The organism is Solibacillus kalamii (genome assembly GCF_002174535.1).
GTDB classification, from domain to species: domain Bacteria; phylum Bacillota; class Bacilli; order Bacillales_A; family Planococcaceae; genus Solibacillus; species Solibacillus silvestris.
This window is the reverse complement of sequence record NZ_NHNT01000002.1, coordinates 1-230,686: the sequence shown is the minus strand read 5'-3', so window position 1 is coordinate 230,686 and position 230,686 is coordinate 1. Positions and strand designations below refer to the sequence as shown.

The following is a 230,686-nucleotide window of genomic DNA, read 5'->3' as shown; positions in this document are numbered from 1 at the left end:
AGGACGCTCAAGTAATCGTAAGTTATATTGTTCAAGCTCGTTGTTAATTGTTACATAATCATCATAAGGTTCGCGGCCTTCCATACCGGACATATCGATTACGTGTACGATTACACGTGTACGCTCAATGTGACGCAGGAACTGCATTCCTAATCCGACACCTTGGTGCGCACCCTCGATAAGACCAGGTAAATCAGCCATTGCGAATGAACGGCCATCATCTGTTTCTACCATGCCTAAGTTCGGTACGATTGTCGTAAAGTGATAAGCGCCGATTTTAGGCTTTGCTGAAGAAACTACAGAAAGTAATGTTGATTTACCAACAGAAGGGAAACCAACTAATCCAACATCCGCCAATACTTTCAATTCTAAAATTACTTCCAGCTCTTGACCTGGTTCGCCTTTTTCGGCTAATTCTGGTGCTGGGTTAGAAGGTGTCGCAAAACGGCAGTTACCACGTCCGCCACGGCCTGCTTTAGCAATTACAGCTTGTTGACCATGTTCAACTAAATCGGCAATGACTGTTTTTGTTTCAGCATTCATCACAACTGTTCCTGGTGGCACTTTAACGATTAAATCTTCTGCGCGACGACCGTGCATCCCTTTACTCATTCCGTGCTCTCCACGTTCAGCTTTGAAGTGACGTTTGTAACGGAAATCCATTAGCGTACGTAAACCTTCTTCTACTTCAAATATGACGTTACCGCCTCGTGCTCCGTCTCCACCTGCAGGACCACCATTCGGTACATATTTTTCACGACGGAAGGCAACCATTCCATCCCCGCCGTCTCCACCTTTAACATAAATCTTTACGTGATCGACAAACATTTCTTTCACTCCTCATATGTGAAGAACATACTTCCAACTTGTATTCGTTTGTTCATATGTTTCCACATTAAAAATATTCTGTTCTATTGAAAATGACGACTGTTCCCATTTTCCCTTTAAATGAAATGAAATATTCCATTTCTCTTCATATGTTTCGATGTTTAACAGTAATTGATGCTCTTCATATGGATCAAGCTTGTCGTAAACATGAATAATTGTGTTTTCCAAGTATTGAACAATCGCTTCATCGTACTTGCTTTGTATTGGTGCGTTTACATTACTTGTCATGCTTAGTTGTAAAGCCGGATAACGCCAACTCAGGGTATGAAGCCATTCCACTGTTTCCGTTAATTGAAGTCGATTGATGTTCGAAAGCATTTTACAATGTTGAGACTGGTCAAAAATTACTTTTTTCGCCTCGTCCACTCGCCCTAAATCTAAGTTCATCTGGATTAAATGAAGCTGATTCAAATAGTCGTGATTCGCAAAGCGTAATGCTTCACTTACAGTTAATTTTGAAACGGTCATTTTACACACTCCGTATTACAGTATTATTAGTATAACAAGTTTTTCATCAATTTTCCTTCCATACTTCATACTCATGCCATATTCAATACTTAAGAAAATTTCAACCATCCATTTATAAAGGCATCTCTTCATTTTTGTGCAAAAACTTAAAAAAGGACTGCAATAAATGCAGTCCTTTCATTGCAAGAATTATGCTTCTTGAGCTGTAGGGTATACAGATACTTTTTTCTTGTCGCGACCATAGCGTTCAAATTTAACAACGCCGTCAACTTTTGCGAATAATGTATCGTCACCACCGCGGCCTACGTTTGTACCTGGGTAAATTTTTGTACCGCGTTGACGGTAAAGAATTGAACCACCAGTAACAAATTGACCATCAGCGCGTTTAGCACCAAGGCGTTTAGACTCAGAGTCACGTCCGTTTTTAGTAGAACCTACACCTTTTTTAGATGCGAAGAATTGAAGATCTAAAGTTAATAATAACATTCTGTTCCACCTCCTAGATCATTTTATATTTCAATTCGATATATTCTGAATAGCTCGCAGTCATTGTATAGAACTGTGTCACCATTGTGTTCAGAATAACTTGTAATTTAGCGTCTGTTTCATCATTCAGTTCAGCTTGTGGAACAGTTACTTTTAAGTAACCGCCTTCAGCACCTTGTTCGATTTCAGGAGTAATTCCTGTAATTTGCGGGATTGCATTCACTGCACCAAAGGCAACAGCAGAAGCACCAGCACAAACTAAATCTCGACCATAGATATCCGATAGAGCATGTCCTGAAATTTCAAATCCATACGATTTACGGTTTTCATCACTATAAATAGTTACTGTAATCATACCCATCACCTACTTATTAAGCGTTGATAGCTTCAACTACTAATTTTGTGTAAGGTTGACGGTGACCTTGCTTACGACGGTAGTTCTTTTTCGCTTTAAGTTTGAAAACAGTAATTTTCTTTTGCTTACCTTCTTTAACAACTTTAGCTGTTACAGTAGCGCCAGCAACTGTTGGAGCTCCAACTTTAACTGTTTCTCCACCTACGAATAAAACTTTGTCAAAAGTAACGATTTCGTCAGCAGCCACACCTAGTTTTTCAACATAGATTTCTTGACCTGCTTCAACTTTGATTTGTTTACCACCAGTTTCGATAATTGCGTACATTAAAATGCACCTCCTCTTAGACTCAGACTCGCCCGGAATTGCAGGTGACCTATAAAGGTACTTAAACCTGTTCAGCGCGGTTGCAGTAGCACGGGTGCTACAAACAATAACATTAAAATACTACCACATCAGAATTATCAAGTCAACCGCTTCATAACTATTTTCTCAAAAGCAGAACGGTATTTTCGATATTTCCAATCTCCAATTACTTTGCTCCATAAAAAGAGGCTTATAATTGCTAAAGACAATGTCTGCGGCAATAAATATAATAGTACGATAATTGTTACCGTAAGTAAATAAAAAGAAGCCGTTAAATAAAATTCGAAAATTTTAGAAAACGGCCGCCATTTCAAAATGCTGTAACATAGTATTCTTCCACCATCCAGAGGCCAAATGGGGATGAGGTTAATAGCCAGAATAAAGAACTGAACTTCTATTAATCTCGCACTCAGCATATCGGGCAGGAATAAACTGATAAAAATTCCGAGACATGTTGCAACCGGTCCTCCAATAGCGATAATGATCAGTTGCTGATAGGATAACTGCAATTCATCCTTAATCGTCATCTCCCCGCCGTAAGGAACGATTTTACATTGCGTTATCTTGGCTCCGACAAGCTTTGCAGCGATAAAGTGGCCTAATTCATGAAATAATAGCGAAACAATAATAACACTGTATAAAGCAATATCACCATATAATACGATTGATAAGAGCAGTAACAAAAACAATGGATGAATCGTAATTTTCATCTAAATCGGCTGTTCCTTTAGCCAGCGAATCGTTTCTTCCATATTTAAAACTTCCCCGTTACGTTCAATCTGAATATAGAGTTCCCCGCTTTTTTTCGTTGCGACAACTGCACCTTTTGTTACCGTTGTATAAGGTAATACATAGAAGTCGTCCACAAACCCAAACGTAACCGTATCCCCTGTATCATAAACAACCGAGACCGTTTTCCCGTTATATTTTGTATGGCCCGTAAACACAATCATCCCATCATACAATGCATTTAATACGAACGGTTCATCATACACGAGTAAATATCCGTCATTAAAACGATCAATCGTTTCAAAGAGCTGTAATTGACTAATCGATACATCTGCACTAACAGGGAGCTGCTGGTCTTCATTAGACAACATATTCACCACCGCTTTTCGCATCATGACTAAATCATCCGAACTATAGACAACCGAATGAATGACACGTTTTGTAGCGATATCCCCATAATAATTACAGCTATAAATAACAACAAAGACAATACTCGCGATGAGCCACTGCCATTTTTTCAAGCTCACCATCCCTCTTTTTGCACTAGTATATGTCAGGAACAACAATACAATTCAGGAAAGCCTGTACATAGAAAAAAAGCTGTACAGAATAGTAGTTTTCATTCCATACAGCTTACTTCTTATTTAAATAATGCTTTTATTTTTGCAAAAACGCCTTTTGGCTGATCATCTTCCAAGGACATTAACGGCACAGAGTCCCCTAATATACGGCGTGCGATATTACGGTATCCCAATGATGCTTTGTTATTCGGATTCATGACAATTGGTTCACCTTTATTGGATGAACTGATAACATCTTCACTATCGACAATGATTCCCAATAAATCTATCGATAAATGCGTTGTTACTTCTGTAATATCCATCGCATCTCCGTTGTTCATCAAGCTCTTACGGATTCGGTTAATAATAAGCTTAGGCGGTTCGATTGGTTCCTGTTCCAGCAATCCGATAATACGATCCGCATCTCTTACTGCTGAAATTTCAGGTGTCGTCACAACAATGGCACGATCAGCACCAGCGACCGCATTGCGATAGCCTTGCTCAATACCGGCCGGACAATCAATTAAAATATAGTCAAACTCACGCTTCAACTCATCGATCAAAGCTTTCATCTGTTCAGGGTTAATCGCGTTCTTGTCTGTATTTTGGGCAGCAGGCATCAAGTATAGACGTTCATCTACACGTTTGTCCTTTACTAATGCCTGATGCGTTTTGCAGCGGCCCTCAATAACGTCCACTAAATCATAAATGATCCGATTTTCCAAACCTAATATAACGTCTAAATTACGCAGTCCGATATCCGTATCGACTAGACAAACTTTCTTTCCTTGAAGTGCCAATGCCGTTCCTAGGTTTGCAGTCGTAGTAGTTTTTCCTACTCCACCTTTTCCTGAAGTTATAACGATTGCTTCTCCCACATTAGCGGCCCCTTCCTTATATAAGGTAGCTTTTTGAGCTCCAGTTTCATCAGTATTCTTAGAGAATAATAATTCTTCATCACTCATTTAGCTTCCTCCTTTGAATGTTGATAAATTCGGTCGTACATTTCTTATTTCCTGGATTCTATCATATGCTATTACATTATTTTCTCCAAGATAGGCAAAAATCTGATCGGTATTGTCTAATATATATTGCGACTCGTTCGTCATTACTTCCACATAATTTCCAATCAATATATGTGTTGGTTCAAAATGTGACGCGGATACAATTGCTTGTTCATTGCCATCCATGCCTGCATGCACAATGCCTTTTAACTTACCCGCAATATGTACATTACCCCCTGCCTCAATACGCCCGTTTGGATTGACATCACCTAACACAAGGATATCACCAGTAACACGAATCGTTTGTCCGGAACGCACAATTCCTACATATGTTTCAAAGCGACTAGTCTCAAGCAGTTTATGGCTTTCTTCTAATGTAATAACATCACTTTGAATTTTCTTCACACATAGCTTTTGCTGCCCTTCCACAATTTCAGTAAGCTGGTCTTTTTGCTCTTGTGTACAGTAACGTTTACCTAAGTGTAATTGTACATCTATTTTACCATCAAGATGGCCGTCTGTAACTTTTTTTCCAAGTTCTTCTACCAACTCTGTAAAAGAACATTGGTCATCCAAACGAAGTACTAACCCATCTTTTGTTCCTTTAATATGGATAAGTTGTTTTTTCATAGCTTTTTCAAGTCACCTCGCGCTACATAATAACGAAAAGAAAACAACCGGATTATGTATCCGCTTTGTTTCTTTTCGTTTTTTTAAAATGCTATTGTGCCCGTTGAAATACACGAGCGTTAAGACAATATTTAAACGCCCATGCAAGCATTATCAAAAATAATAGATTACCAATTGTTGTCGGAACTAACCGATTCACTAGGAACGGCTGAAGCGCCATCGTTGTAAATTGGAGCATATAGAAAAATTCATATACAACAAATTCGAAAACAATCATCAGCAATAATGCCAAAATCGTAGAAAATACTAGATGTGGATGAACACGTTTTACACACCATGCCGCTATATAACAGATAGCAGGATATAAAACCGTATAAAGACCAATAATATTAATATAAAACACATCAAAACAAAGTCCAAAAATAAGACCATAAATCATGGCTTTTTTTCGGCTGTAATAAATGGACAGAAAAATTAAATATAAAATTAAAAAACGCGGAATCAAATAATAGATTCCTTCACCCAACTGCAATGGGGAGAACACGGCGAACTCGGATTCAAGTAAAAACAGCAAGACAGCAACGAAGCCAATTAAAAATCGAGCGAGCATTACTTATCCCCCTCATTTTCATCGGCCGGTCCATTTACTAAATCTTCATTTGTACTGCCGCCATCAGAACCATCTACCGAAATTGTTTTGCGCTTAGCAATAATAACATGCTCGATCATTGAAAAATCTGCCGCTGGTTTGACATAGGCCATTTTCGTTAAACCGAAGTCATCAGTTGTCACTTCTGTAATCTCACCGATTAAGATACCTTTCGGGAAGATTCCCCCTAGTCCGGAAGACAATACTTTACCGCCTTCTTTAAGTTCCACTTTAGAATCGATACGCTTTAATAGTAATTCGTTACGCTCAACGTCATAACCTTCTACTAAACCATGAATTTCCTTATTCTTTTCATCATGTACAACCGCTGACACACGATAGTTTTCATTATTCGTATAAAGCAGTTCCACTTCTGAAGTATAAGGTGTTGCGATGACAATTTTACCAACTAGCCCTCGAGAAGTCATAACAGCCATGTTTTTTTCAACACCATGTGCTGTTCCTTTGTTTAAAATAATTTTTTCTTCCCACTGATCAGGGTTTCTCGCGATGACCGTCGCCTGAATTGGGTCGAAATCACGCAAACTTTCCTCGATTGATGCGAGTTCACGCAATGAAGAATTTTCGGCCTTTAAAGTACTCACTTCTGCCTTTAGCACGGCAAAGTCTTCTAGACGCATTTTTAAGCGCTGGTTCTCTTCATACGTATTTAACAGCGAATCAATATTGCTAAAAATACCTGTTATGTAATTAGCCGGCTTTGCGACAAGGGATTGTGCAAAGCCAACTGTATCTTTAATAATTTTCTCGGGTAATGTTGCGTTATGACGATCACGTAAAGAGAAACCAATCAATGCCACTAGAAAAATCACGCTTACTAATAGGACAATTAACTTTTTATTAGAAAAATGTGGCACTGCCAGTCCTCCTTACTTCAGTTGTTGTGCGCGAATTAAAGCGATGTTGTCCAATGCTTTACCCGTCCCGATTGCAACACAATCCAGCGGATCTTCAGCAATAAATACAGGCATTTTTGTTTCATCACTGATTACTTTATCTAAATTACGTAATAATGCGCCACCGCCTGTTAAAACAATACCACGCTCCATTACGTCTGCAGATAATTCAGGTGGTGTTTGTTCCAATGTTTTCTTAACACCATCTAAAATAACAACAATCGCTTCATGTAAAGATTTTGAAATTTCATCTGATGTAATTTCAATTGTTTTTGGTAAACCCGTTAACAAGTCGCGTCCGCGAATTTCCATCGTTTCAGCAGGTCCTTCAGCAAGTGCTGTACCGATTTCTACTTTGATGCTTTCTGCTGTACGCTCACCAATTGTTAAGTTATATGTTTTACGGATGTAGGCGATAATGGACTGATCCATTGCATCACCACCGACACGTACTGATTCACTTGTTACAATACCGCCCAGAGAAATAACAGCTACTTCTGTTGTACCTCCACCGATATCAACTACCATCGAACCTGTTGGCTCCCATACCGGCAAGTTTGCCCCGATTGCTGCAGCAAATGGTTCTTCAATTGTAAATGCTTCTTTTGCACCCGCTTGACGACTTGCATCAATAACAGCACGTTGCTCAACTGAAGTAATACCATATGGCACACAAATCATGACATTCGGTTTCTTCCAGTTAGAACCCGATGCTTTCATTGCTTCTTTTAAATAATATTGGATCATTGCTGTTGTAATTTCGAAATCAGCAATAACGCCATCTTTCATCGGGCGGATTGCCACGATTGAACCCGGTGTACGACCAATCATATTTTTTGCGTCGTTTCCGACTGCTACAATATCGCCAGTTTTTGTATTTTTCGCTACTACTGATGGTTCACGCAATACAATTCCTTTACCTTTTACAAATACTAATGTATTAGCTGTGCCAAGATCAATCCCGACATCTTTATTCCCTAATCCAAACAAATTAAGTACTCCCTTTCTTATTAAAACGATTTCTAATTTATGATGCTAGCAAAATCATACGCTCTATTATAACGAATTACATCAAAAAATTATAGTGTTACAAGCACCGAATCGCGACTTTTGTCGAATGTTTTTTTCTACAACACTACTTTACTATTGTATTTCTATTTCCGTTACGAAACAAATAAAATTAATATGTAAGATTTAACAAAATCGCCACATGCTTATGACGAATATAACAAATAAAAGTTGCAATTGCGAAAATTGTCGACGAATTTTTAAATCCGTAATAATTGTTATCGCAATGTAATAATTTGAAACTTCTATCAGTGGGGGTTTTCTACCTCCCTGAATTAGAGGGAACACGAGCTAAAACCGTCCCATCCTGTGACAGCACTTGGGCATCCATTGTGTTTTTACAGTGTTCTGATTTCGTCTTACTACCTGTTAATTCGTGATTAAATAACTACAAAATAAAAAGACAAACGCTTTAATACGTTTGTCCAGTTGCCAAGGATTCCTTAGAATTAGAAGTATCCCTTTTCCTTCATGCTTATAAACTGATGATCACCGATGATAACATGGTCGAGCAAGTCGACCCCCACTATTTTACCTGCTTCATAAAGTCTTGTTGTGACATCAATATCTTCCGGACTTGGTGTCGGGATGCCGCTTGGATGGTTGTGGGAACAGATTATTGAAGCAGCGGAACGTTTTACAGCTTCGCGGAATATTTCCCGAGGGTGGACGATGCTGGCATTCAAGCTGCCAACAAAGATTGTTTGCTTATGAAGCACCTGATTTTTTACGTTGAGAAAGAGACAGACAAAATGTTCCTGCTGTAAGGATGTCATATCCTGCATTAAAAAGGTGGCTGCATCTTCCGGCGATCGAATAGTAAAGCGTTCTTCTAAATCTCTCGACGCAAGTCGTCTTCCCAGTTCAATCGCAGCGAGCAGTAAAACCGCTTTTGCTTCCCCAATTCCTTTTATCTCTGTTATTTCTTCCAGTGTTGCATGCTTTAAATTATGCAATTTTTCGAAGTTGATCAGTACCCGGTTAGCTACGGTCAATACAGACTCTCTTTTTGTCCCGGTCCCGAGCAAGATGGCGATCAGCTCCTGATTTGACAGACTCTTTGCTCCTTGGCGGATGAGGCGTTCACGCGGGCGGTCTGATTCATGAACATCATGGATTTTCATATTCAATAACGGTTGGACCGTCATTTACATCACTCCTAAAATGGTAGTTTTAGTAGTTGTAATGTAAGCATTTTTTGAACTAATGTAGCAATCGGTAAACCGACGACATTATTGTAGTCCCCTTCAATACGGTCAACGAGCACGGCGCCACTCGTTTGAATTCCGTATCCGCCTGCTTTATCAAATGGATCTCCTGTCTGAACATAGGCCTTGATCAATTGCGGAGAAATTTCTTTAAATAGTACGGATGTTACTTCTACAAAAGTATGCTCTGTTCCGTCAGCCAAAATAAGGGCTACAGCAGTCATTACTTCATGGCGATTCCCGGCAAGCTTTGTTAGATGCTCTATGGCTTCTTCCTCCGAAACAGGCTTGTGCAGTATTTGATTATTAAACACAACAATTGTATCCGCTCCGATAATACATTTCCCCTGACATCTCTTGGCCACATCACGTGCTTTCAACAATGCCACTTCTGTCACATATTCACGAGCCGTATCGACTGTTACGCTTGTTTCAACAACATCGCTCGTCACAATGGTAAACGGGATATTCAGCATTTGAAGCAGTTCCTTTCTCCTTGGTGAAGCAGAAGCTAATATTAGTTGTTCATTTGTAGTAAAATTCATTTCCAATCCTCCTACCCACTATAGTAACCGAGAAAAGGAAATTTGGACAACAGCCAACTCTAGTTGCAAATATACAAAAACAAGATTTCTGTATGTTTACATCGATTAAAATGTTACTTTCAAGCAATCCAAACTCTCAAAATAATTTATAAACATATGCAGACGAACAACATTCGGATTCGTGGAAAGCTTAGAAACTTCCGTCATAAGTGCCGTCCAGTCTTTTGGCACTTGTTGTTTGTCAATTGCTTCTGTCTCTTCCAATGAGAACATTTTCGAATCTTTCAATGTGACCGGCAGCTGAAATTCTGCAGGATTTGGGCAGCTGCTCATAATCGTAATTTTTTTATAAAATCCGGTCGGTACAATCGTTAATGCTGTTTCCACTTTTTCTGTGTCCAGTCGGGACCAGACAAAATACTGCTCGTCCACTTTAACAACTGCTGCCTTATTTAATGTAGGATAAGTGCCTAAAAATTGTGCTGCACTATCAAAATTTGAAAAAACACCATGCTGCAACGCAAAATACTGTTGCTGTACTTGCTGCTCCTCGGGTGTTTGAACTGTCGGGATTGTTTCTGCAGCTTCTTCGGTTGTCGTCGGTAGTTGCAGAATAAAAACAAATAGTATGACGCCAGCAAGCCCTGTAATACTTCCAATGAACATTGCTTGAAAAATGGCATTATTCCTTAAAGCTTTCATCGTTGCCACAGCTCCATCTCTTTTTCATACAATAATAGCAAAATAGCGATAAAAAAAGAGGAGACTGCTGTCGCCTCCCTCTAAAAAGTTTTCGCTATTATTCCTCATTATTTGCAATTGAAGTCCGCTTGCTTCTATTAATTTGCTTTTCAAATCAGTTTGGACGCTTTCCACGGGTACTCGTGAGCCAGTAATCACAGGCACCGTGCTTTTCCTATAGGAACCGTTTCTCCATCTGCATTAGTGCATATTTCGTCGAATTTCACTTAGTAAATAAAGTGAGCCGGTTACAATTCGAACCGTGTCACCTTTTACTAAACCTTGTAAAAATTCGTTTACATCATCTATTATTTGTTTTTCCTTCGCTTGACTAAGTTCGTAAAGAGTCATTGCCTGCATTGCACGTTTATTATGAATATTGGCGAAATAAAAAGCATCACCGACTTCTTCCAATAACTGCAGAATTGTTTTGATATCCTTGTCCGCCAGTAGCCCGATAATAAATTCAATTCGCTTATTCGGAAAGTGCTCTTTAACCGTATCAACCAATGACTGAATGCTTGCAGGATTATGCGCTCCGTCAAAATAAAGATTGGGGCGAATTTGTTCAAAGCGCCCGGCAAGTGTTGCATTGTTCACACCCTTGCGGATTTTTTGAAGATCTAGCAGCAGTTCGAATTTCTTTATAACTACCAGAAAAGCAGTAATGGCCAATACCATATTATGCCCTTGATGTTTCCCCAATAGCTGACGCTGTAAATCGGAAATAGTAATTTGCTGTAATGGGTACTCATACGTTTCTGTCCCATCAAGTTTTGTAACGAAAAAATCCTTTCCAAACTTGGATAATTGCACATTTTTTTGCATGGCTTCTTTTTCGAAAACTTCCGCAACCTCTTCTGTCATATCCCCAATGACAGCAGGACGGTTTTCTTTCAATATGCCGGCTTTATGATACGCGATACTCGTTAATGTATTGCCCAAAAAATTCGTATGTTCCAAAGCAATACTCGGTACTACCGAAACAATCGGTGTCACAACATTTGTACTGTCTTCTCTGCCACCCATGCCTGCTTCGATTAATACTAAGTCCGGACTTTGCTCAGCAAAATATAAAAGCGCCACTGCCGTCAACAGTTCAAAGTCCGTTAGTTTTCCGCTAAGCCCCGCTTTTGCCAATTGCTGAAACATGCGGTCCATCTGATCATTTGTGATTGGACGGCCATCAATCTGTATTTGGTCATGAACATCCACAATGCAAGGTGACATGAATTTCCCGACCGATAACCCGTATTCCCGTGCCATCCCTTCAATGAAAGCCAATGTTGAACCTTTTCCGTTCGTTCCCGCTAGATGAACGACATTCAGTTGTTTTTGAGGCTCACCTAACTTACGGAGCGCGAATTCAATTGCCTCCAAACCCGGCTTGATCGCTTGTTCACTTTCCACTTGCCAACGCTCTTTATATACTTCCAGTAATGGAATCATGAAATCCACTCTCTTTCTATAAACAGACGGCGCACTTCAGCGATAAAATACAAAGAGCCGGTAATAACGAGCAGCTCGTCTTCAGCCAAATGATTCATTTCTTTATCAATTAGCACCTGCCAGTTTGAATGCATAAACTTTTTTGAATGTGTGCTTTGCTCAAATAATTGCTTCGCTGTTGCTGCGCGCGGCAGATCAATTTGTGTGAAGTGCATTTCAGATGCGACATCATCCATTAACTTTATACTTACGGCATGATCCTTGTCCTGTAATGCAGCATAGACAAACTTCACTTTATGCTTCGGAGCGGTTTCTTTCAAAGTTTTAATGAGGGCAGTCGTCCCTTCCGAATTGTGGGCACCGTCTAAAATGACATTGTGGCGTACCCGTTCAAAACGTCCTTCCCACTTTGCATGCTGCAAGGCCAGTTTTACTTTTTGTGCATCAAACGATGAAAGGAATAAATGGGCTGCCGTAATAGCAAGCGCGGCATTCGCCTTTTGATGTTCCCCTGCCATCGCAAGTTCAATCTTGTCAATGCTGATAATGCCTCGGTAGTCAAAAAAAGCACCTTTTTGATTTTTCACATAAAAGTGTTCGTTTATCGTATAAATCGGTGCATGCTGTTGTGCTGCGGTTTGTTGAATTACCGCTAGCGCTTCCAGATTTTTCACTCCGACAACGACCGGCTTACCTTGCTTAATAATTCCGGCTTTTTCTGCGGCAATTTCCGCATACGTTTCACCTAGCATATCCGTATGTTCAAGCGATATCGTAGTAATAACACTCACTTCCGGCGTCACAACATTTGTCGAGTCCAAACGTCCGCCAATACCGGTTTCAAGCAAAGCGATATCCATTGATCGCTCCGAAAAGTATTTTAGGGCAAGTAATGTCATGAACTCAAAAAAGCTTGGAAACTTTCCGTTCAATTTGTTTTCAACAACTTCCGCAATCTCGTTTGCAACACGTAAAAAGTCCTCATCGGAAATTTGCTGTTTATTGATCGTCACTCGTTCATTCGCACGCTCTAAATGCGGAGATATGAAGGCACCTACCGTTAAGCCATGCTTGATTAAAATCTCACGCGTTGCATTCAACGTTGAACCTTTTCCATTGGAACCTGCAAAATGAATGTATTTCGTTTTTTGTTCCGGATTGCCAAGTGCGTCCAGGATGATCTTCGCTGACTGTAATGGTTCGCCTTTATATTGGCTTGCTTTTAATTTAAAAATAAAATTTGTGCACTGCTCCATCGTTTGAAACATTATGTTCTCTCCCTAATACGGCTAATATGTAATATATTTTATTATAGCTGAATTAAAAGAAAGAGGTACCATTATACGGTACCTCTCTTTGGCATTACATGTTTTTCAGTTCTGCAATGCGTTTTTCAACTGTTGCGTATTTTGCTTCATAATCCGCCAGTTTTTCGCGCTCTGTTGCTACTAATGCTTCCGGTGCTTTTGAAACGAATCGTTCATTTGATAACTTTCCGGAAACTAATTTTACTTCTTTAGCCCATTTGTCGAGTTCTTTTTCAAGACGTGCGATTTCTTCTTCAATATTGATTAAGCCTGCAAGTGGCATGAAGATTTCTGCGCCTGAAACTACTGCTGACATTGCTTGTGCTGGTGCTTCAAGATTCGCCCCGATTGTTAAGCCATCCGGGTTACAGAATTTTTCAATATAGCCTTTGTTCACTTCAAGCACTGCCGATGTTTGTTCATCTTTTGCTGAAATCGTCATCGGTACTTTTTTGCTCATTGGTGTATTCACTTCTGCACGAATATTACGTACTGAACGGATAATATCCATTAACAGCTGCATATCGCCTGCTTCTGCCGTAAAGTTGAATGCTGGGTTTACAGTCGGCCATGCAGCTACCGTAATAGACTCACCTTCATGTGGTAAGTGCTGCCAAATTTCTTCTGTTACGAATGGCATGAATGGGTGCAGTAAACGCATCGTATTGTCTAAAACGTACGCAAGAACTGAACGTGTCGTTAATTTAGCTGCTTCATCTTCACCATATAACGGCAATTTCGCCATTTCGATATACCACGAACAGAAGTCATCCCAGATAAAGTTGTAAAGTTCACGGCCTACTTCACCGAACTCGTATTTATCAGATAAAGTTGTTACACGGTCAATCGTTTCGTTCAAGCGTGAAAGAATCCATTTATCCGCTGTAGAAAGGTTGCCTGTTAAATCAATTTGTTCAAATGTTAGGCCTTCCATGTTCATCAATGCAAAACGAGAAGCATTCCAGATTTTATTTACGAAGTTCCATGTAGATTCTACTTTTTCTGTAGAGTAACGTAAATCTTGACCTGGAGATGAACCTGTTGCAAGGAAGTAACGCAATGAATCCGCACCATATTGGTCGATTACATCCATCGGGTCAACCCCGTTCCCAAGAGATTTAGACATTTTGCGTCCTTCAGCATCACGAACTAAACCATGGATTAATACGTCTTTAAATGGACGCTCGCCTGTAAATTCTTTCCCTTGGAAAATCATGCGGCTTACCCAGAAGAAGATGATGTCATAGCCCGTTACCAACGTATTTGTCGGGTAGTAGCGCTTGAACATTTCAGATTCTTCATTTGGCCAATCCATTGTAGAAAACGGCCATAAAGCAGATGAGAACCACGTATCAAGAACATCTTCGTCCTGTGTCCAATTCTCAGCATCTTCAGGTGCTTCTTTTCCTACATAAAGCTCGCCTGTTTCTTTATTGTACCAAGCTGGAATTTGATGACCCCACCATAATTGACGTGAAATACACCAATCATGAATATTTTCCATCCAGCGATTATATGTGTTTTCAAAACGATTTGGTACGAAGTTTACTTTTTCATTTTCATCTGCTTGCATTTTTAATGCTTCTTCAGCTAATGGAGCCATTTTTACGAACCACTGCTTAGAAAGATATGGTTCTACAACAGCATTCGTACGCTCTGAGTGGCCTACTTGGTGTACATGTGGCTCGATTTCTATTAATACGCCTGCCTCTTGTAAATCCGCAACAATTTGCTTACGGCATTCGAAACGATCCATACCCGCATATTTACCAGCTAAGTCATTCATTGTACCATCTTCGTTCATTACTAAAATACGTTCTAAGTTATGACGATTACCAACTTCAAAGTCGTTCGGGTCATGTGCTGGTGTCATTTTAACAACACCTGTACCGAATTCCATATCTACATAATCATCTGCAACAATTGGAATTTCTCGACCTACGATAGGTAAAATGACAGTTTTCCCTACTAAGTGTGCATAGCGCTCATCTTCAGGGTGTACAGCTACCCCAGAGTCACCTAGCATTGTCTCTGGACGAGTTGTTGCAACGCGTAGTTTACCTGAACCATCAGCAAGAGGGTATTCCATATGGTAGAATGCGCCTTCTACTTCTTTGTGAATTACTTCGATGTCTGAAAGGGCTGTTTTAGCAGCTGGGTCCCAGTTAATAATACGTTCACCACGGTAAATATAGCCTTTTTCGTATAATTTAACGAATACTTCTTTTACAGCATCCGATAGGCCTTCATCAAGTGTAAAACGCTCTTTTGAATAGTCTAAGCCTAAACCTAGTTTCGACCATTGTGCACGAATGTGAGAAGCATATTCTTCTTTCCATTCCCATGTTTTTTCAAGGAATTTTTCACGGCCTAAATCATAGCGGGAAATTCCTTCACCGCGCAGTTTTTCTTCTACTTTCGCCTGTGTCGCAATACCCGCATGGTCCATACCCGGTAACCATAGTGCGTCATATCCTTGCATGCGTTTCATACGAATCAAAATATCTTGTAATGTTGTATCCCAAGCGTGGCCAAGGTGCAGCTTACCTGTTACGTTTGGCGGTGGGATAACGATAGAGTATGGTTCCTTATCGCTTGTAGGATCTGCTTCAAAAAATTTGCCATTTAACCACCATTCATAGCGGCCGGCTTCAGTTTGCTGCGGATCGTATTTTGTTGGCATTGTTATTTCCGTCATAATGAATCTCTCCTTTGTCACCATATAATAATTGGACATAAAAAAACTCCCTTCGTCTTAAAAAAGGACGAGGGAGTTAATTCGCGGTACCACCTTTATTTCCGAGGGGCTTAAGTCAATCGTTCGCATTCTTCGTCTCCACTCGGCAATCCTCACGAACTATTTGTTCATTGGGGTTGCTTCGCTTCGTCGTTCCTTGACTGACAAATGCTTCTTTTCAGCATTTGACCCGTCATGCGCTCGCATAATTTTCCTTAAGCTTTTCGGCACTTCATTCGATAACGGTGTTTAACCGGATCCTAGCTACTGTTAGTTCACTAAGTCAGCTCCTAGGCTACCTTCTGCATGGTTGATGGAGAAACTTTTCAGCTACCGTTTCCTCTCTTGCCATCGATCTCATACGTACTCTTCCTAATCTTCGCTTCAATTATATAGTTGCACTTTATTTTAAGCTGTTTTTAATGAAATATCAAGCACGAATGGGGAATATACTTTAACACGTTATCCGCTCTCTTCACATATACTATGCAAAAGGAGTCTGGACATTGCGAAAAAACTACAATCCATATTTATTGCCTCCATGGCTGAGAAAATTCCGTTTCTTTATGCGCCATTGTATTTTGCCGATTACGATTTTTCAGGCGATCCGAACGGTCTTACTTCCGACAACGGGTGATATATTATTGCTGGCCCTTCTAATTTTATTTACTTACTTATTGCTCACAGATTTCATTTAACAAAAAAATGTTCCGTAAGTTTCAATTCTTACGGAACATTTATTTATTTTTTTATTTGTATTTGAACACGGCTATACGCATCGGCCAACTGTTCCAGGAAGTCAAGCTCATGTGGGACGGTTTGGGCCAGCTGCGTTGATTCTACCTCTACCTCTACTTCTGCTTCTACTTCTTTTGCCGCTTGAAGTCGGGGTTGTACTTCTTCTACAGGCTTTTGCTCCAAAACGATTTCTTCAACTGGTGCGGGCTTCTCAACTTCAGCAATTGCTTGTACTTTCTTTTCCACATCACAATGGACAGCCCAGCTGCATGAGCAGTAGCCATTATTTGGTTCTACTTTAATATCATTTATGCGAAGTGAGACAGATTCAATATCATCGTTTGGAAAATCTACTGAAAAAGGCAGGGCATATTCGAAATAACCATGATCTTTTTCAATATCCATATGCTCGATATAGATACCTTCCTCCGTTTCATCCTCGCGTGCTACATGATCAAATTGAATATTTCCTTTTACTACATAAATTCCTCTTACTACGACGGAATCTTCATTAATCTCTTCATGCCATTTCGGTTCTACTACTATTTTAGAATTCTCTTGAACATTTCCTAATTGCTTTGGAAATGTAAATGTCTCTTTCATTTCCCACTGTTGCATAAAAAATCCCCTCCCTAAGCTTACATTATGCATAGAAAGGGAATTTATGATTTATTTATCGTGCTAATTTTTCAAAGACATTATGGAATGCCTGAACTGTTTTTGCGATTTGTTCTTCCGTATGCGCAGTTGAAATAAATAGTCCTTCAAATTGTGAAGGCGGCAAGAAAATTCCTTCTTCAGCCATCAGTTTAAAGTATTCAGCAAATAGCTCTAAATCCGAACTTTTTGCCGATTCAAAATCAATTACATCTTCGTTTGTAAAGAAGAAACCAATCATCGACCCTGCACGATTCACTGTATGTGGAATATTGTATTTCGTCGCTGCTGCACGGAAACCTTCTTCCAACTGGTCTCCCAGCTTGCGGAAGTATTCATAAGAGTCTTTGTTTAAGCGGCTTAATGTTTCATAGCCGGCTGTCATAGCAAGCGGATTACCTGATAATGTGCCTGCTTGGTAAATCGGGCCTGCCGGAGCGATTTTCTCCATAATTTCACGCTTTCCGCCAAATGCACCAACCGGTAAACCTCCGCCGATTACTTTCCCTAAACAAGTAAGGTCAGGTGTAATTCCGTAATATTCCTGGGCACAGCCAAAGTCTACACGGAAGCCTGTCATTACTTCATCGAAAATTAAAACCGTTCCATTTTCTTCTGTCAGCTTACGCAACCCTTCCAGGAAACCTGGCTGTGGCGGTACAACACCCATATTGCCTGCAACCGGTTCTAAAATAACTGCCGCCAACTCAGCGCCGAATTTTTCGAATACTAATTTTGCTGATTCCAAGTCATTGTAAGCAACCGTTAATGTATTTTTGGCAATATCAGCCGGAACACCAGGTGAGTCAGGTAAACCAAGCGTCGCAACACCCGAACCCGCTTTAATAAGCAGCGAATCCCCATGACCGTGATATGAACCTTCAAATTTTAAAATTTTATCGCGTCCTGTAAACCCACGCGCTAAGCGAAGTGCAGACATTGTTGCTTCTGTTCCTGATGATACGAAACGAATCATTTCCATTGACGGCAAACGGTCCATGACAAGTTTCGCCAATTTGTTTTCGGAAACAGTTGGTGCACCAAATGATGCGCCTTTAGCTGCCTGATCCTGAATAGCCGAAACAACATCCGGGTGTGCATGTCCTAAAATTAACGGACCCCACGATAGGACATAGTCAATATATTCATTGCCATCGATATCTTTAATAACTGCACCTTTGCCCGAATCCATAAATATCGGATCCAAGTTTACTGATTTAAATGCACGTACAGGAGAGTTTACTCCTCCTGGCATTAAATCAACCGCTTCTGTGAATGCTGCTTTTGACTTTTCATAACTACGCATATTATTTTTCCTCCAACCAACGACAGACGTCTTTTGCATGATAAGTAATGATTAAATCGGAACCTGCACGTTTCATACCTAATAATGTTTCTAGTACAACCGCTTTTTCATCAATCCAGCCATTTTGTGCAGCTGCTTTTACCATTGAATATTCGCCTGAAACATTATACGCCACAACAGGCAGCGGGAAGCTGTTTTTCACATCACGGATAATATCCAAATATGCTAATGCCGGTTTCACGATTAGGAAATCTGCACCTTCTTCAACGTCGGAAGTTGCTTCACGAATTGCTTCCATTCGATTGGAAGGATCCATTTGATATGTTTTACGGTCACCGAATTGTGGTGCCCCTTCCGCTGCTTCACGGAATGGTCCGTAATAGCTTGAAGCGTATTTCACCGCATATGACATAATCGGAATATGCTGGAAGCCTGCTGCATCCAAACCTGCACGAATTGCCGTTACAAAGCCGTCCATCATGTTTGACGGAGCAATAATATCAGCACCGGCTTTTGCTTGAGAAACTGCTGTACGTGCCAACACATCAAGTGATGGATCATTTAAAACTTGTTCGCCTTCAATGACACCACAATGACCGTGGTCCGTAAATTCACATAAGCAAGTATCTGCTACGACTAGAAGCTCTGGATGACGCTCTTTAATTAAGCGCGTCGCCTTCTGTACAATCCCATGATCATGGAAAGCACCAGTGCCGACTGCATCCTTTTCTTCAGGAATTCCGAACAGTAATACCGCACGAATGCCTAAGTCTACAATTTCATCCATTTCAGCAGCCAAATTATCTAATGATAACTGGAACACGCCCGGCATTGAGCTTACAGGGTTTTTAATATTTTCACCTTCAATAATAAACAACGGATAAATAAGGTCTTCTTTTTGTAGGTATGTTTCTTTTACAAGTGCACGCATCGCTGCATTTTGACGTAAGCGACGGTGACGTTGGAAATATAGTTCTGTCATTTTGTCTGTTCCTCCAGGATGAGCTGTTCAATTACAGCTTGCATCGTATAGATTTTCGGTTGCACCATTGGCTGTACCCCATGCTTTTCAAGGGCCGCTGTTGTTACATGACCAATCGATGCAAATTTCACATTTTGCCAAGCTACATGCGGCTCAATATGCTCAGCATAAATATCAACCGCAGAAGGGCTGGCAAATATTACAATCGGTTGTTTTTCGGTCAGCAGGCACTGTGTTAACTGCACGAAATATTTACTGCACGGACGTGTTTCATAAACGGTCCATTCATCTGCTCCAGTACCTTCGTGTATCGTTTTTTTCGCCTTCGATCCACGTATAAATAATGCACGTTCCCCTGGCATCATCGAAAATTCCTTCACAAATACATCAGCACTGTATACAGTTGGCATAAAATGAATTTTATAGCCGTGCCCCTTTAATAAAGCAGCTGTCTTTTCACCGACAGCTGCGATTTTCATTGTTGCAGGAATCGTCTGTTCATGCCGTATACATTTATCGACAAAGCTTTTCACCGCATTTTGACTCGTAAAAATGAGCCAATGATAGGCCTGTAATTCCTGAAGATAGAATTTATCTTCCTTAGAAATCTTTTCTACTGTTTCGATTAATGGATAATTATAAACTTTCCCGTGATGTTGCTCAATCAATTGCTCTACAGTTCTTACAACGGCCGACCCTGTAATAATCAATGTTTTTCCTAAGAGTGCATTACTCGGCATCTAACTCAGCCTTTACTTTTTGAATTAAGTCAAAGGCACCTTGCTCTGTTAATTTTGCGGCAACTGCTTTACCAACCGCATCCGCATCTGTACCTGTCAACGTTTCTTTATACGTTACAGAAGCATCCGGTGCTGCCACTAGACCAGTTAAAGTAATTGTGTCACCTTCTACTGTTGCATAGCCGGCAATCGGGACTTGGCAGCCGCCATCCATTGCAGCTAAGAACGAACGCTCGGCATGTGCTGTAGCCCATGTAGTAGCGTCTGTTAATTTTGTCAGTTGTTCAAGCAGCTCCGTATCATCCGCACGGCACTCAATACCTAATGAACCTTGTGCAACTGCTGGAAGGCAAATATCTGTATCTAAATATTCCGTAACGACTTCATCGCTCCAGCCAAGTCGTTTCAAGCCTGCTGCGGCTAAAATAATCGCATCAAAATCTTCAGTTTCCAGTTTTTTTAGACGTGTATCGACATTTCCGCGAATCCACTTAATTTCAAGATCTGGACGTGCTTGTAATAATTGTGCGCTACGACGTAATGAACTCGTTCCAACGATTGCGCCTTTTGGCAGATCAGCAAATTTCACATGACCATTTGAAATAAAGGCATCGCGCGCATCTTCTCGTGGAGGGATACAGCCAATGATCAACCCTTCCGGCAATACGGCAGGCATATCTTTCATCGAGTGCACGGCAAAATCGATTTCTTTATCATATAGAGCTTGCTCGATTTCTTTAACGAATAGACCTTTACCGCCAACTTTAGAAAGCTGTACATCTAAAATGCGGTCGCCTTTTGTTACAATTTCCTTAACTTCAAAATCAAATGGTACGCCAGCCTCTTTTAGCTCATTAATAAACCAGTTTGTTTGTGTTAATGCTAATTTACTTTTTCGGGATCCTACAATAATTTTTCTCACGTTACTCCGACCTTTCTATTCTGCTAAACCCACAGATGGAAATTTGATAATTTGCTGCCGAGGAAGAAATTAATGACTACGAGTAAAAATAAATAAACATGCACTTTAGCATATACCATGCCAATTAATTTCCCTCTCTGATGCAGCAAGAAAATAATTAAGTAAACTATCGATACGATAAACGAACCTAATATTTTCACATCGAAAATTGAAACATTCTCTAATGTTAAAAATGCCCATTCTAACCCTAAAATTAAACTTATTAATAGCAATGGAATACCAATAATGGTTGATAAATTAATCCACTTCACCATTTGCTGTAAACTTGGCAAACGTGACCATAAATTAGTAAGCTTTTTTTGTTTTAATATGCGATATAAAATTAAATATAGCAGCGAGAAGACAAACGCAACAGAAAAAGCTGCGTATGACACAATCGCAAAACTAATATGGATTAGCAGCATTTCCGAAACTAATGAATCACTGACAATCTGATCGTTCGTTTGCGGCGCAAATAAATGGATTGTCATAAATACAAAGCTCAATACATTAATAAAAAAAACTGGCAAATCTACTCGTACAATGCAATGAAGGACGATAGAAAGTGTCGTTAAGAGCCATGCATAAAAGAATACTCCTTCATACAACGATAAGATCGGAAATCTCTTCGTTTCAATGATAAACAAGACGATAAATAAAGTTTGTAACACCCAAACGATCGAAACAAACCAGAAAGCTACGCGTCTGAATTTTATATTTTTATAAAGATAGTCTGTGAAATATAGTACGATACAGAGCCCATAGAGAATGATCATGAGCTCATATAATCTTGTCATTACCATTTCTGTCATATGCACCCTTCTCCTGATGGAAACTTACTAAAAAAAGCGCTTTCGCTATCTATAATTTTACCATATAGATACGAAAACGCTTATGTTTTATTTGAATAAAGTGCTTCAATAAGGCTCAATGTCTATTGGCTATTGTTCAATTAATAAGATAACCCTGGTTTTAAGGTTACCTCTTTTGCTGTTTCACTTCTTTTCACTTCCGGGCGTAATTGCTGTACTTCATGCTGCACTTCGTCTTCAATGCCGAAGATTTGCTGGAATAATGCAAGCTGTGCTTCCGCATTTTTCTCGTTTGCAAGTTCTTTTGCTTGTAGAATCGGCGTTTTCAATAGCTGGTTAATAATCGATTTTGTATGCTTGTTTAAAATTTTACGTTCGCGCTCCGTTAAATTCGGCATTTTGTTTTCAATACTCAACATTGTTTCTTCTTGAATAGATGCCGCTTTTTTGCGTAAGGCAGAAATAACAGGAACAACACCAAGTGTATTAAACCAATCTTTAAATTGAATAATTTCCTCTTGAATCATCGCTGTAATTTCATTTGCCGCACGTTCACGTTCAGCCAAGTTTGCTTGTACAATTCCTTGAAGGTCATCAATATCATACAGGAATACATTGGACACATCGCCAATACGCGGATCTAAATCACGCGGTACCGCAATATCGACCATAAATAAAGGATCGCCTTTACGGAATTTTGCTACATCTTTCATTAAGTCATAATCGATGACATAATCTGTTGCCCCAGTTGAACTGATTAAAATATCAGCTTCCAGCAGCGTACATTGAAGTTCATTCATTGCTTTCGCATCTCCATCAAATTTCGATGCCAAGTTTTGAGCTTTTTCAAATGTACGGTTAATAACCGTTACTTTTCCTACACCATTTCCGTATAGGTTTTGAATTGCAAGTTCGCCCATTTTACCGGCACCTAAAATGGCTACATGCTTATCTTTCAAGGAACCAAAGATTTTTTTGGCAAGCTCTACGGCAGCATAAGAAACAGAAACAGCATTTTCCCCAATCGCTGTTTCACTATGGGCACGTTTTGCAAATGTTACTGCCTGTTTAAATAATTGGTTGTAAACTGTACCAGTTGTACCAATTTCCTGACCTTGTAAAAAACTTTTCTTTACTTGTCCTAAAATTTGCGTTTCCCCAAGCACCATTGAATCAATACCAGCCGTTACACGGAATAAATGGTTCAATGAATCATCTTCTTCACGGATGAATAAGTGATCCTCGAACTGTTCCATCGGTATGTTAAACCAGTTCGCCAAAAATTGTTTAATATAATAGCGACCAGTGTGTAATTGATCAACAACCGCATAAATTTCTGTACGGTTACAAGTAGAGATGATTACATTTTCCAATATGCTTTTTTGCTTTTGTAGCGCTTCCATAGCATTCGGAAGATCCGATTCGATAAACGAGAGCTTTTCACGAATTTCTACTGGCGCTGTTTTATAATTCAGGCCTACTACTAATGTATGCATGAACCCCCACACCTCACACGTTCTAATTCATAGATTTTATTGTAACATAATTGCAGCATGATTCTAGTTTAGTTTGTGAACATGACATGAAAGTATATACTAAACCTACTTAATTAAATCCAAAAACAACTTTTAAATTGTCAGTGGATAACTGAACCTTTGTATATATACCCTAACTTCAGAAAAATACATCTTGTCCCAAAGAGAGCAAGATGAAGTCTATTCCAAAAAGAATCGGGAATTGTTAAATTAGAATTATTCTAATGTAAGTTTAACAAAGTTCGACACAGATTTCAATCATTCAAACTAAAAAAGAAGCTCACTTTATAAGTGAGCCTCTATTTTGTCACATATTATGAATTTTAGTCCCAATAATGTTGCCTGTTGCATCGATTGCCTGGAATTCAACCTCTACATATAAATCAAATTCCGGAAACTCATAAAGGTTCGGTCGATGCATATAACGAGAAGACCCTCGTGCAGGCAAGTCGTATTTAACATCCCCACTCGGTGAAATGAAGACAACGCGAACACCTTTTACATTGTCACATCCTGTATTTACATCTGCCAGGATTGTTACTTTTGATGTTTCGATTCGAACATCGGTGTTGTTAAAGATTGTATCCCCTACTAGACAACTATTATTCATAACAGGTGTTTTACATAAAATTGTTGTAATGATTGCCTGCAAAGAGCTGTGCAAGTTTTCAATCGATGTAATATTTTGATATGTGCCATTTGTTTCGGATGAAATATCTTTCAGTAGTTTCTCATTTACTGTTTTATATGACCCAACCGAGACAGTGTGAATTGCAATTCCTTTTTGTTTTGCATCTCTCAGCACCTGTTCGAGTCCATTGCTGTTCGAATAACCGTCTGTAACTAGTACAATAGCTTTGCTCGTATACTGGTTTGTCGTGAAATTACCGATTGCTGTTTCAAGTGCTTTCACAATATTTGTCGATCGATTTTCGTTTTTATACGTTAACAAACTATCGATACTAGAAACGATATCCGCTTTGTCTGTTGCTTCGTGATTTGGACGATTATTGAAGCGATATACATGACTTGGGTTTGCCCCGATTTGTTTAATCGTTTGCTTCACTTTATTCGCTGTATAATTTTTCGCATCGCGCGCTTTCATCGAACCAGAGTGGTCTACAACAAACATAACTTCCGATTCAACGGAACATAAATTGTTTTCATAACGCGGGTTGGCAAAGATTTGTTCAGAGACCGTTGTATTTTTCAGGCTTTGAACGACCTTATCGTAACGTGGATCCAAATCGATCAACCGTGCCTTTACTTGCGCTTTACCATATAAAATATCATCAAAGTAAACTACCGCGGATCCGCGGCTGCCTGTGCCGTTATTATAGTCTTTCGTATTTGTATCGAATGATACGACACGTGTTTTGCCGTTGAAAGTTACTTCCACCGTGCCTTTATAATCGGTAATAATAACCCCGCCTGGTGCGACAAGGTTGACGATTACTTTTGTATATCGGTCCATGCCTTCCGGACGCTGCTGCAGCTCTTTACCTGCAAGCAAAACCTTAATTTTTGCAACGGCACCTTCGAGCTTCCCGATTATATCCGCATAATCTTTTCGTAGTAAGTTTTTGTCGATTTGGCCTAAACGATCATACATCGCCTTAATGACCTCTACCGACTCTTCATGTGCTAATGTTACCTGGTCTGCAATCGGTAAAAATTTATCTGTTAAATAAATAATGACCGCATGGAGCATTGAATCGAATGCTTCCGTATCTTCTTCACTCATGACACCTTGCAAATCATATGTCGCACGTCCCTCATTGTTGACCGTGTACATTACTTTAGCACTGCCGAGACCGCCCCAAGAAGATTCCTCTTTTGGTCCTTCAATCATATAGTCAAGAATTTGTTCAAACAGCCAAACCGATATAATTTGACCTTCCAGCTTCAAATCTGCATTCCCGTATTGAATTTCCTTGGAAGTAACCTGGCCTTGTGTCAGTTTTCCGTCAGCAGTTGTATAGCTTTCCCATTTAGACCCAGTCATCACTTTTAAATCCGGATCGTAGTTTGAGATTGTTATTACCCCGTTTTGTGTAAATGGTACTGTCGTTGTCCCTACAACACCTTGAGGTAATGCCGGTAAAGGTCTAACGCCAGGGTCAACCGTTCCGCCATTCCACTCTGTCTGTTCCGGATCGAACACTTCGTAAGAAATACGAAGTTCTGCTTTTGGCACATAGCGCACAGACGCTTCAATCACCTGATTTTTGTATGTGTAATACTTTTCTGATGGATTAATCATCTCAAAGCGAATTGTATCCACTACTGACTTCGTTAAAGCTGGTGCCGTTACATATACGCTAAGCTGTGGTCCATCGGTATAGACCGTTGTGGATTGACCGCTTGTACTTGTATTCGTTTCGGAAACTTTTGCCCCTGCTTTTGAAGTTACTTTAAATGCCAATGATTCATCATATGAAATGTCATTGCCGTAGCTATCTCGCAGATCAATTGTGATTAATGTGGAATCAACACCGTTTGCTGTAAGTTCCTCGTTTTCTACATTTATTTTTTTAACTGCTTTATAAACATCCGGACGTGTCGTTTTATCATCCGTATTTTCACCTGGTATTGTCGGTATTGTCACATTGCCGTTTTTACTCTCAACAAAGTTTACCGGTAATGTAATTTTATTATTATCTTTGCCAGCAGGTGTACTTGCCAGACCTTCAATTGCCAGTTTCCCTTGCTGATTGATTCGGTACATGAAGACTGCCATATCACCGCGATTAATATTGCGTGTCGGCTTATAGTCCTCGTATGTTTGCTTTCCTGTTGTACCTGTCGTAATTTCGTTCATATACAAATATCTGACCGCCTGAATCTCGGATAAATCAAGACCATTTACCGCCGCATAAAGCCGCGCAAAATGTCCGCGTGAAATATTGGCATTGCGTTTCGATTTATTATTTACACCATATAACGGAATATTCAAGTCGCCATAATATTCATAGAGCATATCTTTATCATTTGTACTGAAATGATAGTTTTTGTCCATCTTCGCTAAAAACTGCAGCATTTGCCATTCCATTACGAGTGTTCCGGACTGGAATTTGTTTCCTTTATACAACTGCAAATAATCATTATCTATTGTCCATTTGGCTGCTTTATACTTCGAATTTTTTTTCGATATATCCGAAATTTGCTTACTTGCAGCTTCCGTTTCCGTAGCACCGAACGGAAATACTACGGAGAATACTAGTAGACAACATAGCAGCATGGCCATTAGTTTCTTTGTTTTACTCATGTTTGCAACCCCTTAGTTAAAGAACAGAATATTGTCTCGGTAATTTTCTTTTAAATCTGTTTCTAAATAACGTAAAAATCGTTCAATGATTGCAGAAGATTGCGCACGTGTTAATGTAGCTTTCGGATTGAAATACCCTTCGCTTCCTGACATTAACCCTAACTGTGTTGCGACATAAATTGCATCGCGTGCATAATCCGTAATTTTGTAATCATCTTTATAGTCTGTAGTATAGCCAGGCTCAGGTGCTTTACCTTCCAGCCCAAGTGCGCGTACTAAAATTGTCGCTGCCTGCTGACGTGTTAAAAAACCATCCGGGTCAAATGTTGTTGGCGTTTTCCCTTTAATAACGCCTTTATCAACCGTTGCCACTAAGTAATTGTAATCTTTTACTGTACGTTTCACGTCTTTAAAAATAGATGGCTGTGTCTTTTTGCGGTTCGTTTCTTCCAATACACGCAGATCGATTGCTTTACCAATGGCAATTGCAAAATCATAGCGCTGAACAGGTGTATTGGGTGAGTAGAAGTTCGATTGATCATCTAATATGCCAAGTGAATACAGTTTCTCAATTTGCACGCGTGCCCAGTTCGAAGATAAATCTCGGAATTTTGGGATTTTCAGCATTTCAAGCTTTGGCATATAGTCGATGTTGCTTGCGACTGTTCCTTCACTAGCAGGCAGGTCGTATTCATATTCCGATAATGAATCAGCAGAGCTAATCGTTTTATAGTTACCGTTAAAACTAGATAACGATGCATCATTTTCGTTATATTCCAATGTTCGCGACTTGGATGTTGATACTTTGTTTTTCACTGTACCAATCGTCCCGTCATCAAACTCAATCTCGAAATCCGTAATTTGTGTTTCAGTAGCCCCCCAGAAGTTTTCATATCCTTCATTGCGGCTATCTACATGTACCGTAATTGTTTTAGTAACGGCATCTTTGCTACGTCCTGTCGTTTCGGTATATGTTTTACGTGCAATCGCATTTCCTGAATAATAGTCGGATGCCGGTCGCTTGTCTGTAATCGTACTTTTAGAAAGCTGGTAATCGGCCAATGTAAAGGTTCTGTCACCAACCGTAATTTTTTCAGTAAATTTTGTAACTTCACCCGTTGCCGAACTTTGCCCAACTTGGTCATAGTTTGTGACATCGTATGTATACGTAAAATTCCGTGTTAGCTTTTCCCCATTTGGCCCTGCCAACGTAAACTTATATGTTTCGGTTAACTTGCCTTTAGATTCCCTTGCTGATATCGTTATATTTTTATTTGTCCCTGTAAATTTAATCGGCTTTCCTGTTAAGAAAAAGTATTCTTCATACTCATATTCGTTTTTTATGCCGCCTGTTAGATCAATAGATTGTGCAGAACTTGATGAAGGGAGCAGCAACAGAAAAAATGAGCATGCCACTAGGAAGGTGAAGCAAAGTTTCTTTCTCACAAATTTGTCCCTCATTTCTTTATGATTCACTTATTATGAAATGGCATGCGAGAAACCGGTCCCGCATGCCTTTTTAATTAGTTTACTAATAATACATATACTTCCGATGTTGAACGTGCAATCGCTGTAACATGATCTGCTTTTTTAATTTCAGATATGTCGATTACTTCCCCATCTTTAATAACCATTGCTTTTGATAGATCGAGCGAAAGTGAACCGAATCGGTAACTCCAGTGACCGTCTTTGTTCCACTGGCTGCTGTTAACAACCGAGATCTTTTTCGTATTGAAATTAATCGAACTTACACGGCCAGTTAATGTTAACGTAGCCAATTTTTCATTTGGCACAAAATGAATGCCCTCAATATGACCATCATTTACAAAGAAGTATCCGTAATATGGATTTGGTGAATTTGTGTAATTATCATACAAATCGAGATCCAGTTCCGGGATGACTTTGAATTGCTTTGTTCCATCTAGTTCTGAAGCGATTGTTGAATTACTGTAAGCAAATGATGCAATGGAATTATCCGTATTCCAGAAATGATTATCGAAACGTTGTAAGTCAGATAACTCCACTTCATATGCATCTAGATCCGCCACATTAATTCGACCAAAGTATAGTTTGTATTTTGATAGATTCGGTGCTAAATAACCATCATTTGTTATATTGACGATATGGGCATAATCACTCTTAATCGCCCCATCTGTTAATACAAATGCCGTTGTCGATATTGGATTTTGCGCTAAATCAAGGGCTATAAGTCCTTCAGGTTCTACTAAACGGCCATTGCGAATCAAAATCGAACCGTTATGATAATTTAATTTTAATGAATTTTTAAGTTGCAGTGTGTTCACACCAAGATTGACACTTGTAATAGGTTGATAGAATGTACGCTCATTTTTAGCTAATACGATAATTTTATCAATTACTTCTTTGCTGAACTGAGTTTTTGTTACAAAATATAGCTCGCTATTATTATATTTTTTTAATTGGCTTTTTGAGATTTTTTTATTTCCTACGTAAATGCTTGTACTGTTCGTAAAATTAAATGTTGCTTGTGTTTTCGTTTTTACTGTTCCAAAGCGCCAGTTTAGTAAAGGATGCGCATTTTTAACATTTAGCGTATTTTTGTTTGTATTAACTGTATTTAAATCTGCTTTATATAATTCCGCTACCATATTGGCTGTGCTCATAATTGTAATTTCAGCTATACGGGAAGTATTGGCTGTTGCAAATTTTAGACGGACACGGTCTCCTACATAAAGTGTGCTTAAATCTACAGATGAGTTTCCTTTGAAAACTTCCGTATTGTTTGTCACTGAATAATTTTTAGTTGAGGAACCGTCGATTTTTACACGTAACTGCAAACCGTTCGGATCAATTTGTGTGACAACACCGGTTACTTGTTTGCTGTTTTCGACGATTGAACCGCCTTCTACATTTGTAGAGCCACGCATTTCCGTAATTTTGCCCAAGTTTACTTTTATCGTGACACTCATGCCTGCTTTAAATCCATCAATCGTTGTCAGCGTACTATTAATATAGTATTTACTAGTATTGGCAAGGTTAAATGTTGCAGTTTTGCCTGCACTATTTTTTAATGTGACACTTTTTAATGTTCGTGTGACATTTCCCTTCTTATCTTCGGTTTCATTATAATTCGCTTTCATAAATGTATATGTATTCGATGCTGCTTCAGCTTTTTGCACTATTGGTAAGATCGCTAAAGCAATTGTAATTGCTATCAATACGGTAATGAATTTTTTAAGCAATTTTCCTGCCTCCTTCTTTCAGTAACTTTTTCAATCCATAGTAAACGCCCGGAATATTTGTAGTTAATACCAAATATTGTTACAGGGCCTATTTTAGTGTAACAAAATTGCCGACTATTGGCATTGATTGTCGAAATTATTTATACGTAAATATCGATTGTTTTACCTAATATGGGGTGTGATGCATTGATTACTTCGACTATTTGTTTCGCATTATCTTGCTGAAAATCCATCGCTTTTTTCGTCATGGTCAATGAAACATTTTGCATCAATTCGTTATGTTTCACCGACATCGCTAATGCAGCAATATCCAAATGTACACCTCCTATTTACCTTTATCGGCTAAATACTATGAATATCAAGTAATTATTATAATTTCCGAGAGTAAATTGGCCAAAATAAAAAACAACCCCGAAAGAATTTCGAGGTTGCATTGTTTACATGCGTGATTCAATTTCTGCCCAAGCCTGTTCTAGACCAAGACCTTTTTCAGAAGAAAACACGATTAATGGATCTTGCTTTTCCATTTGTAGTGTTTCCCGGACAATCTTTTTATGCTTATCCCATTTTCCCTTCGGAATTTTATCTGCCTTAGTTGCGACAACTATTACCGGGATATTATAATGCTTTAAAAAATCATACATCATGCAGTCATCTGAAGTCGGGTTATGGCGAATATCAACAATTAAGACAACCGCTCTTAACTGCTCACGACCCATAAAGTACTGCTCAATCATTCTTCCCCATGCTGCACGTTCTGATTTTGAAACTTTTGCATAGCCGTATCCTGGTACGTCAACATAATAAAGCTGTTCTTCAATTTTATAGAAGTTCAGTTGTTGTGTTTTACCAGGTTTTGACGAAATACGTGCCATTGCTTTACGGCCAATCATACGATTGATAAACGAAGATTTGCCGACATTTGAACGACCCGCTAAAGCGAATTCAGGTAGCCCGTCTTCCGGGAACTGTTCTGGTCGGACAAAACTGCCGATCATTTCTACGTTATGGACTTTCATTACTTATTAAAACCTCCATCTAGTGCGAGCGCAAGAACTTCTTCCGCTTGTGAAACTAGTTTAAATGTGAGTTGCTCACGAATTGTTTCAGGAATATCATCAATATCACGTTCATTGTCTTGCGGAATGATAATCGTCGTTAATCCTGCACGGTGGGCACTTAGTGATTTCTCTTTTAAGCCGCCGATTGGCAGTACACGACCCCGTAATGTTACTTCTCCAGTCATTCCAATTTCGCGTTTAATTGCTTTTCCAGTTATTGCGGACACAATAGCAGTCGTCATCGTAATACCTGCTGATGGACCATCTTTTGGTACAGCGCCTTCCGGAACGTGGACATGAATATCGTGCTGATCGAAATAATCAGCATCTACTCCTAAATCACTTGTTAATGTGCGGACGAATGAAAGCGCAATTTGTGCTGATTCCTTCATTACATCGCCAAGCTTCCCTGTTAAAATTAATTTACCTTTACCAGGTGTTAATGAAACCTCGATTTGTAATGTATCACCACCGACTGTTGTATAGGCAAGTCCAGTAGCGACACCCACTTGGTTTTCCAATTCAGCTTGACCATAGCGGAAGCGGTGTTTCCCAAGCATATCCACTAGTACTTTGGAGTTGACCGTTACTTTTTTCTTTTCACCAGATACGATTTTTTTCGCAGCTTTACGGCAAACAGTCGCAACTTGACGTTCCAACCCACGAACACCAGCTTCACGTGTATAGTAACGAATTAAATCCGTAATCGCTTCATCTTTCATTGCCATTTGCGTCTTCTTCAAACCATGTTCCTTCATCTGTTTCGGAATCAAATGGTTCTTAGTAATTTCTACTTTTTCGAATTCTGTATAACCTGCAATATTAATGATTTCCATACGATCCAATAATGGTGCAGGAATTGTACTTAAATCATTTGCTGTTGCAATAAATAGGACATCTTGCAAATTGTACGGTTCTTCAATAAAGTGGTCACTGAATGTATTATTTTGCTCGGGATCCAATACTTCCAGCATTGCAGCAGATGGGTCTCCTCGAAAGTCATTTGACATTTTATCGATTTCATCAAGTAAGAATACAGGATTTGTCGTGCCTGCTTTTTTCATCCCTTGAATGATACGTCCCGGCATTGCGCCGACATACGTACGACGGTGACCACGAATTTCAGATTCATCACGCACACCGCCAAGTGATACACGGACAAATTTACGGTCAAGGCTTTCCGCAATGGAACGCGCCAAACTCGTTTTACCTACGCCCGGAGGTCCGGCCAAACATAAAATCGGACCGCGCAATGAATTCATTAATTGACGTACTGATAAATATTCTAAAACGCGCTCTTTCACTTTTTCTAAGCCATCATGATCGCGATTTAAAATTTCTTCTGCATAGGCAATATCAATACGGTCTTCCGTTTTTTCCGTCCAAGGAATCGATACAAGCCATTCCAGATAATTACGGATGACACCACTCTCTGCACTTGCAGCAGGTAACTTTTCGTAGCGGTCAAGTTCTTTTAACGCTACTTTTTGTGTTGACTCCGGCATTCCGGCACTATCGATTTTTTTGCGAAGTTCGGCAATTTCACCCGTTTTTCCTTCGCGATCACCAAGTTCTGTTTGGATTGCTTTCATTTGCTCACGCAGATAATATTCTTTCTGTGTACGCTCCATCGCTTGTTTCACTTTTGTACTGATTTTTTTCTCGAGATTTAAGATCTCCTGCTCGTCATGCAAACGAATCATTAAGTGATCTAAACGCTTTTTAATGTTCGTAATATCGAGCACTTCTTGCTTTTCATTAATTTTGAAAGGCAAATGAGAAGCAATAACATCTGCTAATCGACCAGGTTCTTCAATATCAAGCACCAATTCGATTGTTTCTGTCGTAATTTTGTTTGAAGATTTTGCATATTTTTCAAAATACGATAGCACAGTACGCATTAACGCTTCCGTTTCCGCATCTTTGTGCAGCTCATCTTCAAATAGTTCCAAATCTGCAGTTGTAAATTTCCCGGAATCTTCATAGCTGACCATTTCCGCACGGTTTAAACCTTCAACCAGAATACGTAATGTTCCATTTGGAAGCTTCAGCATTTGTTTTACCTTCGCTAATGTCCCCATTTTATAAAGATCTGCTTTTCCCGGTGAATCAACACGTAAATCTTTTTGGGTTACTAAAAAGATTGTGCTATCTTCAAGCATCGCATGTTCTAGTGCAGCAATTGAACGTTCTCGACCCACATCAATATGTAAAACCATCGTTGGGTATACAAGAAGTCCTCTTAACGGTAAAACTGGCATATTAGTTAATTTTTTCGTCACGCGGGTATTCACCTCCATCCAAATCTTTAAAAAAACCCGCATTATAAGTATGTGTTAGTTCCTTGTCAATTACGCCTAAGCGTTACTGTGTCCAGATTTTTCCGAGTTCAGGTACTCAAAATACTGGAGAAAACCATTTTTAACACTTCAAAACCTGAGACATCCGGCTAAATATCCGAAACCTTATGTATATGCTTTTTGTAAGAAAAAGCTGACTTTGGACTTGCTTGAGAAGTCTAAGTCAGCTACATAGTTGGAATCCATTCAGCTTATAATTAAGCTGAAGTTTTTTTGTTGTCGTCTTTTTTCAATTCAGACCCATCATCCAAAATTAACTTTGGATCTGCTTTGTCACGAATTGTTTCAGCTGTGATGATACATTTTTTAATATCTTCACGTGAAGGCAATTCAAACATTACATCAAGCATTGTCGCTTCAATGATTGAACGTAGACCACGGGCACCAGTTTTGCGTTCAATTGCCAATTTAGCAATTTCGACAAGTGCATCGTCTTCAAACTCCAGTTCAACATCATCAAGCTCCAACATTTTTTGGTATTGTTTTGCTAAAGCGTTTTTAGGCTCAGTTAAAATTTGTACTAATGCATCTACATTTAACTGCTCTAATGTAGCCAATACCGGTAAACGTCCGATAAATTCAGGAATTAAACCGAATTTCAACAAGTCTTCAGGAATTAACTGTGACATGATTGAAGCATCTTCATCGATTCCTTTATTTTGTGTTGAAGCAAAGCCAATTACTTTTTCGCCTTGACGACGTTTAATAATTGTTTCGATTCCATCAAATGCTCCACCTACGATAAACAGGATATTCGATGTATCGATTTGAAGGAACTCCTGGTGTGGATGCTTACGTCCGCCTTGTGGAGGAACACTTGCAACTGTACCTTCTAAAATTTTCAGTAATGCTTGTTGTACACCTTCGCCTGATACGTCACGTGTAATTGAAGGATTTTCGGATTTACGAGCAACCTTGTCAATCTCATCAATATAAATGATACCCTTTTCTGCACGTTCTATATCATAATCTGCAGCCTGGATTAGCTTTAAAAGAATATTTTCAACGTCCTCACCAACATAACCTGCTTCAGTTAAGCTTGTCGCGTCAGCAATTGCGAATGGTACATTTAAAATACGCGCCAACGTTTGAGCAAGTAAAGTTTTACCGCTACCAGTTGGTCCGATTAATACGATATTCGATTTCGACAATTCAACATCGTCAATTTTTGAATTCGAATTAATACGTTTATAGTGATTATATACAGCAACTGCCAATGCTTTTTTTGCACGTTCTTGTCCGATTACATATTCACCTAAAATATTTAAAATCTCTTTAGGTTTTGGAATTTCATTGAACTCGATTTCCTCTTCGATCCCTAACTCTTCCACTACGATCTCCGAGCATAGTTCGATACACTCATCACAAATATATACGCCTGGTCCTGCAACCAGTTTACGAACTTGTTCTTGTGGTTTACCACAAAAAGAGCATTTTAAATTGCCTTTTTCATCATTAAATTTAAACAATTTGGTTCACCCCTATTCAAGCAACAATCTTACAAGATTCTAGTTGTTTTATCAAATAAATTGATTGCGCGTTGTTACTAGCTTATTTTATGTCCTATTAAACTTTGCTGGCTGTTCAATAGTTAATGAAATTATCCCGCATTAACGGGTAGTAAGACTCCCGCCTTTCGACTAAAGTACAGCGAAAAGGAAAGGCGGGAAATCAACTACCCGTGAAAGCCCGATTGGTTCAACTAACAATCAGTGGGAGATAAAGAACCCCCACTGATTTAAGTTTCACTTTATATTGTAACTTTTTATCATTAAATATTCAAATGAACCAACTATTATATGTATGTATTCAAAGGTAGAAAACAAGGCACGGGAATACCGTACCTTGTCAAAATCTCATTTTATTCAATCCGTACTAGTTTTATCTTTATGTTAGACGGTAGCCCAGGAGTAAACCGGTACTTGTCGGCACTGATTCATGCTTCACCATGGTCATGAATCAGTACAGGATTGAATTCAAATCGATTATTCAAAACAAATAATTAGTTAGAAATTTTAGCGTTTTCAACTAGGAATTCAACTGTTTTTTGAGTGCGGATATCGTTCTCAAGAACTTGAGTTCCACCTAAAGCAGTTAAAATTTGATCGTTTGACATACCGAATTGAGCAGCCATTTTTTCTACTTCTGTATTGATATCTTCTTTAGATACTTCAATGTTTTCAGCTTGACCAATTGCTTCTAAAACTAAAGATACACGTACACGGTTTACAGCTTCTTCAGCCATTTGAGTGCGTAATGCTTCTTCGTTTTGACCTGAGAATTGGTAGTAAAGATCTAAGTTCATACCTTGCATTTGTAAACGTTGGCCGAACTCTTGAACCATGCGGTCAACTTCAGTGTTGATCATTCCTTGTGGAATTTCAACTTCTGCATTAGCAGCCGCTTTTTCAACTAACTCGTCGCGTAAAGAAGCTTCTACATCTGCTTCTTTGTTAGCTAAAGTAGTTTCTTTTAATTTAGTGCGTAATGCTTCTACAGTTTCAACTTCTGGATCGATTTCTTTAGCAAACTCATCCGTTAAGTCTGGTAATACTTTTGTTTTAACTTCTTTAACTGTTACAACGAATTTCGCTTCTTTGCCAGCTAATTCAGCAGCATGGTATTCTTCTGGGAAAGTAACTACTACATCTTTCGTTTCACCAGTTTTAGCACCTACTAATTGCTCTTCGAAACCTGGAATGAAAGAACCAGAACCGATTTCTAATGCGTAGTCTTCACCTTTACCGCCTTCGAATGCTTCTTCACCAACAAAACCTTCGAAATCGATTACAGCTGTGTCGCCTTCAACGATTGCTTCATCTTCTTTAATTTCTAATTCAGCTTTTTTAGCTAATTGAGCGTCGATTAAAGATTGAACTTCTTCGTCTGTTACTTCAGCAGATTGTTTTGTTACTTCTAAACCTTTATATTCACCTAATTTTGGTTCTGGTTTCACAGTTACTGTTGCAGTGTATGTGAAGTCAGTACCTTTAGCGAAATTCTCAGTACCCGCGATTTCTGGGTAGTCAACTGGCTCAATACCAGCTTCGTCTAAAGCAACTGGGTATGAAGAATTGATAACGATTTCTAGAGCATCTTGGTAAAGAGCTTCTACACCGTACATTTTTTCAAATACGTTACGAGGCATTTTTCCTTTACGGAAACCTGGTACGTTAATTTGTTTTACTACTTTTTTGAAAGCTTGGTCTAAAGCTTTATCAACTTCTGCAGCTTCTACAGTAACCGTTAATAAACCTTCGTTACCTTCTTGTTTTTCCCATTTTACTGACATATATATTACCTCCAAAGTTAACATTCGTTTGAATAAACAAACTCGTCATATATATTGTTTGACAACCATTTTAGTATAACATAGATGCTCAATGTTTCAACTTTTTTCACTACTCTTGCAAATCCGACATTTTTTCTATGTTTTGTAAAAAAGTTACTATTCCACCATTCATTTCTCTCTCTTCACCGAACATTAATTTCACATAATCGGTATAGCCTGCAGCAACTTCTTCACTGGAATATCCGGCCCATTCAAACGGGTAAAGTACGATTGCATGTTTGTCGATTAAGTGCAAAGCAAACTCTAAAGTAGACGGCTCCTGTGCCAGTTGTTCCGTTATAATTCCCGTAATTTCCGTATATTGAGGCAGCTTCGTCGGCAACGGAACATTCACCGGGTTTAATTCTTTGGACTGACCAAGTTTTGTTACAGTGACTGTCATATTGATTTCCTGTTCAACAAGCAGGATGAGCAGTAAGCTTTTTATAAAGGGTTGGATTGTTTCTTTTTCGATGAGTGCTTTCAATTCACCGGAATAGGGACGGATATTCTTTTCCGTAAGTTCATGAATCAGCATCATTTGCTGTTGTGCTGACATTACAGAAAATTCTGTTGCCGTAAATTGTTCAAGTTCGTTATCTTCAATAATTGATGCTTGAAAATGGGATTCCTGATTTTCCGCAATATGGGCATTCAAATTTTTTAAACGTTCAAATTTTTCCGTTTCATATTCAGGGATTAACTGTTCGTCAAACAATGATTCAATGATTTTTTCAACTTGTTTAAATTGACGTAATTGCATGCAGATCGTTAAGTACAGTTCCATCACTTCAAAGTACATGTTCGGACCTATCGCAAGCAGTTCCTCACAAACTTGTTTTGCTCGTTCGTAATTTTTTTCTTCATATAATGAGTAAGCAAATATACTAAGTGACACTTCATCTCCCTCACCTAATAACAAAGCCTGCTCAAACAGCTCATTTGCTTCTTTGTACCGGTTATTTTCTGCCAAGTATTTCGCTTCATTAAATAAACGATCCATCATCCCCGGAAACAAAATTACTTTTCCATGATCTTTATTTTTTTTATTTTCTTTCATCTAATCACTCCATCGGCGACAAAGTAATGCAGTTGCACTCTTCGTCCATTGCATTTATTTTAACGTTGTTTATTCATTCCAACAATAATTATATGAATGCATCATTTAAACTGAAATCGTGACCCTTTTTACTCAATGTTCCCGTTCTTAATTGTAATTAACCTAATTTATTGTTAATAGCAACAAAAGGAAGGTTATTGTGTATATGAAAAAAGTCGTTCTGTTTGCATTGATCGACCAGTGCGGTATACTAAGCGCTATGTACATTTTACGTAATAGATATAATTAAAAATTAATTGAAAGAAGGATTTATAGATGAAATTTGGATTTATCGGACTTGGAAACATGGCTGGCGCGATTATTCACGGCATGATTACAAGCCAGCAATTTAATGCTGCCGATGTATACGGGATGAATCGGAGTCGTGAAAAAACCGAAGACCTTGTAAATAAATACAGCATTCAGGCAGCCGATTCAATTGAACAGATAATGGAACAAGTTGACGTAATTGTCATCGCTGTAAAACCTCAAATGTTCGAAGATGTTTTACCTACAATTAAAAAACATCTAACAGATAAACACATCGTCATTTCTATCGCCGCCGGAAAATCACTCGAATATTTACATGAGGAACTTGGAAGCGAAACATCTATTTTCCGGGTAATGCCGAATATTAACGCAACAATCGGGGCATCGACAAGTTGTTATTCAACTCAGCAAGCTAGTGCAGGTCAAAAAGCAATCGTTGAGAAGCTTTTTGCTACTGTCGGAACAATTGTCGAGCTTCCTGAAAACCTATTTTCAATCTTTACAACAATTGGTTGTGCTTCTCCTGCCTTTACTTACCTCTATATCGACTCATTGGCCCGTGCAGCAGTTCGTGAAGGGATGCCCAAAGATATGGCACTTCAAATTGCGGCAAGCTCTGTATTAGGCAGTGCGCAAATGGTATTACAGTCCGATTCTCTACCCATGGGCATTAATCGATCAAGTATGTTCACCTGGAGGAACGACAATTCAAGGTGTCACTTCCCTTCAAGTTAATCACTTTGAAAGTACAATCTACGAAGCCGTTGATGCAGTAACGAATCGTGATACATTTTTACAAAAACAAACAGTTAAATAGAAATGCCTGCCCAGTGGATATAACTTCTCACTGGGTTTTTTCTTTTTTATAAAGAAATGATAATGGATTATGTTTTTATTTTCTCTTAATTCTACAAAAAAAAATATGAGAACATAATTGCTAACTACCGTACTATTCTATATAATCAATCTTGTTTCAAAAATGAAACCAAAAAATTATAGATTTGGAGCGTGACAAGAAATTGGGTAAAGCATTGATTATTGGAGCTGGCGGTGTAGCTAGCGTTGTCGTACATAAATGTGTACAAAACTCAGAAGTATTCGAAGAGATTATGATCGCAAGTCGAACAAAATCAAAATGTGATGCTTTAAAAGAAAAATTAGATGGTGGAAAAACGATTATTCACACAGCACAGGTGGATGCGGATAACACTGAGGAACTAATTGACCTAATCAATGGATTTAATCCAGATGTGGTGATCAATGTAGCTTTACCATATCAAGACTTAACTATTATGGATGCATGTTTGGCAACGAAGACTCACTATGTAGATACAGCGAACTACGAGCCTTTGGATACTGCTAAATTCGAATATAAATGGCAATGGGCGTATAAAGAGCGTTTTGAAGAAGCAGGTATTACTGCGCTTCTAGGTTCAGGTTTTGACCCAGGTGTAACAGGCGTATTCACAGCGCATGCACAAAAGCATCATTTCGATGAAATTCATTACATCGATATTGTTGATGCAAACGGTGGAGACCACGGACTTCCATTCGCAACAAACTTCAACCCTGAAATCAACATTCGCGAAATTACTGCGAACGGTCGTTTCTGGAAAGATGGCGAGTGGGTTGAAACGGAGCCTTTAGAATATAAAACAGTTTATAACTTACCGGAAATCGGTGAAAAAGATTGCTACCTTCTATACCATGAAGAACTGGAATCTTTAGCGAAAAACATTAAAGGTTTAAAACAAATCCGCTTCTGGATGACGTTTGGCGAAAAATACTTAACACATTTAAACGTTCTTGAAAATGTAGGTATGACTTCAATCGAGCCAATCGAATTCCAAGGACAAATGATTCAGCCGATCCAGTTTTTAAAAGCTGTTTTACCAGACCCAGCTACATTAGGTCCACTTACAAAAGGTAAAACAAACATCGGCTGTATCGTTCGCGGTATGAAAGACGGTAAAGAAAAAACTTACTATGTATACAATGTATGTGATCACCAAGAATGCTACAGAGAAGTTGGCTCACAGGCGATTTCTTACACAACTGGTGTACCGGCAATGATCGGCGCTATGCTTGTAATGAACGGCGAATGGCAAAAACCAGGTGTATGGAATGTAGAAGACTTCAATCCGGACCCATTCATGGATGCATTAAATAAATGGGGATTACCATGGCACGAAACAGAAAACCCTGAATTAATCGACTTGGAATTCACTTCTGCTGGAGAAAAAGCATAATGGCAGAAATTAAAAACACGAAAAAATCTGTGATAGCAGCTGCTCTTGAAAAAGAAACAGGCATTGACTGGTCAAAAGCACCATCTCCTGCCTTCGTAGTGGACGAGCGATTACTTGAGCGCAATTTAAAACTGTTAAAATCCGTACAAGATCGTACGAATTGTGATATTTTACTTGCACTTAAAGGGTTTTCTATGTGGTCAACATTTCCGATGGCGCGCAATTATTTAGCGGGGATTACATCTTCTTCACTATTTGAAGCACGTCTTGGTTTTGAAGAATTCGGCAAGGAAGTACACGCGTATGCTCCTGCTTATGCAGAGCATGAAATCGATGAATATTTAACATATGTCGACCATATTGTATTTAACTCATTTGATCAGTTAAATAAATACAAAGACAAAGTGTTAAATCACGAGAAAAATATTTCAATCGGTTTACGTGTAAATCCAGGATATTCAGAAGTGGAAACACCTTTGTATGACCCTTGCTATATTAACTCGCGTTTAGGTATTCCAGTGGAGTCATTCCGTCCGGATGAACTTGACGGTGTTGAAGGCATTCACTTCCATGCAATGTGTGAGCAAGGTGCAGAGGTTTTGGAGCGTATTTTAGTGCACTTTGAAGAAAAATATGGCGAATACTTGCATCAAATGAAGTGGATCAACTTTGGCGGCGGACACCATATTACGAAGCCAGGTTATGATGTCGAGCTATTAGTCAGCTTAATCAACCGCATTCAGGAAACATATGGCGTAAAAGTGATTTTAGAGCCAGGTGAAGCAATTGCGCTTAATACAGGATATTTAGTGGCGACTGTGCTTGATATCGTACAAAACGGTATGGAGCTTGCGATTGTCGACTCTTCAGCTACTTGCCATATGCCGGATACACTTGAAATGCCTTATCGCGCACATATTATCGGTTCGGGTCAGCCAAACGAAAAAGCCTACACATATCGTTTAGGTGGGATGACTTGCTTAGCAGGCGACATTATCGGAGACTATTCTTTCGATGAGCCGCTACAAGCAGGCGACAAACTCGTCTTTACGGATATGGCCCATTATACAATGGTAAAAACGCATATGTTCAACGGTGTAAATTTACCAAGTATTTGCACTTACAATGAACAAGATGGTGTAAAAGTTATTCGTACTTTCCAATACGAAGACTACCGTAACCGTCTATCTTAATTAACAATCCATGGTAACAAAAACATCCATTTTCTCCGTGAGGAAATGGATGTTTTTTTCTGTTTTCACGAGTTCCCCCACTAGAAGTATTTAAATATACTTCAACTATTTTGAATGATATGTTGCACAAAGCTTATTAATATAGATATCAAAGAGTATATGATAAACTTACTTTTAGTAACTTACTAAAGGAGTCTATTAAAAATGAAGAAATTTGAATTCGGCATCTATACCCTCGCTGATATTGGCACTGATCCTTTAACAGGAAAAGCCCCTTCTCCTTCGCAACGATTAGAGGAAATTTTACAGATGGCGGACTTAACTGAAAATTTAGGGCTGGATGTGTTCGGTGTCGGCGAGCATCACCGTCTTGACTATGTCGTATCTGCTCCGCCTGTTGTTTTATCTGCGATTTCTCAACGGACAAAACATATTAAACTGACGAGCACAACAACCGTTTTAAGTACGGTGGATCCTGTTCGGCTTTTTGAAGATTTTGCAACGCTTGATTTACTAAGCAACGGACGAGCCGAAATTTTAGCAGGTCGTGGTGCATTCATCGAATCTTTCCCGCTTTTCGGGTATTCAACAAATGATTATGACGCATTATTTGAGGAAAACTTACTGTTACTTCAACAATTAAATTCACAGGAATGCGTAACATGGAGCGGTCAATTCCGCCCAGCTTTAAATAATGCGGAAATAGCACCTAGGCCCTTTAATCAGGAAATTCCTATTTGGGTTGGTGTTGGCGGCACACCGGAAAGTGCTGTTCGAGCAGGACGTATCGGAGTTGGAATGGCACTTGCAATATTAGGCGGTCCCCTTGATCGGTTCCAGCCACTGGTGAATCTTTACCGAAAATCCGGACAGCATCATCCTGAAAAATTAAATGTTGGAGTTACCGGTCACCTTTTCATTGCAGAGACAACGGAACAGGCACTGGAGCAATTTTACCCTTACTATAAAAACTATTGGCAGTATGTAAATCAGCAACGCGGCAGTTTCAGCTTCCAGTTATCTTTTGAACAATTCATCGAAATTACCGGACCGAACATGGCATTATTCGTTGGAAGTCCTGAAGAGGTTGCGGAAAAAATTATTAAACAATATGAATTCTTCGGGCATAGCCGGTTTTTGGCGCAGCCGGATATTGGCGGTCAACCATTTGAACTTGTAAAAAACAGTATGAACTTATTTGCCAACGAAGTCGTTCCAATTGTTAGAAACCACATTGAACTGAAATCATAAAACTTTTCTATAGTTAGTAAAACGAGCACGGCAACAACTTTTTGTTGTACCGTGCTCGTTTTTTAAGTTCCACAATAACTTACAAACGGTGGTTCTTCGTCTGTCGGTGGCTGAGTATATTTTTTGTACTGCTCCGACACAGTAAACGGGCTTGTCAGTACTTGGAGCATTTCAGCAAACATTGAAGGGTCGCCTTCTGCAAACTGATCGATTGCCTGTTCCACAAAATGATTTCTTGGAATAAAGGCCGGATTAACGGACTGCATTACCTGCATTGTTTCATCAATCGTCGTGTCTTGTTGTTCAATCCGTTCAAACCATGTTTTTTCCCACTGTTTAAAGGCGTCTGACTGGAACAAAACATTATCCGGTCGCTTACCTTCCGACAATGTACGAAAAGTGTTTGTATAGTCTGCTTCATGTTCTTCCATTAAATTCAGCAGAACATCTATCAGCTTCTCATCCTGATCATCAATCGAAAGTAGACCTAATTTTTCCCGCATTTCACTATAATAATAAGCTTCATAAATAGAAGGGAATTTACCTAGAATCGTTTGTGCAAGTTGAACTGCTTCCTCTTCGTTTTCATGAAGCAGCGGGAGCAGACTTTCAGCGAAACGCGTTAAGTTCCATGATGCGATCGGCGGCTGATTGCGGTAGGCATAACGCCCTTGACGATCAATCGAACTGAATACAGTTTCCACGTCATACGTATCCATAAACGCACATGGCCCGTAATCAATTGTTTCACCGCTGATTGTCATATTATCAGTATTCATTACACCATGAATAAAGCCGACACTCTGCCACTTCGCAATAAGGGAAGCTTGTCTATCAATTACCGCTTCGAGCAGGGCAAGATAGCGGTTTTCTGATTGCATCAGCTCAGGATAATGGCGCTCAATTGCATAATCAGCCAAAGCTTTTAAGTCGTCCGCCTCTCCAAATGCAGCCGCATACTGAAACGTCCCGACACGTAAGTGACTTGCAGCAACCCGTGTTAGAACAGCGCCTTCCAAAGCTGTTTCACGATAGATGATATCGCCAGTTGCCATAACAGCTAAACTACGTGTTGTTGGTATTGAAAGTGCATGCATTGCCTCACTGATGATAAATTCGCGTAACATTGGACCAAGCGCAGCACGTCCATCGCCTCCACGAGAATACGGTGTAAGACCCGATCCTTTCAACTGAAGATCAAATCGTTTCCCATTTTCCGTGAGATGTTCTCCGATTAATAACGCTCTTCCATCACCTAACATATTAAAATGCCCGAATTGATGTCCTGCATAGGCCTGTGCAATTTGCGCTGCGCCAACAGGCATTTCTTGTCCTGCCAAAATAGCGGCACCATGCTCTTTTAATTCCCGAGCATCTAACCCGAGCTGCTCAGCTAATGTACGATTGAAGATGACGATTGAAGGTGATGTCACTTCATTAGCTGTTACATGGGAATAAAAAGTTTGCGGCAACTCCAAGTAACTGTTATTAAAACGAAAACCAAAATTCTGCTTTTTATCTGTCATTGTTTTCGCCTCATTCCTTTCAAAGATGCATTTATTATAAACTTTTTTATAAAAGTTAACCAAAATTACGCCCGGTTAGTATGTTAACCTATTAAAAATAAAAGTTGACACAAAACAAAACTCAATTTATATTTATGTTAACCAAAATAATATAGAAGTTAACAACAAGGGGAGTAATGTATGGAGACTGTTCACAAAACACAAAGCTTTAAAACAATCGATTTAATTTACAGTGCACTTTTTGCAACACTTATTATGATCGGGGCAAATATTACATCATTTGTACCTTTTCTAACGGTCGGTGGTGTACCGATAACATTACAGGCATTTTTTGCCATACTAGCAGGTTTAGTGCTTGGATCAAAAAAAGGAGCCATCGCTTGTGCAGTTTATATGTTTATCGGTCTTGCAGGGGCACCGGTGTTCTCTAAATTCACAGGCGGATTTTCGGCGATACTACTTCCGACTTTCGGCTTCATCGTAACATTTATTATAAGTGCATATATTGCCGGTAAAATTGCCGAAAAGTTTCAAACACGACTTGCCTATATTATTGGTGCACTTATAGCAATGGCGGTTAACTATATTATAGGAACAACATGGATGTATTTTGCCTATACATTATGGGCATCCGCTCCAGAAGGTTTTACGTTTAAAATGGCATGGCTTTGGATGATTCCGCCAATGCCAAAAGATATTATTCTTTCAATTTTCGCAGGATTCTTTGCATATCGTATTCAAAAAATCCTGAAAATCCTACCTATTAAATAAATGGTTGATTGTAGTAGAATTCCTCATCTCATGTTCTCGGCGTCATCATTATACCGAGATTCATATATTTGATATACTTTATTCAATAGATGAAGGGGGAATTTCATATGGCAAATCATTATCAAAATATTGTTGTTGCAGTAGATGGTTCAGAAATAAGCGAACTCGCTTTTAAAAAATCGATTGATATAGCAAAACGAAATATCGGCTCGACTTTACATATTATCCATGTAATCGATACGAGCTTCTCCACATCTTTTGATATGCTTTATGATAATATGGTTGAATTGGTTCGCAAACATGGCGAAGTTTTACTGGACCGCTATGAATTGGAAGCAAAAGAAGCAGGCATTCCTGCCATCAATAAGATTTTAACAAAAGGCACGCCCAAAACAATTTTAGCAAGAAAGCTTTCAGAGCATGCACCCGCAGATATTATCATTTGTGGTGCAACCGGCTCGAATGCGGTCGAGCAGATGTTCATGGGATCCACTGCGGAAGCAATCGTTCGGCATGCAACATGCGATGTTTTAATTGTGCGAACACCCGTTAAATAAAAAAAGGTTATGAGGAGCACAAAATGGTCCTCATAACCTTTTTTAAATCATTAAAATTTCCCGGATATCCTGTTCGGTTAACGTTCCCTTCGACGATTCATCGCCGTCCAATATATCCGAAATAAGCATTTTCTTCTTCTGCTGAAGTTCACTCATTTTTTCCTCGATTGTACCATTTGCAATGAGTTTAATCACTTGTACAACTTCCTTTTGCCCCATACGATGGGCACGGTCGGCCGCTTGTTCCTCTACTGCCGGATTCCACCATAAATCATATAAAATGACGGTATCTGCCCCTGTTAAATTCAGTCCTGTGCCGCCTGCTTTCAAAGAAATCAAAAACATATCACGCTCGCCATCATTAAAAGAGTTGCATAGCGCAATACGCTCTTCTGAAGGGGTTTGTCCATCAAGATAAAAATATTGTTCCCCGCGCTTGGAAAGTTCTGTCGCAATCATTTTCAGCATTTGCGTAAACTGTGAAAATATTAATACCCGGCGGCCAGATACCTTCGATTGTTCCAATAGTCGGAACAGCTGTTCAAACTTGGCGGAACTCCCTTTATACCCTTCGACAAACAGTGCCGGATGACAGCAGATTTGACGCAGTCTCGTAATTCCGGCCAAAATACGAATCCGGTTTTTATGGAATGTTTCTTTATCCAGATGCTTCATTGTATCGACACGCAGTTTCGCCAAATAGGCTGCATATAACGCTTTTTGCTCCGGTAACAGTTCGGCTTTTTCAATCATTTCCTCTTTTTGAGGCAATTCACCCAGTACATGTTCTTTCATTCGGCGAAGGAGAAACGGCCGTACTCTGCGTGCAATATCTTTCCGCTGCATATGGCGGAACTCCTCTAGCTCGCGGAACAGCTGCGGAAAGATGACACGGTATATCGACCATAATTCCGATAATGAGTTTTCAATCGGTGTTCCTGTTAAACCAAAGCGATTTGTCGCACTAATTCTTTTTACTGTTCTAGCCGTCTGTGTAACCGGATTTTTAAATGCCTGCGCTTCATCAAAAAATACCGTATGGAAATGCTGCCGTTCATAAAATGCACTATCTTTACGTAATAACGGATAGGTCGTAATGATAACATCATGTTCTTCCATTGTACGAAGCAAATGACGCCGCTCGGATACTTCCCCATCAATGACAATTGCTTCGACTTCAGGGGCAAATTGCATGAACTCATACAGCCAATTGTATGAAAGCGACGATGGACAGACGATCAGAACCGGCTGTTTATTTGCACGGATGATCGGCAATTCAGATACGATAAAAGCAATACTTTGTACTGTTTTACCAAGTCCCATATCATCTGCAAGCACACCACCGAATCCATAATTCGAAAGCAATTTCAACCAGTTAAAACCATGTTTCTGGTAATCCCGAAGAATCGGTTCCAGGCTTTCCGGAACTTCAAATGTCAATGTTTCAGGATGTAATAACTGCCCTGTAAACTGTTTAAACGATTCTTCCGCTTCAAATATTTCACTTTGTTCAAACTGCTCCAAAAAAGGTAGACTATCCAATATTGGCATATTAAACGTTAATTCATATTCATCATCCTGAGCCGGAATTGCTCTAAGAAAGCGCTGAATTTCTTCAATTTCCTTAGTCTCCAGCGAAAGCAATGCCCCATCTTGCAAACGATAATATTTTTGCTTCACTTTGATGGCCGCTAAAATTTCTTTAATTTGCTTATTCGTAACCCCATCCATTTCAAATTTAAATTCAAGCCAATTTGTCCGTTCCTTTTGAACGTTCACCCGGATTTTCGGAAAGTTATTTTCTTTCGCTATCCGCAGTTTGACAGAATTTGTGGCATAAATGTTAGCCAGTTTTGTGAGCTTCGGAAGCTGGTGATATAAAAACTCGTATTCAAGCTCTTCATTTTGCATATAGTAGCCGCCATCCGTTTTCGTAAAACCGCTTCCATCCATCAACGCTAAAACCGCCGCTTCCTTTTCGATATCACGGAAGATGAACACTTCGTCAGAAAGCTGATCATCCAATGGTTGAATGACAAATTGCCCGTATTGAAATTCCACCCCTGCAAGGAAGCGGTTTTTCACACGGTCTAAATAAATGTTTGCGACTAATGGCGTTTCCATCTGTTTTGCTGAAAGCTCTGGAGCCATTTCAACAATACCTATTTTTTTCAATTTAGGTATCACCTGTTCCCGGAAGTAATCCCAGTGTGAATGCTCAATCGTTAATAAGGTTTGTTGCTGAAGCATCTGCCTTAACTCGAAAAGCTGCTTCATACTATCGTCACTCATTTGCGTCATTTCTCCATCAAATAGCACTACCCGATAATTAGGAAGCAAGAAAACTCGTTTAATTCCTTCTATATAAACCTGATAATCTTTTCCCTTTGCTTCAATGAAAAAACGAAGAGCTTTAGGTTGTGTTTGTAGCTTTACATCGCTATAGCTTTCATTTTGATACAATAACGAAACATTTTCCGTATTCGATATCAATGTAGCTAGAAGAAACCAAGATGAGGGTGGAATGATCAGCAGATGCTGCTCCTGATTTTGTACAGGCGTGTCACTATAAAGTGTATCATCTTCAACAATTTTAATTAGGAGCTGTAAAATGGCATCATGCTGTTCCTCAAAGCAGAACTGTTCAAAATTATAGGTGATATTTTGAGATATCCGATATGGCTTTTTATTTTTTATATGTGATAAAAATTCGCGAATTGATAAAATCTGTTCTCCATTGATCTGGAGTTGTATACTAAAAAACGGGTCTTGTTCTGAAAGTTGAACAGGCGTTAATAAAAACTGCACTTCTAATATTTCCCGTTTTTCAAAATGACTTTGCTGTCTTGTTGTTTGTATTGTCTCCTGTTTAAAAATAGAAAGAAAGCTGTTTTCAGAAATTAAATTTCCAGCGTTTTCATCAACTTGTATCGATTGAGCTTTATTTTTATTGTTATTAAAAATAGCGATAAGAACTGCCGCAACATGTTGACAGCTTTTACTGAAATTACCCAATGTCGGACAGCTGCAAGATGTTTTAAATTGGCCTGTTCCCTCTTTTTCTACCCGGACAACGAATTGTTCCGTACTGTTTACAACCGCTTCTCCATACACATCTGTATCTTGCAGGAAATTAACTTTCCCTGTTTGGTAAAAAGTTTGTCCTTTTTTAAAAGAAACGGTTCCGCATAGATTTTTTATTTGTTTTTCTGAAATTTTTATATCCATGCCGATCCCCCTTTTTCTATTTAATCCATTTTCTCATGTCACCCATTGAATTACTAGCTTGAAGCGAATATGAAAAAATTGAAAAAGACTTAACGATATGAGGTGAGAAGTGGTGTTGAGATTAAAGGAGGAATATATGAAAAGGGGGCTAATTGGTTAGCCCCCTTTTAAACTCAAGCAAAAGATGATTTAATTTTTTCCAGATGTCGGACTGTTGGCGTCAAGTTAGCAAAGAAGTATGCTTCACGCAATTTGCGGGATGGAACACTTCCCGCAACATAGCCGGCTGCTCCATTGTGAATCATATTCGCCTGTACTGCAGCTAATGTATCGTGCACAGCTTGGAGACGTGTGTTTACAATTCCCTTCAGTGTCAAATTGCCTGCCAAGTTGTTCAACTCTGCATTAATTCTTTCATATTGATCGCGCAGTTCCGTTGCCTGTACTTTTAAGTAGTCATTACAGCCGTTTTGCTTAGCCTTTACTTTTTCAATACCTTCAACTGCTGCGGCAATTACACCTGCACCAAGCGGAACTTGATAATAAATAAACGTAGGGCGGATAATATCGCAAAATTCTTTTGCATCCTCGGAAATGACAAAGTCTTTCGAAATTACGACATGATCAAATTTACATGAATATGTCGCGCTGCCATTCACTCCAAGGAAACCAAGTCGTTCGTTCATTTCAAGACCTTCGATATCAGTTGGTACAAGCACCAAAACTTCACGACTGTCGACTGTCGCAACTGCACCAAAATAATGACGGTTCCCCAAGTTGGATACAGCTGGCAACGTTCCATTAATGACATAGCCTTCTTCTGTCTCTTCTGCCTTCAGATGGAGTTTTTCTAATCCGGAATAGTACTTCATCGCATTTGATAATCCTGTTGCACCAAGCTTTACGCCGCTTTCCAGTTCCGGTAATATCGTTTGCTTTAAATACTTATTGTCACTATTACGTAAATAAGTTAATGCGGCTAAATGGCACCAAACACAAAACGCTGTTGTCATACAAACCTTTGCCGTTTCACGAACAACTGCTGCCTCATCCTGTAATAGCGTCGATTGCTCCTTATTTGCCGATTGGAAGAAACCAGCCTCACTTAGCGCTAAAATATAATCTTCTGCATAATGTGCCTGCTCATCGACCTTCTTCACTACGGGCTTCAGTTTTTCATCGATGATTCGTTGTAACAATTCTTTGTTCAATGCCATTGTCCCCGCATCCTTTCCTTTTAGTCTGCCAATTCCGTTAATGATGTGATCGGTGTTTGTACTGCTTCTCGTGCACGTTTTACAGCCGCTTCGTCTGGTGCATCATAGAAACATAAACATTTTGTCATATCTTCACATACATACGTACGAGAGAATTTTACATCTGGAACTTCTTCGTATTTTACCGAATTTTTCTTTTTACGCTCTAAATATTTTTCCATCGTAATTTCTGCAGGAATTTCCCATTCTACTAAGTAGTTTACTTGCTCGCCGCCCGCTTTTACTTCATCAAGTTCTTTACCGATTAAACGGACTTCCTTTACTAGATCAATTGCAACACCTTGTGTTTGTAACGCTGTTTTTGCCGCTTCCTCATCTGCTGCTTCAATAATGAAATAACCACGTGAAAAGTCTTTCGCCACTTGTACTTCGATAACTCCAACACCTTCTGTACCATGCACTTTTTCGACTAATGCCGAAAATGCTTCTTTTGAAGAAACCTCATTAATTGTTGATTCTACTAAATATAAACTCATTGTATTTTCCTCCTAATAGTAAATGTTAGATTATTCTATATTCAAATAGGCGTTCTTTAGAGCGCACTATGAATACCCATTTCAATAGTTCGTATAGGTTAAAAAAATTAACTCGCATTGCATAAAATTAATGTTTATACTTGTATCAAGGAGGCGAAAACATGAAAACACGTTATGACTTACCCTGTAACATTGCACAAACATTAAATATTTTGGGAGATCGTTGGACGCTTCTCATTATTCATGAACTGCTTATCGGCGAAACCAACTTTAATGATATTAAGCTCAAGCTTCCAGGTTTATCAGCGAATATTCTGTCAAATAGGTTAAAAGAATTGGAAGAAGCACAGATTGTTCAAAGTGAGCTATATTCCGCCCATCCCCCACGCTACCGTTATACATTAACCGAAAAAGGGACAGCCCTTGAGCATGTATTCAACTCCATGATTATATGGGGTGCTGATCATCTGGAAACCTGCTATAAAGAAATCGTCGGGCCTGATGAACAGCGTATAGAAGTCGGTTATTATTCTACTGAAACAGGCAAACGCGTCGACACGATTCATATACGGCCATTAAAAACTGTCTAAACTCATTAGGCAGTTTTATTTGGCCCCTCCCCAAATGCGGTTTACCCAACTTTCAAAATAATGAATGCCTTTGTCGAGTAAAAGACCAAGTACCCCAATTACAACAATGCATGCCATAACTAAATCTAGACTTAAGGAATTTCGTGCATCGACAATTAAAAATCCTAAACCCGATTGCGCTCCGACCATTTCCCCAGCGACGAGGAAAATCCACGCTGAACCTAATGCCATATGCAGCCCATTGGCGATCATTGGAAATGATGCCGGCAATATAATTTTCCGCATTGTCTCAAAAGTGCTCATTTCAAAATTTGATGCGATTCGTAAATAAGTTTTATCAACTTTTTTTACCGCGGATACCGTTGACAATAACACCGGGAAAAATGCAGCGATAAAAATAATAACGATCGCAGGCATATTGCCAATGCCGAACCATAGAACGATAAACGGTGACCATGCAATCGGCGAAACCGGTCGCAATACTTGAACTACCGGGTCGAGCACTTTCCAGACAGCCGGTAACCTTCCTAAAATAAGGCCTAACAAAATTGCTGCAACGACAGCGATCAGATAACCTGTGAAAAATCGAAATAAACTAATTTGTATATGTGCAAACAGCGAACCATCGGAAATGATCGCCAGTAATGCTTCCCCCACTTTTAAAGGCGGAGGGAAAAGTGCCGACTGGTGCCCACCTATCATAATTGCAGCTTGCCATACGAGAAGTAATAATAGAAAGCCAAGTGTAATCGGGGACAATTTCTTCACTATCGCCATAATATCCCTCCGTCCTCTACTAATTTACAAAGCTAGCATCAACAAAATCTTCATAGGAAGGAGGGTTTTCGGATAATCCCATCTCCAGTAATGCATCACGTAAAATCGTATAGCTGTCTTGTTCAATGCGTAAATTATCGTAGGAAATCCAATCTAATGAAATATCCAATACATTTTTTTCAACTGTTAAATATTGCCCAACGACTTCATGCATATGATCGTCTTTCCCTTGTGCAAGCTCTCCGCCTGCTACATAGTCATCGACAAATTTCCCTGCCAATTCTTTATTATCTTTAATAAACTGACCGCGCAATACTAAGCCGCAATCAATTGAATCTTGCCAAATTTCTTCTGACTGATAAAGCACTTTTCCGTTTTCCAATGCCACAGAAATCGCACCAAACGGCTCCGCTACTACATAACCAGCAATACGCCCTTCCGCTAAAGCAGCAGGCATTTCCGCTGGCGGCAATTCGATAACATCCACTTCATCGTAAGCAATGCCATGCTTTTTCAGCATTTCATACAACAAAATATTGTGTGTCGAAAACCGGCTTGGTATTGCAAAAGATTTTCCTTTCAGTTCTTCCACGGATTTTATATCCTTACCTCCGATTAATACATTGCCATCACGATGACCAAGTGCGACTGCTTTTAGGTCAATGCCTTTTTCCTTTGCATTCATCGCTAATTGGATTAATACAGATGCGCCATCAATTGCACCGGTATTCAGTGCATCCATCAGCTCAGGCCAAGAACCGAATTTCACGAGCTCTAAATTATAATCTTCATATTTTGCATCATTTTGCATATATAACGGAACCGCGTGCGTAATCGGTAAATACCCGATTTTAATCGTTGGCTTTTCCCCGTCACCTGTAGTACTTCCTGTTTCGTTCGTCCCGCACGCCGTCAACAATACGACGAACAGCAGTGTCATCATTAACGCTACTTTTTTCATCTACTATCCTCCTAAATGTTAAATTCGATTGCTGCTTTATCATGAGTAAATTGGAATTCATTAAAAATGATTTCGCGGTAATGTTGAAAATCCGCATCAGCACGATAGCGGTCCTTTGGCAACTTCAGTACAACTTCTTTATGAATTTCACCAGGATTAGGCTTCATAATAAGAATGCGATCTGCTAAATAAATCGCTTCATCAATATCGTGGGTTACTAATACAATTGTCATTTTCTCGCGTTGTTGGATTTGTTTTAATTCATCCTGTAAATAATAGCGTGTAAATGTATCAAGCGCTCCAAACGGCTCATCCATTAAAATAACTTCCGGTTGAATGGCGAGCGCACGGGCAATTGCGACCCGTTGCTGCATACCGCCTGAAAGTTCGCTAGGCAGTGCATTAGCACGGTCTTCCAAACCGACCATCTGTAAATAATGGGCCGCTCTTTTTGTAATGTCAGCATTCGATAAATTCGAATTTTCAATACCGAGCTCCACATTTTTCCGAACAGAGCGCCATGGCAACAGCCCGTAATTTTGCATAAGCATAATACAGCGCTTACTAGGTTTTGTAACGGCAGTCCCATCAAGCAGGATCTGTCCTTGATCAATCGTTTCAAAGCCACCGATGCAATTTAGCAATGTACTTTTACCACAACCGCTTTTCCCAAGAATGGCAATGACTTCACCATGATTTATATTAAAAGAAACATCTTTTAAAACTGTCGGACCTTTTTCTCCATACGACTTTGAAACTTCTTTAATTTCAATCTTAACTGTCGACAACTAGTTTTCACCCCAATACCGATTATTCAACTTGGTTTTATATTATATGAGTTATATTATTATACTTACTTAAATAAAACAACCTTATTTTTTAATTTATTTTTATTTTCTAAAAAATAATCGGATATTTTTTGAATATAATGTAAAATGAAACAATGTACCATACGCAGGTTTGGCACGTTTCATCGGAAAGTGAGGTTATATGAATGAAAAAAGTAACATTAATTCCACAAGCACTTCGTTATGCACCAGAAATTCATCGTTTATCGCAGGCGCCCGAAGTAAAGAATGCACTCGGACTTCCGACACAATCTGTGGAAGATACGGAAAACTTTATTATTAATACTATAATGGAGGAATCAGAAGGGAAAACTATTTCCCGTTTAATTTTGAATGAAGAGGACCAATTGATCGGAATTACGACATTGATGTTTATCGATCAGTCCAATAAACAATGCCATATCGGAAGCTGGATTGCAGTGGATTATTGGGGCCAAGGCTATAATCTGGCTTCCAAAATCGAACTTTTGAAAATAGCATTTGAATATTTACATCTTGAAGTAGTATTTGCCGGTGCACGTACAGTCAATTTGCGTTCTCAAAAAGCGCAGGAAAAACTTCCTTTCATATCTTTAAATGTCGAACAGCAATTTCCTGAAGAACATTTGCTGCTGGAAAAAAGGCAAAAGCAACCGTGTATTTTAAACGCTGTTTTTAAGGACAATTTTCTAAACTATTTATACTCAACACAAAAAGAACGGAAAATTTAGAGGTTACTCTAATTTTCCGTCCTTTTTTAATTGTTTTAGTTAGCAGTAGCTTGTTTTGTAAAACGTGGATGTGCCCATAGTTCACGCCATTTTATGACTGATGTAATAACAATGATCAATCCTAGTGTCAGCATAATAATCGATAAAATACCGTTTAAAATATTGTAGCCACCAGCCATATCGTTCCAGTAAACATTTTTCACCATCCAGAATCCTGCTACGTTTACCGTAATATATAAATATACTAACGGAATAAAGCAAGTTAAAGCATAAATACGCTTATCCGCTACTTTTAATACGAATGTTACACCGCATACTAGACCAATGGAGGCCATTAACTGGTTGGACACACCGAATAATGCCCATACAGAAGCAATATCCCCTGAATTTAATAAGTATCCCCACATGATACAGGCCAATGCACTTGCCCCAATTGCGCCTGGGAGCCAATCCGTCTTTTTAAGCGGCTTATAAACATTTCCTAAAAAGTCTTGAATTAAGTAACGAGCTGTACGTGTACCTGCGTCAATTGCAGTTAAAATAAATACAGCTTCAAACATAATAACAAATTGATAGAAATAAGAGGTTAAATGGCTAAACCATTCTACCCCAGAGAAAATGGATGCCATACCGACTGCAAGTGTCACTGCACCACCAGTACGCCCCTCCAGATCCATACCAATTGCTTCTGACAGCACCGGTAAATCGACAACCGTCATTCCCAATTTTGCGAATGCTTCAGGTGATGAGTTAATCGCAAAGTAATCTGCCGGATGCAGTACAGTTGCAGCGATCAGTGCCATTACTCCAACGACACATTCTACAAGCATAGCACCAAAACCAACTACGCGAATATCATCCCAACGGTTTAACATTTTCGGCGTAGTACCTGATCCTACAAATGCATGGAAACCGGAAATAGCTCCACAAGCAATTGTAATCGAAACGAATGGCCATACAGGACCTGCAACGATCGGACCGCCTCCTAGGAAGTCAGGAATAAACGCAGGGAATTGAATTGTAGGGTTAATAATAAACACCCCAATGATTAAAGCAATAAATACCCCTATCTTCATGAAACTGCTCAAATAATCACGTGGTGCAAGTAAGAACCAAACTGGCAATGCAGCCGCAAAGAACGCATAAATCGGCAATAGAATCGATAAAGTTTCACGATCTAATGTTAATACATCGCCTAGCCAAGTACCTTGAATAGACGGTCCGTAGAAAACGGCCCCAACGAGAAGGATGACCCCAAGTATTGTTGAAATCTTTAAGTTTCCTGTGAATTTATTGATCAGACCCATGAGCATCGCAATCGGAATCGTTGCTGCAACTGCAAATGTTCCCCAAGGGTTTTCTGCTAAAGCTCCTAAAATAACCATTGATAAACCGGCCATTGTAATTGTAATGATGAACAGCATCGCTAATCCTGTACAAAAACCAGCGACAGGCCCAAGCTCTTCACGCATAACTTCCGATAATGACTTCCCGCCTTTTGTCATCGAAGCAAATAATACAACTGCATCGTGTACGGCACCCCCAATAACAGCACCAATTAATAACCAAAGATAACCCGGTAAATAACCGAATTGCGCGGCTAAAATTGGTCCAACTAACGGTCCTGCTGCGGCAATTGCTGCAAAGTGATGCCCAAATGCTACCCAACGATTTGTTGGCACATAGTCTTGCCCGTCATTTTTTTCATTTGCAGGTGTAGGTGTATCTTCGTTAATCTTTAATACTTTCTTTGTAAAGAAAATTCCGTAAAAACGATAGGCAATTACTAAAATACAGATTGCCCCAATTACTAATGTGATTGCATTCATTTAACTTTCCCCCTATGTATCTCTCTTAAGTTGTAATATAACAATACCAAATTTCATAACTGTTGTACTACAATTTTTAAAATTAACTGAAAATTATGCATAATAGCTATTTTATCATACCAAACTACAGAAATTGTAAAAATTATCGAAATAGTTTAAATAAAATACCCTTACAATGCTTTACACGCCTATGTCATTTGAAATACTTCTATTTTATGATGAACCTCTTCTTCAGATTCTAATAACTTTACATCATTTTTTTGTAATATAAATGAAATATAATTTATGTTTAATATAACGAGAGATGGGAATTTAACTAGTAAGCTTAGCAATAAGCTAAAAAATTTTCACTAGGAGGATGTAAGAAATGGCTAATAACAACAAACGTAATCAGAATCAGAATGACGGACAAATGACGGTTCAAGAAGCGGGTCGTAAAGGCGGAGAAGCTACATCTAATAACCATGGTAGAGAATTTTATGAAGAAATTGGCCGTAAAGGCGGAGAAGCAAGCAGCGGAAACAACCAAAACGGTAATAACAACAATAACAACAACAGCGGCGGCAAAATGAGCCGTGAAGAAGCTGGCCGCAAAGGCGGAGAAGCTAGCCGTAAAAACAATAACAGTAACAATAATAACAACAAAAATAACTCATAATGATTTAATTAACCTTGAAGATAGGTTGATTCATGATGTAGATATTAATTATTTACATTAATAAAGGGTGTTTGCCATTTAGAAGAATGGCGAACATCCTTTTTTGTATGGATTTTTCCCGTATTATCCAAAATCCCCCTCGAACAGTATACATATCCAAACAAATTACTTGAAAATATTATATAACAATTATATATTATTTTATGCTTGCTTAAATTAAAGCGAGCATTTTATTGTGCTTTCTTATTTATTTTATATATATAGAAAAGGAAATGAGCGTATACATGAACCAATATACAAACGAATTTTTATATAAATTAATTTGTTCCACTATACAAGCAACCGGCCTCCCAATAATGTTGGAGGAGGATCATACCGGAGTAAATATGAGCTATAATTTTATAACAAATGTTGTTAGCTTTGATGCATACCGTTTAGTGGAAGCAGCTGGCGAATTATCAAGCATTCCAATTGATCAATATGTAAAAACCATTACACTTCATGAACTAGGTCATGCTATTGACCGCCCTGCACTAGATGCTTCTTTAACTAGAACCCTCGATTATTTTGATATGAGAGATCAATATTCTACTAAAGAAATTTTTAAAAATCCTGATTTATTAGGCATGATAATAGAAGAACATCAAATGAACATTGCCTTTGAAGAAACAGCATGGGCTAATGCTGCAATCCTAAATCAAAAATTACAAATCATTGATCAAAATACATTTGAAATGATAAAAAATCATAGTCTTTCCACATATATTAAAAATTATGAAGAAGATTTGGCAGCTTACAAACAGCTACTGGAACAAACAGAGCTTCAGCCTGCTTAATTTTAGTGAGCCCAAACAAAAAATGACTGAAATGCATGTAATAAAATAACGATCTTGAAAGCGAATATTTCCTTTCAAGATCGTTTTTCTGTAATAATTTAACTTTATATTTCAATTATTATCGGCAAAATCATTGGCTTTTTCATTTTTAATGTAAAGATATATTGATCTACCGCGTGTTTAATCGCTTTTTTCATAGCAAACGGATTGGCTTCTTTAAAGTTTTCGACAGCTGCTTGAGCAATTTCGTTAATATCATTTATTAATCCTTCTGATTCTCTCGCATAGACGAATCCTCGAGAAATACTGTCAGGACCAGATATAATGGACCCATCGAATTTACTGATCGTGACGACAATCACAAGCATCCCATCTTCGGATAGTTGCTTCCGATCTCGCAATACAATTTCACCGACTTCATCGCTTCCAGTACCATCCACGTACGTATCTCCTGCCGGAATAGCACGTGTTTGCCGCGCTTCCCCGCCTTTAATGTCAACAATTTCACCATTTTTGAGGATAAATGTATGCCCTTTTTCAACACCAACCGCTTCTGCGAGTGAACGATGAATATGAAGCATGCGGTATTCTCCATGAATGGGAATAAAATATTTTGGCTTCATGAGTGTCAGCATCATTTTTAAATCTTCTTGATAGCCATGACCCGATACGTGCATACCGGTAATGCTTGAATTTCCGTATACTACTTTTGCGCCAAGCTGAAACAGATTATCAACAATTTTTGAAACATCTTTTTCATTTCCAGGTATTGGTGAAGCTGCGAAAATAACCGTATCGCCTTGCACAACTTTAACATCCCGATTACGGCCAGTTGAGAGTCGGGAAAGCGCAGCTAATGGCTCCCCTTGGCTTCCTGTACATAATATTACTGCCCGTTCCGGCGGTAACTCTTTTAATTCTCTTGGCTCGATAAGCATCCAGCCTGGAATATCCAAGTTGCCCAGTCGCATCGCAACCGACGTAACATTGACCATGCTGCGACCTAGAAGAACAATTTTCCGATTCGTCTTTTTTGCTGCTTCGACGATTTGCTGAATGCGATTTACATTGGATGCAAAAGTAGAAATGAAGATTTTTCCGGTCGCTTTTTGAAATTCCTCATCCAAATGACCTCCAATTACTTGCTCGGATGGTGTAAATCCGGGACGTTCGGCGTTTGTACTTTCGGATATGAGGGCGAGCACCCCTTCTGTACCGAGTGCTGCCATTTTATGAATATCTGATGGTTGATCATTAACGGGTGTGAAATCAAATTTAAAGTCACCTGTATGAATGACTTTCCCTTCAGGCGTATGAAAAACAATCCCTAAACAGTCGGGGATACTATGACTTGTCTTAAAGAAAGTGAGCGATAGTTGGTCAAAATTAATTTTCGACTCTGCATTAATCTCAATTAATTCTGTATTACGGAGCAATTTGTGCTCCTTTAGTTTCAGCTCAATTAACCCAAGGGTAAATCTGGATGCATAAATTGGCATATTAATTTTTCTCAACAAATATGGAATTCCGCCAATATGATCTTCATGTCCATGCGTTACAACTAAAGCTTTGATTTTATGTTTATTTTCTTCCAAATAGCTTAAATCCGGGATTATCAAATCGACACCTAATAAACTCTGATCCGCAAATTTCCCGCCACAATCAACGATAACTAATTCTTGTCCATATTCAATGACATACATATTTTTTCCGATTTCATTAATGCCGCCTAATGCGAAAATGGATAGTGTATTTTCAGTATTTTGCAACTTCGACTCCTCCTATAGGATGGATATTTTTATGTGTACATAAAATTTCGCCTTATTTATTAGTATTTCTAATTTAAAAAGAAACTATACGAAAGCAGTTCACGATGTTTTGAAATAATTCATCGTATTTCGCCCATACTAAAAATGAAAGGAATTGATTATGATGCTAAGTGAAAAACAACTTACTAAATTAAAACGACTGCTCATCGAACAAAAAAGAGAATTAATTGGTGATGTCAACACAAATGAAAATGAACTTATTGCACGTGCCAGTTTAAGGGACTCTACAGATGAGCTCTCTACTATTGACAATCATCCCGCGGATTTAGCGACCGAATTATATGACCGTGAAAAAGATATGGCATTAAAAGTGCATAGTGATGACTTATTGGGCCAAATTGAAGCAGCATTTGATCGGATGAATGACGGTACATATGGAGTTTGTGCAAAATGCCAAACAGAAATTCCATATGATCGACTGCAAGCAATTCCGTATACGGCTTTTTGTATTGAGCATAGTGATGCAAAAACTCCTGCGGCAGATCGTCCGGTTGAAGAACAATTGCTCCATCCGGCTGTCGACAACTCCTTTTCAAATAGGGAAAAGGATGATGAGCTTCAAGATAACGAAGATTCCTTCCAAATCGTCGCACAGTATGGAAATTCCGATACACCAGCAGATTTTGAAGGAGATTTCGATCACTACAACGATTTATACAAAGATAAAGATGATGAAGATATGTATTCTGCACTGGAAATATTGCATGTTTCCAAGGACGATTTTCTGCAGGGGCAAATTTCCAAAGAATATGCAGACGAAGCACGAAAACACGATTATTTGGATTGACTGCAATATAATCAAAAAGCCGAGAATGTCTATATTCTCGGCTTTAGTCAATTTATTTCGCGATTTTTAAAATTGGCTTAATAGTAGTCCCATTTTTAGAGTCTTTAAAAGCTTCATTAATTTGTTCGAATTCATAAAATTTTACGAGTCGGTCAAACGGGAATTTACCATCTTTATAATAGTTGACTAATTCCGGAATAAATACACGAGGTACCGAATCTCCTTCGATGACTCCCATCATTGTTTTTCCTTCCGCCATAATATCGTTATGGACATCGATTGTCATCTCAGGTGTCACCCCTACAATCGCACAAGTACCTAATGGACGTAATGCATTAAGGGATTGCTTCACAACTGGTGGCACACCTGTCGTTTCAACTGCATAGTTTGAACCGCCGTTTGTAATCTTTTTAACCTCGGCAACGACATCAACATTCCGTCCATTTAAAACATGTGTTGCCCCGAGTTCTTTAGCAAATTCCAATCGGGAATCATGGACGTCAACGGCAATAATTTGTTTACATCCTACAATTTTTGCTGCCATCAACGCAGACAAACCAACAGCACCGCATCCGTATATGACAATTGTAGAACCAAATTGTGGTCGAAGTCGATTTAATACTGTCCCGGCACCTGTTTGAATACCACAGCCCAGAGGACCAAGCAACGCTAAATCAACATCCTTATCTACTTTTACAACATTTCGCTCATGCGCAATTGCATATGTTCCGAATGAAGACTGACCGAAAAATGTTGCTAACTCAGCACCATCTTTTGATAGACGTGTTGTGTAATCATCCTGAACGCCGCCAAAGTTGAGTGGGTTAAACGTATCACATACTGTTGGATGACCTGTTAAACAGTTTGGACACGTCCCGCAATGTGCAAACGATATGACAACATGATCACCCTTTTCTAAACTTGTTACACCTTCTCCCACTTCTTCTACAATTCCAGATCCTTCATGTCCAAGAACAGCTGGAAGCGGAGCAATTGCTAAATCTCGTGCTACCGCGTCTGTATGACAAACACCTGTTGCTACAATTTTAATCAACACTTCATTTGCTTTTGGGGATGCTAGTTCTACTTCCTGCAAGACAAAATCTTTTCCTTGTGCTTCAGTTACAGCTGCAGTAATTTTCATTTCAATGTGGCTCCTTATTTGTTAATTTATTCTCACCTACCTTACTATTCCCAATCATTTTGTAATTACACTTATAAAAAAAGAGACTTATAAAACAAAAAACTGTGTAAAAGCGATGGCACTTTTACACAGTATTATTCATAACAAAACACTCTATAAAACTTTATAGGTGGGTAGTCATTTGGTAAAGCTCGTCTGCAGTAATTGCAACATCTCTCGTTTCTTGACCGATGTTGCCGATGACACTGCCCAAATTTGTTATATCCATTGCGACTTCCTTTATTTGTGCTTCATTTTGTTCGATTGCCTTCAAAATTTGCTGAAATATCGTTTGGGTATTGATCGATACATCCAAACCTGAATCCACCCTCAACTGAACCCTTTCAATCATTTGAACAGCAGTCGACGTTAGCAGCGTGGATGTCTGGATGAGATTTGTTATATTTTCTACAGAGCTTTTCGATTGTTCCGCCAGTTTCCGTACTTCCTGTGCGACAACAGCAAACCCCTTACCATGTTCCCCCGCTCTTGCTGCTTCAATCGAGGCATTTAATGCAAGTAAATTTGTTTGGTCTGCAATATTTTTAACAAGGGCCACAATATCGATAATCTGTTCGGAAGACGTTTTTAAATTCCCGATCAGTTGTCCCATTTCAACCGTACTATCCCTAATTTCAAGCATCTCCTGCTCCAGCCTTGTAACTTCGCTGTTCCCTGTCACTGCATCTGTATGTATATGCTGTACAATTTTAACATTAGATTCAATCGTACTACTTATCTGAAATGTATGGCTGTTTACTTGTTCAATCGATTGGTTCGTTTCTTCCGTTAAGTCTGCGAGATTTTGAATAATAGCGGATAATTTATCCTTCAGTTCAAACTTTACAACATTATATTGTTCTTTTCGAAGATTCAAATTTTCCTTTTCATACTCCTCTAAAACAATCTGCATCTCAAGGTTTATAAGTTTTGACACATTTAATTGAATAATTTCTCTTCCTGCAACATCCGCTATGTCTTTACTGATAAGCATAATCATTGTTTCCTGCAACTTTTGAAATGTGCCCATATACCATTTTGGATCCAACCCGATTTTGAAATGCATGCGGGCGAGTTTTCTTTTCGCTTCGATTGTTTCTTCATTAAAAACCCCGTCAAACATGGAAATAATGTAAGAACTCAATGTTTTCTTTAAGCGATCAATTTTTGTACGCTCTTCGATTATCTTTTTTAAAGATGGTACGGCTAATACATTTTCATAAAATACATCCGTAATCTCGGATACTCCCGCTGCAATTGCTGGTTGATATGACTTTATGCGCCGTAAATTTTCTTCCGCTATACCAATCAGGTTCATCTGCTGTGCTAATTCAGGCATGCTTGTTAATTCAATTACAGGATTAAAGTCATTCAATTCCTCACCTTGATGTGCCTTTTCTACCAACACTTTCTGCTTCCACCACATTACCATTATCCTCACCCCAACACTTTGTATAATTATTGTATAACATTGTTTACTATTTATTGTCAACTTTATGCGGAATAAATAAAAATAATATACAAACATTGTACAAACATAAATATAATAATAAAATAATCAATATTACATAGTATTTTTAAACTCGATACTATACAGTTAAATAAAGATTAAAAGGGGGGGAACTTTACATGTCTTGCAGAAATTGTGTCGTGTCAGAACTACAGTTTGAGATTTTATTAAAAGGCGAAAAAAATATCGCTATGTTGGATATGATTGTCGAACACTTTAATCGCCGGAATTTAACAATTACTAAAAAGGAACAACTTGTAACGATACAAGAATCCGGCGTGAAAGAGTTTCTCGACTTTAGTAGAGACTATATGGAGCCAGAACAGATTTATTTTAGAATGGATGAAATGCCTTGGGAGCACCTTGCTGAAATTGAAACCGTTCTGGAAATGCAATGGATTGATGATGTCATACATAGAAATGCGGTAGTCAGCTACTCTCAGCCTATTGTAAATAGCAGAAACGAAATCTACGCATATGAAGTGCTGTCACGCTTTACCCGAGAAGATGGCTCACTCATTTTTCCAAATGAAATTTTTGCCGCAGCTAAAACCCGAGGGCGCCTGTATGCGTTGGACCGTTTATGTCGCATGGCTGCCGTAAAGTATGCTGCTGTACTGAAGAAAAAAACATTTATCAATTTCATTCCAACGTCGATTTATTCTCCTGAATATTGCCTGCAGTCAACGGTAAAGCTCGCTAACCTTCTGGAAATTGACCCGAATCAATTTGTATTTGAAGTAGTGGAATCGGAGCAAGTTGATGATATTGATCATTTAAAATCGATTTTGAATTACTATAACAAAAAAGGCTTTCAATATGCCTTGGACGATGTAGGGGAAGGTTATAATACTCTGGAAATGCTTGGCGACATAAAGCCGCATTATATGAAGCTTGATATGAAATATGTACAAGGCGTAAATACTGATTTTGAAAAACAAAATACCGCCAAACAGTTTTTGAAAAAAGCGCTAGAAATTGGCGCAACACCACTTGCGGAAGGAATAGAAACTCAGGAAGACTTTGAGTGGCTAAAACAAATCGGCTATAAGTTATTCCAAGGTTATTTATTTGGTAAACCCAGTATCGAACCACAGCGAACGATTGCATAAAAAAAGGCTATGTGTAGAATGGTTGCCCACTACTGCACATAGCTTTTTTATTAAAATGAATTTACCAATAAAAAGGGTTTTACACGTTATTTTTTCGGTTCTAAATCTTCAATTGAATCAATGTCCATATAAGCTGGTACGACGAAGCCATTTTGCGTACCTTCCAAGTTTTCTCCTAAGTCCACAATATCGTCTTTGTGTTTTTCATAGAATGCCTGATGAGTTGTCGGCAACCATGGCGCCACAGTAGCATCCCCTTCACCAGTTGCAATTGCCTGGAACATGATCGCAGGGTCTACAGGTATTACTTCTACTTGATAACCTAAATTTTCCAACACTATTTTAACAACGCTGCTCGATGCAATTTCTGAATCCCATGGGACTGAAACAAGTTTCACTTTTTCTCCGTTACCTTGTTCAATACCCTTCGTCCACTCACTTACTTTATCATCGTTATTTTCAATCCAGGCTGCAGCAGCTGTTTCAAAACCTCCATTTTGTGCATCATACATGACTTGTTCCATATCTTCCGGTTCCCAATGGAATCGATCAAGCACTGTGTAGACGTCCGGTAAATCCTTTTCAAGATCTTTTCTTACAACAGTATTTATATTTTCTGCTCCTCCTAAAACTCCTTTAGGATCTTCAAGGAATTTTAAGTCATAGGCAGAAAACATCCAATGGGGTGTCCAGCCAGTTACAATCACCGGTTCTTCATTGCGAATCGCCTGTTCCAACGTCCCGATCATGCCTGCAGTTGAACTTTCCTGTAATGTCCAGCCTTCCAAATTTTCATATTGTTCCAATGTATCATGTGACAAACCTGTTATCCCCGCGCCAGGCTCTATCCCAATGATTTTATAATCTACTTGTTCACCTATACTTGCAGATTCATTGTTTGAATTATCACTGCTGCGTGTATCATCTCCGCATGCTGCTAATAACAATGCTGCAGACATTCCTATAGTTAAACCTAAAGTTTTAAATCGTTTCAAAATGTTTCATCCCCTATAATCTGAATTTATCTACTCCCAAAAAGCGACAACCCAATTTTAACTACAAGTTGTTACTTTTGTCAAACTAGAGGAACAAATAAATAAAGCCCTGTATAGGCCATTTACGGAGCATATTTCTATTTATTCTTTCGGTTTTAAATCTTCAATCGAGTCAATCTCTACATATGCCGGAACAACAAAACCATTTTGCGTCCCTTCTAGATTTTCACCTAAATCAACAATATCGTCTTTATGCTTATCATAAAATGCTTTGTGAGTTGTTGGTAACCATGGTGCTACCGTTACATCCCCTTCACCAGTTGCGATTGACTGGAACATAATGGCCGGATCGACTGGTGTTACTTCAGGTTCATACCCTAATTGTTCCAGCACCAATTTTATTACGCTGCTCGATGCAAATTCCGAATCCCAAGGTGTTGAAATGATTTTTACCTTTTCGCCATTTCCTTGTGCTATATCTTTTGTCCATTCACTAACTTTATCTTGGTTAGTTTCAACCCAATCGGCTGCTGCTACATCAAAGTCACCATTTTCTTGTGCATCATACATGACTTTTTCCATATCTTCCGGCTCCCAATAAAAGCGGTCAAGTACTGTATATACATCAGGCAAGTCTTGTTCTAAACCTTTTCTGGCAAGTGTTTGAATGTTTTCAGCACCGCCTAAAATACCTTTAGGATCTTCAAGTATTTTTAAATCATAAGCCGAGAATTTCCAGTGTGGTGTCCAGCCTGTCACAATAACCGGTTCTTCATTTCGTATTGCCTTATCCAACGTACTCAGCATTCCAGCAGTTGAACTTTCCTGTAATGTCCAGCCTTCCAGATTCTCATATTGCTCCATTACTTCATGGGAAAGGCCAGTTAAACCTGCTCCGGGTTCAGTAGCAACTACTGTATAATCGACTTGTTCGCCAATACTAGAAGACGACGCTCCGGCCGAACTTTCTTTATTCTCCGTATCATCTCCGCAAGCTGCAAGTAGCAGTGCGGAAGACATTCCTAAAGTAATACCCATTGTTTTGATTTTGCTCATCTTCTCATCCTCTTTTAAATTTTTTATCTAAAAAGTAACAACTCAATATTAACAACAGGTTGTTACTATGTCAAAAGGTTTTCTGAAAAAATTAGTTACTTACCGGTATTAATTCTTACTCGTGACAGTCATTTAAACAAACAAAAAAACCTGCAGACAGAAGAAAGGAATTCTTCGCCTACAGGCATTTTTAAAATTATTTTGTTTTTAAACCATACTTGCCAAAGCCGTCTGTACCGTCTCCAATATACTTAATAGCGCTGTTTTCATCCAATACATCAACTGCTTTTTTAGAAGATTCAAATACAACATTTACGCTATCCGGAATCGGAGCGAACTTCCAGTTGCCATCTGCTGTCGGATCAATTGTTTTTTCGGCTAATATATAGTCGATAATTGCCTGACGGTTTTCATCCGGATAAATTTCAACCGCTGTCGCATTACGAACACCTGGGAATGTACCATTCGCACGATAGTTATTTGTCGCTACGATAAATTCCTGTGCTGCATCAATTGGCTTCCCATTATATTGCAGATTGACAATACGTGATGATTTTTCGTTTACAACTTTTCCACTTGCATCATATTTTGCCGGTTTTGTTACATCAATTTCATACGTCACACCGTCAATAACATCATAATTGTATGAACGGTATTCGGCGTTGATTAATTGCTGTTCTTCTGATTTTGTTGCATCTATTTGATTGAATTGGCCTGCAGACATTTCAAGCCATTCTTTCACATCTGCACCTGTTACCTTCAGCATCGCAAGTGTATTATCATATAAATATAAATCTGCTACATTTTTAATTGCAAGCTCACCTTTTGGTACAAATGTATAGTATTCCGGATCACTTCTTGTTCCGGCTTTGAATGGTGCACCAGCTGACAGGACAGGAAGGTTTTCATACGCTGTACCTTTCAACTTTTCTTTCACATAGATTGACTGGGCATTCGTTACAATTTGAATAGAAGGATCATCCTGAACTTGCGAGAAGTAACTGTGAATGTTCGCTGTCGTTGTCCCTACTGCCTGACGCACATATTTAATTGTTCCTTCATGTGCTTCTTTTACACTTTCTACAACCTTAGCGCTGACAGCATCATTATCTTTTGCGATTTCACGAACCGCGCCAGTTCCTGTTGTAACATCCCATGCGTCGTCTTTTTTCTCAAGCTCTAGATCAATGACCCCTAAATGGCTACCAAATTTACCGGCCATAACAATCGGCTTGCCGTTCATTGTTCCTTTTTCAATATCCACATTTGTTATAGAGCTATCCACTTTACCAGGGAATACGCCATGGGCATGCCCTGTAATGATTGCATCCACATCTTCAATTGTAGATAGTAAATACGATACATCCTCTTCCCCTTTTTCATGTGTAGCATCTCCCATACCAGAGTGTGAAAGTACTACGACAACATCTGCTCCTGCTTCTTTCATTTGCGGAACGACTGTTTTAACAGCCTCTACGGAATCATCGACTGTTACTTTTCCTTCTAAATTTGCTTTATCCCATTTTAAAATTTGAGGTGGCACAATACCTGTTACCCCAATATTAATCAACGTTTTTTCACCGTTTGAATCGACTACTTCTTTTTCAATCATGACATATGGCTCATACATTAATTCCTTTGTCGTTGCATTACGCACATTGGCATTTACATACGGGAATGGGGCATCATCCGTTACTTCATCGATAAATTCCAACCCGTAGTTAAACTCGTGGTTACCATATGTCGCGACATCATAATCAAGTGCAATCATCGCAGCAATCGATGGATGAACTTCCCCGTCTTTCAATTTCGTTACTGACTGAATATACGAGCCAAGTGGCGTTCCTTGTATTGCATCTCCATTGTCAAACAGCACTGCATTTGGATTTTCCTCACGCGCCTTTTCGATTAGCAGCGCAGTTTTTGCCAAACCTAAACTGTTCGTTGGCGTATCTTTGTAATAATCATAGTTTACAATATTTGTGTGAATATCCGTCGTTCCTAAAATACGTAAAGAAACCGTCGTATTTGCCTTTACCGGACTGTATTCTTCCAAAAAGCGCTGAAGAATTTTTTGCATCTGTGCTTTTGTTACAAAATCATTCGGGCGAATCGTTCCGTCATCAAAGCCTGTCAGTAATCCTGTTGCTACCGCTTTGGCCATTTCCTGGCGATTGCCTTGTCCAATTTTATTTGCATCTTTAAACTGATCCAATACCTTTTCAGAATATGTTTCCTTATCCTGCAATCCTCTTGCCGCAATAAGGAATGCATGTGTGCGTGTCAGTTTTTCGTCTGGTGCAAATTTAGTTGGAGTTTTTCCTTTAATTAACTTTAATTCTACCGCTTTTTCAATATAAGGCTTAAGTGAATCAGGTACATCCTGAAATTTTACAGTCTGACCAGTACCGACCTCTACTCCCAATGCATCGATTACGGCCTTCACAAACTCTCCACGTGTCATATCTTCATTTTTAGAGACTGGTGCCGCTGAAACTGCTGACATGCCACTTGCTAAAAGTGTTAGCGTTAAGGCTGATGCAGATAGTTTTTTCAACATTTCTTTCACTCCCATATTCTGTAGTGTATAACAGAACTATCATACTAAATTGCCAGAATAGTAGAAAAGAGTAATTTGGTACAGGTTATTCCAATCAAAATAGTACTTATATGACAGAATTTAACTTACAGTGAATTTACAGCCTCTTTTATATTATCGCTATGACTGATTGCCGAAATAACGGCGACTCCATTTACTCCGGTTTGTCTAACAATGAAACTATTTTCTACAGAGATTCCGCCAATTGCTACAATCGGGAATTGGGGGTACTGAGATTTCGCTTCTTGCAGTAACGTCAGCCCGACTGGTGCTCTCGCATCATCTTTTGTGGAAGTTTCATAAATTGGACCAATTCCCGCATAATCCGCCCCATTTGCAATGGCCATTTCGAGTTGCTCCATCGTATGAACCGATACACCGATGATTTTATTTTTCGCGCAAGATCTAAATTGTTTAATACCGGTGTCTTCCTGCCCTACATGAATACCATCTGCATTTAATGTTAATGCAAGCTCGACATCATCATTAATAATAAACGGCACTTTATATGTTTGGCACAGCTTTTGGCATTGACGGGCAAACTCTGCATACGCATCGCCTTTTAATGCATTTTTTCCTTTTTCTCTCAGTTGGAACATCGTAATGCCTGCCTGTAACGCTTCTTCCAAAACAAGCAACGGTTCGCGTTTACAATTGGCCGTTCCCATCACAAAATATTTATTCAAATCAAAAGACATGGACATCGCACATCCCCCGCTGTTCATGATAGGCGAAATGATTTGTCGGACCGAACCCGTGACCAATATTAAGCGGATGACGGATTGCAAGCTGCACATATTTTTTTGCTTCTATTATGGCTGCCTCTATCGATCTGCCTTTTGCCATTTCCGCGGTAATCGCTGCAGAAAATGTACATCCTGTACCGTGAGTATGTTTCGTATCCACCCGCTCGGTTTTCATTTTAAATGGTTGCGTCCCGCGAATGAAAACCGTATCTGTCGCATGCTTACTGTTTAAGTGACCACCCTTAATGACAACACATTTCAGCCCTAGACTTAATAAATCATGCGCCGCTGATGCGATATCCTTTTCCGTTTGTATTTTATAGCCTGTCAGGATTTCCGCTTCCGGTATATTCGGGGTACAAACGGTTGCGAGTGGCAATAACTTTTCTTTAAGAGCTGTTGTTGCCTGCTGCTCTAACAAACTGGCACCGCCTTTTGCAATCATGACCGGATCAACGACAAGCGGAATATCCGTATTTTTTAGTAAAGTCACAATGGCTTCGATAATTTCAGCACTAAACAGCATCCCTGTCTTAATTGCCTTTACGTCGAAATCTTGAAGTACTGCCTTTAGCTGAGCTTGAACGAAATCAGCCGTTGTCGGAAAAATTCCATGCACTCCTTCAGTATTTTGTGCGGTTAATGCGGTGATTACTGATGTACCGAATACACGGAGTTCCTGAAACGTTTTTAAATCGGCTTGAATCCCGGCACCGCCACCGCTATCCGATCCTGCTATCGTACATGTAATCATTTTCGTCCCCCCGCTAAATTTTCTAGTTCATTCAAGAAATTTGTGTGGAAATTTCCTATAGTTGCAACAGAATTGGCACTTGCCTGTTTATATTCATTAAGTAGCGTCAGTAAGTCATCAAACGGTTCTTTACTGTTTGCAAGCACCGCTGCACATAAGGCACTAAGCAAGCAGCCACTCCCCGTCATTTTTGTCACCTTTTCATGACCACCCTCTACAAATTCCACTCTTATCCCATCAGTAATAACATCTTGTTCTCCTGTTACGATCACAATACATTGATAGTTATTAGCCAACTGTTTGGCAGTCACTGCAACATCGATATCTCCTTTGCCACTATCCACACCTTTAGACGCCCAATTTACTCCCGCAAGAGCCGCCATTTCTCCAATATTGCAACGGATTACATTAATCTTTAAAAGGTCGAGCAATTGTTGTGCTGTCTCAGCTCGAAACTTCGTTGCCCCTACACCTACTGGATCCAGAACAACCGGAGTATTATGCATGTTTGCGCTAAGTCCTGCTTTCTTCATCGACTCTATTGTCCGTTCATTCAAAGTGCCCATATTTAAAAGCAAAGCATTGGCCTGGGCAGCCATTTCACCCACTTCTTCTATTGCATCCGCCATTACTGGTGAAGCTCCTACCGCCAGCAAGCCATTCGCTGTAAAATTTGCGACAACATAGTTGGTAATACAATGAACTAATGGTTGTTTATTATAAATTGCTTGCAGACTCATTTACATACACTCCTTGTTCCCAGCTTTGCTTCGTCCAAGGCATTTCCCAAAACATCCATTCGTAATAACAGCTTTTCTTAAAATGCTCCTGTAGTACTTTAAGCTTTGCAGGTTGTTCTTTCGCATATCGATCTAGCATCGATTTTTGTACTTCAATATTTTGAAGCATCTCCTCGGAAGCATATAATGCAATCCACTGTTCATAAAGAGGTATATTGGGGCATGCATCTTTTAATCTTTGCCCAATTTCCTGGTACAGCCATGGGCATGGCAGGATTGCCGCAAATGCTTCTGCTACATCTCCGTTATGCACTGCATTGTACATATGGCTCACATAGTTATAGGCTGCTGGTGCTGGTTCGAATTGTTCCAAATCATCCGCTGTCACACCTAATTCTTTAAACGTTGTACGATGCAACTCAAGCTCGGCATCATGGATAAACTTTGCTGTTTGCAGAAAATATTGAACATCATCATCAGTTGTCGCTTTTGCAGCTGCAAGAGCTAATACTTTCGTATAATGTTTTAAATAATACGCATCCTGCAGCATATAAAACTTAAACTTCTCCAGCGGTAGACTCCCATCTGCAATCCCTTGTACAAAAGGATGATAAAAGCTAGCCTCCCAATAAAAATCCGTTTCTTTTCTTACCTTTTCACAAAATCCCATTGTTACTCCTCCTTTTTGTTGGCGGAAGCACAAAAAAGACGTCTCAACATATAGAGAGACGTCCCCAAAAAGTGTAAGTACCACTTTTCATTGCTCCCTACGTCCGTATTAACGGCCAGGTTCCAAGGGTCAGGTTTTAACCTTCTCAACACTGCTGTGTCCCCCCGCAAATCAAATGCTTGTGTATTTGCAAAAGAAAGACTCCACGTAAAATATACGCGGAGCCAAAGTAAGTACATATGTATAGCTTGTACTTTGCTCCCTACGTCCGTATTAACGGTCAGGTTCTAAGGGTCAGGTTTTAACCTTCTCAACACTGCTGTGTCCCCCCGCAAATGCATTTAATTACCCAGAGTGTAACAAATTAATTCGAACCGGGCAAGTGAATTCAAAAAATTACGAAATTAATAGTTAAATACCTTATACCCAAAATAGCGCATCGTTAGTAAAATTCTGTTACTAATGATGCGCTTACATCTATTGTAAATGGGCTACTGCCGATCTTTTACCAGTCAGTTCATGATAAGCCTGAGCATATTCTTCAGCCAGTTTATCGACATATTGTTTTGTGGAAGTAATCTCTTTAATCGCGCCAATTCCTTGCCCGCTGCCCCAAATATCTTTCCAGGCTTTTGCGGTATTATCGTTAAAGTTCATTGCTGAAGGATCACTTTCTTTTAAATTCCTCGGGTCCATCCCCGCGTTCATGATAGAACCTTTCAAATAATTCCCGTGGATTCCTGTAAATAAATTGCTGTATACAATATCTTCTGCAGTACTATCAACAATCATTTGTTTATATTCTTGACGAGCAAACGCTTCTTCGGTCGCGATGAATGGTGAGCCGATATAGCCAAAATCAGCCCCCATTGCCTGTGCTGCCAACACTGAGTGCCCTCGTGCGATTGAACCTGATAAAGCTAATGGACCGTCAAACCATTCACGAATTTCCTGTACGAGCGCGAATGGACTCTGTTGTCCTGCATGACCGCCTGCGCCTGTTGCTACAGCAATGATGCCGTCTGCACCTTTTTGAATCGCTTTTTTTGCAAAATGATTGTTAATGACATCATGGAAAACGATACCTCCATAACTATGTGCTGCCTCAAATACTTCTTCACGTGCCCCAAGTGAAGTAATAATAATCGGAACTTTATATTTCACACAGAGCTCCATATCCTGTTCCAGACGTTTATTTGTTTTATGAACAATCTGATTAATGGCAAATGGCGCAGCCGGCTGATCCGGATTTTTGGCATTATAGCTGGCCAACTCCTCTGTAATTTCAGCTAACCATTCATCCAACTGGCTTGCCGGTCTTGCATTTAACGCAGGCATTGACCCGACTATTCCTGCCTTACATTGTTCAATGACCAATTTCGGATTGCTAATAATAAACAATGGTGCCCCGATCACTGGGATACGTAAGTTTTGTAAAATTTCCGGAATATTCCCCATCTATAATCCCCCTTTTATTCAGCTACTACTAATACTTCATCAGCTTCAATAAAATCTCCTTCTTAATTTAGATGACAATCAAAAGTCAGATGTTTTTTCATCTGATTTTCTTTCCTTTTGCTATTTCTTCACTACATTAAAATTAGCCCCGATGAGCTGCCAATTTTGCGGGAATGGCAGACCGAGCTTCCAATAGCCGACTCCGCGCAAATTTAATCGCTTTACTAAATCGAACTTCGCCTGAATCGAACGCGCATCTTCAAACCAGACAATATGTGAACGCCCTTGCTCATCATAATAGTTAAAGTAGGGTGCCTGTGCTGTATAGTCAAATTGGATTGCCGCGTTGTAGCGTTTGGCCACTTCAATTGCACGTTGCGGGCTTATCGCTTCTGCGTAATCTCCTCCTTGTACAAAAGGTAATGTCCAATCGTAACCATACAAATTTTGCCCAAGTAAAATTTTATTTGCAGGAATTTCTGTTAATGCATACTGTACTACTTGTTCGACTTGCGGCAGCGGTGAGACGGCCATTGGAGGTCCAGCAGAATATCCCCATTCATATGTCATCAACATAACAAAATCCACTATTTCGCCGTGCGCCTTATAGTCATGGCCCATAAACCATTCCCCTGGCTGATCGGCTCTCGTTTTTGGAGCCAATGCGGTAGAAACGGTATATCCTTCCGCATGCATACGCTCGACAGCTCTTCGGAGGAAATTATTATAAGCTTCCCGCTGATCGCGTGCAATCCGTTCAAAATCAAAATGAATATCCGAAATATTTCCGATACGCTTTGCTTCAGCAATGATATTGTCCAGTAGTAAATTTTGAACAGCAACACTTTGGAAAATATCACGTGCTAGCTCAGCACTAAACTGATAATCCTCGAGATTAGTGATTGCCATTGCTATTCCTGTATTATTTTGTTCAGCAATTTCCGGTAATGGGTTAATTGTAGGCGCTTTTAATGAACCATCCCGTCTTGCTTCAAAACTGAAAATAGCTAAATACGTTAAATAAGGACTTGCCTCCCGAACTTGGTCGAGCAGCGTATCACTTATTTCATCGCCTCTTGGTTCTACATATGCCAAAATTTCTGCGGACCTTTTAGTTGGTTCCGGTATATACAATGAGGTGCCAATCATCAGCAACGCATCTGGATTCAAGCCATTTGCTTGTGCGAGCGTTAAATAATTCACCTGAAAACGTTGACCAATTGACCATAAACTATCCCCTGGCTGTACAATATAATACTGCCCTTTCAATGGAACGACCAATGCTTGCCCGACCACTAACCGGGCCGGCTCCGGAATTTGGTTGGCTTCCACTAAACTCTGCACCGTTGTTCCATAAGCCTGTGCGATTGCCCACAATGATTCTCCCGGTTGTACTACATGAATTTGAATTGTCCGTCCTCCTTTTCCTATGTACTAATTTATGAACTATATACCGTATTAATGCGGAAAGATAGGTTAGAAATATATAAGTAACCATGACAAAAAACAATATTATACATTTTCATTCATTCATATGCGCAACCAGGTTGACTGTTTCATACTATAGTTGTGAGGTGAAAAAATGCCAAGAGTAAAATACCGGGATTCCGATGTGGATTTGATGGCACGAATGATGCGGGCTGAGGCTGAAGGTGAAGGAAAACAAGGGATGTTGTATGTCGGAAATGTAATTGTGAACCGAGCTGTTGCTTCATGCCTGGATTTTAATGATGTGAGAACAATCGAGCAGGTTATTTTCCAAGTACAGGGCAATAACTATTCTTTTGAGGCGGTACAAAAAGGAAACATGTTTTATCAGAGGGCTAGAGAGACTGAAAGAAGATTAGCAAGACAGACGCTGGATTATTGGCGAGACCATCCGGCGAAATATGCACTTTGGTATTTTAACCCATCCGGCCCATGTCCTCCTACTTGGTACGATCAACCATTTACAGGTCAATTTAAACAGCATTGTTTCTATGAGCCTATAGCAGGAACATGTGAAAGTGTTTATATGGGCTAGCATTACCTATTGCCCAGCTATATAAGAAAAAGCCTTGTACATTCTATGTAGCGAGGCTTTTTCATTTTTCTTTATCCGTTACTTTTTATTGGATTGCTGGTTTTTATCATGATTAGTTTTATTATTTTTATTTTTTAATTTCGAATCGAACTCTTCGGCAAATTCCGCTGTATTATCTTCCGGATTCCGGTTGTGACTTGTTGTATTTCGGTGTAATTCTTTATAGGTAGAAAAAGGATTATGTGTTCGCGTATTCATCGTTTCTTTACTGTTTTTGCTCATTTCATCACCTCCTACTGGCTTAATGTGCTCAGGATAGGAGGTTTTATGCTTTTTTCAGGCTTCCTCAATTTTTGTAATGAAAAAAAGTTGTAAAGCCATATTAAGAAGGAACCAATATTGAAAGGAGCATTTAAATGGGCAGAGATGATAGTAAAAGTAAAGGAACGAATAAACAATCATTACCGCAAACACCGAAAAACATGAAAATTGCACCAAACAAAGTAAAGGAAGAAATTGCGAATGAACTAACCGAGCTCCATCAGCAAGCAAAAAAAGGAAAAAGAAAAATGTATTGATATGTAAATGGCCTTCATTCCAGTATGTACTGGAATGAAGGCCTGATTTACTTCAAGACAAAGGTTAGAACTGTCTCGCCTTCGCATTAATTCTCAAAATCTGGTTATGCAGAGTTACCTCTGTTTCCCCTTTGATTTGAGACTTTTGATGCTTGTCGCTCGCCCAGTTTTGGTGGATCTTCTTAGATTTTGGATCTGTGAAACCCTTCTTATCCATTCGTTCCGCCTCCCTATGTTTAAAAGTGAATCAATTTTAGTATGGCTGTACTTGCTGCAGTTATTCCCTATAAAGATAAAAATTGATATCGACACATTTCCTAACAATTCCGAATTTCTTCCGCGTATGGAATCATTGCATCCACCAATACTAAACGTGTGAATCAGTCAATTTTCGCAAGAAAGGATGAGGAACAGTGGCTAAAAAAAGTTCAGGTACACCTAGCTGGAAACAAAATCACCCGATTACTTTATTATCCAACTCCGTTGAACGAACAGAACGTGCAGTAAAACAGGCAATGTCCCACCCGGAGGAATTTGCGGTGGAACATGCTTTTAATTCAATGGAACGTACCGAAAATGCACTTGCCAATGCAGAGCAAAGACAGGAGCATTTGGATATTGTCGAGCAGAATAAATCCAAACTAGATGAGCTAAAGCAAAGCATCCTTGAAATTGATGAAACCTTGAGGGATTCATAAAAGTTCCCCCGTTACCTCTAAGGACGTAACGGGGGGACTTTATTTACATATATAATGCACTTAAAAAAATCCCTAATGCTTCTTCATAAATTTCACCGAATTGGCTGATTGGTAAAGGATTCGTTCCAAGCCCCAGTTCAACGGTGAATCCGGGGCGGCGCCAATCTTGAATAAACCAGTCTTTGTAACCCGCATAGCTTTCTATTGTCTGCACAGGCTCATATCCGCTTACCCTCGCAAATTCATTGACAAGGTGTTCTGTTTCAGGAGGTTCCAATCCCATGAATCCCCAATAAATAACTTGACCTTGTGTATGGAAAGCCAAAACCCGAGCAAAATCCCGCTCTACTGTCAAATCGGCCATTGCAATGGATTCCGGTTCCGATAGCGGACTTTGCCCACCATAATCCCGCGGCCCAGGCGTTTTCGGGTTTCTTTCTCTTTCCCGTTCCCATTCAGCAGGGAACTGGTCGTTCAGATCAACCCCATTAATATTCGCTTTCCAACCAGAGAAATCAGTACTGCCGCCATTCCATTCAATAAGCTTATTGCGGATTGTTTCATCTTCCGGAGGTCCGTTCAGCACTAAATCCACTCCGTCCGGATTTACCATAGGTACAATATTTAAATTTGTCTGATTATACAACGGCAATGTATAAAGCCCTCGTATTGCACCATTATTCGTAAGCGACAATAAATAATCATTAAGAAATGTCATGACAACCGATGTCGTAATCCACTCATTGGCATGAAAAGAAGCATTAAAATGAACACGTTTCTGCCCATTCCCAATCGTGAGCCCCGGAATTTCTTTTTCCAATACGGAATTGCCAATCGGCTTATTTGCTATAAACGGATAGATTGCCTGCAATGACCGAATATCCTGCACCATTGTCCTATAATCGTAATCCTGTTCACCATTCACAACTCTCCATGTTACACGAACAGGCAACCGCAACCGTAGACCAACCTGAAGTACGTATGGATTGAGTACCGGATTGAGCAGAAAAAGCGCATCCATCGGCATATTGATTCTTTGTGCAATCGACCAAACCGTATCTCCCCGTTGAACCGTATACTGACTTGTCACATAACCGGGAATCTGAACGGGTTGGTTGGGCATCAGGGTTTGTGCATTCAGATTCCGATTCGAATCAAGAATCAGCTGAAAAGGAAGATTAAAAACTTGGCTATAATACCAAAAGGAATCACCCGGTCTTACGAAAATCTCCACAAAGCTCCTCCCTCTATAAAATAATCAATAGAAAAGTATATGAATGGGGGGAATGATTATTAACACGTTTCGAGAAAACGGATTTATTTCCGTCAAACACTTTCTCTATCCCCTAATATTTCCCTATATAGATGAAATGGAGAGCAACATTATGTTATAGTAGAATCTACTAAATTTTTATTGTATGGAGGTTCATCATGGAGACGAAAAGAATATCGCTGCATCGTGCACTATCTGAGTTAAAAATGCTTGGTGAACGGATCCAATCGGCTACGTACCGCGTAGTGCTGGCTCGAGCAAACCGAAAAAGCAACGAAAAAATTGAAGGCATGTCAATTGATGAATACAAAAAAGAAATGCAAGGTTCGTATGACAAAGTCACAAGCCTTATTCAATACCGCAATAAACTAAAAGCACTCGTTGTCGAATCAAATGCTAAAACAATCGTTAAAATTGGAGTAAATGAAATGACAGTGGCTGAAGCAATTGAACGTAAACAATCAATTGCATATGAGAAGGATTTAATGAATCATCTACGCCGCCAATATTTTGAAGCAATCGACGAAGTAACAGCTGCGAATGAGGCCCTTCCAGAAAAGCTTGAAAATTACCTGATTAATATTTTGGGCAGCAAGGAAAAGCAATCATCCTCAGACGAAGTGAAGCTTCATACTGATACTTTTATGAAGCGTAATGAATATGAATTGATCGACCCGATGCAAGTAAAGAAAACCATTGACGAGCTTGCAGCGAAAATCGAGGAATTTGAGTCAGAAGTAGACGCTGTATTATCAGAATCAAATGCCACAACATTTATTGAGATCTAACTAATAATTTGCATAGCGTAGCGAAAACAGTAAACGGATCGGCGCTCGTGCTTTGACTGTGTGCGAGTTGAAACAACCAAACAGTCACTCAACCTACAATTAATAGATGAATTTTTAATAGAAAAGTTCAAAGCATAAAGGTCAAAGCTGAAATATCAAAATTCAAAGCTCTTAACTTTTAAAGCTCAATGTTCAAATGATAAAGCTCATTCAAATCCTGGATCATGGTTTAGGTATGCCGATTCATGACCGTCTGTGGCTCCACCAGGCAGCTATTGTTGTGCACAAATAAGCCGAATTCGCTTTCTTAGCGCATTCGGCTTTTGTTTTTCTTACCCTTTTACCGGTGCTCATTTATCCGTCCGAATAATTATGGATAACAAAAAAGAAGAAGTCAATTGCAACTGCCTCCCTCAAAATTTAATAGGACAATCTCATTTTCATCATACCAGTACTTTTCTGCTCTATCTATGTATGATAAAAAATCTTCGTAGCGTCCTGTCCAATTTTCAGGTACAAAATCCTCGTAGGAAGCTGGTTCTGAATAAAGGGAGTACAACCCTCTTTTATCGAAATTTACGAATAAAGAAGGCATAAAACTATAAAAAGTATCCTCTTTCGTTTCAGTAAGTAAATTTAACTTAAGCCTTTCTCTTAATTCTTTTGCTGAAACAGCATACTTTGCCATCCTTGGCGCAAATTCTGCATATGAATCCTCATCTAATATATCTATGCCTTTCCTTTCATCATCTTCTTCGATAAATGGACCAGTATATGCAATTCCCATTTCTTTAAATTTCTTTTTATATGCCTCTTCTAGTTTTTTTCTATCTAAAAACCAAATATCTTTTTTGGAAACATACCATTTGAAATGATTATTAATTAATACCCCTACAATAATATTCTCAAGTGCTTTAGGTACTAATAACATATGTTTCAACTCCGTGTTATTATTTTTCTTACTCAACGTTTTCGAACTGTAATCATTACTTAGAAATCACTAAAATGCCCTCGATTAATATATTTTCGTCAAACATATACATTCTCATTATCTTCAGAAAATTGGGCAATTAGTTCAACTTCATCTTTTGTCGGGGTATCTTTTATTCCGATTATGTTTCCTTGCTTATCCCATTCAGTATATTTCAAACAAATACCAAATTTATACTCTCCTAAAAATTTAAGTTCTTCACTTTCATACCAAATTTTTCTTATACCCCTCGTTTGTCCTTTTACCATGTAATCTGAAGATTTCACTTTTCCATTATTGTTAAATTTGATATAATCCCCTTCTTTAAAGCCATTTTTATAATAACAATAATACGCAATATTACCCTTGTCATATAATTCGTAAGCCAAACCTGTAAAAGGTTTTCCGCCCTCATCTTCAGGGTTATCTAGTACTTCGTCACTGTATGAGGTAAACCATAATTCCTCATCAAAATCCACACCATGATTTAATACATATTCTATACTTAGTATATCCTTTTTAATTTCCACCTTTTTTCACCTCTGAACTAAATTCAAATCCTTCAGTAATAAAATTACAATGTGGGCAGGTTGGCTTCATCATACCACCTGGTTTTAATTTCTTACCCGACCTTACGATATGCTCAAAATTACAGTAATGTTTTATAAAAATAGTTACAAGCCGCCTCTTATTCAGAGTCAAATTTTTTTAATTGTGATTTCACACCACGTTCACTATAATAAACTCCCCAAATATCTCCTTCGTTATTTAACATCTTCATCAACTGTTTCATGTTTTATAAAATCGCTAAATATAGTTTCCAAATTAAAATATCCTTCCTTGATTACTAAGTTAATTTCACTTTTAAATAAATATTCCTTTGCTGCTCAGGTGACATTTTATTAGGAATTTTCGATTCAAATATTGGGTAAAAAAATACAAAAATCCTGAAAGACAATGTAGTCAATCAAGGTCAATAAACTAGAAAATTACAATATTGATTCTCTTTCTAAATCAAAGATATCAATCTCTTCCTGTTCAAATAATTCTTCTAATGTATCTGTTCCTTTTTCTTGAGCAAATAGATATTCATTCTCAGATATTGGAACAGCTAGCAGCCAAGCCACTTTTTTGTTTGGAAATTCAAGTGTATTTAAATCTTCCCACAAGAAAGGTGACACAAATAACACATGTTTCATTTCAGTATTGGGATAATACATCTTTATTATATCTCGAAATACTGAACCATGGGAAACTGAAAATTTTGAGTTAATAATACAAAATGCACAGCTTGCCAATATATTAGGATATTGTTTATAATCTGTTGCTATTGCGCCAACTATTTCTATTCGCAAAGGCGTTTTTTCAACAGTCAATTCAATTGAATGGTCAGATAGTCCAATAGTTGAGTATGATGATACACCGTCAAAGGGTCTATTAACTGTTGAAAGTATATCTATGTTACTGACATTATTTTCGTCCCAGTATTTTAAGACACAAGGTTTACCCCCAAAAGCATGTAGAGCTGTCTTTGCTATTATTTTATTCTCATTAGAAATACTCAAAGTAAACCTCCTTATCCATCTTTACAATTTTTATCTCCGAAATAATCGTCGATCAGTCTTTACTTTTAAGGCTTGAAGATGGTAATTCAGGTCAGCAATGGTTTGGATTATTGTATTCATCTAGAAACTCTTAGCCTCAAATAGGGCTTATAAAGTTTAGCTTTACTATCAGAATAAAGAGTGATGTATGTCTATGAGTATCCATTATTCAGATTCATATAAGTCATTAAAGAACTCAGTAAAATTACCTAAGTATAAACATATTGTCCATTTCAACTTCGGGTTCTATATCATGAATCCAAAAATATACTTTTCCCTGATACTCTCCATTAATTCCTAATAAAATCTCATTTCCCCCAGGGTCATTACCAATTGAAATAAAATCTTCTGGTATTTCTCCTTCTAAAACCTCAAAAACTTTACCTAAATTACTTTTCATATCACCAATTCCATAAAACTTATTGAGTAAACTTTCTCCTTCATCATCACGGAGTTTAAAGTTAGATTCCTGAGGAAATCCTCCATTGTATTCTAGTAGAAAATCAACATATTATTTAGGTAGCGTAACTTCATACTCTTGTTCAAATTGTTTTATATCCTGTAAAGAAATTTTTGGATTTACACTAAGCATTTTTGTCATACTCTCACTCCTATATCATTACTTATTTTTCCCATTAACCTTTGATTGACCACCAATGTGCCTAAACTTTCTGTGGATATCCTCATCTACTATCCCGATGGCGTTTCGCGTCATATACACCCAGATTGACTTCACTATCATCCAGTTTCGGCAAGTTCACGATATCTGACACTTGGTCCATGATATTATTGACTTCATCTGTCAGCTCTTCCGTCACATGTTTGGCTCGGTTTAAGCCTTGCTCGATTTCGCCTTCCAATGCTGCTTGGCGAATAAAGCCCGACTAATTCGGTTCGAGAGATGAAAGTGCTATTTCTCCTGTAGTTAATCGATGTACTTTACGAAAATAAGAGCACGATTTTTACAACGAATGTAAACTTCACGGCTTGGAAAGGGATACAGGGGTTATCTACATTTTAAAAATAATAGCGCTTTATTCGGCGCTAGGTATTCACCTAAAAAAGAAACCTTGAAAGGCATATAGCCAATCAAGGTCTTGCTTTACCAATTATTTCCCTTCACTTCTTCAAACCATAAATCAAAAATATCATCTGGTAATAGTTCGTTATCAATTGAATAAACTAACTCATATCTATATTTTCCTTTTAAGCTATTTTGTTTTACATTATAATAAAGTTTTATTTCTTTAGGCATATCTTTATTGAACTCTTCACATTTTTTATGAATATGCTTTAAATTTTGATTACCAATTCTTAGTGCAGCCTTTTGTCTTTCTTTAGAAACATCATAAACCTGATTTTGTGGACTATTCGATCCTTTTACAGTCTCGTTGAGTTGATGTTTATGAACAACCTTACCATTAATTTTATAGAAAAAATCAAAAACATACATTTTGGGTTCATATGAACAATAAATAAAGATCTCATCTGCTTTATTATCGACGTACTCTAAACAAATAGCTACCATGTCTGTTTGTAATTCTGAAAAATAATCCTCAAACACCTTCACATAAACACCCCTAATTTTCTATACTGGTAAACCTCATACGACCATCTATTTCATATTCTATATCAAAGCCGCTCGGTCTTAAACTATTTCCCTCGTAATTAACTTTAACATTAACCGAAACATCTTTTCCTTATTCTATTGCTTTAGCCCATTAATTTTCTAATTTCTTGTATTTACTCAAGTTAATACTACTTGATTGAGACACAAGATTATCCAAATCTGGAGAACCACCAAATCTATCAGCTGCTAGGTGTCCCGCGTCTCCTGGTTCTTTTCCAGGTAATTGGGCTTATGAGGCAATCTATTATCACGTTTTGTGAGCTTTAAATCATCAGCATTAAAATCAGTTATTCTTCCTAATTCATCTGTCTTATATAGATAATTATATTCACCTGCGTGATATTTAACATTTGGTTTTAATCTACCACCTTTATTCAAATGACTACCATTCTTAATTATATCACCCGATACCTTACTAGTACCATTACCCTTATCAACAACCTCATCCACATCACTCTTCTTAACAACCTCGTCCACATTACTATCTACAATTTTATCAATCGCTTTCGGGACTTTCAAAACCTTTCCTATCGGGATGAAGGATGCTAACGCAATTCCTTTATCAAGACCCGAAGCGTTTTTATCAGCGAGCGTGTTCACATCGTCCAATAGTAAGAAATCCAACAAGCCTTTTCCGATTTTTACTGTACCGCTTCCGACGTCTCCGAGGAAATTAAGAAATCCATTTTCCTCTTCTTTCACATCATCAACGGTTGGAGCTGGACAAGAAAGCTCTTTTGCGACTTCTTTTTCTTTTTGCTTCATAAATGATACAAAATTCGTAGATACCATTGCACCGCTGAGACCGAAAGTATCTAAAGGCTGCTGACCATTTTGATAAAGACCAGGGAGGGTATACGGATTCGCTCCTCCGATTCCTCCAGGATTAAATAATGGATTCATATTAATCACTTGATCCAGCGATTGCGTTCGATAGGCCAGTGCAATCATTAACGGATTCCGGCGGGAGAAGGATTGCCAGCATTCTACCTGGAAGTTAACACTCCCCAGGAATATTGGAAACAAAAAAGCACATGTCGCCTAAATTAGACAATCAAGTGCTTAAAAATCTATTTGTTTTCCTTGTTAATTACTATGAAAACACTTTATTAGCTGAAATATTATTTATTAGTAATTATGTCTTATTGTATATAGAGATTATCCTCCCAAATCATTCTCTATTAATTGTTTTCTAATTTTATGGGTTTCTATATCTGCTAATCTAACGGGAATAGGTAAACGACTCATATTATTAATACAGTTCAGAACAATTTCAGTACTTGTTTCTATGTCAATCCAGTTCCCACAGGAAATAAAAATGGGTTTTACATTTTCTGTTGTTCTTAAAGTTCGACCATATATTTCATTATTAATTACAATATTGGTATAAGATCCTTTTATATTTTTTGGCATAATCGAGTCTACACCTTGGATTTTAAGATAACTTTTTGCCACACCAATTGTTGGTTTCTTTAAATACATTGAAGCATGAGTAGCAATTCCCATATGACGATAATGTAAATACCCATTTCCATCAAACATATATAAATCAGGTTCATTAGATAATTTCTTCGCAGCTTCAAGTACTAAAGGCAACTCACGAAAAGCGAGGAAGCCTGAAATATAAGGAACATTTATTTCTCCATAACTATATACTTTTTCGACAACTTCCTTTGTAGAATAATCAATCATAACAATACAGCATGTACCATACGTCGTGTTATTTACATCCCAATAAGCTAGATCTACTCCCGCAATGGTTTTGATTTCATTAACGTCAAAGCTATTCTCAAGAATTACTTTGGGTAACAATTCATTCTGAATATTGGTTAATTCATTTATCAATTTCATATTATTTAAATCTACCTTTTTCATTGAGTATCACTTTTAAAAAAAGATTCAATCAATTTTAAATCTGTTTCTGTAGGAGAAAGTTTTTGTTTTATGATACGACCTTCAGTATCCCATTCTATATAATGAAGAGCTATACCAAATTTATATTCTCCTTCAAATTTTAATTCTCCACCTTCATACCAGATTCTTTCGGTACCATTACTTTGTCCATGAATTAAATTTTTCACTGATTTTAAATTGCCATTTTTATAAAACTCTATTAACTCTCCCTCTATAAAACCTTTTACATAATTTGTATAGTATATCAAGTTACCATTATCATATAATTCATAAGCTAAACCGGTAAAAGGTTTCCCATTCTCATCCTCAGGATTATCTAAAACTTCATCACTGTAGGATGTAAACCATAACTCTTCGTCAAAGTTAGTCCCATGTTCCATAACATATTCTTTACTTAATATATCAATTTGATTTTCCAATCTTTTTCACCTCTGAACTAGATTCAAATCCTTCAGTAATAAAATTACAATGTGGACAGGTTGGCATCATCTGCTGGATTAATCACTGGAATATTTCCACCATTAATGGTCTTCCAAATCTTTTTGCCACTCTGAGATTGATAGGTCTTAATATCTCCGTTATTATTAGTACCTACGAATTCAAACTTTGCTTTTCCATTTTTGTTATTTCCCATAAACTTGACATATATGAGTATCAAAAGGAAGTCAAAGAAAAAGGAATTACCATGAGCATGTCCCATAAAGGCACGCCAGTTGATAATTCCCCTATCGAAATGTTTCACTCCTCAGTAAATTCGGAAACGTTCTACCTCGATGGAATCCACAGCACGACGAATGCTTGTGTATCTCGAATCATCGAAGAGTATATAGATTATTATAACAATATCCATATTCAAACGAAACTAAACAACCAGTCACCGGTAAATTACCGGCAACGGCTGTTTAAATAGTGTGTTTTCTTTCTGTCTCAAAAACGGTCCCCAGTGCCAGACAATTAAGTGCTCAGTTAGTAAAAAAGTTAAAGTAATCAACCTACTGTTATTACTTTAAATATTCAGCCTCCCATTTATCCTGTTTCTCGTCTGGACTAATTTCTGAAATGTCATCATACCCATAATTAAGTTTCATTCTCCCCATGTTATCCAAAATATATGTTAAACTTGTCCATAGTTCCTGGTCCTGAACCATAAATTCATTCCAAAGTTCTTCAAAACAGTCATACAGTTCTTGTTTTAATTTTCTATGCAGAGGTTTATCAATATTAAACACATCAACAATATCTAAACTATATACCGGTTGTTCCTGATTTACTGGATAGTAATAAAAAAATACTTGAGAAAACCCCTCTCTTACCTCAGCATATAATAAAATCTTTTCCCATTCTTCTGGTATCATCTCAACTAATATATTAGCTACCTTTTGGTAGATGACTTCCATCTGTTTTGTCTCCAAATTTAACTACCTCCATTATAATTGCTTAAATTAACTTCATACTTCTTGCCATTAATTTTGTATTCAACTTCAAATTTTGAAGGACGGGAAGAATTAACTTTATAAATAGGTTCAATTTTAACTTCAACTGTTTTGCCTGATTCTAAAGCCTTTTTCCAAGAAGTCTCTAAGGCTTTGTATTCTTTCCTATTAAGTGTAGCATTCATTGGTACTAAGTTGTCAATTTCACCTGAACCCTTGAAAATGCTAGCTATCAAATGACCTCCGTCATCATTAGGTAATCTGTCTTCTCTGCCAACTGTCCTTTGTGCATAATTATTACGGTCTGCTTTCCCAAGTTGTAGCGTTGCTTCTACATTAGATATTCTTCCTTCACTATCCGTTTTATAATGGTAACCTTCTTTAGTTTTATATTCTATATTTGGTTTCAATGCTTTCTTTCCATTAACTTTAGTATATTGCTCACCAAAGTTTACTATGTTAGAAGTATTACCCGTCCCCTTACCAACAACCTCATCTACATCACTCTTCTTAACAACCTCATCCACGTTACTATCAACAATTTTATCAATTGCTTTCGGGATTTTCAAAACTTTTCCTATTGGGATGAAGGATGCTAACGCAATACCTTTATCAAGGCCCGAAGCATTTTTATCAGCTAGCGTGCTCACGTCGTCCAATAGTAAGAAATCCAACAAACCTTTTCCAACTTTTGTAGCGCCACTTCCGACATCTCCTAGGAAATTAAGAAAACCATTCCCCTCTTCTTTCACATTATCTACTGTTGTGGCTGTAGCGGAAAGCTCTTTTGCGATTTCTTTTTCTTTTTCTTTTTGCTTCATAAATGAAACGAAATTTGTTGAAACCATTGCACCGCTGAGACCGAAAGTACCTAAAGGCTGTTGACCGGTTAGATAAAGACCCGAAAGTGTGTATGGATTCGCCCCTCCGATTCCTCCAGGATTAAATAGTGGATTCATATTAATCACTTGATCCAGCGATTGCGTTCGATAGGCCAGTGCAATCATTAACGGATTCTGACTAGCGAATGATTGCCATTGTTCTGCCGGGAAGTTAACATCTGTTACCCCTTCTGTCATCATCGTTTCTATATTGGTAATCCATGTTTTCATATGCATCAGGTCTGTTTGAATTGTCGTTAATGCATCGGTTTGGGACACGTCAAATTCAATCAGTTTTTCAACAGTTTCGTCCCGATGTCGTTTCGCGTCCCATACCCCCTCATACTAGGTGCCCTCAAAAAAGAAACCTTGAAAGGCATTAGCCAATCAAGGTGCTATATTAATGAATTATACTTATATTATCATTCTTCAAAATGAACCAAATCATAAGGATAGTATGGAACTTCTCTTAATTGCGTATCATCTAATCGAAGGATTTTTGCAACTGCACCACTTTCATAGCTCCAATAGCCACTATAGATATCTTTATTGCCTTTATGCGATTCATACCATCCTGTATCATTGTGCCCTTTATACCATTCTTTTTCCAGATAAACTTTTAACAACTCCAAAGCTGTATTTTGATTTTCCGCCTCAATAATATTTTGAACATATCCATATGGATTTGAAAACAGGTATTCCGATCCGTTATTTTCCCAGTCTGAATCAATATACTGCACTAAAAAATCGATCAATTTATCATTTAACTGTTCTTTTTTTATTAAATCTAATAAACCTTTTAACTGACCTTTAGAAATGTTAAATAAAATTGCTAAAGACATTATCTTTAATAAATTTGAATAACTGCCTTCTTTATTCCATATATCTGTAAAATACTGAATAACCTTAGGAAATAACTGCTTTATTTCTTTAACGGGGGCCCCTAGAGAATACAAAGCATTCATCTTATCGAGATAAAAATTCACTAGGGATAACTTGCCCGTTCTAACTCCCTTAAATTCTGTTCCCTTTTCATTTATTAATTGTTCTAATAAACCTTCAAATTTATCTATTCGTTGATTTTGATAATCTATATAACCATCAAAATATTCTCGATCTTTTAATTTATCTCTCATAAGTAGCTCCTTTATTTTTTCACTTTTCCAGCAGAGTCAAGGACTGATTCTAAGACATTTCCTTCTTTATCTATGTGTACTAATGAACTTTGTACATTATCTGGATCAAACATCATTGCTTCTAATATTTCATCAGCCTTTTCTTTTCCAACCGCACTTTCTAATCTATTACTACCGTTTATCCAATCTTCACTCATTTGCGGTCCATCATTTGTTTTCCCTAATTTACCGGTGCCATATTTCGCTTCTGCAATTATAAATTGTGGCGGAGGATTTGAATTTTCATAAACACCGTCGATGCCTTTAATTATCTTATCATCCAGACTGGTAACCCTGCCATCACTTACCCTGTCATAGCCTTTGCTTTCATAATGAATATCCATCTTCATTTCGCCGTAATTCCCTTTATGTTTGTTGGTTTTTAAAGAGCTCTTTCCGGTTTCTACTTCATCTATAATCTTTAATTGCGTCTGATTTACCTTTGCGGATTTACCCGCACCCTTACCAACAACCTCATCTACATCACTCTTCTTAACAACCGCACCCACATTACTATCTACAATTTTATCAATCGCTTTCGGGATTTTCAAAACTTTTCCTACTGGAATGAAGGATGCTACGGCAATTCCTTTATCTAGTAATGATGCATCTTTATCAGCTAGCGTGTTCACGTCGTCCAATATTAAGAAATCCAACAAACCTTTTCCGATTTTGGTAGCGCCACTTCCGACGTCTCCGAGGAAATTAAGAAAACCATTCCCCTCATCTTTCACATTATCTACTGTTGTGGCTGTAGCGGAAAGCTCTTTTGCGACTTCTTTTTCTTTTTGCTTCATAAATGAAACGAAATTTGTTGAAACCATCGCACCGCTGAGACCGAAAGTAACTAAAGGCTGCTGACCATTTTGATAAAGACCAGGGAGAGTATATGGATTCGCTCCTCCGATTCCTCCAGGATTAAATAGTGGATTCATATTAATCACTTGATCCAACGATTGCGTACGATAAGCCAGTGCAATCATTAACGGATTCTGACTAGCGAATGACTGCCATTGTTCTGCCGGGAAGTTAACATCTGTTACCCCTTCTGTCATCATCGTTTCTATGTTGGTAATCCATGTTTTCATGTGCATCAGGTCTGTTTGAATTGTCGTTAATGCATCTGTTTGGGATACGTCAAATTCAATCAGTTTTTCAACGGTTTCGTCCCGATGTCGTTTCGCGTCATGTACACCCAGATGGACTTCACTATCATCCAGTTTTGGCAAGTTCACGATATCTGACACTTGGTCCATGATATTATTGGCTTCATCTGTCAGCTCTTCCGTCACTTGTTTGGCTCGGTTTAAGCCTTGCTCGATTTCGCCTTCTAATGCTGCTTGGCGAATAAAGCCTGATGAATCCGGTTCAAGCGATGAAAGGGCTGTTTTCATCTCTTGAAGAACACTAGTAAAGCTATTTTTAAAGGTATTGAAAAATGTGAGGAATGGCAAATGGCAACTCTCGTAATATGCACGTAATGCTTCTCCACCTTGACCTTTTAGCGATTCTTCTAATTGTGTGAGACCTTGAACAGCACTTTCAATTTGTTTCATTTCACTTTCCAGGCGGGTTAACTGATTAACAGTTCTTTCAAGTCCTTGCTGAAACTCATTTACATCCAATACCTTCAATTTATCACCATCTTTTTATTCATTACGTTTGAATTGGCCTCCGTTTTTCACCTTACTCGGACACTCATTTCCACATATGTTGCCCCGGAATGACTGCGTTTGTATTCTACAAAGTAAGGGCTGCTCTGCGAGAAATTATGTTGTTGTATGTGCTCCGCCAGTTCCCAAAACTTTACTTGAGATTGTTCATCAAATTGATCGGTAATCCGCGTCATCAGCATGCCATTAATTGAAAAATAGCTTCTGAAATTAACATCTTCTTCAGAACTTATTTGCGAAATTTCATTCTCTTCGATCGGCCGGAAAATTTCAGCAGTCATAACGGATGCGGTCGGGTCACTGATAATAGAAAAAAACATGACATCGGCTGTATTGTATCCATGACTCGATAAAATTTGATCAAAATCTTGGAAAGCCAGATCAATTTCTTCCGGGACAAAATTATAATATTTTGAAGCTACATTTCTGTATGCAATTTGATGGTTTTCTATAATCATTGCACTTCGCTCCATTCTTTCAATGGGACATACAAATCAATGATATATTCTCCGTAAACATTTAACAGTACACAGATATATGAATCCTCTACGGAAAGATTTTCTGCTGCTGCATACGCTTTTACTTTCTCATAAGCAGTCCTGAAATCGAATTCTTCCTGTGCATGGCGCAATAACAGAGATTGATTCAATTGGTATTGATTTAAATAGGCGAAATCGGTAATCCCTTCTTCAAATTCGATTTCCGTATTAATCGGCATAAAATAAGTAAACAAACCTTCCCCATCTTCCTCTTCTTCAAACGAGAAAAGCACCGGCCCATTTTTATACACTTCATGATTTAACGGAAAATCTTCCATTACTTTTATTCCTTCAAGCCAGTTCTCTTTTTGATTTCTCACACGAAACATAATTAAATGATCGAAATGCAATCCGCGAATCTCCATATGATTGAGTCCCCCTAACTTTGTTTTACTTTTCTAGTATTTTTGGCTGCTCTTTCCGTGTTCAGATAACCGTTTATATCAAAGTTGAAGCTTTTAAATCTGATTTTGCAATATAGTATAACAAGCTGCTCCGGCAATACGAAAATGAGTGTATAAAAAATACCGAATGGTAAAAAGACTAGCATGATTGTTTCAAATAAATCGGACGAACCTGTTTTCATGACAAATTGGATAAGAAAAACAAGCGCTGTACTGCCGATGACTGCAATTGGAATATACGATTTCGTTTCAAATTTCCCACGCATTTCCTCGTTTCTTGACCCTGCACGGTAATGACCTTTTTTTAGAAGTAAATAAAAGCGGATCCACGTAGCAATAAACAATACACCTGCAATTGAAAGTGTAATCCATGTTAAATTTAGTAGCGATTCAACTGCTGCAGCGTCCTGTTCCCCTAAAAGAAATAACGGGGCAAGAAATAAAAATACAGAAAAATTTTGTGTCACAATAATCGACAGAAAGTACTGCAGCTTCTCCATCTTATTAAAAACGACAGGAATAGCGAATAGAAGGGACAATAAAATAATGATTCCTGTAAGCCACATATGAATTGTTTTAATGCTTTCGAAATTTGGATAGATTGTGTATTTACCTGCAATATTATAAGTTAGATAGAAAAACAGTGCCTGCAGGAAAATGCCTAATACAAGCACAGATGCCAACGAATTCGGACTTTGTCTACCAGACTCCAGCGGTCCTCGTAATACTGCGAAATCTTGTTCTGATAGTTTTTTTAGCATGCGGTGATTACCTCCATATTCATCAGTGGAACCAGCCTTTAATTTTATCCATGGCCGATTCCCCTGTTTTTTTGTCTTTTTTGTTAAGAAGCGTATTGGCGAAGATTCCGACTGCAACACCAACAGCAGTACCGACACCCGGAATTGGAACAGCGGCTGTGAATAATGCAACACTTGCAGCTTGTACCGCACCGCCCACCGCTGTATCGATTGCCGTATCCACTGTGGCACGTGTGTGGGCCTCGGCTCCTGTTAGCCTGTCATCTTTTGCATTATGGTAATTGCTGTAGTAGTTCAGACCGGCCGATACAGGGCCAAGTGCTTTTGTAAATCCTTTTGCAGCCCCATTGGTAAAAATCCCTTTTACATCTACAGCATCTTTGAATGACTTACCCGCACCTGCTACAGTAGCTTTACCAACCGTTTTGGCTTTTTCGGCAATGGTCGCTTGATCATTCCAGTATTTTAGCGATGAATGCTCTTTTAAGGCAGCTTCCCCAACTTTGGACCAGCCTGATTGTCCCTTTTTTTGCGTAGCAAACTTTAAAGTTGCCCGATTATTTGCCTGCTGCTGGTAATGTTTTGGTTTCCATGCTTTATTCCCTTTTGGCAATTTATAATTAAATTCGCGCATTGCTTTTGCATCCGGTGTTACACGTAAATAATGGAGGGCACGTTCACTGGCAAGCATACGGTATACATTTCGACCTGTTCTCGCATCACGCACCAACTCCATTTTCAGTCCACCGTTTTTCCCTGCCATGAACATGCCAAAGCTTTCAACTGCGCCATTGACCGCGGTATTAAATTTCTTTGCATTCCCTACATCTTCTTTATGTCCCATAACTGTTTCGTCTGCAGATGTGACATCGCCCGGTTTTTCCTCTACAGGCTCTTCTGTCACTTCTTCGACTGGATTTGTTCGGCTTGTTAAATTTGTTAAAAGGGCTGTCGTTGAAGCATATTGCGCCCAATGTTCAGCAGGGAAATTCACATCGGTCAACCCTTCTGTAATCATCGTTTCAAGGTCTTTAATCCAAGTACTCATCGCCGCCAGATCGCTTTCCACTCCTGCAAGCACAGCTGTTTGGCTATTGTCAAACATCATTAAATTTTCAATTGTTGTATCCCGGTGGTTTTTGGCAGCCTGGATTTCGCTTTGTACTGCAGAATCATTGAGTTTCGGCAATGAAACAATATCTGCCACATTGTCCATAATTCCATTCGCTTCAGTTGTTAGGCCCTCCGCAGTTTCTTTCGCGTTATTCAGACCTTGTTCTACATCTGATTCAAGAAATGATTGTTTAATATAACCACTTTGATCCGGCTCAAGACTGGTTAACGCGGCTTCTGTTTGCTGAAGAATTTCTTGAAAATTGTTTTTCATTAGATAAAAAAATTGCAAAAAGGGCATGTGGCAATCTCGATAAAATGTACGTATTGCTATACCACCTTGCCCTTTTAAAGAGTCCTCAAGCTGAACAAGTCCCTGTATCGATGTCTCAATTGTTTTCATTTCGGTTTCAAGTCTAGTCAGCATGGTGATACTGCGCGCAAGACCGCTATGAAAGTTTTCTGCATCCAATACTTTCATTATTCAATCAGCCTCCCATGACTAGAAGCGGCACCGTTAATGGATGTTGAAATACGCTGATCCTGTTCTTTTAAATATTGAACAGAATTTTCCGTTGTTTGAATATTTTTTTGCAGCACAGCCTGGTAGCTTGTTAAAACCTGTTCCAATTGCAGCGACAGCTCGCTTAATTTTGTAACAACATCCAACATATTCCCTTCAATTGGCGATTCTGCTTTAGGTTTCAGTGTTGACGCAGCATTCTCCATTACTCCCAGCTGTTCCTCAACATCCGCATATACAACTTTCACTTCATTCGACATATTCCTTCTCTCCTTTCCGTTTGTTTGCTTCTTATGTGTTAGCTTTTATCACCCTGTACCATTTTCGGGACTAGCCATAACAAGACAACGAATATACAAGCTATCAAGAGACCAATATAGAAAAACTGCAGCCCATTGCTTTTGCTGTCGTCATCAGGAATCGATTCGGTTATTTTGGTTTTCACTATTTCTCTTTCATTTGAAAACAGACCATATTTCATCGAATCGTAAGCAATCGTTTTCCGTTCTTTAAAATCACTTACAAAAAGCTCTTCCTTTATTTTCTCGTTTCGTTCTAATACTTTTGGCTTGAAATCCAACTGTTTTTGCTCCTCCCGGATATTTTTCCGGTTGTCCAGCAGGGATTCATTATGAAGGTACTCTTTGTTGTCTTTAAATTCTTTTTCTTTAAATTCATTGGGATTGAGGTTATTCAATTCAGTAGCTGCAGACACTTGCTTTGTCTCTAAATTTAACGGAAAGCCGGATTCAATTTCGAATCCGACTCCCATTAATATACAAAATCCAAAAACAACTGCTAATTTCCTACATTTCATAAATCGTTTCCTCATCTTGTTCGATTTTACGATTTTTAATTTTGCTTACAATGAGTGGTACAAGTGCAAAAACCCCAATGAGAAGTACAAGCACAATACTTGCAGAAATAATCAGTGACTCCGGACCATATTGAATCGATAAGTACACCTTCGACATCGGATCCTCATAATCAATATTGGAAGCCAGAAGTGTCAGCATTGGTGTGACAAAGAATACAATTACTGCAACGGTTACAAACCACCCAATTAGCGGGCCCACTGAAAAGCCTGCAAAAATAATTGTGGAAACTGCTGTTAATAATAAAATTGTGAATATCGTCCACTCAATCGAGCTCGTTTCATTTAACGAATAAATATCCATTCCGTACATACTGATAATTAGTCCGACGATCAGATTAAGCAAAGCAAACAATGCAATGCGCACACTTCGTTTATTATTTTTTAAATAGTAGCAGAAGTAGCCGATTAATAGTCCGCTGACCAGAACAATTACGAGTACAATTACGGGCGGTATTTTATTTTCCTGCACGGAAGAATTCAAGCTTTTCGCCGCAAGCGGTGTTGATAAATGATTGTAGATATGACCGTTCCTTTGTCCATCGATAAATGCATTGTTAAGTACATCATGGATCGCGTTCCGGTACTTTTCTGTCGTCACCACATTTTCATTCCACTTGTAATTCAATTCCTCTGTATCTGCGTTGACGTTCTTCGCTTTTGATTCCAAGTCATTTGTAACCGAGATAATGTTGTCCTGGTTTGCCATAATACTGTTCATTGCATTACTCATCGCCATTAAGTTTTGACTGATGCTTTGCTGATTCGTGACAAGGCTGCTGCCGTCAGCTGGCGGCGTGGCAACTTCTTCAGATCCGGCAATAAAGGCATCAAGGCTTTGCTGCATACTGTCCGCACTTGTCTCAATTGCATCCAGCTGTGCAGAAATCGCTTCATAGTCTGCATCGACTTTTTCCATATACGTGAGGAAGAAAGAATTAACTCCCTTTTCCAAAGTTGCTAATTGATTTTGTGAAGCGGGAACGTCCATTTGCAATTCATCTAAAATTGTCGTTCCCCGATCATTGATGCCTAAAATCGTATTGACATGCGATGAAATCTCCTTGAAGTTGGATTCTTCGCTTAAGTTCGTTTGCACGACCGCTTCATACTGGGCCAGTGCACCGTAATATTCCATCAGCTTAGTCGTATTGTTACTTCCGATAGATTTCGAGAAAACATTTTTCAGACGCTCTATTTTACCGTTATTCATCATAGGCAGCGCCATAATTTCCGCTTCTTTACGCTCGATTTCTTCGATTACGGCTGTTGCATTTTCAAAGGTTGGTTTTTTTTCAACTACAGTCTCTTTAACCAATTCACTTTGAGATTGTACAAATTGTTCCTGCAATTGTTTTTCCTGCTGTTGTATATGCTGGATATTTGCTTCAATTGTTGTCATCTGTGATGAAATTTGTGTAAGCTTTTCGTTTACTGCTGCAGTAGCACTTGCATTAACTGCGGATTCCGGTGTCGTTTCGCCCGAATTTACCGCTGTAGCACCCACTTCCTGTTTCAGTGAATTCATGTTCTGGACTAAGCCGAGCAGTTTTTCACGTTCCGAATCAAGCGCTGTAATTTTTGATGAAGCGATAAAGTTATTTGTATTGTCTGTAACTTTGCCGCTACCATTTTTCGCTTGTGTTGTCGGATCTGCTGAAGGGGTACTAGCATCAAGCTGATTCTTTAGACCAATCACTTGATTTTCGTATTGCACTAATAGCTCCCCTTCTACTTGCTTTAGGAGGCTGATAATCTCATTACGCTGAACGACTACTTCATCCGATAAATTTTTAACATTATCTTTATTTTTGGCCAGCTGATTCTCCAATTTTTGTACATCGGAATTGAACTTTTCATTATGCTCCATTAAATACGATTTTACTTCCACATAGCGGGGGTCATGCTCACTTTTCAGCGCGATGATTGAAGCCGTATTTGCATTTTGCAACGGTTGTAAAAGCTGCGGCTGTGTACTGTGATACTCTCGATATGTATCCACATAGGTAACAAATTGTGCCAGCAGCCCTTCAAATTCACCTGCGTTTTCGATATTCCCCTCAATCGGTGTGTCTTTAACAGTGGCAGCCAAATTATCGAGCAGGCTCTTTTGACTTTCAATATCACCAACTACGCTTGCTAAATTCGGCCGATAAAAGTTGGAAATCGTATTTAAAAACTCCATCTCTTTTTGAAGAATCGTATCAAATTCATTTCGTACTTTCTCCAAATCCTGAGATACATAACTCCAGTATAATGTTGCGACTTTCCCGTTAACTCTTGCAGTTGCATTGTCAATTTCTCGCAATACTTTTTCACGGTTTGCCGCGTTCAGCTGACCGGAAACAGTATACTTAAACTCCGCTTTTACCGGCTGTTGCTCTTCATATGTCATGATGTTTTCCGAGAAATTCGAAGGGATATATACGACCGCATCGTACTCTCGATCTGTCAGCCCTTTTTCGGCTGCGCTTCTGCTGACAACAGACCATTCATATTCGGAATCCGTCGATAGAATCGGCTGCACTTCTTTTCCGAATTCCAGTGAACTTTCTTCTTTTTTTGAACCTGTATCTTCATTGACAACCGCGACTTTTTTCGTTCCATTCGATGAATCGAAAAACGGATTTTCTCCGATTGCCATAAAATAAAGGACAGGTGCTCCTACTATCAAAATCATGACGATTATGATTTTTAACATGAGCTTTTTTTGAGCCGTCATGAATAGATCTTCCTTTCACTATCAAAAAGTGGTATTTGGATTTTCGTTTCTTTATTGTTTAGGACATAATAGCCAAACCCTGCTTGTATCTCTTCTTCTTTACGGTCATAAGGAAGCGTGTACAATGTTTGATCAGATTTTTTCATTAATAGAACTGCCTGGCGAATTTGCTTCACTTCCGTAGTTAACACATCGTATCCCTTCGTTAAATCTGTAGAATTTCCTGATGCGATGAAGTTGAACCCTAAATAGCCAGCATTTTTCATCAACTTTGTAATCCGTTCCTGCAATTTTGCATCAATGCCCGAATTGAAACGGGCATAATCATCGACAACCAGCAAAATTGGTGTAAACTGCAACGTTTTGCGCTCAGCTATCGCCGAATTGGCATAAGTCATCTCACGTATTGAAAGCTGCCCTTCTATTTGCGTTATCCATTCTTCCACATCATCTTTAGATTCCAAATACGAAATCGATTCATTGTCGGTAAACATAGCCAGACTTCTGTCAAACGAATCAAAAACGCCGATATGCAGGACGTTGTTCTCTACTGCATTCGTCAACAATACTTTAAGCACATTTGTTTTTCCTTTTTGGGCTTGTCCCATAATCAGAAGGTGCTTGTTCGTCAGGAAATTCACTACGACAGGTCGAACAAATTCTTCATCCAGACCTATCGGATATAAATGCTGCTGACCCATTAATCCGCTGTATTCAGCTAATTGTTTCACGGTTAAATTAGTTGGAAGCATTGGAATCGGTGATGGTCCAATATGATCCTTATACTTTTCTTTTAATATCTTTACAGTTTCTTTAATACCTTCAATTACTTCGAAATCATTATCCCCGTTTGCCGGCAACAGAAGTTGCGAGAAGTATGCTTCGTCTTTTTTAATAATTGCCCGACCCGGTATTGCTTCAGGTACTAAAGCGGTTTTCCCGAGGATTGTATAGGCTTCACTATGATCCATTAAATAATGGACAATTTTCGTCTTGAGGTTGTTCATGACCGCTTGACGAATCGAAGAAATACGGGTCGCCGTGAAAATCATATAAATGCCTAAAGACTGTCCATCCCGGACAAATTGGTTGAAGTATGTTTCCATATCCGGCATTTCATCTTTAATGAAATCAAAATTTTCTACAACAACAAAGATAAGTGGCAGCTTATTATCTGCAATGCGGTTATAAAGCTTGATATTGCCTACTTCCAGTTGCTGAAGCAGCTGTTTTCTTCTTGCAATTTCATCTCGAACCATTCGCATAAATTTATCCATTTTGCGCCCTTCTTCCATTAAGAAGAAATCAGCTGTATGCGGAAGTTGTTTTAATGGCAGCAATGAACCGTTCCCAAAATCCATCAAGTAATAATGGACTTCCTCAGGACTGTAATTTTCCGCAATATTTAATAATAATGTCAGCACGGTAGTTGATTTGCCGTAACCAGTTGAACCAAAAATACCTAAGTTCCCGTCTTCCATCACGCGATAATAATATGGCGATTGACTTTGTTTTTCCGGTTCATCGACGAAGGCCATTGCAATATGTTCCTGAATTTCTGATGTAATGCCATTTTTGTGCAATCGTTCTGCAAGTGGAGGCAGCCAAGGACTTTTCAGCTTTTCGATGTTGTACATTTCCTGGGTTTCTTTAATTTTGTCTACGATTGCTTCGATTTCGGAAAGCCCTTTTTGTTTACTTTCTTTTGCGGCTATATTTGATAATGGGATCAACCCTAAATCTGTTACAATTGCAACTTCATCTTCCCCGCCAATGTGCTCGGATTGATATGGAGCACCACTCCATGCTGATTGGAATAAGTCGTAAACTTCATTGTTGCCAACTTGCAAGTAGCCCCTGCCGGTAACAGTGATGGATGCGGCATCGGCGTTTTTAAGAATTTCCTTACTGTCGTTTGCATCCTGAACCTTTAATGCCACTTTGAAGCGGGCATTACTCCATATTTGATCATCTATGACCCCGCCTGGCTTTTGTGTTGCCAAAATCAGATGTACTCCCAGGCTACGTCCGATACGAGCCGCGCTCACCAATTCACGAATGAAATCAGGTTCTTCATTTTTCAGCTCCGCAAACTCATCCGAAATTAAAAACAGATGCGGCAGAGGTTCTTCAGCAAGTTGTAGCTTTACTAATCCTGTATAGTCATTAATATGGGTCACGTTATAGCGGTCAAAAAGACGTTGACGACGCTTCAGTTCACTGCGGATCGAGGCAAGTGCCCGATTCGTAAAATTCACGCTACCTTCAATATTTGTGATGGTCCCTAGAAGATGCGGTAATGTTCTAAACGGCTGCGCCATCCCTCCGCCTTTATAGTCAATCAGCAGGAATGCAACTTCATGGGGATGAAAATGAACAGACAATGATAAAATATAGGTCTGCAGAAATTCACTTTTCCCTGACCCTGTTGTACCGGCTAATAGTCCATGAGGTCCATGTGCTTTCTCATGAAGATTCAGATACACAAGATCATCTTTTCCCTTCAGGCCGATTGGTACAGCAAGGGACTTGGAGGATTCATTTTCCATCCAGCGATCGCCAATTTGAAGTTCATCTGCTTCTTTCACATCCATCATTTCAAGGAACGTTACACTTTCAGGAATTGAATTTGTCATCCCTGTCTGATGATCCAGTGTCCTTAATAGTCGGGCAAAATATTCATTATTATCCTGACGGTGGGAATCAAGTTTAAACGGAATATTTACCGCTTTTTTATCCTGAATTAATATGTCGCCTTCTGTATCATTTAAGTATCGAACAAGAGTATGAATATTGTCCGACAAACTTTCCTTTGCATCTGCTGCAAAAATGACTGAGATATCCAAGTCTTTATGATCACCTTCAAGATATTCCAAAATGACATGATCAGAGATTAACTGCTGGTTTGTAATGATGAAAACAAGATGCGGAGTAAAACGGAGATTTTCTTTGTTCTCCTTAATATCGCGCTCGCGAATCATTTCATAAATCGTTGACAGCAGCTGATCCCGGGTTTTCTCGTTATAGATGAACCCGCGTGCATACATATTCGGAATATTGAAATGCGGCAGCCACTTCATCCATTCAACGTTCTCATAATCAGCTTCATCAAAAATAAAAACAAAGCGCAAATCATGATAGCTGTGGAAAAATGCAAGCTGGCCTATAATCTGGTGAATTTCCTTTTTTACAATTCGCTCTTTCCCGATTAGTCCAATCGGTCCTTTTGCCAAATTCGCTATAACAGGGACATCTGAAATCTCTTTGTATACTTTTTCAAGTTTTTGGGATTGTTCGATTAGATCGTCCATTTCGCGATTGGCCATATCATTCGAGTTCAAGGCAATGGTAAAGCTAGAAGGAACGATTCCTGTTCCTAAACGTAATTGCAGAAAATCATTACTTTCCAAGGAACGTTCCCAAATCCGGTCGGAAATCTGATTCGTCAAATATTTCATACGCTCAAATTTAGGAAAGTGAAACTCCATTGTAAAGCGCTGTTTTTCGGACAGCTGTTGCAACTCTTGCCGTTTGTTTTCCAAATAGGCCGTATAGATACGAATACGTCTTTCTTTCTTGCACTTTTCATTGCCACGGTCTTTAAAATACTGCACGGTTGATGTAATGAGCGTCATGACGAACATGACCATCGTAATCAGTATAAAAATGCCGCGTGGTTGAATAACCGCGACAATCCCCATCACAATCAGCATGACAAGCGGCGGTAAAATGATGAGCCATAAACCACGGTTTGACGGGTCGTTCTCCTGTGAAGGAAATGACAGTGAAACCTTTTCTTTCGGCAGTTCATAGACCATTCTTGGCGTTCTTCTGTATATCGGGTATTTCTTTTTCATTTCCGATTCAGGTTCGCTGATAACCGTAAAGCTTGTTTCAAACTTTTCAAAGCTCGTCACTTCCAGAACATCCTCTTCCACTAGACGAAAGAAAATAAATGGTGTAAAAATCAAGTCTCCGATTTGGATTTCCTTAGTTGACTGCTTTTTTTGTCCATTTATGTAGAGCATAGTATTTTCTGGAAGTTCAGCAATCCATTGTTGCCCCACCTTCAGCAGTGAAAAAGACTGCTGCTGGATTTCAGCTTCAGATTGCCAAACAACGTCTGCCTGACAGTCTATTGTAGAAAGAGAAATCTCCGTTCTATTCCCTACAAAATAGGTCTCACTTGAAGGTCTTGAAAGAAAGAGAATGATTTTCAGCATTTTTTTGCCGGTACTGTCTTTCCACTCAAAAAATTGCTTAGGATTCACTTTTCCAAGCTGGCTTCCATTCTGTTTTACCGTAAAACCAAAGGAATCCTCGGTAATCTGGAGCGGGCCATCTATAAATGGAATGCTTTGAATTGTTACAGTATCAGATGAATTATTCCCTACTGTAATGGAATTCTTTTTTAGTTGATTTAAATCTATGGACTGATAATAGTTGTCATAGAAAAATATAAGTGTACTCATCAAATCACCTTCTATTAGGGATTTCCTAATCATGTAATGTTTTTTTCGAAAGTGTTTTTACAATTTTCGGTTTGAAGAACATTAACTGAAGTTATTCGGCTCCCGCTTCCTTAGTTTTTTCCGGCTGGGCAGTCTTCTCCGCTTTTGCTTCGTTCGTACTTTCAGGAACTGTATTTTTTTCTTCTGCTTTTTCCTGCTCTTGCTTTGAAACGGGATCTTTTCCGTCATCTGTATTCACATCTTCAGATTCCAGCGCTTCTTTTAATTCTTCAAGCTGTTTTGTCACTTCGTTTATTTCTGTTTGAACTTTGTCAAGCAGCTGTTCGCGCTCTTCGCCGTCTAATTCTCGGTCAGCCTTGATCGATTCTTCATAATGCAACAGCGCAAGCATAATCAAATCTAAATCTTCCAATTGCCGCGCCACCGTTAACGCTTCCTCTGCCTGTCCCCTGCCAATGTAAATCCAGTACTTAAAATAATCCGGATCTGTTTGCAGTGTAATGGTCTTTAAGACGTTTTCCTTTTGCTCTTCCGTCAAAGTTTCATTAACAATGTAGGCAAGCGATAACTCGTACTGAATCACGTTAGGCATTTTTTCAACGTTATACTGTGCAAGCTGATCGATAATTTCACTGTAATTTCCTTGGATGTACGGTGCTTGTACAGCTACATACGCTTCTTGTTGCGGCTGTATTACGAGAGCTGCGTATCCGGTATAGATTCCTAACGGCAATAACACTAATAGAAGCCCAATCAGACTATACCTCACCCAATTCCATTTTGTTTTTGCAATTTTTGTATATTTTTTCTCTTCTTTTTCCAGCAGCTGCAGCCGATCTTGGATGATGGTCAAAAGTTCTTGTTCGTCTTTCGCTTCCATTATTTTTACTGCCACCGGACTTAATTCAATTGACTTGGAGAACTGAATATATTGGTCAAACTTATATTTTGGCTGTACCGCGGCGGCAATGATTGCTTTTGTTTCAGCCCAAAGTCGTTCCTTATTTCTTTCATAAGGAGGGATACTCTCTTTTACTCCATAATGCAGAAAATAAGCGGTCAAACTTTCATCTATGAGAATATTTTCAGGACAAACAATGAGATGAAGCCGGTTTGACTGGTGTAGCATGATAAACCTTAATACCTTTGATGCAAACATCCATCGGCTTCTTTCATCTAATGTTCGTAATTTACCGAATGTCATAAAGTTCGGTTCTTTTTTATATGTAAAAATTAATTCATCTTCTGTTAACGTGATGTTTTTCTCAATGAAAGGATTGTTTTCTTGCAATAACGTAATTTCCAGTTCATTGGCTAATTTAATTTTTTCACGTTGAAACGTTATTACAATCTTGTCCTGTTCAAACTTGAGGGCCGCCTCTAACTGTTTTTCTAAATAGGATGTTTTTTTATCTGTCATCTCCATGACTCCTCACAAAATTTCTAATCGATCACCTGTTGTGATGCCACTGTTCACCAGGAGGTCATTCCCGGATAAAACTCGTTGCTTATTTGTATTTCGTACCCAGAACCCTTCTTTCGGTGGATAGGGAATCGACTTTACCTGCCAAACGATTTCAATTAACTCTTTGACGGAATAGGAGTTTGATAGACGAAGATCGAAGCACTCCCCGTTATACTGTTTTAAATCTATTGAAACTTCTATGTACATATCCTTCACCTCAACACATCTTCTGCAACATAGCGATAAACTTGGTCAAATCGGTCAGCAAAAACAAAAAGAGCGCCTTCATCCGAATATGACGCTCTTTGAAAACCTAAACACCGATGAAATTTAGCCGCGAATTTGTCCTGCAATTTGACGATCTGCATCTGCAAGAGCATGTGCAGTATTTTTCAGTTGTACTGAAACATCCTGTAAAAGTCGTTGCATATCTTGAATTGATGGACGTAAAGTTGCATATTGATCCGCGAATGCGCGACTTGATTCACCTTCCCACATTGACTGCAGTTCCTGAATCATGTTATCTAAACGCGAAATTTGTTCTTCTACTTGAGCACTTTCACTCCCATAGCGATTCGACATTGCCTCTAGTTCTGCTGGGGTAACACGAATAATTCCTGACATGAAGTTCTCTCCTTTTTGGCATTATTAAATTCCGCAATCAAATTCACAAAATTTAACAATCCTCATTTTCAATTTCATTCTATAGAACCTTCGCAAATAAGGTCAATAAGAATATAGCAAAAGAGGAATTTTATACTAATTTTTTTGGAATAAAATAAGCAAAGTATATCATTTTTTGTTATTTTCTTTGTGATATATTTAAGTGGTATTATATAATAATTCCTACAATTTGCTATAAAACCAATTATTTACTCTATATAGGTACCCATATTTCAAAAGACTAAACCAATTAATTGAGAGGTGATAGAATGTCTTTAGCGTACTGGTATGCTCTGTTAAATAAAAAGCAAAATGATTTGAGCCGTTTACAAACGTGCAATGGTCAATTAACCGGAAAGCAAAGTGAGTTCTCAAGCAATCAGCATCTTATGACAAAGCCAGAACTTACTTCAGCTACATGGAAAGGGACTTTAGCTGCACGATTCGATGACATCCGAATCGACGGTATTCTCGCTAGCTATGAAGAAATCCAAAATACTCAATTTTCCAGAACCTTTTCAACTTTAACTGATAAAATGGAGCAAATCCGTCTGGAGATTGAGTCAATCCGCGCTACGATTGCGCGTCTTGAAGCGGAAGAGAACAATTGATAAGTTCGTTATAGGCCGAATGACGAAGAATTTTATGAAAAAGGTAGGATAAATCTTTAGCATAGAATTTTTCGTCATTCAAGTTACCTTCCGACCACTCGATTTGAATAATGCTGAAATCATGATAAAAAGAATCAGAACTATTCCTAAATACCCCATGATGACATACAACTTACTGATTAAAGTTGTAAAACCGACTAAGCTAATCGCAAAGCCAACAATACAAAGTAGATTGATAACGACCTTAAATGCAAAACGGTCCTGTTTTACTATTCGGACAGCCAGTATATAAAGAGTTCCTACAGCGGTACTGTAAATCATGGCTAACAGCACAAAGGACATGATGATTCCAACTGTAGGATGAATTTGTTTTGCAAGTTCCAGTGTCGGCATTTCGACTCCAGCCACAATATCCATTTTGGCAAATAAAGCTACATTAATTAGTAAAATGAGCAATCCTAGTATGATGCCTCCTAACGCACCGCCTCTTCTTGCAACCTTTCTATTCGTTGCCGTTCCTCCCATTACAATTAGCATTGCCGCTCCTGCCGCAATATTATAAGAAACATATATAACGGCGCTGGAAAACCAATGTGGTGATGCAGAAGGTTGGCTTTTCGCGATTACATTCAGCTCGCTCACTGAATATTCCATCGTAAACAATGAATAAATTAATAGAATAAATATGATTCCGAGTAAATATGGCATAAGTGCCGCCAGCATTTTAATGATACTTTCCGCATTGAGCAACAGCGTAATTACAACGAGTATTGCCATAAATAAGCTTCCGACCGAAGCATCCACACTGTACATCTGATTAAAAGTAGAGCCTGCTCCAGCCAGCATAACAACCGCAATGCCGAACAGCACAAAGGAAATCAGCTGGTCGAGTACCGGACCAAAAAAGCGTCCGCCGATAAAATGAATTCCTTCCTTATGGGAAGTCGTCTGTAAATCTGAACCGATCTGTGCAAGCGTCATCCCCAACATCGTAAAAATAATCGTTGCTACAATACATCCAAAAACACTCATTAATCCAAAACTAGTAAAATACTGCATAATCTCCTGTCCTGAAGCAAAACCTGCACCGACAACTAAACTGACAAACGCCCCTGCAATTTGAATACTCTTTTTCAATTCGCACCTTCTTTATATTTCTATTTATCATAGATACTTTATGTACAGGCAGGTATAAAACATGCTTGAATATAAAAAGAAGAGAATTTAGGATGAAAATCACCGTAATAAAAAATACTTTAACCGCTATTTTTCTGGACGGTTAAAGTATTATAGAATGAAATATAATTTTTCTAATAACTAAACTTTACACGAACTGATGCGCTTACTGTCATTGTTCCAGGTTCTATCGGTGTCACTACCTGTCGGCTACTTAACTGCATCGCTTTGTACGGAATCGGAGCGATCGTTTGCTCTTCGATTATTTCCACCGGCACCGTGTGTAATGTGACGCGCATCGTTTTAGCCATAGCTGTTGCTTTCCCCACGGCATCGATCAGAGCAAACTGAAGTGCCTGACGATAGTAAACATCTGTATCCATTATTTTAAACTCGATAGCGGATACATGGTTTGCTCCATTTCGAATTGCCGTATCAATTACCGTACCTACTTGACCAATATCCGCTATTTTTACTGTTATGGCGTTTTGAACCTCGTAGCCCCTTAGCACCTGTCTTCCATCTATGAAATCATACGTTGGAAAGATATTGTAAGCAGTCGTCTGAATGGATTCTTGGGGAATATTTAAAGCCCTTAGTGAATCAATCACACGAGTCATAATAACCGCATTTTCCCGCTGAATCATGCTGACATTTTCGCCTTGCGTTCGAACTTCGATTTGCACTTGCGCATAATCAGGCTGAGCAACAATTTCACCATTCCCAGTAACAGTCAATTCCCGTATACTGGCGACTGGTTGAAACATCATTTGTGGGTGATACAAGAGCTTCCACCTTTCTTATAGCCGGTTTCTGTTATACTATGCACTTCATTCCTGGGAGTTGTGTAAAGATGTGTGTGAGTTGCAACAACCAAACAGTCCCTCAACCTACATCAACATTTTATTATTCAATAGAAAAGTTCAAAGCATAAAGCTCGATTAACTGATAGCGTTTCCTATGAACTGAATTTAGTCATAAAAAAATACACCTCCAATTGAGATGTGTCTAACAATTGGGGTGCAGTTCATTTTGGAGAATTCAATCCACATTAAGCCTCAAAAAATTTATAATTGTTCTTACCCGCCAATTTTGCTTGATATAGAGCTTTGTCCGCATGTTTTAGGATTGTTTCCAGGGCAGACGTATCTTCTGCCGTATAATGGACTATGCCAAGACTTGCGGAAAGTTGATATTCGTTATCCCATGTATTGAGATACTCAAGAAGTATTTCAGCCTGTTTGGCAGTTTCTTCTTTAGAAGAAATATGAGGTAAATTTATAATAAATTCATCTCCTCCCAACCTCACTGCAAATACATTTTCGTGATGTTTTATAAATTTTTTAATTTTAGAAGATACACTTTTTAAAATTTGATCCCCTGCATCATGGCCATACAGATCATTTATCTTTTTAAACCCATCCAAATCAAGAAAGAATAAAGTCCCTCCTAATTCTGAATATTCCTTGAAAAACGCGAAAAGAAACTCTCTATTGTAAAGTCCTGTCAAAGAATCTTTATAGGCCAGTTTTTCCAACATTAAATAATATGAAAACATCTTCGCTACCTTTTGAAGCAAACTGATGCTTTTTGTATCAAAATGAGCAGCATCATGATGTACCACACATAATGTGCCAAACTTTTCCCCATTTGTAAGGGAAATTGGGATACCCAAATAGGAATTAATATTAATTTTTTCGCTTATTTTTTTCAGCTCTTCAAAATCCGTTTCTTTACTGATATCTTCATATATTAACGGTTGATTATTTTCAAAATCAATTTGATTACAAGCCGTTTGATTAAGCTTTATTGCCATTCCTTCAGATAATAAAATATGTGAATCTGCATTTGAAAGCCGAAGAATAACTTGCTCATTTTCGGTGAATGAACTTAAATAAATCAGTTTGTCAGGCATAATTTCTTTAGCTAGTTCTAATACATCACCGGCGAGTTCATTAAAATTTTGATACATCTGTAATTCCTGCATTGGTATCACCATGAAATTACCTCCATTCCAGAATATCCGTTTGAAGCTATAGATTATGGAAACATTCAAAGTTTTTATAGTTAAGATTTATTATCTTCCATTAATATTAACATAAATAAATATGTCTTTATCTATAATTAGATTTCTACTGCTTTACCCAGTTTTTTCTATAAATACAGAAATAAAAAAGAAGCAGTCAATTGTAACTGCTCCCTAATTTATCTTTTATTTTTTTGGGGGTGATAGTATAAATCTAGAATCTTTTCCATAAAAATTGACCGTTGTATAGAATTGGAATGATGACATTCTTCCAAGCATTCCTTTAACAGAATACGCTTCTGTTCTTTTGTAAATTGACCCTCTTTCACCAGATGCCGGACTTCTTTTAAAAACAATAAATATTCTGGATCCATCCCATCAACAATCGCTGCGAATTCGTCACGGAGATTTTTGGCAAGCATCGGGCTAATACCGCTCGTCGTCACCGCAATCGTAATTTCATTTTTCTCATACATTGCCGGAAAATGAAACGAGCTATTGGCCGGATCATCGACAATATTGATCAGCTGATTGGTCTGACAGCTTTCCTTAACCCGTTGATTTACCGCTGTATCATCTGTAGCCGCAATGACGAGAAACGTCCCTTGCACATCACTTTTATGAAAGGATCTTGCAATATGCTCGATTACATCACTTTTCACAAGGTCATGTAAACGTTCCTCAAGTACCGGACTTACGACTGTAATATTCGGTTGAAAGCGTAATAATGACTCGATTCTCTTAGCCGCTATTTTTCCGCCTCCTATTACAATTACTTTTTTATTTCGTATATTGACCATCATCGGTAACATTGTCAACTTCGCACTTCGCTCAGTCCATGAAATTGTCGGCCATCCGTTACTGCTTCTACATAACCTTTACGAATTGTAAAGTCACCGAAATGTTCACCTTCGAATCGCTCTTTTGCATATTCAGAAAAAATTGGCGAAAGAGTATTTAAGATTTCTTCTTCACCGATATTTTCTTTGTAGATTTTGTTTAAGCGCTGTCCTTTAAAATCACCGCCCAAGTATAAATTGTACTTGCCGGGTCCTTTTCCGATAAAGCCGATCTCGCCCATTGCTGCACGTGAACAGCCGTTCGGACATCCTGACATACGAATACCGATCTCGGTTTCACGCAGCCCGTTATCTGCCAGTATTTCATCAATTTTCGTAATTAATGAAGGCAAATAACGCTCTGCTTCTGCCATTGCCAGGCCGCAAGTCGGCAATGAGACACAGGCAATCGAATTGCGGCGCAGTGCAGAATAATGCGCACCGTCCGTTATGTTGTAAGCCTTCAACAGTTTATCAATGACCGTTTTTTTCTGTGGCGCAACATCTGCAATCAGAAGGTTCTGGTTTGGAGTTAAACGAAACACCCCTGAATGAACTTTGGCAATTTCACGCAAGCCGGTTTTTAACTGGTAATCTTCAAAATCTTTAATTCGTCCATTTTGGATAAATAACGTAAAGTGCCATTTTCCATTTTCTCCTTTTATCCATCCGTACTCATCTCCTGTACGACTGAATGTGTACGGTCTTACTTGTTCAAGCTCCCATCCTAAACGATGATTCAGCTCTTGTTTAATAAAATCCAAACCTTTTGCATCTACCGTATATTTAAAGCGGGCCTTTTTACGTTCTGCCCGATTCCCGTAATCACGTTGGATTGTTAAGATTTTCTCCGCAGTTTCAAGCAGACGGTCCTTTGGAATATAACCAATTAAACGGCCTAATTGCGGGTATGTTTCCTTATCGCCATGCGTCATACCCATCCCGCCGCCGACCGCGACATTAAAGCCCAGTAGCTCGCCATTCTCGACAATGGCAATAAAACCAATATCCTGTGAAAATACATCAATATCATTGCTCGGTGGAACGGCAATACCGATTTTAAATTTACGTGGCAAATACAGTGCGCCGTAAACCGGTTCAACTTCTGTATCCTGTATACCATCATAAACTTTTTCTCCGTCCAGCCATAATTCATGGTATGCACGAGTACGAGGCAATAAATGTTCACTTAACTTCGCGGACCAATTATACACTTCTTCATGAAATGCCGATTGATTCGGATTTACATTACACATTACATTACGGTTTACATCACCGCATGCCGCGATACAATCAAGCAGCACTTCGTGAATTTCCTGCATATACTTTTTGACATTCCATTTCAGAATGCCATGTACCTGGAATGCCTGACGAGTCGTTAGCTTTAGTGACCCATTCCCGTACTTTTCCGCCATCTCATCCATTACAAGCCATTGTTCTGATGTTGCGGCACCACCCGGAGTTCGGACACGGGCCATAAATTGGTAAGCTGGCTCCAGCTTTTGTCTTTCTCGTTCTGTACGTAAATCCCGGTCATCCTGCAAATAGCTGCCATGGAATTTCATGAGACGGTTATCATCATCCGGAATTCCTGAACTAATTGGATACTGCATTGTTTTTTCTAAAGTTCCCCGCAAATAATTACTTTCGTCTTTAATACGTTCGACATCATTCGGTTTACCCGGCTGTGGGGGAAGTACGATTTTCTGACTCATATGCCTATCTCCTATCTCTATTAAAATTAACGGTCCATAACAAAAAAAATGGTTTAATATACGTCTCGCTGATAACGTTTTTGACTTTTTAGCTCATTAAAAAATAATGTAACTTCTTCTTCCGTTTTGCTGCCCTGTTCCGCAACAATTTTGCGCAATGTTTGATCCACATCATGCGCCATATATTTCTCATCACCACATACGTAGATGACCGCACCTTCATTTAACCATCGATATACTTCTTCAGCATTTTCAAGCAGACGATGCTGTACATAGACTTTCTGTTCTGTATCACGTGAAAAGGCTACAGATAATTTCGTCAATGTACCATCTTTCAGCCAGCGCTGCAGCTCAGTCTGATACAAGAAATCCGTAACAAAATGCTGATCTCCGAAGAACAGCCATGCATTGCTTTCGATTCCTGCTTCAGCACGTTCCTCCAAAAATGAACGGTAAGGGGCAATCCCAGTACCCGCACCAATCATAATAATTGGTGTTTGCGCATTTTCCGGCAGACGGAAATTCGGATTTTTATGAATATAAATCGGAATCTTATCTCCAATTTCAATTCGCTCTGCCACTTGCCCAGACACAACGCCTAAACGTTCACGTTCATCTACTTCATAGAAAACTTTACCGATTGTTAAATGAACTTCGTCTTCATTTGCCTTTTGACTGCTTGCAATGGAATACAGGCGTACCGGATTTTTCCGGAGCTGATCAACAAACTGTTGGGCATTCCAGTTGAAAGGTCCAAAAGTTTGCACAACATCCAGCAAATCTCGTCCATAAACATATTCCTTTAGCTTCGAATCATCCTCCAGCAATGCCTCAAGCCTATCGTTTTCTGAAAAGACAGCCAGCTTTTGCAGTAATGGCTTTGTCAGTACAGTAATTTCAAAATGTGAAGTGAGTGCTTCATTCAATGTTTTAGAATGATTTTTCACCGTCACTACTTCCGAGCCTTCAAAGCCAAGCGATAATAGTAATGCAGTTACCAAATTTGCATCATTTTCAGGAAGAATGCCGACGCTATCGCCCGGTTCATATGTCAAACCGGATCCTTCCAATGAAAGCTCCAAATGTTGAGTCTTCTTATTCGACCCGCGACCATTTAAATTGATGCTTTCCAGTACTTCCGCATAAAAAGGATTATTTTTGTCATAGGCCGATTTTTCACCAGCAGCTACCGCAACCGGTATATTTTGAAATTCCAGTTGTTTGCTCGGCGTATTTTGCGCCATTGCTTCCACGACCTGTCCAATCCACTGTGAAACTTGATCATCATAATCCAAGTCACAATCGACACGCGGAACAATCCGTTTACCACCTAATTTTTCTAGTTGTTCATCAAAATCAAGTCCCGTTTTGCAGAAAAATTCATATGAGCTATCGCCTAACGAGAGAACGGAAAAATATACATCCTCCAGTTTCGGTGCTCGCTTTCCATATAGGAAGCTATGGAAGGAGATTGCATTATCCGGTGGATCACCTTCGCCATGTGTACTTGTTATGATGAAAATATTTTTCTGTTTTTTCAGATTATTTGTTTTAAAATCAGACATTGCAGACAGAACGACCTCGACCCCCTGTGACTCTAAAGCCGTTTTCAATTTACCTGCAACTTGTTGTGCATTGCCTGTTTGCGAACCGTATAAAATGGTTGCTTCCTGTTTGACTGCCTCCAGCAATGAAACGGTTTGCCCTTGTTCTGTAACCGTTACTTCAAGCGGCTGATTGGAATCTTCTATTGTTTGTATTGCACTTAAATAACCATTTAACCAAACTTTTTGATAGTCCGTTAATGTTGGATAAAGCTCATTGATTAATTTTGTCTGTGCCTCGGAAAATGGGCTATTATGCAGATTTAACGTCAAAACTTCCACCTCGCGAATCGTGTTTTATTTCAATCTGATTTTTTCGTTTTTTTCAATTTGTACAACATGACCGTCCTGAATAACTAACGTCACTGTTCCATATTTCACTGATGCAACCGTATCTTTAATCTTCTCAATCGTTTGGTTAATATCATTTGATTTCGTCATGACTAAATGCCTCCTAATTTTCAGATGACCTCTTGCACTCTTTCCAGCAAAACATTCCGAACTTTTTCGTTGTAGCCTAAATGGTTGCATAAAATTACGGAAGATGAATCAAGTTCAAGCGACCGAATTCTTTTTTCGATTCCTACACTTAAAAGCCCCGAAAATAATAAATAAGGTACAATAAAAACTTGCTTCGTCTGCTTGGATTTCAGTTCAACTAATGTCTGATCAAAAGACGGACCTGCCCCATATAAAAAGCAAGATTTTACTTCTCGGAAGCCGTAAGTTTCCTTTAGCTGTTCACTGATTCTCGCCATATCTCTTACAACGGCAATATCGCTGCTTCCTCTGCCGATTAATAAAACTTCTGCGTCAGCATTAATCGGCATCTGTTGTTCAACAATTCTTTCATAAACTGTCTCAATTAAAGCTGGATGAATTCCAAATGGGCGCCCGGTTGAAAAGGTTACGTGCGGATAACGTTCTTTCGCAATCTTAATTTCAGATGGTATATCTTCATTGGCATGCTGAGCCGTTAATAATAAAATCGGGACAACCGATATATGTGTTGCACCTTGATTGACACATTTTGCAACACCTTCCAGAATATCAGGCTCTACTAGTTCCAAAAAGGCAGTTTCCTGAATTTCAGTTTCTACATAAGATTTTGTTTTTTCTAGAAACTGTATTGCCTCATCTGCGCCTTTTTTCAAGCGTGTACCGTGCCCTACATACAAAATTGCCCTCATCGTACTCACCTGCTTTACACAATTTTTTCCTTTATTCTTTTAACCTGTTGTACTGTTTGCTCATACCAAGCTATTTTTTCACGTAATGCCACGACCTGACCCACGATAATCATGCTCGGATTTTTTATATCGTTTACTTTAGCAATCTCAACAATCGTTCCTAATGTCCCTGTAATCGTCTGCTGTTGTGCATAAGTCCCCATATGTACTAATGCGACGGGTGTAGAAGCATCACGTCCAAATGTTAAAAGTTGCCGGCAAATATATGGTAAATTGCCTATCCCCATGTATATGGCTAGCGTATCTATGCCTTTTGCCAAACTCTCCCATTGAATGGAATCGTCCTTTCCTTCACGCATATGTCCTGTGACAATCGCAAAACTGGAGCCTAAATCGCGGTGAGTAACCGGTATCCCTGCATAGGCTGGTGCTGCAATGCCTGATGTAATTCCCGGCACGATTTCAAAAGGAATGCCATTTTCCGCTAATACTTCCGCTTCTTCAGCACCACGTCCAAAAACGAATGGATCGCCGCCTTTTAATCGGGTTACCGTTTTACCTTGTAAAGCATGATGAACTAAAGAAAGGTTAATATTTTCCTGAATCATCGCATGACGGTTCGGCAATTTCCCGCAGAATATCAACTGTGCGCCGCGCTTTGCATAAGATAGCAGCTCATTGTTAATTAACCGGTCATATAAAATTACGTCTGCTTCTTGTATACAGCGTAAGCCTTTTACTGTGATTAAATCGACATCACCAGGCCCTGCCCCAACAATATATACTTTCCCCATTAATTTACTCCCCTTTACAAAAACAAAAGTCCAATATTTGTATAATAAACCATATGATACATGGAAATTTTCTACAAATCAATAAAACCAAGTAAAAAAATATGAATAATTAGTTTAATAGATCAAATTGATTATTATTTCATTAGGTTAAACACGAAATAGCCTTTCATAAAAATAAGCTAAACAAATTTGTTTAGCTTATTTTTTGTTACACAACTTTATAGCGTCCAAGCAGCTTGCGTCCGGCATATGCGAAAATACGGTCCATAATAAAGCCCATTAACCCAAGAACGACAAGCCCCACAAAAATCCAGTCTGTTTTAAAATATAGTCGTGCATTCCAGATCATAAAACCGATCCCTTCATTTGCCGCAACCATTTCCGCCCCGACAATCGCCATGAACGACGAACCCATCGCAAGCTTCGCACCTGTGAATATGTACGGTATTGTGGCCGGAATTACAACGTAAATAAGCGTTTGGAACTTTGAAGCCCCCATACTTTTAGCAGATAATAATTTATCATTTGAAATAGATAGGACCCCTGTTAATGTATTAATGGTGATGACAAAAAATGTTGCATAGACAATTAAAAATACTTTTGACTGTTCGCCAATCCCAAACCACAACATAAATAAAGTAATGAAAGCAAGTGGCGGGATGAAGCGCACAAAGTTAATGACCGGTTCAAACAGTGCCCGCACAAACTTGTTCGTTCCAATAAGAAGGCCAAATGGTACAGCAATTAACAACCCGAGTGTCCATCCAGCCAGCACCCGTAAAAAACTGTAGCCCATATAGAGAAACAATGTCCCATCACTGGCAATTTCAATCGCCCCAATCAATGTTAAATAGGGGCTTGGCAAAAACATCGGTTCGGAAAACATCGATGCAATTTGCCATACAAGTAGAATAAATAACCAGCCAATCATACCGGACTGTAAAATCAATTTACCGATTATGCTTTTTTTCTTTACCTTTACGACAGGCGCCACTTGCTGTCCTTTTTTCAGTTCAATTGTCGTCATAACCTGCCTCCTATTATTCTAAACAAAGCTTTTATTAAATCGAAAAGTCCTCAAAATGTGTCTGAACTTGCTTATAATGATTGTTAAAATCAATACTTGTTATATCACGAGGATAAGGCAGCTTTACGTCATAAGCCGTCTCGATCCGCGAATTCGGACCGACAGACATTATGCCAATCTTCTGACCTAAAAGAATCGCTTCCTGAATGTCATGTGTCACAAAGATAACGGTTTTATTTGTTTCTTTCCAAATTCGTATGAGCTCATTTTGCATCGTTCGTCGTGTCATTGCATCAAGTGCCCCAAACGGTTCATCCATTAATAAGATTTCCGGCTCATTTGCCAAAACACGGGCAAGCTGAACGCGCTGCTTCATCCCGCCTGACAAATTATCTGGAAACTTTTTTGCATGGCCAAGTAAACCCGTTAGCTTTATGAAAGTATTGGCTATCTTTTTTCGCTTTTCTGGAGGCACCTTCTTCATTTTTAAGCCAAATGAAATATTCTCCTCAACAGTTAACCAAGGGAACAATGCTGAATCCGCTGACTGAAAAACGAAACCGCGTCCATCTCGGTTTTCTTCACGAGAAGTCACAATGTGCAATTCGCCAACTGACAAATCCAAAAATCCCGCAATAATATTCAGCAGTGTTGATTTACCGCAGCCACTTGGACCGAGAAGTACATAAAACTCGCCCTTTTTAATCGATAAATCTACATTTTTTAATACATATGTCGGATTTTCAATATCTGTTTGAAATGTTTTGGCACCATTCTTAATTACAATTGCTTCTTCTGTTATCGTGTTCAGCATTGCCTTTTCCCCCTTAGTTAGTAAGTTACCTTGTCTTTCAATACTTGCTTCGCCGGATCTAGATACAGCTTTTCATCCAAATTAAAATCTTCATCCAAAATACCGCGCTCCAGCAAATACGCTTTCATCTTTGATAAATGTGTATAGTCTTCTTTCGTAAAACCGAGCGTATAGTTCACTCGTTTTAAATCAAGCAGTATGTCTTCTTTTGTGATTTTCAGCTCTTTATAGCCGATGTCCGCAGTACCTTCCGGATTCCCCTTTACATATTCAATTCCTTGTTCAATACCTTCAAGGAACTTCCCGATTTCGGCTGAATTTGCTTCTGCAAATTTTCGGTCCACAATTAAATAACTCGATACACCTAAGTCAGGTACAGAACTCAATCGATCAATTTCACGTACTCCATCAATATTTTTGAATTTCTCTATTAAGGCACCAGATCCAATAACGACATCGATATCGCCTTTTTTCATACCGACTATTGCTTCATCAGGCGTGCTGTACGGTACATATTTAATATCGTCCTCGCTAATACTGTAGTGCTCCAAGTATTTAGCCCATTGGTATTCAAATACCGTTCCTTTTGCAACACCAATTTTTTTCCCTTTAATATCCGCCGGTACCTTGATGCCCTTCACTGCTAGAATTTCAGACAGACTGACAGAGTTGAAATGCTCATCGCTCCCTGTCAGCGCTGAAACGACGACGAAATCACCTTTACCTAGCGAGTTCAGTAATGCATAATCTGCCGCCAACCCTGTATCTGCCTGCTTTGTCAAAACAGCATTCACAGTATCGATTCCGTAGGCAAAATTGGAAAGCTCTACATTCAATTCTCGATCCGCAAAATAATTATTTGTAGCAGCTGCACGAATTTGGAACGAACCCCCTGCTGCTGTATCGATTGCTGCCCGAATTGTTTTGCCATCAGCATTGGCTGAATTTGCATCATTCCCGCACGCCGCTAATATTAGCACCATTACAAATAATAGTAATAATTGTATCGAACCTTTTAGTTTCATATTTTCACTCTTTTCGCTAACTAACTATTTTTATTTTTATACTAGGAATTATGTTCAAAAATTTAAGTTGTAATTTTCTTCGCCACTGTCTCATCATAACGAGCAACGCAAAGCGCACCTTCTCCATAAGAAAAAGCTTCTTTAATTTCAGCAACCGAATGTGCACCGCCTTCTGCCGCATTCGGTACACGGAAATCTTTCACATCAATTGGCTTGATCTCTACTTCAACCGGTGTTTCCAATTGTGGTACCCAGTTGTATGGCACACGGTATGCGCGATAGACCATATTTGACCCTCGTTCATTTTTATAGGCTGAAATATATTCCCATACAATTTCGTGGTCTGCCGTTACTTCAAAAATTCGGCCATTCGAGCCTTCTGTAATAAGCGTATTGCCATTTTCCAAACGCTGTGCCGAACTAATATAGGGACTGTAGAATTTATAGGAATCTGTTGGTACTGAATACTTCGCTTCAAGCCCAGTATATTGCCATACAATTTCAAGTGTAATCGGATCGATTTCCAAAATGCGGGAATGGTCGCGGATTGCTACTTTATTGCCGTCAACCGAGTTTGGATTCGGTGCGCCGTATCCTCCCCAGCCTCCGTTGTCAAATACTAAAACATTCCCCTCTCCTGGTAAACCTTTTGGAATGATATGTGCATGATGCTGTCCGATTATCCATCCTAAATGTTTCGTCTCCGATGTGTCATAATCCGGACCAAGTTGCCATACGATTTTCCCTGTCTCTTTGCTTGTAATCGCGATAATATTTGCCTCACGCGCATCCCAAATAATGTTGTCCGGATGGAAACGCTCATCTCCATTATCATAATGGCGGTTCGGACCAACTAATGAAATGGAATTAATGTGAAGCCAGTCGCCTGAATGATTACCGAAGAAACGTCGATTCGGCTCCTCGTAAATCGCCTTTTGTGCTTCATCACTAAAGTTTAGCTCATCGAAATGCTCATGTGCATTCCATTCCCATACGATATTGCCTTCCCAATCGACCTCAATAAATGCATCATCCAATAATGGATGTTTGGAGATTTTTTCGTTCACTACATCACGGTGAACCAAAATCAATGTATTGCCACCTGTTGTTTGCGGCTCCTGATCTGGTGCCGGGTACCCTACAGGACTGCCCGTACGTTGGTAGTCGTGGTGTGCACGTGCATACCATCTTGCTTCCTTGCCCGGATCTTCAATAAATTGATGCTTGTCAAATTTCCATACAACATTACCTTCAAAATCAATCTGGACTAGATCGCCCTCATCCTGGAAGCCATACTGCGGATCACGATTAAATGTATGCCCTAGAACAAAACCACCTGGAAATACTTTGTTCGGGAAGCCGCGTAGCCCTTTCCATAAATGTACTTCTTTCCCGTTCATATCAATCAGTAATGCTCCTTCATTTGCTGCCTGAAAAATTGTAAAACCGCTTGCCGCCTTTTCCGGATTGTAAACTGTTGCCCCTGTCGGATGAATTGTTGGATTTCCCATATATACCGCTCCCTTTTCATTATTTATTCAAGTTAACCGTTTATTTGACGTTCAAGTGCCATTCAAACATTATCGATACCTTCTTTTGTGTAGTTTCCTCCTTCCATGACAACCGCTTTTAACAAAAGTTAAAATGAAAAGGCACTAAAAATACAGCCTCCTCCAATATGTTTGGTGAGAGGAATGTATTTTTAGCGCCTTTAGTTGTCTAATCAGCACTTTATTAAATTTTTCTTTAAAGGAGTAGTTTAATTATCTAATCCCTAGTAAACTACTTAACTTTAAATGTATTAACAGTATCGTACCGATTTAATTCTTATTCGTCAAGTAGGTTTTTGAAATAATTTAAAATTTCAGATTATTATTTTAGAAATTTCCAGCATTTATCCGTGCAGAGCATACCTGCAAGGCATTTTATAATATTATGAGCTAACTGTTATCATGCCTTTGATTTTTTTTAACATACATCAGCAGAACAAACATGAGCATTGTCATGACCAAAAATGCAACGGCATCCCAAAACGCGGCACGATCGCCTGTTCCGTGAAGATTTAAATAAATGGTAGTATAAGTATAATAAAGCTGCGGTACAAAATACAACACGGCCAAAATTAATGTTAAAACAACTCCAACTATGTAAAATACACTATACAGACGGATCAAGTTCCATTCTCCCTGGAACATCTCTTTATTAATATTCTCATCTTTTCGTCGTTTCTTAAATAAGGAATTTAAGTAGATTTTGCCGTTTTCCATCAAGTTATAACAGCCTGTTATATTTTCCACAACATAATAAACATCTGTTTTCATATAGAAACAGCATTGATAAATAAGTTTTATAAAAATATCCAACACGATGATTCCAAGAATTCCTATAATACTAGCATCCGGAAAAAGAAGCATTACACCGAATGAAATGAAAAGAATGATTTGCTCAAAGGATATTCCGGCAAGATACAGGATGTTTCTCTTTTTTGGATCGAGCTTCCAGGCTTGAGTGAGGTCTGTTTCAAAAACTATAAATATCAGCCGGTTTCCAATACTTAATTTAGCCTGCAAGTCATGTGATCGAATGGCAAGAACATGCCCGAATTCATGAATTAAAATTAATACTAAAGAAATTGATAGATACATAAGAATATTCAACACCATAGAATCGAAAAGGAATAAATCTTTGTAATGGGGGAAAAACTCCGGATTCAGTATGAGAATGATGATGTTTGCAATGAGCAGAAGCAAGTAGATTTTGTTCATCACTCCATTAAAAAATAGACGCCCTACCGATTGCGGAATCCATAAGAAACCACCCGAACGTGATGTGGATTTAGACTGTTCTTTTTTAACTAGCACACCATCCACTTCTTGAACAAGTCCTAACTCCAATAGTTGCTCCACAAAATCAACAATATCCACTTCTTCCCCTGGATACATATCTTTTAATGCACATTCAATGGAAACGAGTTCCTCACCTTGTTCCATACGTTTGATGGCATCAACACCAATCTGAGGCAATTCAAAGAAATCCCCGGAAATCGGCTCTTCTACAATATAATGTTTTTTATCTTTTCGAATGGATAACGGATATAACGTTATTTTGGAATGCAAGGATACCTTCAACGTATAGCCTCCTCTACAAATTAAAATAGGATGCTATAATTCTAGCATCCTAACGCTTTACTTACTCATCCTTTTGGAGTATACCAACACCACCAGCAAGTAACCTTAATTTTACTAAGTTTGCGAATTTTCACGTTTTTGCCCTCCTCTCATATCCATACCCTTATGATATATTTTAGATATCTTAATCCATTCGGGGTATATCTGTTTAAATATTTCTATCAGTTGCGGGTCAAATTGGCTCCCTTGCCCATCAATAATTCGTTGATGGGCTTCTTCAATTTGAAGTGCTGGACGATAGGATCGGGATGAAGTCATCGCATCAAAAGCATCTGCGACAGCAGTAATTCTGGCTAGAAATGGAATATCTTCGCCAGTCAATCCATCCGGATAACCTTTCCCGTCCCATCTTTCATGATGATGGTAAATCACTTCAATATTATCGGCAATCCCATCGACATCTCGTATAGCTTCAGCTCCCACTACCGGATGTGTTTTAATTATATCATATTCATCATCAGTCAATCTACCAGACTTTGTCAAAATAGCATCTGGTATATTTACTTTTCCAATATCATGTAAAAGACAAGCATAATAAAAATTATTTAATTCAGAGGGTTTGAACTTTCCTGTTGCTTCTGCCATGTTCATCGCATATGCGGCAACACGTTCACTATGTCCTCGAGTATAAGGGTCCTTCAACTCCAGTATAGCAATAACCCCTTTTACAACGCCTTCCAATTGTTCATCATATGAGTACTTTAATGCTTTAATATAATTTAAAAATCGATGTAAGAGGAGGAAGGAAATAAAGGATAATACAGCCATTATACTAATCGGAAATAAAACTAGCGGATCCTGTATAAATAATCCAACCAGAATATACTTTAATATTAAACCACCAGTTATATAATATGTAAATTTCTTATTCACAAAGATTGGTGAGAAAAGTATAATTACAAGTTCTACCATGTTTCCACTAGTGTAAGGAAGCGCACTATCTTTATAATATAATATATCAGAAATTAAATTAGTTGAAAAATAACCAAAAAATACAATATATTTTACTAATTCTACTTTTCCCTTTTTAATTAAATAAATAGAAAAAGGGATAAGCGCAATGATAATAATATATTTAGCATACATAAAATCGTACACTACCCTACTATTTGCTCCAACATTATTCCACGGAAATGCTGGAAAAAGGTTATAGTAGAAGATTTCATAAACAAAAAATACAATATAAAATAACCATGAAAACAATACTGTGGAATTTTTTTCTTCTTGTAATAATGATGATTTCTTCATTTTTTACCTCGCAATTTTATTGCCAATCAAAATAGCCCTTATGTTCCACATACTATTATAACACGAGATTGGAAATTGGTTCTATATATCTATGAATTAAATTTCTCACTTTTATATTAATTTACTCTTTTAAACAAAATATATTCACTTTGTACCTATTAACTAATAAAACAGGAATTTATTTACTACTATTTCATTAAGCCTATCTTAACAATACTCTTTTATATAATACAACTCAATTCCTAATTTTTTTCATTTTCCATTAATTTATGTTTATATAAAAAATTTAGTCGAGACTGAACCAAAAGACTCAATAACCGAAAAGCTTTTTATATACCTATAAAATAAAAAGACCTAACCCATAATTATGATTAGGTCTTTTCTTATTAATATAAATTTTAAAACGGATATTCTCGTGGGTCTGTCTGAACAGAGATCCATTTTGTCGTTGTAAATTCATGGATTGCCCATTCGCCGCCATATCGGCCTAAGCCTGATGCTTTCTCCCCACCAAAGGCTACGATCGGTTCATCATTGACTCCCTGGTCATTAACGTGAATCATTCCTGTTATAATCTGTTTCGCTACTTCAACGCCATGTTCTGTTGTGCCGGCATGAACAGCACCGCTCAGTCCATAGTCGCTGTCATTCGCAACACGAATCGCTTCTTCTTCACTATCTACAACAATAACACCTACAGCAGGTCCAAAAATTTCTTCCTGTGCTATCGGCATATCATTCGTAACATTCGTCAAAATAGTAGGAGCCAGCACATTGCCTTTTACTTCCCCTTTAAGGGCGTATTTCGCTCCTTGCTCGATGCTTTGATCAATTAACTTTTGAATCCGTTCAATTTGTTTATGATTAATAAGCGGACCGACAACTACATCATTATTTCTTGGATCCCCGTATTTGATCTTGGATGCTCTATCCACAAATGCTTTTAGAAACGATTCATATACCGGGCGTTCAACAACAATCCGATTCAGCGACATACAAATTTGCCCGCTGTTTAAAAATTTACCGAAGGCAGCAGAAGCAGCTGCTCTTTGAACATCAGCATCTTTCAAAACTAGCATGACATTGTTCCCGCCAAGTTCCAGAGCGACACGTTTCAGGTTTCTTCCACAAAGCTCCCCAATATGGCGCCCTACCTGTGTAGAACCGGTAAAAGAAATAATTTGAGGAATCGGATGTTCAACAAATGCATCTTTAATTTCTGATGAGCTGCAAACCGTTATATTTAGTAATCCTTTAGGGATACCAGCCTCTTCAAAAATTTCACCTAGAATGAGTCCGCCTGATATCATCGTCTGCAAATCAGGTTTAAGCACAGCCCCATTGCCTGTTGCCAAAGCAGGAGCAAGGGAACGCATCGTTAAATGAAACGGGAAATTAAATGGACTAATGATCCCCACTACCCCAGCAGGATTATGATATACCCGGTTCTCTTTCCCAGGAATAATGGATGGCATTATTTGTCCATGCATCCGGAGAGGAAACGTAGCAGACTCTTTCATAATGCCAATTGCGCCACTAATTTCAATGTTCGCTTTTGTATGGGAAGCCCCATTCTCCTCCACTAAAATCTGCACGATTTCTTCTCTACGTCGTTCTACAATTTGTGCAGCTTTTTCTATGATTGCTTGTCTTTGATAGGCATTGACCTGCGCCCATTCTTTTTGTGCGTCTTTGGCCGCCTTATATGCCTCATCTATGTCCTTTTCATTTGCCAACCGGATTTCTGCAATCGTTTCCTCATTGTATGGATTCTGATCAACGTAAACTCTTTCGCTGTTTCCTTCTCTCCATTCGCCACCAATAAACTGTTTGTTCCATTTTTTATTCATAGGTACCTTCCTTTCCAATTAACGCAGTTTGCTCAAGATGCCATGCTTCTTATTTGAATGCATGTCCATATAACTTTAATTACCCTTGATTCGCCATTTTATTACCACAAATATCTGTTTCTTTTATTTATCCTATAACATAAGCATTTTCCCACGTTAGTATAAGTGAAAATCTTCACAATATACGTGTGTTATGGATACATTTTCAAAACCATCTCCACACAATGTATAAACTACATTCAAAAAAGCCAAGAAAGCATGTCTTCACAGCGTTTCTTGGCTTCTTGCCCCTTGATTGATTCTCAAAATAATGTTTACCCTTTTGCTAAGATTCCGTTAACTATGAGTCGAACGGTTTTTGCTTTCCATCAACTTAATGTATTCATCAAAATATACCTTTTCTGCATTTGAAGCTCTATCTAAGGAATTCATAGCGCGATGCCACAATGGATAAATAGGTTCGAGTGCAGTTAAATCATTAATTTGGAAAATATCCTCTTTTGTTAACTTTAAACTATATGATGCAATGTTTTCATGTAACTGTTCTTTAGTTCTTGCAGACAAGACAATTGAGTCTACATTCGGTCGATCACGTAACCATGCGAGAACAACTTGTGGTACCGTTACTTTATGTTTGGAAGCAACATCTTGCAATAAATCGACTAGATTATAAAACAAATCGGGATTTTTAATATATGTTTCCGGCCAACCATTCCCTTGTCTTGTAACTGGTTCCACTCTTTTATCCCTTGTAAATTTACCAGTGAGCAGCCCCTCACCCAGTGGAGACCTGATACTATTAGCCATGCCTAATTCTTTACCGGCAGGCAAAATTTCAAACTCTGCTTCACGTGATTCCGGAGTGTAATAGATTTGCTGTGCAATTGGCGGTATCATACTATTTTCTACTGCCCATGTATGTGTCTTCGCAAGCGCCCAGCCACTGTAATCCGATACCCCCCAATGCCGTATTTTCCCTTTCTTAATTAAGTCATTCATCTCTTGGACAGTTTCGCTAACTGGTACTTGACCATCCCAACAATGTACATAATATAGATCGATATAATCAGTACCAAGTCTTTTTAATAGCGCATCTATGGATGAATCTACGTTGATTAAATCACCCGTATCGGTTGGTTTATCTATTAGCTGAAATCCTGTTTTACTGCTGATGATCATATCATGACGTTTATCTCTTATCGCTTTGCCAAAAATAACTTCTGCATCACCTTTCGCATACATATTCGCTGTATCAAAATGGTTGATGCCTTGATCCAGTGCGTAATCCACCATATAATTTGCGGTTGCCTGATCCATAGCCCCCACCCCTTCAAGGCCATTTGTACTGAACATTACCGTGCCCAAAGCATATTTAGAAACATTCAAACTTGAATTGCCAAATAAAGTATTATCCATCATGATCCCTCCTATTCATTGTGTTTTCCCACGTTCCCTATTAAATAAAACATTCTACGGTTAGAACATTGCTGAGTTCCTGTTGCGAAGGTTGAAGTAAAAAAATAGTTGATTAGTTTAAAATTACGGGTAAGAAATATAGGAGAGTTGTTGCAAATGGGAGCGATGAGCGATTGAGCTTCCCCTTTGCTTTCAAAGCCAACGATGGAAGGAGTGTTTTAGTTGAGTAAAAAGAAAGAAATCAAAAAATTAAAAGATCATGCATTTGCAGATCTTTGTTTAATCGAAAAAGAATTTCAGCAAATTGTAAAAAATACTTCGAATAAATCTGGTACTTTTAAATGGCTGGAGCTATTAAGCGATTATGAATTGGAGGAATTTTACGGTCGGCGCAGAGACCGTAAATACGCTACGCTCACAGTTGAGTTATATTCATTAATTGAACAACTGTTAAAAGACATTTATAAAGTTATTTTCAAACGTAAATATAGAAATAAATCGGATAACAATATAATTCTTGATTTAGAGGAACAGTTGGGTGATAACTTAATTTTTAAAAATAATACTAAATTATTGGCGAATCTCAGAAGTTGTATTGTTCATGAAGAATTCTCTTTAAAGGCTGCAAGAAAGAAAATAAACATTAAAAAGAAAAATAGAATATTATTTAAACAATTGATGAAAGATGTTGATCTGTATATAGAAAATATAAAGCTGAAATAAAATTGGGCTTTCTTAAGTAAACAACTACATTAAGGAAATAAAAAACCGCCAAACTTGTTTAACTCAAGTTTGACGGTTTTATGTACGTCCCAGGAGGGATTCGAACCCCCGACCGACGCCTTAGCTTACCACTATAGTTTTCACTACTTATACTAGGCGCACCAAGCGTTTAAGACGTATTCAATTCGTACTAGGGATTCGGTCAAATTACGTTCTAAGACCGAAAGTATCTTTAAAAGAATATAACAAAATTTAATAACATTTTCATCTAACTGAAATATCAATAGCATTACTAAGTATTTCTTCTAATTGAGGTATATTAATTTCATTAATTACAATTACTGAAATACCATTTTCAATATTCATATCATTCAATTGGATATATGCTCTTTCTAACTCTTCGTTATTGGCATTTTGAAATAGTCCTATTACTAGCAATTCACCATTATTCTTATTAAGTGAATTAAATTTATTACTGATTGACTTTAAATTATTCTTGAAAACATTAACCTTTTTGAATATTTTCACTTCTATAGCTAAATTGCCTATAGAAAAATCAAAACCATCATAATTGCTTTCTATATCCTTATAAGCATTATTTCTCTTCAAAAGGAAGTATATAAGCTCTTCAAAAATTTCATACTTCATTTTAACCAAATGTTTCTCTGACAGAAGTTTATTATTAACGTTTAATTCATTCATCGGTTTACCATGAGCGATATTATTTCGGGCATATGTTAAAGGTTTTAACTCATCTAACATACCATAACTCATAATCTCATTTTGTTTTAGAATACTAATACATTCATTCAATGATAATATAGACTTATTAAAATTCTCTTTATATTTATGAATATATTTCTGCTTTATTAATCCATTAACAATTTCTCTTATCATTCTTTCAATAAAAATAAATTCTTCTAAGAACGACATTTCCTTAATTGAATGTTCAACAGCAATTTCATCTTTCCATTTATATTTAAACTCTTCAGTATCTTCATTAATAATTATCCTTTCAAGTATCCCTCTTTCTACCATTTCTTCTAAAAGAAGGCTAATAACTTCATCAATTTGTCCCCTATATTTAATTAAATAATTTGTTTGTTCCATTACGTTTGTTCCCACAATATCCGATACTTGGAAATCTAACAATTTCAGCTTCTTTATATTCTTTACAGCTATATATAGTTGAGATACAAGTAAATCCTTTATACCTGCTTCATAATCACTTTCACCTATATATTCTTGTTCAATTTTCTCAATTATTACAATTAATCTAGAATCAGTTTTATAAATCTCTCTTTTTTCATCTGGAATTGTCAAATAACATTGTCCATCGTCTTGGAATTTCATATCGTGTCTTATTAAATTAATAAACTTTCTCAAAACTCTATGAGATAACAATATTTTAGAATCAACATACGTAGTTAATAACTCTTTATCTATAGTAATATTATTAATCATAAGCTTCTTAAAGAACTGTCTTAAAACTTCTATTGATACAAACGGAATGTGTATTGTCTTTGAAAATAAACTTGAAAGAACAGCATCATCAATTGTATCAGCTAGCTGATATTTATAATATAATCTTTGACCAGAAATTAGTATAAAATTAGCATTTCCTGAGAGCATTATAGGCTTTAGTTCTCCAATTAAATTATCTATTTCATCATCCTTTTCTATCTTATCTAATTCATCTATTACAAATACAACTTTTATTCCAGATTCTCTTAACCCTCTTATTATTTTATATAGTTGATGTTCAGCGATTTCATCATCATATATATTTGCTCTATTTACTTCAATTAACTGGCTTGCATTCTTTGTTTTTTTCTTTTCAAATACAAATAAAATCAATCCAATTGCTATTAGAAGACTTATATATATAGAGAGATTACCTTCTTTTATATAGGAAACAATAACACTCAGCCCTACACCACTTATCAATAAACGAGTGATAAATTGGGATAAATCAAATTTAATTCCTTGTCTGATTTCATTTTCAATTAAACTTTTATTATTTACTTTATAATCAATATTATTAAAAGTTCTATCAAATATTAAATCAATATCAGATAGCAACTCTTTATTATTATTCTTATAATCATTATTGGTATCATTACTATTAATTTCCCAATATAACTCCCTTATTAAGGCTCTTAAAAAAGTAGGGAAGTCTGAATATTTCCCTACATTTATGTGTAAAAACAATACATTTTCCTTTTTTTCTTTTGCCTTGGAAATCAACTCGTTTTTCAAAGCTTTGATATAAGATGTTTTCCCTACACCTCGGTAACCTGATACTAAATACGTGGTAGGTTTACTGAATAATAATTCGTTTACCAGATTTGTATTAATCATATCTTTTACAAGATAATTATCTTCTATTGGTGCATCTGTTATTTTGCTTGCATCTATAAATAATTTCATTTATTTCCTTCTTTCTACTATTTACATATAAAATAATATTTTCACTTCAAGGATTGTACATATGTATGTAGCCATATAAACTGTCTTACTATTTTTTCTTCGTGTGGACACTCCACAAACTCAGGATACTCCTCGTCATTTGGTAAATTTAGATAAACTTTATTAAAAGCTTCAATCAAATCTTCAACTTTAATATCTCTAACTAATGCATCATATGTTTCACTTTCCAAATCTGCATCTACCTTAATTCCGTTACTCCACACATTAGGTAGGTATTGTTTTATTAAGTTTAGAGCGTAATCAGGATTCGATTTTAGTATGGTACTGATAGTCTCTTTTGCTTGATTCTTTTCATCATACATATTCCAATAAGCTAAAGCACCTCTAAAGTTAGAGAACATTAAATTAACATCATTAGTAATTTCCATAGTAATTTTATCAACTAATACTTTACCTAAAACATTTAAATCCTCTTCAACTAATTTATTTCCCTCTTTATCTTTCAAACTTCTAATCCAGCTAAAAATCTCAGTAGCAAAGTGTAAAGGTTTTGCTTGATTTATTAGTACCTCTGCTACCTTCATCTTTTCACCTTTTGTATCTTGTTTCATTATAATCTCACCTAAAAGCAAAGCTGCTTGTGAAAATGTATTACCGAATTGTTGCTGAGGATTTGGATACATGTTCCCGTGTATTGCTAATACCATCGCTAAATTCTTCAATACTTCATTATTACTTATAGATTTAACTTTACTTCTCATTTTAGAAATTAAATTGACTACATTTTTCTCATTGATAAAATCTTTAAAGTCTAAAATACTTTCTTCTAATGATTTATATTCCAAATCATCTAAAAAGCTATTCATCTTAATATCAGATAAGTCTCCTCTAGAAACAGAATAGCTGAAATATCTTTGGAAATATTTATCAGAACATACTCTTTGATGTGCTTCCCATTCAGAGTTCCAATCATGTCCATAATGAGTATTGGAATATATACTTTCTAACTTAGGGAATAAATATTTTAAAACTCCTTTTACTTCTTCAACATCATTTATTTCTATAGACATTAGTTTTTCATCAATTAACTTTCTTCTACACTCTTTTTCCTGCTCCTCATTGTAAGTCTGCAATTGATGTAAAAATACTTCTTTATTTTCTCTAATCAACATATATATTTCTGGAGTAAATACTCTCAAAGCTTCTATTAACATTAAATCAACCATGTTCACTTCACCTTTTAAAATTGGTAATGAGAACATAATGATGTTACTATATAGCATTGCTTGTCTAGGTGTTTTCATTAGAGCTTCAAAAGCTTGAAAATGATTTACAAACTGTTGTACATCATTTTCTGAAAGAGTTATTTCTCCTACTTTTAATGCCTCATCTATAGCCTTAAAACAAAAAGTTCTTAGGTCTGCTTTTTCAATTGCAGGTAACTGAAGAGGAACTTGAATAATTTTTTCTAGAAATAGTCTACCAGCTTGTGAATTAGCTGTACCATATCTTTCTTGTAATGAAGCAGATACCATTTCCTTATCGAAAGCTAAAACATATGCTGTATATTTGAAGTCTGCTGTCAATTTGACCATTCGAAATACTGCATGAATTTCACTTTTTTCCAACCTATCTATATCATCTATAAGAACAACTACTCTTTTTCTCTCTTCTTCCAAAATTTTTTCTACCCTGCTTTTTATTTCGTCAATATCAGCAGAGCTTAATATACTGCTCACTGCTTCTATATTTTCACCTTTACCTAAAATTTGTGCTAAAGGTTTAAAATATGTATCTACTACTTTACCTAGCTTTTCTCCCTTAGTTTCGAAATCTCTATCTACAGCTCGAACTAAATCATTGAAGAAATTTAAAAGCATTGTATTTTCATCAGCAAAACGCCAAGGATTAAATCGAATACATACTACACGCTCTTCCTGTTTTAACTCACTTTCAATAAAATTAAATACTGATGTTTTTCCTTCTCCCCATGCTCCATATATACCTATCACAATACTACTAGCATCTTGACGATTAGAAATTACTTTTGCTATACGGTTCGCAAATGGAAATCTATTAAAAACATCTTGTGAAGTGTCTACAATTGGTGCATCAGATGAATATGTAAACTCTTGCATTAATACACCATCCTCATATCGATTTGTTATTATTTATACTGAATATGTTTACTGACCAGAGGTAAATGCGATAGTGCTTAGGTAACTAAAATCATAGGGAATACACTTTCCTCTACAACATTTACAATAGCACTATCCAATTCATCGATTCTATCTGGTAGCATCTCAACACCACTATTAAGAAATATTTGTAAATTAAATATAACATTTTCCATATAAAAAAGGATATAAACAACATATAGTTTATACCCCCTAATTATTAAAGGTTACACTAAAACAACGTACCCATCGCAACTCTATCCAGTTTTCTTGATTTAATCTTCAATAATTTCTATGTACGTCAACTTCACTAGATTGCTATCGTTTCAAATGCTTTATCGTGGTGTTGACGTAGGGTGGGTAGGCTAGTATTCTTAATACCATTTTTAAAAATATCGGAAATGAGGGGCGGTATTTTACACTTTACAAGCTCCTGCTATGAAACTCCTATACACGTCGCACATGACGTTCTCTTACTCGCATGAAATTATTGTCAATCTAAAACACAGAACCCATCACAGATACTTTTATGGCGTTATAGGTATCTCTCTTGCTCCGTAGCATAACCACTGTAAAACGATGATTTTACTAATTGTCGTACAATAAAAGTGTTGGCATTTCATTTAGTCGAGCTTTAATTTTTTTAGACCAAATAGAATACTTAGATGGTAAAGAATCGATTAACTCATTCAGTTCATTAACATCATCAATCATAAGACTGGGACTGTCTATTTTATTCAAACAATTCCATATTTCTTCCAAAGAAATATCAAGCAAATTACCTCTTTCTAACTCTAAATTTAAATATTTCATGTAATTATGTAAAGCTGGTAAATAATCTCCATTCTGATAATTTCTCGATGCTGTCTCATATACTAAATCCTCTTTTAGTTCACTCAACTTATCTAAACATTCATCCAACTTCTCTTCAAGCTCATTTGTATACTTTTCAATCTCTTCTGCAAGCTCATCAAACGTGTTTTCAATCTCAACTTTTTGAAGTTCATCATACTTTTCAAACTCACTTTTTATGTACTCCAAGAGAGAATTTTTAATATTAAGTAGTTCTGCTTGATTTTTGCTTTGTAAAGCTTCAAACTCTTTCTCTCTAGACTTATTCACAACCCAAAAATTCCCTGCTAAAAAAAGGACTATAAAAGTTCCTGCAAAACTAAGAGCAAAATAAACTGTTGTTAAAACCCTATTATTTGCTTCTAATTGATTTTCATACAATTGCTTATAAAGTTCCAATTCAGAGTTATTTATATTTTCCACACTAGCTTCTACAGTGCCGAAATTAGTACTTAAAATAATTATTATTAGACATAAAGTAACTAATTTTCTCATTTATACCACATCCAATTTTAAAGTTAATACCTGACCTTTAAATCCCTTATTTACAAATACTTATCAATAGTTTTGTCGTTCACTGATAGGTAGTGCTTATTGATTGTTTCTAGGTTCTTGTGACCGCTTTGCTTTGCAATTGTCGCTAGGTCTGCTCCTGCTTCGTGCATGGCTGAAACTTGTGTCTTGCGTAACGTGTATGGCGCAAATCCTAACCACTTATGAATTGACTTTCTGTAAGCAATATCTGATACTTGTACGCTCGTATAATTGTTGTGCTTGTCCACTTTGCCAACTAGGTAACTTTCTGAATCTAATCTATTAGAAGCGATGTACTCCTTTAGAACATTAACAACTTCTAGTGTTAGTCGCTTAGTGTGCCATTCCTTCTGCTTCTTCAAATAAACATTCACCGAGCGGTTCTTTAGGTCAATGTGCTTCACTTGGATAGCAACCATTTCAGAAGGTCTACAAGCTGTTATCAGATTGAATAAAGTAATGGCTTTAGCTCTTGTATCAAGTTTATCAATCATAGCCATGACTTCATGTTTTGGCTGTGCTACTTGACCGCTCACCTGCTTCTGTTCTACATACTGAATGTCATTGTACTTTTGTCGTAGCAGCGCAATACGCTTCTTCTGTTCATCCGATTCAGTTTGACCTAAGACGTTCACTAGAAAATGCTTCACGCTTGCCGAACGTCTGTTGAACGTACTTATCTTTAATCCTGTTTTAATAGTATGTAATAAGTATTTTTCAAGTGCTTCAAATGATAGTTCTATACCTTGCTGAGCTGCATACTTTTTGAATCGTTTGAAGTCGCTTACATACATTTTAGATTTCTTATCAATTTGTTCTTGAATTGCTTCATTGACTTCTCGACTTTTAAATCTGCTATCAAGGTTCACAACTTTTTCACCCACAAAAACACATCCTTATATTAACTTAATTGTTAAAATAAGTATGCAATTCTCAGGTTATGAAAAGCAACCTTTTCGATAATTGAAGGAAATTTTTAGCCTATTCTTCAGAATTTTAATAATAAAATACAATATCAATTATTCCCTTTGCTCAAGGTAATGAACAATTACGGCTTAACTAAAAGTTAAGACTTTCTAGAATCATTTACCATTTTTTCTACAAATGCTATACTACACTCGAAGGTGGTGTTTCAATCAAATGAATAAAAAGAAAAGACCTAATTTTTTCTCTACAATTGAGATGTGTATTTTACTAATAACTATCGGTACTTCTTTTACTATTATAGGGTTATTACATATATTAGAAAAAATAATTGTTACTTCAAGTTTAGTAAGTTCTTTGGCTATTTCGGGTTTATTATTCGTAATTGCTGACTTTTTTAATTACCCTTTAAAACTATTAAAAAATTCAACCGATAAGAAGAGGTTTCTCAAAATCTCATTCAACTTAGTTAGGATTATTTTCTTGATTGCTTCAATTTTATCCTTAACCATATTACCCTATATATTGTCCCCTACCGAAACCTTAGATAAAATCGCTGTAGGGCTCTCAATTATTACTATTGGTTTTACAATAATCAACATATCTTTGAACTACTATTTCCAAAGTTCAGAAATAATCGAATATATTTTCTCAATAGCCGAAAGAGCTGTTACAAGAGCTGAAGAATCTACTGAACATGCTGAAAAAGCAATTACTATTGCTGAAAATTTGATTGAACAGAATAAAGAAAAAATTTAAACCTATGCTCAAACGCATCGAGAATCTAACATAAGAACAACTTATCCATTTCGATTGCGTTGAGCGCTGTTTATATGAACACTTAGAAGCCTCATTTAAACCCTATCGTATCACTATATCGTCAAGCTCCTATGATTCCCCTACATCTCCACAACCGTTTGCTCCTGCTACTGATACATGACCAATTCAACTAACAGACCTCAAAGCAGCGATTATTCGATTAAACATGAGTAATGATTTCTAAAGAGCATAAGTATTCAAACATCATCGAATCGTTGAAAGGTAACAGTGTCACTTTACTGTACTACCAATCTATACATAGAAAACCATTACTATAGTCATTAAACTATTATTTGGAACAATTACTTTTATGTTACAATATCTTTATATTAGGAGGTATTCTCATGAATAGAAAGATTGTTTTTTTGATTGTGACTTTGTTGGTAGTTTTAGGTGGCAGTATTAGTTATTACTTTTGGAATAAGAGTACTGACGAAAAAGAGTATCATAAACAACTAATAAAATTATTAGATGATATAGATTATTCGACGACTGAATCAGCTGTAATTGGAGGTTCCTACCAAGAATATTGGGGAGAGATAATTGACAGAAGTATCCCTTTATCGACTATTAGTGAAGACTTAGAGATTTCCGAAGAAGAAATTGAACCACTTCTAAATTGGTCAAATCAAGCATACTTTGGCGGAGGTCTAGGAATAGGATTAGAAGAAGGTAATTTTGATACTATGATTACTATAGTTCGAATGGCTAAAAGTGATGCAACAGAAGTAGCCTTAAACAATCACGATATTGTTACTAAGAATTTGTCACTTTTAAAAAATCCACCTGCTAAATATGAACAACAGTATAAAGCAGTATTAGATTTATATGAGAACTATAATACTTTTATCAGTTTATCTACATCTCCTATAGGCTCTTACATAGAATATAGTAAGAATCTAAATTCAACATATGAAACTGTGCAAAGCAAGCTACAAACTGCTAAAATTCAAATCCAATAGAAATTATAGTCATGGTAACTGTTCCCTATTATCTTCAACATCAACACTCACAAGTTCACTGAAAGGCTCCGTGAGTGTTTTTCTGTTGTTCTGATAGTTTAAGGTTTGAGAGCTTAATGTATATAGCAACACAAAAACAAATCACAAAATAGTGATGTGCAAAAAATGTTTAATGCTAAAGATAGATTTTTCTAAACCCCCAAGATAGACGCTCCTCATCTTTAATTCTATTAGAAAAGGCATATTGCAATTTATAATGTTCTCGTTCTTTTATTGCATAAACCTTTTGAGAATCACGAATAGCTTTAACATCTGATTGAGCAGGCTCATATCGCTCAATTAGCTTATTCTTAACAGGAAAGCCTAATTCTCTTAGTAAAAATAAAGTATTGAAGATATAGAATCTTTTTTCAATAAAATTGACTTGATAAGCAGGATTGTTTTCTCTCAGTAAAGTTAATTCGATTAATCTATCAGCATAAGCCTTGCGGAATTGTTGCTTATCTATCAACTGTTCTTTGGAAATAGGTTCAATAACCTCAACCTGATAACCAATGAATATATTTTTTAATCCTTTAGAATTAAGCATATAGTCTATTTCAGACTTTGCCTTAATAACACTTTTGTTAAAATGATTCTGATACAAATCATTTCTAGTTATTTTATTGGCAGCTAAAATCTTATCTTTTTCCAAATCTACCTCATCATATTCCGTTTGAGATGGAGAGCTTATAGAATTGTCTAAATGAATGAAAATAGGAACTTCATTTTTTTTTATCTTATTCTGCTTTTCCAAATGCTTAAAGGAATTAGAAACCACATCTTTATTTCTTTTAATAATAGTTGACTTAAAAGTTTCAACTATTTTTTCAACTTCTTTCTTTGAAAACTTTTCTTTCAATATATCAGTTTTTGAAATTTTTTCTAGCTCAGAATTAGAAGCTAACCCAAATAAAGTTGCCCAACGATTAAGCGAATGTGCTTTCCCATCATTAATTTCACTAATAGCTAATGTAAATTGGATGTGGTCTTTCATTATCAAATCTGCTTCCGTCAATTTCTTACCGTTACTAGTACGATTATCTAAAATTGGAATTGCCTTTTCGTAAAGGTTTATAATTTCATACATCACAGGTTGACCTTTTTTCTTTTTCAAACGACTCCATTTGTCACATATCGATTCTACTTTTTTGATAAAAGAATCGTATGTGCCATTTTTCTTCAAGAAACCTTTTTCTAAAAAGTGTGGATTCTTTAATTCCGAACCGTTGTAATCATATTTCATTGTCAACTCAATGAGTTCTTTTTCTGTAAGTATTAACTTATTCTTTTGCATTTTTCTGCTCCTTAAAATTTACCCCCAAATCACTATATAATTAATAGGTGTATGTTTTTAATATATACGTTGATTCAGGGGTATTATGCAATTTTTATTCTTGGGGACGCTGTGGTTCAATATTGCGCATATAGTAATATCTCTCGCTACGCTTCCGATACTTACTATATGAGCAATATCAAACACACTTTTCGTCCGTCCCCAAACCCCTCGACGAATGTTTATGCTTTAAGATTTAATTCTTTATTTCTTTTAGTACATACCGTTTCTTTATCTTTAAAATAGCGTCCACAAAATTAGTATATCATCAAAATGACACTCCAGCAACAATTTAATAGTACTTTAGAACTTAGTATCAGCAATACTAATCTAATTATACAGTTCTTTATAACTAGTATACACGTTACTAATATTTTCTCTATTCCAAAATAATTCTTCTTCAAATTAAAAAGGAGCTAGATTATATATCTAGTCCCCCAAATCCTCTATACCAATCAACGAGCTACGCAAATTCAATTTCGAGTGTGCTATCTAAATTAATCTAGAGGTATTGTCTTAAATCCTTAGCTACTTCCTCAACATCTATGTCTAAGTAAAGCGAGGTAACAGCAAGTGAGCTATGTCCTAGAGCTTTAGAAATTATAGCGACACTTGCACCCTTTTCATGTAATCTCTTCGCAAATGCTCTCCTAATTGCATGAGCATTAATATTCTCTAGCCCAAAACGCTTCGAATACTTTGTTAATTGCTTTGAGATTGCATTGTTTGTCGATTTAGTATTCAAGGAGGTTCCTTTAGATGATATAAATAAGTTTTGATTCTTCTCTCCATAGTGTTCTCTGATTTTATGATTACATTGGATAAGCATACGATATAAGCATAATAGCTGCTCATCTAGTGGCAACTTAAGCATTTGATGGTTCTTCAAAATTGCACCATTAAGTACAAGCATCTGATTATCCCAATCAATATGATTTTCATCTAGTTGCCCTAACGTGTTAATCCGAATACCCGTCTTATACATTGTGAGAATTGCTGTAGCATCTCTAAGCCCAATGAATGTACTTTTATCAATCAATGACACTAAGATAGCGATGTCATTTGGCTTAGTACCTTTTTTAACCTTCTTATCTACCTTCACATTTATTGACTGCCAAAAGTTTGAACTGAGCCAACCATTGGTAAAACACTTACCTAAAAATGATTTCAAAACCTTTAGGCGTGTTAGTTTGGTTTGATTCACTACTTGCATACTATTGAGCCATGAGTAAACTGTGTCTACTGTAATATCTTCTAAGTAGGTTACTCTTGTACTCTTAGCAAAGTTCGATAGCACCGTATCATAATCTTTAAGCGTTCGAGGACGATACCCACTTACTTGCATTTGATTAACAATTGTTGCTAACGCTTCATCAAATGGCTTATATCGAGCTGTAGATACTTTCTCGCCCTTAATAGATGCTGTTAATTCAGTTGTTGATAAACTAAAATCTACATCGAATAATCCCGACTTTTTAGTCATAAAAAAAATCCTCCATTCATGTGAATTAGAAGATACTTTCGTTCATATAGAGTGCGTAATTTTGGGTATAAAAAAAGGGATTCTGCATCAGTGACCGAAGCCCTGACCGAAGCCCTAATTTCTCACAAACCCATATGTATCAATGGTTTGTGTACGTTTTATGTACGTCCCAGGAGGGATTCGAACCCCCGACCGACGCCTTAGAAGGGCGTTGCTCTATCCAGCTGAGCTACTGAGACATGTTTTTCATCACCAATTGGTAATTAAGACATTTTTTATTATATGGTACATTTCATTTAAAGTCAACAATCTAATTCAAAAAAATTATTATTTAACTAAAATAATTTTATGTTCTCTAAATTCTGCATTAAAAAAGTGAAGTCCTCTTTAAATCAAGACTTCACTTTGATAATTAACGCTCATAAAATAATTCATCAATCAAATTATTATTATCATCATAACATTGTAATGTAAAATGCGTTGGAGTTGTTGTAAGTGTGACAAATGATTTTTCTTTTATCCGTCGAGGCTTCAGTAAGCTACCCGGATTAATAAATAAAATGTCATCGATATATTCCGCGCCAAGTATATGTGAATGACCAAAACATACGATTTGTGCGCCGACTTCCTTTGCGCGGTAAATCAGTTTCATCGGAGAGTTTTTCACATCGTATAAATGCCCGTGTGTCACATACACACGATCTCCATTTACCTGAAACAGCATCTCCTCCAAATAGTTCTGGTCATGATCACAATTCCCTTTCACACACTCTATCCCTCGCATAAGAGGATGTGCATACGGCAATTCACTATCGCCACAATGGATCACTTTATACGCATCTGGATGGTAGCCCTTTACACGTTCAATGATTTCCTCGTCACCATGTGTATCACTCATAATCAATAGCTTCATTCGTATCCACATCCTTTACATTTCTATACTTAGTGTGACAGCATTGAAATAAAAATTCAATCGTTATTAAACAAATTCTTACAATTTCCAACAATTGCCTGAATTGTTATATCAGAAATTCCGCTAACTGCAACGCCAGTTTACGAATGGCATTGCCTCGGTGTGAAATGGCACCTTTTTCTTCGGCAGACAGCTCAGCCATATGCTTTTCCAATGCAGGTACATAAAAAATAGGGTCATAACCGAATCCGTTTGTTCCCTTCTTTTCATGCGCTATCATACCTTCACATGTGCCAAATACCGTTTTCGTTTCCATATTTGGACCTGCAATCGCCAATGCACAGCAGAAACGGGCTGTACGCTGGTCTTCCGGAACGTCCTTCATGTTTTCGAGCACTTTCACCATATTTGCTTCATCGTCATGATCACCGGCATATCGTGCTGAATACACTCCAGGCTCACCATTTAATGCATCGATCGCTAAACCGCTGTCATCAGCAATTACGATTTGACCGAGCATCTTCGCTAATGTTTCCGCTTTTAAAATTGCGTTTTCTTCAAAAGTCGTACCTGTCTCTTCAATTTCCACATCTGGAGCAACCTCAAACATTGTGACAACTTCATAGCCGAATGGTCCGAATAGTGCTTCAAAGTCTTTCGCTTTTCCTTTGTTCTTTGTTGCGATTACTACTTGTTTCATTATGCTTCCACCTTTCCAATCAAGTTCGCGATGTCACCTAGTGCTGTTTTCTGCATCTCGATTAGCTGCGCAATCCCGGCTTCTCCTAAATCGAGTAATTCATTAAGTTCTGAGCGGCTGAATGTCGCTTCTTCGCCTGTTCCTTGTAACTCCACAAATTCGCCGGCACCTGTCATAATAACGTTCATATCGACTTGTGCAGCTGAGTCTTCTACATAGTTTAAATCCAGAACTGCGCCAATATTTTCTAGTTTTCCGACACTAGTTGCAGCTAAATAATCTGTTACTGGAAATTTCACGAATGGCTTGTCAATGCCTAATTTCGCAATTGCCTGTGTCATCGCTACAAATGCACCTGTAATCGATGCCGTACGCGTTCCACCATCTGCCTGAATCACGTCACAGTCAATCCATACCGTTTTTTCACCAAGAGCTTCTAAATCAACGACAGCACGTAATGCACGGCCGATTAAGCGTTGAATTTCCATCGTGCGGCCACTTACCTTCCCTGCAGAGCTTTCACGACGTGTGCGTTGCTCTGTAGCGCGTGGTAGCATGGAATATTCAGCCGTAATCCAACCTTTACCTTGTCCACGTAAAAAACCAGGTACTTTTTCTTCAATCGTTGCATTACAAATCACCTTTGTATTTCCAACGGTTATTAATACCGAGCCTTCCGGATGCATTAAATAATTATTATCAATTTGAACTGGACGTAATTCATTCACAGCTCGTAAGTCATGTCTAGTCATTCGTGACCTCCTCAATTTGTTCGCGCACTTATCTTATCACAATTTAAGGAGTGTCTAAAGCAGAAAAGCAAGACATAGAAGGAAAAAGCTCAAATTAGACAAAATGCCTAATCTGAGCTAATAACTATTTTTCGAATGTAATTTTACGTATATCCAATTCACCTTTTTCCAGCCAACGTTCTGCTATGGAACGGAAAATCGGCACGGAACCAGATGCATGCAGAATATGCTTCGGCGGTTCTTCATCTGTTCGTAATTGTCCTGTATAGCTTAAAATCGCTTCGACATCTTTTGCCGTTTCTTCGGCAGATGACAGGACATGAACTTGTGAGCCTACTGCTGCCTCAATTTGCTTTTGTAAAATAGGATAATGTGTACAGCCTAAAATGACTGTATCAAATCGCTCATCTTCAAGCGGCTTTAACCCTTTCGCAACGAGATCATACGAAAATTGGCCTTCGTATTCGCCACTTTCAACGAGTGGCACAAATGTAGGACAGGCAAGTGGAATTATTTTCGCTTTTGTCGACAATGATTTCACCGCTTCTTCATATGCGCCACTTTTGATCGTGCCTTCTGTCGCTAATACGACAACTTCATTGCGCTTTGTCTTTTTTATGGCCGCTCGTGCCCCTGCATTAATAACTCCTAAAACCGGAAATGGCATATGTTTTTGCAGACTTTCCAATGCAACGGCAGTCGCAGTATTACATGCAATGACAAGCATTTTCACATTCATCTTTTCGAGCGCTTTTGCCATCTCCCATGTAAAATTGCGGACTTCTTGCTTTGTGCGTGGCCCGTAAGGACATCGCGCCGTATCACCTATATAATATATTGTTTCATTTGGCAAAAGCTCCATAATCGCTTTTGCCACTGTTAATCCGCCAACTCCGGAATCGATAACACCAATTGGGGCATTCACTTGTACCGCCTCTATCCTATTTCATTAATAAATGTAGTTTTTGTAATGTTCTTGATAATTGTTCAAACTCTTCTGCGTTAAATTCCTGTGTAATATCCCGCAAATAATTTTGACGCTTAAAAATTACTTCTTCGATAATTCTTTCGCCTTCAGGTAAAAGATGAATCCGTACAACACGTCGATCATTTTCGTCACGTACACGCTGTACCAATTCATTTTTCTCCATCCGGTCCACTAAATCTGTTGTTGTCGAAAATGCTAAATACATTTTCGTCGACAAGTCACCGATCGTCATATCACCTGATTCATGCAACCATTGCAATGCAATAAATTGCGGAGGCGTAATCGTATAATTGCTTAAAATTTCTCGACCTTTTTGTTTGATTAAGTGTGAAATATATCTCAGTTCTTTTTCCAGGATTGCTACAGATTCAGAGCTATGTGTGCTGTGATCTTTCATCTACTCCATTCACTCCTCGATGCGTTTCATAGTTCTATTTTGAAGTTTTTTTTATAAAATAGCAAGCATCGAATCAGTATATTGACAATTCCTGAAGTCTCAAAAGCTCAAGAATCGCTTGCGTACGACTTGATACACCCAGCTTTTGAATCGTATTGGAAATATGATTACGAACGGTTTTTTCACTAATGCCTAGCTTCGTTGATATTTCCCGTGTTGAATAGTCCTTTATTAATAGCTCAAAAATCTCGCGTTCTCTTTTTGTTAACAGCGAACGATGCTGCGGACGATTCATTTTGCAACACCCTCCTATCCTCTTCTTTGTACATTATGTCGAAAATACAAAGCAGGTGAGGGCATTTAACTATTTCCCAAGCAATAATTTTTTTTGCTCTTCCAGTAGAGGGACACCTTTCCCCGTGTCACTGCTCAATTGTACAAGCGTTCCGCGCCCCGTATAGCATACTTCATCTTTTTCATTTTTCACCAAATAATGCAAATCAATTGAAGATGTGCCGATTGATGCCGTTTTAACAAAAATTGTAAGTTCTTCATCAAAGAACACTTCTTTCAAATAATCGCACTGAATGTCTGCCACAACGAGCATATTTCCTGTTTCCGATCCAGCAGTAAAATTAAATCCTAATGCTTTAAAATATTCGATACGTGCATACTCGAAATAGGCAAATACTTTTGTATTGTTTACATGCCCGTACATATCTGTTTCTGAAAATCGTACCTTTACCTTTGTAGAAAATGAAAACCCTGCCATCCACTCTGCTGCATCCTGAATATATGTAGCTCGCATAAAAAATTCCCCCTTTGTTTGATTAGCTCATCATCCCCTGATAATGAATACCCATTCATTATAGCATAATTTGTCTGAAGCAAAAAGCAATCAAAACAAAAAGACCCTCACCTAAGTGAGGGTCAATTATATTCATTCGATTAGTCAACCATGTGGTCAGAACCGAAGAAGTTTTTGAACATTTGAACTGTTGTTTCACGGTTAAGTGCAGCAATAGATGTTGTTAAAGGAATACCTTTTGGACAAGCAGCTACACAGTTTTGAGAGTTACCACAGTTTGCAAGACCACCGTCGCCCATGATTGCATTTAAACGCTCGTCTTTATTCATTGCACCAGTTGGGTGTGTGTTGAATAAACGTACTTGTGATAAAGCAAATGGACCGATGAATGATGCTGATTCAGACACGTTTGGACATGCTTCCATACATACACCACAAGTCATACATTTTGATAATTCATAAGCCCATTGACGTTTGCGCTCCGGCATACGAGGACCTTCGCCTAAATCATAAGTACCATCGATCGGTACCCATGCTTTAACTTTCTTAAGTGCGTTAAACATGCGCTCACGGTCTACTTGTAAGTCACGGATAACCGGGAAAGTTTTCATTGGCTCTAAACGAATTGGTTGAGTTAACTTGTCTACTAATGCTGAACAAGATTGTTGCGGACGTCCATTGATTACCATTGAACATGCACCACAAACTTCTTCCAGACAGTTCATATCCCATGATACTGGAGTCGTTTTTTGACCATCAGCAGTAACAGGATATTTTTGAATATGCATTAGAGCAGAGATAACGTTCATACCAGGACGGTAAGGAACTTCGAACTTTTCAACGCGTGTAGCACCATTCTCATTGTCTTGACGAACGATTTCTAACTTAACTGTTCTACCAGTATTTACTGTTTCCACTGTTTAGTTCCCCCTTCTACGCTGAGTAGTCGCGTTTACGTGGTGGAATTAACGAAACGTCTACTTCGGCATAAGTAATAATTGGTTCGCCCGTTGCCGGATCGAACTTCGCCATAGTTGTTTTTAAGAAGTTTTCATCATCACGTTCTGGGAATTCAGGCTTGAAGTGAGCCCCACGAGATTCGTTACGTAATAATGCACCCTTAGTCATAACTTTAGCTAAATATAGCATGTTCTTTAACTGACGAGTGAAGTGAGCACCTTGATTCGACCATTTTTGTGTGTCGTTAATGTTGATGTTTTCCCAACGCTCTTGAAGCTCAGTTAATTTCGCATAAGTTTCTTCTAATTTTGCGTTTACACGTACAACAGTCATGTTGTCAGTCATCCACTCACCAAGCTCTTTGTGTAGCAAGTAAGCGTTTTCTGTACCATCCATATTAAGGATAGCTTCCCATTTCTCTGTTTCTTCCTGTACGCGACGCGTGTAGATTTCTTCAGGTAAATCTTCTGCATGCTTTTTAAGTCCTTTAATGTACTTAACAGCATTTGGACCAGCAACCATACCACCGTAAATCGCTGATAATAATGAGTTCGCACCTAAACGGTTTGCACCGTGTTGTGAGTAGTCACATTCACCTGCAGCGAATAAACCAGGGATTTCAGTCATTTGGTCATAGTCAACCCATAATCCACCCATTGAATAGTGTACCGCTGGGAAGATTTTCATCGGTAATTTACGTGGGTCATCACCTACGAACTTCTCGTAGATTTCGATAATACCACCTAATTTAATATCTAATTCATGAGGATCTTTATGGGATAAGTCTAAGTATACCATGTTTTCGCCATTAATACCCAACTTTTGATTTACGCACACGTCAAAAATCTCACGTGTTGCGATATCACGTGGTACTAAGTTACCGTAAGCAGGATATTTCTCTTCTAAGAAGTACCAAGGCTTACCGTCTTTATACGTCCAGATACGTCCACCTTCACCACGAGCAGATTCAGACATTAGACGGTTTTTGTCGTCTCCAGGAATCGCTGTCGGGTGAATTTGAATCATTTCACCGTTTGAATATGTTGCACCTTGTTGGTAAACAATCGATGCTGCAGAACCAGTGTTGATTACTGAGTTTGTTGTTTTACCGAAGATAATACCAGGACCACCTGTTGCCATAATTACAGCATCAGAACGGAATGAGCGAATTTCTTCAGAACGTAAATCTTGTGCTACGATACCGCGGCAAACGCCTTCGTCATCAAGCACCGCACCAAGGAATTCCCAGTGCTCATACTTCGTAACTAAACCAGCTACTTCGTGTGCACGAACTTGCTCGTCTAGGGCATATAATAATTGTTGACCAGTTGTCGCACCAGAGAATGCTGTACGGTGCATTAACGTACCACCGAAACGACGGAAGTCAAGTAAACCTTCTGGAGTACGGTTGAACATTACACCCATACGGTCCATTAAGTGGATAATACCAGGTGCTGCATCACACATACCTTTAACTGGTGGTTGGTTCGCTAAGAAGTCGCCACCATAAACTGTATCATCAAGGTGGATCCATGGAGAATCCCCTTCACCTTTTGTATTAACTGCTCCGTTAATTCCGCCTTGTGCACATACAGAGTGTGAACGTTTAACTGGAACCAACGAGAATAATTCAACTTCAGTACCAACTTCAGCTGCTTTAATCGTAGCCATTAAGCCAGCAAGACCGCCACCAACGACGATAACTTTACTTTTTGCCATGATTATTTCTCACTCCTCATTAATTGCTAAAAACTTTTACTCATATTTCATTCCATCTAGGATCTTAACTATGTAGTAGTGAACAAGTTAAGTGATTAGACGAATGCTAAGATAGCTGCAACACCAACGATTGCTAATACTACGAAAATTAACAACGTAACATAAGTTGCGATTCGTTGAGATTTGTTAGATTGCGTAATACCCCAGCTTACTAAGAACGACCATAAACCGTTTGCTAAGTGGAATGCTGCTGAAACGATACCTAAGATGTAGAATACTAACATTAATGGATTGTCAACGATTTCAACCATCATATTAAATTCAACTTCAGTACCGAATGCTTTTTGGATACGTGTTTGGAAAATATGCCACGCAATGAAGATTACAAGGAAAATACCTGTGAAACGTTGCAGTGCAAACATCCAGTTACGGAATGTGCTGAAGCGTCCAGTATTGTAAGTTGCAGTAAATGCAATATACACTCCATAGAATCCGTGGAACATTAATGGAATATAGATAATAATCCATTCCATCGCTAACAACAACGAATGTGGAAGTAATTCCATAACACCTGTTGCGTTATTGTAAGTTTCTTCACCGCCAACTGCAGTGAAGTTCAGAAATAAGTGGAACACCAAAAACAACCCGACAGGAACTACACCTAATAACGAGTGTAAGCGGCGCCATAAAAATTCACGATCTTTCGACAAAACTGTTACCCCCCTTAGTACTTGAAATACACATGCACAACGTCTCAAATTTGTAAAAGTTGTGATGTTGACTGCGCATTTCATCATGGTACAATATTATGACATGTCCATTGTACTCTCAACAGATACTAGCGTCAAGGCAACGCGGGATATTTTATAATCATTTTAAAGGCGGTTTTACGCTGTTTTGAGAACCGTTTTTTCTGCTTATAACTCATTTTTTCATGAAAGAATGAAAATTATAAGAAAATTTATGAAAGAGGTTTTTTATATGGAAGGGTACAAAATGAAAACGATTCCAACTTTTGGGTACGAAATCATTCGTGACCATCTTCTTCCTTCTATTTTAGGTAAGCATGAAGAAGATGTTTTATATTGGGCAGGTAAAGAAATTGCAAGAAAGTTTCCATTGTTTTCAATGGATGAACTGCCTTCATTTTTTATGGAAGCTGGCTGGGGCCAGTTAGTTCTGGAAAAAGAAACGAAGGACGAACTTCATTACATACTTTTGTCGACAGAAGAACTGCCACTCAATATTGTACAACGTTGCTTCCGTCTTGAAGCTGGCTTTTTAGCAGAACAAAAACAAAAGCAGCTTGGCTATTTGACGGAATGCTATGAAGAAAAAGATAATGACAAACATGTCGTAAAATTTACGTTAAAATGGGATTTAAAAGAGAAGATTTAGCCTTCACCTTATCATAATCAATTATTGCTGAAGCAGCAAATTTACTCAATAAAAAAGCTGGAAATAAGCCATTACAGCTCATTTCCAGCTATTACCTTAAGAAGCGGTTACTTCTTTCATCGCCAAATTGAATTCCTCATGCAACACATTCGCAGCACGAACCATCTCATCCTGTGGGATAACTACAGACACTTTAATTTCTGAAGTACTGACCATTTTTACAGGAATATGTTCGCGACCCAAGCGTGCAAACATGCGTGCGGCCACTCCCGGATTGGATGCCATCGCAGAACCGATAATAGATACTTTCGCTAAACCTACTTCAAAATCCGCAAAACTAAAGCCAAGCGACAGTTTACTAGTTTCCAATACCCGTAAAGCTTCCGCAAACTCATCTTTCGAAATTGTAAAGGAAATGGTCGGCTTCACGCCATCAATGACTGCTTGAACAATAATATCCACATTGATATCATTTTCTGCTAAAACACTAAACACTTCTGCCAATGACGCGGTTTCATAAGAATCATAGCCTATCGTCAAACGAATTATATCCGATTCGTAGGCTACCCCGCGTACAAGTAAGTTTTTCTCCATGTCTACATCCCCTTTAATAAAAGTGCCTTCCACGTCCTGTACGAAAGAGCGTACAATGAGCGGTATATTATATTTTTTGGCAAGTTCAACCGCACGTGGGTGCAAAATTTTAGCTCCTAAATTTGCAAATTCCAACATCTCATCATAAGAAACTTCCGGAAGTTTCCTGGATTCTTTAACAATTTCTGGGTCTGCCGTGAAAATCCCTTCAACCGATGAAAAAATCTCGACACGCTCTGCTTCAAGAGCAACCGCCAATGCAACCGCTGAAGTTTCAGAACCCCCTTTGCCGAATGTTGAAATATTATCTGTCCCCGTAACTCCTTGAAAACCAGCTACTACGACGATTTCTCCTAATGCTAAATGTTCCTCAATCCGTTTACTATCAACATGACTGATCCGTGCATTGCCATGTTTTTGATTTGTTTGAATGCCTGTTTGCCAACCAGCAAGCGACACCGCTTTACCACCATGCTCCTGAATTGCCATCGCCAGCATTGCACTTGTCATTTGTGCTGCTGATGCGACAAGTGCATCCATTTCCCGTTTCGATGGCTCATCGGTAATTTCGGCAGCATATTGTCGGAATTCTCGTCGTAAAGCGGGCATTGAAGAAACGACAACGACTAAGTTTATGCCACGTCCTTGCTCTTTTATCACTTTTTTAGCCACCTGTACTATTTTTTCCGGTGTAGTCAATGCCGGACCACCAAACTTTACTACAACTGTCTCCATTTTTTCCCCTCCTTGAATAAAACCGAAAACAAAAAACGGCTTTCCATGTTCATGGAAAGCCGCCGTCAATACAAATAAATAGTTATAAGTTTTTCAGGATAGCCCTCCAGAACAAAAAGCTCTGACAGTTTTACATCTCTTAAATGCAAAACCAGCAAACTACGCGAACAATACGCACTTCACTTCGGCAGGACCCCCTTTCGATTGCTGTCAATGGAATTGTTCTTCCTCAAGCAATGTACTATTGAATACTGCGCCTCTATCTTAGTAAATATTGAATTGTCTTAAATATTAGCATAACACTATTCTTTATTCAATGGTACTTCATGAAAATGGCGATAAATAACTTCCGCCAATTTTGCCGGAACACCGGACTCCTGCAGTTGCAGCTCGCTTGCTTCGCGAATTTTTTTTACGGACCCAAAATGTTTCATAAGTTGCTGCTTCCGCTTCGGACCTACACCTTCAATTCCATCAAGAACCGAAGTAATCGCATTTGTCTGATGCTGCTGACGTAAAAATGTGATTGCAAATCTGTGCACCTCATCTTGAACGCGCTGCAATAAATAAAAACCGTCACTTGTACGCTTTAACGGAACAACTTCCGGCGGCGTACCAAATAAAAGCTGGGACGTATTGTGCTTTTCGTCTTTTGCCAGCCCCGCTATTGGAATGACTAGCCCAAGTTCGTCTTCAATTACTTCTCGTGCAACTTCCATTTGCCCTTTTCCTCCGTCTATGAGAATCAGATCAGGCAATGGCAGATTTTCCCGCAATACACGTGTATAGCGGCGTCGAATAACTTCCTGCATCGCACCATAGTCATCATGTTTAGCCGCTTCTCTAGTTTTATATTTCCGGTATTCCTTTTTCGCAGGCTTCCCGTCTATAAAAACAACCATTGCTGAAACAGGATCAGCTCCATGCATATGACTGTTATCAAATGCTTCAATTCTTAACGGCAATGGAATTTGCATCGCTTCGGCAAGTGCTTCACAAGCCCCCACTGTCCGCTCCTCTTGACGTTCAATTAACTGGAACTTCTCGTGAATGGCGATTTCTGCATTTTTCATCGCTAGATCAACAAGCTCTTTTTTTGAACCGCGCTTCGGTGTCACTACTTTAACATCCAACAGCTTTTGTAAAATTGTTACGTCAATCGATTTCGGAACAAAGATTTCTTTTGGTAATAAATGATGCGGCTGTTCGTAAAAACGGCCGACAAATGTTAAAAATTCCTCTTCCGGCTCATTATAAATCGGGAAAATCGATACATCGCGCTCAATGAGTTTGCCTTGACGCACAAAAAATACCTGGACACACATCCAGCCTTTTTCCACTGCATAGCCAAATACATCCCGGTTGCTCAAATCATCTGTTACAATTTTTTGCTTTTCCATAATTTGATCAATATGGGCGATCAAATCACGGAATTCCTTCGCACGCTCAAACTCAAGATTTTCGGCAGCATCGATCATTTTTTGCTGAAGATCTTGCTTTATTTCTTCGACTCCTCCGTTTAAAAACTTTGAAATCTCATCGATCATTTCGTCATACACTTGTTTTTCAATGTCCTTTACACACGGTGCCAAACATTGCCCTAAATGATAGTACAAGCATACTTGATTAGGCAGATGTGTACATTTACGAAGCGGATACAAACGGTCCAGTAATTTTCGCGTTTCGTTTGCTGCATAGGCATTCGGATACGGTCCGAAATATTTTGCTTTATCCTTCTTCACTTTTCTTGTCGTAATAATACGCGGGTATCGTTCGTTCGTAATTTTTATATAGGGATACGTTTTATCATCCGTTAATTTCACATTATATTTCGGGTCATGCAGCTTAATTAGATTCAGTTCCAGAATAAGGGCTTCCAAATCGCTTGAAGTCACAATATACTCGAAGTCTTCAATCTCACTTACTAGTCTCGCTGTTTTGCCGTCATGGCTTCCCGTAAAGTAAGAACGCACTCGATTTTTCAATACTTTGGCCTTACCGACGTATATAATTGTGCCTTGACGGTCTTTCATAATATAGCAACCTGATTCGTTCGGTAATATTTCTAGTTTTGCTTTAATGATTGCATTCATCTTCTCACCTGTTTAATATGTCCTTTCTTTATTTTAACTGATTGGAGTATTAGAAAAAAGCCGTACACCTTATACGGCATACGGCTTTTTGACATATCAATTGCGCCTTGGCGTTTGAATAGCCAATGGTTTAATTATTTGTTGTCGTTAATGAAATCGATTAACGCTTCTTTTGGCATGAAGCCAGCAGTTTTTGCTTTTAATTCACCATCTACGAATAATAATAATGATGGGATTGACATGATTTGGTAATCAGCAGCAGTACCTTGGTTGTTATCTACGTCCACTTTTACGATTTTAACATCGTTACCGATTTCTGTATCTAATTCTTCAAGAACTGGAGCGATCATTTTACATGGTCCGCACCAAGTAGCCCAAAAGTCTACTAAAACTGTGCCGTTTGAAATTTCTTGTGGAAATGTTTGATCTGTCGCGTGTACAATTGCCATATTAAATAGCCTCCTTAAATAACATATGGTTGTAGTATAGCATGTTTTCCCAATTAAACAGTAGTAAAATGCTTGGGAATATAAAGGCACCGGATTTTAACGGTTGTTTTCTGATGCTTAATAAATTTTTATTAGCATTTTTTATTAGTTATTTGAAGACATATACCCTTAGTTTGAACATGTTAATTCTTTATTTGAAACTGTGGTTCCGATATTTAACATTTTATTAGAAAACATACTACACATAAGATCTTTTAATTTATACTGGAATTTCTGATACAGTTATTAGCACCATTTCCCGCATCATATACATTAACTCCTTCAAAAAAAGCTCCCTTCAAAAGAAGGAAGCCCCTAATTAAATATTATGCATTTACTTTAAGCGCTTTAAACTCTTCGATTAACATTGGCACTACCTCGAATAAGTCACCAACAATTCCATAGTCCGCTACTTTAAAGATATTTGCTTCTGGATCTTTGTTGATCGCAACGATTACTTTAGAGTTTGACATACCAGCTAAATGCTGAATCGCACCAGAAATACCTGCAGCGATGTATAGGTCAGGTGTTACAACTTTACCAGTTTGGCCGATTTGTAATGAGTAATCGCAATATTCTGCGTCACATGCACCACGAGATGCGCCAACTGCTCCACCTAGTAAATTAGCAAGCTCTTTTAATGGCTCAAAACCTTCTCCGGATTTAACACCACGACCACCTGCAACTACTACTTTCGCTTCTGAAAGGTCTACACCTTCAGTTGATTTGCGCACAACTTCTTTAATGATTGTACGTAAATTTGTAATATCCACTGAAACTGATGATACTTCACCAGTACGAGAATCGTCTTTTACTAATGGTGGAATATTGTTTGGACGGATTGTCGCAAAAATAATACCATCTTTGATTTTTACTTTTTCAAATGCTTTACCAGAATAGATTGGGCGGACGAATACTGTATCATCACCAGCTCCTTGGATTTCCGTAACATCTGAAATTAAGCCAGATTGTAGGCGTGAAGCAATTTTTGGCGATAAGTCTTTACCTAAAGAAGTATGACCGAAAACGATTGCTTCTGGATTTTCTTGTTCTACTACTGCTAAAATTGCTTGGCTGTAGCCGTCAGATGTATAGTTTTTCAAGTGTGGATGTTCTACTGTAATAACGCGGCTCGCTCCATATGCGATTAATTCCTGCGTAAAATCAGCTACTGCATCCCCTACTAATAAACCTACTACTTCACCGCCGTCAGCGATTTGTAAACCTGCTGCAATTGCTTCGAATGAAACGTTACGTAAGCTCCCTTCGCGAACTTCACCTAACACTAAAACTTTCTTTGACATAGAATATCCCTCCATTACCATCTTCGTAAAAATTTTCGTACTCTAGTTGACTTCTATTAGACTACTTTTGCTTCGTTATGAAGTAAGTTTACTAATTCTTTTACCTGTGCAGAAAGATCGCCTTCTAATACACGACCAGCCGCTTTTTGTGGCGGTAAGTAAATTTCAACTGTTTCTACTTTTACTTCAACATCGTCTTCATCGATATCCAAATCATCCAATTCAAGTTCTTCAAGCGGTTTTTTCTTCGCTTTCATAATACCTGGTAAAGATGGGTAACGTGGCTCGTTTAAACCTTGTTGAGCTGTTACTAATAATGGTAATGATGTTTCTAATACTTCAGCGTCCCCTTCGATATCACGTACAATCTTAACGTTCGTGCCGTCGATTTCCAATGAAGTAATTGTTGTTACGTAGTTAATGCCCAGCAGGTCTGCTAAGCGCGGGCCAACTTGTCCTGAACCACCATCGATTGCTACATTTCCTGCTAAAATTAAATCTGCTTCTTTGTCTTTTAAATATTCCGCTAAAATATAAGCTGAAGAATATTGGTCAAGCTCATCTAAATCATCTTCTGTATTAATTAATACCGCTTCATCGGCACCCATTGCTAAAGCTGTACGTAACTGCTTTTCTGCATCTTCGCCACCGATTGTCACAACTGTTACTTTACCGCCTAATGCGTCGCGCTTTTGAATTGCTTCTTCAATTGCGTACTCATCGTATGGGTTGATGATGAATTCTGCACCATCTTCTTGAATTTTACCGCCGGATACGACGATTTTTTCTTCTGTGTCAAAAGTACGTTTTACTAATACAAAAATATTCATAATCTAGACCTCCTAAAAGCTTTTTAATTTTAATCCCGAAAAAACAGGGAAGAATACATTTTTTTATTTGCCAGTAAATACTGGCTCACGTTTTTCAATAAATGCTTGGATTCCTTCTTTAGCATCTTCAGAAACAAATACTTCACCGAAACTGTTTGCTTCAGCATTCACTCCATCGTAATAAGATGATGGTTTCGAGTAATTCAGCATTTGGATTGCTGCTTTAAGAGCAATTGGTGATTTCTTCGCAATTTTTCTAGCGATTTTCAATGTTTCCGGCAACAGCTCTTCATCGGAAAAAGCACGATTTGCTAATCCCCATTCTACAGCTTCAGCCCCTGTAATCGGGTCGCTTGTAAACATCATTTCCGCTGCCTTGGCTACACCAACATATCGTGGTAATCGCTGTGTTCCTGCAAATCCAGGTATTAAGCCTAATGATAACTCAGGTAAGCCTAATTTTGCCGATGCGGTTACAAAACGCATATGGCATCCCATTGCAAGTTCCAAGCCGCCGCCTAATGCTGCACCGTGGATTGCGGCAATAACCGGTTTACTGAATGTTTCAATACGCTCGAAAACATCTTGTCCATTTTTCGCCAATCCTGTAAATGCTTCGCCTGACTGTACGCTCGTAAATTCTTTAATATCTGCACCTGCAGAAAAGAAACGTCCTTCGCCATGCAAGACGATGACACGTACATTTTCATCTTCTTCGACAGCGTCTAAAAGTGCATTCACATCATGGATCAAGCCTTGTGAAAGTGCATTTGCTGGTGGTCTTGAAATTGTTGCAATTGCGACCCCTTCTTCTACTTTCCAACTTAGAAACTCCATCCTCTACATCCCCTTTATGCTTTTAGTGCGTTTAGCAGTAATTGCTTCACTTTCGGAGCTTGCTCTAATAAATCATATCGATTTTCATTCATTACCCAAGTTGTCGTAATTTCGTCAATTGTGCCAAACACCATTTGTCTCGCAATACGAACATCCATCGTCTGGTTGAATTCACCATTTAGCATACCTTCGATTAAAATTTGATCTAGTAAAATTAAGTATTCTTTTAGAATAGAATTAATTTTCAGTCTAATTTCTTTATTCGATTGCCGTAGCTCAAGTTGAGTTACAGTTGCCAAGTAGCGATCACTTGATAGAACACGGAAATGATTTTCAATCATTTTACATAACTTATCGGAAGCAGTTTCCCCACTTTTTATTATAGCCTGTAAATTCTCTACGAAAATACCCATTTTTTCCTGGAATACAGAAATTAAAATATCTTCTTTGTTTTTGAAATATAAATAGATTGTACCATCAGCAACCCCAGCTTGTTTGGCTATTTTTGAAACTTGGGCTTGATGATAGCCGTTTTCAGCGATAGCAATGACTGCTGCGTCTACTATTTGCATGTATTTGGGTTTGTTTCGTTTCAAGCAGATCACCACCAAAAAAAATATGAAAACATGAATGACCATTCATTCATGTTTTCATATTATAATTTGTTCTGCATTCTGTCAATAGTTTGCTAAACAATTAATTAATTTGCTTCTTGTTGTGCCATTTTCTGTTTCTCTTCTTCAATAAGTGTACGACGTAAAATTTTTCCTACTGCTGTTTTCGGCAGCTCTTGACGGAATTCATAGAAACGCGGCACTTTATAAGCTGCTAGGTTTTTACGGCAATACTCATTCAGTTCTTTGTCTGTAACAGATTTACCCTCTTTAAGAACAATGTATGCCTTTACAGTTTCTCCACGATACGGATCCGGTATACCGGCTACTATACACTCTTGAACCGCCTCATGCTCATACAGCACTTCTTCTACTTCACGCGGGTAAATATTAAATCCGCCTGCAATTATCATATCTTTTTTTCGATCAACAACATAGAAATAACCCTTTTCGTCCATATAACCTAAATCACCCGTTAAAAACCAGCCATCTGCAAATGTCATTGCTGTTTCTTCAGGACGATTCCAGTAACCCTTCATAACTTGTGGTCCTTTTACCGCTATTTCGCCGATTTCACCGACAGGCAATACTTCCGATTCACCTGAACGTAAAATAACCGCTTCTGTATTCGGCCATGGTAAACCGATTGAACCGTTGATACGGTGATCCCAAATCGGATTGGCATGTGTAACTGGAGAAGTTTCTGTTAAGCCGTATCCTTCTACTAAACGACCGCCTGTCAATTCTTCAAACTTTTCCTGTACTTCCAGTGGTAATGCAGCGGAACCGCTTAAACACGCTTTAATTGATGACAAATCATATTTTGCTAAATCCGGGTGATTCAACAAGCCAATATACATTGTTGGGGCGCCGGGGAATAACGTTGGTTTTTGTTTATCAATTGTCTTCAATGCTTGCTCAGCATCAAATTTCGGTAATAATACCATCTTGCCTTGCTGCATGACCGATAAAATTAATACCGTTGTCATACCATATACATGGAAGAATGGAAGTATGCCTAAAATTGTTTCTTCACCTTTTTTACATTTATACATCCATGCATCACACATCAACGTATTTGCAATAAGGTTTTTATGTGTTAGCATAACACCTTTCGGGTAACCTGTTGTACCGCCAGTGTATTGCAATAGTGCCAAATCATTTTCAAAATCAAAGTCTTGTTCGATTTTATCCGTTTTGGCCATTTTCATAATTTCTGTAAACAGGTGATTTGTTCCGCTATGTTCCACTTTTACACTAAAGCCGTACTGTTTCTTTTGGATGAACGGATACACTAAGTTTTTCGGGAAAGGCAAATAGTCTTTAATTCCTGAAACGATGACATTTTCTATCTTAGTCTCATGTAATATTTTCATTGCCCTCGGGTATAAAATATCCATTACTAAAATCACTTTAGCTCCGGAATCTGCCATCTGATATTGCAGCTCCCGCTCGGTATAAAGGGGATTTGTCTGTACGACAACCCCACCGGCATACATCGTACCATAATAGGCAATGACCGCTTGCGGACAGTTCGGCAGCATGATTGCTACACGATCCCCCTTCTCCACCCTTAGAGAACGCAGGTAGTTCGCAAACTTCAACGCTGATTCATAAAGCTCTTTGTACGTAACCTCGCGCCCCATAAAGTGGATAGCCACCTTATTAGGCATTGACTCAAATGCTTGTGTTAAAAACTGGTGCACAGGAATTTCCGGCAGCTCAATAGAATGTGGTACTTCTTTCGGATAGCTTGCCAACCAAACCTTTTCTGTCATAAAACTCCTCCCCTTTACTAAAGCTTTACTTGTTTACATCATTATAATGAAAATTGGAAATGGTTTCAAACTATTTTCATAGATATACACATTATATTCTCGATAATGCATATATTTTCTCGTTAATTATTTTGAGTTTTATAGTAATATTGAATTTAAAACATATAGGACTATTCGTTTAGTATAGAAATATACTTTTTTAAAAAAGTATTAATAGTTTGAATATTTTTTTGTGTATGGTGATAATCATCCTAAATAAAGTTTAATGAAAAAAGCAAATGAACTAACTCTATGCTAGTTCATTTGCTTTTATGTTTAGAGTGTCATCATGTAGTAAATGCCGACTGCCAGAAATATGAAACAGACGACGAGTAAGATTTTCGATAATGTTTCCATGTGTATGCTCCTATGAAATACTTGCTCCGATAACAAATGACAAACCGAGGGAAATTGTAAATGAGATAAACCCAACTGAACGGTTGTCAGCAGCAATCTCCTCATCCACATTAAATTTCGGTGTTAAAAACTCAAATAAAAAATAGGCAAAAATCAATAAGGTAAAACCAAACAAACCCCAACCGAGCATTTCAATAAAAGATGTATGCTGATTAATTGAATATCTGAAAATATTACAGACGCCTAAAATTTTTCCTCCAGTAGCTAAAGCGACCGCGACATTTCCTCTTTTTATTTCATCCCAATTTTTATACTTTGTTACGACTTCAAATAAAATCATCGATACAAATAGGCAAAGGACTACCACACTAAAATAGCCTGCTGTTTCTACGAGAGGATGGTGCCAAAAGTCTGATCCTAGCAATCCATTTTACCCCCTTTAATTAGTTTCTTTATATGTTTAATATTAGCGCATCATTTAAAAGGAGCAACAACTATTTTAGTTCTACGACTGTAACACCGAATCCACCTTCGCCCGCTTCACCATAACGGTATGATTTGACCCGCTTATGGTTTTTCAGGAAGTTTTGAATTCCCTGGCGTAATGCCCCAGTGCCTTTACCGTGAATAATCGATACACGCGGATAGTTCGCTAATAACGCATCATCTAAATACTTTTCTGTGCGAATAAGTGCTTCTTCATATCGTTCACCACGTAAATCAAGTTCCAGTTTCACGACACTGTTGCGATTTTTCACATTCATCATCGGACGAGTAGCCTGCTCTTTTTCTGGTTTCACATACTCTAAATCAGATTCGGGCAGCTTCATTTTTAAAATACCGATTTGAACAACCCACTCATTTCCTGCTTTTTGCAAGAGTGTTCCTTTTTGACCGTAGCTTAATACTTTTACTTCATCGCCCACTTGCAGGTTTTGCTTACGCTCACGGGCAGCGACAGCCTTTTGAAGCACTTTATTGTTATCAATCGGTGCTGCATTATCTAAACGCTTCTTCGCATCGATTAACTCGTGCTCTTTCACCGATAACGCGGCATTTTCTTTCATTTTCCGCAACTCTGCAATAATCGTTTCCGCTTCTTTCTTCGCGTCATCAACAATTTTACGAGCCTTATCTTTCGCTTTTTTCTCCAGATTTTCCTTTTTCTCATCATAAATACGAAGACGTTCTTCCAGTTCTGCCCGGATTTTTTGTGCATCTTCCAGTAAAAGATGAGCTTCGTCTGCTTCACGTTCAGATCGTAACCGGCTTTCTTCTAGTGAAGCAATCATTGACTCAACTTCATGACGGTCAGTACCTGTAAAGGATTTTGCATGGTCGATTACATTTGAACTTAATCCAAGACGTTTGGAAATTTCAAATGCATTCGAGCGACCTGGCACCCCGATCAGTAATCGATAAGTAGGGCTAAGTGTTTCAATATCGAATTCTACACTCGCATTGACAACAGATGGACGGTTATAGCCGTATGCCTTCAACTCCGGATAGTGTGAAGTCGCCATAACACGTGCACCGCGATCAACTGTTTCATCCAAAATAGCAATTGCGAGTGCCGCGCCTTCTTGCGGATCGGTACCTGCACCAAGCTCATCGAATAATATTAACGATTTTTCATTAAATTTGCTTAAAATGTCTACTATATTCACCATATGAGAAGAGAAAGTTGATAATGACTGTTCAATCGACTGTTCATCACCAATATCAGCAAAAATTTGCTCAAACACTGCCAATTCTGAACCATCAAGTGCCGGAACAGGCAAGCCGCACTGTGCCATGATTGTACACAGTCCCACTGTTTTCAATGTTACTGTTTTACCGCCTGTGTTTGGTCCTGTAATGACAATTGCTGTGACATCTCGTCCAAATTCAATCGTATTGGCAACTGCATCTTCAATCGGCAATAACGGATGTCGTGCACGGACTAGTCGTGTATAGCCTTCTTTATTCATTTTTGGCATTGTGCATTTATTTGCTTGTCCGTACTTTCCTTTTGCTAAAATGACATCCATTTCTCCAAGTAGTTGTACAAGGACAAATATTTCGTGACCGACTTCCTGTACCTTTAATGTAAGCTCGGATAAAATACGCTCAATTTCAGCCTTTTCTTTCACTTTTAGACGCTGTACTTCATTGTTCGATTGAATCACTGCATCAGGCTCGATAAACAGTGTTTGACCTGAAGCGGACTGATCGTGGACAATTCCGCCGTAATGTGAACGATATTCTTGTTTTACCGGGATTACGAAGCGGTCATTACGAATTGTAATAATCGCGTCAGATAGCATTTTCGTTGCATTTGAACCACGTGTCAGACTTTCCAGCTTTTGACGGACTTTGGACTCTTCTGAACGCAATGACTGGCGAATTGAGCGTAATGCAGGACTCGCTGAATCAAGAACCGTACCATTATCATCAATACAATCATTAATTTCGTGCTGAAGTGCTGTCAAGACAGGCATTTCTTCTTTCCGTTCGATAAAATGCGGGATTTCAATTGTATTTTCCGATTCAATATCTTCAATGAAATTTCGTAAAATTCGACTTGCTCGTATTGTGCTCGCGATTTCCATTAATTCCATCGGGCTAAGCATACCGCCGATTTGCGAGCGTCGCGCATGTGGACGTACATCGAAAATGCCGCCCAACGGCACATTGCCTTTTACACGCAAAATCGCGAGTCCTTCGTCCATTTCCTCCAGTAGTTCGACAACTGTATCGTAATCTGTTTCCGGTACGAGCTCTTCGATTGCTTGTTTCCCGATCGAGTTTGTACAAAATGCCGCTACTTGTTCGCGTACTTTATGAAATTCTAGTGTTTTCAATGCTCGTTGTTCGATCATGAGAACACCTCCTATTACTTTTCTTTATTTTTAGTCAAACTGTACTATGGAGCTGATTTCCATTCCAGGTCGGACGCTTTCCGACGATCAAGAAACAAAGTTAAACCTGCTTGTCCCCTCTATTCCAATCAATTCGTTTCATAATCAATTTCTCTATTCTTTAATCATTTATTTTTTGAAATAAATGCTTCGAATTTATCTTTTGACCATGTGTTGACGATCAGGTCTTTTTTCACCCATGCTTTTTGTGCATATTTGACCCCAATGTCCATGAAGCGCAGCTGGTCAATTGCATGCGCATCTGTATTAATGGCAATTGGTACATTTTTCTCCATTGCCAGCGTTAAATATTCGATGCTTAAGTCCAGGCGGTACGGATTTGCATTTAGTTCCAATATTTTCCCGTGTGCTGCTGCCCACTCAATCAATAACGGCACATCCGGATCATAGCCTCCGCGTTGCCCGACAATACGGCCTGTCGGATGAGCAATCATATGGACATACGGATTTTCAACCGCTGTTTTTAAGCGAGCCATAATTTTGTCCTGCGATTGTGTAAAGCTTGAATGAATGGATGCAATAACAAAATCCAGTTCTTTTAAAACATCATCCCCAAAGTCTAAAGTACCATCAGGAAGGATATCCATTTCTGTCCCTCTATATAGTCGGAAATTTGGATTTGCTTCGTTAAATGCATAAATATCAAGCTTTTGCTGTTCAAGTCGTTCAGGTGTTAGTCCATTCGCTACTTTTAAATATTGCGAGTGATCAGTAATGACTGCATGCGAATATCCGATATCCATTAAAGCTTGCCCCATCTCGCTGACTGAATGCGCTCCATCAGACCAAGTTGTATGCATATGAAGATCCGTTACTATATCTTCCAGCTTTACTAACTCAGCTAGCTCGTCCAAACGATCCAGCTCTTTACCGCTTTCACGCACAGTCGGTGGAATAAATGGTAAGTTGAAATGAGCAAAAAACGCTTCTTCTGACTCAAATGTTACGACAGTACCGTCTTCTTGCTCGACACCATATTCACTGATTTTCTTCCCCATTGATTTAGCAAGCTGACGCATGCGTACATTATGGTCTTTCGATCCAGTGAAATGATGAAGTGCTGTTGCAAATTCTTCCCGAGTCACTAAACGGAAATCCACACTTACCGGTTCTTCACGGTCCAATATGACAGACACTTTTGTATCCCCTGCTGCAACTGTTTCTAATATTGCGAGTCGCGTTAAAATCGCTTCACGTACAACTTCATATTCCTTTGTTGCTATGATGAAATCAACATCTTTACTCGTTTCTGCAACGCGTCGGAAGCTCCCTGCAACCGAAAACAGCTCCACTTCAGGTAAACTTGCCAAAAGCTCGTTAATCTCCAATACTACAGGCTCGAGCTGCCAAATAGGTAAACGTTCCGCGCGGGAACCAAATGTTTCAAGCTCTTTCAAAATTTTTTCCTCTGTTTTTGCCGCAAACCCTGCAAGCCCCCTTACTTGACCTGCCTCACAAGCTGCCTTTAATGTATCCGCATCAACTATGTTCAGTTCCTGATACAATTTGGCAAGCTTTTTACCACCTAACCCCGGTAGTTTCATCAACGGAACAAGCCCTTTCGGTACGATTGCCTCAAGCTCTTTCAATACAGTTGATTCCCCGATTTCCATGAGCTCTGTAATAACCGCTGCTGTTCCTTTACCGATACCTTTAATTGCTGTAATATCATCGATTTCGCTTAGACTCCGCTCATCTGCTTCGAGAGCCGCTGCCGCTTTTCGAAAGGCGGATACTTTAAATGGATTTTCTGCCTGCAGCTCCATATATAATGCGATTTTTTCCAATGTACGAATAATAATTTTTTTGTTCATCATCATTGTCTCTCCTTTAAAAAAGCTCCTCCCGAAAATCGAGAGAAGCATTCGCATGATTTTCAAATCAATTACGCCTCGGCATCATGGGGTCCGTTCCGGCTAAAGGTCCTCGGTGTGAGGATAAATCAGCCGTTTTCGCTCAATGCCACGCTTTTTAGGTTGGCTGGTTCTTTAGAAGCTCCTTTTACGAATTTAGGACACCCGCTGAGAATTAGTTAATTTTTTTGAATATACCACCAGTTTTGGAACATGCTCGTAATAATCGGTGTATGCTCAAGTATGAGTCCTGCCAAAATGGAATTGTCGATGAATGTTTGAATCGTTTCCACCGGCAGTAATGCCACAACATACAGCCCGATAAAGAGTACAAGATACATTTCGATAAATCCAAGAACTGCACCCAATACATAGTTTAGCGAACTTAATACAGGTAAATACGTTAAAAAATCAAACATCGACCCGACAATTTGGAGGGCAATCTTTACAGCGAAGAAAATAATGGCAAACGCAAAGACGCGATAAAATGTACGGTCAACATCAAGTGAATCCAGAACGAGCGTCACTGTTGAACCTTCTGTAAATCCAGGATACGGAATCCATAATACAAATTTTTCTGCAAGCGGCTTATAATAAATAATCGCTACAATGAGGGCAATAATAAAACTTCCGATATTAATAAGCTGAACAACGAACCCTCGTTTCGCTCCAACTATAAGACTAATGATAAAGACTACGAGAATAATTAAATCCAACATGTATGTCAACCCTTCAAATGTTTCAATTGTATTTCTAGTTTTTCAAATTGCTCTTTTAATAATAGATAGTCGTGCACAGAATTAACGGCTGTTAATACAGCTAGCTTCGCTGTATCTAAAGATGGATTATGGGCACTGATTTCCCGCATTTTGTCGTCCACTAATGAAGCAACAAGACGCATATGGACCGATGATTCTGTTCCTACCATTTTATATGTATTGCCATATATTTCTACGGAAATGCGATTCTTTTCTTGCTCAGCCAAAATAATCCCTCCAGAAAAAATAAGTGAACAGTAACGAAAATACTATTTTCGATTCTTTGCCCAATAAATGATTGAATGCAAAACTGATTGGTTCTATTATATAACGATGCCATTTTCCTATTGTACATCATACCATTTCCAAATTCACTATCGCAACACCATGTCCCGAATGTTCCTGTGAAAGAGCCATACAATATGAAAGTTTCCCTTTTCTATTGTAAAAGCTATACTACATAGTAATACATTGTTTTTGAAAGGATCGATTATGACAAATATCGTTTTACTTTGCAGTGCTGACCAACAGCAATCTATTCAACATTTCTATAAAGACGCCCTTATTGAACGGAAGGCTCCCGGCGTAATTTTTGCGGTAAAACTTGCCGATACGGCCATTACTGCCTATAAATCAGGAAAAGTAATGTTTCAAGGGGCTGGTGCAGAACGTGAAGCAGCACGTTGGGGACAAGCAAGTGCTCAAGCTCCTAAAATTGCATCCACTAAAGGAGATACACTCCCTGAAAATTTTGCATCCTTATCCGTTTTGGGCTCAGACGAGACTGGAACAGGCGATTACTTTGGCCCTGTAACTGTAGCGGCTGTCTATGTTCCAGCAGATAAAATAGCGCTGGTCCAAGAACTTGGCGTGAAGGATTCTAAACAATTAACTGATGATTATATGCGTCAAATTGCTCCGGACTTAATGAAGGTTTGCGCTTACAGTATATTGACGCTTCGCAATGATAAATACAATGAAATCCAGGCACGTGGTTACTCGCAGGGAAAAATAAAAGCGCTGCTGCACAATCAGGCTTTAAAGCATGTATTGACAAAAATAGCACCGGAAACACCGCAATATATTTTAATCGACCAATTTGCAGAGCGCGGAATTTACTATAATCATATAAAAAATGAAAAAGAAATTGTCCGCCAAAACGTCCTGTTCTCGACAAAAGCCGAAAATCTCCATGTAGCTGTTGCTACTGCTTCGATTTTGGCACGCTATGCATTTCTTAAAGAAATGGATCGTCTGGCAAAAGTGACAGGATTCCCTCTTCAAAAAGGAGCAAGCGGCAAAGTCGATGAAATGGCCGCAAAAATTTGGTTGAAGCATGGCGAAGAGACACTTCGTTCCATGACGAAATGGCATTTTGCCAATACTGAAAAAGCACGCAAACTTATACAAAAGAGAAAATAGAAACGGAGCTGCCGCCATTGGCACAGCTCCTTTTTTTATTTTTCCATTACTGCAAAATAATTTTCCTCATCATCAGCAAAGTTGAACACTTTCCCGAAAGGCATCTTCATGAACTCCCCGACCGTAATTCCCTTTGCTTTAAAATCTTCATACAGTTCTTCTAAATTTTGTGCATAAAACATTAGAGAAGGCGTAGACAAATTCAATTCTGGCGACATTTCTTCTATCTTCTTTTTATCATGCAATACAATACTTGTCTGTGCTTCATCTTTTGGTGCAATCGTAATAATTCGCATGCCGTTATCGATGTCGGAAACTACAGTAAATCCTAATTTTTCAGTCCAAAACTTCTTTGACTGCTCCTGGTCTTCTACATACAACATGACTTGCCCTAATTGTTCAATCATTTTTCGAACTCCTTTTTATACAAATTACTTTACCAAGTATTTTACCCAAGTATAACAAATAAAAAAACGGCAGGAGCAAAAACTCCTGCCGTTTCACTATTTTATTTTTTTTCTTGTACTGCTCCCATAAAGTCTTCACGTTTCGTTATGTCTACACGCTTAATAAATAGCGCTAAAATTAAAGCTACGACTGTAACTGCTGCTGCTACGAAGAAACTGTACGTAATCCCGTCAAGCATTGCCTGTTGCATTACCTGTGCTTGGGCTTGTGCAATTTGCTCAGCAGTCGGCTGTACTGCTGCTGAAGCATTCGCTTGCATATCCGCTGCAATTTCAGCTGCACGTGTTTTTGTGTGTGAGTTGAAAACTGTTACTAAAACAGCTGTACCAATTGCCCCTGCTACTTGCTGAGCTGTATTGTTCATCGCCGTACCATGCGGATTTAAACGGTTTGGCAATGCATTTAATCCGTTTGTCATAATCGGCATCATGACCATAGAAATACCTAACATACGGATTGTATATACTGAAATAATAAATAAATAAGTTGAATCAACTTCCAAATATCCTAATCCGATTGTTGCTAATGTTGTAATCGTTAACCCGACAACCGCTAAAATACGTGGTCCGAATCGATCGAATAGTTTCCCTGTAATCGGCGACATAATCCCCATTACAATTGCACCTGGCAACATCATTAATCCTGCTTCAAATGGTTCGATTCCTCGAACACTCTGTACATAGGCAGGTGTTAAAATCATCCCTGAGAACATCGCTACAGATAATACCATCGATACGACAGATGCTAGTGCGTATGAAGGATATGTGTAAATTCGTAAATCAAGTAATGGCTGCTCTAAACGGAATTGGCGTACGATAAACCATATTAAACCAATTGCCCCTACGGTAATCGTTCCCCATACTTCTACTGCTGACCAGCCAGCTGAACTAGCTGTACTGAAGCCGTATAATAATCCGCCAAAACCGATTGTAGACAATACAATAGAAAGTATATCTATTTTAGCATCACGGTTTGGAAGGACATCTTCCAGTTTCCAAACTGCCAGTAAAAGCGATAAAACGGCAATTGGAAGAATCATTTTAAACAGAACGCTCCAGTCGTAATGTTCTACAATCCACCCTGATAGTGTTGGTCCAATTGCTGGTGCCAATACCATAACTAAACCGAACATCCCCATTGCCTGCCCGCGTTTTTCAACCGGGAAGCTGATCAGCATTACGTTCATTAAAATCGGTGCCATCGTTGCTGCCCCAGCAGCTTGAATCATACGACCCGCCAATAAAAAACTGAAGCTAGGCGCAAATGAGGCCAATGCTGTACCAATAACGAAAATCGCCATCGATAAAATGAATAAAGGTCGTGTTCTGAACTTCGTAATTAAATACGCCGAAGTAGGAACCAATACCCCGCTTACAAGCATATAGCCTGTCGCTAACCATTGTACTGTTGAATAATCTTTAATATCAAAAGCAGTCATAATAGACGGTAAAGCAACGTTTAATAATGTATTATTTAAAAATGCTACAAACGCCCCGACAAATAATACGGCAATCATTAAATACGGGGGTTTTTGAAATGTTTTTACATCTTTTGTCTGTTCCATATTTTTATTTCCCTTCTTTAATCTTTCAATCTTCCTATTTCTGTACTCGAACTATTTTATACTCGGAGTCCAATAAATTCAACAATTTTATACTCGAAGTCTAAAAACATTGCGAATCCACGCTTTAAACAGTAGAATGAGAGTACAATTCAGAGTATATAGTACAAAAAAATTCACTTTTATTACGTTATATGCACAGTAAATCGTTTTAATTGATATGGAGGAAGTTCATGAATCAACGAAAAAGACAGGTGCTTGATAGTGCATTGCAGCTTTTTATCGAAAAAGGCTTTCATGAAACATCAATACAGGACATTTTAGACAAAGCGCTTATTTCAAAAGGGACATTTTATAATTATTTCTCATCTAAAGTGGAATGTTTTAAATCGATTATGGAACAGACCCGGTACGAAGCAAGCTTATTACGCCATGAAATGCTGCTAAATCAAGATATTACCGATGAAAACTTATTATTGGAACAAATTCTCGTTCTTATGCAAATCAATAAAAAGCAAAACTTAGTATCCTTGTTCGAAAATATCTTTCAATCAAATGACAAGGAGCTCCGTCATTTATTGGAACGCTATCGCCTATTGGAAATTGAGTGGGTATCCAATCGTTTCACAGATATTTTTGGCGAGGAAGTCCGCCCCTATTCTCTTGAGCTTGCCATTTTATATTTTGCAATGGTTCACCATTTAACCTATTCCCACCGTCTCTTCTACAGTGAAATGATCGACCAGAAGAAAATTTTGCAAATTGCATTACGTAACGTTAAAGCAATTTATCCTATTATGTTGGAAAATGGCGACATCCTCATTACACAGGATGCACTTCAACTAGTCGAAGAGAAAAAAATTTACCAGTCGATTACAAAGAATTATTTAATCAAAAAGGTCCAAGGATTCCTTGACCAGTTAAAACTAGATACTGACAATGAGGTGGGGGCTCAATTCACTGAAAGTATTCTGGATGAACTGCAGCGTAACGAGTTACGTCTTGCTGTTATCGAAGCTATGCTTAAGCCTTTCCGTGAAGCTTTTGTTAACACACCGCATGCCGGTGAAAATGTCGAGCTTGCAAATTTATTATGGTACTTCATTAAAAACGGGGACCAGAAGTAATATTAGTGTCTGATGATCCTCACCAATAAAAAAGTCGTATTGAACGTCATCTGTTCAATACGACTTTTTATTAGTTATTGCTCGTCGAGATGTGCACTTTTAATTGCTTGCCCTTAATAGGCGTTGTTTTCATCGCTTTTAACACGAGATTGCCTTTTCCATTTAGAATTTCTACGAATGTAGATGTATCCAGTATCGTAATAATGCCGATATCAGCTGCGGTCATCCCCGGAATTTTTGCAATTGTTCCGACAAAATCAACAGCACGCAGCTTTTTCTTCTTACCGCCATTAAAATAAAGCTTCGTAATGTTTGCATCAACTTTGGCATTCTTTTGTTTTTTCTTTTGCGGGCGGCTCTGCATCTTTTTGTCAAACGCTTCCACCTTTGCTTCCACTTCCTCGTGTGTCGGCAAATCCATCTTCGGAATCGTAAAGCCGATCAGTTCTTCAATCCCCGCAAGAAAATCATGTTCAAATGGTGTCACAAACGTAACAGCTTTTCCTTCCTTGCCTGCACGTCCTGTTCGACCGGTACGATGTACATACGCTTCTTTTTCCATCGGTAAATCATAGTTAATCACTAACGAAATGTTCTCGATATCAATGCCGCGTGCTGCAACATCTGTTGCCACTAAATAACGGAAATCTCCGCGCTTGTAGTCGTTCATGACAAGTAAACGTGTTGACTGGTCCATGCCGCCGTGCAGCTTATCGACACTGTACTCTCGGTCATACAAATAATCATGCAATGCATCGACCCGATCTTTTGTACGACAGAAAATAATGCACGTATCCGGATTTTCCACAACTGCAATCTTTTCGACAGCAGCTGTTTTTTCCTCATCCTGCACTTCAATAACGGCATGTTCAATTTTTGGCGCAGCCTCTTCAGATTGTACTTCGATATCAACCGGATCATTTAAGTAATTGGAAGCCAGTTTTTTTATCGATTCTGGTACTGTCGCAGAAAACAGCATCATTACTTCACGATGTCCTACATGTGCCAATATCGCTTCAACTTGCTCGATAAAGCCCATGTTGAGCATTTCGTCTGCTTCATCAAGAACAACATAGCGAATTTTATCGAGCTTCAATGTTCCCTTTTCGATATGGTCCAGCACACGTCCTGGCGTACCAACTGCAATATGTGTTTTTTGCTTTAATTCGTCCTGTTGATAACGGAACGGCTGCTTTCCGTAAAGTGCAGTAGCTTTAATACGTTTATAACGCCCAATATTGGTAAACTCCTCTTTTACTTGAACAGCCAATTCACGTGTCGGGGTCAATACGAGCGCTTGTGGCTTGTTTTCGATCCATTCAATGTTTTCGCAAATGGGAATTGCGAATGCTGCAGTTTTTCCGCTTCCTGTTTGTGCTTTCACAATTAAATCCTGTTCTTTTAATGCGTGGGGCAATACTTTTTGCTGAACTTCAGTTGGGATACTGTAATCCAAATCTTTAAGTGCATTTTGCAATTCTGGTGATAATGGAAATTCGTTAAAATTAGTTGTCATATTTATTCCTCATTTTCTTCTATTAATGAATGATTCCCGGATCAACAATAGCGATAAATTTCCTTGTTGCCTTCGAGAGTGAAACATTTTTTAAATGGACAATCCCTAAACTGCGCTTAGGAATTGGCTGTTGGAGCTCAATCTCATATAAAAGCCCTTTATCCAAGTAATCGGTCGCAAACTCTTTTGTTACACTTGCGACACCTAAATTGATTTTTGCAAATTCCAATACTAAATCATGTGAGCCTAATTCGAATTCAGGTGAAATCGTATAGCCTTGTTCTTTTAGATAGTTATCCACATAATTACGAGAGTTTGCCTTTCTCTCCAAAAAAATTAATGGCAGCTTCATGAGCATATCGAGGCGAATTGGCTTTTTTGATAAGTTTTTATATTTTTGTCCGCACACAAATATATCATGAATTTCCTTACAGGGGCTAACTTGAAGCTGGGGATCTTGAATCGGTAAGTTGCATATGCCCAAGTCTGCTTCCCCTGATTTGATAAAAGCCAATATTTCATTCGTTGTACCGTTTAAAACCTTTAGTTTAATGCCAGGATACCTAATATGAAATGACTCTAAATAAGGCAGTAAAAAGTATCTTGAAATCGTGTCTCCTACACCTATACGTAAAACGCCTGTACGCAGATTTTTAAATTCGGCCATTTTTTCTTCACCCGCGTCTAAAATACCAAGAGCAGAATTAACGTATTCGTGTAACAATTCACCTTCTTCTGTTAAGGTTACCCCTTTTGGTGTTCTATTAAATAAAATAGTATCAAGTTCTTTTTCAAGCTTAGAAATAGACTGGCTAACGGCCGGCTGTGTCATGTATAAAGCATTGGCTGCCTTTGAAAAACTTTTACTGCGACTTACTTCATTGAATATGCGATATGCTTCTAACTTTATTATCATATAACCCTCACTTATATCTGATATTAGAATTATTAATTTTACTTATATCACATGAACAGGTTATAGTAAACATTGTGAGATTACTTATGTTTTGCTTAAAGGTAAGCAAAAGCAATTAAAATATAACTTACAGCTATTGAAGGAGAGATTATTTTGGAACGTGTAGTAGGAACGGTTGTACGAGGTCTTCGTGGCCCAATTATTAATGAAGGTGACGATATTGTTCAAATCGTTGTTGATACAGCGTTAAATGCTGCAAAGACAGAAGGCTATGAAATTGAAAATCGTGATATTGTGACTGTAACAGAATCTGTTGTTGCACGTGCACAAGGAAACTACGCTAAAATTTCAGATATCGCATCAGATGTAAAAGCCAAATTCGGAGATGATACAGTAGGTGTTATTTTCCCGATTCTTTCGCGTAACCGCTTCTCTAACATTTTAAAAGGAATTGCAGCAGGTACGAAGAAAATCGTTCTTATGCTAAGCTACCCATCAGATGAGGTGGGCAACCATTTAGTATCATTGGATGAGCTAGATGAAAAAGGCATCAATCCATGGACAGATGTACTGACAGAAGCTGAATTCCGTGGTCATTTCGGTTTTAACAAACATACATTTACAGGTGTGGACTACATCGAATATTATAAAGAATTAATCGTTGAACAAGGCGCGGAAGTAGAAGTTATCTTCTCGAACAATGCAAAAACGATTTTAGATTATACGAAAAGCATTTTAACTTGCGATATTCACTCTCGCTTCCGTACAAAACGTATTCTAAATGCTGCTGGTGCAGAAAAAGTTTTTGGTCTTGACGATATTTTAGCTGAATCTGTAAACGGATCTGGCTGTAACTCTAAATACGGATTACTTGGATCAAACAAATCGACAGAAGATGGTATTAAATTATTCCCGGATAACTGTCAACCAATCGTTGATGACATCCAAGCAAAAATATTGGCTGCTACTGGGAAACTTGTAGAAGTAATGATTTACGGTGATGGTGCATTTAAAGATCCAGTAGGCCAAATTTGGGAGCTTGCAGATCCTGTTGTCTCACCTGCTTACACACCAGGTCTTGACGGTACTCCGAACGAGATCAAGTTGAAATATTTAGCGGACAACGATTTCGCTAACTTGCAGGGTGAAGAGCTGAAAGAAGCAATCAAAGACTATATTAACAACAAAGAAGAAGATTTAACTGGCAATATGGCCGCACAAGGTACGACACCTCGTAAGCTGACAGATTTAATCGGTTCATTATCTGACTTAACTTCAGGTTCAGGCGATAAAGGAACACCAATGATCTACATCCAAGGTTATTTCGATAACTATACGAAGTAAAAAACAAAAAGACTCAATTTCCCTCCAATGGAAATTGAGTCTTTTGATTCCTATAAAAAAATAAAGCGGTGCAAATTTTAGATTTCAAAATTTGCACCGCTTTTGATTTAAGCTAAAACCTTTTTAAATTACTTTTCAATGCCCTCTGTCCACTTGTTCACAACATCTTGATTTTCTTCAATCCATTGTTGTGCTGCTTCTTCAGGTTTTGTTCCTGAGTAAATATTCAGCATAACTTCTTCGATATCTTCTGTTGTCCATTCAAAGGCATCTAAAATCTTGAAAGCATCAGGTGACTCTTTTTCTAAGTTTTGACGAACAAATGTGTGAATGCTTTCTTCTCCGCCGAATACGCCTTCAGGATCTTCCAAATATTTTAAATCATAATTGGCAAATTTCCAGTGTGGGCTCCAGCCTGTCACAACGATGTCTTCCTCATTTTTAATCGCTTGTTCTAAAGCAACTGTCATCGCACCTGATGATGATGGTTGTAATGACCATGATTCCAAGTTTGGATACGTTTCAAGTGCTCTTTCAGCAGCTGCAACTACACCTGCACCTGCCTCAATGCCTGTAATAGTCGATGCCGCTTCTGTCGATAAATCAGCAATTGAAGTTGCTTCCATGTAGCTTGGTACAACTAAACCGATTTTGGCACCTTGCAAGTTTGGTCCTAAATCTTCTACGTCTGCTCCGTATTTTTCATACTGTGAAGCATGTGTAGCAGGTAACCAGCCAGATACCATCGCATCTGCTTCACCTTTTGATACAGCTTCCCACATGATGGCATTGTCCAATGGTGTAATATCAACGTTATAGCCGACACTTTCCAGTACTTCTGCCACTACATACGTAGATGCAACTTCAGAATCCCATTCTACATAGGCTAATTCGATTGAACCTAGATCTTCTTTAGATGACGTTTCTTTTTTCTCTGTTGTGTCATCTCCACACGCAGCTAATAATAGCGCTGCACTCATTGCTGTTGCTGCAGGCATCCATTTTAATTTTTTCATTTTACTTTCCCCCATTTGATTTTTGTTTATTTAAACTTTGTGTTAAACGGTCTACAATAATAGCGAAGATTACTAGACTTATCCCCGCAACAAATCCATTACCGATTTGTGCTCGTTGTAGAGCCGATAATACTTCACGACCTAAACCTGGCGCACCGATCATTGATGCAATAACTACCATCGATAATGATAAAAGTACCGTTTGGTTAATACCGGCCATAATTGTAGATTTTGAAAGTGGCAATTCTACTTTTACTAATTTTTGAGTGAAAGTACTACCATAAGAGTCCGCCGCTTCGATTAAATGAGTCGGAACTTGACGGATACCGAGATTTGTAAAACGTACAGTTGGTGGTAATGCGAAGATAACTGAAGCAAATACACCTGGTACGACACCAATTCCGAAAAATGCAACGGCTGGGATTAAATATACGAACCCTGGCATTGTTTGCATAAAATCTAAAATTGGTTTCAAAATTTCTTCTACTACTTTTGATTTCGACATGAGGATGCCGAGTGGTATACCAATTACAATCGCGATTAAACTTGAAAACAACACGAGTGTAAATGTATTCATCAGCTGTTCCCATAAACCTTGGTTTAAAATGAATAGTAAACCAATGATTGAAAAGATGGCTAAGCCGAATTTTTTGCCTGTTGCGAAAAACGCTAACACGGCAATGATTAAAATAAATACGTATGGCGGAATAGCAGTTAATGTGGATGTTACAAAATCCATCAAATCTTCACCGTTATTTTGAATAAAACGGAATTGCGCTGAAAACGTATCTGTTACAATATCCATCAGCTTTTCCACATTTTCCGCCACTGGTAATGGCGTCGCTAAATTTAATAGTTTACTCATTGTCTACACCTCCGTTTTTTTCAGAGGCTAACGACTCTAAAACAACTCCACGAATTAGTACTCCGCGCAGTTTCCCTTCTTCTACAACAGCTAATGGTGTCGGAGAATCGGAAATAACCGATAAAATATCCTGTATGACTGTAGATGGTTCAACAATCGGCATATCGTTACGTAAAATTGATTGCAGTGATTTTTCACCGGATTGCGCTAGCTCCAGTGCATCATTTGCAGTAATATAGCCTAAATATTTTCGGGCTTTATCTACTGCGAGCAAGACACTTACTTTATCTTCTCTCATACGCTGCAACGCAACTTTTGGCCCTTCATGATCAATTTGGATTGTCATTGGACGAATCATCGCATTTTCCGCTGTCAATACTTTCGAACGGTCCACATCTTCCAGGAATGAGCGGACATATTCATTTGCAGGGTTTGTCAAAATTTCTTCCCCTGTTCCTACCTGCATGATCTTTCCATCCTTCATAATAGCAATACGATCACCAATACGAAGCGCTTCATTTAAATCATGGGTAATAAAGACAATTGTTTTCTGTAAATTAGCTTGTAACTCCAATAGCTCATCTTGCATTTCTTTGCGAATGAGCGGATCAAGAGCAGAAAAAGCTTCATCCATTAATATGATTTCTGTATCATTTGCCAACGCACGTGCAAGCCCTACACGCTGCTGCATACCGCCTGATAATTGATCTGGATACTGGTCTTTATAGGAGAGTAACCCTGCATTCTGTAAAGCCTTTTCTGCTTTTAATCGTCTTTCCTCTTTCGGAACGCCTCTGATTTCCAGGCCATACTCTGCATTTTGTAAAATGGTACGTTGCGGGAATAATGCGAAGTTTTGAAACACCATGCTCATTTTTTCTCTGCGAACAACTTGCAGGCTCTTTTTATTGAGCTTTGTAATATTTTGATCATCTATATAAATATCACCACTCGTTGGTTGAATGAGACGATTGAGTAAACGGATCAATGTAGACTTCCCACTTCCTGAAAGCCCCATAATTACGAAAATCTCACCTTCTTCAATTGTCAAACTAGCTTCATATACACCGACAGTAGCATTTGTTTCTTTTAAAATCTGTTCTTTGGATTTTTCTTGCTTCACGAGCTTCAATGCCTGTGATGTATTTTTTCCAAATACTTTAGTGACTCGGTCAATTTTAATTTTCCCCATAATCCACTTCCTAATAATAATTAATTTCATGCTAGTAACAACTTTATATTTATCTCGGGTTGTTAAAAGCAACAACTTTTATATTAATAGACGTTGTTACTATTGTCAAATGAGAATTGATTTTTTTGTACATCACAACTAGAAATAAAGTCCCTTAAACAGAAAAAACTACTCCCGAAATACAATGAGGGAGTAGTTTGTTTTTGTTGAAAATTTTACACTCTATATCGAATCAGATTGAAAGTTGTTACTTTCCAGCTGTAAAAAGTGTTTTACATTCGAATAGCATTCTTCTTTACCGATAAAAAATAATGTATCACCCGCGGACAATGTTGCGTATGGCCCAGGCGAAACAATCAGCTCATGATCTTTTTTGATTCCAATTATTGTAGCACCTGTTTCCTGCCAGAAATTGATCTCGCCAACATTTTTCGATAGGAATGGGCAATTATCGGTAATATCAATTTGAAAAGGTACAAACGGGTTAATCGATTGATATCTGCTTGTCCGATTGACCATTTCTCCTAATGTATCCTGGAAATGATGCAACTCATCAATTTGGCGTTCAATACTGTCAGTTAATTGTTTTTGTAAATCTCTTATCGATTTGACACCTGTTAACCGCTGAATGTATTTAGCCGCATTTTCATAGGAAACGATGACAACACCGCTTCCCTTTGTCGCTTCTACTATATTTAAATCCTGTAGAACGGCAATCGCTCGTCTAGCAGTTTCCGATGAAACACTGTATTGAGATGCCAGCGATGAACGGGCATAAATCTTTTCCCCGACAACATATTTTTTTTCAACAATTTTAGCGGCAATATCTTCTGCTATTACTTGATATTTAGGCTGCTTAATTTGGATTTTCTTCTCCATCAATTGCACTCCTTTGTGCTGTGTTCAGTATGCATAAGCAAAATTCCTATATTTATACTATATCGAAATTATATACCTTTTTATAAAAACCACAAATAGTTCACTAATTTTGAACAAATTTCTTAAAAACAATTAAAGAAATAAGTTTTATAAAATATAGGAATTTTTTTCTGTTAAATACTAACAATAACATTATTCACTGTTTTGTTCGAGTTATTTCTGCCTTTTTCGACAAAGACAACACTTTAGCACTTTAACTCAATAAACATGTTTATTATCCTCAAAAATAATGATAAAATTTTGATTATTGTAAATTAGAAAAAGGTGTATCAATGAAAAAAATATTTAGAAAAAAACCAATCAATGACCTTTTACTTAAAAGCGGAAATATGCAGTTGCCTAAAACAATGGGTTCTTTCGATTTGATAATGTTAGGTGTCGGCGCCATTGTCGGTACAGGCATTTTCATTTTACCTGGGACGGTCTCTGCTCTCCATGCAGGCCCGGGGATTGTCTTCTCCTTTACGATTGCTGCAGTCGTTTGTGCATTAGCCGCGCTATGTTATTCTGAGTTTTCTTCTACTGTACCCGTTGCAGGAAGTGCCTATTCATATAGCTATATTGTCTTTGGTGAAATCATTGCATGGCTGGTCGGCTGGGCATTACTATTGGAATACGGCCTCGCAACTGCTGCCGTGGCAACAGGCTGGTCAGGATATTTCGTATCGCTGCTGGAAGGTTTGAATATCCATTTACCGGTCGCATTGACAGGGGCATTCAGTCCTGAAAACGGTACTTATATTAACTTGCCTGCAATTTTTATTATCTTTGCGATTGGTGCTTTACTTTCATTAGGAATGAAAGAATCCACTCGTTTTAATGCATTACTGGTTGCCATTAAACTCGGCGTTATTTTATTGTTTATTGTAATTGGCGTCTTTTATGTGAAGCCTGATAACTGGACACCCTTCCTGCCATTTGGGATGAGCGGTGTATTCACAGGTGCTGCACTCGTATTTTTTGCTTACTTAGGCTTTGATGCCGTGTCTTCTGCTGCGGCGGAAGTAAAAAATCCACAGCGGAATATGCCAATCGGAATTATCGGCTCCCTGCTTGTCTGTACAGTATTGTATATTGTAGTTTCACTTGTACTGACTGGGATTGTTCCATATACTGACCTCAATGTAACCGACCCTGTATCGTACGCGATGCATGTTATCAACCAGGAATGGGCAGCGGGGATCATATCGCTTGGTGCTGTCATTGGCATGATGACCGTTATATTAGTCATGATGTATGGCGGGACACGATTGTTAATGGCCTTTGCCCGTGACGGCTTAATGCCTAAAATGCTGGCACAATTAAGTGAAAAGCGCAAAATGCCTGCTAAAAATACGTGGCTGTTTACAGTGATTATTTCGTTTTTTGCAGGATTTGTTCCATTGGACTTGTTGGCGGAACTTGTAAATATGGGTACATTGGTCGCATTTATTTTCGTTTCTGCCGGCATTTTATATTTACGTAAAAATAAAAACTTGCCGCAAGATCGATTTAAAGTACCATTTTATCCTGTGTTACCAATCTTATCATTTATTCTTTGTATTTTTCTGATTACACAACTTTCCTTGCACACATGGATCGCTTGCGGAATTTGGTTTATTATCGGTATAATCGTTTATTTCACGTATGGAAAAAAACATTCTACGATGAATTCTACTACTAAATAACGGCAATGTGAATTGGTACTATAACCGCTTTATTTAAAAAGCGCAGCAAATTTGTTTTCATAATTTGCTGCGCTTTTATTTGTCAGGTTGTCAGTTTGTCAGAGGGAAAATCCCCGTCATATCCGAAAACAATATTGTGCAAATCTTCTGACCTGGTTAAATTGTTTGTTTTTGAACCTTTTACTGATGCCAACAAATTGCTAATATGAGAGATAATTTCAAGCAAGGGAGCGTCAATTATTATGGAATCATCACGTTCAATCACTACTTCATCAGAAAAAACAAAAGATTTAATTATTACGAGTCTTCTTATTTCACTTGTATTCGTAGCAACATTTTTTATTAATATCCGTTTGCCGATTGCTGCAAATGGAGGGCTTGTTCATTTAGGGTCTGCCATGCTCTTTATTATCGCAATCTTATTTGGTCCAAAAAAGGGTGCGTTGGCCGGAGCATTCGGTATGGCACTGTTCGATATTTTATCTGGATGGACATTGTGGGCACCATTTACATTCATTACACGTGGTCTGCAAGGCTATATTGTAGGAAAAATTGCTACAATGCATGGAAAAAATGGCGGAAGCTTTATTTATAACTTGGCAGCTATCGTTATCTCGGTTCCATTTATGCTTGGAGGTTATTATATTTGTGAACGTGTTCTCTATGGAAACTGGATTATCCCACTTGCATCAATTCCAGGAAATCTCGTTCAAAATGCAGTAGGACTGATCATTGCAATACCAGTATGTATCGCTTTGAAAAAACTGCCCCTTTTTAAATAAAATGAAACTTTAATTAGTGGGGGTTTTCCTCATCCCCCATAGAGACGGGACCCCGTTAATTGGGGATAAAAAAATTGGTTAGCGGCCAATTTCGCTAACCAGTCCTAATTTTATTTTACTAATTTGCTAATTGCTTTAAATGTATCGCCTTTTGCTACTTGCTGCATTTCGAATAATGCCATTTCCACACTAGTTACGCGTGCACCAAGCTGCATCATTTTCTGGATGCCTACCTCCCGATTACTCGCTGTCCGCGAAGACACACAGTCCGCCAGTACTTCTACTTCATAGCCATTTTCCAGTAATTGAGCCGCTGTTTGATACACACAAATATGTGCTTCAATCCCAGCCAATAAAATCTTCTTGCGTCCTGTTTGCTGTAATGCTTGTACAAATTCCTCAGTATCATAAGCACTGAACGTAATTTTTTCAATCGCCTTTTCTTCTGTTAAATGCTCCGCAATTCGCTCATCTGTTGGACCAAGCCCTTTTGGATATTGTTCCAGCCATAAAATTGGTAAATCCAATAGTTTTGCCCCTTGTACCATTGTGGCGATATTACCTACCACGAGTGCGCTTTCCTCAACAACTTGCGCTAATTTCCCCTGAATATCGATCAGTACTAATACTGCTTCTTCTTTCTTTAACATGAATATACCTCCCCTAAGTTGGATTCTTCTCTATTATACTGAACTTTTCCACTAAATGAATAGTAGATCCTCCATTGAAACGAAATCCATGACACTGTATAGTGATAAGAGAAATGGAGGATTTACATGTTGCGTCTTAGTTGGCTCATAAGTATGGGCATTAGTTTATTTGGAGTATTAATTATTCAGCACTTTTTTACTGTAAAACCAGACGATGTTGCTAATGGAGGAAATCTTGGTGCTCTTGGTTTAGCACTTGTTGCACCATTTATTATACTTAGTTTATTTATTACGTTTCGCTTCTTTACTGAAAGTGCCAGAAACGCAAAGGATCGACTTATGCGTATGATTTATTTAGTATTTGGATTTGCGCTGTTAGCGGCATTCATCTATTATGCCATTGATTTTTCAAATAATGTGTATGCATCGCTCGGCGGTGATACGAAGACACCTGGTTCCTCAATCTATCGACTCCCCCTAATAAATGAGTATACAAATCATGTCTTTCTTAACTTTTATACGTATGGAATTGTCCATACATTAAGTGCTTTAATCGGTGTTGCTAATGGAATGGTCAAACCCAAACAATCCCCGCAATAAGTAAAACCCGAATGGCCATTGAACCATTCGGGTTTTGTTATCATTAATTAACGTACTTCTGCACCAGCTGCTGCCAATGCTTTTAATACTTTATTATGTGCTGTGACTACTTCTTCGTCTGTTAATGTACGCTCTGGGTCGAAGTATGTTAATGAGAAGGCTACTGATTTTTTACCAGCCGTCATTTTCTCCCCTGCATAAACATCAAATACTTTTACTTCTTTCAGTAAAGAAGTTCCGGCACCTTTAATAATGCTCACAATTTCACCGGCTGAAGCTGCTACATCCAATTCTAATGCGATATCACGACTCATAGCCGGGAAGCGCGGAATCATAGAATAAACAAGCTCTTCTTGTGTTGCACTTAAAATGGCATTTAAGTTCAGTTCAGCTACATATGTTTCTTTTACATCAAATGCTTTTTGTTCTTGCGGATGAAGCTGGGCAATGACACCCACTTTTTCGCCATCTAATAATACATCAGCTGTACGGCCAGGATGTAAGCCGTCTACTTGCGCTTTTACATAGCTTACGCGAGATGTTAAGCCCAATTTAGCAAATACCGCTTCAACAATACCTTTTGCAACGAAGAAATCAACATTTTTCTTCTCGCCCTGCCAAGTATTATCAATCCATTTACCTGTTAATACAAGTGCTAAGTGCTCTTCTTCAAATGGAAGTTCCTCAGCTGTTTGTCCAAGGAAAACTGATCCGATTTCGTATAATGCTACTGTTTCCGCTTGACGAGCTACGTTATAACTTGCTGCCTCTACTAAGTGAGGAATTAAGCTTTGGCGTAGTGTAGAGCGTTCTTCAGACATAGGCATTAATAACTTTGTTGTCTCCTCAGCTTTTAATGCAAACTTTTGAGCGTGTGCTGCTGAAGTTAATGAGTAAGTTACCGCTTGATAAAGACCGGCACCTTCCATTACATTGCGTACGATACGGCGTCCTGCTTGATATGGCGTTAACCGGCCAACTTGTTCACTCGCTGGTAGGCTTACAGGGATCTCATCGTAGCCATACATACGTGCAATTTCTTCAACGATATCTTCCGGAATTTTAATATCCTGTCGTCGTGTCGGCGCATCAATGATTAATAAACCATTTGCCGCTTCCACATCAAATTTTAAACGCTCTAAAATAGAAAGCATATCCTCTAAAGAAATTTTCATGCCTAAACGGCCGTTAATAAAGTCAGGTGATACTACAACACGAGCTGGCGTTTTATCAAGCTCATCTACTAGCACTGTACCTTCCAATACTTCTCCACCTGCTAAATCAGCAAGTAATTGTGCTGCACGTTCTGCTGCAGGAAGGACACGGTTCGGATCTACACCTTTTTCAAAACGTGCAGAAGAATCCGAACGTAAGCCGATTTCTTTTGAAGTACGACGCACAGATGCCGGGTTGAAGTAAGCTGATTCGATTACTACTGTCGTAGTAGTATTGGATACTTCTGATTTAGCACCGCCCATGACACCTGCAACCGCTTCTGCTTCTTGACCATTTGTAATGACAAGATTGTGGCTTGCTAATTTACGCTCCTGATCATCAAGCGTCGTCATCACTTCGCCATCACGAGCCATACGCGTTACGATTTCACCAGTTGCTAATTTATCGTAGTCAAATGCATGTAATGGTTGACCGTATTCCATTAATACGTAGTTTGTAATATCGACTACATTATTATGTGGACGTACACCTGCAGACATAAGCGCATGTTGCAGCCATAATGGAGATTCTTTTACTTCAATGTTTTTTACAACTTTCGCTGCGTACATTGGGTTTGCTTCTTTATCTTCTACCGTTAATTTTAATACATCTGCCGCTTTTTCCGCTGAAGCAGAATAATCGATTTCCGGTAATTTTACATCTTGAGATAAAATCGCTGCTACTTCATAAGCAACGCCAAGCATGCTCATTGCATCCGAACGGTTCGGTGTTAAACCAAGCTCAAGTACTGTATCACGTAAGCCTAAAACATCTAATGCATCGGCACCTGGAGTTGTATCAGCTGGCAGTACATAAATCCCTTCAGCATAAGCTTTTGGTACAAGACGGCCTTCAATGCCCAATTCTTGAAGTGAACAAATCATCCCGTTTGATTCTTGACCGCGTAATTTCGCTTTTTTGATTTTAATGCCGCCTGGTAATTTTGCTCCTGGACGCGCTACGATGACTTTTTGACCTTCATCGACGTTTGGTGCACCACATACGATTTGCTGAAGCTCTTCTTCCCCAACATCAACTTGGCATACATTTAATTTATCAGCTTCCGGGTGTTTTACTTTAGACACAACATGACCAACAACTACATTTGACATACCTTGTGAACGGGCAATTACTGCATCAACTTCAATCCCCGCACGTGTAATTTTTTCTGCTAATTCATTTGCTTCTAAAGAAGAAATGTCTACATATTGACTTAACCATTTTAATGAAACTAACATTTATATTGTCCTCCTTCTTACACTTCTGCCTGGTGGAATTGTGATAAGAAGCGTGTGTCATTTGTATAGAAATGACGAATATCATCCACACCGTATTTTAACATTGCGATACGTTCTGCACCGATACCGAAAGCGAAACCTGAAAGCTTAGTTGAATCGTAGCCAGCCATTTCAAGTACGTTCGGGTGTACCATACCAGCACCTAAAATTTCAATCCAGCCAGTTTGCTTACATACATTACAGCCTTTACCTGAACATTTATGACAAGATACGTCAACTTCTACAGAAGGCTCTGTGAATGGGAAGAATGATGGGCGAAGGCGGATTTCGCGTTCTGCTCCAAACATTTTCTTGGCCAATGCATCAAGAGTTCCTTTTAAGTCAGACATGCGGATATTTTCACCGATTACAAGACCTTCAATTTGCATGAATTGGTGAGAGTGTGTCGCATCATCTGTGTCACGACGGAATACTTTACCTGGGCAAATCACACGAATTGGTTCGCCTTTTTTGGCTTCCATCGTACGTGCCTGCACTGGAGAAGTATGCGTACGCAATAATGTTTCTTCTGAAATATAGAATGAATCCTGCATGTCACGGGCCGGGTGACCTTTAGGCAAGTTCATTGCTTCAAAGTTATAGTAGTCTTTTTCTACTTCAGGTCCTTCTACGATTTCGTAGCCCATACCTAAAAACAGGTCTTCGATTTCTTCGATTACCCGTGTTAACAGGTGACGGTTTCCTGCACGTACTTTTGCACCTGGTAACGTCACATCGATTGACTCGTTTTCAAGCTGCGCTAAAATTGCAGCTTCTTCTAAAACAGCAACCTTTTTCTCAAGTTCAGCTGTTACATTTTCACGTACAGTGTTAACTAGGGCACCCATTTTCGGACGTTCTTCTGCAGAAAGTTTCCCCATTCCTTTTAATAAATCCGTGATCGGTCCTTTTTTACCTAAGTACGCAACACGAACGTCATTTAATGCTTTTAAGTCAGCTGCATCGGCAATTTTAGCTAATGCTTCTTGTTCCAATTGCTTTAATTGTTGTTCCATTTACAAAGTCCTCCTTAATAATATTTGTGGATAAAATCTTTCTCTTAAACCCTGTTGTTTTCCGTTCCAGCGGACGCGTTTCGCGGGCGGGCGCCAATCCTCCTCGTCGCTTTGCTCCTGCGGTGTATCGGCTGTCCCGCTATTCCCGCAGGAAGCTTGCTTGTGACGAAAGGCGCTAGCCGTCAGTCACACTCGCCGGCTGCACTCCAAACAACTAGTCTCGTTCATAAATAAACTCCACTGTTACCATTAATATCCATAATATTTGAAAATAAAAAATCCTCGCCCCCTAAGAAAGGGACGAGGACGAGTTTCGCGGTACCACCCTAGTTATTGCAAAAAGCAATCACTTCATTGGAGCTAACGACTATGTCTAGCCGGCAATCCTTTCACCACAAGTGGATCCCGGATGCTGCTCGCGGGGTGAACTTCACTATACAATTTGTTAGCAAGCTTTCAGTCATTGGCTTGCATTCCCTAAAACAAATGGTGTATACCTACTCTTCCCGGTCAACGCATTTCGTAATATATTCTCCAACTAGTTTAATGTATTTTCGTACATTTATCAACTAGCTGGAGCGTTTTTCATCATTACATATCCCAAAGAAGGATTAATAAAGAACCTAAAACAGTCAATACTACTAAACCGATTCCGTATACGATGTTCGAGTAGATAGCCCACTTGTCATTTGTTTCACCAGCGTGCATGAAGACAATAAACTGTAAACCTGCTTGAATGAATGCTGTCACTAAAAGGATAACCATTCCTGTTGTGAATGACATATCTGTGAAGTAAACAAGCATTGCAATCACTGTTAAAATCAGTGAAAATACGAAGCCCATAATTTGGCCTATTGGGAAGAACTTAGCCATAGATTACATCATTCCTTTCAAGTAAATGAAACTGAAGATGAAGATCCAAACAACATCCAGGAAGTGCCAGTATAGTGAGAATACAAATGTTTTCCCTGCTGTTACTGAGTTAAGTCCGCGCTTGGCAATTTGGATCATAATGAAGATTCCCCAGAATAAACCAAACGTTACGTGAAGACCGTGTGTTCCTAACGTTGTTAATAAAGCAGATGTGAAGGCACTAGTTGTAATACCTGCACCAACATGTACATAGTGTATAAATTCGTAAATTTCTACAGAAATGAACGCTGCACCAAGTAATAACGTAATACCCATAAATGACAATGTCGCTTTTTTACTGCCAAGACGCATAGCATGAATAGCTAAACCGATTGTAAAACTTGATGTTAAAAGAATAAATGTTTCTGCCAATACTGGACCAATTTCGAAAATCTCAGCAGCAGTTGGACCGTCACCTGTACGACCCGAAAGGACAAAGTATGATGCGAATAATGTACCGAATAACATAATTTCCGCACCTAGGAAAGTCCAGAATCCGAAGATTTTCAGGTTATTTTCCTCTGTTGAATATTCCAATGGAACATTGTTATTAACTTTACCCATTATTTCGCACCTCCTTCTTTTTCATATTTTTTCTCGATTAATTCTACTTCTTCTTTATGGATATGGTAGCCATGGTCGTCTTCTAGAGAACGGTAACCCATGCAAGCTAAAATACCGATTAAGCTGATGATTGCTAAAGTGAACATGCTGAATACTAAAGCGAAACCACCGATGAAGAAGAATATTGATAAAATAAATGTTTGACCTGAGTTATTTGGCATGTGAATATCTTGAATTTCACCTTTGAATAACTTCGTGCCGTTTTTCTTAGAATCCCAGAATGCTTCTGAATTTGAATCAGTTACGTCTGGAGTGATTGCAAAGTTATAGTGTGGAATTGGTGTATGAGTCGCCCACTCAAGACCACGTGCATCCCATGGATCTGAACCGATGTCGCGTGGAGAGTTTTTGAAACTGTACCAAATGTTCCATACTAGCATTAGGAATGAAATAGACATAATTCCGGCACCGACGAACGATACCATGTTTAATGTACTGAAACCTGCAGCATCAGAGTATGTGTACATACGACGTGCTTGACCATCTAAACCAGTGATATACATTGGAATGAATGATAGTACGAAACCTGTAGACATTACCCAAACAGTTGCTTTACCAAGACGCTCATTTAACATGAAACCGAACATTTTTGGCCAGTAGAACGTTAAACCAGCTAACATCGCGTAAACAACACCAGGGATGATTACGTTATGGAAGTGGGCTACTAAGAACATTGTGTTGTGGTATTGGTAGTCAGCTGCTGACATCGCAAGCATAACCCCTGTAACACCACCAAGTGTGAATAAAGGAATGAAGTGCAATGCATACAACATTGGTGTTGTAATAACAATTTTCCCTTTATAAAGTGTGAATAACCAGTTGAAAATTTTAACCCCTGTTGGGATCGCAATTGCCATTGTTGTGATCGAGAAGATCGAGTTCGTGAATGCACCTTGACCCATTGTAAAGAAGTGGTGAGTCCATACAGCGAACGAGAATACTGAAATTAAGATCATTGACCAAACCATTGATGTGTAACCATATAAGTTACGACGTGCGAAAGTCGAAATAACTTCAGAGAAAATACCGAATGCCGGTAAGATTAAGATATATACTTCAGGGTGACCCCAAACCCAGAATAGGTTGGCCCAAAGCATGTCCATACCACCGTCACCGATAGCAAAGAATTTAGTATCCCATAGACGGTCCATTGTACCCATAGCTAATGCTACTGTTAATACTGGGAACGCGAATACGATAATTAAGTTTGCAATAAGTGCTGACCAAGTGAACATTGGCATTTTAAATAATGTCATGCCTGGAGCACGCATTTTCATGATAGTCGTAATGAAGTTAATACCTGTCATTAACGTACCAAGACCCGCAATTTGCAGTGCAAGCATGTAATAGTTTGTACCAACTGATGTACTGAACTCATTATCCGCTAACGGGAAATATGAAGTCCATCCAGAATCAGGAGATCCACCGATGATGAATGAGATATTGAATAATCCCATCCCCATGAAGAATAACCAGAATGCCAAGTTGTTTAAACGTGGGAACGCTACGTCACGTGCCCCGATTTGTAATGGTACTAAAAAGTTAAAGAAGAACGTAATGAATGGCATTGCCATGAATAAAATCATGACTACTCCGTGAGTTGTAAATACTTCGTTATAGTGCTGAGCGTCTAAGAAACCGTTATCTGGAACAGCTAACTGTAAACGCATCATTACGGCATCGACACCGCCGCGGAAAAGCATAACTAAAGCAGTGATTAAATACATGATACCAATTTTTTTATGGTCAACAGTTGTAATCCATTCACGCCATAAGTAGCCCCACAATTTAAAATAAGTAACGATCGCTACTAACGCGATTGACCCTAAAACTATAGAAGCCATTGCGATATAAATTAATGTGCTTGGGTGTGGAACTGCAAACTGTGCAAAGAATTCCGACATAGTAGTACTCCTTTCGAAAAGTTGTTACTTTCAAAAATTAGTGTGAAGAATGATCCTCTTCATCTTCTTTTTCTTCGTCTGAAGATTCATGGTTGTGTTCCGGAGCTGGTGAGAACTCTAGATGTGTACCAGTATAAGTTGATTTACCAAGATGACCTGGCTCTAATAATTCGTCAAACTTCTCTTCTGTTAATGGAGCAGCCGTTTCATGAACTTCTGTTACCCATTCATCAAATTCTGTTTGAGTTAAAGCTGTTACATCAAAAATGTTTTCTGCTGTACCACGACCTGAGAAGTTCGCGTTACGTCCCCAGAATTCGCCTGGGTTATCTGCAGCTAAGTGTAATGTTGTTACCATGTCTGCCATTGCGTATTTCTGACCACCAAGTTGTGGAATCCAGAAACTTGTAATTGGACCATAAGAGTAAAGTTTAAATTCAACTGCACGTCCAGCAGGAATGTATAGGTAATTTACTGTTTCAATATCTTGTTCCGGATAGCTGAAGTGCCATTTCCAGTTAGATGATGAAGCATAAATAACTAAAGGTTCCTGATCCTCATATTCTTGAGGAACACTCTCAACAATGTAGTTACTCTTAACAGAAACAAATGATAAGAAAATAACGATGATTACAGGAATACCAATCATAAATGTTTCTACAAGCCAGTGGCCATGAATATGCGGTGGCTCGTAATCTGGACTTTGTTTTGATGCACGGTATTTAAATAACATAAACACCAAAATTGCTAATACTGTTAAAACAATCCCTGACATTAAGTAAATTAATAACATTGTGTCATCGGCTTGTCTTTGAGCTTGAGGACCTTTAGGATCAAGAACTGCTAACTTATCGTTACAGCCTGCTAAAAGAATAGCACCTAGTCCCATGAAAGAGAGTAATGTTCCCTTCATATTTACTTTCATAGTTGGACTCCTTTCCAATTAAATAAAGCTTGTTAGATTTTGCTTAAGCGCTTTCATGTGAGAGCGAAAATAAAATAATGACGATAGTGCGACATCGAATGAATATTTTCACTTTTTACCATTTACACTATGCATATAGTGGCAAATAGTCAGACCATCAATCCATCACCATTTAGAACCTTTAAATTGAATCCCATAATTAACAGTTTGCACACTATTTTAAAAAGCATTATTTTATTTTTTTATTGTGATAACTTAAGGCGTCTGTCTAACCTACTTAGATTTTAGTTAAACATCAAATAAGTGTCAAAACATCAAATTGGAAAAAACCCTTATTTCTCCCAATTTACGAGCAATTCTTTTTTAATATTTTAAAATAATGACGGCAAACGCAGTAAAATAAAGCGATTTCGAGCTAAAAGTTACCTTCATTTCAAAAATGACATTTCTATGAACTCGTTAAAGTTCATATTTTGGGACTAATCAGAAAGCTCAATACGTTTCATTTTATGGGTTTTATTTCCACTTTTTACCTAATATTTTAAAAGAAATAGGATTTTATAAGTACTTACTTACAAAATCCCACCTTAAAGTTTTCCTGTTTATTTTACAAATGCATACAATAAAATTCCTGTTGCCACCGCAACATTTAGTGATTCTGCCCCGCCTAATATAGGAATGATGATGTTTTGGTCTGTTTTTGCCAATATTTGCGGATTGATGCCACTTCCTTCATTACCCACAATTAAAGCAAATGAATCACTCGGTTCTACTTTTTTGTATGAAATCGATTCTTCCAATGAAGTGCCAAATACACGGATACCGTCAGCCTGCAGGTTTTCTACCCATTCCATCAAGTCGCCACGTACAACAGGAATATGGAAATGGGAGCCTTGTGCAGAACGCAATGATTTTGGATTAAATGCATCGACACTGCCTTTCCCTAACACAACTGCATCAATTCCTGCTGCATCTGCCGTTCGGATCATCGTGCCGATATTTCCCGGATCTTGGACCGCATCGACTAACAGTACTTTTTTCCAATCAAATTGTTCATCTTCGGAAATTTGGCGCTGCTTACAATGGGCAAATACCCCTTGGGAATTTTCAGTTTCCGCAATTTCTTTTGATACTGCCTCATTTACATGGACTAATACTACTTCATCTATTGCCCATAATAATGGTAGATCAACACCATCACGCACAATAATCTGGACGATTTGGTCTTTATGCTTTAACGCTTCTTCCACTAAATGAAAGCCTTCTACAATATACTCTCCTGTTTTTTCTCGCTCTTTACGTTGTGTAACAAGCTTTTTCCAATGCTTCACTAGTGCATTTTGTGTCGATTCGATTCTTTTCATTATTTCCCGTCCTTTTTTACGTACTCGATTGTATATTCTATCACAATTATTTTGTAATCCATAACGCAATGCCATGTATAAATTTTATTATTTTGAACAAAGTATGGGAAAAGGAGGTTTCATATGGATTTTCAAATTAGACAAGCAATTACTGCCAATGTAACGGGCTCAGATGCCGCTGAATTTCAAGATATCGTCAATGATGCCATTGCACGCGGTGAGGAGCATTTACTTCCAGGCCTTGGTGTATTTCTGGAAAAATGGTGGAATGGTGCAAGCGAAAGCGAGCGAAGCGAATTTTCGCAAAAACTGGCAAAGCAGTTTGTCAGCTAACATAACCATAAGCATAACCATCCATCATTCAATTATGATTCCATACAAAAAAGCAATCCAGCGTCTCCCGGATTGCTTTTTCTATGTAGTGATGGGGCATTCCATCTTGAATACAGACATCACTTGTAGTACTTCATGAATCGTCACAGCGTCTCCCATTGTTATTCATGTTGGACTACTACATTATTTATTTGCCCTTCCTGCCCATAAATAATGCATTGTTCGCAGCGGCGACTACAACCCGTAGTACAATGCCAAATGCTTGTTACTGATTTTACGCCAATAAAGATACTAAAACTGCTTTTTGGGCATGCAGGCGATTTTCTGCTTGCTCAAATATATAAGAATTTGGGCCGTCAATAACTGACGTCGCAACTTCTTCCTCTCGATGTGCCGGTAAACAATGAAGGAACATATAATCCGGCTTTGCATGGGCAACCAATTCATCATTGATCTGATACTTTTCAAAATCCTTCAGTCGCTTTAGTGTTTCTTCTTCCTGCCCCATGGATGTCCATACATCTGCGTAAACCGCATCTGCATCTGTAACAGCTGCCACTGGGTCATTTGTTACAACAATAGTACTGCCGTTACGAGAAGCGATCATTTGTGCTTTTTCAATAATACGTTCATCACATTCATATCCCGGTGGTGTTGCAACTGCTACATGCATACCAACATGTGCTGCTGCAGCGATAAGCGCATGTGCTACATTATTGCCATCACCTACATAAGCGATTTTTAATCCTTTCAATTCCCCTTTATTTTCGGCAATTGTTTCAAGGTCAGCTAATGCCTGACATGGATGATCAAGGTCCGTTAACCCATTAATGACCGGAATCGAAGCGTTATCAGCCAATTCTTCAACCATCTTATGGGAGTTGGCACGGATCATGATTCCATCTAAATAACCTGACAATACTCTTCCTGTATCAGATATTGGTTCACCACGGCCAATTTGCATATCGCGCGCATTCATATACATTCCATATCCGCCAAGCTGCTGCATGCCTACTTCAAATGATACACGTGTACGCGTTGAACTTTTTTCAAAGATCATGCCAAGTGTCTTACCTTCCAATAATCGTGGACATTTGCCCGCTTTTGTAATTATTTTCAACTGTGTAGCTAGTTCAAGCAGTTGCTTCACTTCTTCACTCGTATAGTCAAGCAATGTTAATAAGTCTTTTCCTTGTAAACTTTCAACGGGCTTTAATTGCACCTCTTCTAATAATTTCATCATTACACACCTCTGTGAGCTTTATGTTGGTTTTATTATACAAATGAATAAATATAAAATCAAGTGAATTATTATAAATTATTTAAATTATTTAAATTGTATAATGATTACACTTATTCATGAACGATGAAATAACTCACTCGAAGGATATACTTTATGTTTTTTGGAGAATATTTCCGTTTTTATTGAATTCTAATTCATTTTTAAGCATACTATTTACAGCAGTACATTTTGGAAATAATTTACTCTATAACTGATTTAGGAGGAATCATTATGCCGAACGCGATCCACACAGTGGAATTACCATTATCTAATGAGATAATATGGCTTTTTCTAAACGACTATAATAATTGGGCACCATTAATTCCAGGTTATATCGAGCACGAAGCAATACATGATACGCAGTTCACTTGGACTTTACTTGCAGATTTAGGGTTCACGAAAAAGAAGATTATTCTTCAAGTAGATATAACTGATTCTGTTGAACCGACTGATGTAAAATTTAACATAAAAGGTTTGTCCGACAACTTTGACGGGAACGGCTACTTTAACATTGCAACCGGCAATAACGAGTCCACTCAAGTAACAGGCAGCCTGGATTTATCTGCTGGCGGTTTTATGGGGATGATGATCAACCCTGTTTTGGAAAGTTTCGTACCTAAAGCGACGTCTGATTTAACGAACTCAATTGAAACAAAGCTTACTGCCCTACATGATGTAAAATAAACAAAAACCATTAACTTTCCTGACAATCGGAAAATTAATGGTTTTCGCCTTCCCCTAAAAACATTTCCCAAATTTGATTCATAGAGAACTATTGAAACACACCATCGCGTATAATTGTAGTATTTACTGTAACGTTCACTTTCATTTCGGAAAACATTTCATCCCATTTATTTTTATCGATATCCGCATTTCGATTCTGTGCTTTATAATATTCGCCAAACTGGAATATATCGGTATCGATTTCATGGCTATAGTCTATAATTCGATTAATTTCACTTTCAATTTTCTTGTTGATTTCTTTCTCAAGTTTATGAATGATGCTCGGATTATCCATGCTCACATCTGAGTCAACTTCCAATAACCGACAATCAATTTTAATCGTTAAATTGAATTCAGGCACTGCTGGATCCACTAATTTAATCTTCCGCTTTGAATTTATAGAGTCAATGGCTATTGGCAGTCCTTCCGAAGAATCAGAGGGGGATTTTTCCAATGTTGTTATAGGTATTTCTAATTCAAGCGTTCCACTATGAGTCTTCTCTTTAACCATCAATATATAAATTGATTCCTCTGCCGGGAGTTTGCCGACTATTTTCCCTTCGTTAAAAAAAGCTATACCAGATATTTTGATATTATTTTCTTCTCTTTCTAATATTGGCATGGAATAACTACCTATAAAGGATAGTTTATCTCTGTTAATTTCATGGAGAGTCGATGAAATAATATACTGCTTGTCTACATTATATTTAATTAATTGATAAATATGTTGTCCTAGATCTGATATATTTTCATACTTATACTCTAATAGTTCGTTCAAATCCCCTTCCACAGAAGCCATATATGTTGCGTTACTGATTTCGGAATTCATTTTCAAGATATGAATGTTCTCATTTAAACCTACTTTCGCCAGCTCTTCACCGTATAATACAACCCGTAATTGCCCTGAGCCAATAGTCTTCGATGTTTTTAAATCAATTTTTGAACGTGCCCCCCTACTTGTTAAAGCAGTTGCAGATTGCAATTCAATTTTACTTTCTAAATCCGGATTAATTTGTCGGATAACAGCAGTGGCGGCCAACTTATCATCATCAGCTAAATCAAAGCCTACCAATGTCGTTAAACTGATTCTTTCAAGGATTTTCTGTTCTGCACAACCTACCAAAAAAATAATACAGGCAAACAGTAAAATCAGTTTTTTAAACGTAGTCAGCTCATTCATTCCCTTCTCGCTTGTCGTTTAAAGACTTTTTTCTTAAGGAGAGCAATGAAATATAATAAGACAGGGTAAGCAAATACGATATAAAATGCATAGTACCCAAAATAGTTGTTGAATGTATTAATCTCAAACCGTGTCTCCACAATCAACGATCCTAAAAATATAAAAAGGGAGAAAATAACAACAAATTTTTTATCGGTTATGTTAATTATTCGGCTAACCCCCCGATAAGCAGACCATGCAAATAAACAAAGGTTCGGCAAAATTATCATCATCCAGTAACAGACCGTTATCAGTTCAATCCGTTCAAGAAATGGCAAACGGACAATGCTGAATAATGATAATGTTGCCCAAATCGTTTTCTCAAGCTGTTCCCCACTAAAAAAAGTTAATGTAACCAACATAACAAACAAATAAATAGCCAATGTAAACAGCAATCCAAAATGTACAAATTTTTGCGCTTTATTCTTTTCTTTGACATATGGATAAACCGTATTAATTATTTCAAAACCTACAATCGTAAGCGTCATCGAGTACGCTCCTTTGAGTAGACTTACAAAATCATTATCTAGTACAGGCAACAGGTAATTAACATTCGAATATTCAATAGGAAATAACAGTACAATTAAAATCCAGAGACTTAAAAAAAAGCTAAAAAAACAAACTCCAATTATTACTCGTAGGCCGCCCGTGAATGCATAACCTACAGTTATAAGCAGTGTAATGGTAATAAACGAAGAACTTAAGCCTGGAAATACCCATGTATTAATAACATCTGTATAATTTTTTATTATGGCAAAATACGCCATACCGCAATAAACAATATAGGTCAAATTAATAAAATTCCCTAAGTATTTACCAAATAAATCCAAATTCACTCCATAAATATCATTTGATTCGTACAATTCCAGCGTTTTAAAAATTATAAAGACAATAAAATGTGCAACAATAAAACTAATAATGATGGAAATCCAGGCATCTTGTTTTGCATCTTTATAGATAATGCTTTGAAATCCATGAACTCCTACACCTATTTGAGCAGAAGAAATGATGAAAAAGAGAAGAGGGGCATTGAATGTTTGAGTGGGATTAATTTGCAGCATGTTCTTCACTCTTTCACCTTCTCCTTATTACCCTTAAGTTTTACATGCATTTTTGAATAATCCGAATCCTCCACTCTAGCATTTGGCGATTTGCGAATAATAAACGGGTATGGCAGACGAATTAGACTATCTCCCAAATCTTTAAGTCTGGGTGGGTAAAATGGCGCCATATAAGGAGCACCTAAACTTGTTTGTCTTAATAAATGAATTAGCAGAATACAAAGAGCCAGCATTATCCCATAATAACCCCAAAACCCAGCTAAAATGATGATTGGAAAGCGAAGCAATCTAATAACATTTCCCATCATATAACTCGGTGTAATAAAAGAAGACAGCGCACATAGCGCGACAATAATAATAAGAATATTACTCGTAATCCCTGCCTCCACTGCCGCTGTACCAAGTACAATCCCACCGACAATTCCAATTGTTTGACCTATTTTTGTAGGTAATCGTGCTCCAGCTTCACGAAGCAATTCCATAATCAACTCCAGAAAAAGTGCTTCCAGTATTGGTGGAAACGGCACTCTAGCTCTTGATTCACTAAGTGGCACTAGAAGCGGCTGTGGAATCACTTCATAATGAAAAGTTAACGATGCTACATACATGGGGGTAAAAAAAATGGAAATAAAAATAGCCAAAAACCGTAACAATCTTATAAATGTTGCAATTGGCCATCGCAGGTTTTTGTCTTCTCTACTTTGAAAAAACTCTATAAATGAGTAAGGACAAAGTATCCCCATCGAACTGCCATCAACAAGAATGCCTATTTTCCCACTCAATAAACCATCGCAAAATCGATCTGGGCGCTCCGTTAATAACATTTGAGGAAATATAGACAGGGAGCTGTCATCGATTAATTCTGCAAGTTCCGCACTATCGATCAAATCTTCAATATCAAGAGCTTGTATTCTTTGTCGGACAGTATTTACATTTTGTTCTGATGCAACACCATCTATATAAAGTATAGAGAGCGATGTATTGGTCTGATTCCCAACCTTTAATTTTTCATTACTAAGATTTTTACTTAAAATAAACCGTCGAACAAGTGAGATATTTGTGGAGAGACTTTCATTAAACCCCACTTGCGACCCGATAACTTGCGATTCATTTTCAGGTGCAGACAAACCCCGGGATTCTCTTGCCGGAATAATGACCATAGTGACCAGTGCATGTCCCGCCACATGAATCATAACAGCGCCCGTTAACATAGTATCGATACTTTGATTTAATTTATTTTCCACGTTTACTTGTGACAGAGGTAACTGACTATTGATACTACTCGGTGTTCCTTCTTGTATGTTCTGCAAAACAGGTAATATTTTACCGTTTAATATATCTTCTTTTATTAAGTTATCGATATACAAAATAGTAATTGAATCTGTTACATATCGAATTACTAAATCAGCCGGTGAATGAATTTGCTCTTTTACTTCTTTTATAAAAACATCAGTTGAATCGGAAATGGGTTGCCAATCATCCGTTTTGGTAGTTACTTCGGAAGTTGATGAAGTAGATTGTTTTTTTTCATCCGGATTATCTTTTGAAGGCCTTGTTAAATCTCCTGTTTGTTTTTTGAACGTTGCCTTATTATTCTTTTTTTCAAAAAACATAAGCTTCCCCCATTTATCTAAAATTATACTTTTTGCTTACTCTATGTTTTGCTGATTAATGAATTCATTATCGCCAGATTATAGTCAAATATTCAAAAAATACTTATTTTATTAAGAAAATAGGTCGGTTGCGGAATGTACAGGGATATAAGAGGTTGGTAGTTAAAGGGGGCGATTTCAAAAAAATATCCATCTCCTTATAAGGAAATGGATATTTTTAATATTATAATATTAAGCTGCTAATTCCCCAAATTGTTCTATCTGCAGTTTTTATAGATTATTCAAATGTAATTTTATTTACTGCGTCACGGTCTAATCGTTTAATTACCTCTACAATTAATTTAACCGCATTATCATAATCATCACGATGTAAGATTCCTGCATGTGAGTGAATATAGCGTGTTGCAACACCAATTGCCAATGATGGTACACCATTTGCTGTAATGTGAATACTTCCTGCATCCGTACCGCCGCCAGCCATTGCTTCGAACTGGTATGGAATGCCCGCTTCTTCAGCTACATCAAGGACAAATTCACGTAAACCTGTATGAGATACCATTGATGCATCATATACGACGATTTGTGGACCTGCGCCCATTTTTGAAGTCGATTCTTTCGGTGTCACGCCCGGCGTATCGCCAGCAACACCAACATCTACAGAAAAACCGATATCCGGCTGTACTTTAAATGTAGAAGTTTTCGCACCGCGAAGGCCGATTTCTTCCTGTACATTCCCGACACCATACACGATGTTCGGATGCTTTTCGTCTTTTAATGCTTTCAGTACATCAATCGCAATCGCACAGCCAATGCGGTTATCCCATGCTTTCGCTAATAAATGCTTTTCATTTTTCATTACATTGAATTCGAAATATGGTGTAATCATATCGCCTGGACGTACGCCCCACTCCATTGCTTCTTCTTTTGAAGTGGCACCGATATCAACGAACATAGTTTTAATATCTACTACTTTGTTTCGAACATCTGCCGGTAAAATATGTGGTGGCTTTGATCCGATCACACCAATAAGTTCTTCCCCTTTACGTGTTGTAATTGTCACACGTTGGGCAAGCATTACTTGGCTCCACCAGCCGCCTACTGTCTGGAAGAAGACAAACCCTTTATCATCGATGCGTGTAACCATGAAACCAACTTCATCCAAGTGACCCGCAACCATAATTTTCGGACCGTTTTCATCGCCTACTTTTTTTGCGATTAAACTTCCTAAGTTATCTGTTTCCACCTCATCTGCATAAGGTGCGATATACTTTTTCATCACCTCACGTGGTGCACGTTCATTTCCTGGTATACCGTTTGCATCTGTTAAATCTTTGAACATTTGTAATGTCGCATCAAGCTTTGTCATGTCGGTTTTCCCCCTAATAATTACTCATCTTTATTATAGCGACAATATTTCGAAATGTGAAATAGTTTCTCGGCATTATGTAAATTAATAGCCATTTCGTTGTCGTTCATAATTCTTCTCATTTTTTAATTCATATGCATGCAAAACATCATCAATTGAAAAATCCAGGTTGTAGGCAATTATGCTGTATTGTTCCCACATCGCCCTGTAATTTTCTTCTGTTTGGTGCTGCAGAAAGGTCAGGATGGTCTGTGTCGTATTCAGAAAAGTTTCTGTTAACTCTTGCTTCTTCTTTAAATAGGGCCATTCCTCCAATAGAAAACCGCGAATATTTCCTAGTGAGAGCATAAAGTGGACCGAGTCAACATACTCCTCCAAAAGAACAGCTCTTTTTGATGGCCCCTTCGTTGACCAGAACTTGAAACAGCGTGTTTCATTGGCCAATTCACTTAGCTCAACTAATAATGCGAGGCCTTTTTCGGCAAATACATCTTTTTGTACTTGTTGGTTTTCTTCAATAAATCGGTCTAGCTGCCGTTGCTTTTCAAATAATTGACGAAATTGCATTAAAACATCCCTCTTTTTCAAAATAAAATGAAACTTTTTATACTACTCAATCGTATAGGAGGGAATCACCGTAAGCAAGGAGGAAGTTTCATGGCTTTATTGTTACGAATTGCCATCATCCTTCTCATCATTTACATATTTTACAGAGGGGTACGCTACTTAATCGACCCAAAGCGTAAATTGGATGAGGCCTATGAAAATGGACAATATTATTTTTATGATGATGTGAAAAACATTCGGAAAAACTTTTTCATATCGTATAAGGGGGCATTATTTGAAGGAGAAAAATATTTAGGTACGACGGACAATGCATTTGAAGTCGTAAGTATTTTCGTCTTTGTCCATGATGCGATGAAACTTCAAGGGTTTACGAAAGAGGATTTTATGTATTTGGAAAACGAGATTCTCATGAATTATCCAAACGCCTCGATTAATTGGAAAAATCCGATAGAAAAACTGATGAAAGACTAACTGGGGACAGCGAACCGTATGATTGTACGGTTCGCTTTTATGTTTGAAACCTTTTTCTTATATGTCCGTATAAATGGATGAGGTGAAATATTATGGAAATTGATATTAAGAAAGCAGGTTATATTGCAAATCAATCAAGCATTGAACAAATTGAATTTTCAATGCAGCCTGGGACTATTACTGGTTTAATTGGGGGAAACGGTGCCGGTAAAAGTACTACAATTCAATCAATGCTTGGTGTTATTCCTTATTTTGAAGGGACAATCGCCATCCCCTCGTACGGTTATGTACCTGAACGGCCATTATTATACGAGCATTTTACACTGCGTGAGCATCTTCAATTTTTAATTGATGAATTTAAAGAAAAAACACTTTGGGATAAGGCAGAGCAGTTACTTACACTCTTTCAAATAGACCAGCGACTGGATGATTTGCCGATATACTTTTCAAAAGGGATGCAGCAAAAAGTTATGCTTGTATTGGCATTTTTAGTTGAAAGACCACTTTACATATTGGATGAACCCTTCATGGGACTTGATCCGCGAGCTATGCGGGAACTGCTCGTTTTAATCGAAGAACGTAAACAACAAGGTGCCGCTTTTTTACTTTGCACACACCAATTAGAAATGGCTGAAATGCTATGTGATCATTACATTCTCCTCCACGAAGGAAAAATCCAGGCTAAAGGATCATTGAGTGAACTTCAACAAATGATTGGACTACCTATTTCTTTACTAGATATCTTTTATGAATTTCAAGGCAGGTTATAACTATGTTTTCAAAACGCCTTTATCGCTCGTATCAATTTAATTTTAACCTTATTAAATCAATCACAGATTGGACAGTCCTTCTATACCTTGTAGTACCTAGTATCATTATTGGCTTTTTCTTATATCGCGATTTCGCTGTTAATTTTCAGGTAATCGAGCTTCAGCAAAATTTCTTACTCACTCTGTTATTTGGATTAAGCTTTTTCCTAGTAAAATCATCCATACGCCTCTTTGTATACGATGCTGATTTGCTATTTTATAAGCAGCAAGTAAGGAAAATTAATCAGATTAAATTATTTGGTTATAGTTATTCATTTATATATTTTAACTTTGTTCTTATCATACTATTATCGCTCGCTTCACCTTTTCTTGTACTACCATTTTGGGAAGTACTTTTCGCTTTGAATATAATAAGCGTACTCCATATATTAATACAGTATAAATGTCAAAAGTGGTTTACAAAATGGCCGTTACTATTTATTATTAATGCACTCTTAATTTTTAACCTTGCTATTTTACCATTTTGGGTATTTTCCCTATTGCTTCTTGCTGCTCACTTACTTTTATTAAATACCGTACTAAGCAATCGTTACTGGACAATCGAAACTCGCTGGGAATACGAAGCCTTTTACGGGTGGATGAAGCACCTATATCAATTCAGCTTGGAAATGCGTCATTATATGCCAGCGAAGACAAAACAGCCGCTTATTTTACCTGCGAAAAAGAAAATATTAAGTACCCATCGTATCGATAATTTAATTTACAAAACATTATTGAGGAAACTGAATTACTTGAAATCACCGGTCCAGCTCATTGTCCTTGCCATTGCCCTCCTCTTCGTTCTTCCTATATGGGCAAAAGCAATCGTCCTCATATTTTCTTTTATCGGTTTAAACGTTGCCCTTAGTTCTATTCTAAACGAAATTAAACAAGCTCCTTTTTTTCAACTAATGTCAGTTCAGGAAAACGAGTGGCTTCAGGCAAAAACACGTTTAAAATATCGACTATTTCCTCCACTTGGCATTGTCATGATGCTCCTATTATTTATTAGTTAAAACAGAACCGGATGCTGCATTTTACTGCAGCATCCGGTTTACCGATTATGTCCGTAATGCCCGGGATTTGCAACTGCTCCAATCGTACTTACCCAGCGGTTAGTATAATTGAAGAACCCGGCAACATATGCGGCTTCCAAAATTTCATGGTCATTAAAACCCGCTTCACGTAGTAAATCAACTTCTTTTGTCGTTATTTCATTTGGATACCTTGTTACACGGTATGCATAATCACATAACGCACGCTGCTTTTCCGTAAGTTTTGCGGAGCGGTAATTGTATGTTAACTGGTCAACCCATCCCGGATTTTTTGTTAGCCCCCGAAGGACATCACTATGAGAAGTGAGGCAATAGCTGCAATTATTTGTCGAAGAGACGACAAGCCCGATCATTTCCTTGTCTGCTAATGATAAATACGTTGTTTCTTCATTGAACAGAGAATATTTAAATTCCAAAAATCCTTTATACTGCAGCGCATTCAATGGAAGAATTTTAAATAAATTATTTACAAACCCATTTTGCTCCTGCTGCTTTTCAACATGTTGATCGAAAAGTTGCTGTATATCTTCCGGTATTTCCTCTTCATTCGGCTTCTGTAAATAAGATAATTGCTCTTCGTATTTACTCATTTCATTACTCCCCGCTTTCGAATTTACTGAATTTATTATAAATTACAACTACTAATCTAACAAATGAATAATCTTTTTCTATGCATAAAAAAAGCACAGACAAATTTAGTCTATGCTCCAAGATCATATTAAAATAGCTGAACTAGTATAAATATATGAATTGCCCCAAGTAAAGGAAAGCCAAATGCAAATTGGTTATGCTTCGTTTTATGACGAAATAAATACATCCCTAAAACACCGCCAAGTGCGCCACCGAGTACCCCTAATGTTAATAGTGTTCTTTCGGAAATACGCCATTCCTTCTTTTTAGCGCGTTCTTTATCTATGTACATATATACGCATAGTACGAGTGAAACAACTGCGACATATGAAACTGCTGCTAATCCCATCTGAATCCCCCTAGTCAAAAAAAGACTGATAAGGAGCAAATCCCTATCAGCCTTTATTGTATACTAAAATTATTTAGCTACTGCTTTTTTAGCTTCTTCAGCTAATTGAGCGAATGCTGTGCTATCTGTTACAGCTAAGTCAGCTAACATTTTACGGTTAACTTCGATACCTGCTACTTTTAAGCCGTGCATTAAACGAGAGTAAGATAAACCGTTCATGCGAGCAGCTGCATTGATACGAGTGATCCATAATTTACGGAAATCACGTTTCTTTTGACGACGGTCACGGTATGCATATTGACCTGATTTCATTACTGCTTGGTTAGCTACTTTGTATAACGTGTGTTTTGAACCATAGTAACCTTTAGCTAATTTTAAAACTTTTTTGCGACGAGCGCGTGTTACTGTTCCGCCTTTTACGCGTGGCATAGTAATTACCTCCTGCTAATTCTTTCGAATGCTGATTTTTATTTTTGTTATTAATAATCTTTTAAACGGTCAAGATTATTTCATGTAAGTTAATAATGTACGGATACGCTTGAAATCGCCTGAAGTTGCAACTTTCGCTTTACGTAAGTGACGTTTTGCTTTAGTTGATTTGTTAGCGAATAAGTGAGAGCCATAAGCACGGTCAAATTTTAATTTACCAGTACCTGTTTTTTTGAAACGTTTCGCAGCTCCACGGTGAGTTTTCATTTTTGGCATGTCGATTTCCTCCTAAACTTGTTTCTACATACGTATTATTTCTCTGTCTTCGGTTGAAGAACTAAGAACATGCTTCGGCCTTCCATCTTCGGTTTTTGTTCAACCGTAGATACTTCAGCACAAGCTTCAGCAAAGCGATCTAGCACACGCTGACCAATTTCTTTGTGTGTGATTGCACGACCTTTAAAGCGAATTGAAGCTTTAACTTTATCTCCTTTTTCAAGGAACTTAATCGCATTACGTAATTTCGTTTGAAAATCATGTTCATCGATTGTCGGGCTCAAGCGAACCTCTTTCATCACGATAACTTTAGAATTTTTACGAATTTCACGGTCTTTCTTTTGCTGATCGAACTTAAATTTACCATAGTCCATGACACGAGCGACTGGTGGCTTGGCTTGAGGGGCCACAAGGACAAGATCCAAGTTAGCACGAGCGGCAATTTCCAACGCTTCTGTACGCGTTTTTAAACCAAGCTGATCACCATTGTGATCAATTAGACGAAGTTCTCGCGCGCGGATGCCTTCGTTTACATACATGTCTTTGCTAATATTAATCCACCTCCAAGTGTTTGTCGCGAATACATGAGTTGGTGTAAAGTATAACCCTGTCGAACGGTACAACTCTGCGTGATGTCCATATGTTCTTCTTGTTTTACAAACAAAAAGGACGGACATTTGAGATGTCCGCCCGCTATATGTGCATACGCATTCATGCGTAAAACAATTCAACGTTTCTAATACCTGCACGTAACTTATATAAAAGCACTTGTCAGGTGAGAAGCGGGCAGCCTCTACTTTCAAACTTTTGTATTCATAACTTAAATAATCTTAACATGAGATCCAATTACCGTCAAGCATTTTTATATGATTAATTTACTTTAAAAAATAAATGAAATTAATTTTCACTTCCGGGTTTCACTCAAAATATTCGTGGTATCTAATTAGGGACCAACATTTTATCGAAATGTAAAATATGTTATTAATATCGATATCGAAGCTTGCTATTATTGACGACAAAAAAGGTGACCCACAAAATGCGGGACACCTTCTTTTTTATTATTTCTTCACTTCTGCAGTAATGTCTGCCAGGAACTGTTCAAAGCTGATTGTTTCTGAATCCTTCGAACCGTAACGGCGGATATTTACCGCATTTTCTGCAACTTCTTTATCTCCAAGTACAAGCATGTACGGGATTTTTTGCATTTGTGCTTCACGGATTTTATAACCTAGTTTTTCTTCGCGGTCATCCATTTCCACACGGATACCAGCTGCAGCTAATTTTTCTTGTACTTCGCGTGCATAATCATAGTGCACTGCGTTTGATACAGGAATAATTGTTGCTTGCACTGGCGCCAACCAAGTCGGGAATGCCCCTTTGTATTCTTCAATTAAGAATGCAACGAAACGTTCCATTGTCGATACAACACCACGGTGGATAACAACTGGGCGTTGAGGCTGACCGTCTTCACCAATGTAAGAAAGGTCGAAGCGTTGTGGTAATAAGAAGTCAAGTTGTGCAGTCGATAAAGTTTCCTCTTTACCAATTGCTGTTTTTACTTGAACGTCTAACTTCGGACCATAGAATGCTGCTTCATCTTCAGCGATGAAGTAGTCATAACCAAGCTCATCCATCGCCTCTTTTAACATTGCTTGTGCAGTTTCCCACATTTGATCGTCATCAAAGTATTTCTCAGTGTTGTTCGGATCGCGGTAAGAAAGACGGAATGAGAAATCTTTAAGATCAAAGTCTTTATAAACTTCTAAAATCAGTTCCACTACTTTTTTGAATTCTGCTTTAATTTGATCCGGACGTACGAAAATGTGTGCGTCATTTAAAGTCATTCCACGTACTCGTTGCAGACCAGATACGGCACCACTCATTTCATAACGGTGCATTGTACCAAGTTCTGCGATACGGATTGGTAAGTGACGGTAAGAGTGCAGACCGTTTTTGAATACCATCATATGGTGAGGACAGTTCATTGGACGTAAAACAAGTGTTTCATTGTCCATTTCCATTGGCGGGAACATGCCATCTTGATAGTGCTCCCAGTGTCCAGATGTTTCGTATAATTTTTTCGAGCCTAGCACTGGTGTGTAAACGTGTTTGTAACCTAAAGATAATTCTTTATCTACAATATAACGTTCAATAGTACGGCGGATTGTTGCACCGTTTGGTAACCAAAGTGGTAAACCTTGACCAACTGTTTGGCTAGTCATGAATAAATCCAGTTCTTTACCGATTTTACGGTGGTCACGTTCTTTTGCTTCTTCAAGCATTTGAAGGTGGTGCTTCAACTCGTCTTTAGTGAAGAATGCAGTACCGTAAATACGTTGCAGCATTTTGTTGTCTGAATTACCGCGCCAGTAAGCACCTGCTAAAGATAATAATTTGAACTCTTTTAATTTGCCTGTAGATGGTACGTGTACACCACGGCAAAGGTCAAAGAAATCGCCTTGGTAATAGATTGATACTTGGTCATCTGCCGGAATTGCTTCAAGTAGTTCTAATTTGTATTCGTCGCCGACTTCCTCGTATATTTTTTGTGCTTCATCACGAGAAACGTTTTTGCGCTCGATTTCGATGTTTTCAGCAATAATTTTTTTCATTTCTTTTTCGATTGCTGGTAAATCTTCTGCAGTAATCGGTGTTGGTGAATCGATGTCATAGTAGAAGCCTGAATCGATAACTGGACCGATACCTAATTTTGCATCCGGGTAAAGACGTTTTACTGCCTGTGCTGTTAAGTGGGCAGTTGAATGGCGAAGAATTTCTAACGCTTCGTCTGATTTGTTAGTAATGATTTCGATCGCACCATCTTGTTCGATTCCTGTTTTGGCATCGATTAATGTGCCGTTGATTTTCCCGGCTAAAGTTGATTTTTTAAGACCTGGGCTGATTGAGCCTGCAACGTCTAATGTAGATGTTCCCTTGGCAAATTCCTTCACTGCGCCATCCGGGAATGTTAATTTGATCATTTCTGACATGTTGTTGTCCTCCTTTATTAATTTAAAAAACAAATTATTTTGTATTGAAGAGCGAAGGGCATTTTGAGACTAAACTAGTTGATTGGAGTGAAGGCGGTGACTCCTGGGGGAATAGCGTGACGCCTGAGACTACAGGCTCAGGCCACGCCCCCGGAAAGCGTCCGCCGTAACGGAAATCAACGGTATTAGTAGCTTCTCTTATTTTTTAGGCAAAATAAAAAGCACCGTCCCAACAAAGGGACGATGCTGTATGCTCGTGGTGCCACCCTTCTTCCTTCTTCGCAAAACGAATCAGAAGCTCTCGGTCAGTTAACGTACTGAGAAACGATGACGGATTGGCCCCGTCACTGCTCGAAGGTAGTAAAGTAAAACGCTTGTGCTAGGAAGCTTGCAGCCGTGTCTTCCCTCTCTAAAAGCCAGTTCGTTAAACTTGTTGTCCTCTTCAATGCATTTATTGTTTATTTACGTACAAAGTATACGCTCGATTTTGCAGAAATGCAATATTGAAAAATAAAACTTTCAATATTTTATTTTCTGCGGTTTGTTCCTGTAATTTCAAGCGGTGTTGTTAATGCCTGTACTCGTTGTAAAATTCGGCCCGATTTCATTTCGTCAATTGCCCCATGTTCGGTTACCGCCCATTGTTCTTCCAATTGTTTGTAATTGAAGTTGGAAGATATAAACGTCGGTAATTTTTCCGCCATTCGATAATGCAAGATTGACCCGATAATTTCATCTCTTGTCCATGTAGAAATCGGCTCTGAACCTACATCATCCAGCATCAGTACCGGCACTTTTTTTACAAAATCGATTTTCTGCTCAATCGATCCCTCTGTTACCGACGACTTTAATTCTCGGATGAATTCCGGCATATACACTAACAAAGTTTGAATCCGTTCTTTGGATAAAGCATTTGCGATGGCACCTAAAATATAGGTTTTGCCAACACCAAATGTTCCGTATAAATACAGCCCTTTTGCAGGAAGTTCTTTTGTTTCCCGATATTGCTTCCTGAATTCGACCATAAACTGTGTTGCAGCCATACGGGAGTTATCATTCATATCCATTTCATTAAAGTCTGCATTCAGGACATCTTTTGGCATATACATTGTCTTCATCATTGAAGCTAGCTCACGCTGGTCATCTTCTTTTAACATTTGCTCGCATTTTCGGTAAATAATATTAATCTGACCATTTGAAAGCATTAATTGCGGAACATGACCTTTATAGAAATTTTGACACTGCGATGTTGAACCGGCTCCACAGCAAGTGTGCTTTTGCTCTACAAATTCAAAAAGTGTCGTCATTCCATATTGAATAACAGCCGAGTTTTCCGTCATATTATGGTCATTCATAAACTGTTGAACACTTGGATGTGAAAGCACCCGGTTTTTTAATTCATTATATTTTTGCTCAAATGATGGGATGTTAATTTTATTGAGCGAATCTTTTATTGGTTCGATCGTACTCACCTGCTTTTTAATCACTATTTAATTGCTCTAATAACTTTTTGCGCTGCTCTTCAAAATCAATTGGGTTTTGAGTATTGCTAGAATTAGTTTGTTGTACAGGTACCTGATCTTTTTCTTTAAACCAATCCGGCACTACGCCAACTTTCCTTGCACCGCGTTGTTTGTTCTTCTTGTCTTGCATTTCAGTATAAACTTTCGCTTGGGTAATCGTCTGAATCTTATTGTTTCGCCATGTATTTGCGACACTGTTAATATATTTTTCAGGCAATGCACCTTCTGTCTTTTCCATTACATACTCTAGCATGTAATTGACGACAGCCGGATTCATCTTGTAATGCAGGATTAACTTTTCTGCTGTTGCGACAACATACGCAAATGGTTCATGACCATCGTTTAATTCTTTTGTAAAAAGATAAGGCGTCGCTTTTTCATAGCGGGCCAATTCAGGCGTAAACACATAATCCCCAGGATAATATTTCGGTAAATCCTGCTCGGTAATTTTCACGTCTACTTTATTTTCTTTATAGTTTGTTTCAATGTAAGCAAGTGCATCTTTAGCCAACAGGATATCTTTCAGCTGCATATTTAGTGCCAGCGTCTGAATTTGATTACGTCCAAAACGGCTCGTTTTATTCGTTAATATAAATTCAAGAATTGCGTTGACAACACCAACTTTAATGCCATGTTTTAATACAAGGTCATCCACTTGCTTCACTAACATTTCAACCGGTTCTTTACCGTTAAGTAAGTTTTTCATGAAATCATATGGCAATGTTTCATCAAAAGCCGGAATCCATTTTGACATATCCTTAACCGTAACTTTAAATGCAAGCGGTGTATCCATCGTAATTTTAGAAGTCTTCAATTGAGATCCATCGCTTTCTTCAACAATACGAAGGGCTTCCAAAGCATTTGCAGGCGGATTTAACATCCAGTTACCTGCGATTGACTGCACAAAGTTTTTTGTCAGTTTCCCATTGCTCTCGTTGTAGGCATATTCCATCAGCACGTTGACAGCGCCGACCGAAAGCCCTTGCTGCAATACGAGTTCCTCCGCTAAATCGACAATAAATTTTACCGGCTTTTTCCCTTTATAGAGCGATTTCAAGAAATAATAAGGAACCGTTTTATCATAGTGAATTGATTGGTCATCTACCGTTAAATAATCTTCTGTCACTTTAATAAGATTGCGTTCATTTCGCTTTTCAATATAGTCCAATGCTTGCTCTGCTGTTTTAATTTGATTGTATCGGATTTCAGATGCTAACGCTTCTACAAACGATTCTGGTAGGTTCCCTTTTGTTGAATCCCAAACATGGCGAATAATGACGTTCGCCACTTCTATCGGTATATCATAAGAACTGTAAAGCGATTCTGCTATTTTCACATGCCCTGAAAATGGTTCTTCACCATGAGTCAATATAAGTAAATACTGATAAGGCGTAGAATTTTTAAAATCAACTAACGCTGAATCAGGAGAATCATTTTTCGAGTTATTATTTTCTTCAACTTTATTCAAATCGTTATTCGTAACCGTAATTTGCGATAAATTTTTCGATTTACGATCACGGTAGCTATGTTCAACCTTTGCAATTTCCATTGTATTTTCTGCTGTTTTTGCACCTTTTTTCAGCCAGTTATTCATGACAACTTTCATAAAGTTTTTATTGTAATTCAGTTCATCATTCATTGAAATATAATGAATTAAAACATTCAATGTGCCGTAAGAGACCCCTTTTCTAATGAAATTGTTAAATTCCATTACAACGGATTCCGGTGGCAAATAACCGTTAAATTTTTGGAAAACTTCTATCGGTGAGGTTTTTTCTAAATACTCGATTAAACCTTCTTTATCATTAATGTTTCTCTGTGTTTTTGCAGGTGCAGTGTTCATAACTTCTACCGAACGGAAAATGTCCTGTTTTTTGATCAGTTTCGGTTTCGAGACACCGACGTTCAGCTGGTAATATTCTTCACAGCGTTTTTCCAGCTCTTTTTTTGTAAGTCCATCATCTGTATCCCATGCCAATAACACAATTCTTTGCATGTCCGTTACAGAGAAATTGTACATGAAAGCTAATTTGGCAATAGCAATTTTAATATCAAGTGTAAATAATTTACTCGGGATCAAGTTTTGGCTCATGCCCATCATGAAGCTTTTGAAATCAAATAAGTCATACTCAAACGGGTACGACATTTTTGAACGTTCATTTACCGAACCTGTATTTTCCTGCATGACTTGCTTTAGCTCAGTTTCTGTTATTGCTACAAATGCATCGTTAAAGCTGCATGTCACATCTTTGTATCCATGTAAGGAAATATCATGTTTCGTTAATTTATTTCGTAATGCTTCATACTGTTCACGACCGATTTTTCGTAAAAGTGCTACCGAAAGAATCGAATCGTCAAAAAAGCCGCGGCCAGTCAAAGGCGGATATAAAATATACTTCATTGATTTATATGAATCCATCATCTTTTCAAATGACTTCACTAAACCAATAGCCTCTAATACAATTCTTGCTTGTAGTAATTGCTTCGGTTTAAAACTTAATGAATCCAGCAGGTTGCTATGAAAACAAGTTGCTTTTTCGTGTTGTTGTGTTTCAACCCATAACTTTAAATATAATGCGGTAGCTTCAACACCGATAATCGGCTGATAGCATAATTGCAATGCAAGCTGATGCTCACTAGTGATATTTTGAGGGCAATGAATTTCACAATGGTCATATGGATTTAGCTGATTCATCATTACCATTTATCCCTCCTAACACTTATTTGTCATTTGACTGACGGGTCATGATTTCTTTCAGTTCCTCGATAAAGACTGTAATATCTTTAAATTGGCGGTAAACAGAAGCGAAGCGCACATAGGCCACCTCATCGATTTTTGCAAGTCGGTCCATCACCATCTCCCCGACATCTTCCGAGCGTACTTCCGCATTGCCTAATCGGCGTAATTCCTTTTCAATCGATAGGACAATCTCTTCTAATTGATCTAATGCAACTGGTCGCTTTTCACATGCGCGGATCAGACCACGCAACACTTTTTCACGACTAAACTCCTCGCGTGAGCTATCCTTTTTCACTACGATTAAAGGGGTTTCTTCAATTTTTTCAAATGTCGTAAAGCGAAAAGCACAAGATTCACATTCACGACGTCTGCGAATTTCTTTATTATCATCAACAGGTCTTGAGTCTACAACGCGTGTACCGTTGTATTGACAAGCTGGACATCTCATATAATAATTTCTCCTAAAAGTTAGTTTATTCTATTATAACAAAAACAACGCGCTTGAAATAGTGCTTCACGCGCGTTGAAATTTTCCAATGGAAAGTCATTCAATTATATAGTGCATTGGTGCTTCACACAATAGAAAAAGCCTTTTGCAAAAATGGTTTGATTTTCCGCAAAAGGTTTTTCTGTTACATCAGGCGTATTTACGCCTTTTTGAAGTGATCTATCACATTTTAACAAGCATTAAATTATGCATTTACTGTTGCTAATTCATTTGCAATTTTCTTTGTTAAGTCTACTACGCGTGCAGAGTAACCCCACTCATTATCATACCATGCGATAACCTTTACTTTACGGTCTCCCAATACAATCGTAGTTAAACCGTCTACAGTAGATGAGTACGTTGTTGTATTGTAGTCAGAAGATACTAATGGCTCCATAGAGAAGTTTAAAATACCGTTCATTTTGCCGTCAGCTGCCGCCTTAAATGCTGCATTTACTTCTTCTACTGTAACGTCTTTTTCTACATCTACAACTAAATCAACTAAAGAAACGTTTGGTGTTGGTACACGTAAGGCCATACCATGAATTTTCCCATCCAATTCCGGTAATACAAGGCGCAATGCTTTTGCTGCACCAGTTGAAGTTGGGATAATTGATGATCCGCAGTTACGCGCACGACGTAAATCTTTGTGAGGGTTATCGATGTTGTTTTGATCGTTTGTATAAGCATGAACTGTCGTCATTAGACCGTTTACAATACCGAACTCATCGTTTAATACTTTTGCTACAGGAGCTAAACAGTTTGTCGTACAAGATGCATTTGAAATAACATCATGCTTTGATAAATCCAATTTATCATCATTTACACCTAAAACAACGGTAATATCTTCATTTTTACCAGGAGCAGTTAAAATAACTTTTTTCGCGCCAGCTTCAATATGTTTTGCTGCTTTTTCACGTTCATTGAATTTACCAGTAGCTTCGATTACGATATCTACACCCATTTGAGCCCATGGTAATTTTAATGGATCGCGTTCACTAACTAATTCAACACGTTTGCCGTTTACAATTAAGGCACCTTCGACTGCTTCAACAGTCCCCGGGAACATACCATGATTTGTGTCATACTTAATTAAATGTGCTAACGTTTCAGATGGATAGCTTGCATTCACCGCTACGATATTCACGTCACCGCGCATCATTGCTTGTCGGAACACCATACGACCAATGCGGCCAAAACCATTAATTGCAATAGAAACTGTCATATTATTTAAATCCTCCTAAAAGTACGATTCATTCGTTTTGTTTATTCGTTGATTAGTATAACACATATTAAAAAAAGTTGAACATATTTAATCCACTAAATTAAATTTGTTATTTTCAGATAATACATACCCTCAAAATAAAAACCTCAACCCAATTTTTAATAAAATTAGTTGAGGTTATATTTTACTTCAGTACATTCCATTCATACAAAATATTTTGAAGCTGAATTGCTGTATCTTCCAGCGTACCGTTATTATGAATGACAGCATCAGCTAGCTGTTCTTTTTCTTTTACCGGAATTTGTGAGGCAATACGGGCATTTGCTTCATCTTCCGTAAAGCCGTTTCGTTCCATTAAGCGCTGCAGCTGAACTTCTTTATTTACAGAAACAACAATGATTTTTTCAACGAAATGTTCCAGCTTGCTTTCAAATAACAGCGGAATATCCATGAAAATGTTTTTTTCTCCATAAGACATTAATTCATCACGCTGACGCAGCATTTCTTCACGAATAGCCGGATGTATGATGCTATTTAAAGTTTTCCGCATTTCTTCATCATGAAAAATAATACTTCCCACTTTTGCACGGTCCATTGAACCATCGTGTGCAATGACTTCCTGTCCAAATGCTTCCGCAATTTTTTTTAATGTCGGTGTACCAGGCTCGACTACTTGCCGCGCCACTAAATCGGCATCAACGATTGGTAATCCGTATGACTCAATCATTTTAGCAACTGTACTCTTTCCACTGGCAATACTGCCTGTTAAACCAATAATCACAGCAATTCCCCTTTATTTTTGACATTGCGGACAATATGTTGATGTTCTGCCCGCAATTACGAGCGACTCTGTATTTGTTTCACATACAACACATTGCTTTTTTCCATACATTTTCAATCGATGCTGCATCGTCCCAGCACCACCATTAATACTGCGATAGTCTGAAATTGTGGATCCACCCGAATCTATGCTTTCCTGCAACACATCACAAATTACATGAAAGAGTGTCGTCTTCTGCTCGCGGCTTAACTCATTCGTTGCTTTTCCAGGGTGAATAAGCATTTTGAACAATGCTTCGGTTGCATAAATATTCCCGCAGCCAGAAATCACCTGACCATCCATGATGACTTCTTTAATCGGTTTTTTCGCGAATTTCGGTTTTTCACTTTGCATGATGAAAAAATCACAGGCGATTTCATCAAAAGGCTCCGGTGCCATTTTTAACAATGGTGGATGATCGGCAATTTCTTTAATAAACCGTAATTCACCAAAACGGCGGATATCTGCATAGACAAGTAATTCTCCGCTTGCCAATGTGAATATTGCATGAATATGCTTGCGGAATTTTTCTTCCGTTATCTCCAGCACATCAGTGACAACAAACCATGCACCACTCATCCCTAAATGATTCACTAAAATAAAACGTTCATCATCTTTCTTGAGATGAAAGAATATATATTTTGATCTGCGCTCCAATTTATCGATTTTCATATCGCGTACTAATAGTTCAAACTGAGAAGGCTTCGCGTTTTTTACAATCGCCTGTTTTCCAGCTTCATGCGATGTATAAACGACATCCGATAAAGAGACAGATTCAATCGTCTTTCCTTCTACAATTGGCCGTAAATCACGTACGACCCCTTCTACTTCTGGTAATTCCGGCATAAATGGTACTCCTTATTTCGCATCGTACCATGTAGCACCATATGAAAACTCAACCTTTAAAGGCACACTTAACTTAATTGCATTTTCCATAACTTCAGGTACGATACGTTCTAAAATTTCAATTTCTTCTTTTGGTGCTTCAAAAATAAGCTCATCGTGAACTTGTAATAATAACTTCGTCTGTAATCCTTCATGTTCAAGGCGTGCGTTCATATCAATCATTGCTTTTTTAATAATATCCGCTGCACTCCCTTGAATTGGTGTATTCATCGCAGTACGCTCTGCAAAACTTCTTAAATTGAAGTTCGAGCTTGTAATGTCCGGCAAGTAGCGGCGGCGATTTAAAATCGTTGTAACGAACCCTGCTTTCTTTGCCTCTTCAATACTTGTATCCATATAATTTTTTACACCCGGGAAGCTTTGCAAATAGTTTTCGATAAAAATTGCCGCTTCTTTACGGGTAATATCAAGGCTTTGCGATAAGCCGTAATCACTAATCCCGTATACAATACCAAAGTTAACAGCTTTAGCCGTGCGACGCATTAAACTTGTCACTTCGTCCGGATTTTCAAGATTAAACACATCCATCGCCGTACGCGTATGGATGTCCATCCCTTGCTGGAATGCCTCTACAAGCGCATCATCCCCGCACATATGAGCCAATACGCGCAGCTCAATCTGTGAATAGTCCGCCGCAAACAAAATCCAATCCTTTTTCGACGGAACAAATGCTTTTCGAATTTTGCGTCCTTCTTCTAAACGAATCGGGATATTTTGTAAATTCGGGTTCGTTGAGCTTAAACGCCCAGTTGAAGTTAAAGCCTGCTGGAATCGGGTATGCACTTTTAAATCTTCTTTATGCACTTCTTTTATTAAACCTTCAATATATGTTGACTGCAGTTTCGCAAGCGTTCGGTACTCAAGAATATGCTTCACAATGTCATGCTCGGACTGTAACTTCTCCAGTACATCGGCTGCTGTTGAATATCCTGTCTTTGTCTTTTTAATGACAGGTAAGCCTAATTTATCAAATAAGATAACACCAAGCTGTTTCGGTGAATTAATATTGAATTTCTCGCCTGCCAGCTCATAAATTGTCGCTTCCATTACTTCAAGCTTTGCCTTCAAATCATCGCCCATTTGACGTAATGTATCAATGTTGACAGTTATCCCTTCGCTCTCCATTTTCCCTAAAATATGTGCAAGCGGCAGCTCCAGCTCTTTGTATAATTCAAACTGTTCATTTTCCTTCAGCTTTTGCTCTAATAAAGGCTGCAGATTCCAAACTGCTACTGCTTTTCGGCTAACATGTTCAGCTACATGATCCGCACCTGGAACAAACCACTTAGCCCCTTTTCCGTAGATTGCTTCATTGGATTGGACATCCTGGTAACCGAATTCCTTTGCAAGTGTTGCCACATCATCACCTGATATCGACGGCTTTAAAATGTACGAAGCTAATAATAAATCGAACTCCACGCCTTTAAGCTCAATCCCTAAACGATGGAGCATTGCTTGTGTTGCTTTACTGTCCACAATATACTTTTTCTTAGTTTCATCTTGCAGCCATGCTTTTAAGTCCGCATTATCAACTACATTATCAATCGCTGTATAAACCGTACGTTCTCCGTCTGACAAGGCTAAACCGAGGGCATTACAGCTATGGTAATGTTCGTTTTCCAACTCGAGGTGGATTGCCATCGTTTCTTTTAACATGTCGCCTGTAATAGCCTGTACATTTTCAAATACTAATTCAGCTTGTTCCGTTTCTACTGCTTCAAAATCACTTTTTTCGATTAAAGATTTAAAGCCAAGCTCTTGCCATACATTAAGAAGCGCTTCCTCATCCGGACCTGCATATGCTAAATCATCAAGTGAAATTGTTAGTGGTGCATCTGTATGAATTGTCGCAAGCTTTTTTGATAAGTGAGCCATTTCTTCATTGTCTACCAGCTTTTCTTTCATTTTCGAAGCTTTCAATGAATCCATCGCTTCATATAACTTTTCAATCGTACCGTGTTCTTTCAATAATTTAATCGCTGTTTTTTCACCAACGCCTGGAACTCCCGGAATATTATCGGATTGATCTCCCATAAGCCCTTTCATATCGATAATTTGCTCCGGTGTCAGTCCATACTTTTCTTCAATATGTGCAGGTGTATATTTTTCGATATCGGTAATCCCTTTACGGGTAATATATACTGTGACATCCTCTGTTGCGAGCTGCGTTAAATCTTTATCTCCTGAAACAACGATTACTTCGATCCCTTGTCCAGCAGCCTGTTTTGCTAACGTTCCGATAATGTCATCCGCTTCGTACATTTCCAGTTCATAGCGTTTAATGTTGTATGCATCAATCAGTTTTCGAATATATGGGAATTGTTCGGAAAGCTCTGGCGGAGTTTTTTGACGGCCCCCTTTATATTCACCGAATGATTCATGACGAAAAGTCGTTTTCCCGGCATCAAACGCAACAAGCATTTGTGTCGGATTTTCCTCACCGATAATTTTTTGCAGCATCGTTGTAAATCCGTAAGTCGCATTTGTATGAATCCCGCTGTCATTTGTCAGCAGCGGCAATGCAAAAAAGGCACGATAAGCCAATGAGTTTCCATCTAGTAAAAGCAATTTTTGTTTTGTCATGCAAGTTCCTCCAATAATATATCAATTTTGCCTTGGCGTAATTGCGTCCAGATTCGGGTTAGGCACACAGGATGTGGGTCAGTCAGCCATTATGGGACGATGCAATGCTCTCCAGGAACCATAAACCGATTCTTTGACATCCGCCGGAGGCACCAACTTCATTTAGCAGATGATTTAACATTCGCAAATGACATTCGGTACGATTATATGTTCTCTTTCTACTTTAGCGATTGTTCACATGAATTGCCAATATTTAATGTGGTGTTCGTCAGATTTTTTAAGGAAACAAAAAGGCCCCTATTGCTAGGAGCCTGTAATCTTTATTTTAACTTTTTAAATCTAAAGTTCTTCACTACTTCGCGTTTTTCTTCATAAAATACTTCTTCAAAAATAACCGTTAATAAAAAGGCATTTAAAAATGGAATGATGACATACATCGGCATGCCGCCTAAATCATATGGCATTAACCCGCGCGCAAATACTTCTACAAATCCAATTTGCGTGAAATAAAAAATCATACCAATACCAACTTGCCAAATTGGGCGCTTATCTTCACGTTTTTCAAACCATAGTACTTTCTTGAATGAATCCCGTACATCTTCTGCAATAAATAAACTTAATAGTAAAATAACAATAAATAAAACTGGTATATGGAAAATTTCCACCTTCACGAAATTAATATTAGACTGATAAAAAAGCGCCGTTACAGATGTTGCCATAATAAAAGCAATTAAACTATTCTGTATTACTTTACTCAAACTTCGCCACTCCCCCTATATGAACTAACTATACTATAGTATAACAGTAAAATAATAGTTTCCAATAATATAATTTGAAAATTTAATGAAGTTTTTTCCCATGCAAAGAAAAGCCAATTAGAATGGCTGATTCTAATTGGCTTTTCCATTATTTAATCTATTTGTCCGGATAACAGTTTTGCATACGGCGAGTCTGACGGGATGATAATCATCGTCTCATTGCCGATTGTTTTCTTATATGATTCTAACGTTCTGAATAAACTGTAGAATTCCGGGTCTTTCGAGTAGGCAGCATTATAAATCTGTGCGGCCTGCGCTTCACCTTCTGCACGGATGACAGATGCTTCTTTGTTTGCTTTCGCAAGAGTCACTTGAACTTCCTGGTCTGTTTTCGCCTCTTTACTGCGCTTTTCCGCATCCCCTTCTGACAGATACTTTTGCGCAATCGATTGACGTTCAGAAACCATTCTTGTATAAACAGACTGTTCGTTTTCCTCAGGTAAATCTGTACGGCGAATACGTACATCAATTACTTCAATACCAAAGTTGGCCGAATCGATTAATTCATTGACGCGTTGAGTAACACGGTCATTAATGTTCCCGCGTTTCGAATCCTTTTCATTAATAATATCGCCGTATTCCGTTTGACCGAATTCAGTACGAAGTGCCGAATAAATGAACTCCTCCATACGATTTTCCGCATTGAGCAACTGTCCGGCATTTGAAATTAACGCTTTTGGATCCGTTACACGCCAAACAGTATAATTATCAATAATAATTCGCTTTTTATCCTTTGTACTGATCTCTTCTTCTGTCATATCATGTGTCATTAAATTGCTTGGTAAAGTTGTCACACTTTGAATGAACGGGATTTTCATATGAAGTCCCGGTTCACTTTCATACTTGACTACTTCCCCGAACTGACGAACTACTTTATATTCATTTTCTTTAACAATATACAGATTCGCAAATACGACAATTAATGCTGCAAACACAACCGTTAATACAATAGCAGAAGAAACCCATTGTTTTACATTTATCGGCTTCTTATCTTTCTTTAATGGTGTTGGCGCTTTTTTTGCATTTGTATTACTGCTATTTACTTGTTGTTCAGCGTCGTTTGCTTTCGGTACTTCCTTCACTTCTTTCGACCCTTTTTTGTTGCCGAACAGTTTTTTCACAAACTCATCTAAATCGCCGTCAAAGTTATTTTTGTTGTTACTCATTCACTTTTGCTCCCTTCTTTTTTCTCTTCTGTAGAAGGAGGTGTCGTTTGCATTGGCTGGATCGGCAAGTACTTCATCGTACCGCTGCCGTCATCATTCATAATATAAATCTGGGCATTCGGTAAAACTGCCTCCAATGTTTCGAGCACTAATCGTTCACGTGTAATATCTTTATTCAGGCGGTATTCATCATAAAGCTGGTTAAATAAAGCAACTTCACCTGTAGCTTGCTCGATACGTGAAGCCTTTTCCCCTTCTGCCTTCGAAAGAATTGCAGCTGCTTCACCAACCGCTTCACTTACGCGCTGGTTTTCGTATTTTTCCGCTTCGTTAATCTTTGTATTTTTTGTCTCTCGTGCATCGGTAACATCTGTGAAAGCTGCACGAACTTCTGCATTCGGCACCTCTACATCTTGCAGCTTTACTCCTAAAACCCCAATACCGATATCGTATTTTTCGATTAACGATACAAGCAATTCGCGTGTCTCTGCTTCAATATCCGCTTTACCATCCGTTAATGCCTCATCGATTGTTGAGCTGCCTATGATGGAACGAATCGCACTGGATGTCGCATTATGTAAAATCGCTCGCGGCTCCTGTGAACTAAATAAATATTTTTTTGGCTCAACAATACGCCATTGAACAACAAGATCTGTTAAAACAATATTTTCATCACCTGTAATCATTTTTGTTTCTTTATCGAATGCTTCAACCGTACCGTCCGGGTTTTGCTTATAGCCGAATTGTAAACTGTACGTTTCTTTTGATAAAATTTCTACAGACTGTATTGGCCACGGTAATTTAAAATGAAGTCCTGAATCTTGTATTGTTTCATCCGCTTGACCAAATGTAATCACTACTGCCTGTTCCGATTCATCTACTGTATACCAGGATGTCGTCACAACAATAATACCTACGACAGCCATGAGAATAAGCGCTACCCACATTAATGTTCTTTTTACACTCATCATATAAAGCCTCCTTACTTTTCAATTTCCTCTTATTCTACGGGTAACCATTTGTAAAAGTTTCATATTTTTTCAAATTGAGGGGTCAGAAATTTAGACATAAAAAAACTACACAGAAAGCTTCCAATTTTCTGCGCAGTTTCTTCATTATTATATTCAATTCCATGTTTTGCGTTACCTTCTTTTAGAAACGGGGGTTTCTATAAAGAACTATAACACCGCAATATAAAGGTTATTTAAATATTTTGTAAATATACTGTTAAGCTTCAATCTTTCAATGGTAGGTACACTTTAATACTCGTACCTTTACCAACTTCACTTTGTACTATAATTTTCCCGTTATGTGCTTCAATCAAATGCTTTACAATGGACAAACCAAGGCCTGTACCTCCAGAATTTCGGCTTCGTGCCCGATCTACCCTGTAAAAGCGCTCGAAAATACGTGAAATCTCTGCTTTTTCAATACCGATACCTTCGTCTTTCACTTCAAATATCCCGTATTGGTCATTGGCACTAATACGCAGTGTAACCGTTGTTTCTTCTTTAGAATAGGCGATCGCATTGTTAATCAAATTCGTAAATATTTGCATTAGCCGATTTACATCACCTAAAATAACAGCATCCTGCTCTATTTCAACATCAAACTGCATGTTTTTATTTTCTAATTGCGCGCTTGTCAAATCAACAACCCGAACTAAAATATCCTGCAGCTTTGTCGGCACTACATCGAGTGTAAAGCCATGTCGCTCAATTTTGGATAGCTCGAGCAAATCATTGACGAGCACCTGAATCCGATTGCTTTCATCATGAATAATCGTTAAAAAGGAAAGCAGCATCTGCTCATCATTAAACGCTCCGTCAAGAAGCGTCTCAGAAAATCCTTTAATCGATGTAATCGGTGTACGTAGCTCGTGCGATACGTTTGCGACGAAATCTTTACGAATCTGCTCCAATCGTACAAGTTCACTCACATCATGCATTACAATTACGACACCGAGCCAGCGTCCATGTTCTCCAACAACCGGAGCCCCGTAAACTTGCTCATAATACACTTCATTTGCGATTTCCATTTCAAGCTGCTGACGATATGGTAATTCCGTTAAAAATACATGATCAATAAACTTTTCAAGCTCTTTTGGCAGCCCGAGCATCATAAAATTATTGCCAATGAGCTTCTCTTTAGGCAGCTCAAATAATGTTTGGAATTTCTTATTAACAATCGAAATATTGCCTTCCCGGTCAATCATCATTAAGGCACTGCCCATATTTTCAATTAATGTTTTTAATCGCTCTTCTTCAATAGCTCTTGTTTTCGTAATATCCTGCAAATTGCGCGCCAGAATATTAATGGAATTTCTCAACTCAACAATCGTAGTCGGACCATTCGCAAAAGCGCGCGCACGGTAATTTCCTTTTGATAGCTCTCTCGCGGTTTTTGTAATATTAATGATCGGTGTTATAAAATTGCTCACAACCCGATATGCCATAAAACTCATTACAATGAGACCGCCTAATAATAATGCGGCAATGATTAAATATATTTTTTGCTTTGTACTTTGTAATCCTTCTGCCTGTCTATCTATTGCATAAGTGCCTAAAATGGCTTCTTTCTGTGTCCCAGTAAGTTCTATTTGCTCCTGCTCGATCACTTGCTCCAATTGCTGCTCAGAATCCTTTGTCACTTCATGAACAAATTCATCTGCGAAAAATGGAAAAAGCTGCCCTATGAACAGTCCTAGAACAGCTAAACTTGATCCAATTACTAAAATAAACGAATAAAATAAACGATTTTTCATTGCGTTCATTATTTTTTTGGCTCCTCAAATTTATAACCTAAACCACGGATTGTTTTAATATACAGTGGTTTACGACTATTTTCTTCAATTTTATCCCGCAGATGGCTAATATGTACGTCTACAATTCGAGTATCCCCGGCAAAATCGTAGTTCCATACGGCACTAAGCAGCTGATCGCGTGTTAAAACACGGTTTTTATTTTCAAGCAAGTAAACAAGCAATTCAAATTCTTTTGGCGTGAATTCCAAAGACTCATCATCGATAAATGCTTCAAATCGCTCCGGGAAAACTTTTAAATTACCGAATGTGTAGACTACTTCACTCGATTCGACTGTTTCTTCCACAACTGGTCCCGAGAAACGTCGCAACACAGCCTTCACTCGTGCAATTACTTCACGCGGGCTGAACGGCTTTGTCATGTAATCATCAGCCCCAAGCTCTAGACCTAATACTTTATCAAATTCATCGTCTCTCGCAGTCAACATAATTATCGGTATATTGATTCGCAATCGTCGTAATTCTTTACAAACTTCGACCCCATCAAGTTTTGGCAGCATTAAATCCAATAAAATCAGATCCGGTGATTGTTCTACTGCTGTATCAAGACCTGCCTGACCATCATGCGCCAATAGAACGTCAAAACCTGCTTGTTCCAAGTTATATTTTAATAGTGTTGCAATTGGCATTTCATCTTCTACTACTAAAACCGTTTTAACCATTATAAGTTCCTCCAAAATCGATTTGAAACCCCCATCTCAAAATCAATCTTCCAGTGGTTGGCTATCAACTATTTCTTTAAATATGTACTGATTAAAGCACTACCTTCATAGTAACAACTTTTTTTGAAAAGTACAATTATTCCTCTGTTCAGCTATCTATATGCTCTTTCTTATTCGAAGAAATCTAATCCATATTATTTCGATAGGTAAAATATTTTTTACTATTGACTGAATATTTATTATTATGGTAACATTTAGAAAAATTGTTCATACGCACTATGTAAATAACCTGTGTAAATTTTTTTATTAATAATTCCTAGTAATTCAATATGTTAAGTATTTTAACGGAAAGTAGGTGCTTCCATGACAAATGGAATCAATATTGAGTTAGTAAATTTAACAAAAAGTTTCGGTGAAAAACAAGTATTAAAGGATATTAATTTAACAATCCCCGCTGGACAATTTGTTGCCATCGTCGGCAAAAGCGGATGCGGGAAAAGTACGCTTCTCCGGATCATTGCAAATTTAGAACAAAAAACGGCAGGAGAATCTTTAAAAGACGGTATTCAACAGGAAGACTTCTCAGGCGTTCGCGTCATGTTTCAGGAAGATCGTTTACTCCCATGGCTGTCTGTATTAGAAAATGTAGGGGTAGGCACAGAATTGAAAAAGGATTGGCAACCACTTGCATTAAAATCACTTGAACATGTGGGATTAAAAGACCGCGCAAAAGAGTGGCCACATGTACTGTCAGGTGGCCAAAAACAACGGGTTGCATTAGCTCGTGCGCTTAGTGCACAGCCAAGACTTTTGTTGTTGGATGAACCGCTTGGTGCATTAGATGCACTGACTCGACTTGAAATGCAAAATCTAATTGAACAGCTGTGGTTAAAACAGAAATATACATCGTTACTCGTGACACATGATGTGGCAGAAGCCATTACATTGGCAGATCGGATTATTTTAATTGAAGACGGAAACGTCGCTTTAGATTTGCCGGTAAAACTCCCTCGACCAAGAACGCGGTCAAATCCACAATTTGCGGAGCTTGAGGAAATTCTGCTTCAGCATTTATTAGGACAACAAACAAAAACGGAAACATTAAATAAACAAAAAGAATTACAGGCAATTATTTAAGGAGGTATTACAAATGAAAAAACTATTATCCATCTTTTTTCTCTTAACTTTATCGGTTATTTTAATCGGGTGCTCATCATCGAATGCAGAAAATAAAAAAGTACGCATTGGCTATCAAAAAAACGGGACAACATTGCTATTAAAATCGAATGGCGAATTGGAATCACGATTAAAGGAATTAGGTTATTCAGTGGAATGGTCTGAATTCAATACAGGAAGTTCGATTCTTGAAGCATTAAACTCCGGGGCTATCGATTTTGCCAATGCTAGTGATGCACCATCAATGATGGCACTATCAAAAGGAATGAATTTCAAATACATTGCAGGTGAAGAATCGTCTCCTCAAATGGAAGGTATTTTAGTAAAAAATGATGGATCTATCCAGTCTATCGAACAATTGAAAGGAAAAAAGATTGCGTACAATAAAGCTTCAATCTCAGAGTATTTATTAGTAAATGCTCTAGCAACAGTTAACTTGACTCTGGACGATGTAGAATCGGTTATTTTAAGCCCGGCAGATGCAAATATTGCTTTTGAGAACGGCGATGTGGATGCATGGGTAATCTGGGATCCGTATATGACGGTTTCCGAAAGTAAAGGCAATCAAATCCTAACTACAGCAGAAGGCATTGTTGAACACCGCAGCTTCTACTATTCATCTGATAAATTCATCGAATCAAATAAGGATGCGGTCGTTGCCTATGTGGAAGAACTATCTAAAGTTGGTGAAGCCATTGATACTGATTCAAGCGAGGCAGCAGAAATTCTTGAAGAGAATACAGGTATTGCCGCAGATATATGGGTAACAAGCTTAGCCCGCCGTTCATCTGTAGCTAGTTATTTGGATGAAGCCGCTCAGGCAGACTTACAAAGATTAAATGAAGATTTATATGACATTGGCTTAACAAGTAATCTTGTAGAAAATCTCGAAAACCATATTTGGAAACCATAAGAGGTGAGTAAAATGAAGAAGAAAAAATGGATTCATTTGATTGAGCCATGGATCATCCCTATTTTAATTATTATCATATGGGAAGTATCGAATAAAACAGGTATTCTGGCCAACACAGTTTTGCCTGCCCCTTCCGATGTAGTAAAAGCAGGCTATGAACAAGCCGTTTCCGGTGTTCTGTTTGATCATCTTCAAATTAGTACGACGCGTGCTTTAATAGGGTTCCTGATCGGCGGCAGTATCGCTTTTGTCATCGGTATTTTAAACGGAATTGTTCCTTTTGCACAGCGTTATTTAGATACAACTATTCAAATGCTGCGAAACATTCCGAATTTGGCGCTCATCCCTTTAGTTATTATTTGGTTTGGTGTGGGTGAAGAAGGAAAGATTTTCTTAGTTGCAATCAGCGTATTTTTCCCGATTTATGTCAATACATACCATGGTATCCGCAATGTTGATCCACGGTTAATCGAAATGGGTAAAATTTATAATCTTTCGAAATACAAACTGTTTTTTAAAGTAATTATTTTAGGTGCAATGCCATCGATTTTGGTCGGTATTCGCTACTCATTAGGAATTATGTGGCTTACTTTAATTGTTGCAGAAACAGTAGCAGCAAGTTCGGGAATCGGCTATATGTCGATGAATGCCCGTGAGTATATGCAACTTGATATTGTTGTGTTGGCTATTATTTTATATGCGATTTTAGGAAAAATTGCAGATTCCATTGCAAAACTATTAGAGAAGAAATTATTAAAATGGAATCCCGTGTATCAATAAATGAAAAAACAAAAAGGGCCTCGGTAATAACCGATACCCTTTTTTAGTTATTTCAGTGCTTTCATTACATCTTTTACAGCATCTGCGGATTGATCTAACGCTGTTTTTTCATCTGCTGTAAGCTCAAGTTCGAATATTCTCTCGATACCGCCAGCACCTAATAATGTCGGAACACCTAAATAAATCCCCTCATATCCGTACTCACCTTCTAAATAGGCAATTGCCGGTAAGACTCGTTTTTGGTCCTTTATAATTGCCTCTGCCATTTCCACCATTGCCGCAGCCGGTGCATAATAAGCCGAGCCATTCCCTAATAAATTCACGATTTCACCACCACCTACACGTGTTCGCTGTACAATTTCTTCTAAACGTTGTGCAGGTATTAAGCTTTGTAAAGGAACGCCTCCTACCGAAGCATACCGTATTAAAGGCACCATCGTATCACCGTGACCTCCTAATACAAGTGCAGATATATCTTTTACCGATACATTCAGTTCCTCGGCAATAAATGCACGGAAACGGGCAGTATCCAACACACCCGATTGTCCAATTACCCGATGTTTCGGGAAACCAGATTCTTTAAATACTGTATAGGTCATCGCATCAACTGGATTTGTAAGAACAATAATCGTTGCATCAGGTGAAGTACGGGCAATTTCTGATGCAACGGCTTTCATGACACCTTGATTAATCTGTACTAAATCATCTCGACTCATTCCTGGCTTCCGGGCAATACCCGCAGTTATTAAAACGACATCTGAGTTTGCGGTATCCTCATAATCGGAAGAGCCTTTTACAAAAGAATCAAACCCTTGTACAGGGGATGCTTCCCACATATCCAATGCTTTTCCCTTCGTAGGATTTTCTGCTGATGGAAGATCAATAATTACAACATCACCTAGTTCTTTTTGCGCTGCCAAAAATGCTGCGGTTGCCCCTGTAAAACCACTACCAATAACTGATATTTTTTTACGTTTTAATGTCACCAAGAACCACTCCTTCATCGTAAATAGATTTGTGTCATGAAAATTATATAAAAAAAAGAGAGAAAACATAATGCTTTCTCCCTTTTTTACTATTAATTATTTCAAATCTCAAAGTAAACTATTTCCAATTATGTAAAATTATATAACTATATTATTCATTACTAAACAATTTGTTCATAATTTCACATATATAGGCAAATGTTTAAAACTTTTGATTAGAAGTTTTCGATTAATTTTGTAGCGAATTCAGAACATTTAACTTCTGTAGCGCCGTCCATTAAACGTGCGAAGTCATAAGTTACATATTTAGAAGAGATTGTTTTCTCTACTGAATTTGTAATTAAGTCCGCAGCTTCTTGCCATCCTAAGTGCTCAAGCATTAATACGCCTGATAATAATACTGAAGATGGGTTTACTTTATCTTGACCAGCATACTTAGGTGCAGTACCGTGAGTAGCTTCGAAAATAGCGTGACCAGTTAAGTAGTTAATGTTAGCACCTGGAGCGATACCGATACCACCAACTTGAGCAGCTAATGCGTCAGAGATGTAGTCACCGTTTAAGTTCATAGTTGCTACTACGTCGAACTCGTTAGGACGAGTTAAGATTTGTTGTAAGAAAATATCAGCAATAGAATCTTTTACGATGATTTTGCCTTCTGCAACAGCTTTAGATTGTGCTTCGTTTGCAGCAGCTTCGCCTTGCTCAGCTTTGATTGCATCGTATTGGTTCCAAGTGAATACTTTGTCGCCGAATTCAGCTTCAGCCACATCGTAACCCCATTGTTTGAATCCACCTTCAGTGAATTTCATGATGTTACCTTTGTGTACTAAAGTTACTGATGGACGGTTGTGTGAAATAGCGTACTCGATTGCAGAGCGTACTAAACGTTCAGTACCTTCTTTAGATACTGGTTTAATACCTAAGCCAGAAGTTTCTGGGAAGCGAATTTTGTTAACGCCTAATTCGTTTTGTAAGAAGTTTAATAATTTCTTTTGCTCGTCAGAACCAGCTTTGTACTCGATACCAGCATAGATATCTTCAGTGTTTTCACGGAAGATTACCATGTCAACATCTTCTGGACGTTTAACTGGTGAAGGAACACCGTCAAAGTGACGTACTGGACGTAAGCAAACATATAAATCCAACTCTTGACGTAATGCTACGTTTAGAGAGCGGATACCGCCGCCGATTGGAGTTGTTAAAGGACCTTTAATAGCGATTAAGTATTCGTTGATTTTTTCTAAAGTTTCAGCTGGTAACCATTCACCAGTTTTGTTGAATGCTTTTTCACCTGCTAATACTTCTAACCATTCGATTTTCTTTTCACCGTTATAAGCTTTTTCTACAGCTGCGTCAATTACGCGAGATGCTGCAGCCCAGATATCTGGACCGATACCGTCACCCTCGATGAAAGGAATAACAGGATTGTTTGGAACGTTTAATTTACCATTCTCTACTACGATTTTGTTAGTCATTGGAAATTTGCCTCCTAATAATCATAAATCTAGGACTGTGTCAAATCACAGTCCCAGATATTTTAACATACTTTTTTAATTAGCGCTCGTTAATTGGAACGTATTTTTGCATATCTGGACCAACATACTCCGCACGTGGACGGATTAGACGGTTGTTTGCATACTGTTCTAAAATGTGCGCTACCCAACCTGAAGTACGAGATACTGCGAAGATTGGTGTGAATAAGTCATGCTCGATACCTAAAGAATCATATACTGATGCTGAGAAGAAGTCTACGTTTGCAGGTAATTTCTTTTGCTCAACAATCATGTCATGGATTTTCACTGACATATCGTATAATTCTGGTTTGCCTGTTAATTTAGTAAGCTTTTCAGACATTACACGTAAGTGAGGTGCACGTGGGTCGCCTTTGCGGTATACGCGGTGACCGAAGCCCATGATTTTTTCTTTATTATCTAATTTGTTCTGAACCCAAGATTCAACTTTATCAATTGATCCGATTTCAGTTAACATTTTCATAACTTGCTCGTTAGCACCACCGTGTAATGGGCCTTTTAATGCGCCGATTGCAGAAGTTACACCAGAGTATACATCTGATAATGTCGCAACACATACACGTGCAGTAAATGTAGAAGCGTTTAATTCATGGTCAGCGTGTAAGATTAACGCTTTATCGAATGCTTCAATTTCGATTGCTGCTGGTTCTTCACCTTTCAGCATATATAAGAAGTTTGCTGCATAACCTAATTCTGGTTTTGGAGCAACTGGTTCTTTACCTTGACGTACACGTGCAAAAGTAGTTACTACTGTACCAATTTTTGCTTGTAAACGGATCGCTTTACGGTAGTTTGCTTCAGCTTCCATAACATCTGCTTCTTCGTCAAATGCACCTAACATTGATACCGCTGTACGTAGTGCTGCCATTGGGTGCACTGTGTTTAAAGGCATAGATTTGAATAAATCTGTGATTGCCGCTGGAATTTCCATATTTTTAGCTAATTCTTCTTTTAAGTTAGCTAATTCTTCAGCGTTTGGTAAACGCGTGTTCCATAACAAGAATACTACTTCTTCAAAAGTCGCATTGTTAGTTAGGTCGTCGATGCCATACCCTACATATGTAAGTGTATCATCGATAATTGAAGAAATTTTCGATTCTGCTGCTACGATACCTTCTAAACCTTTTGTTGCTGACATAAAAAATCGCTCCTTCACTTAGTAAATTAATTTTGTAAGTGCTTTCTTTTTACTCTATTAAAAAAGTCGCACACTCATATCGTTCTGCTCAATTGAACCTATAAGTAAATCGCTTACAAATTTCATTATAATCAATTTTGACGGCTTTGTGAATGTATTAGTAGGATTTTAGGAAAAAATCACATATGTGATAGAATTCACGCAAAAAAGAGAATTTATAATTTGTAATGAGTTATTAAAGGTATTAATTAGGAGTGAGATAAATGGATTATACAAATAAAACAAACCAATGGCTAGTAAAAAGTAGGAACATTATCGTTCTTCTACTTTATTTTGTCCTTTTTTATTTCATTCCTCCTATTATTTTCGGTCTATTTTTCGCTTACTTACTGTTTCCAGTCTTCCTCTTTTTCAAACAGCAATTTAAACTACCATTCTTTCTCGTTGTCATTATACTTTCGGTATTTTTATTCTCGGTTGTCGTCTCTGTGATCATGCTGATTATTCACAGCTTTATCACCATTCTTCCTCAGCTGCAGTCAACACTCTTATCTTTGGATAGCACCTATATGAAACATCCGCTTCTTCCGTTCATTGTTGAGAAGCTCCAAAGTTTTATAAGGGACTTGCTGTTTTACACAATCAATTTTATAAAAAATAGTTTTCAATCTATATTTGAGTTTTTTATTTTCATTGTCACATTCTACTTCGCATTGATGGAGAGCTATAAAAACCGATTATGGTTTTTTGCTTACATACCGAAAGCTTATCGCACTACATGGGCACGCTACTTCCAAAAAGGTATGGAGCTTATCGGCCGCTTTATCGTTGTGGAAATGCAATTGTTTACACTGACGTTTATCCTGCTATGTATTGGATTTTATTTTTTAAAGTTTGAAGCATTTGTAATTAAAGCTTTTTTAATTGCCTTTGCAGATTGTCTGCCTTTTTTAGGAATTGGCATTTTCCTTATTCCAGTTTCTATTTACTATTTTATTGTAGACGAACCGATGATAGGCATTGCCATATTAGTTCTGTATTTTATGGTACAAATGATAAGGCAGCTAACTGAATCCATGCTCTGGTCACATACGTTGCATTTACGTATGATCCACACATTTCTAATCAGCGCTGCCTCAGTTTTACTATTTGGTTTTTACGGAATCATCCTTAGTCCGATCTTATTGATGATTGCCATTAAGGTAAAACAACATGCTATTTTTGCAAAATAACGACTTGCCCTCTTTTCATCTTTTTACGTAAATAGTAGAAGATGACCGGTTTAAACAGATTTCGCGTAATTCCTGAAACAAATAATATTCCGAGAATATCCGTAATAAAGCCAGGTACCGCCAAAAGTACGCCGCCAACAAAAATCATAAATGTTTCAATGACCGGTACTGCAGGAGGCTGACCTTGCTGCATACTCTTTTGAATATCCTGTATAGATTTTGTCCCACGTTTTTTGGCAATTAGCAGTCCTGCTATGGATGTAAAAATAATTAATAACAATGTATAGAAAACACCGATTGCGTTTCCAATTACGATAAATACCGCAATTTCAGCAAATACTAGTGCGAGTATTCCAAATAATATCTTTTTCATTTATGAACCTCCTCTTCTTCTATTTTATACGAAACAGCGAAGAAAAAGTTTCAATAAGCGTTATAGCAAAAAACAAACCACCATTTTTTTAATAAAAATGGTGGTTTTGCTGTACTAAATTAAATTTTCCACTTATTAACCTTAAAGAACGCTGGCATGTCCTTTATAAATAACACCAGTTTCAGCATCCATTGTAATTTCCTGTCCGTGCTGAATTAAAGTAGTTGCTTCTTTTACACCGACAATAACAGGAATACCTAAGCTTAAGCCGACTACAGCTGCGTGGGATGTTAGCCCGCCTTCTTCCGTAATAATACCTGCGCATTTTTCGATTGCCGGCATCATTTCACGGTCAGAGCCTACTGTTACAATAATTGCTCCTTCTGTGTCGTAAGCCAACGCTTCTGCTGCATTGTTAGCGATAATTGCATTACCAACAACTGACAGTTTACCAATACCTTGTCCACGTGCCAATAAGTCACCAATTACATGTACTTTCATTAAGTTCGTTGTACCTGCTTCGCCAACTGGAAGACCTGCAGTAATAACAACTACATCACCATGGCTGACAAATTCATGTTTTAGCGCTTCATCAACTGATAACTCTAAAATCTCATCCGTTGTATTAACACGCTGCGTTAAAATTGGCTTAACGCCCCATACTAATGTCAATTTCTGTGCAACATTAGGCTGACTTGTAACTGCGATAATTGATACACCTGGTCGATATTTTGCAATCATTCTTGCAGTATTTCCGCTTTCGGTTGGAGCTAATACTGCTTTAACACCAAGGTTAATTGAAGTATAGGCAACCGCCTGTGAAATAGCTTCCGTCATATTTGCTTCTTTTTCACGGCTTCGTTTTGATACAATTGCTCGGTAATCCAATGCGTTTTCCGTACGAATCGCAATTTTGTTCATTGTAGCTACAGACTCTACCGGATAAAGACCTGCTGCTGTTTCTCCTGAAAGCATGATTGCATCTGTGCCATCCATAATCGCGTTTGCAACGTCTGATGCTTCTGCACGAGTTGGACGTGGATTGCGCTGCATGGAGTCAAGCATTTGTGTAGCTGTAATAACAGGCTTGCCGACTTGGTTACATTTTCGGATTAATGATTTTTGTACTAATGGTACTTCTTCTGCAGGAATCTCTACACCTAAGTCACCACGTGCCACCATTAAACCGTCTGAAACTTCAATGATTTCATCAATGTTGTCAACGCCTTCTTGGTTTTCGATTTTAGGGATAATTTGAATGTGGCTGCCGTTATTTTGTTCCAGCAGCTCTCGAATTTCGAGTACATCCTTTGCAGTACGAACAAATGAAGCCGCGATGAAATCGATCCCTTGCTCAATACCGAATAAAATATCCGCTGCATCTTTGTCAGTAATACCCGGTAATTTCACAGAAACACCCGGTACATTCACACCTTTTTTATTTTTTAAAATACCGGCGTTTTCAACAATTGTATGAATTAAACCTTGCTCGCTATCTTTCGCAAGTACACGCAATTCGATTAAGCCGTCATCCAATAAAATTATATCGTTTTGATCTACGTCTTCAATCAGCTGATCGTATGTGATGGAGAAACGTGATTCATTTCCTAAAACTTCTGTCATCGAAATATCGATTACTTGTCCTGTTACTAAATGCAACTCACCGTTTTCCATTGAGTGTGTTCTGATTTCAGGTCCTTTTGTGTCCAATAAAATTCCAACCGGTTTTTTCATGCGTTCTGCTGCATCACGAATTGCAGCAATTCGATTCGCATGTTCTTCATGATTTCCGTGTGAGAAGTTTAAACGGGCAACATTCATCCCTGCATCAATTAACTTTTCTAACATTTCTGGTGTTTCACTAGCTGGTCCAATAGTACAAACAATTTTAGTTTTTCTCATAGTTTTGTCATCTCCGTTTTTATGCACTTTAAATTGAAAGCTCTTTTGATAATGTATACAAACTTAAATCTGCCTGGTGCTTAGTTTCAAATGCTTTTCTTAAATCATAATCGATTATAGCGTGATTTTTCACGCCAACTGCTCTACCACCTTTGTTTTCCAACAATAGCTCTACCGCTCTTGCACCAAATCTCCCTGCTAAAACGCGGTCACGAGCCGATGGAGACCCTCCTCGTTGTATATGACCTAATACCGATGTCCGAATTTTAATCCCTGTACGTTCTTCTAAAAGGTTCGCCAGTTTATGACCATTCATTACACCTTCAGCTACAATAATAATACTGTGGCGCTTTCCACGAGCTACTCCACGCTCAAGACGTGTAACAATATCATCCAGATCATACGCTTCTTCCGGTATTAAAATCGATTCTGCACCAGCTGCCAAACCTGCCCAAAGAGCAATATCTCCTGCGTCGCGGCCCATTACTTCAATAACAAACGTATTTTCATGACTTGTTGCCGTATCTCGGATTTTATCGATCGATTCAACGACTGTATTCAGTGCTGTATCAAAGCCAATCGTATATTCTGTACCGGGTACATCATTGTCGATTGTACCGGGAATACCCACACACGGGAATCCTTTATCTGTTAATTGCATTGCTCCACGATAAGTACCATCTCCGCCAATGACGACTAAACCTTCGATTCCCTCTTCTTTCATGCGTTCGATTGCTCTATATTGTATATCATCCTGCTTAAATTCAGGGAAACGTGCTGAATACAGTTTCGTTCCGCCTCGTTGAATAATATCGCCAACAGAACCAATATCTAAAAGTTCAAAGTTCCCATTATAGAGTCCTTCATAACCATGATATACACCGACAACATCAACATTATGAAAACGCGCTTTACGAACGACTGCACGAATAACAGCATTCATTCCAGGTGCGTCTCCACCACTCGTTAAAACCGCAATCTTCTTCATACGACCTTTTCCTCCTATTACGCTGTTACTATCCACATTAACAGAAAACACGCTCATATGTAACTATTCTAGAAAACAAATTGAAATGCTTTTGAAAAAAATGAAGAATGCGCTCACACGCATTCTTCGTAGTACAATACTGTTATAAAACAACCTTATTGTTCTATATATTGTCCAATATTTTTAAATTTCATATAACGATTTTCAACTAATTGATCTGCACTCTCTTTATTTAGGTCATTAAGAATGTTTGTAAGATATTCTTTCATAAAGATTGCCTGCTGCTCAACATCCTTATGGGCACCGCCGGCAACTTCCGGAATAATTCCATCAATTACTTTAAGCTCCTTTAAATCAAGTGCAGTTATTTTCATCGCTTCGGCAGCCTCTTTCGCATAGCTTGCATCTTTCCATAAAATTGATGCAGCTCCTTCTGGAGAAATTACGGAATACGTTGAATTCTCAAGCATCAAAATTTTATTTGCCACTCCAAGTGCAAGTGCACCGCCACTTCCACCTTCACCAATTACAATACTAATGATCGGTACCCGAATACCGGCCATTTCAAACAAATTTCGCGCAATCGCTTCACTTTGGCCACGTTCCTCGGCTGCTTTGCCCGGATATGCACCTTTCGTATCTATGAAGCAAATAATTGGGCGTTTGAATTTTTCTGCCTGTTTCATTAAACGCAACGCCTTGCGGTAGCCTTCCGGATGAGGCATACCAAAATTCCGGCGAATATTTTCCTTTGTCGTTTTTCCGCGCTGGTGTCCAATAATCGTAATTGGCTGGCCATTGAACGATGCAATCCCGCCAACAATTGCTGCATCATCTTTAAATGTACGATCCCCATGCACTTCGATAAAATCTTCAAAAATCCGTTCAATATATTCCAGTGTCGTCGGACGATCAGCATGACGGGCTACTTGCACACGATGCCAAGGTTCCATATTGGCATATACGCTTTTTTCAAGTTCCTCCAAGCGTGTTTCCAACTTTTCAATTTCCCCTGTCATATCGACATCTGCTTCCGTGGCAATTGTTTTTAACTCTACAATTTTTTCACGAAGTTTTACAACCGGTTCTTCAAATGCCATTAATTTAGACATGCGATACGCCTCCTTGTACATGCAACTTAACAATTGTTGCAATTTTGTCGCGCATTTCTGTTCGGTTAAAAATTGCATCAAGCTGTCCATGATCTAATAAAAATTCTGCTGTCTGGAAATCATCCGGTAACTTTTCACGTACCGTTTGTTCTATTACACGACGCCCCGCAAACCCAATCAGACTTTGAGGCTCTGCAATATTATAATCACCGATCGATGCAAAACTTGCTGATACACCACCTGTAGTCGGATGCGTCAAAATTGAAATATATAGTAGGCCTTCCTCGCTATGGCGTTTTAGAGCCACACTCGTTTTTGCCATTTGCATTAATGATAATACTCCTTCTTGCATACGTGCACCGCCACTTGCCGTATAGATAATAAACGGCACTTTCAACTCTGTCGCCTTTTCTACAGCGCGTGTAATTTTTTCACCAACAACTGATCCCATAGACCCCATACGGAAATGCGAATCCATTACCGCTACAACAACCTGCATCCCTTTTAATGCACCTACACCTGTTAATACAGCTTCGTTTAACCCTGTTTTCTTAATATCCGCTTCCACTTTTTCCACATATGCAGGGAAGTTTAACGGATTTGTTGTTTGAAGATGATCGTCCATTGATACAAACGAACCTTCATCTAAAAAACAGGCGATTCTTTCATTGGCTGTCAAAGTAAAATGATGCTGACATTTCGCGCATACTTTTAAGTTTTTTTCGAGTTCTTTTGTGACATGAATCGTTTTACATTTTGGACATTTTGTCACGATGCCTTCCGGAAAGGATTTTTCATCTTCTTTTCTAGTAATATTATCAGTATTTTTTTTACGACTAATTGTAAATAAATCACGAATTGCCATCGTAATCCCCCTTTATATTGACGTAATCATTCTTTAATAATGATCATCCATTTTTCATATGAATCAATTGCTTCTTGTATATATCCCATTTGCAATGAAGCAAGCAGTATTTTTAATTCCATTTTCTCTTCTTCTGTAATTTCATTTGCCGATAGATTATTGCTGAACGAAAGAAGCTGGAGCCAAATTTTTAATGCGAGGCGGTTCCCTGAAACGATCATACACTCACGAAGTATGTCTTCTCGTTTTAACTCCTGCCCAAGTTCTACCTTTACAAAAAAGCTCTCCCAAATCGGCAGTGCCCTTAAATTGTCAGACTGGCAAATAATTCGGATCGCTTCTTTTTCGTGCATTTGTCTTGTTGCATGCACATCCGCGATCGATTTTTCGTCCTGTAATATAAAAGAGCTGACAATTTCAACAAACTGATGGTGTTGCATACTTGACAAATATGTACCACCGCCATGCCTTGTTTCGATCAAGCCAAGTAACTCCAGACTGCGTAATGCTTCCCGAACCGAAGACCTTCCCACTTGTAGCTGCTCGCTTAACATTCTTTCTGAAGGAAGCTTTTGCCCTTCCTGAATATTTTGTTCTTCAATTAAATCGTGTAATTGCTTAACAATTTGAATAAACATCTTTTTTGCGGGCTTATCTTCCAAATTTTTCACCTCACCGTGTCCTACGCATTCCATTATTATTAACAAAAGTGGTCAGACCAGTTACTAAAGTAAGAATACAAAATGTTTTTCTCATTGTAAAGAGAAAATGTAAAACTTATATTTTATATATAATAAAATTTGCGAATATATAACTAGATTTCCGTTTTTTCGATAAATTTAGCTGAACACATATAAAAAGAGCGCCTCTAAAGCTATGAACTGCACCCCAAATGTTAGACACAAATCTATCATTTGGAGGTGCTTTTTATATGACAAGGATTACTTTTGAACAAAAATTGGATACGATTTTTCGTGTTGAAAAAGGTGATGAAGGCATTACTTCAATTGCTAGATCACTTAAT

At 38.2% G+C, this 230,686-nt stretch carries 214 protein-coding genes, 1 tRNA gene, 4 pseudogenes, 3 riboswitches and 3 other annotated features (1 of these 225 cut by a window edge); of the genes and pseudogenes, 39 read left to right on the top strand and 180 right to left on the bottom strand.

Features of this window, described 5'->3' with window-relative positions; translation table 11 throughout:
• The 18 genes from obgE to CBM15_RS04675 all read right to left on the bottom strand — a co-directional run.
• Positions 1-828, bottom strand: the 5' portion of a protein-coding gene (gene obgE / locus CBM15_RS04760) for a GTPase ObgE (RefSeq protein ID WP_087615930.1). Its footprint begins 462 nt before the window's first position; the window shows 828 of its 1,290 coding nt (coding positions 1-828); it begins with the start codon at positions 826-828; its stop codon lies off the left edge, out of view.
• A 12-nt stretch (positions 829-840) separates the two neighbouring features.
• Positions 841-1,356, bottom strand: coding sequence for a Spo0B domain-containing protein (locus CBM15_RS04755; RefSeq protein WP_087615928.1), 516 nt, complete (start codon positions 1,354-1,356; stop codon positions 841-843).
• Positions 1,357-1,545: 189 nt separating this feature from the next.
• Entirely contained in the window at positions 1,546-1,842 is a 297-nt protein-coding gene (gene rpmA / locus CBM15_RS04750; protein ID WP_008405208.1) for a 50S ribosomal protein L27, read from the bottom strand.
• A gap of 13 nt (positions 1,843-1,855) precedes the next feature.
• On the bottom strand, positions 1,856-2,197 hold the full coding sequence (locus tag CBM15_RS04745) for a ribosomal-processing cysteine protease Prp (RefSeq protein ID WP_008405207.1): 342 nt from the start codon (positions 2,195-2,197) through the stop codon (positions 1,856-1,858).
• Positions 2,198-2,213: 16 nt separating this feature from the next.
• A complete protein-coding gene (gene rplU / locus CBM15_RS04740) occupies positions 2,214-2,522 on the bottom strand; it encodes a 50S ribosomal protein L21 (protein ID WP_008405205.1) in 309 nt (102 codons plus the stop codon).
• A gap of 14 nt (positions 2,523-2,536) precedes the next feature.
• Positions 2,537-2,614: a sequence feature (ribosomal protein L21 leader region), on the bottom strand.
• Between the two features lie 45 nt (positions 2,615-2,659).
• Complete coding sequence (locus CBM15_RS04735) at positions 2,660-3,271, bottom strand: M50 family metallopeptidase (protein WP_008405204.1); 612 nt, start codon at positions 3,269-3,271, stop codon at positions 2,660-2,662.
• Complete coding sequence (locus CBM15_RS04730; RefSeq protein WP_239835811.1) at positions 3,272-3,820, bottom strand: M23 family metallopeptidase; 549 nt, start codon at positions 3,818-3,820, stop codon at positions 3,272-3,274.
• Between the two features lie 110 nt (positions 3,821-3,930).
• The gene (gene minD / locus CBM15_RS04725; RefSeq protein ID WP_039966703.1) at positions 3,931-4,728 is read right to left on the bottom strand and encodes a septum site-determining protein MinD; all 798 of its coding nucleotides are present in this window, start codon (positions 4,726-4,728) and stop codon (positions 3,931-3,933) included.
• Positions 4,729-4,815: 87 nt separating this feature from the next.
• On the bottom strand, positions 4,816-5,484 hold the full coding sequence (locus CBM15_RS04720) for a septum site-determining protein MinC (RefSeq protein ID WP_087615925.1): 669 nt from the start codon (positions 5,482-5,484) through the stop codon (positions 4,816-4,818).
• Between the two features lie 91 nt (positions 5,485-5,575).
• The gene (mreD, locus tag CBM15_RS04715) at positions 5,576-6,094 is read right to left on the bottom strand and encodes a rod shape-determining protein MreD (RefSeq protein WP_008405199.1); all 519 of its coding nucleotides are present in this window, start codon (positions 6,092-6,094) and stop codon (positions 5,576-5,578) included.
• A complete protein-coding gene (mreC, locus tag CBM15_RS04710; RefSeq protein WP_008405198.1) occupies positions 6,094-7,011 on the bottom strand; it encodes a rod shape-determining protein MreC in 918 nt (305 codons plus the stop codon). The genes mreD and mreC overlap by 1 nt, the downstream gene beginning before the upstream one ends.
• A 12-nt stretch (positions 7,012-7,023) precedes the next feature.
• Positions 7,024-8,040, bottom strand: a complete 1,017-nt coding sequence (locus CBM15_RS04705; protein WP_008405197.1) for a rod shape-determining protein — start codon at positions 8,038-8,040, stop codon at positions 7,024-7,026.
• Positions 8,041-8,567: 527 nt separating this feature from the next.
• Positions 8,568-9,266, bottom strand: coding sequence for a RadC family protein (gene radC / locus CBM15_RS04700; protein ID WP_008405196.1), 699 nt, complete (start codon positions 9,264-9,266; stop codon positions 8,568-8,570).
• An 11-nt stretch (positions 9,267-9,277) separates the two neighbouring features.
• The gene (locus tag CBM15_RS04695; RefSeq protein ID WP_087615923.1) at positions 9,278-9,871 is read right to left on the bottom strand and encodes a Maf family protein; all 594 of its coding nucleotides are present in this window, start codon (positions 9,869-9,871) and stop codon (positions 9,278-9,280) included.
• Positions 9,872-9,976: 105 nt separating this feature from the next.
• Entirely contained in the window at positions 9,977-10,573 is a 597-nt protein-coding gene (locus CBM15_RS04690; RefSeq protein ID WP_087616574.1) for a translation initiation factor 2, read from the bottom strand.
• A 240-nt stretch (positions 10,574-10,813) separates the two neighbouring features.
• On the bottom strand, positions 10,814-12,061 hold the full coding sequence (locus CBM15_RS04685) for a bifunctional folylpolyglutamate synthase/dihydrofolate synthase (RefSeq protein ID WP_087615921.1): 1,248 nt from the start codon (positions 12,059-12,061) through the stop codon (positions 10,814-10,816).
• Positions 12,058-13,329 carry a bifunctional folylpolyglutamate synthase/dihydrofolate synthase gene (locus CBM15_RS04680; RefSeq protein ID WP_087615919.1) on the bottom strand — a complete coding sequence of 424 codons (1,272 nt, stop codon included), beginning with the start codon at positions 13,327-13,329 and terminating at the stop codon, positions 12,058-12,060. The genes CBM15_RS04685 and CBM15_RS04680 overlap by 4 nt, the downstream gene beginning before the upstream one ends.
• A gap of 94 nt (positions 13,330-13,423) precedes the next feature.
• The gene (locus CBM15_RS04675) at positions 13,424-16,066 is read right to left on the bottom strand and encodes a valine--tRNA ligase (RefSeq protein WP_087615917.1); all 2,643 of its coding nucleotides are present in this window, start codon (positions 16,064-16,066) and stop codon (positions 13,424-13,426) included.
• Between the two features lie 60 nt (positions 16,067-16,126).
• Positions 16,127-16,494: a binding site (T-box leader), on the bottom strand.
• A gap of 117 nt (positions 16,495-16,611) precedes the next feature.
• Between CBM15_RS04675 and CBM15_RS04670 the strand changes: the two genes are divergently transcribed.
• Positions 16,612-16,803, top strand: coding sequence for a hypothetical protein (locus CBM15_RS04670; protein WP_014823256.1), 192 nt, complete (start codon positions 16,612-16,614; stop codon positions 16,801-16,803).
• A 43-nt stretch (positions 16,804-16,846) separates the two neighbouring features.
• On the opposite strand, the gene CBM15_RS04665 is transcribed toward CBM15_RS04670, so the two are convergent.
• The 16 genes from CBM15_RS04665 to CBM15_RS04585 all read right to left on the bottom strand — a co-directional run bounded on the left by CBM15_RS04665 (position 16,847) and on the right by CBM15_RS04585 (position 38,137).
• Positions 16,847-17,461: an alanine racemase gene (locus tag CBM15_RS04665; protein WP_087615915.1), complete on the bottom strand. Its 615-nt coding sequence runs from the start codon at positions 17,459-17,461 to the stop codon at positions 16,847-16,849.
• Positions 17,462-17,516: 55 nt separating this feature from the next.
• Positions 17,517-18,806 (bottom strand): glutamate-1-semialdehyde 2,1-aminomutase, encoded by a 1,290-nt coding sequence (gene hemL / locus CBM15_RS04660; RefSeq protein ID WP_087615913.1) that lies wholly within the window; start codon positions 18,804-18,806, stop codon positions 17,517-17,519.
• Between the two features lies 1 nt (position 18,807).
• Positions 18,808-19,788, bottom strand: coding sequence for a porphobilinogen synthase (gene hemB, locus CBM15_RS04655; protein WP_014823255.1), 981 nt, complete (start codon positions 19,786-19,788; stop codon positions 18,808-18,810).
• Positions 19,785-20,528, bottom strand: a complete 744-nt coding sequence (locus tag CBM15_RS04650; RefSeq protein ID WP_087615911.1) for a uroporphyrinogen-III synthase — start codon at positions 20,526-20,528, stop codon at positions 19,785-19,787. The genes hemB and CBM15_RS04650 overlap by 4 nt, the downstream gene beginning before the upstream one ends.
• A complete protein-coding gene (gene hemC / locus CBM15_RS04645) occupies positions 20,518-21,450 on the bottom strand; it encodes a hydroxymethylbilane synthase (RefSeq protein WP_014823253.1) in 933 nt (310 codons plus the stop codon). Before hemC ends, CBM15_RS04650 begins: the two co-directional genes overlap by 11 nt.
• A gap of 23 nt (positions 21,451-21,473) precedes the next feature.
• Positions 21,474-22,301, bottom strand: coding sequence for a cytochrome c biogenesis protein CcsA (ccsA, locus tag CBM15_RS04640; protein WP_087615909.1), 828 nt, complete (start codon positions 22,299-22,301; stop codon positions 21,474-21,476).
• Positions 22,302-22,441: 140 nt separating this feature from the next.
• Positions 22,442-23,797 (bottom strand): glutamyl-tRNA reductase, encoded by a 1,356-nt coding sequence (gene hemA / locus CBM15_RS04635; protein ID WP_008405180.1) that lies wholly within the window; start codon positions 23,795-23,797, stop codon positions 22,442-22,444.
• A gap of 346 nt (positions 23,798-24,143) precedes the next feature.
• Positions 24,144-27,104: a vWA domain-containing protein gene (locus tag CBM15_RS04630; RefSeq protein ID WP_087615907.1), complete on the bottom strand. Its 2,961-nt coding sequence runs from the start codon at positions 27,102-27,104 to the stop codon at positions 24,144-24,146.
• Positions 27,105-27,116: 12 nt separating this feature from the next.
• Complete coding sequence (locus tag CBM15_RS04625; protein WP_008405178.1) at positions 27,117-28,550, bottom strand: S-layer homology domain-containing protein; 1,434 nt, start codon at positions 28,548-28,550, stop codon at positions 27,117-27,119.
• A gap of 77 nt (positions 28,551-28,627) precedes the next feature.
• The gene (locus tag CBM15_RS04620; RefSeq protein WP_008405177.1) at positions 28,628-30,325 is read right to left on the bottom strand and encodes a hypothetical protein; all 1,698 of its coding nucleotides are present in this window, start codon (positions 30,323-30,325) and stop codon (positions 28,628-28,630) included.
• Between the two features lie 140 nt (positions 30,326-30,465).
• Positions 30,466-30,639: a YjfB family protein gene (locus CBM15_RS04615; RefSeq protein ID WP_014823250.1), complete on the bottom strand. Its 174-nt coding sequence runs from the start codon at positions 30,637-30,639 to the stop codon at positions 30,466-30,468.
• Between the two features lie 123 nt (positions 30,640-30,762).
• Positions 30,763-31,344 (bottom strand): ribosome biogenesis GTP-binding protein YihA/YsxC, encoded by a 582-nt coding sequence (yihA, locus tag CBM15_RS04610; protein ID WP_008405173.1) that lies wholly within the window; start codon positions 31,342-31,344, stop codon positions 30,763-30,765.
• On the bottom strand, positions 31,344-33,686 hold the full coding sequence (gene lon / locus CBM15_RS04605) for an endopeptidase La (protein ID WP_169797430.1): 2,343 nt from the start codon (positions 33,684-33,686) through the stop codon (positions 31,344-31,346). Before lon ends, yihA begins: the two co-directional genes overlap by 1 nt.
• 257 nt (positions 33,687-33,943) lie before the next feature.
• A complete protein-coding gene (gene clpX / locus CBM15_RS04600; protein ID WP_008405169.1) occupies positions 33,944-35,215 on the bottom strand; it encodes an ATP-dependent protease ATP-binding subunit ClpX in 1,272 nt (423 codons plus the stop codon).
• 533 nt (positions 35,216-35,748) lie between these two features.
• Positions 35,749-37,038 (bottom strand): trigger factor, encoded by a 1,290-nt coding sequence (gene tig / locus CBM15_RS04590; protein ID WP_087615905.1) that lies wholly within the window; start codon positions 37,036-37,038, stop codon positions 35,749-35,751.
• A 109-nt stretch (positions 37,039-37,147) separates the two neighbouring features.
• Positions 37,148-38,137, bottom strand: coding sequence for a DUF3196 family protein (locus tag CBM15_RS04585; protein ID WP_087615903.1), 990 nt, complete (start codon positions 38,135-38,137; stop codon positions 37,148-37,150).
• A gap of 315 nt (positions 38,138-38,452) precedes the next feature.
• On the opposite strand from CBM15_RS04585, the gene proC reads away from it, so the two are divergent.
• From proC to CBM15_RS04565, 5 genes are all read left to right on the top strand, one after another.
• Positions 38,453-39,181 (top strand): pyrroline-5-carboxylate reductase, encoded by a 729-nt coding sequence (gene proC, locus CBM15_RS04580; RefSeq protein ID WP_275656651.1) that lies wholly within the window; start codon positions 38,453-38,455, stop codon positions 39,179-39,181.
• The gene (locus CBM15_RS19595) at positions 39,120-39,263 is read left to right on the top strand and encodes a pyrroline-5-carboxylate reductase dimerization domain-containing protein (protein WP_275656652.1); all 144 of its coding nucleotides are present in this window, start codon (positions 39,120-39,122) and stop codon (positions 39,261-39,263) included. Before proC ends, CBM15_RS19595 begins: the two co-directional genes overlap by 62 nt.
• 202 nt (positions 39,264-39,465) lie before the next feature.
• Complete coding sequence (locus tag CBM15_RS04575; protein WP_008405160.1) at positions 39,466-40,695, top strand: saccharopine dehydrogenase family protein; 1,230 nt, start codon at positions 39,466-39,468, stop codon at positions 40,693-40,695.
• Positions 40,695-41,888, top strand: coding sequence for a carboxynorspermidine decarboxylase (gene nspC / locus CBM15_RS04570; protein ID WP_087615901.1), 1,194 nt, complete (start codon positions 40,695-40,697; stop codon positions 41,886-41,888). The genes CBM15_RS04575 and nspC overlap by 1 nt, the downstream gene beginning before the upstream one ends.
• Positions 41,889-42,092: 204 nt before the next feature.
• On the top strand, positions 42,093-43,139 hold the full coding sequence (locus CBM15_RS04565; protein WP_087615899.1) for an LLM class flavin-dependent oxidoreductase: 1,047 nt from the start codon (positions 42,093-42,095) through the stop codon (positions 43,137-43,139).
• A gap of 62 nt (positions 43,140-43,201) precedes the next feature.
• On the opposite strand, the gene CBM15_RS04560 is transcribed toward CBM15_RS04565, so the two are convergent.
• Entirely contained in the window at positions 43,202-44,665 is a 1,464-nt protein-coding gene (locus CBM15_RS04560; protein WP_087615897.1) for a protein adenylyltransferase SelO, read from the bottom strand.
• A gap of 180 nt (positions 44,666-44,845) precedes the next feature.
• Between CBM15_RS04560 and CBM15_RS04555 the strand changes: the two genes are divergently transcribed.
• Both CBM15_RS04555 and CBM15_RS04550 read left to right on the top strand, forming a co-directional pair.
• Entirely contained in the window at positions 44,846-45,436 is a 591-nt protein-coding gene (locus CBM15_RS04555) for a biotin transporter BioY (RefSeq protein WP_008405151.1), read from the top strand.
• Positions 45,437-45,543: 107 nt separating this feature from the next.
• On the top strand, positions 45,544-45,993 hold the full coding sequence (locus CBM15_RS04550; RefSeq protein ID WP_087615895.1) for a universal stress protein: 450 nt from the start codon (positions 45,544-45,546) through the stop codon (positions 45,991-45,993).
• Between the two features lie 42 nt (positions 45,994-46,035).
• On the opposite strand, the gene CBM15_RS04545 is transcribed toward CBM15_RS04550, so the two are convergent.
• The 3 genes from CBM15_RS04545 to CBM15_RS04535 form a co-directional block, all read right to left on the bottom strand.
• Positions 46,036-49,221 (bottom strand): DEAD/DEAH box helicase, encoded by a 3,186-nt coding sequence (locus tag CBM15_RS04545; protein WP_087615894.1) that lies wholly within the window; start codon positions 49,219-49,221, stop codon positions 46,036-46,038.
• A 173-nt stretch (positions 49,222-49,394) separates the two neighbouring features.
• Positions 49,395-50,438, bottom strand: a complete 1,044-nt coding sequence (locus CBM15_RS04540; protein WP_087615893.1) for an acyl-CoA dehydrogenase family protein — start codon at positions 50,436-50,438, stop codon at positions 49,395-49,397.
• Between the two features lie 20 nt (positions 50,439-50,458).
• The gene (locus CBM15_RS04535; RefSeq protein ID WP_008405145.1) at positions 50,459-50,974 is read right to left on the bottom strand and encodes a DUF4242 domain-containing protein; all 516 of its coding nucleotides are present in this window, start codon (positions 50,972-50,974) and stop codon (positions 50,459-50,461) included.
• A gap of 161 nt (positions 50,975-51,135) precedes the next feature.
• Here CBM15_RS04535 and CBM15_RS04530 point away from each other — a divergent pair, with 161 nt between their 5' ends.
• Positions 51,136-51,564, top strand: a complete 429-nt coding sequence (locus tag CBM15_RS04530) for a winged helix-turn-helix transcriptional regulator (protein WP_087615892.1) — start codon at positions 51,136-51,138, stop codon at positions 51,562-51,564.
• 15 nt (positions 51,565-51,579) lie between these two features.
• On the opposite strand, the gene CBM15_RS04525 is transcribed toward CBM15_RS04530, so the two are convergent.
• From CBM15_RS04525 to CBM15_RS04515, 3 genes are read right to left on the bottom strand one after another with little or no spacing between them, the layout of a single operon-like run.
• Positions 51,580-52,341, bottom strand: coding sequence for an ABC transporter permease (locus CBM15_RS04525; protein ID WP_087615891.1), 762 nt, complete (start codon positions 52,339-52,341; stop codon positions 51,580-51,582).
• 19 nt (positions 52,342-52,360) lie between these two features.
• Entirely contained in the window at positions 52,361-53,302 is a 942-nt protein-coding gene (locus CBM15_RS04520; protein WP_087615890.1) for an ABC transporter substrate-binding protein, read from the bottom strand.
• Positions 53,303-53,313: 11 nt separating this feature from the next.
• A complete protein-coding gene (locus tag CBM15_RS04515) occupies positions 53,314-54,090 on the bottom strand; it encodes an ABC transporter ATP-binding protein (RefSeq protein WP_087615889.1) in 777 nt (258 codons plus the stop codon).
• A gap of 206 nt (positions 54,091-54,296) precedes the next feature.
• Between CBM15_RS04515 and CBM15_RS04510 the strand changes: the two genes are divergently transcribed.
• Positions 54,297-54,860 carry a GNAT family N-acetyltransferase gene (locus CBM15_RS04510; protein ID WP_087615888.1) on the top strand — a complete coding sequence of 188 codons (564 nt, stop codon included), beginning with the start codon at positions 54,297-54,299 and terminating at the stop codon, positions 54,858-54,860.
• A gap of 35 nt (positions 54,861-54,895) precedes the next feature.
• Here CBM15_RS04510 and CBM15_RS04505 read toward each other — a convergent pair whose 3' ends face one another.
• Positions 54,896-56,689: a carbon starvation CstA family protein gene (locus CBM15_RS04505; protein WP_087615887.1), complete on the bottom strand. Its 1,794-nt coding sequence runs from the start codon at positions 56,687-56,689 to the stop codon at positions 54,896-54,898.
• A gap of 367 nt (positions 56,690-57,056) precedes the next feature.
• Between CBM15_RS04505 and CBM15_RS04500 the strand changes: the two genes are divergently transcribed.
• Together CBM15_RS04500 and CBM15_RS04495 are read left to right on the top strand one after the other, a co-directional pair.
• Positions 57,057-57,347 (top strand): KGG domain-containing protein, encoded by a 291-nt coding sequence (locus CBM15_RS04500; protein ID WP_087615886.1) that lies wholly within the window; start codon positions 57,057-57,059, stop codon positions 57,345-57,347.
• Between the two features lie 284 nt (positions 57,348-57,631).
• The gene (locus tag CBM15_RS04495) at positions 57,632-58,183 is read left to right on the top strand and encodes an integrase (RefSeq protein WP_087615885.1); all 552 of its coding nucleotides are present in this window, start codon (positions 57,632-57,634) and stop codon (positions 58,181-58,183) included.
• A 104-nt stretch (positions 58,184-58,287) separates the two neighbouring features.
• On the opposite strand, the gene CBM15_RS04490 is transcribed toward CBM15_RS04495, so the two are convergent.
• Positions 58,288-59,952 carry a ribonuclease J gene (locus CBM15_RS04490; protein ID WP_087615884.1) on the bottom strand — a complete coding sequence of 555 codons (1,665 nt, stop codon included), beginning with the start codon at positions 59,950-59,952 and terminating at the stop codon, positions 58,288-58,290.
• 163 nt (positions 59,953-60,115) lie between these two features.
• Between CBM15_RS04490 and CBM15_RS04485 the strand changes: the two genes are divergently transcribed.
• Complete coding sequence (locus CBM15_RS04485; protein ID WP_087615883.1) at positions 60,116-60,799, top strand: TraR/DksA C4-type zinc finger protein; 684 nt, start codon at positions 60,116-60,118, stop codon at positions 60,797-60,799.
• A gap of 52 nt (positions 60,800-60,851) precedes the next feature.
• On the opposite strand, the gene CBM15_RS04480 is transcribed toward CBM15_RS04485, so the two are convergent.
• Positions 60,852-61,943, bottom strand: coding sequence for an NAD(P)-dependent alcohol dehydrogenase (locus CBM15_RS04480; protein WP_087615882.1), 1,092 nt, complete (start codon positions 61,941-61,943; stop codon positions 60,852-60,854).
• Positions 61,944-62,106: 163 nt separating this feature from the next.
• Positions 62,107-63,414, bottom strand: a complete 1,308-nt coding sequence (locus CBM15_RS04475) for a globin-coupled sensor protein (protein WP_087615881.1) — start codon at positions 63,412-63,414, stop codon at positions 62,107-62,109.
• A gap of 197 nt (positions 63,415-63,611) precedes the next feature.
• Here CBM15_RS04475 and CBM15_RS04470 point away from each other — a divergent pair, with 197 nt between their 5' ends.
• Complete coding sequence (locus CBM15_RS04470; protein ID WP_087615880.1) at positions 63,612-64,604, top strand: EAL domain-containing protein; 993 nt, start codon at positions 63,612-63,614, stop codon at positions 64,602-64,604.
• 86 nt (positions 64,605-64,690) lie between these two features.
• Here CBM15_RS04470 and CBM15_RS04465 read toward each other — a convergent pair whose 3' ends face one another.
• The 9 genes from CBM15_RS04465 to CBM15_RS04425 form a co-directional block, all read right to left on the bottom strand.
• Positions 64,691-65,599 carry a glycine betaine ABC transporter substrate-binding protein gene (locus CBM15_RS04465; RefSeq protein ID WP_087615879.1) on the bottom strand — a complete coding sequence of 303 codons (909 nt, stop codon included), beginning with the start codon at positions 65,597-65,599 and terminating at the stop codon, positions 64,691-64,693.
• A gap of 141 nt (positions 65,600-65,740) precedes the next feature.
• Positions 65,741-66,655, bottom strand: a complete 915-nt coding sequence (locus CBM15_RS04460) for a glycine betaine ABC transporter substrate-binding protein (protein ID WP_087615878.1) — start codon at positions 66,653-66,655, stop codon at positions 65,741-65,743.
• 196 nt (positions 66,656-66,851) lie between these two features.
• Positions 66,852-69,215, bottom strand: coding sequence for a bifunctional 2',3'-cyclic-nucleotide 2'-phosphodiesterase/3'-nucleotidase (locus tag CBM15_RS04455; protein ID WP_087615877.1), 2,364 nt, complete (start codon positions 69,213-69,215; stop codon positions 66,852-66,854).
• 125 nt (positions 69,216-69,340) lie between these two features.
• The gene (thiE, locus tag CBM15_RS04450; RefSeq protein WP_087615876.1) at positions 69,341-69,958 is read right to left on the bottom strand and encodes a thiamine phosphate synthase; all 618 of its coding nucleotides are present in this window, start codon (positions 69,956-69,958) and stop codon (positions 69,341-69,343) included.
• Positions 69,942-70,754 carry a bifunctional hydroxymethylpyrimidine kinase/phosphomethylpyrimidine kinase gene (gene thiD, locus CBM15_RS04445; protein WP_087615875.1) on the bottom strand — a complete coding sequence of 271 codons (813 nt, stop codon included), beginning with the start codon at positions 70,752-70,754 and terminating at the stop codon, positions 69,942-69,944. Before thiD ends, thiE begins: the two co-directional genes overlap by 17 nt.
• Positions 70,751-71,494, bottom strand: a complete 744-nt coding sequence (gene thiM / locus CBM15_RS04440; RefSeq protein WP_087615874.1) for a hydroxyethylthiazole kinase — start codon at positions 71,492-71,494, stop codon at positions 70,751-70,753. Before thiM ends, thiD begins: the two co-directional genes overlap by 4 nt.
• Positions 71,472-72,164 (bottom strand): thiaminase II, encoded by a 693-nt coding sequence (tenA, locus tag CBM15_RS04435; RefSeq protein ID WP_087615873.1) that lies wholly within the window; start codon positions 72,162-72,164, stop codon positions 71,472-71,474. Before tenA ends, thiM begins: the two co-directional genes overlap by 23 nt.
• A gap of 77 nt (positions 72,165-72,241) precedes the next feature.
• Positions 72,242-72,340, bottom strand: a riboswitch (TPP riboswitch).
• A 66-nt stretch (positions 72,341-72,406) separates the two neighbouring features.
• Positions 72,407-72,505, bottom strand: a riboswitch (TPP riboswitch).
• Positions 72,506-72,641: 136 nt separating this feature from the next.
• Positions 72,642-73,622, bottom strand: coding sequence for an NAD(P)H-dependent flavin oxidoreductase (locus tag CBM15_RS04430; RefSeq protein ID WP_087615872.1), 981 nt, complete (start codon positions 73,620-73,622; stop codon positions 72,642-72,644).
• Positions 73,623-73,742: 120 nt separating this feature from the next.
• Positions 73,743-74,999 carry a glycoside hydrolase family 18 protein gene (locus tag CBM15_RS04425; protein WP_014823223.1) on the bottom strand — a complete coding sequence of 419 codons (1,257 nt, stop codon included), beginning with the start codon at positions 74,997-74,999 and terminating at the stop codon, positions 73,743-73,745.
• 205 nt (positions 75,000-75,204) lie between these two features.
• Here CBM15_RS04425 and CBM15_RS04420 point away from each other — a divergent pair, with 205 nt between their 5' ends.
• Positions 75,205-75,645: a cell wall hydrolase gene (locus CBM15_RS04420; RefSeq protein WP_008405114.1), complete on the top strand. Its 441-nt coding sequence runs from the start codon at positions 75,205-75,207 to the stop codon at positions 75,643-75,645.
• Positions 75,646-75,723: 78 nt separating this feature from the next.
• Here CBM15_RS04420 and CBM15_RS04415 read toward each other — a convergent pair whose 3' ends face one another.
• The gene (locus CBM15_RS04415; protein WP_008405113.1) at positions 75,724-75,927 is read right to left on the bottom strand and encodes a hypothetical protein; all 204 of its coding nucleotides are present in this window, start codon (positions 75,925-75,927) and stop codon (positions 75,724-75,726) included.
• 134 nt (positions 75,928-76,061) lie between these two features.
• On the opposite strand from CBM15_RS04415, the gene CBM15_RS19320 reads away from it, so the two are divergent.
• Complete coding sequence (locus tag CBM15_RS19320; RefSeq protein ID WP_008405112.1) at positions 76,062-76,223, top strand: hypothetical protein; 162 nt, start codon at positions 76,062-76,064, stop codon at positions 76,221-76,223.
• Positions 76,224-76,287: 64 nt separating this feature from the next.
• On the opposite strand, the gene CBM15_RS04410 is transcribed toward CBM15_RS19320, so the two are convergent.
• A complete protein-coding gene (locus CBM15_RS04410) occupies positions 76,288-76,440 on the bottom strand; it encodes a YpzG family protein (RefSeq protein WP_008405111.1) in 153 nt (50 codons plus the stop codon).
• A gap of 196 nt (positions 76,441-76,636) precedes the next feature.
• On the opposite strand from CBM15_RS04410, the gene CBM15_RS04405 reads away from it, so the two are divergent.
• Complete coding sequence (locus CBM15_RS04405; RefSeq protein ID WP_008405110.1) at positions 76,637-76,921, top strand: hypothetical protein; 285 nt, start codon at positions 76,637-76,639, stop codon at positions 76,919-76,921.
• A gap of 43 nt (positions 76,922-76,964) precedes the next feature.
• Here CBM15_RS04405 and CBM15_RS04400 read toward each other — a convergent pair whose 3' ends face one another.
• Positions 76,965-78,155 (bottom strand): M14 family metallopeptidase, encoded by a 1,191-nt coding sequence (locus tag CBM15_RS04400; RefSeq protein ID WP_087615871.1) that lies wholly within the window; start codon positions 78,153-78,155, stop codon positions 76,965-76,967.
• 197 nt (positions 78,156-78,352) lie between these two features.
• Here CBM15_RS04400 and CBM15_RS04395 point away from each other — a divergent pair, with 197 nt between their 5' ends.
• Positions 78,353-78,982, top strand: coding sequence for a hypothetical protein (locus CBM15_RS04395; RefSeq protein WP_193433753.1), 630 nt, complete (start codon positions 78,353-78,355; stop codon positions 78,980-78,982).
• Between the two features lie 394 nt (positions 78,983-79,376).
• On the opposite strand, the gene CBM15_RS04390 is transcribed toward CBM15_RS04395, so the two are convergent.
• The 11 genes and pseudogenes from CBM15_RS04390 to CBM15_RS19230 all read right to left on the bottom strand — a co-directional run bounded on the left by CBM15_RS04390 (position 79,377) and on the right by CBM15_RS19230 (position 85,842).
• A complete protein-coding gene (locus CBM15_RS04390; RefSeq protein ID WP_008405106.1) occupies positions 79,377-79,913 on the bottom strand; it encodes a hypothetical protein in 537 nt (178 codons plus the stop codon).
• 98 nt (positions 79,914-80,011) lie between these two features.
• Positions 80,012-80,482, bottom strand: a complete 471-nt coding sequence (locus tag CBM15_RS04385) for a toxin-antitoxin system YwqK family antitoxin (protein WP_087615869.1) — start codon at positions 80,480-80,482, stop codon at positions 80,012-80,014.
• A 459-nt stretch (positions 80,483-80,941) separates the two neighbouring features.
• Complete coding sequence (locus tag CBM15_RS04370; RefSeq protein ID WP_087615868.1) at positions 80,942-81,517, bottom strand: suppressor of fused domain protein; 576 nt, start codon at positions 81,515-81,517, stop codon at positions 80,942-80,944.
• 244 nt (positions 81,518-81,761) lie between these two features.
• Positions 81,762-82,007 (bottom strand): annotated as a pseudogene (locus CBM15_RS19465) (SMI1/KNR4 family protein); the annotation flags it as partial.
• A gap of 232 nt (positions 82,008-82,239) precedes the next feature.
• Positions 82,240-82,416, bottom strand: coding sequence for a T7SS effector LXG polymorphic toxin (locus CBM15_RS04360; protein ID WP_239534691.1), 177 nt, complete (start codon positions 82,414-82,416; stop codon positions 82,240-82,242).
• Positions 82,417-82,658: 242 nt separating this feature from the next.
• Positions 82,659-83,126, bottom strand: a complete 468-nt coding sequence (locus tag CBM15_RS04355; RefSeq protein WP_087615866.1) for a DUF600 domain-containing protein — start codon at positions 83,124-83,126, stop codon at positions 82,659-82,661.
• A 10-nt stretch (positions 83,127-83,136) separates the two neighbouring features.
• A pseudogene (locus CBM15_RS19460) lies at positions 83,137-83,343 on the bottom strand (DNA/RNA non-specific endonuclease).
• A gap of 29 nt (positions 83,344-83,372) precedes the next feature.
• Entirely contained in the window at positions 83,373-84,137 is a 765-nt protein-coding gene (locus CBM15_RS19455) for a DNA/RNA non-specific endonuclease (RefSeq protein WP_239534692.1), read from the bottom strand.
• A 207-nt stretch (positions 84,138-84,344) separates the two neighbouring features.
• Positions 84,345-85,061, bottom strand: a complete 717-nt coding sequence (locus tag CBM15_RS04345; protein WP_087615865.1) for an endonuclease V — start codon at positions 85,059-85,061, stop codon at positions 84,345-84,347.
• Positions 85,058-85,519, bottom strand: a complete 462-nt coding sequence (locus CBM15_RS04340; RefSeq protein WP_087615864.1) for a toxin-antitoxin system YwqK family antitoxin — start codon at positions 85,517-85,519, stop codon at positions 85,058-85,060. The genes CBM15_RS04345 and CBM15_RS04340 overlap by 4 nt, the downstream gene beginning before the upstream one ends.
• Positions 85,520-85,563: 44 nt before the next feature.
• A complete protein-coding gene (locus tag CBM15_RS19230) occupies positions 85,564-85,842 on the bottom strand; it encodes a hypothetical protein (protein ID WP_204879743.1) in 279 nt (92 codons plus the stop codon).
• Here CBM15_RS19230 and CBM15_RS04335 point away from each other — a divergent pair.
• Positions 85,747-86,010, top strand: a pseudogene (locus CBM15_RS04335) (integrase core domain-containing protein); the annotation flags it as partial. The gene CBM15_RS19230 and the pseudogene CBM15_RS04335 sit on opposite strands and share 96 nt — an antisense overlap.
• Positions 86,011-86,101: 91 nt before the next feature.
• Here the strand turns inward: CBM15_RS04335 and CBM15_RS04330 are convergent.
• From CBM15_RS04330 to CBM15_RS04260, 16 genes and pseudogenes are all read right to left on the bottom strand, one after another.
• Positions 86,102-86,512 carry an immunity protein YezG family protein gene (locus CBM15_RS04330; RefSeq protein WP_087615863.1) on the bottom strand — a complete coding sequence of 137 codons (411 nt, stop codon included), beginning with the start codon at positions 86,510-86,512 and terminating at the stop codon, positions 86,102-86,104.
• 2 nt (positions 86,513-86,514) lie between these two features.
• Entirely contained in the window at positions 86,515-87,354 is an 840-nt protein-coding gene (locus tag CBM15_RS19450) for a DNA/RNA non-specific endonuclease (RefSeq protein WP_275584021.1), read from the bottom strand.
• Positions 87,355-87,606: 252 nt separating this feature from the next.
• A pseudogene (locus CBM15_RS19590) lies at positions 87,607-87,741 on the bottom strand (T7SS effector LXG polymorphic toxin); the annotation flags it as partial.
• Positions 87,742-87,836: 95 nt separating this feature from the next.
• A complete protein-coding gene (locus CBM15_RS04320; RefSeq protein ID WP_087615862.1) occupies positions 87,837-88,550 on the bottom strand; it encodes a PoNi-like cognate immunity protein in 714 nt (237 codons plus the stop codon).
• Between the two features lie 11 nt (positions 88,551-88,561).
• Complete coding sequence (locus tag CBM15_RS04315; RefSeq protein WP_087615861.1) at positions 88,562-90,223, bottom strand: T7SS effector LXG polymorphic toxin; 1,662 nt, start codon at positions 90,221-90,223, stop codon at positions 88,562-88,564.
• 47 nt (positions 90,224-90,270) lie between these two features.
• Complete coding sequence (locus tag CBM15_RS04310; RefSeq protein ID WP_087615860.1) at positions 90,271-90,720, bottom strand: DUF5085 family protein; 450 nt, start codon at positions 90,718-90,720, stop codon at positions 90,271-90,273.
• Positions 90,717-91,166 (bottom strand): biotin carboxylase, encoded by a 450-nt coding sequence (locus CBM15_RS04305; protein ID WP_087615859.1) that lies wholly within the window; start codon positions 91,164-91,166, stop codon positions 90,717-90,719. Before CBM15_RS04305 ends, CBM15_RS04310 begins: the two co-directional genes overlap by 4 nt.
• A 14-nt stretch (positions 91,167-91,180) precedes the next feature.
• Positions 91,181-91,966: an ABC transporter ATPase gene (locus CBM15_RS04300; protein WP_087615858.1), complete on the bottom strand. Its 786-nt coding sequence runs from the start codon at positions 91,964-91,966 to the stop codon at positions 91,181-91,183.
• A 22-nt stretch (positions 91,967-91,988) separates the two neighbouring features.
• Positions 91,989-93,560, bottom strand: coding sequence for a ribonuclease YeeF family protein (locus tag CBM15_RS04295; RefSeq protein WP_087615857.1), 1,572 nt, complete (start codon positions 93,558-93,560; stop codon positions 91,989-91,991).
• Positions 93,560-93,862 carry a YwqI/YxiC family protein gene (locus CBM15_RS04290; RefSeq protein WP_087615856.1) on the bottom strand — a complete coding sequence of 101 codons (303 nt, stop codon included), beginning with the start codon at positions 93,860-93,862 and terminating at the stop codon, positions 93,560-93,562. The genes CBM15_RS04295 and CBM15_RS04290 overlap by 1 nt, the downstream gene beginning before the upstream one ends.
• A 38-nt stretch (positions 93,863-93,900) precedes the next feature.
• Positions 93,901-94,419: a type VII secretion protein EssA gene (essA, locus tag CBM15_RS04285; protein ID WP_087615855.1), complete on the bottom strand. Its 519-nt coding sequence runs from the start codon at positions 94,417-94,419 to the stop codon at positions 93,901-93,903.
• Entirely contained in the window at positions 94,409-97,198 is a 2,790-nt protein-coding gene (gene esaA, locus CBM15_RS04280) for a type VII secretion protein EsaA (protein WP_087615854.1), read from the bottom strand. The genes essA and esaA overlap by 11 nt, the downstream gene beginning before the upstream one ends.
• Positions 97,195-101,670: a type VII secretion protein EssC gene (gene essC, locus CBM15_RS04275; protein ID WP_087615853.1), complete on the bottom strand. Its 4,476-nt coding sequence runs from the start codon at positions 101,668-101,670 to the stop codon at positions 97,195-97,197. The genes esaA and essC overlap by 4 nt, the downstream gene beginning before the upstream one ends.
• Before the next feature lie 91 nt (positions 101,671-101,761).
• Positions 101,762-103,090, bottom strand: coding sequence for a type VII secretion protein EssB (gene essB / locus CBM15_RS04270; protein ID WP_087615852.1), 1,329 nt, complete (start codon positions 103,088-103,090; stop codon positions 101,762-101,764).
• Positions 103,091-103,102: 12 nt separating this feature from the next.
• Positions 103,103-103,342 carry an ESX secretion system protein YukD gene (gene yukD / locus CBM15_RS04265; protein WP_008405084.1) on the bottom strand — a complete coding sequence of 80 codons (240 nt, stop codon included), beginning with the start codon at positions 103,340-103,342 and terminating at the stop codon, positions 103,103-103,105.
• Positions 103,343-103,465: 123 nt separating this feature from the next.
• Positions 103,466-103,759 (bottom strand): WXG100 family type VII secretion target, encoded by a 294-nt coding sequence (locus CBM15_RS04260; RefSeq protein WP_008405083.1) that lies wholly within the window; start codon positions 103,757-103,759, stop codon positions 103,466-103,468.
• A 308-nt stretch (positions 103,760-104,067) separates the two neighbouring features.
• Here CBM15_RS04260 and CBM15_RS04255 point away from each other — a divergent pair, with 308 nt between their 5' ends.
• Positions 104,068-104,409, top strand: a complete 342-nt coding sequence (locus tag CBM15_RS04255; protein WP_087615851.1) for a YwqH-like family protein — start codon at positions 104,068-104,070, stop codon at positions 104,407-104,409.
• Positions 104,410-104,487: 78 nt separating this feature from the next.
• Here the strand turns inward: CBM15_RS04255 and CBM15_RS04250 are convergent, their stop codons facing one another.
• The 17 genes from CBM15_RS04250 to CBM15_RS04170 form a co-directional block, all read right to left on the bottom strand.
• Positions 104,488-105,546 (bottom strand): YkvI family membrane protein, encoded by a 1,059-nt coding sequence (locus CBM15_RS04250; protein ID WP_087615850.1) that lies wholly within the window; start codon positions 105,544-105,546, stop codon positions 104,488-104,490.
• A gap of 173 nt (positions 105,547-105,719) precedes the next feature.
• Positions 105,720-106,370, bottom strand: a complete 651-nt coding sequence (locus CBM15_RS04245; RefSeq protein ID WP_087615849.1) for an SIMPL domain-containing protein — start codon at positions 106,368-106,370, stop codon at positions 105,720-105,722.
• A gap of 266 nt (positions 106,371-106,636) precedes the next feature.
• Positions 106,637-107,584 (bottom strand): sensor domain-containing diguanylate cyclase, encoded by a 948-nt coding sequence (locus CBM15_RS04240; protein ID WP_087615848.1) that lies wholly within the window; start codon positions 107,582-107,584, stop codon positions 106,637-106,639.
• Positions 107,585-107,790: 206 nt separating this feature from the next.
• A complete protein-coding gene (locus tag CBM15_RS04235; RefSeq protein ID WP_087615847.1) occupies positions 107,791-108,423 on the bottom strand; it encodes a precorrin-2 dehydrogenase/sirohydrochlorin ferrochelatase family protein in 633 nt (210 codons plus the stop codon).
• 2 nt (positions 108,424-108,425) lie between these two features.
• A complete protein-coding gene (cysI, locus tag CBM15_RS04230) occupies positions 108,426-110,165 on the bottom strand; it encodes an assimilatory sulfite reductase (NADPH) hemoprotein subunit (protein WP_087615846.1) in 1,740 nt (579 codons plus the stop codon).
• A 53-nt stretch (positions 110,166-110,218) separates the two neighbouring features.
• Entirely contained in the window at positions 110,219-112,042 is a 1,824-nt protein-coding gene (locus CBM15_RS04225) for an assimilatory sulfite reductase (NADPH) flavoprotein subunit (protein WP_087615845.1), read from the bottom strand.
• 24 nt (positions 112,043-112,066) lie between these two features.
• A complete protein-coding gene (locus tag CBM15_RS04220; protein WP_087615844.1) occupies positions 112,067-112,210 on the bottom strand; it encodes a YezD family protein in 144 nt (47 codons plus the stop codon).
• Between the two features lie 20 nt (positions 112,211-112,230).
• On the bottom strand, positions 112,231-112,959 hold the full coding sequence (locus CBM15_RS04215; RefSeq protein ID WP_087615843.1) for a sirohydrochlorin chelatase: 729 nt from the start codon (positions 112,957-112,959) through the stop codon (positions 112,231-112,233).
• A gap of 14 nt (positions 112,960-112,973) precedes the next feature.
• Entirely contained in the window at positions 112,974-113,753 is a 780-nt protein-coding gene (gene cobA / locus CBM15_RS04210) for a uroporphyrinogen-III C-methyltransferase (protein WP_087615842.1), read from the bottom strand.
• 208 nt (positions 113,754-113,961) lie between these two features.
• A complete protein-coding gene (locus CBM15_RS04205; protein ID WP_087615841.1) occupies positions 113,962-114,780 on the bottom strand; it encodes an ABC transporter permease in 819 nt (272 codons plus the stop codon).
• Positions 114,781-114,814: 34 nt separating this feature from the next.
• A complete protein-coding gene (locus CBM15_RS04200; RefSeq protein WP_008405062.1) occupies positions 114,815-115,594 on the bottom strand; it encodes an ABC transporter ATP-binding protein in 780 nt (259 codons plus the stop codon).
• A 17-nt stretch (positions 115,595-115,611) separates the two neighbouring features.
• Entirely contained in the window at positions 115,612-116,619 is a 1,008-nt protein-coding gene (locus CBM15_RS04195) for an ABC transporter substrate-binding protein (protein WP_087615840.1), read from the bottom strand.
• 62 nt (positions 116,620-116,681) lie between these two features.
• Positions 116,682-118,130: an aryl-sulfate sulfotransferase gene (locus CBM15_RS04190; protein ID WP_087615839.1), complete on the bottom strand. Its 1,449-nt coding sequence runs from the start codon at positions 118,128-118,130 to the stop codon at positions 116,682-116,684.
• 429 nt (positions 118,131-118,559) lie between these two features.
• Positions 118,560-119,747, bottom strand: coding sequence for a zinc metalloprotease (locus CBM15_RS04185; RefSeq protein WP_087615838.1), 1,188 nt, complete (start codon positions 119,745-119,747; stop codon positions 118,560-118,562).
• A gap of 114 nt (positions 119,748-119,861) precedes the next feature.
• A complete protein-coding gene (locus tag CBM15_RS04180) occupies positions 119,862-121,055 on the bottom strand; it encodes an HD-GYP domain-containing protein (RefSeq protein WP_087615837.1) in 1,194 nt (397 codons plus the stop codon).
• Positions 121,056-121,453: 398 nt separating this feature from the next.
• Positions 121,454-122,905: an aldehyde dehydrogenase family protein gene (locus CBM15_RS04175; RefSeq protein ID WP_087615836.1), complete on the bottom strand. Its 1,452-nt coding sequence runs from the start codon at positions 122,903-122,905 to the stop codon at positions 121,454-121,456.
• Positions 122,906-123,241: 336 nt separating this feature from the next.
• A complete protein-coding gene (locus CBM15_RS04170) occupies positions 123,242-124,321 on the bottom strand; it encodes an aldo/keto reductase (protein WP_087615835.1) in 1,080 nt (359 codons plus the stop codon).
• A gap of 222 nt (positions 124,322-124,543) precedes the next feature.
• Between CBM15_RS04170 and CBM15_RS04165 the strand changes: the two genes are divergently transcribed.
• Positions 124,544-125,044 (top strand): nucleoside-diphosphate sugar epimerase, encoded by a 501-nt coding sequence (locus tag CBM15_RS04165; protein ID WP_087615834.1) that lies wholly within the window; start codon positions 124,544-124,546, stop codon positions 125,042-125,044.
• A gap of 264 nt (positions 125,045-125,308) precedes the next feature.
• Here the strand turns inward: CBM15_RS04165 and CBM15_RS04160 are convergent, their stop codons facing one another.
• The 4 genes from CBM15_RS04160 to CBM15_RS04145 form a co-directional block, all read right to left on the bottom strand.
• On the bottom strand, positions 125,309-127,474 hold the full coding sequence (locus tag CBM15_RS04160) for a P-loop NTPase fold protein (protein WP_087615833.1): 2,166 nt from the start codon (positions 127,472-127,474) through the stop codon (positions 125,309-125,311).
• A gap of 41 nt (positions 127,475-127,515) precedes the next feature.
• Entirely contained in the window at positions 127,516-129,612 is a 2,097-nt protein-coding gene (locus CBM15_RS04155) for a KAP family P-loop NTPase fold protein (RefSeq protein ID WP_087615832.1), read from the bottom strand.
• A 627-nt stretch (positions 129,613-130,239) separates the two neighbouring features.
• Positions 130,240-130,998 (bottom strand): hypothetical protein, encoded by a 759-nt coding sequence (locus CBM15_RS04150; protein WP_087615831.1) that lies wholly within the window; start codon positions 130,996-130,998, stop codon positions 130,240-130,242.
• Between the two features lie 50 nt (positions 130,999-131,048).
• Positions 131,049-131,921 carry a tyrosine-type recombinase/integrase gene (locus tag CBM15_RS04145; RefSeq protein ID WP_087615830.1) on the bottom strand — a complete coding sequence of 291 codons (873 nt, stop codon included), beginning with the start codon at positions 131,919-131,921 and terminating at the stop codon, positions 131,049-131,051.
• 256 nt (positions 131,922-132,177) lie between these two features.
• On the opposite strand from CBM15_RS04145, the gene CBM15_RS04140 reads away from it, so the two are divergent.
• A complete protein-coding gene (locus tag CBM15_RS04140; protein WP_087615829.1) occupies positions 132,178-132,720 on the top strand; it encodes a hypothetical protein in 543 nt (180 codons plus the stop codon).
• Positions 132,721-133,124: 404 nt separating this feature from the next.
• A complete protein-coding gene (locus CBM15_RS04135) occupies positions 133,125-133,742 on the top strand; it encodes a hypothetical protein (RefSeq protein ID WP_087615828.1) in 618 nt (205 codons plus the stop codon).
• A 175-nt stretch (positions 133,743-133,917) separates the two neighbouring features.
• On the opposite strand, the gene CBM15_RS04130 is transcribed toward CBM15_RS04135, so the two are convergent.
• The 13 genes from CBM15_RS04130 to CBM15_RS04070 form a co-directional block, all read right to left on the bottom strand.
• Entirely contained in the window at positions 133,918-135,078 is a 1,161-nt protein-coding gene (locus tag CBM15_RS04130; RefSeq protein ID WP_087615827.1) for a hypothetical protein, read from the bottom strand.
• Positions 135,079-135,619: 541 nt separating this feature from the next.
• Positions 135,620-136,600, bottom strand: coding sequence for a tyrosine-type recombinase/integrase (locus CBM15_RS04125; protein WP_087615826.1), 981 nt, complete (start codon positions 136,598-136,600; stop codon positions 135,620-135,622).
• 165 nt (positions 136,601-136,765) lie between these two features.
• Positions 136,766-136,839: transfer RNA gene (locus CBM15_RS04120), tRNA-Arg, on the bottom strand.
• Positions 136,840-137,012: 173 nt separating this feature from the next.
• Positions 137,013-137,513, bottom strand: coding sequence for a YfcE family phosphodiesterase (locus CBM15_RS04115; protein WP_087615825.1), 501 nt, complete (start codon positions 137,511-137,513; stop codon positions 137,013-137,015).
• A 106-nt stretch (positions 137,514-137,619) separates the two neighbouring features.
• The gene (locus tag CBM15_RS04110) at positions 137,620-138,213 is read right to left on the bottom strand and encodes an XTP/dITP diphosphatase (RefSeq protein WP_087615824.1); all 594 of its coding nucleotides are present in this window, start codon (positions 138,211-138,213) and stop codon (positions 137,620-137,622) included.
• Positions 138,213-138,965, bottom strand: coding sequence for a ribonuclease PH (gene rph, locus CBM15_RS04105; protein WP_087615823.1), 753 nt, complete (start codon positions 138,963-138,965; stop codon positions 138,213-138,215). The genes CBM15_RS04110 and rph overlap by 1 nt, the downstream gene beginning before the upstream one ends.
• Positions 138,966-139,089: 124 nt before the next feature.
• On the bottom strand, positions 139,090-139,890 hold the full coding sequence (racE, locus tag CBM15_RS04100) for a glutamate racemase (RefSeq protein WP_014823166.1): 801 nt from the start codon (positions 139,888-139,890) through the stop codon (positions 139,090-139,092).
• Positions 139,891-139,906: 16 nt separating this feature from the next.
• Positions 139,907-140,350 carry a MarR family winged helix-turn-helix transcriptional regulator gene (locus CBM15_RS04095; RefSeq protein WP_008405042.1) on the bottom strand — a complete coding sequence of 148 codons (444 nt, stop codon included), beginning with the start codon at positions 140,348-140,350 and terminating at the stop codon, positions 139,907-139,909.
• A gap of 73 nt (positions 140,351-140,423) precedes the next feature.
• Positions 140,424-140,645 carry a helix-turn-helix domain-containing protein gene (locus tag CBM15_RS04090; RefSeq protein WP_008405041.1) on the bottom strand — a complete coding sequence of 74 codons (222 nt, stop codon included), beginning with the start codon at positions 140,643-140,645 and terminating at the stop codon, positions 140,424-140,426.
• Positions 140,646-140,714: 69 nt separating this feature from the next.
• Entirely contained in the window at positions 140,715-141,158 is a 444-nt protein-coding gene (locus CBM15_RS04085) for an acyl-CoA thioesterase (protein ID WP_008405040.1), read from the bottom strand.
• Positions 141,159-141,298: 140 nt separating this feature from the next.
• Positions 141,299-142,075, bottom strand: a complete 777-nt coding sequence (gene sdhB / locus CBM15_RS04080) for a succinate dehydrogenase iron-sulfur subunit (protein WP_008405039.1) — start codon at positions 142,073-142,075, stop codon at positions 141,299-141,301.
• A 16-nt stretch (positions 142,076-142,091) separates the two neighbouring features.
• Positions 142,092-143,837, bottom strand: coding sequence for a succinate dehydrogenase flavoprotein subunit (gene sdhA, locus CBM15_RS04075; protein ID WP_008405037.1), 1,746 nt, complete (start codon positions 143,835-143,837; stop codon positions 142,092-142,094).
• 95 nt (positions 143,838-143,932) lie between these two features.
• Complete coding sequence (locus CBM15_RS04070; protein WP_065215545.1) at positions 143,933-144,547, bottom strand: succinate dehydrogenase cytochrome b558 subunit; 615 nt, start codon at positions 144,545-144,547, stop codon at positions 143,933-143,935.
• A gap of 271 nt (positions 144,548-144,818) precedes the next feature.
• On the opposite strand from CBM15_RS04070, the gene CBM15_RS04065 reads away from it, so the two are divergent.
• Positions 144,819-145,235 carry a YslB family protein gene (locus CBM15_RS04065; protein ID WP_087615822.1) on the top strand — a complete coding sequence of 139 codons (417 nt, stop codon included), beginning with the start codon at positions 144,819-144,821 and terminating at the stop codon, positions 145,233-145,235.
• A gap of 96 nt (positions 145,236-145,331) precedes the next feature.
• Here the strand turns inward: CBM15_RS04065 and CBM15_RS04060 are convergent, their stop codons facing one another.
• From CBM15_RS04060 to zapA, 13 genes are all read right to left on the bottom strand, one after another.
• On the bottom strand, positions 145,332-146,564 hold the full coding sequence (locus CBM15_RS04060) for an aspartate kinase (protein ID WP_087616572.1): 1,233 nt from the start codon (positions 146,562-146,564) through the stop codon (positions 145,332-145,334).
• A gap of 91 nt (positions 146,565-146,655) precedes the next feature.
• Positions 146,656-146,834: riboswitch (Lysine riboswitch) on the bottom strand.
• A gap of 32 nt (positions 146,835-146,866) precedes the next feature.
• Positions 146,867-148,657, bottom strand: coding sequence for an excinuclease ABC subunit UvrC (gene uvrC / locus CBM15_RS04055; protein ID WP_087615821.1), 1,791 nt, complete (start codon positions 148,655-148,657; stop codon positions 146,867-146,869).
• Positions 148,658-148,791: 134 nt separating this feature from the next.
• Positions 148,792-149,106: a thioredoxin gene (trxA, locus tag CBM15_RS04050; RefSeq protein WP_008405032.1), complete on the bottom strand. Its 315-nt coding sequence runs from the start codon at positions 149,104-149,106 to the stop codon at positions 148,792-148,794.
• A gap of 365 nt (positions 149,107-149,471) precedes the next feature.
• Positions 149,472-150,449, bottom strand: coding sequence for an electron transfer flavoprotein subunit alpha/FixB family protein (locus tag CBM15_RS04045; protein WP_008405031.1), 978 nt, complete (start codon positions 150,447-150,449; stop codon positions 149,472-149,474).
• Positions 150,450-150,505: 56 nt separating this feature from the next.
• Positions 150,506-151,279, bottom strand: coding sequence for an electron transfer flavoprotein subunit beta/FixA family protein (locus tag CBM15_RS04040; protein ID WP_087615820.1), 774 nt, complete (start codon positions 151,277-151,279; stop codon positions 150,506-150,508).
• A gap of 63 nt (positions 151,280-151,342) precedes the next feature.
• Positions 151,343-152,116, bottom strand: coding sequence for an enoyl-CoA hydratase (locus tag CBM15_RS04035; protein WP_087615819.1), 774 nt, complete (start codon positions 152,114-152,116; stop codon positions 151,343-151,345).
• 14 nt (positions 152,117-152,130) lie between these two features.
• Positions 152,131-152,712 carry a TetR/AcrR family transcriptional regulator gene (locus tag CBM15_RS04030; protein ID WP_008405026.1) on the bottom strand — a complete coding sequence of 194 codons (582 nt, stop codon included), beginning with the start codon at positions 152,710-152,712 and terminating at the stop codon, positions 152,131-152,133.
• Between the two features lie 104 nt (positions 152,713-152,816).
• Positions 152,817-154,508 carry a long-chain-fatty-acid--CoA ligase gene (locus CBM15_RS04025; protein WP_087615818.1) on the bottom strand — a complete coding sequence of 564 codons (1,692 nt, stop codon included), beginning with the start codon at positions 154,506-154,508 and terminating at the stop codon, positions 152,817-152,819.
• A 406-nt stretch (positions 154,509-154,914) separates the two neighbouring features.
• Positions 154,915-155,328, bottom strand: coding sequence for a DUF350 domain-containing protein (locus CBM15_RS04020; RefSeq protein ID WP_008405023.1), 414 nt, complete (start codon positions 155,326-155,328; stop codon positions 154,915-154,917).
• A 70-nt stretch (positions 155,329-155,398) separates the two neighbouring features.
• A complete protein-coding gene (locus tag CBM15_RS04015; protein WP_087615817.1) occupies positions 155,399-157,765 on the bottom strand; it encodes an endonuclease MutS2 in 2,367 nt (788 codons plus the stop codon).
• 164 nt (positions 157,766-157,929) lie between these two features.
• Positions 157,930-159,639, bottom strand: coding sequence for a DNA polymerase/3'-5' exonuclease PolX (polX, locus tag CBM15_RS04010; RefSeq protein ID WP_193433759.1), 1,710 nt, complete (start codon positions 159,637-159,639; stop codon positions 157,930-157,932).
• A 218-nt stretch (positions 159,640-159,857) separates the two neighbouring features.
• Positions 159,858-160,397 carry a CvpA family protein gene (locus CBM15_RS04005; RefSeq protein ID WP_087615815.1) on the bottom strand — a complete coding sequence of 180 codons (540 nt, stop codon included), beginning with the start codon at positions 160,395-160,397 and terminating at the stop codon, positions 159,858-159,860.
• A 5-nt stretch (positions 160,398-160,402) separates the two neighbouring features.
• Entirely contained in the window at positions 160,403-160,663 is a 261-nt protein-coding gene (zapA, locus tag CBM15_RS04000; RefSeq protein WP_008405018.1) for a cell division protein ZapA, read from the bottom strand.
• A 265-nt stretch (positions 160,664-160,928) separates the two neighbouring features.
• On the opposite strand from zapA, the gene rnhC reads away from it, so the two are divergent.
• The gene (gene rnhC / locus CBM15_RS03995) at positions 160,929-161,858 is read left to right on the top strand and encodes a ribonuclease HIII (RefSeq protein WP_087615814.1); all 930 of its coding nucleotides are present in this window, start codon (positions 160,929-160,931) and stop codon (positions 161,856-161,858) included.
• A gap of 35 nt (positions 161,859-161,893) precedes the next feature.
• On the opposite strand, the gene CBM15_RS03990 is transcribed toward rnhC, so the two are convergent.
• Positions 161,894-162,265 carry a VOC family protein gene (locus CBM15_RS03990; protein WP_087615813.1) on the bottom strand — a complete coding sequence of 124 codons (372 nt, stop codon included), beginning with the start codon at positions 162,263-162,265 and terminating at the stop codon, positions 161,894-161,896.
• Positions 162,266-162,366: 101 nt separating this feature from the next.
• Positions 162,367-163,890, bottom strand: coding sequence for a DHA2 family efflux MFS transporter permease subunit (locus CBM15_RS03985; protein ID WP_087615812.1), 1,524 nt, complete (start codon positions 163,888-163,890; stop codon positions 162,367-162,369).
• 230 nt (positions 163,891-164,120) lie between these two features.
• Here CBM15_RS03985 and CBM15_RS03980 point away from each other — a divergent pair, with 230 nt between their 5' ends.
• Positions 164,121-165,014 carry a TetR/AcrR family transcriptional regulator gene (locus CBM15_RS03980; RefSeq protein WP_087615811.1) on the top strand — a complete coding sequence of 298 codons (894 nt, stop codon included), beginning with the start codon at positions 164,121-164,123 and terminating at the stop codon, positions 165,012-165,014.
• A 70-nt stretch (positions 165,015-165,084) separates the two neighbouring features.
• On the opposite strand, the gene CBM15_RS03975 is transcribed toward CBM15_RS03980, so the two are convergent.
• Together CBM15_RS03975 and CBM15_RS03970 are read right to left on the bottom strand one after the other, a co-directional pair.
• Positions 165,085-166,530 (bottom strand): DEAD/DEAH box helicase, encoded by a 1,446-nt coding sequence (locus CBM15_RS03975; RefSeq protein WP_087615810.1) that lies wholly within the window; start codon positions 166,528-166,530, stop codon positions 165,085-165,087.
• A 22-nt stretch (positions 166,531-166,552) separates the two neighbouring features.
• On the bottom strand, positions 166,553-167,446 hold the full coding sequence (locus CBM15_RS03970; protein WP_087615809.1) for a LysR family transcriptional regulator: 894 nt from the start codon (positions 167,444-167,446) through the stop codon (positions 166,553-166,555).
• A 153-nt stretch (positions 167,447-167,599) separates the two neighbouring features.
• Between CBM15_RS03970 and CBM15_RS03965 the strand changes: the two genes are divergently transcribed.
• Complete coding sequence (locus CBM15_RS03965) at positions 167,600-168,790, top strand: coenzyme F420-0:L-glutamate ligase (RefSeq protein ID WP_008405011.1); 1,191 nt, start codon at positions 167,600-167,602, stop codon at positions 168,788-168,790.
• A gap of 128 nt (positions 168,791-168,918) precedes the next feature.
• On the opposite strand, the gene CBM15_RS03960 is transcribed toward CBM15_RS03965, so the two are convergent.
• From CBM15_RS03960 to CBM15_RS03945, 4 genes are all read right to left on the bottom strand, one after another.
• Complete coding sequence (locus tag CBM15_RS03960; protein WP_008405008.1) at positions 168,919-169,806, bottom strand: glycine betaine ABC transporter substrate-binding protein; 888 nt, start codon at positions 169,804-169,806, stop codon at positions 168,919-168,921.
• A 1-nt stretch (position 169,807) separates the two neighbouring features.
• Positions 169,808-170,671: an ABC transporter permease gene (locus CBM15_RS03955; protein ID WP_008405007.1), complete on the bottom strand. Its 864-nt coding sequence runs from the start codon at positions 170,669-170,671 to the stop codon at positions 169,808-169,810.
• Positions 170,664-171,863 carry a quaternary amine ABC transporter ATP-binding protein gene (locus tag CBM15_RS03950; RefSeq protein WP_008405006.1) on the bottom strand — a complete coding sequence of 400 codons (1,200 nt, stop codon included), beginning with the start codon at positions 171,861-171,863 and terminating at the stop codon, positions 170,664-170,666. The genes CBM15_RS03955 and CBM15_RS03950 overlap by 8 nt, the downstream gene beginning before the upstream one ends.
• 222 nt (positions 171,864-172,085) lie before the next feature.
• Positions 172,086-172,742: a GntR family transcriptional regulator gene (locus tag CBM15_RS03945; RefSeq protein WP_008405004.1), complete on the bottom strand. Its 657-nt coding sequence runs from the start codon at positions 172,740-172,742 to the stop codon at positions 172,086-172,088.
• A gap of 332 nt (positions 172,743-173,074) precedes the next feature.
• On the opposite strand from CBM15_RS03945, the gene CBM15_RS03940 reads away from it, so the two are divergent.
• Together CBM15_RS03940 and CBM15_RS03935 are read left to right on the top strand one after the other, a co-directional pair.
• Positions 173,075-174,469 (top strand): branched-chain amino acid transporter BcaP, encoded by a 1,395-nt coding sequence (locus CBM15_RS03940; RefSeq protein WP_087615808.1) that lies wholly within the window; start codon positions 173,075-173,077, stop codon positions 174,467-174,469.
• Positions 174,470-174,711: 242 nt separating this feature from the next.
• Positions 174,712-175,251 carry an ECF transporter S component gene (locus CBM15_RS03935; protein ID WP_087615807.1) on the top strand — a complete coding sequence of 180 codons (540 nt, stop codon included), beginning with the start codon at positions 174,712-174,714 and terminating at the stop codon, positions 175,249-175,251.
• A 110-nt stretch (positions 175,252-175,361) separates the two neighbouring features.
• Here CBM15_RS03935 and CBM15_RS03930 read toward each other — a convergent pair whose 3' ends face one another.
• Positions 175,362-175,901: a hydrolase gene (locus tag CBM15_RS03930; RefSeq protein ID WP_087615806.1), complete on the bottom strand. Its 540-nt coding sequence runs from the start codon at positions 175,899-175,901 to the stop codon at positions 175,362-175,364.
• Positions 175,902-176,027: 126 nt separating this feature from the next.
• Here CBM15_RS03930 and CBM15_RS03925 point away from each other — a divergent pair, with 126 nt between their 5' ends.
• Complete coding sequence (locus CBM15_RS03925) at positions 176,028-176,501, top strand: nucleoside-diphosphate sugar epimerase (RefSeq protein ID WP_087615805.1); 474 nt, start codon at positions 176,028-176,030, stop codon at positions 176,499-176,501.
• Positions 176,502-176,548: 47 nt separating this feature from the next.
• Here CBM15_RS03925 and pheT read toward each other — a convergent pair whose 3' ends face one another.
• From pheT to CBM15_RS03890, 7 genes are all read right to left on the bottom strand, one after another.
• Positions 176,549-178,954: a phenylalanine--tRNA ligase subunit beta gene (gene pheT, locus CBM15_RS03920; protein ID WP_087615804.1), complete on the bottom strand. Its 2,406-nt coding sequence runs from the start codon at positions 178,952-178,954 to the stop codon at positions 176,549-176,551.
• A gap of 17 nt (positions 178,955-178,971) precedes the next feature.
• Positions 178,972-180,009 (bottom strand): phenylalanine--tRNA ligase subunit alpha, encoded by a 1,038-nt coding sequence (pheS, locus tag CBM15_RS03915; protein ID WP_014823150.1) that lies wholly within the window; start codon positions 180,007-180,009, stop codon positions 178,972-178,974.
• Between the two features lie 293 nt (positions 180,010-180,302).
• Positions 180,303-180,532: a binding site (T-box leader), on the bottom strand.
• A gap of 68 nt (positions 180,533-180,600) precedes the next feature.
• Positions 180,601-180,882 carry a cytochrome aa3 quinol oxidase subunit IV gene (qoxD, locus tag CBM15_RS03910; protein WP_008407695.1) on the bottom strand — a complete coding sequence of 94 codons (282 nt, stop codon included), beginning with the start codon at positions 180,880-180,882 and terminating at the stop codon, positions 180,601-180,603.
• Positions 180,883-180,885: 3 nt separating this feature from the next.
• Complete coding sequence (gene qoxC / locus CBM15_RS03905; protein WP_008407696.1) at positions 180,886-181,485, bottom strand: cytochrome aa3 quinol oxidase subunit III; 600 nt, start codon at positions 181,483-181,485, stop codon at positions 180,886-180,888.
• Positions 181,485-183,449: a cytochrome aa3 quinol oxidase subunit I gene (gene qoxB, locus CBM15_RS03900; protein ID WP_087615803.1), complete on the bottom strand. Its 1,965-nt coding sequence runs from the start codon at positions 183,447-183,449 to the stop codon at positions 181,485-181,487. The genes qoxC and qoxB overlap by 1 nt, the downstream gene beginning before the upstream one ends.
• Positions 183,450-183,486: 37 nt before the next feature.
• Positions 183,487-184,374, bottom strand: a complete 888-nt coding sequence (gene qoxA / locus CBM15_RS03895) for a cytochrome aa3 quinol oxidase subunit II (protein ID WP_008407700.1) — start codon at positions 184,372-184,374, stop codon at positions 183,487-183,489.
• A 602-nt stretch (positions 184,375-184,976) separates the two neighbouring features.
• Positions 184,977-185,738 (bottom strand): TrmH family RNA methyltransferase, encoded by a 762-nt coding sequence (locus CBM15_RS03890; protein WP_008407701.1) that lies wholly within the window; start codon positions 185,736-185,738, stop codon positions 184,977-184,979.
• A 123-nt stretch (positions 185,739-185,861) separates the two neighbouring features.
• Here CBM15_RS03890 and sspI point away from each other — a divergent pair, with 123 nt between their 5' ends.
• Positions 185,862-186,071 carry a small acid-soluble spore protein SspI gene (sspI, locus tag CBM15_RS03885; protein ID WP_008407703.1) on the top strand — a complete coding sequence of 70 codons (210 nt, stop codon included), beginning with the start codon at positions 185,862-185,864 and terminating at the stop codon, positions 186,069-186,071.
• A gap of 274 nt (positions 186,072-186,345) precedes the next feature.
• Here sspI and argF read toward each other — a convergent pair whose 3' ends face one another.
• Positions 186,346-187,311 (bottom strand): ornithine carbamoyltransferase, encoded by a 966-nt coding sequence (gene argF / locus CBM15_RS03880; protein ID WP_193433758.1) that lies wholly within the window; start codon positions 187,309-187,311, stop codon positions 186,346-186,348.
• Positions 187,312-187,584: 273 nt separating this feature from the next.
• Between argF and CBM15_RS03875 the strand changes: the two genes are divergently transcribed.
• Positions 187,585-188,037: an SRPBCC family protein gene (locus CBM15_RS03875; RefSeq protein WP_087615801.1), complete on the top strand. Its 453-nt coding sequence runs from the start codon at positions 187,585-187,587 to the stop codon at positions 188,035-188,037.
• 88 nt (positions 188,038-188,125) lie between these two features.
• Here the strand turns inward: CBM15_RS03875 and CBM15_RS03870 are convergent, their stop codons facing one another.
• The 5 genes from CBM15_RS03870 to CBM15_RS03850 form a co-directional block, all read right to left on the bottom strand.
• Positions 188,126-189,256: a Ger(x)C family spore germination protein gene (locus tag CBM15_RS03870; RefSeq protein WP_087615800.1), complete on the bottom strand. Its 1,131-nt coding sequence runs from the start codon at positions 189,254-189,256 to the stop codon at positions 188,126-188,128.
• Entirely contained in the window at positions 189,253-190,356 is a 1,104-nt protein-coding gene (locus tag CBM15_RS03865; RefSeq protein WP_239534728.1) for a GerAB/ArcD/ProY family transporter, read from the bottom strand. Before CBM15_RS03865 ends, CBM15_RS03870 begins: the two co-directional genes overlap by 4 nt.
• 5 nt (positions 190,357-190,361) lie before the next feature.
• Complete coding sequence (locus CBM15_RS03860; protein WP_087615798.1) at positions 190,362-191,969, bottom strand: spore germination protein; 1,608 nt, start codon at positions 191,967-191,969, stop codon at positions 190,362-190,364.
• 277 nt (positions 191,970-192,246) lie between these two features.
• Positions 192,247-193,335: a M42 family metallopeptidase gene (locus CBM15_RS03855; RefSeq protein WP_087615797.1), complete on the bottom strand. Its 1,089-nt coding sequence runs from the start codon at positions 193,333-193,335 to the stop codon at positions 192,247-192,249.
• 84 nt (positions 193,336-193,419) lie between these two features.
• A complete protein-coding gene (locus CBM15_RS03850) occupies positions 193,420-193,902 on the bottom strand; it encodes a dUTP diphosphatase (RefSeq protein ID WP_087615796.1) in 483 nt (160 codons plus the stop codon).
• Positions 193,903-193,992: 90 nt separating this feature from the next.
• Here CBM15_RS03850 and CBM15_RS03845 point away from each other — a divergent pair, with 90 nt between their 5' ends.
• The 3 genes from CBM15_RS03845 to CBM15_RS03835 all read left to right on the top strand — a co-directional run bounded on the left by CBM15_RS03845 (position 193,993) and on the right by CBM15_RS03835 (position 196,198).
• Positions 193,993-194,373 (top strand): hypothetical protein, encoded by a 381-nt coding sequence (locus CBM15_RS03845; RefSeq protein ID WP_008407719.1) that lies wholly within the window; start codon positions 193,993-193,995, stop codon positions 194,371-194,373.
• Between the two features lie 92 nt (positions 194,374-194,465).
• A complete protein-coding gene (locus CBM15_RS03840; RefSeq protein WP_087615795.1) occupies positions 194,466-195,143 on the top strand; it encodes an ABC transporter ATP-binding protein in 678 nt (225 codons plus the stop codon).
• Positions 195,144-195,145: 2 nt separating this feature from the next.
• Complete coding sequence (locus tag CBM15_RS03835; RefSeq protein ID WP_087615794.1) at positions 195,146-196,198, top strand: ABC transporter permease; 1,053 nt, start codon at positions 195,146-195,148, stop codon at positions 196,196-196,198.
• Between the two features lie 38 nt (positions 196,199-196,236).
• Here the strand turns inward: CBM15_RS03835 and CBM15_RS03830 are convergent, their stop codons facing one another.
• The 18 genes from CBM15_RS03830 to CBM15_RS03745 form a co-directional block, all read right to left on the bottom strand.
• Complete coding sequence (locus CBM15_RS03830; protein ID WP_008407721.1) at positions 196,237-196,827, bottom strand: peroxidase-related enzyme; 591 nt, start codon at positions 196,825-196,827, stop codon at positions 196,237-196,239.
• Between the two features lie 128 nt (positions 196,828-196,955).
• On the bottom strand, positions 196,956-197,216 hold the full coding sequence (locus CBM15_RS03825; RefSeq protein ID WP_008407723.1) for a DUF1294 domain-containing protein: 261 nt from the start codon (positions 197,214-197,216) through the stop codon (positions 196,956-196,958).
• A 69-nt stretch (positions 197,217-197,285) separates the two neighbouring features.
• Positions 197,286-197,645 carry a 50S ribosomal protein L20 gene (rplT, locus tag CBM15_RS03820; protein WP_008407725.1) on the bottom strand — a complete coding sequence of 120 codons (360 nt, stop codon included), beginning with the start codon at positions 197,643-197,645 and terminating at the stop codon, positions 197,286-197,288.
• Between the two features lie 75 nt (positions 197,646-197,720).
• A complete protein-coding gene (rpmI, locus tag CBM15_RS03815; RefSeq protein WP_008407727.1) occupies positions 197,721-197,921 on the bottom strand; it encodes a 50S ribosomal protein L35 in 201 nt (66 codons plus the stop codon).
• Between the two features lie 35 nt (positions 197,922-197,956).
• Positions 197,957-198,460, bottom strand: coding sequence for a translation initiation factor IF-3 (gene infC, locus CBM15_RS03810; protein WP_039967350.1), 504 nt, complete (start codon positions 198,458-198,460; stop codon positions 197,957-197,959).
• 519 nt (positions 198,461-198,979) lie between these two features.
• Positions 198,980-200,911, bottom strand: a complete 1,932-nt coding sequence (thrS, locus tag CBM15_RS03805; RefSeq protein WP_008407730.1) for a threonine--tRNA ligase — start codon at positions 200,909-200,911, stop codon at positions 198,980-198,982.
• Between the two features lie 527 nt (positions 200,912-201,438).
• On the bottom strand, positions 201,439-202,398 hold the full coding sequence (dnaI, locus tag CBM15_RS03800) for a primosomal protein DnaI (RefSeq protein ID WP_008407732.1): 960 nt from the start codon (positions 202,396-202,398) through the stop codon (positions 201,439-201,441).
• The gene (locus tag CBM15_RS03795; protein ID WP_239534694.1) at positions 202,391-205,132 is read right to left on the bottom strand and encodes a DnaD domain protein; all 2,742 of its coding nucleotides are present in this window, start codon (positions 205,130-205,132) and stop codon (positions 202,391-202,393) included. The genes dnaI and CBM15_RS03795 overlap by 8 nt, the downstream gene beginning before the upstream one ends.
• Positions 205,133-205,154: 22 nt before the next feature.
• Entirely contained in the window at positions 205,155-205,622 is a 468-nt protein-coding gene (nrdR, locus tag CBM15_RS03790) for a transcriptional regulator NrdR (RefSeq protein WP_014823133.1), read from the bottom strand.
• A 244-nt stretch (positions 205,623-205,866) separates the two neighbouring features.
• Entirely contained in the window at positions 205,867-206,886 is a 1,020-nt protein-coding gene (locus tag CBM15_RS03785; protein ID WP_008407737.1) for a glyceraldehyde-3-phosphate dehydrogenase, read from the bottom strand.
• A gap of 184 nt (positions 206,887-207,070) precedes the next feature.
• Complete coding sequence (gene coaE / locus CBM15_RS03780) at positions 207,071-207,667, bottom strand: dephospho-CoA kinase (protein ID WP_087615792.1); 597 nt, start codon at positions 207,665-207,667, stop codon at positions 207,071-207,073.
• Positions 207,668-207,679: 12 nt separating this feature from the next.
• On the bottom strand, positions 207,680-208,552 hold the full coding sequence (mutM, locus tag CBM15_RS03775) for a bifunctional DNA-formamidopyrimidine glycosylase/DNA-(apurinic or apyrimidinic site) lyase (protein ID WP_087615791.1): 873 nt from the start codon (positions 208,550-208,552) through the stop codon (positions 207,680-207,682).
• 12 nt (positions 208,553-208,564) lie between these two features.
• Entirely contained in the window at positions 208,565-211,195 is a 2,631-nt protein-coding gene (gene polA / locus CBM15_RS03770) for a DNA polymerase I (protein WP_087615790.1), read from the bottom strand.
• A 320-nt stretch (positions 211,196-211,515) separates the two neighbouring features.
• Complete coding sequence (locus CBM15_RS03765) at positions 211,516-211,953, bottom strand: DNA polymerase I (protein WP_087615789.1); 438 nt, start codon at positions 211,951-211,953, stop codon at positions 211,516-211,518.
• 152 nt (positions 211,954-212,105) lie between these two features.
• Positions 212,106-213,179, bottom strand: a complete 1,074-nt coding sequence (gene hflC / locus CBM15_RS03760; RefSeq protein ID WP_008407746.1) for a protease modulator HflC — start codon at positions 213,177-213,179, stop codon at positions 212,106-212,108.
• Entirely contained in the window at positions 213,176-214,147 is a 972-nt protein-coding gene (gene hflK, locus CBM15_RS03755; protein WP_173364536.1) for an FtsH protease activity modulator HflK, read from the bottom strand. The genes hflC and hflK overlap by 4 nt, the downstream gene beginning before the upstream one ends.
• Before the next feature lie 266 nt (positions 214,148-214,413).
• Entirely contained in the window at positions 214,414-215,952 is a 1,539-nt protein-coding gene (pnpS, locus tag CBM15_RS03750) for a two-component system histidine kinase PnpS (RefSeq protein ID WP_087615788.1), read from the bottom strand.
• A complete protein-coding gene (locus CBM15_RS03745) occupies positions 215,952-216,662 on the bottom strand; it encodes a response regulator transcription factor (RefSeq protein ID WP_008407749.1) in 711 nt (236 codons plus the stop codon). Before CBM15_RS03745 ends, pnpS begins: the two co-directional genes overlap by 1 nt.
• 363 nt (positions 216,663-217,025) lie before the next feature.
• Here CBM15_RS03745 and CBM15_RS03740 point away from each other — a divergent pair, with 363 nt between their 5' ends.
• Genes CBM15_RS03740 through CBM15_RS03730 form a run of 3 tightly spaced genes read left to right on the top strand, consistent with a single transcriptional unit; the run spans position 217,026 to position 219,531 of the window.
• Positions 217,026-217,799, top strand: a complete 774-nt coding sequence (locus CBM15_RS03740; RefSeq protein WP_087615787.1) for an ATP-binding cassette domain-containing protein — start codon at positions 217,026-217,028, stop codon at positions 217,797-217,799.
• A 13-nt stretch (positions 217,800-217,812) separates the two neighbouring features.
• Positions 217,813-218,751 carry a sulfonate ABC transporter substrate-binding protein gene (locus tag CBM15_RS03735; RefSeq protein ID WP_087615786.1) on the top strand — a complete coding sequence of 313 codons (939 nt, stop codon included), beginning with the start codon at positions 217,813-217,815 and terminating at the stop codon, positions 218,749-218,751.
• 12 nt (positions 218,752-218,763) lie between these two features.
• Positions 218,764-219,531, top strand: coding sequence for an ABC transporter permease subunit (locus tag CBM15_RS03730; RefSeq protein ID WP_008407752.1), 768 nt, complete (start codon positions 218,764-218,766; stop codon positions 219,529-219,531).
• 47 nt (positions 219,532-219,578) lie between these two features.
• Here the strand turns inward: CBM15_RS03730 and mdh are convergent, their stop codons facing one another.
• The 3 genes from mdh to citZ all read right to left on the bottom strand — a co-directional run bounded on the left by mdh (position 219,579) and on the right by citZ (position 223,190).
• The gene (mdh, locus tag CBM15_RS03725; protein ID WP_087615785.1) at positions 219,579-220,517 is read right to left on the bottom strand and encodes a malate dehydrogenase; all 939 of its coding nucleotides are present in this window, start codon (positions 220,515-220,517) and stop codon (positions 219,579-219,581) included.
• A 215-nt stretch (positions 220,518-220,732) separates the two neighbouring features.
• Positions 220,733-221,995 (bottom strand): NADP-dependent isocitrate dehydrogenase, encoded by a 1,263-nt coding sequence (icd, locus tag CBM15_RS03720; RefSeq protein ID WP_008407755.1) that lies wholly within the window; start codon positions 221,993-221,995, stop codon positions 220,733-220,735.
• 79 nt (positions 221,996-222,074) lie between these two features.
• On the bottom strand, positions 222,075-223,190 hold the full coding sequence (citZ, locus tag CBM15_RS03715) for a citrate synthase (RefSeq protein ID WP_008407756.1): 1,116 nt from the start codon (positions 223,188-223,190) through the stop codon (positions 222,075-222,077).
• Between the two features lie 263 nt (positions 223,191-223,453).
• Here citZ and CBM15_RS03710 point away from each other — a divergent pair, with 263 nt between their 5' ends.
• Positions 223,454-224,422: an AI-2E family transporter gene (locus CBM15_RS03710; protein WP_065215512.1), complete on the top strand. Its 969-nt coding sequence runs from the start codon at positions 223,454-223,456 to the stop codon at positions 224,420-224,422.
• On the opposite strand, the gene CBM15_RS03705 is transcribed toward CBM15_RS03710, so the two are convergent.
• From CBM15_RS03705 to CBM15_RS03680, 6 genes are all read right to left on the bottom strand, one after another.
• On the bottom strand, positions 224,406-224,795 hold the full coding sequence (locus CBM15_RS03705) for an FxsA family protein (RefSeq protein ID WP_087615784.1): 390 nt from the start codon (positions 224,793-224,795) through the stop codon (positions 224,406-224,408). The two genes, CBM15_RS03710 and CBM15_RS03705, sit on opposite strands and share 17 nt — an antisense overlap.
• 141 nt (positions 224,796-224,936) lie before the next feature.
• Positions 224,937-226,697 carry a pyruvate kinase gene (gene pyk, locus CBM15_RS03700; protein ID WP_087615783.1) on the bottom strand — a complete coding sequence of 587 codons (1,761 nt, stop codon included), beginning with the start codon at positions 226,695-226,697 and terminating at the stop codon, positions 224,937-224,939.
• A gap of 28 nt (positions 226,698-226,725) precedes the next feature.
• A complete protein-coding gene (gene pfkA, locus CBM15_RS03695; protein ID WP_014823118.1) occupies positions 226,726-227,685 on the bottom strand; it encodes a 6-phosphofructokinase in 960 nt (319 codons plus the stop codon).
• A 155-nt stretch (positions 227,686-227,840) separates the two neighbouring features.
• A complete protein-coding gene (accA, locus tag CBM15_RS03690; protein WP_008407766.1) occupies positions 227,841-228,797 on the bottom strand; it encodes an acetyl-CoA carboxylase carboxyl transferase subunit alpha in 957 nt (318 codons plus the stop codon).
• Positions 228,790-229,662, bottom strand: a complete 873-nt coding sequence (accD, locus tag CBM15_RS03685) for an acetyl-CoA carboxylase, carboxyltransferase subunit beta (RefSeq protein WP_014823117.1) — start codon at positions 229,660-229,662, stop codon at positions 228,790-228,792. The genes accA and accD overlap by 8 nt, the downstream gene beginning before the upstream one ends.
• Before the next feature lie 26 nt (positions 229,663-229,688).
• Positions 229,689-230,324: a FadR/GntR family transcriptional regulator gene (locus CBM15_RS03680; RefSeq protein WP_014823116.1), complete on the bottom strand. Its 636-nt coding sequence runs from the start codon at positions 230,322-230,324 to the stop codon at positions 229,689-229,691.
• Positions 230,325-230,686: the final 362 nt, after the last annotated feature.

Bases quoted from the DNA above. Each gene is read 5' to 3' on its own strand.
- CBM15_RS03795 (WP_239534694.1), bottom strand. From the start codon at position 205,132: ATGATGAATCAGCTAAATCCATATGACCATTGTGAAATTCATTGCCCT.
- accA (WP_008407766.1), bottom strand. From the start codon at position 228,797: ATGTCTAAATTAATGGCATTTGAAGAACCGGTTGTAAAACTTCGTGAA.
- nspC (WP_087615901.1), top strand. From the start codon at position 40,695: ATGGCAGAAATTAAAAACACGAAAAAATCTGTGATAGCAGCTGCTCTT.
- polA (WP_087615790.1), bottom strand. From the start codon at position 211,195: ATGACAAAACAAAAATTGCTTTTACTAGATGGAAACTCATTGGCTTAT.
- CBM15_RS04730 (WP_239835811.1), bottom strand. From the start codon at position 3,820: ATGGTGAGCTTGAAAAAATGGCAGTGGCTCATCGCGAGTATTGTCTTT.
- CBM15_RS04170 (WP_087615835.1), bottom strand. From the start codon at position 124,321: ATGGATAATACTTTATTTGGCAATTCAAGTTTGAATGTTTCTAAATAT.
- CBM15_RS04115 (WP_087615825.1), bottom strand. From the start codon at position 137,513: ATGAAGCTATTGATTATGAGTGATACACATGGTGACGAGGAAATCATT.
- essA (WP_087615855.1), bottom strand. From the start codon at position 94,419: ATGAAATGTAGGAAATTAGCAGTTGTTTTTGGATTTTGTATATTAATG.
- pheS (WP_014823150.1), bottom strand. From the start codon at position 180,009: ATGGAACAACAATTAAAGCAATTGGAACAAGAAGCATTAGCTAAAATT.
- CBM15_RS04455 (WP_087615877.1), bottom strand. From the start codon at position 69,215: ATGTTGAAAAAACTATCTGCATCAGCCTTAACGCTAACACTTTTAGCA.
- qoxC (WP_008407696.1), bottom strand. From the start codon at position 181,485: ATGGGTAAAGTTAATAACAATGTTCCATTGGAATATTCAACAGAGGAA.
- CBM15_RS04310 (WP_087615860.1), bottom strand. From the start codon at position 90,720: ATGATTATAGAAAACCATCAAATTGCATACAGAAATGTAGCTTCAAAA.
- CBM15_RS03730 (WP_008407752.1), top strand. From the start codon at position 218,764: ATGAAGAAGAAAAAATGGATTCATTTGATTGAGCCATGGATCATCCCT.
- CBM15_RS03985 (WP_087615812.1), bottom strand. From the start codon at position 163,890: ATGGAACAGACAAAAGATGTAAAAACATTTCAAAAACCCCCGTATTTA.
- CBM15_RS04240 (WP_087615848.1), bottom strand. From the start codon at position 107,584: ATGGTGATACCAATGCAGGAATTACAGATGTATCAAAATTTTAATGAA.
- CBM15_RS04300 (WP_087615858.1), bottom strand. From the start codon at position 91,966: ATGCTAAAAAAACTATCAGAACAAGATTTCGCAGTATTACGAGGACCG.
- CBM15_RS04530 (WP_087615892.1), top strand. From the start codon at position 51,136: ATGAAAACACGTTATGACTTACCCTGTAACATTGCACAAACATTAAAT.
- citZ (WP_008407756.1), bottom strand. From the start codon at position 223,190: ATGTCAGCAACAAAAGGTTTAGAAGGTATCGTAGCAGCAGAATCGAAA.
- yukD (WP_008405084.1), bottom strand. From the start codon at position 103,342: ATGTACATAGAAGTTTCAATAGATTTAAAACAGTATAACGGGGAGTGC.
- CBM15_RS04155 (WP_087615832.1), bottom strand. From the start codon at position 129,612: ATGCAAGAGTTTACATATTCATCTGATGCACCAATTGTAGACACTTCA.
- CBM15_RS03835 (WP_087615794.1), top strand. From the start codon at position 195,146: ATGTTTTCAAAACGCCTTTATCGCTCGTATCAATTTAATTTTAACCTT.
- hflC (WP_008407746.1), bottom strand. From the start codon at position 213,179: ATGAGTAACAACAAAAATAACTTTGACGGCGATTTAGATGAGTTTGTG.
- CBM15_RS03930 (WP_087615806.1), bottom strand. From the start codon at position 175,901: ATGTTAAAGAAAGAAGAAGCAGTATTAGTACTGATCGATATTCAGGGG.
- CBM15_RS04505 (WP_087615887.1), bottom strand. From the start codon at position 56,689: ATGAATGCAATCACATTAGTAATTGGGGCAATCTGTATTTTAGTAATT.
- CBM15_RS04675 (WP_087615917.1), bottom strand. From the start codon at position 16,066: ATGACGGAAATAACAATGCCAACAAAATACGATCCGCAGCAAACTGAA.
- CBM15_RS04535 (WP_008405145.1), bottom strand. From the start codon at position 50,974: ATGAGTTTATATTTAGTAGAATCAACAATTAATGAGGTTTCTTCAAAA.
- mutM (WP_087615791.1), bottom strand. From the start codon at position 208,552: ATGCCGGAATTACCAGAAGTAGAAGGGGTCGTACGTGATTTACGGCCA.
- CBM15_RS04755 (WP_087615928.1), bottom strand. From the start codon at position 1,356: ATGACCGTTTCAAAATTAACTGTAAGTGAAGCATTACGCTTTGCGAAT.
- proC (WP_275656651.1), top strand. From the start codon at position 38,453: ATGAAATTTGGATTTATCGGACTTGGAAACATGGCTGGCGCGATTATT.
- sdhA (WP_008405037.1), bottom strand. From the start codon at position 143,837: ATGGCAAAAAGTAAAGTTATCGTCGTTGGTGGCGGTCTTGCTGGCTTA.
- CBM15_RS03745 (WP_008407749.1), bottom strand. From the start codon at position 216,662: ATGGTTAAAACGGTTTTAGTAGTAGAAGATGAAATGCCAATTGCAACA.
- CBM15_RS04090 (WP_008405041.1), bottom strand. From the start codon at position 140,645: ATGAATCGTCCGCAGCATCGTTCGCTGTTAACAAAAAGAGAACGCGAG.
- mreD (WP_008405199.1), bottom strand. From the start codon at position 6,094: ATGCTCGCTCGATTTTTAATTGGCTTCGTTGCTGTCTTGCTGTTTTTA.
- rplT (WP_008407725.1), bottom strand. From the start codon at position 197,645: ATGCCACGCGTAAAAGGCGGAACAGTAACACGCGCTCGTCGCAAAAAA.
- pfkA (WP_014823118.1), bottom strand. From the start codon at position 227,685: ATGAAGAAGATTGCGGTTTTAACGAGTGGTGGAGACGCACCTGGAATG.
- hemB (WP_014823255.1), bottom strand. From the start codon at position 19,788: ATGACAGAACTATATTTCCAACGTCACCGTCGCTTACGTCAAAATGCA.
- CBM15_RS04305 (WP_087615859.1), bottom strand. From the start codon at position 91,166: ATGGAGATTCGCGGATTGCATTTCGATCATTTAATTATGTTTCGTGTG.
- CBM15_RS04525 (WP_087615891.1), bottom strand. From the start codon at position 52,341: ATGGCGATAGTGAAGAAATTGTCCCCGATTACACTTGGCTTTCTATTA.
- CBM15_RS04720 (WP_087615925.1), bottom strand. From the start codon at position 5,484: ATGAAAAAACAACTTATCCATATTAAAGGAACAAAAGATGGGTTAGTA.
- CBM15_RS04180 (WP_087615837.1), bottom strand. From the start codon at position 121,055: ATGAAGAAATCATCATTATTACAAGAAGAAAAAAATTCCACAGTATTG.
- CBM15_RS03870 (WP_087615800.1), bottom strand. From the start codon at position 189,256: ATGAATGAGCTGACTACGTTTAAAAAACTGATTTTACTGTTTGCCTGT.
- CBM15_RS04520 (WP_087615890.1), bottom strand. From the start codon at position 53,302: ATGAAAAAAGTAGCGTTAATGATGACACTGCTGTTCGTCGTATTGTTG.
- sspI (WP_008407703.1), top strand. From the start codon at position 185,862: ATGGATTTTCAAATTAGACAAGCAATTACTGCCAATGTAACGGGCTCA.
- rnhC (WP_087615814.1), top strand. From the start codon at position 160,929: ATGACAAATATCGTTTTACTTTGCAGTGCTGACCAACAGCAATCTATT.
- CBM15_RS03950 (WP_008405006.1), bottom strand. From the start codon at position 171,863: ATGGGGAAAATTAAAATTGACCGAGTCACTAAAGTATTTGGAAAAAAT.
- CBM15_RS04215 (WP_087615843.1), bottom strand. From the start codon at position 112,959: ATGAGGGCAATTTTGTATGTAGGGCACGGTACACGCTTGAAAAAAGGC.
- pnpS (WP_087615788.1), bottom strand. From the start codon at position 215,952: ATGAACGCAATGAAAAATCGTTTATTTTATTCGTTTATTTTAGTAATT.
- CBM15_RS04695 (WP_087615923.1), bottom strand. From the start codon at position 9,871: ATGAATTTTACTACAAATGAACAACTAATATTAGCTTCTGCTTCACCA.
- CBM15_RS04195 (WP_087615840.1), bottom strand. From the start codon at position 116,619: ATGAAACTAAAAGGTTCGATACAATTATTACTATTATTTGTAATGGTG.
- CBM15_RS04560 (WP_087615897.1), bottom strand. From the start codon at position 44,665: ATGACAGATAAAAAGCAGAATTTTGGTTTTCGTTTTAATAACAGTTAC.
- rpmI (WP_008407727.1), bottom strand. From the start codon at position 197,921: ATGCCAAAAATGAAAACTCACCGTGGAGCTGCGAAACGTTTCAAAAAA.
- thrS (WP_008407730.1), bottom strand. From the start codon at position 200,911: ATGTCAGAAATGATCAAATTAACATTCCCGGATGGCGCAGTGAAGGAA.
- hflK (WP_173364536.1), bottom strand. From the start codon at position 214,147: ATGAGTGTAAAAAGAACATTAATGTGGGTAGCGCTTATTCTCATGGCT.
- CBM15_RS03865 (WP_239534728.1), bottom strand. From the start codon at position 190,356: ATGCTGCAAATTAATCCCACTCAAACATTCAATGCCCCTCTTCTCTTT.
- CBM15_RS04190 (WP_087615839.1), bottom strand. From the start codon at position 118,130: ATGGGAAATCCAACAATTCATCCGACAGGGGCAACAGTTTACAATCCG.
- CBM15_RS04045 (WP_008405031.1), bottom strand. From the start codon at position 150,449: ATGTCAAAGAAAGTTTTAGTGTTAGGTGAAGTTCGCGAAGGGAGCTTA.
- CBM15_RS04430 (WP_087615872.1), bottom strand. From the start codon at position 73,622: ATGGGGAATATTCCGGAAATTTTACAAAACTTACGTATCCCAGTGATC.
- CBM15_RS03990 (WP_087615813.1), bottom strand. From the start codon at position 162,265: ATGATTGAACAATTAGGGCAAGTCATGTTGTATGTAGAAGACCAGGAG.
- CBM15_RS03955 (WP_008405007.1), bottom strand. From the start codon at position 170,671: ATGAGTAAACTATTAAATTTAGCGACGCCATTACCAGTGGCGGAAAAT.
- qoxB (WP_087615803.1), bottom strand. From the start codon at position 183,449: ATGTCGGAATTCTTTGCACAGTTTGCAGTTCCACACCCAAGCACATTA.
- CBM15_RS04460 (WP_087615878.1), bottom strand. From the start codon at position 66,655: ATGAGCAAAATCAAAACAATGGGTATTACTTTAGGAATGTCTTCCGCA.
- CBM15_RS03945 (WP_008405004.1), bottom strand. From the start codon at position 172,742: ATGGAGAAGAAAATCCAAATTAAGCAGCCTAAATATCAAGTAATAGCA.
- pheT (WP_087615804.1), bottom strand. From the start codon at position 178,954: ATGTTAGTTTCATTAAAATGGTTAAGTCAATATGTAGACATTTCTTCT.
- lon (WP_169797430.1), bottom strand. From the start codon at position 33,686: ATGGAGGTGAATACCCGCGTGACGAAAAAATTAACTAATATGCCAGTT.
- CBM15_RS04295 (WP_087615857.1), bottom strand. From the start codon at position 93,560: ATGAAAGTATTGGATGCAGAAAACTTTCATAGCGGTCTTGCGCGCAGT.
- CBM15_RS03840 (WP_087615795.1), top strand. From the start codon at position 194,466: ATGGAAATTGATATTAAGAAAGCAGGTTATATTGCAAATCAATCAAGC.
- CBM15_RS04320 (WP_087615862.1), bottom strand. From the start codon at position 88,550: ATGAGAGATAAATTAAAAGATCGAGAATATTTTGATGGTTATATAGAT.
- tenA (WP_087615873.1), bottom strand. From the start codon at position 72,164: ATGGGATTTTGTGAAAAGGTAAGAAAAGAAACGGATTTTTATTGGGAG.
- CBM15_RS04135 (WP_087615828.1), top strand. From the start codon at position 133,125: ATGAATAGAAAGATTGTTTTTTTGATTGTGACTTTGTTGGTAGTTTTA.
- CBM15_RS04475 (WP_087615881.1), bottom strand. From the start codon at position 63,414: ATGGTAATGTGGTGGAAGCAGAAAGTGTTGGTAGAAAAGGCACATCAA.
- esaA (WP_087615854.1), bottom strand. From the start codon at position 97,198: ATGACGGCTCAAAAAAAGCTCATGTTAAAAATCATAATCGTCATGATT.
- thiE (WP_087615876.1), bottom strand. From the start codon at position 69,958: ATGTCCATGTCTTTTGATTTGAATAAATATTTTGTGATGGGAACGGCC.
- CBM15_RS04470 (WP_087615880.1), top strand. From the start codon at position 63,612: ATGTCTTGCAGAAATTGTGTCGTGTCAGAACTACAGTTTGAGATTTTA.
- CBM15_RS04545 (WP_087615894.1), bottom strand. From the start codon at position 49,221: ATGGATATAAAAATTTCAGAAAAACAAATAAAAAATCTATGCGGAACC.
- CBM15_RS04735 (WP_008405204.1), bottom strand. From the start codon at position 3,271: ATGAAAATTACGATTCATCCATTGTTTTTGTTACTGCTCTTATCAATC.
- CBM15_RS03785 (WP_008407737.1), bottom strand. From the start codon at position 206,886: ATGACAGTTTCTATTGCAATTAATGGTTTTGGCCGCATTGGTCGTATG.
- CBM15_RS04025 (WP_087615818.1), bottom strand. From the start codon at position 154,508: ATGACAGAAAAGGTTTGGTTGGCAAGCTATCCGAAAGAAGTACCACAT.
- CBM15_RS04015 (WP_087615817.1), bottom strand. From the start codon at position 157,765: ATGATCGAACAACGAGCATTGAAAACACTAGAATTTCATAAAGTACGC.
- hemA (WP_008405180.1), bottom strand. From the start codon at position 23,797: ATGCATACATTAGTAGTAGGCCTGAATTATAAAACAGCGCCAGTAGAA.
- CBM15_RS04085 (WP_008405040.1), bottom strand. From the start codon at position 141,158: ATGCGAGCTACATATATTCAGGATGCAGCAGAGTGGATGGCAGGGTTT.
- CBM15_RS03710 (WP_065215512.1), top strand. From the start codon at position 223,454: ATGGATTATACAAATAAAACAAACCAATGGCTAGTAAAAAGTAGGAAC.
- CBM15_RS04260 (WP_008405083.1), bottom strand. From the start codon at position 103,759: ATGTCAGGAATTATTCGTGTTACCCCAGCAGAACTAGAGGCAATGTCG.
- CBM15_RS04415 (WP_008405113.1), bottom strand. From the start codon at position 75,927: ATGAGCAAAAACAGTAAAGAAACGATGAATACGCGAACACATAATCCT.
- rpmA (WP_008405208.1), bottom strand. From the start codon at position 1,842: ATGTTATTATTAACTTTAGATCTTCAATTCTTCGCATCTAAAAAAGGT.
- CBM15_RS04035 (WP_087615819.1), bottom strand. From the start codon at position 152,116: ATGGAGTTTCTAAGTTGGAAAGTAGAAGAAGGGGTCGCAATTGCAACA.
- essB (WP_087615852.1), bottom strand. From the start codon at position 103,090: ATGACAGATAAAAAAACATCCTATTTAGAAAAACAGTTAGAGGCGGCC.
- CBM15_RS04565 (WP_087615899.1), top strand. From the start codon at position 42,093: ATGAAGAAATTTGAATTCGGCATCTATACCCTCGCTGATATTGGCACT.
- CBM15_RS04555 (WP_008405151.1), top strand. From the start codon at position 44,846: ATGGAGACTGTTCACAAAACACAAAGCTTTAAAACAATCGATTTAATT.
- CBM15_RS04290 (WP_087615856.1), bottom strand. From the start codon at position 93,862: ATGTCGAATGAAGTGAAAGTTGTATATGCGGATGTTGAGGAACAGCTG.
- CBM15_RS04040 (WP_087615820.1), bottom strand. From the start codon at position 151,279: ATGAATATTTTTGTATTAGTAAAACGTACTTTTGACACAGAAGAAAAA.
- argF (WP_193433758.1), bottom strand. From the start codon at position 187,311: ATGAAATTATTAGAAGAGGTGCAATTAAAGCCCGTTGAAAGTTTACAA.
- CBM15_RS03845 (WP_008407719.1), top strand. From the start codon at position 193,993: ATGGCTTTATTGTTACGAATTGCCATCATCCTTCTCATCATTTACATA.
- CBM15_RS04065 (WP_087615822.1), top strand. From the start codon at position 144,819: ATGGAAGGGTACAAAATGAAAACGATTCCAACTTTTGGGTACGAAATC.
- CBM15_RS19455 (WP_239534692.1), bottom strand. From the start codon at position 84,137: ATGATTGCACTGGCCTATCGAACGCAATCGCTGGATCAAGTGATTAAT.
- CBM15_RS03980 (WP_087615811.1), top strand. From the start codon at position 164,121: ATGAATCAACGAAAAAGACAGGTGCTTGATAGTGCATTGCAGCTTTTT.
- CBM15_RS04540 (WP_087615893.1), bottom strand. From the start codon at position 50,438: ATGGCATTGAACAAAGAATTGTTACAACGAATCATCGATGAAAAACTG.
- CBM15_RS04650 (WP_087615911.1), bottom strand. From the start codon at position 20,528: ATGCCGAGTAATGCACTCTTAGGAAAAACATTGATTATTACAGGGTCG.
- CBM15_RS03740 (WP_087615787.1), top strand. From the start codon at position 217,026: ATGACAAATGGAATCAATATTGAGTTAGTAAATTTAACAAAAAGTTTC.
- CBM15_RS03960 (WP_008405008.1), bottom strand. From the start codon at position 169,806: ATGAAAAAATTAAAATGGATGCCTGCAGCAACAGCAATGAGTGCAGCG.
- CBM15_RS03975 (WP_087615810.1), bottom strand. From the start codon at position 166,530: ATGACAACTAATTTTAACGAATTTCCATTATCACCAGAATTGCAAAAT.
- CBM15_RS04485 (WP_087615883.1), top strand. From the start codon at position 60,116: ATGCTAAGTGAAAAACAACTTACTAAATTAAAACGACTGCTCATCGAA.
- trxA (WP_008405032.1), bottom strand. From the start codon at position 149,106: ATGGCAATTGTACACGCGACAGATCAAACATTTCCACAAGAAATTTCA.
- rph (WP_087615823.1), bottom strand. From the start codon at position 138,965: ATGACTAGACATGACTTACGAGCTGTGAATGAATTACGTCCAGTTCAA.
- CBM15_RS04410 (WP_008405111.1), bottom strand. From the start codon at position 76,440: ATGGATAAGAAGGGTTTCACAGATCCAAAATCTAAGAAGATCCACCAA.
- CBM15_RS04500 (WP_087615886.1), top strand. From the start codon at position 57,057: ATGGCTAATAACAACAAACGTAATCAGAATCAGAATGACGGACAAATG.
- CBM15_RS04095 (WP_008405042.1), bottom strand. From the start codon at position 140,350: ATGAAAGATCACAGCACACATAGCTCTGAATCTGTAGCAATCCTGGAA.
- qoxD (WP_008407695.1), bottom strand. From the start codon at position 180,882: ATGGCTAAGTTCTTCCCAATAGGCCAAATTATGGGCTTCGTATTTTCA.
- CBM15_RS04110 (WP_087615824.1), bottom strand. From the start codon at position 138,213: ATGAAACAAGTAGTAATCGCAACAAAGAACAAAGGAAAAGCGAAAGAC.
- CBM15_RS04235 (WP_087615847.1), bottom strand. From the start codon at position 108,423: ATGTTACCGATGATGGTCAATATACGAAATAAAAAAGTAATTGTAATA.
- CBM15_RS04630 (WP_087615907.1), bottom strand. From the start codon at position 27,104: ATGAGTAAAACAAAGAAACTAATGGCCATGCTGCTATGTTGTCTACTA.
- CBM15_RS03735 (WP_087615786.1), top strand. From the start codon at position 217,813: ATGAAAAAACTATTATCCATCTTTTTTCTCTTAACTTTATCGGTTATT.
- thiD (WP_087615875.1), bottom strand. From the start codon at position 70,754: ATGATTACATGTACGATAGCAGGATCGGATAGCGGTGGCGGTGCCGGG.
- CBM15_RS03940 (WP_087615808.1), top strand. From the start codon at position 173,075: ATGAAAAAAATATTTAGAAAAAAACCAATCAATGACCTTTTACTTAAA.
- CBM15_RS04665 (WP_087615915.1), bottom strand. From the start codon at position 17,461: ATGCAACAGTGGGAAATGAAAGAGACATTTACATTTCCAAAGCAATTA.
- CBM15_RS04160 (WP_087615833.1), bottom strand. From the start codon at position 127,474: ATGAAATTATTTATAGATGCAAGCAAAATAACAGATGCACCAATAGAA.
- CBM15_RS03970 (WP_087615809.1), bottom strand. From the start codon at position 167,446: ATGATAATAAAGTTAGAAGCATATCGCATATTCAATGAAGTAAGTCGC.
- CBM15_RS04205 (WP_087615841.1), bottom strand. From the start codon at position 114,780: ATGACGACAATTGAACTGAAAAAAGGACAGCAAGTGGCGCCTGTCGTA.
- CBM15_RS04395 (WP_193433753.1), top strand. From the start codon at position 78,353: ATGGAGACGAAAAGAATATCGCTGCATCGTGCACTATCTGAGTTAAAA.
- CBM15_RS03860 (WP_087615798.1), bottom strand. From the start codon at position 191,969: ATGTTTTTTGAAAAAAAGAATAATAAGGCAACGTTCAAAAAACAAACA.
- CBM15_RS03830 (WP_008407721.1), bottom strand. From the start codon at position 196,827: ATGAGTAAATACGAAGAGCAATTATCTTATTTACAGAAGCCGAATGAA.
- CBM15_RS04005 (WP_087615815.1), bottom strand. From the start codon at position 160,397: ATGTTGGATTTAATTATTCTCGTAGTCTTTATCATTAGTCTTATAGTT.
- nrdR (WP_014823133.1), bottom strand. From the start codon at position 205,622: ATGAGATGTCCAGCTTGTCAATACAACGGTACACGCGTTGTAGACTCA.
- CBM15_RS19320 (WP_008405112.1), top strand. From the start codon at position 76,062: ATGGGCAGAGATGATAGTAAAAGTAAAGGAACGAATAAACAATCATTA.
- CBM15_RS04585 (WP_087615903.1), bottom strand. From the start codon at position 38,137: ATGAAAGAAAATAAAAAAAATAAAGATCATGGAAAAGTAATTTTGTTT.
- ccsA (WP_087615909.1), bottom strand. From the start codon at position 22,301: ATGACAGAAATGGTAATGACAAGATTATATGAGCTCATGATCATTCTC.
- cobA (WP_087615842.1), bottom strand. From the start codon at position 113,753: ATGGGGAAAGTATATATTGTTGGGGCAGGGCCTGGTGATGTCGATTTA.
- CBM15_RS04255 (WP_087615851.1), top strand. From the start codon at position 104,068: ATGTCTTTAGCGTACTGGTATGCTCTGTTAAATAAAAAGCAAAATGAT.
- CBM15_RS04745 (WP_008405207.1), bottom strand. From the start codon at position 2,197: ATGATTACAGTAACTATTTATAGTGATGAAAACCGTAAATCGTATGGA.
- infC (WP_039967350.1), bottom strand. From the start codon at position 198,460: ATGTATGTAAACGAAGGCATCCGCGCGCGAGAACTTCGTCTAATTGAT.
- tig (WP_087615905.1), bottom strand. From the start codon at position 37,038: ATGTCAGTAAAATGGGAAAAACAAGAAGGTAACGAAGGTTTATTAACG.
- CBM15_RS04060 (WP_087616572.1), bottom strand. From the start codon at position 146,564: ATGGAGACAGTTGTAGTAAAGTTTGGTGGTCCGGCATTGACTACACCG.
- CBM15_RS04685 (WP_087615921.1), bottom strand. From the start codon at position 12,061: ATGATTCCATTACTGGAAGTATATAAAGAGCGTTGGCAAGTGGAAAGT.
- uvrC (WP_087615821.1), bottom strand. From the start codon at position 148,657: ATGAATGCAATCATTAAAGCAAAACTAGAAATATTACCGAACGAATCA.
- essC (WP_087615853.1), bottom strand. From the start codon at position 101,670: ATGAGTACACTTATATTTTTCTATGACAACTATTATCAGTCCATAGAT.
- CBM15_RS04140 (WP_087615829.1), top strand. From the start codon at position 132,178: ATGAATAAAAAGAAAAGACCTAATTTTTTCTCTACAATTGAGATGTGT.
- CBM15_RS04150 (WP_087615831.1), bottom strand. From the start codon at position 130,998: ATGAGAAAATTAGTTACTTTATGTCTAATAATAATTATTTTAAGTACT.
- thiM (WP_087615874.1), bottom strand. From the start codon at position 71,494: ATGAGTCTGCAAGCAATTTATAATAAACAACCATTAGTTCATTGTATT.
- CBM15_RS04420 (WP_008405114.1), top strand. From the start codon at position 75,205: ATGCCAAGAGTAAAATACCGGGATTCCGATGTGGATTTGATGGCACGA.
- CBM15_RS04680 (WP_087615919.1), bottom strand. From the start codon at position 13,329: ATGTTTCAAACGATGGAGCAGTGCACAAATTTTATTTTTAAATTAAAA.
- radC (WP_008405196.1), bottom strand. From the start codon at position 9,266: ATGACGGTCCAACCGTTATTGAATATGAAAATCCATGATGTTCATGAA.
- CBM15_RS04495 (WP_087615885.1), top strand. From the start codon at position 57,632: ATGAACCAATATACAAACGAATTTTTATATAAATTAATTTGTTCCACT.
- CBM15_RS04510 (WP_087615888.1), top strand. From the start codon at position 54,297: ATGAAAAAAGTAACATTAATTCCACAAGCACTTCGTTATGCACCAGAA.
- CBM15_RS04390 (WP_008405106.1), bottom strand. From the start codon at position 79,913: ATGTTATTAGTACCTAAAGCACTTGAGAATATTATTGTAGGGGTATTA.
- CBM15_RS03705 (WP_087615784.1), bottom strand. From the start codon at position 224,795: ATGAAAAAGATATTATTTGGAATACTCGCACTAGTATTTGCTGAAATT.
- qoxA (WP_008407700.1), bottom strand. From the start codon at position 184,374: ATGAAAGTAAATATGAAGGGAACATTACTCTCTTTCATGGGACTAGGT.
- CBM15_RS04175 (WP_087615836.1), bottom strand. From the start codon at position 122,905: ATGAATAAAAAATGGAACAAACAGTTTATTGGTGGCGAATGGAGAGAA.
- cysI (WP_087615846.1), bottom strand. From the start codon at position 110,165: ATGAGTCAGAAAATCGTACTTCCCCCACAGCCGGGTAAACCGAATGAT.
- CBM15_RS03935 (WP_087615807.1), top strand. From the start codon at position 174,712: ATGGAATCATCACGTTCAATCACTACTTCATCAGAAAAAACAAAAGAT.
- CBM15_RS03850 (WP_087615796.1), bottom strand. From the start codon at position 193,902: ATGCAATTTCGTCAATTATTTGAAAAGCAACGGCAGCTAGACCGATTT.
- CBM15_RS04200 (WP_008405062.1), bottom strand. From the start codon at position 115,594: ATGCTGAACACGATAACAGAAGAAGCAATTGTAATTAAGAATGGTGCC.
- polX (WP_193433759.1), bottom strand. From the start codon at position 159,639: ATGAACAAAAAAATTATTATTCGTACATTGGAAAAAATCGCATTATAT.
- icd (WP_008407755.1), bottom strand. From the start codon at position 221,995: ATGACTAACAAAATCGTAGTAGAGAATGGTAAATTAAACGTTCCAAAC.
- CBM15_RS04130 (WP_087615827.1), bottom strand. From the start codon at position 135,078: ATGCAAAAGAATAAGTTAATACTTACAGAAAAAGAACTCATTGAGTTG.
- CBM15_RS04345 (WP_087615865.1), bottom strand. From the start codon at position 85,061: ATGAAAAAGGTAGATTTAAATAATATGAAATTGATAAATGAATTAACC.
- CBM15_RS04550 (WP_087615895.1), top strand. From the start codon at position 45,544: ATGGCAAATCATTATCAAAATATTGTTGTTGCAGTAGATGGTTCAGAA.
- accD (WP_014823117.1), bottom strand. From the start codon at position 229,662: ATGGCAATTCGTGATTTATTTACAATTAGTCGTAAAAAAAATACTGAT.
- CBM15_RS19450 (WP_275584021.1), bottom strand. From the start codon at position 87,354: ATGAAGCAAAAAGAAAAAGAAAAAGAAATCGCAAAAGAGCTTTCCGCT.
- CBM15_RS03890 (WP_008407701.1), bottom strand. From the start codon at position 185,738: ATGAAAAGAATCGAATCGACACAAAATGCACTAGTGAAGCATTGGAAA.
- CBM15_RS03925 (WP_087615805.1), top strand. From the start codon at position 176,028: ATGTTGCGTCTTAGTTGGCTCATAAGTATGGGCATTAGTTTATTTGGA.
- pyk (WP_087615783.1), bottom strand. From the start codon at position 226,697: ATGAGAAAAACTAAAATTGTTTGTACTATTGGACCAGCTAGTGAAACA.
- CBM15_RS04125 (WP_087615826.1), bottom strand. From the start codon at position 136,600: ATGACTAAAAAGTCGGGATTATTCGATGTAGATTTTAGTTTATCAACA.
- CBM15_RS04480 (WP_087615882.1), bottom strand. From the start codon at position 61,943: ATGAAAATTACTGCAGCTGTAACTGAAGCACAAGGAAAAGATTTTGTC.
- hemL (WP_087615913.1), bottom strand. From the start codon at position 18,806: ATGCGTAGTTATGAAAAGTCAAAAGCAGCATTCACAGAAGCGGTTGAT.
- CBM15_RS03875 (WP_087615801.1), top strand. From the start codon at position 187,585: ATGCCGAACGCGATCCACACAGTGGAATTACCATTATCTAATGAGATA.
- CBM15_RS04220 (WP_087615844.1), bottom strand. From the start codon at position 112,210: ATGACGAAATCAAATGATATTAACCAAACGATTGAGAAGATTAAAGAT.
- yihA (WP_008405173.1), bottom strand. From the start codon at position 31,344: ATGAAAGTCCATAACGTAGAAATGATCGGCAGTTTTGTCCGACCAGAA.
- CBM15_RS03855 (WP_087615797.1), bottom strand. From the start codon at position 193,335: ATGACAAAGCTTGATGCGACATTACAAATGTTCAAAGATTTAACAGAT.
- CBM15_RS03825 (WP_008407723.1), bottom strand. From the start codon at position 197,216: ATGGGATTAGCAGCAGTTTCATATGTCGCAGTTGTTTCACTCGTACTA.
- rplU (WP_008405205.1), bottom strand. From the start codon at position 2,522: ATGTACGCAATTATCGAAACTGGTGGTAAACAAATCAAAGTTGAAGCA.
- CBM15_RS04690 (WP_087616574.1), bottom strand. From the start codon at position 10,573: ATGAAAGCTTTAAGGAATAATGCCATTTTTCAAGCAATGTTCATTGGA.